We start from the raw sequence: 223265 nt of genomic DNA on the forward strand, positions 1-223265 counted from the left end.
GGTGAAAACCTGACCAGGCGGGCTTTCGCGCGTCCAGGCACAGAAAAAACCCGTCAGCGGCCTCAACCTGACCGAAGCGCGCGCCAAACCGCCTCATCAGCGGGGTCCGGCCGCCCACCAACGCGTGATGGGCACGGCGCTCGAATGACGGCCGACAACGCGCCTCCTTCGGAGCGAAGAGCGTCACCTTGGTGCGTCTCGCGTTCCTCCCCATCGCCCTCCGGAGACCGCCCTTCGACGCGCGTTTCCGTCATGCGTCGCGTCTACCCCTCGCGTGAGGCGTTCGAGAGGGCTTCGCCATCCGAATTCAGGCTGCGTCCGATCTGTTCGACGAATTTCGATGCCGCGACCGATAGCCTGCGGCCGCGCAACTGCCCCAGGGCCACCTGAGCCAGGGGGAGGTCGCGCCGGTCCACCTCGCTCGCGACGAGATCGAGCCGGCCGCGGGGGATGCCCGTTCTGATCTGGAAGGAGACGACGTCCTCGCGCGCGGCATAGCTGCGGAGCACCTCGAAGGAATCCGATTCGACCGCGATCCGCACCGGCATCGACGCCCGGACGATGGCGCCCTGCACGAGATGACGGATGGCGAGGCCCGGTCCCGGCATCGCGATCGGATACTGGAGGCAGTCGCGCAGGCGCACGGTGGGCCGCCCCGCCAGGGGATGGTGGGGCCCCATCAGGGCGCAGAGCGGCTGGGTGATCGTCTGAAGCAGGTGCAGTTCGGGCGCCGGCGGCGGCTGGAGAACGACCGCGACATCCGCCTCGAAGGAGGTCAGCGCATCCACCGCATAGGCATGGTCGCGCACCAGAACCTTGAACGAGACGAAGGGGTGCTGAGCCCGGTAGGTCTGGATCTCGTCGGGCACGAGTTCATGGGCGAAGGCCTGGCTGCAGGCGATGGCGACATGACCGCGCCGGATCCCCGAAAGGTCGGCAATCTGCGAGCGAAGACGGTCGAGATCGGCGAACTGGTCGCGGATATGGCGCAGGAGCAGTTCTCCGGCCGGGTTCGGACGCATCCCCTGCGGCAGGCGCTCGAACAGGGTCGTTCCGAGTTCGTGTTCGAAATCCTGGATCCGGCGCGTCAGGGCCGACGGCGCGATCGCCAGCCGCTCCGCGCTGCGCCGGATCGAGCCCGTCTCCGCGACATCCCGGATGACCTGAAGAACCTTCATATGGCGCATGGGACGCCCCGTTCTGTTTCGAGCAACGGGCTGCTCTAAAACGAGCAATAGACGGCAACAAGCATATCTTTAGCATCCGGCCCGATGATCCGTGCTGGAGCGTGGTGTGACCGGCTTCTCCGCAATCCCGATACCCGCTTCCGGGTGCCGACCCGATCGACAGGCCGGCGAGCCGGCACGCCGTACCCGGCGCCGCGGCCTCCGCGTCTCCCGGGCGACGGGGTTCGGCACGATCCTTGATGCAGGCACGATCCTTGATGCTGGCATGGCCCGCCGCATGGCCTGACCGAACGACGTCCCCGCCGACCGCCATTGCAGGAGAACCCCATGTTGCATCGCCGCCAGTTCCTCGTCGCGACCGCCGCCGCGGCTACGCTGCCCGCCCCCTTCGTCCAGGCCCAGTCGACCACGACGATCCGCATGGGCGCGCTGAAGCTGATCCACTCGATCGCGCCGCACTTCTACGAGAAGTTCACGCCGGCCGGGTACAAGGTCGACGTCGTCCCGTTCGAGAGCCCGACCGAGGGCAAGAACGCGGTCGTCACCAAATCCGTCGATTTCGGGATGTTCGGCATCGCCGCGGCCCTCCTCGGCGCAGCGGCGGGTGAGCCGGTGGTCGTCATCGCCTCCGCCTGCAACAAGGGCATGGCCGTCGTCGCGGGCAAGAACAGCCCGATCGCGTCGATCAAGGACCTGAAGGGCAAGCGCGTCGCCATCTGGCCGGGCTCGACCCAGGAGGTCTTCATCCTCGAGCGGCTGCGCATGGAGGGCATGACGGTCAAGGACATCACGCCGGTGCGCATCTCGTTCTCGGAGATGCACCTCGCCCTCGCGCGGGGCGACGTCGATGCCTATGTCGGCGCCGAACCCGGGCCGGGCGTGAGCCTCGCCAGCGGCATCGGCAAGATCGTCGAATATCCCTACGGCACGGCCATGGGCGCGCTGAACATGATCTTCGGCGCCCATCGCGACACGCTCGCTCAGAAGCCCGAGATGGTGAAGGTCATCCTCGACATCCACCGGAAGGCGTCCGACTTCGCGATGGCGAACCGTGCGGAGATGGTCGCCATGGCCGTCGCCAAGCTCGGGCAGAAGAGGGACGCGATCGAGGCCTCGGCGCCGAACGTGGACCTGACCTGGCGGTTCGGGGAGACCGAGATCGGACAGTCGAAGACCTATGCCCAGCACATGCTGGAGCTGAAGCAGATCAAGCAGCTGCCCGATTTTTCGGCCTTCTTCGACACCCGGTTCGTCACCGAACTCGCCAGGAACGCATGAGCGCCGCCTTGAGCGATACGGCAGCCCCGGCGGGAGGCGAGGCCGCTCCGCCGGCGCAGGCCGGCGGGACCTCTCCGGGCTCCGGCCTGCTGCAGGTCGCGCTCGCCCTCGTCCTGCCGGTCGCGATCCTCGTGGCCTGGCACCTCGCGACGGAGGGGAGGACCTACAGCCTCATCCCGTCTCCCTCGGCGGTGGCGGTGGCGCTGTACGATCTCGCCTTCGGGGGGATCAACGACGATGCCTTCAGCGCCTCGCTGCTCACGCATGTGCTCGCGTCGGTCGGCCGGGTCTATGGCGGCTTCGCACTGGCGGTCCTCGCCGCGCTGCCGATCGGCCTGCTGATCGGGCGCGTGCCCCTCGTTCGGCAGATGCTGGATCCGATGTTGCAGATCCTGCGCCCGATCCCCGTCACGGCCTGGCTGCCGCTGGCCATGATCATGTTCGGCATCGGGCCGCGCTCGGCCTTCTTCCTGGTCTTCCTCGGCGCCTTCTATCCGGTGCTGATCAACACGGTCTTCGGCGTGCGCTCGGTCGAGCCGCGTCTGTTCGAGGCGGCGAGCATGCTCGGCTGCCGCGGCTCGGCGCAATTCGTCAAAGTGGTCCTGCCGGCGGCGATGCCGGCGATCTTCACCGGCCTGAGGCTGGGCCTCGGCTTCGCGTGGGTCGTCATCGTCATCGGTGAGATGACGGGCGTTCCGACGGGGCTCGGCGCCTTGATCATGGAAGCGCGCCAGCTCTCGCGGACCGAGATCGTCATCTGCGGGATGATCGCCATCGGCGTCGCCGGCTTCATCTCCGATCGCCTCGTGACGCTCCTCGGCCGCCGTCTTCTCGCCTGGAGCCCCAATCATGGCTGAACCGACGCTCCCGATCCTGTCGCTGAGCCATGTCGGCAAGAGCTACGATGCCGGCGGCCGGCGGATCGAGGCGCTGCGCGGCGCCAATCTCGACGTCGCACGCGGCGAGTTCGTCTGCCTGATCGGCGCCTCGGGCTGCGGGAAGTCGACCCTGCTCCGGATCGTCGCGGGCTTCGAGGCGGCGACCACCGGCCAGGCGCTGATGTGGGGCAAGCCGATTTCCGCGCCCGATCCGAGCCGGGGGATGGTGTTCCAGGATTACGGCCTGTTCCCCTGGCTCACCGTGCGCGGCAATATCGGCTTCGGGCCGGCATCGCGCGGCCGGCCGGCGGGCGAGGTGCGCGACACGGTCGATCGCTTCGTCGAGCTCGTCGGGCTCAAAAGCTTCGCCGACGCCTATCCGCACCAGCTCTCGGGCGGCATGAAGCAGCGTGTCGCGATTGCGCGCGTGCTGGCCAACGACGCTGAAGTCGTCCTGATGGACGAGCCCTTCGGCGCGCTCGACGCCATGACGCGCGAGCGGTTGCAGGACGAACTCCTCGAATTGTGGGAGCGGACCCGCCTCACGGTGCTGTTCGTGACGCATTCGATCGAAGAGGCCATCTTCCTGTCGAGCCGCTGCGTGGTGATGTCGCCTGGGCCCGGGCGGATCGATCGCGACATCCCGATCGAACTGGCGCGTCCGCGCGATGTCTCGGCATCGGACTTCAACGAGCTGAGACGGGAGCTGTCGGGGATGCTGCACAGCCACCACGGCAGGCTGGCCGCATGAGCGGGCCGCGATCACCGCGCGAGCGGCTCGCCTATACGCCGACGATCGACCGGCCAGCCCTGTCCCTGCCCGGCGACAAGGCGGTCGTCGTCTGGCCCGTCGTCAATGTCGAGAACTGGCTGATCGAGAACCCGATGCCGCGCCAGGTGCTCGTCGCACCGACCGGGGCGGCCCTGCAGCCGGACGTCGCCAACTGGGCCTGGCACGAATACGGGATGCGGGTCGGCTTCTGGCGAATCCTCGAAGCCTTCCGCTCGCGCGGCATCAGGCCGACCCTGTCGGTGAACGGCTCGGTCTGCCTCGATTATCCGCGTGTGGCCGCGGCGGCGCGCGACGAGGGCTGGGAGTTCATGGGGCACGGCTTCGTCCAGGTCCCGACCCACAAGGTCGCCGATCAGGGGGAGATGATCGCGCGGACGGTCGGCACCATCGCCGATTTCACCGGCAGGCCGCCGACGGGCTGGCTCGGCCCCGGATTGACCGAGACGGCGGAGACGCCGGACCTCCTCGCCGCCAACGGCATCCGCTGGATCGCCGATTGGGTGGTCGACGATCTGCCCTGCCGCTTGCAGACCGCGAGCGGGACGGTGCTGACCATGCCCTATTCGGTCGAGCTCAACGACATTCCGGCGATCATGATCCAGCATCACCGGGCGGCCGAGTTCGCCGAGCGGGCATTGGCGCAGCTCGACCGGCTGGCGCGGGAGGCGAAGGGCGACGGGCCGATGGCCGGCGCGAAGGTGATGAGCTTCGCGATCCATCCCTACATCAGCGGCGTGCCGCATCGGATCGATATGCTGGAAGGGCTGCTCGATGCGCTCCTCGCGCGCGACGACATCCTGTTCTGGCAGGGGCAAGACATTCATGACTGGTATCTCGGAACCGACGACCGAGCCTGAGGCCGCCATCTGGCGCGGCTTCCGTCGGAGCGAGCTGGACCGGGCCTACGACAATGCCGGCCATGTGCGGGACAGCGCGGCGAAGCTGGCGGATTGGACGGCCCGGAGTGCCCTTCTGCGGGCCGCGCGGCCGGAATTCCTCGACCTCCGCTACGGTCCCCGCGACAGGAACCGCATCGACGTCTTCCGCTGCGGCGAGGCTGGGGCGCCGCTCTTGGTCTTCATCCATGGCGGATATTGGCAGCGCAACAGCAAGGAGGTGTTCTCCTGCCTTGCGGAGGGGCCGTTGGCGCGCGGCTTCGACGTCGCCCTGCCGGGCTATACGCTCGCGCCGGACGCCTCGTTGAGCGAGATCGTCGACGAGATCGAGGCGGCCATCGGCTGGCTGCGGGAGCAGGGTCCGGAACGAGGCTTTGCCACGGGCCGGCTGATCGTCGGCGGCTGGTCGGCCGGTGCCCATCTTGCCGCGCTCGCCTGCGGCTGGCGCGGTGTCGATGGCGGTCTGCTGGTGTCCGGAATCTACGACCTCGAGCCGATCCGCCTCGGCATCCTCAACGAGAAGCTCGGCCTGAGCGAGGGCGATGTCGGCCGCTTGAGCCCGATCGGGGCGCCGGGAGCCGGTGTGGCGCCGGCGGCGGTCATCGTCGGCGGCAGCGAACTCCCCGAGCTCCAGCGCCAATCGGCGGATTACGCGGCGGCGCGCATCGCCGCCGGCGTGCCGACACGCTTCCGCATCCTGCCGGACCGCAACCATTTCACGATCCTCGACGAGCTGTCCTCGCCCCAAGGGGGCCTCACCGAGGAGCTTGCGGGTTTCCTATCCGCGTAGCGATCTTCTGCGTTCCCGGGGATGTCCGTCCAAGGGCCGCATGCGCGCCATCGCCGATCCGACCTCGGTCACGATCCGCCTTCCGGCTTCTTCGCCCGATAGCGAAAGTCGCAACAGGTGCCACCGGACATGATGGTGGTCGTGCGGGTCAGTTCGACGTCCGGATCATAGCCTTCGATAAACGCATGATCGCGGTTGCAGGACAGGAGGTGGCCGATCTCTCCGAGCCCCATGTCGCGATACATCTCCGCATAGCGGCAGCGATGCACGTCGTAGCTGAAGGCGTCCTTGTCCGCCTGCAGCACGGTGACTTCGAGCGCGTCGTCCTGGGTCCACAGCCGCTGGAGGTCGGCGAATGTGTGCAGATCGGCCCCGCCGGGCTCGCGGGCGGCGAAGTCGCGGCCGACCGCCACCGCCGTCTTGGCGATCGCCTCGCCGATCAGCGCGCGCGCCTGCTCCTGGCCGAGACGCTCGCACAGCGTCTCGTAGATGGGCTTGATGACCTCGGCCTCGATCCGCCGTCGCGCCAGAATTCCGAGTTCGGCCTCCGCACTCATGTGCCGTCCCCCGTCGATGCGCGCAGCCGATCGAGGGCGTCGAGAAGGCTCGCACTCTCCCCGACGGCGCCGAAGACGCCGCTCTTCTTGATCAGCAGTTCGATCGCCGCCTGATGGACCGCCTCGAAGCAGGCGCCCGTCGCATCGGACAGCGTCAGGCAGTCGAAGCCCCGGTCCAGAGCTTCGCGCACGTTCGTGTGGATGCAGCAATCCGTGGTGAGGCCGGTCAGGATGAGATTGCCGATGCCGCGTTCGCGCAGATGGGCTTCGATCGCCGTGAAGCCGAAGGCGCCGTAGGACGGCTTGTCGAAGACCGTCTCGCCCTCGATCGGCGCGAGTTCCGGGATGATCTGCCAGCACTCGGCGCCTTCGATCAGGTAACGCCCCTTCGGACCCTCGTCGCCGACGGCGACGCCCTTGCCGTCGATCCCCCGCCAGCGTCGATGCGGCTGCACGTCGGAGAGGTCCGGCTTGAAGGTCTCGCGGGTGTGGATGACCGTCATCCCGGATGCGCGGCAGGCCGCCAGAACCTTCGCGATGGTGGGGATCGGGCGCCGCAAGGCTGTCAGGTCGAAGCCGAACTGATGCATGTAGCCGCCCTCGGCGCAGAAATCGCCCTGCATGTCGATGACGAGCAGGGCCGTGTTCTGCGCAGTGAGCTGGCCGTTGAGCGGGAACGAATAGGGGTTGGCGTCAACCTTCATCGGGCGGCTCCCCTCACTTCTTCAGCCAGAGATCGTACCAGCTGCTGGATGGCCAGCGCGGCGTGTTGTGATCGTTCTGAAGCTTCTTGCTCGTCACCGAGATGAACTCGCGATCGGTCGCCATCCACACCGGGATCTGCGTGTTCGCCAGCTTCACGAACTCGACATACTGGCTCTTGCGCTTCGCCGGATCGAGTTCGACCGCGGCCTCGTCGATGACGCGGTCGATCTCCGCGTCCTGCCAGCCCCACTGGTTCGTCCAGGGTGCGCCCTTGGGCGCTCCGGACCGGTACCAGACGGTGGTGCTGACCGCCGGGTCGCTCCTGTACTGGTGACGTCCGGTGGCGAGATCGAAGTTCCAGTCGCGGTAGACGTCCGACAGGAAGCCCGCCGCGTCCCGCTGCACCATCTCGACCTGGATGCCGATTGCGGCAAGGGATTGCTGGATGAAGGTTGCGAAGGAGCTCACGTCCTCACCCCAGGGAGCGGGCAGGAGCCGGAGCTTGAAGCGGGTGCCGCCCTTGCGGGGATAGCCTGCCTCGTCCAGCAGCTTGTTGGCCAGCGCCACGTCGAACTTCAGGTCCGGCGCGCCCGGGACGAAGAAGTCCGAGGATTGCGGGATGGGACCCTGGCCGCGCTTGCCGAAGCCGTACAGCATGTTCTCGATGAAGAAATCGGTATCGATGGCATGCACGATGGCCCGCCGCACGCGGATGTCGGACAGCTCCTTGCGACGGACATTGAATTCGACGGTGTTCTGGACCGCGTTGCCTTCGTTGCCCTTCGTCGACACCGTGAAGTCTTTGTGCTTGCGAAGCCTGTCGATGTCCGACAGCGTCAGCGAGGTATAGGCGCTGAGGTCCACGGAGCCGGTCTCGAGCGCGGCGGCGGCGGCGGCCTTGTCGGGAATGAACTTCCACACGATGCGATCGAGATACGGGAAGCCCTTGCGCCAGTAATCGGGATTGCGCTCGGCGATGAAATACTGGCCGCGCTCGTACTTGCCGAACTTGAAGGGGCCGGTTCCGATCGGCTCCAGATTCGCCGGATTGTCGAGCACGTTCGTGCCTTCATAGACATGCTTCGGCGCGACGTAGCCGAGATCGGGCAACGCGCGCAGCAGTAGATCGATGGGCATCGGCTGGGAATACTTGAACACCGCGGTGAGCGCGTCGGGCGTCTCGACCGCCTCGAGGTTCTTCTGCAAGGTCGAGCCGTAATTGAGGTGCTTCTTCCAGATCTCCATCGCCGTGTACTGGACGTCTGCGGAGGTGAAGGGCTTGCCGTCGTGCCATTTCACGTTCTCCCGCAGCGTGAAGGTGATGGTCTTGCCGTCGTCGGACGTCGTCCAGGCCGTCGCCAGCACGCCGACGGGCTGCCCCTTCGTATCCAGATCGACCAGCGGCTCCATGATCTTGCTGCCGATCAGATAGACGTCGACGGATGCGCGAACGGCGGGATTGATGACGCGCTGCTCGGCGTTCATGTGCACGTTCAGGACGCCGCCTCGAACCGGCGTCTCCTGGGCGGATACCCCGACGCCCTGCGCGGCGAGCAGGCTGGCGAGCGCGACCGATGACAGGAAGCTGCGGCGGGACGGAAGCATCGGCATGGCGGGAACAATCCTCAAGTTGAGAGTCGGCCGCGCGTCTACGGCTCGGCGAGCACCTGTCCTGCGAGGACAGAATGCTCTTTTAGACCCTTCATAGAGTGAAATTTTATTCACATGAATTGACTATAGCGCGCGTTATTGCGCCGACAACCCCGCTGAATTATGAGAATAAATCAATAATTGAGATGCTTCATGATTGAGCGGGTCGAGCCACCTTTGACAGCAGTCCGAGCGTTCGAAGCGGTCGCGCGGCTCGGGAGCGCGACGCTCGCGGCGCGCGAACTCGGCGTCTCGCCCTCGGCGGTCAGTCATCAATTGGCGCTTCTCGACGCCTTCATGGAGCAGCCGCTCACCCGGCGCGACGGTCGGGGCCTGGCCCTGACCGAGGCGGGACGGGAATATTTCCGGTCGGTTCGCACCGCCTTCGCCGTGCTGCGCGGCGCCACGGACCAGATGCGGGACGGGCATCGAAACGCGCCGGTCCAACTCGGCGTCATTCCGCTGTTCGGGCGGACCTGGCTGTTCCGCCACATCGGAGATTTTCTCGGCCGGAATCCCGATGTCGAACTGACGGTGTCGTATTCGCATCATCGGAACTACGTCAGCGACTCGGCCGACCTGTCCGTTCGCTTCGGGGACGGGCAGTGGAAGGGCTACGAGGCGCATCGGATCCTATCCGGCGCGGTCGCGCCGTTCTGCAGCGCAGATCTCGTGGCGCGGCATCCCGCCAGCCTCGACCAGCCGATGCTGCTGTCGACGCTTCCGCTCGTGCACGACCAGGATCGGAACGGCTGGCGGCTCTGGTTCGAACGGCATCAGAGCGATCGCAACCCGGCGCCGGGATTGCTGGTCGAGGATGGCAATCTCGCGCTTCAGGCCGTCCTCGACGGCATGGGGATCGCGCTGCTTCGGCCGTCCCTCGTCGGCGCGCTCGTGGACGAGGGCCAGTTGGTGCGCCTGTCCGAGGAAGCCATGCAGGACGACAGGGACTATTATCTCTGCCACCTCAGCCAGCAGCCTTTGTCGGGCGCCGAGGATCGCCTGCTCCGCTGGATCATCGAGCGATGCGGAGCGGACGCGTCGGCGGCGCCGCGACGCGCGCCTCCCGATCGCCGGTAATGGCGCCGGGAGGTCGTCCGAGCCCGGTGCCGCGGGGCTAGGACGCGAGCCGGTCGCCCGCGACGATCCTCGCTCCTCCGCCCTCCGAGGACCAGCCATGGCCGGATTCGAGCAGCCGCGCCCGCTCGATCAGGGCGCGCCGGTCGATCTTGTTGGTGCCGGCCCAGGGCAGGTCCGATAGGAACTCGATCCGTCGCGGATGCTGGTAGGCTGGGCCATTGGCGAGGGCGAAGGTCCTGATCTCCTCCGGCCCGACCGGCGCCGACGGCTTGGTCACGATGAAGGCGACCGGGATCTGGCTGCGTTCCTCGTCCGGCAGCGGGACGACGGCGGCCTGCTGAACGGAAGGATGCCTCTCCAGCATCTTCTCCACCTCGCCCGGATAGATGTTCTCGCCGGCACAGACGAACATGTCGTCGGCACGTCCGACGAAGAAGAAGAAGCCGTCGGCGTCGCGCCGCATGACGTCGCCGCTGTAATACCAGCCCTCCCGGATCGCCTTGGCACTCTGCTCCGGCAGGTTGAGATAGCCAGGCGTCACGGCCGGATTGCGCATCATCAGGACGCCCTCGTCGTCGCCGGCGCCGTCGACCAGGCGGATCCCGCTCGGATCGAGGGGATAGCCGAGTGCGAGCGGAGGAGGGGGGAGCCCGTCGGGATGCGGCCCGAACACGGCCGGTCCCGCCTCGGTGGTCCCGTAGCCGAGCCCGATCCGCGCGGCGGGGAAGGCCGCCTCGATCCGCTCGAGAAGCCCGAGCGTGATCGGGGCCGATCCGAGCCCGATCCGCTTCAGCGACGAGAGGTCGAGCGCCTCGACGAGATCGGCCTCCTTGATCAGCCGGGCGAACATGGTCGGCACGGCCATCAGCGCCGTCACCTGATGGCGGGCGAGCGCCTCGAGATAGGCTCGTGCCGAAAAGCTCGGCATGACCACGACGGAGGCATTGGTCGCGAAGACCGTCTTGGCCGAGAAGAGGCCGTTCATGTGGAAGAGCGGCTGGGCGATGAGGTAGCGCTCGTGCGCGCCAAGATCGCCCGTCCGTGTCGACAGCGCCCAGAGCTGGCCGGCATGTGTGAGCGGCACGCCCTTCGGGCGCCCCGTGGAGCCTGACGTGTAGAGGAGCTGACCGATCTCCTCGGGTCCCGGCACGACGGTCTCGAACGGTCCGGGGACGATGAGGGCGCCGAAGCCGCCGGGTCCCGGATCGTCGAAGCCGATCGTCTCGACGGCACCGTCCACGAGGTCGCGCCCGCCCGCATCCGTGAAGGCGAGCGCGATCCGGGCATCGCCGAGGATGTAGGACACCGTCTCCCGCGGCAGCTTGGTGTTGACCGGCACCGCGACATGGCCGGCGCGCATGATGCCGAAATAGGCGGCGAGATACTCGGCCCGGTTCAGCGACAGGATGCCGATGCTCGTCCCGCGCGGAAAGCCGCGCGCCGCGAGGTGGCGGGCGACGCCGCGGGCGAGCCCGTCGATCTCGCCATGCGTCCAGGCGCGCGGCGCTGCGGGGTCGCGCAGGTCGATGACCGCGAGACGCGTGGGATCGAGCGCGGGATCGGCGAGATCGCCGAGATTGACGGATCGAGACATGGCGCGGTGGTCCGGGGCGGGTCGGTGTGGATGGGGCAATGCTGGGGGCGGCTCGTCGCGAGGACGGCCCGAGCTCAGGAGCGGTCCCTCAGGTTCGGGTTGAGGGCGTCGTTGAGGCCGTCCCCGATCAGGTTCAGCGCGAGCACCGTCGCCATGATGGCGAGGCCCGGCACCGCGCAGATGTACCAGGAGGAGCGGATCAGGGTGCGGCCGTCGCCGATCAGCCCGCCCCAGCTCGCGATGTTTGGATCGCCGAGGCCGAGGAACGAGATGGCGGATTCGAACAGGATGGCGCTGGCGATGACGAGCGAGGAGAGCACGATCACGGGAGGCAGCGCGTTCGGCAGGATTTCGCCCAGGATGATGCGCAGGTCGCTCATCCCCATCGACCGGCAGGCCTGCACGAATTCCCGGTCGCGAAGGGTGAGGAATTCGGCGCGGGTGAGCCGCGCGATCGGCGTCCAGGTGACGAGGCCGACCGCGAGCGTGATGTGCCAGATGTCCGGGCCGAGGATCGAGACGATGGTCAGGATGAAGATGATGTTCGGCACCGTCTGGAAGAGCTCGGTCACGCGCATCAGCGTCTCGTCGAGCCAGCCGCCGAAATAGGCCGAGCTCGCCCCGACGGTGACGCCGATCAGGGTCGCCGTGAGGCTCGCGAAGATGCCGATCAGCAGCGTGGTGCGCGTGCCGTGCACGATCATCGCGGCGATGTCCCGGCCGAGGGAATCGGTGCCGAGGAGGTGGCGGGGATTGGCGAAGGGCCACAATTCCGGCCGCCCGACGATCCGCAGGGGAGGGCGGGGATAGAGCTGCGAGGCGAAGATCGCGAGCCCGATCACGCTCAGGATCACGAAGAGCCCGACGAGAGCGGCCTTGTTCCGGGCAAAGCGGCGCAGGAAATCCAGGCCGGGGGAGGCTGAGGCTGCGGCCATGGCTATCGGGCCCGGATGCGAGGATCGAGTTTGAAATAGGCGAGGTCGACGACGACGTTGACGCAGGCGACGACGAGCGAGGACAGCACCAGGACCCCGAGCACGACCGGGAAGTTCCGGCTCTGGACGCTGTCGAGCATCAGGCTGCCGATCCCGGGCCAGCTGAAGACCGCCTCGACGACGACGCTTCCTCCCAGCACCGTGCCGAGTTGCAGGCCGAGCAGCGTCATGACCGGCAGCAGCGCGTTGCGCAGGACGTGGGAGAGAACGATCGTCGTCGGCGCGAGGCCCTTCGCGCGGGCGGTCCGCACGAAGTCGAGCCGGAAGACCTCCAGCATCGAGGCGCGCATCACCCGCGCATAGATCGCGGCATAGAAGAGGCCGAGCGTGATGGCGGGCAGCGCCAGATGCCGCATGACGTCGAAGGCCGCTGCGATCGGCCCCTCGGTCACGCCGACCTCCCGCATCCCGCCGACGGGGAAGATGCCCAGCTTCACCGAGAAGAGGATGGTGAGCATGATGCCGAGCCAGAAGGTCGGCGCGGCGAAGAAGAAGACCGCGAAGACCGAGACGAGATTGTCCCAGATCGTGTTGACCTTGACCGCGGCGACGATCCCGGCGGCGACTCCGATGAAGAGCGCGACGCCGATGCTCGTGACCATGAGCAGCACCGTCGCCGGCAGATGCGCCATGATCACCTCGGCCACCGAGGCGTTCTGCCGGTAGGAATAGCCGAAATCGAACTGCAGGACCGACCAGATATATTTGAGCAGCTGGACATGGGCCGGCTGGTCCATGCCGTAGGTCACGCGCAACTGGTCCAGCATCGCCGGATCGGTGATCTGCTGCTCCGCGCTCATGACGTCGAGGAAGCTCCCCGGCGCGAGTTGGATCAGGCTGAAGTTCAGGACGATCACCCCCAGGACCAGGGGGGCGACCTGAGCCAGTCGCCGGCCGACGATCTTGAGCATGTCAGCGGTCGAGCCAGACGTCGGACCAGCTTTCGCCGAGATAATCGGCGAGGTTCGAGTGATTGCGGACGTCGGACCGCGCGATCGTCACCGACTGGATATCGACGAGGCCGGTGATCGGCAGGTCCGTCGCGGCGATGCGCACGAATTCGTGGGCGAGGCCCGCGCGCTTCTTCTCATCGACCTCGGTCGTGAGGTTCGAGACGATCCCGTCAAGCGTCGGGTTGGAATAGCCGTTGGCGTTGCGGAAGGCGGCGCCCTTCACGATGCCGCTGGTCGTCACGAAGTTCGTCCAGCCGGGGATCAGTTCGATCGCGCCCGAATTGTTCGAGATGGCGATGTCGTACTCGTAGTCCGAATAGATGCGCTTGAGCGATGTGGCGCGGTCCGGGATGGCGAGATCCACGGTGACGTCGACATCCTCGAGCGCCTGCTTGACGTATTGGCCGAGCTTGACGTTTTCCTCGAACCAGCCGGCCGCGACGAGATTGACCTTGAAGCGGCTCCCTCCCTTCACCGGGAAGCCGGCCGCATCCAGGAGCTTGCCGGCCTTCTTCGGATCGAAGGGATATTGCGGAGCCTTGGGGTTCGAGAAGAGCGGGTTGGAGGCGGGGATGAAGCCGATCGACGGCTTGGCCCGGCCGAAGAAGATCGTGTCGGCGATGAAGTCGCGGTCGATCGCATGCAGCAGGGCCTGGCGCACCTCGGGGCGGCTGACGACGGGGCGACGGCTGTTGAACTCGATCGTGGAGATCCAGGCGGAGCTGAGATAGCCGTCCGTCGTCACCGCGAAGCGCTTGGTGGCTTCGAGGCGCTTGAGATCCGGGGCGGGGATCGGGTTGAAGACGCCGATATCGAGCTGTCCGGCCTCGAGCGCGGCGGAGCGGGAGGCGGGGTCGCGCCACCAGCGGATGACGAGCTGGTCGAGATAAGGCAGGCCGGGTGCCCAATAGGCCTCGTTCCGCGCCAGCTCGACATGGCTGCCGCGGACCCATTGCTTGACCTTGTAGGGGCCTGTTCCGACCAGGGCGTTGTTGGCCGGGTTCGTGATGATGTTCGAGCCTTCGTAGACATGCTTTGGAATGACGAGGCCGGCCTTGCCGGCAAGGACCGATTTCAGGAAGAATTCCGGAGTCGGGTCCTTGAAGCTGAACTTGACCGTGAGCTTGTCGACCGCCTCGGCGCTGGTGAGCCCGGCGAGCGCGCCGCCGCTCGAGATCGGCTTCCAGTATTCGAGCGCGTTGAAGACGACGTCGTCCGCGGTGAAGTCGCGCCCGTCATGCCATTTCACGTCGGGGCGGAGCTTGATGGTGTAGCTGCGGAAATCGGCCGCGGGCGTCACCTCCAGCGCCAGGACGGGCTGGAAAACCAGCTTGTTGTCGAGCTTGAGAAGACGTTCGAGGACCTTGGTCGAGGTGAAGTAGGGGCTCGATCCGCCGCCGGCCGGGACGAAGAGGGCCTGAGGCTCGAATCCGCCCCAGGTTGCGACGAGCGTGCCGCCCTTCTTCGGCGTCGCCTGCGCCTGCGCTTCGCCGAAGCCGGCGCTTGCGAGCGTTCCGGCCGCGAGGGTGGAGGCGAGCAACTCGCGTCGGGACATCTTCATGGCGTCGTCTCTCCGGCGTGCCCGCGAAGGCCGCCCATGCGGAAATCGGCTGGTCTCCCTTGGAGCTTCGTCCCTGGCCGCCGGCTTCTGCGTCCGGCGGCTGAGGCCTCTTCAGGCCGCTGTCGAATAGGTCGCGCGGCCGATGGCGAGCAGCGCGCCCTTCTCGTTGAAGACGTCGATGTCCGAGATGCCGACGCTCTTGCCGTTCCGCCGGACCGTCGCGGTCACGATGAGCGCGGTGTCGATGGCCGGGCGGAGGTAGTCGACGCGGAAATTCACCGTCGGCAGTCCGCGGCCGAGCAGCATGATCAGGGCGTAGTCGCCGACCGTGTCGATGATCGAGGCGATGGGCCCGCCATGCCATTGCTTCGAGCCCGCGCCCCGCTCGAATTCGGGGCGCATCGGCGCGCGCATCGTGATCTCGCCCTTGTCGTGGTCGAGCGAGACCACGGTGAGGCCCGAGAACTTGATGAAGGGCGAGGAATCGAGGCGCTCCTGCACCTCCTCCTGGGACAGGTGGCTCATGGCGTCACCACGATCTTCCCGAAGACCTCGCGGTCCTCGATCACCCGCAGGGCCTCCTGGGCCTCGGTGAGCGGGTAGGTCTTGTCGATCAGGGCCTTGAGCTTGCCGGACCCGACGAGGTCGAACAGGGTCTGGATGTCCTCCGGCTCCCAGCCGTTCGAGCCGCGCACCTGCAGTTCGAAGGTCCAGATGAAGCGCAGGTCCTCGGCCGGCGCATAGCCGGCGGTGGCGCCGCAGGTGAGGATGCGGCCGCCGAGCTTGAGGCAGCGGAGCGAGTTCACCCAGGTGTCGCCGCCGGTATAGTTCACCACGACGTCGACGCCGCCGCTCTCCAAGAAACGCCGTCGGGCCGGCTTCCCGTGCCGGGCCCAGATCGTCTTCATGAAATCCTCCTGGGTGTAGAGGATGATCTCGTCGGCCCCGAGAGCCTTCAGGCGCTCGCCCTTCTCCTCGCTGCCGGCCGCGGCGATCACGTAGGCGCCGGCAAGCTTGGCGAGCTGCACGCAGCAGACCCCGACGCCGCCGCTGGCGCCGAGGATCAGGACCTTCTCGCCGGCCTTGACCTGCCCGACGGTCGTCATCATCCGGAGCGCGGTGCCGTAGGCCACCGGAAGCGCGGCGGCCTGCTCGAACGACACGCCCTCGGGGAGGCGGATGAGCTGATGCGCCTTCGCCTTGCACAGCTCGGCGAGGCCGCCATTCACCGTCTCGCCCATCAGGCCGCCTTCGACGCGGTTGACGGGATCGACCAGCACGCGGTCGCCGACCTTCCAGCCCGTGACACCAGGGCCGATCTCGGCGATCTCGCCGGCGACGTCGAGCCCGATGATGACGGGCATCGGAATCTTGATGCCGGGCATGCCGCGGCGGGTGAAGACGTCGTGATAATTGAGCGAACTGGCCCTGACCCTCAGGACGACGTCGCCTTCGCCGGCCACCGGGTCCGGAAAGTTATCCTCGTATTGCAGCCTGTCGAGGCCGCCATGTTCCCGTAATACGACTGCTTTCATGGTACTTCCGGCTTGTCCTTCGTGATGTCGGCGAGGGCGGCCCGATGCGAGCCTTGCCCGGGTGAGGCCCCTCGTCCGATTGTTCTGGTCTGCTCTGATCGATCCGGCCCCCCCCATCTTGGGGAATGGTTCCGCTGGAGGAGGGAGAGCGGCGGTCTTACAGGGGCGGCAGTCGACCGCGGCGTCGGCTCATCCGCACAGGGTTGGGCACAGGACCTGCCAGAGCGACAGAGGAGTTTTCGATCCCCCCGCGTCGCATCGGCACCGTGCCGTGATGATCTCAGGACTGGAGGCCGCAATACCGATGGCATGCGGTGATATAGTAATGATCATAATGACGCCAGATATTAGGCTAATGGCCGTGAAGTCTTTATATTGCTGAGATTAGGTGGCGCATTACGGTGTGGTCAATTCTATAATATGAGACATTGGCGGCATAAAATGCCATTCGAGCGATCCGAATTGGAACATTCCACCACGCGCCGCGCGAGGGAGGGTCTCGGCGGCTCGGTCCGCTATGCGTGCGGTTCGAGAAGCGGGCGGAGGGTTTGCGAGCGTGCCGACCGGCAGTCGAGGAGGTCGGACCCCGTTCTTCCTGAACCTGCTCGAGATCGCTCGTTCGTCGATCTCGGCTCGGCTCACCTTACGGAGAACCGAACCGGCGCGGTGATGGTCCTGTTCGTGCCCGCAGGCGGCGCCGGCACGGGGGAGGCGCGCCGGACGAGCGCGACGACCTCGGCGTCGAGCTCCGCAAATCCGGACGACCGCGCCAGCGAGACGGACAGCACCCTGCCGGTCTCGTCGATCTGGAAGCGGACATAGCCGATCCCCGCTTCCCGGCGCGAGCGCGAGCCGGACGGGTATTGCTTGCGGCGCTCCAGATGCGCCATCAGGCGCTGTTGCCACTGGGCCGGCGACATCGAGGAGCCCGGCCCGCTCGTGGACGCGGACGCCGCATTGCGGGCCGAGACCGGCACCTGCGCGGCCGCCTTGTCGGTTCGTCTCGATGCCGAGGCGGAGCTTCGGGGCTTCGGCTTCTGTACGGCGACCGTTTTCTTGCGCGGCTGTTTCGGACGTGCCGCGGGGAGGGGCACCTCGGCCCGCTCGACGGGAGGAGTGGTCGCGGTCTCGACGGGATCGGCTGGCTCGATCGGCTTCGGCGGCTCGGTCGTCTCCGGCACATCCTCGGCCGCCGCCTTGACCGGCTCGGGCGGGATTTCCGATTCCGGTTCGGCCTCCGGGCTCGGTGCGTCGCTGCTGGACGCCTCCGAGACGCTCCGATCCGCCGCGATGTTCGGCGCGTCGCTCTGGACCGCCTCGGGGACCGGCGCGAATTCGATCTCGATCGCCGCCAGGGGCTGGTCGGGACTCTCGACCGGCTCCGCGCGGACCAACCAGGCCAGGGCGGCCACGTGCACGGCCAAGGCGACCGTGCCCGCGCAGGCCCACCCCGCGACGGCGCGTGCCCGGTTCCCCGGCGCGTGGTCGAAGGGCTCGCCCGGATGCTCGCGCGTCCGTGTTCTGGTCAATGTCAGAACCGGTAGTTCAAACCGACCTTCAGCATGTGCAGACCGATGTTGGTCGAGGCCTCACGCCCGCTCACCTCGTTCACCGATCCCGGAACCGTATTCACGAGGGTTCCCGTGTAGCCGGCTGGGCAGGGCGGATTGGGACTGCCGCGTCTGCAACTCGTCCACGTCGTGATCGGCTGTTTCACGCCGCCCCGTGCCTGATCGAAGGAGAGGGCTCCGTTGTCGAAGCCGGCATAGGCATACTCGCCGCGCAGCGACCAATTGCTGGTGATGGCGTATTCGAACCCGGCGCCTGCCGTCCAGCCGAGATCGGTCTTCGTGTCCGTGTCGGTGAAGGAATACGCCGTGCTCGTCGGCGACGCCGTGAGTTGCGTCGCCCGATACTGCTGGCGGCGACCGCTCGCCTGCAGGAAGGCGGCCCCGCCGGTGCCGTAGACCATGAACCGCCCGAACGAATACCCGACGCGTCCGCGCAGCGTCGTCATCCAGTCGAGCTTGTATTGCGTATCCGCCTCGATCGCGCCGGATGCGGCGAGGGACGCCGTCTCGGTCGCCATCGTCCGCGTTGCGTCGCCCTTCTTGCCGAGGAAGGTGAAATCGCTCTCGATGCCGACGAGCACGCGGTTGTCGAACTGGTAGTTGAAGCCGATCTGGGCGCCGCCGATCGTGCCGTTCTTCACGAAGCCCGGAGCTTCGCTCGTCGGTGCCGGCCCCCCGCTTGCGGTCGTGACGGAGCCGGACATCTCCGCCCTGGCGTGGCCGAGATGGAATCCGGCGTAGAGGCCGGTCCAGTCCTCGCCCGGCGCTCCGGCCGAAGCGTTGCCGAGGCGCGGCAAGGCCGGGAAGGCGGGGAGGGAGTTCCCCCCGAACCGATGCGTCAGTCCGATGCGGGCGGTGCGGCCGGGCGACGGCATGCCCGTCGTTGCCAGCGGGTCGTAATAGTATTTGTCGGTGAGGTTCTGGATGCTGAAGTCCAGCACGGTGTCCTCGCCGAGCTTGTAGCTTCCGAACAGGTCGAACACGGCGAATTGGGGCCAAGTGTAATTCAGCCCGATTAGACCTGGCGTTCTCGACGCGGCCGGCGGCCACTTCGAACCGATGCGGGTCGAGGCGAAATAGACGCGGCCGCCGAGGGTCAGGGCCTGGTCGAACAGACGCACGCCCCCGGTGACGCTTCCGCTCCATTCCGGCGGGACATAGGTCGGCGGCGTGACATTGCCGAGGACCTCGTCCAGCCTCGGCATGGTGCAGCCTGATTCCCTCTTGCAATATTCGGCCTTGATGTACTTCGTGAAGTTGCCTTGGGCGAAGAACGTGCCCGTGTCATACGAGCCGGAGAGTTCGAAGCCGTCGTAGTTGGCGCGGTCGATGTTCGTGAATTGCTGGCGCGGGTTGTTCATCGTCCCGGGCACGTCGTCGACAATGATGTAATTGTCGTACTTGTTCTGGAAGTACGTCGCCTTGAAGCGTAGCTTGTCGCCGTCCGTCAGCACGTTGTCGCGCAGCACGTTGAAGCCGAACTCCCACCCCTTCGAGACCTCTCCCTTGAGGTTCGGATTGACCTGCAGGCTGAACATTTCCCAATAGAGTTCACGCAGGCTCGGCGGCCGGTAGCCTTCCTTGTATTCCGCGAAGAGCTGGAAGCCCTCGAACGGCGTGATGACGGCTCCGAAGTTCGGGCTCAGCCGCGATCCGCTCCGATCGGGGAAGATGGACGCGATCCCCTCGCCTTCGGCGTGATAATGGTCGAACCGCGCTCCGGCAGACAGCTTCAGCCAGTTGACGGGCTCGAAGGTCAGCCGTCCGAACCCGGCGCTGAGAAGACGGTTGCCGTTGGGGCCCCGGCTGTTCTGGATCAATCCCTCGATCCGCTGCGGGGCCTCGGCCCGCTCGCGGCGGAATTCCGCACCGCTATCCAGCGTCAGCGGACCGAGGGCCGTGTCGAAACGCGCCGTATTGGTGACGTCGCCTCCGAGCGTGACGACGTTGTGGTTGCGGAAGCCGACGGGATACGCTTCTCCCCGCCTGTGCTCGAGGTCCGTGAGCCAGAGATTGACGCGCAGGTTCACGAGCGGATTATCGGACGGCTCGTAGCGGTACTTCGCCGTGTAGGTGTCGAGCGTGGTCTTGCTGAGCTTGCGCTGCCCGAACGAGTAGCTCGGATTGTTGATGAGGGCTTCGTCCTCTTCGCCCGCCGAGCTGAAATAGCGCATGTAGCCGAGCTCGAAGGACTGACCGTTGTCCCACTTCAACTTGCCCTTCGCCAGGATGGACGTCGTGTCCTGCGAGGTGTTGTACACCTCCTCGCCAGGGCGGATGACGGCATTGCGGCCCGGGTTCAGTCCGCTGCCGATCGGGTAGACGAAGCCGCGCTCCGCATCCATCGATCCGGCGAAGTAATTGCCCTGCTTGCGCCGGGAGATCGCGAAGATGCCTTCGACATGCTCCTGCATCGTCGCGGCGGCGATGCTGCCGGAAAAGCTGTCGCCGTTGAACGACGGCGGCCGGTCCTTCGGCCGCGTCAGCGGATTGGACAGGGTCGTCGTCGTATCGAACACCGGGGAGCGGGTATTGGTGCCGAGGTCGCCCTTGATGCGGATGCCCCAGTTCTGGTCGGCTTTCACGATGTCGCCGGCCGCGAGGGTGCGCATGGCGATGTTGCCGCCGATGGCGCCGGTCCCGACCCCGGCGCTGGGGCCCTTGATGATATCGACGCCGCCGATCAGGTCCGGATCGATATAGGTCTCGTCCCGATTGCCGGCATAGCCGCGATACGACGTCGTCGCGTTGAGGGCGCCGTCGACCGTCGTGTTGACGCGGCCCATGCCTTGAAGACCGCGGATGTTGGGGCTGATCGAATTGCCGACCCGGTTGCCGCCGTTCAGGACGCCGGGCGCGTTGATCAGGATGTCGCCGGGCGAGGTGGGCGGCAGGCGATCGATCTCCTCGCGGGAGATGAAGGACACGGATCCGGGCGTTTCGTAGGGCGTGTCGGCGTTCGAGACCCCGCTCCGGCCGCTGACCTCGATCGTGTCGAGCAGGATCGATCCGTTGGCGGCCGCGCCGCCGCGGGCGGCAGGAGCGGGACCGGTGATCAGAACGCTCCTCGCATCGGTGAAGGAGTGGCTCAGCCCGGATCCCTGCAGGATGCGGGCGATCGCCTCCTGCCGGGTTCCCTGGCCCCGGAAGCCGGCCGAGGATTTGCCGCTCGCGAGCGAGGCATCGTAGGAGAGTTGCGTCCCCGATTGGCGCCCGAAGGCCGCGAGGGCGCGGTTCAACGAGCCCGCCGGGACGTCGAAGGTCGTTTGAGCCTGGGCATAGGCGTCGCCCGCCCCGGCCATGCCGCCGGCGAGCGCGGTGGTCGCGAGCAGCGCCGCGACGAGAGCCCTCCGGCCGATCCCGGCGAGATCGCTTCCATTCAACCGCAGCGCCATAGCCCCACCACTCCAGATTCCGTCGGGAGGGCCGGACGCCTGTCGGCTGGATCGCGCAGCCCCTCTGATGGCTTTACGAACGAGGGCGCGGGATTTTCTCCCGGATCGCCGAATTCGTCAGACGGGGGACAGGACCGTGACGAGCGGGCCGATGCGACGGACCTTGGCGCCGAACGGACGCGCCACGGCCTCGAGCGCCCGGATCGGATCGCTGAGGTCGAACACGCCGCTGACCTGCCGTGAGCCGAGCGAGGGATCGGCCATGACGACGTGCCCGCCTTGCCAGCGGGCGATCTTCGCGACCATGGCGGAGACCGTCTCCCTGTCCGCGACGATCATTCCGTCGCGCCAGGCCGCGATCTGGGACGGCTCCCGCAGGCCGCGGCTGATCGCGTGAGACGAGCTGTCGAGCGTGATCCACTGGCCGATGTTCAGCCGCTCGGCGCTGCGCTGCCCCGGACCGGCGGTGCTCGCCTCGACGACGCCGTGGCTCACGGACACGGAGATGAAGCCGGCATCGTTCGAGACGTCGAACGCGGTGCCGAGAGCCGTGGCCGAGAACCGATCGACGTGGACGACGAACGGCCTCGCCGGCTCGGGGGCGACCTCGAAATAGGCCATGCCGGACAGCAATTCGACAGCCCGCCGCTCGCCGCCGTAGCGGATCGCGACCGCGCTGTCGGGACCCAGCGTCATCACGCTGCCATCGGTCAGGACGACCGGCCGGAGTTCCGCGGTGGAGGTCGTGTAATCGGCCTGCAGCCGCCGGAGCGCGCGCGGCAGGGCCAGGGACCCGGCCGCCGCAGCCCCGAGCCCGATCGCACCGCCGATGACGAGGCTGCGCCTCGACGGGCCATGCCCCGCGCGCGCGGCCCTCCGGTTCTCCTTGAGAACCTGGCCGGTCATGCCGTGGATCGCGGAGATCCTGGCCCAGGCTGCCTGATGCTGCGCGCTCCGGGCCAGCCAGGCTCGCAGCATCTCGACCGAGACCGGGTTGCTGGGATCGTTCTGCAGCCGGATGGCGAGGTCGGCCGCTTCACGGAACAGGCGGCGATCCTCGGGCACCTCTGTCATGCCATCTTTCCAACAGCGCTCGCGGGATGGGGCGCTTGAGGCCCCAGGATGTTCTACGAGTGAGCGGCGCGGATTTTCTGCGGTCAAGCCAGCCGGCGTGAGCATGCTGCGGAAACGGGGAAGCCGGCTCTCCGATCACGAGACCCGAGGGCTGCCTCAAAGGCCCGCCAGCCGGGCATCGATATGCTCGTAGCCATCGCGGATCAGGGCCCAGGTTCGCGAGACCGACAGGTCGAGCTCCGCGGCGACCTCGGCGATGGTCATCTCGTCGATCCGATGCATCTCGAAGGCGGCCCGCGTCCGCTGCGGAAGCTCCGCGAGCGCCGCGCGGGTCAGCCCCAGCCTCTGCCGATCGTAGACGATCCGCTCGGGGGAGGGGGACGCATCCGCGATGGCAGCGAGGTCTTCCGGCGACAGGTCGACCCGGGTCAGGATCCGCTCCCGCCGGATGTGGTCGACGCCGAGATTGCGGGCGACACGGAACAGATAGGCCGCCGGGTTATGGGCGGAGGCGGCCTTGCCGGGCGGCGAATCCAGAACCCGCACGAACGTGTCCTGCGTCAGATCCGCGGCCGTCTCTTCGGTCAAGCCGCGGCGTCTCAGGGCCGCCGCGATGTCGCGTGCGTGCCGGACGAAGAGCTTATGGAGGTCCCAGCTCATCGCGCGGACGAGGGGCATGAAGGATGGATCGCGCCGCACCCGCCCGTGCCGGCGACGGGCGAGGTGCCGCAGAGGCGCGTCCCGCTTGTGTGAACAAGAACCATCGTGCCGATCCAAGCAACCGAAGTTCGAGCGCCAGTCCGCTGGCGCCACCCCGTCGTCATCAATCCAAAGCCGGATAGGGTTGGAAGAATTACCGTGCAACAACAATGATTTAGATCTATTCTAGGGATGTGTTGCCGTGCCGGCGCGCGCCGGTTCACTTGGTCGGCAGAAACGCAGTCTTTTCGCGACGATAGGTCGAGCGCGCTGCGAGACGCGGATGTTGAGAGGGTCGGACAGCCCGCCGCCGCTTCTCTCGATGATGTTGCCGGGAGGACACGCTGAGCCGGGCCTCAGGATCCCTCTCCGACGTCGGGCCCTTCATGAGCCGACGATGACGCGCAGCCGCTCGCACGCCGATCGTGACGGCGAGCGTCGGCTGCGCCTGGGACGAGCCGGGACCGGATATGGGCTACCTGACGGTCAGGCTCTGCTCCGCCTTGTCGTAGATGCTCAGAGCGTCCGCCCATCGGCCCTCGGAGCAAGCGCCGCGGGCGCGGATGACATCCCGGAAAACGCCGTCGAGCTTTTGCGACGCGGTGTTCGCCCCCTGGTCTTCCAAGAGGACGACCAGCTTGAGATCCCGTGCGGCACAGGCTCGTCGCGCCTCGGCATTCGCCGACGCAGACTGGGCAGCGCTAGCTGGAGAGATCGTAGCAGTCGTTGCCGCGATGGCTGCGAGGATAGACAGAATTGTCTTGCGGTTCAGGAGATTCATGCTTCGCTCCCATCGGCATCGACGCATCGTATTGGCGAGAACGATGCGGATTTGCTTGAGGTGCGAGCATTGAGAATTGAACACCCTCGCACAATGTGGAAATGCAGGAACCCTGCCTTCGGCCGAGGCGAAGGCAGGGTTCCTGCATCATGCCGCCGCGAACGGTCCGGGACGGCAGGAGGCGGTTGCCGCGCCGTCGGACCCGGTGTCCGACCCGCGCCCCGGATGGAGGTTTCACCCTTCTGGCCGGTTCCGCTGGTTGCGGGGCGGCCGTCCTGCCGTGGACGTGCAACGCCTCGGGTTGCTGGGCGTTGCTCTCGACAGGAGGTCCAACGATGTCAGTCCCCGGCTCCAACAAGAAGCCCGGTCCGCCGAACGAGGGAAGCCGGCCGAGCGACGGCGGCGAGCCCGTCTCGGGCCGGAAGGACAAACCGTCGAAGCAACAGGAAGCCGATGAGGTGAACACGCCCGGCGATGGAGCCCTGCCGTCGAAAGGGCCGGGCTCGGACGTCGACCCTGGCGTCGGATAGGCTGCGGCAAGCGCGCCGTCTGTCTCGACGGCGCCGAGAAAGGATCGCCGCTCAGGGGCGGCTTCCGGGGCGCGTTGAGCTCGAGCCCGCAGCGGCTTCGCCCTGCCTCCGGCCGAAGCCGTTGACCCGGAAAAATCCCTGTCGTGTCACGGATGCCGAGATCGTGAAGGCCAGGGCCAAGGCCGCGAAGGAAGCCGCGGGCGAGCCCGAGAAGCTGATCCCGTGGCGCCTGCACGACTTCCGCCGCACCGGCGCCTCGCGCCGATGGGCTTCGATTCGATCGTCGCGGACAAGCTCCTCGCGCACAAGCCGGCGAAGCTGAAAGGCGTGGCCAGCGTCTATCAGCGCCATGACTTCGCGAAGGAACGGGAGCGAGCGCTAGAGGCATGGGCGGCGGAGGTCACACGCGCGCCGCCTGAGACGGAGAACGTCGTCAAGCTAAGGGGCTGAGTGTCGCCAAGAAGCAGGTGTCGGCAGGGCACCCTGCGATGGGACCGAATATGCAAATGTCTTGGAACTTCGAGCCAGTTCGAACATCGGCACCACCGCCCGGCGATGGTTCGGCCTACGGGAACAGGTAACGCAGGCCGATGCGAGCCTCGTGAGCGCGAACGTCCGCCATCTTGGCGGAAACGCCGTACAGGTCGCGATTGGTCTTCATCGGCCCAAGGTCGAGGTACCGGTAGCCGACATCGAGCGCGAGCCCGTCCGCAAGTCCAACCCCGGCGCCAGCCATCAGCGCCCAGGCCAGATCGGTCCTGCTGGTACTCGGTAGCGTCAGCTTGGGTCCGGATGGTGTGCAGGCCGCCGTGAAGCAGACCACCTGCGTTCTCCAGGTGTCGATGCGCTTGCTCGCGATGCCGATGCCCGCTCCGAGATACGGGGTAATTCCCGCCCAGGTGCCGAGGTCGACATATCCGTTCAGCATGTATGCGCTAGACGAGAGCGACGCCTTCTCCGCGGAAAAGCCATTGACGTAGTTCGAGCCCGAATTCGTTGCTTTGAAACCGCTGGGCGTCCGCCACTCGGCCGTCACGTCGGCGCGTAACCACTCGTTGAACCGATAACCCACGCCGCCACCAAGGGATAGCGCATCCGAAATGCGCTCCCGCTCGAAGCTTCGAATATCACCGTTCGGAAGGAGGCCCTCCACAGAGGATCGCAGATGCGCGAAACCACCGATGTCGCCGCGGAGGTACCAGCCGCTCGTGTTGAGGGGAGCCGCCGTGCCCCCAGGGAACCCGTCCATGGCGGGATCGGCAGCGATTGCCGGTGCAGCCAGCAACGTTGCGGCCAGGGTGAGAGCAACTCGTTTCACCAGCTTCACCTCGGCTTCAGAGCCCGATCCGACTAAAGCCTCGCATGGTGAAAAACTGGTTAATCAACGGGGTTGCGTACTCATCGCGTCCTGCGAGACGCTCAAATGTCAGTGAGCGCTACGCGCCTGATCTGTCCTGTTGATCGCCAGCTTTAGCAGGGCGGCATCAGGCGGGGGGCGCAGGAACGCATCGGGCCGGGCGGCGCTCACACCCCCTCAGGGCGCCCCTGGCTCTTCGGCCCAACTTGGGCCGAAATTCTCTTCTTGGCCTGCTGCCGGTTTCATGAAACACCCAACCTCGGTGTCCACGAAACCGGCAGCAGGCCAAGAAGGCCGAGCCCGTGGGATGGCGCCTCATGGCGAAGCGCGCGAACCTGCAGAATTGCTCGCTGGAGCCATTCTGCCTTCGAAGTCATTTGGAGTGCCGGGTTCGTTCCGCGGGGTCCGCATTGGGTCGGCAAAATTTCCGGCCGAGGCCGCTTGCTCCGGAAATCGCTGCTAAGTCCGTGAAGGCGATGGTGGGCGCACTAGGGCTCGAACCTAGGACCCGCTGATTAAGAGTCAGCTGCTCTACCAACTGAGCTATGCGCCCATCGCCGTCTGCGCCGCAGCGCGTCGGGAGGTGGGTCTCTATCAGGGGTGTTTTGCGCTGTCCACCCGGTCGCGCCTCGAAAAGACGGAATTTCCGCACCCTGTGGACGAACCCGGTTTCGGGCCTCGAGGCGATGCGCTCGCAGCCGGCTTCAAGGTGCTGTGCGAGACGGCGCCGCTCTCGCTGGGGGATGGCGTCGACCGCCGATCACGACGGTCGACGAGACGCTGGTTCACTCGGCGGCGTGCTGCGCGTGCATCCGCGCCGTGCCGGCCTGCAGCTTGTTGAGGGCCCCGAGATAGGCCTTTGCGGAGGCGACGAGCGTGTCCGGATCCGCGCCGCGCGCGGTGACGGCACGGCCGTCGGCGGCGAGGCGCACGGAGACGTCAGCCTGCGCATCGGTGCCCTCGGTCACCGCATGGACCTGATACAGCTCCAGCACCGCCTCATGCGGCACGAGCGCCTTGATCGCGTTGAAGACCGCGTCGATCGGCCCGTTGCCGTCGGCCTCTTCGGTGACCTTGCGGCCGTCGATGTCGAGGCGGAGCGTCGCACGCTGCGGTCCGCGCGTGCCGGCGATCACCGTCAGCGAATCGAGGCGGATGCGATCGTGCAGATGGGCGACGTTCTCGTCGACCAGGGCCTCGATATCCTCGTCGTAGACGGTCTTCTTGCGGTCGGCGAGCTCCTTGAAGCGGACGAACATGTCCTGGAGCTGGTTGTCGGAGACCTTGTGCCCCATCTCCTCCAGGCGCGAGCGGAAGGCGGCGCGGCCCGAATGCTTGCCGAGAACCAGCGAGGTCTTGGCCACGCCGACCGAGGCCGGGGTCATGATCTCGTAGGTCTGGGTGTGCTTCAGCATCCCGTCCTGATGGATGCCGCTCTCGTGCGCGAAGGCATTCCGGCCGACGATGGCCTTGTTGTACTGGACCGGGAACGAGGTCGCGGAGGCGACGACCTTCGAAGCCCGCGTCAGCATGGCCGATTCGATGCCGCTATCGTAGGGATAGACGTCGCCGCGCACCCGCATCGCCATGACGATCTCTTCGAGCGCGGCGTTCCCCGCCCGCTCGCCGATGCCGTTGATGGTGCACTCGATCTGGCGCGCGCCACCTTCGACGCCCGCCAGCGAATTCGCGACCGCCATGCCGAGATCGTTGTGGCAATGGACCGAGAACACGGCCTTGTCGGAGTTGGGCACGCGCTCGCGCACCGTGCGAAACAGGGCGCGGTACTCGTCGGGCGTGGTGTAGCCGACGGTGTCGGGGATGTTCACCGTCGTCGCGCCGGCCTTGATCACGGCCTCGACGCAGCGGCAGAGGAAGTCGATCTCGGTGCGGGTGCCGTCCTCGGCGGACCATTCGACGTCGTCGACGAAGCCGCGGGCCCGCGTCACCGCCGCGACCGACATCTCCAGCACCTGCTCGGGCGTCTTCTGGAGCTTGTACTTCATATGCACCGGGGAGGTGGACACGAAGGTGTGGATGCGGCCGCGCTTGGCGAACCGGACGGCTTCGCCGGCCCGGTCGATATCGCCGGAGGCGGTGCGCGCGAGGCCGGCGACCACCGCCCGCTTCGTGCGTCGCGCGATCTCGGCCACCGCTTCGAAATCGCCGTTCGACGCCGCCGGATAGCCGGCTTCGATCACGTCGACGCCCATCGTGTCGAGGAGATCGGCGACCGCCATCTTCTCCTCGAAGGTCATGGTGGCGCCGGGGCATTGCTCGCCGTCGCGCAGGGTCGTGTCGAAGATGATGACGCGGTCTGCGCCGGCGCGGGGATGGGTGGTGGTGTCGGTCATGGGAGCCTCTGAATGCGGTCGCGCCGTCGCCTCACAGGCAGGACAGGCGCTTCGGGTTCGGTGCCGCGACCCCTGAGCGCCCGGGCGTGCACGCCCTTGCGGCCCTCAGGGGCTGATAAGGAGAAGAAGCGCGGGACGAAGAAGCGAGGGGCGACGCACAGCATCGACCGCCGCGAAAGCGGCGTCGTCGGCAGTTGCGTTGGGGCGCGCGTCGCGCACAGGACACCTCGTCGCCGGGTAAGCAGCCCGGCAGAGGCCGACCATAGCCGTGCTCCGGCCACGAAACAAGATGTTCGACGCCGGCATGAGGTCTCGCGACCTCCTCGCGTCGATGGACCGCTCCGGATCCCCCGTTCCGGCCTGGCCTCATCGGCGGCGGATATGCGGCATCGAGCGGCTTTGGCGATCGCGGCCGGTGACGTCGTGTCGGCGGGTCCCGCATCGTGCTGAGTTCGTATGTCGCATTCGTGTCGCATGCGTGGTGTCGATACCGTCGCATTCATGGCGGGCCGGAACCGGCTGCTCTATGCAGATATGGGTTCCGGCTGCGCGTCGTTTTTCCGGATATGTTGCGAAACTCTGAAGAACAACTGTATTCGATAAGTATTGACTTCAAAGACCTGCCGGTGGCAGGGATGTGCTGCTTGGCCGTGCTTCTGGTCCCGAGCGTCTCGTCGAGCCGACGAGCGTGACCGGAGGCGCCGAACAAGCCGGCCTGAACAGAGGGGCATGACGTGAATAACGACACCATCAAGGCTTTGCGCGAACGCGTGCAGAACGACGATCTCCTCACGAAAGAGGAGCAGCTCGAGGCCTTGCGAAGCCTCCACCGAGCCAATCGCCGCATCCAGGCGGCGAAGAAGGCGGGGTACCGGGAGCTGCCGCAGGGCGCATGGGTCGGCCCGGCGGCCGCCTAGGGCCGGCCGGCGTCAAAGAAGGACGCAATCGCGGTCCGCGAAGCCCCAGAGGAGCGCCGGTTCCGGCGGTGGTGCGGACCCGTCGCTCCGATGATTGCGCCGCGGGGTTCCGAGGCCCGGCCCCGCCCGCCGTGCTCGGCGATCCTTCCCTTCCCCGCGATGCCGGGAGGGATGATCCTGCCTTGATCCGCGATCCGTCGCGGACTTGCCTTGGACGGACCCTCGCCCTAGGCCGGGCCCATCGGGCTGGGCTTCGTGCCATCACCGCATCTCGGTCCTGACGGTTTCGTCCGGCTGACGGGGAGCGCAGCTCCCGTTGCGAAGACGCGGCAGCCGAACAAGATCGTTGCCGTATGGAGGCGGGTCGACAGAGCGAGGGCATGAGGGTGGGCAGCGGGAGCAGTTTCGACAACGCTCTGGACGCTTTCCGAAGCGGGCGCTTCGAGGTGGCGCGGCGTATCCTGCTGGAAGCCGTCTCGTCGGACACGCATCCCAAATGGTTCGCGCTCCTCGCCTCCACCGAGGCGCGGCTGCAGAATTGGGACGGCGCGATCGAGCAGCTTCGCTCCGCCATTCGCCTGAGCGACAAACGCAATCTTCAGTGGTCGCGTCAGATGGCGGCCTATCTGATGAAGGCGGGCAGGCATGCGGACGCCCATGCCGTCCTGACCTCGCTCGTGTACAGGGGCGAGGATATCGACAAGGACCGTGGCCTCCTGGCCCAATTGCACTTCATGCGGTGTGAGTGGTCCCTGGCGCTCGATCTGATCGACAGCACGTCCTGGCCGGACGACGTGGTTCCGCTGCACCTGCGGGCCATGGCGGCCGAATGTCGATCGAGGCTGGCCGGTCCCGACGACGCGGGGGAGAGGACATCCCGCCAGCTGTCCTCCGCCTATTACGATGTCGTCTACAGCGGCAGCGCCGAATATGCGGCGGATTCGGAGGACAGCATCTACGCGCCGGTGTGGAGCACCATCGTCGAGCGGATCGAGCCCTCGAGCGTGGTGCTGGATATCGGCTGCGGCCCGGGCCAGTTCGCTGCGTTCCTCCACGCTCGGCGGCCGTCGGTCCTCTATACCGGCATCGATTTCAGCGCGACGGCGATCGCCCAGGCGAGGAGCCGCTGCTCCGCTGTGTCTTTTGTCCAGGCCGACATCTTCGATCCGAAAAGCCTCGACGGGATCGGGTACGATACCGTCGTCGCCACCGAGTTCCTCGAACATGTCGACGACGATCTCGGGGTCCTGTCTCGACTGCGATCCGGTGCCGCGTTCATCGGCTCCGTTCCCAACTTCGATTCGATCTCGCACGTGCGCTATTTCAGCTCGGAGATCGAAGTTCTGGCGCGATATCGGGATGTCGTCGAGGATTTGGCGGTGAAGCTTGAGCCGTGCGGGCGCAACGCCCTGTTCGTCATGACGGGGCGGATCGCTTAGAGCGTGCTGCGGAAAAGTGGAATCCGGTTTTCCGATAACAGCACGCGATCATAATAAGTTAGAGCGTGCCGTCATCTCGGGAGCGGGCAGCACTTCCGGTGCCGCGGCCCGGACCGGACCTACTTGCCGGTGAAGACGGGCTTGCGCTTCTCGACGAAGGCGAGTTCGGCCTCCCGGTGGTCCTCGGTGAACCAGAGCCTGGCGAACATCTCGGCCGTCGTCTCCGTCGAGACGGCCGGACGGCTTGCGCGCACGGCCTCCTTCACGGCCCGGATCGCCAGTGGCGCGGCCGTCAGCCCGGCGAGATAGTCCAGGCTCCCATCGGCCGCATCCGCTCCCGTCGTCACGATGTCGACGAGACCCAGGGCGAGAGCCTCCTCCGCCGGAAGCGCTGCGGCCTCGAGGAGCAGGCGGGTGGCGCGGCTCGGGCCGATGGCGCGGACCAGTCTTTCCGTGCCGTTCCAGCCGGGCAGGAGACCGAGCTTCGCTTGCGGGAAACCGATCTTGGCCGCGGGCGAGGCGATGCGCAGATCGCAGGCCAGAGCGAGCTCCGCCCCGCCGCCGAGCGCATAGCCGTCGATCGCGGCGATGACGGGCAGCGGATGGTGCTCGATCTCGACGAGGAGGTCGCGGATGAAGCCGAAGGTCTCGGACAGCTCCTCCGGCGTGCGGAGGGCGCGATAGGCCTTGAGGTCGCCGCCGGTGCAGAAGAACTTGCCGCCGGCGCCCGTGATGACGATCCCGCGCAGGTCGGTCCTGGTCCGCGAGGCCGCCATGGCCTCGCGGAGGCCTTTCGCCGTCGGCAGGGAGATCGAGTTGCCGGCCCAAGGCCGGTCGATGGTCAGGACGAGCGAGCCTTGCTTCTCCGAGACCTTGACCTCGGCACCGTTGACGCTGGACGACATGAACCGAACCGACCTTTGCTCATGACCGGCCCGAGGCGAGGGCCGAAACGGGGGTGCGGCCCCGGCGAGAGCACCGGGGCCGCGTCGGGAACGTCGGCGGACGTGGGGAGCGTGCCGACGTTCCGGGGAACGGTCGTTATCCTCAGAACGGCAGCAGGATGTCCATCACCTGCTGGCCGTATCGCGGCTGCTGGACATCGGTGATCTGGCCGCGGCCGCCATAGGCGATGCGCGCCTCGGCGATCTTGGTCGATTCGATCGTGTTGTCCGCCTCGATGTCCTCGGGCCGGACGATGCCGGCGACGATGAGTTCACGGACCTCGAAATTGACCCGGATCTCCTGCTTGCCCTCGACGACGAGATTGCCGTTAGGCAGGACCTGCGTGACGACGCCGGCGACGTTGGTGACGAGTTCCTCCTTCCGCCGGATGGAACCTGTCCCGGCGCTGCTGGAATTCGAATCCGCATCGACGAGCGAATCCGGATTGGCGTTCTTCAGCCGCCGCTCGCCGCCGAAGAAGCTCTTGGCCGAGAAGCTCTCGTCGTTCGCGCGCGCGCGCCGGGTCTGGTTGTCGAAATCGGCCTTGTCCGTGACCTTGACGCGCACGGTGACGAGGTCTCCGACCTGGTGGGCGCGCTGGTCCTTGAAGAAGCCGCGCGATCCCGTCCGCCACAGCGAGTTTGCGGCATAGGACGTGGGCTGCGGCGTCGGCATCGGCATCCGCACGGGCTTGTAGCCGGGCTGCGCGGTCGGGTCCTTGATGGCCGAGAGCGCAGGCGTGGCGCCGATATTGGCGAGGCGGTCGGCCGCGCCGCAGCCGGCGAGCCCGAGAGCGGCGGCGGCGAGGACGGCGAGGCGAAGCCCGGCGGCGATGGGGCGGGTCATGGCGTGGGACTCGACGTTCGGTTCGGTGCGGGCGGTGCGGGGCGTCATGGGGTCGTCCTCGCTGCGGAGGCGACGCGGCCGGGCGCGGCCGGGCCGACGGAGACGCGGCCGGGGCCGGTCACGATGGCCTGGAGCGTCTTCTTCGAGTGCGGGTTGACGACCGCGATGGTCTCGCCGAGCGAGCCGGATTCGGTCGCCCGCACCCGCAGAGCGAGGGCGACGCCGGGCGCTTCGTAGACGGCGGTCACGACATCGCCGCGCCCGACGAGTTCGGGCTTCGCGAAATCGGCAGGCCGCAGGACGGTGCCGGCTGCCGCCGTGCGCCGGACGATCCGCCCCGCGAGCGGACCTCCGTCATGCTGCGCATCCGCGCCGATCGTGTCGCGCGGGCGGCGCTCGATCGTGATGTCTCCGGCCTTCAATTCCTGCCCGCGCTCCAGCGGGCGGGTGGCGACGGCGACCTCGATGAGATCGACGACGGACCCGCCGATCCTGATCTGCGCGCGCCGTTCGGCGGGCGAGGGCCCGAGCCAGACGGATGCGAAGACGCGGCGCGTGCGGCGGTCGAAGGCGATCTCCGAGGCGATCGCCTCGCCCGTGAGGGTCGGCGGAGCGGCGAGAACCGGGGCGGGGCCGTCGAGGACGATTCCGGTCGAGGCGGGGTCGAGCCCGTGCTCGGCGGCGAGGCGCTTCCGGATCGCGGCTTCGATCTCGTCCGGGCCGATGCGGCGCGCCGCGCGCGTGACCAGGATCTGGACGCGGCCGCCGGATTGGATGGCGATCCCCAGAGCCTCGGCGGCGGCCTGGATCCGGCGCGTCTGGATGGTCCCGGTCGCCCCGAGGGCAGGGGCCCGGAAGAGCGGCGCGTCGGCGAGGGCCGGGGGCGCGTTCTCGATCAGGTCGCCGACGGTGAGCGTGTCCGCGCTCGCCGTGATGTCGCCGCGGAGCATCGGCCCGGCCGCGAAGGCGGCACCGGCCGAGAGCAGGGCGGCGACGGTGGCCAGCGAGACGAGAGGTCGTGTCAGGACGGTCGTCATGGTCCGTCAGCCCCGGAACATCTGGCTGGTCGAGGACAGCATCTGGTCGGCGGCCGTCACGACCTTCGAGTTCATCTCGTAGGCGCGCTGGGCTGCGATCAGGGCCGAGATCTCGGTGACGGCGTTGACGTTCGCCTCCTCGAGATAGCTCTGCTGCAGCGTGCCCGCGCCGTCCGTGCCGGGATTGGCGTCGATCGCCTGGCCGGACGCTGCCGTCTCGATGAAGAGGTTGTCGCCGATGGATTCGAGACCCGTCTTGTTGATGAAGCGCGAGAGCTGGATCTGGCCGACGATGGTCGGCGTCGTCTGGCCGGACAGGGTCGCCTGGACCTGGCCGGTATTGCTGATCGTCACGCCCGTCGAGTTCTGCGGAACGATGAGGCCCGGCTCGACCACATAGCCGTCGCGGGTCACGATCTGGCCGGTATTGTCGAGGTCGAAGGAGCCGTCGCGGCTATAGGCGAAGCGTCCGTCGGGCATCCGGATCTTGAAGAGGCCTTCGCCGCGGATGGCGACGTCGTAGGTCTTCTCGGTCATGGTCAGGTTGCCCTGGCCCATGGCGCGCGGCGTCGCGACCGTCTTCACGCCCGAACCGAGGGCGAGTTCGGCCGGCACCCGGTTCTGCTGCTCCGAGGTCTGCGTGCCGGCGCGGCGATATTGCTGGTAGAGCAGGTCCTGGAAATGGGCCTGCTGGCGCTTGTAGCCGGTGGTGCGCAGGTTCGCGATGTTGTTGGAGATGACCTGGACGTTCAGTTCCTGGGCCATCATGCCGGTGGCGGCGGATTGGAGGGCGCGCATGGTGTGTCCTCCTCAGGCCACGTCGGCGAGCTTGGAGAGGGTCGAGCGCTTCATCTCGTCCATCCGCCCGATCATGTTGGCGACGCCGGTATAGCTGCGCTGCACCTCCATGAGCCGGGTCATCTCGACGACCGGCTTCACGTTCGAGCGCTCGAGAGAGCCGGGCTCGAGGCTGGCGGCGGTGCCGGCGGGCGTCGGCTGCGCGGCGGCGGAATAGACGTTCGCGCCCTCGCTCTTCAGCATGTGGGGATTGGCGAAGCTGACGAGCCGGAGCTTGCCGCGCGCGCCCTGGTCGCTCGTGACCGTGCCGTCGGCGGCGATGGCGACATGGGCCTCGCGCGGTCCGAAGACGACGGGGCCGGCATCGCCCATGACCGGATAGCCATCGTTCGTGACGAGGCGGCCCGTCGGATCGATCTGCATGGCGCCGCTGCGCGTGTAGCGCTCGCCGCCCGGCGTCTGCACGACGAGGAAACCCTCGCCCTTGACGGCGACGTCGAGCGGATTGCCGGTCCGCTCGATCGGCCCGGACGTCACGTCGAGCGGCATGCCGCCATCGACCACGAAGGCGATGCCGCGATCCTGCGACGGAAACGCATCCGCCCGTGCCTGCGGCATCAGATATTCCGCAAAGCGCGACGAGCGCGCCTTGAAACCCGTCGTCGAGACGTTCGCCAGATTGTTGGCGATGACGTCCAGCTCTCGGCCGAGCGCCACCTGGCGCGACAGGCCGACAAGCAGCGCGTTCTCCATGAACCGCTCCCGTAAGTCCCCGCCGGATTCTCGACGCTCCCCAGCGCGAACCCGGCGGATGGAGATCAGCACGGCGTGTGCCAGCGCCGGATTTTCAGAATTCGTTAGCCTTAACAGATGCTTGATGTTGCGAGCCGATCGCGGGGTCCAAGTAACGCCGTGCCGCCCGGCAAGGTTAAGTCGGCAGAAATTGCCGGGTTAACCACGCGTTAACCATAATCGGGGAATGGTCGCGGCGTGGCTGCCTGGAGGGGCGGGCGGCCGGGATCCACCATCATGGCGAAGAAGGCGAAGCCGAGCGATGCCGAGGGCAGCGCGGCCTCCGGGACCGGCGGGGGCCGGAAGAAGCTTGCCGTCATCCTCGCAGCCGTCCTGCTGCTCGGTGGCGGCGGCGGCTGGTTCTTCCTGAAGAAGAAGCCTGCGGACCAGGTCGCCGTCGAGGTGAAGAAGCCGGTGGCGTTCCTCGACGTCGCGGACATGATGATCAACCTCGCCCAGGAGACGCCGCAGGAGCGGCCGCGCCTCCTGCGTCTCAAGGTTTCGCTGGAACTGAAGGATGCGAAGGGCGTCGACGAGGTGAAGCCGCTGCTGCCCCGCGTGCAGGACATCTTCCAGGTCTTCATGCGCGAAGTCCGGGCCAGCGACCTCGACGGCTCGGGTAGCCTCTACCGCCTGCGCGAGGAGCTTCTGCGACGGGTCAACCTCGCCGTCTTTCCCACCCGCGTCGAAGCTGTGCTGTTCCGCGAAGTCATCGTCCAGTAACGCCGAACTCGGATCCTCCCATGCCTGACGTGAGATCATCTGGCGCCGATGCCGGGTTCGCCCGCGCCTGTCCGGAAGGGACTGCCCGATGACACCCCTTCTCGCCCTCGCGGCCGACCTCCTCGTCGCGATCCTCCTGGTCGCCACCATCGCGACCTCCGTGCGGCTGTCGCGGCGGATGTCGCGGATGCAGCAGGACGAGTCGGCGATGCGGGTGGTGGTCGCCGAACTCGTGACCGCGACCGACAAGGCCGACGCGGCGATCGCGGCCCTTCGGATGACCGTGAGGGACAGCGAGCAGGCGCTCGCAGACAGGCTCGGTGCGGCGGCGCGGCACACGGCGCAACTCGCGGAGCAGCTCACGGCCGGTGAGGCGGTCATCGAGCGGGTGTCGCAGATCGCCGCCATCTCCCGTCGCCTCGCCGTCGAGGCGAAAGCTGTGGCCTCGCCGCAGGCGCCATCGCCACCGGCGCAGGACGCCGTGCCGTCCACGCCCGCCGGAGCCGACAGGCTGCTGGCCACGATCCGGCTCGCGCGGGACGTCGCCGACCGCTCGGCCCGCCGCGTCGCAGGTCAGGCCGCATGACGACGCCCGGACGCCGCACCAGGCGGTTTCGCCTCGTCGACGGCGTGGTCGTCGCGGCCGGCGCGCTTCTCCTGCTGAAGGTCGCGTCTTTCCTGGCGACGCCCTCCGAGCCCGATCTCGCTCCGGACGGTCTTCCGCGTTTCGGGCATGTGATCGGCCATGCCCGTTCCAACTATCGGCCCGCCGATCCGGACGTGACCGGATCGGTCTCGGGCAAGGCTCCGCCTGAGGTCGCGCCGCCGGGGGCCGCCGAGGCTCCGTCGGTGCCCTCCGAGCCCGGTCGCGACGTCTCGGCGGAGACCCCCAAGGGCTCGCCGTCGGAGCGGGCGATCCGTGAGCGCCTCGGCGAGCGCCGCGAGGAGCTGCAGCAGCGCAGCCGCGACCTCGAGACCCGCGAGAAGCTGCTCGAGGAGGCGGAACGGCGCGCGGAGGCGAGGGCGGAGGAGCGCCGCCGCGCCGAGCAGGGCACCGTGCGCGCGGAGGTCGAGAAGGAGGCGGAGCCGCTGAAGGGGCTCGTCGTGATGTACGAGGCGATGAAGCCGAAGGACGCCGCGCGCGTCTTCGACCGCCTGCCGCAGGACGTTCTCGTCCCGATCGTGCGCCGGATCGCGCCGCGCAAGATGGCGGAGATCCTGGGCGCCATGAGCCCCGATGTCGCGCAGAAGCTGACGACGGCCCTGGCCCGGCCCGCGGGAGCGGCCGAAGCCAGCCCGGTCGCGGCCCTGCCACCGGGGGAGTTGCCCGCGATCGAGCCCCCGCCGAAAGCGGGAGCGCGGCCGAATTAAGCCGGCATTAGCCCTCTGCTCATAACGTCCGGACCGTTGCCGGCCCGTCGCGAGACCGCAAGGGCGCCGCACGGGCGAAGAATTGCGTCATGCGTCACCTGGGCCGGCGGCTCGTCCCGCACCCGATCCTTGGCCTTCGCACAGCCGCCCTCGCGGCGGGACTGGCCGCCCTTCTGGCATCGGCCGCCGCGCAGGCCCGTGACGTCACGATCCGCGGCCAGGCGATGCAGGGATTCGGGCGGATCGAACTCAGGTTCGACGCCTCGACCAAGGTGACCTTGCGCAATACCGGTTCCGTCCTGGTCGTCGGCTTCGCGGAGCCGACCAGCATCCGGTCGGAGAAGTTGCTGGCGGAACTCGGCGGCTATGTCGCCAATGCGCGGCGCGATCCGGACCGGACGGGGCTGCGTCTCGCTCTCCCGCGTCCGTACAAGGCCAATCTCCTCGAAGCCGGCGAACGCGTCTTCATCGATCTCCTGCCGGAGAACTGGGCGGGCCTTCCGCCCGGCCTTCCGCCCGAGGTCGTCGCGGAACTCGCGGCGCGGGCCCGGGCGGCGGAGGAGACGTTGCGTGCGGAGCAATCGCGACGGGCTCGGCCGCGCGGCGTGGTCGCCCTGCGCCTCGCCGAGCGGCCCGACCGGACCCGGCTCGTGTTCGAGGCGGGCCTGGGAGCGCCGATCCGCGTCGAGGAAACGGGCGGTGTCCTCGAGGGCTGGTTCGAGGGGAATGTGGGCTTCGAATCTGGCGGGAACCGGGCGAAATCCGCTGCGGGCGTCGCGGAATTCGAGGCGGAGGACGACGCGTCCGGTGTTCGGATCTGGCTCAAGGCCGCGCCGGGGCGCGTGCTGCGGCATTTCATCGAGGACGGCTCTCTCGTCGCGGACCTCCTTGCCCCGGAGCCTCCTGCCGACACCTCCGTCCCCACGCCCGTGGCCACGGCTCCCGGGAGCGAGCGGCTTTCCGCGCCCGCAACGGCGCCCGGCCTCGCCGCCGAGACCCGGCCGGCCTCGCCGGCGAGGCCGGAGCCTCCGCGCGCTGCTCCCGCACGCTCCGTCGCCGGACCCGCAGGCGAGCCGTTCTCGATCCCCCTTGGCCCCGAGACGCCTGCGGCAACTCCTGCGCCGGTCACGGCGACGTTCGGCGAGACGGCTGGGGCATCGGTCCTCGCCATCCCGTTCCGGGAGAAGACCGCGGCGGCGGCGTTCGAGCGCGGCGGGCGCGTGACGGTCGTCTTCCAGTCCGCCGCTCCCGTCGCCATTGGCACGGAGGAGGCGGCCCGCCGGGCGCTCGGCTTCGAATCCGTCCGCCAGGACGGGCCCTTTTCGATCCTGTCCTTCGGCTCGCAACCCGAACGGCCGATCAGGCTCGCCCGCGAGGGGACGGGTTGGACGATCCTGCGCGGCGGCATCTCGGCCGCACCTCCCGACGACCTCCTCGTCACGCGCGCGGCCGCCGAAGACGGCCGCAGCGAGGTGGCCGTCGCGCTCGGCGATGCGACCGCGGTGCGCTGGCTGCTCAGCGTGGACGACACGCCTCTCGCGATCGTGCCGACCACCGGCCGGCAAGGCATGGCGACGGGGCGGCGCTTCGTCGAGTTCTCGCTCCTCCCGACGATCCAGGGCGTCGTCGTCCAGCCGAATGCGGACGAGGTTCAGGTCACGCTCGGCCGGGGCGGCGTTCTCGTGTCGCGACGGTCGGGCCTGTCGCTGTCCGCCCTCGGCCGGGGCGGAGCGGCCGGCCGGCGGATGCCCCTTCTGGTCTCGGCGGAGACCTGGAGCGAGGCGACGGGCGGCGATGTCCTCGCGCGGATTCGCGAGCAGGTGGCCGTGGCGGCCGAAGCGCCGCGCTCCGACAGGTCCGCGGCGCGGCTGGCCCTCGCGACGACCCTGCTGTCGAACGGGCTGAATCACGAGGCGGCAGGGCTTCTCGCCGTCGCCGCTCAGGAGGATCCGGTCTTCGCGCGCGGGCGGGAGGCCCTCCTCATGGCTGGGATCGCCGCCGTGCGGGCCCGCCGGGACGCGGCCGCGCGGGTCCATCTCACGGACGAGATCCTCGCCGGCGACCCGGAGGCCGGCTTGTGGCGCGCGGTCCTCGACGCGCGTGCGCGGAACTGGCCGCAGGCCCTCGCCGCCATTCGGCGGGCGGAACCCGTCCTGTCCCGCTATCCCGACGACATCGCCGGCCAGTTCCGGCTGACGATGCTCCGCGCGGCCCTCGGCGCGGGGGACCTCGAGGCTGCGCAGGCGGCGGTCTTCGCCCTCCAGCAATTGCCGGCCGGGACGGTCGAGCGCGATCAGAGCGATCTCGCTGAGGCCCTGCTGGACGAGGCTGCCGGGCGCACAGACCAGGCGCTCGCGATCTACGAACGGCTGGGCTCGTCCCTCCTGCCGGCCGTCGCTGCGGAATCGTCGCTGCGGCTGGTCGTGCTCGGCCGCCGCCAGGCCCGCATCACGGCAGCCGACGCGGTGCGGCGTCTCGAGGCCCTGTCGCTATCCTGGCGCGGCGACGAGATCGAACTCGGCACCCTCGCACAGCTCGCTCGCCTCTATGGCGAGACGGGCCGGTGGCGGGACATGCTGACCCTGGCACGCACGGCCGATGCGCGCTTTCCCGATCACGACACCACGCGAACCCTGCACGACGAGACCGTGCGGCGCTTCGAGGCCCTGTTTCTCGGGAGCGATCGCGGCGGGATCGACGCGGTCGAATATCTCGCGCTCTACTACGATTTCAGGGAGTTCTCGCCGGCCGGCCGCCGCGGCGACGAGATCGTCCGCCGGATCGCGGACAGGCTCGTCGAGCTCGATCTTCTCGACCAGGCGGCGACGCTCCTGCAGCATCAGGTCGACAGGCGATTGACCGGGCTTCCCCGCTCGATCGTCGCGACGCGGCTCGCGACGATCCGCCTGATGAACGGCAAGCCGGCGCTTGCGCTCGCGGTGCTCGCCGGCAGCCGGATGGCGGAACTGCCCCCGCCCGTGCGGCGCCTGCGCCATATGATCGAGGCCCAGGCCCAGGCGGACCTGACGCGGGTCGATCTCGCGCTCGAAGCCATCGAGGGCGAGGACGGCGCCGATTTCGATCGCCTGCGCGCGGGCATCCTGTTCGGTGCTCGCCGCTGGCGCGAGGCGGGCGATGCCTTCGAGGGGCTCGTCGGAACGCGCTGGCAGGGCAAGGAGCCGCTCGCGGCCGAGGACCGGCAGGATGTCGTCCGCGCCGTCCTCGCCGGCGTCATGGCGGGGGAATGGATGTCCCTCGACCGGATCCGGGCGAAGTTCGCGGCGAAGATGGGTGACAGCCCGGACGCGACGCTGTTCGATGCTCTGATCCGATCGAGGTCGATCGAGACGCCCGAATTCAAGGCCGCGCTGAGGGACGCGAGCCGCGCCGGCTCCCTGCGCCGCTTCCTCGGCGATTGGGCCAGCGTCTCGGACCTGCCCGGCGAGCCCGCCGAGGAGGCCGGCCGGGAAGCGGGCCGCGAGAGCGCGCCGGGGCCGGGCTGACGACCTTCACCTGGACGGTGCGATGCGTGCACCGGGACGCCCAAGCGATCTCCGGCAGCGCCACGGCGCCCGGCCGATCGTTCAAGCGGCCGTCTCGCTGCGGAGGCGGCTGGCGAAATCCGGATAGGTCTCGGACAGCTCGTCCATGATCTGCCCGCGCAGGAGGTCGAGCGTCGCCCGGTCCGGCGCCTCGGTCTGCTTCGGGGAACCGGCATGGGCGAAGCCGAAGCCGGTCGCGGCCTTCACCTCGGCGAGGTCGTGGCCGGGATGGAGGCTCTCCAGCGTGAAGCCCGGCCGGGTCTTGTCGAAGCTGAACAGGGCCTTCCCGGTCAGCAGAGCGGCCGGGCCGCCCGTCCGATAGACGCCGTCTTCGCTCGTCCCGGGTGCGCTCGTGAAATCGACCGTCTCGACGAGGACGCGTGAGCTGTGCTCCTCCCGGAAGAGGATGACGCGGGGGACGACGAAGTAGAGATAGGCGGAGCCGAAGGAGCCGGGCCAGCGCGGCGTCGATCCGGGGTATTCGCCCGCGCCGACGAGATTGATGTTGCCCCTGCCGTCGATCTGCCCGCCGCCCAGGAAGAAGGCGTCGATGCGGCCCTGTCCGGCGCAGTCGAACAGCTCGGCCGAGCCGTTGGTGAAGAAGTTGTGCTCGACCGAGCCGAGGATCGAGAGCCGGACCGGCGGCGCGCCCGCTCGCTTCTTCTGCGCCCGCAGCAGCATCGCACCCGCGGCGGGGATCGGCGAGGAGGCGCCGACCGCGACATGGCGGACGCCGTCGAGCAGCCGGGCGATCGTCGCGATCAGGATCTCGCGGGGATGGACCTCCCTCACTGTGCGGGCTCCAGCGCGGGCCGGGAGGGCGACGTCGCCGGGGACGACGCCATGGAAGACGCCCCGGACGACGCCATGTACTCGGCGAAGCCCTCGGGGGTGCGGGCGGCCTTCGCATAGCGGAGGATCTCGGCCGTGTCGGTCGGGTATTCGCCCCAGAGCCCGTAGGGCCAGGCGCCGCGGGGCGCGAGCGCGACGTCGGTGACGTAGAGGGAGGGCAGCGTCCCGGCGGCGCTCATCTCGCTCGCGAGAAGATTCTCGTCGACGATGCGCTCGACCGTGACCAGCGTCTGCGCCGAGGCATAGGCCATGGCGGCCAGCTCCCGCCGCCGGCCGATCCAGACATTGCCGTGGCGATCGGCCATCGGTGCGTGGAAGATCGCGATGTCGGGCTTCACGGCCGGGATCAGGACGATCGGATCGCCTCCGTCCGCGAAGGGATTGTCGATCACGCGCCAATCGTCCCGGAAGCGCAGGATGTCGGAGCCGATGAGGCCGCGCATCGGCTGGAACGGGTTCCCTTTCTGGGCGGCCATGAGGCCGGCATGGATGGCGGGGCAGGTGGCATCGCGGATCGCGATCGTGCCCTCGCGGATCGCCTGGTTGAAGCGCGGCGCCCCACCGGCCTCGCCGAGCGAGACCGCGCTCGTCTCGATCGAGCGGACCAGCCCCGCGCCGATCAACTGATCGACCTGGAGCCCCCCGGTCGGGACGCAGAACAGGCGGAGATCGCCGGCGCCGTGCTCGATCAGCGGCTTCGTCATCGCCATCGAGACGCCGGCATAATCGACCGGCAGCGCGAGCAGCATGCCCGGCTCGACGCGGCGAGCCATCTCGCGAAGATCCATCGTCGCTCCTCCTTCCCACAGATATGTCATTCCGGAAGGCCCAAGGCGAGCCCGCAACCGAGACCGCGCAGGCCCCCGGCTTCGTTGACCGCTCCAAGCGCGGGCACCATGGTCCTCATCGGGAAACCTGCCCGGCGGGGAGAAGTCGAGGGATGTTGCCGAGCAGGGACGATCGCGGGTTGAGGCAGGCCATCGTGGCAGCCTGCCGGGAGATGACGGCCGTGGGCCTCACCCAGGGCACGTCGGGCAATATCGGCGTGCGCGTCGAGGGCGGCCTCCTGCTGACGCCCTCGGGGCTCGCCTACGACACGATGGGCGCCGACGACATCGTCTTCATGGATTGGGACGGCGGCTGGACGGCGCGCGAGGGCAACGTGCCCTCGTCGGAATGGCGCTTCCACCTCGACATCCTGAAGGCGAAGCCGGAGGCCGGCGCGGTCGTCCATGCCCATCCGCCCTACTGCACGATCCTCGCGATCATGCAGCGGAGCATCCCGGCGATCCACTACATGATCGCGGTCGCCGGCGGGGACGACATCCGCTGCGCTCCGTATGCGCCCTACGGCACGCCCGAACTCTCGCGCCTCGCCCTCAAGGCTCTCGCGGAGCGCGACGCCTGTCTCCTCGCCCATCACGGGATGATCGCGACCGGGGCGAGCCTGCGCAAGGCGATGTGGCTCGCCGTCGAGGTCGAGGCCCTGGCGCGGCAATATCACGGCTGCCTTCAGATCGGCACGCCGCCGCTCCTGCCGGACGCGGAGATCGATGCCATCCTCAAGCGCTTGGGCCAGTACGGGCTGCGCGACAGGGCGCGGCGCGCCGCAACCGGCGACGGGGGCGCCTGAGCGAACGCGGCGCAGCTCAGCGCGGGCGTTCGCGCCCGATCACCTCCGGATTGAGGACGTTCGTCGGCGCCCCGGCGAGATAGGCCTCGATGTTGTCGAAGCTCGCCTTGAAGAAATGCGCGAAGGCGTCCCCGACGACGTAGCCGAGATGAGGGGCCAGGACGACGTTCGGCAGGGTGCGGAACGGATGATCGGCCGGCAGCGGCTCGACATCGTAGACGTCGAGCCCGGCCTTGATCCGGCCCTCCTCGAGCGCCTGCAGGAGCGCGGCCTCGTCGATCAGCGGGCCGCGGGCCGTGTTCACCAGGATCGCTCCCGGCTTCATGCGGGCCAGATCGTCCCGCCCGATGATGCCGCGCGTCCGATCCGACAGCGTCAGATGCACCGAGACGATATCGGCGGCCGCGAAGAGTTCGTCCTTGCCGACGAGCCGGGCGGAGCCGGCCACTGCCCGCTCCGGCGTGAGGTTCGGGCTCCATGCCGTGACGTCCATCCCGAAGGCCCGCCCGACCGCCGCCACCTTGGAGCCGAGCTTGCCGAGGCCGACGATGCCGAGACGCGCACCCATCAAAGGCATGCCCATCCGTCGCCCCTCCTGCCAGCCGCCCCGACGCATCGCGGCATCGGCGGTGGGGATGTCGCGGGCGCAGGCCAGCATGAGCCCGACGGCGAGCTCGGCGGCCGCCTCGGAGGCCGGGCTCGTCGTGAAGGTGACGACGATGCCGTTCTCCGTGCAGGCCTTCGCGTCGAGTGTGGTCGTCCTGTGCCCCGTCATCGACAGGAGCTTGAGCCGGGGAAGCCGCGCGATCAGGGAGGCCGGGAAGGCCGTGCGCTCGCGGATCAGGCTGATGATGTCGAAGTCGCGCAGGGCCTCCGCCGCGTGGTCTTCGCTCCGCCAGGGGTCGCGGAAGACGACCGTCTCGGCATCGAGCCGCGACCAGTCGGCCGAGGCCAGGGCCGTGCCCTGGTAGTCGTCGATCAGCGCGATCCTGGCCCGGCTCATGTCGATCTCCCCTGTCGACGCGCGACGGGGTCTCGTTGAACCCTCCGCTCGGAAAAGACCAGTCCCGGAAAGGTCGGAAACCCCGTTCGCCGAGCCGATGTCAGGCAGGACGTGCCGTGATGGATCGCGGCCGCCTCGATGCCGGCACGGTGCTCGCGATGTCGGCGGCCGGGCCGAGACGGCAAGGGGCAGCCGTCAGGCGCGTTCTTCCCCTCCGGCCGTCCGGGGCGACGGCGCCGCCCCGGACTTGACTGGCGATGCCAGGATGATCGGGCAAAGCCGCGATCAGTTCTTGGCCGGGAGGGTGTAGGTCACCTTCTCGGGCCGGACTTTCCTCAGCAGGTCGGGATAGACGAACTTCTGGAAGTCGACTTCCTTGGCGAGCTTGCCCATGTCCTTGAGCTGCTTCTGGATCACGATGAAGTTCGAGAGGGATTCCTGATCGAGACGCACGTCGAAGCGCAGCTTCGGCATGAGTTCGCGGGTCAGCTCCTTGTCGAGCTTGAGGAAGGTCGCGACATAGTCAGCCGCCTTCTCCGGGTCCTTGTTGATCAGATCGGTCGCCTCGACCATCGACTTCATGAAGGCGACGGCCGGTTCGGGGTTCTTCTCGGCCCATTCCTTGTTGACGTAGATGTAGACGCGCGGCGTCAGGATCTCGCCCTGGGGAACGATCACCTTCGCGCCGGGAACGGCCTTCGTGGCGCGGGCGAGCCAGGGCTCCCAGGCCGTGAATCCGTCGATGTCGCCACGCTCCAGCGCCGCGACCATCTCGGGGGCCTCGACCTGGATGATCTTGTAGTCCTTCGGATTGAGCTTCAGCTTCTCGACCATGCTCAGCCAGAAGACCTCGCTGCCGGAGCCGCGGGCGATGCCGAGCTTCTTGCCCTTCATGGATTCGAGGTCCGGCACGCCCTTCGCGACCATGCCGTACCATTGCTTCATCAGGTCGCCTTCGGCGGCCACGACGACGTTCGGGTCGAGATTGTGGTTCTGGATTCCCGCTCCTTCGGCCCCGAAGGCCGACTGGACCTGGTTGCGGACGAGGAACGAGACCATCGCCGAGCCGCTCGGGCCGGTATTCACGGTCACGTCCAGTCCGTTCTTCTCGAAGATCCCCGAAAGCTTGGCGACGTAATAGGCCGAGAAGCTCGGATCGACGCCGGTCGCGATGGTCATCTTGGTCTGCGCGAGGGCCGGCGTGGCGAGCGCCATGAAGCCCGCAAGAGCCGCACCCAGTAATCGCTTCATATCAAACTCCTTGTGAGGTCAGGCGACGGGAGAGAAACGGCCGGCGAAGCGCAGGATGCCCCACCGGAAGAGGCGGTCGAAGGTGAAGCCGAGGATGCCGAGCGAGAGCAGCGAGACGAAGATCTCGTCGACCAGCATGTAGAGCCGCCCGTTCCAGAGCATCACGCCGAGGCCGTCGCTGGCCGCGATCATCTCGGCGGCGACGATGGTGGTGAAGGCGTTCGCCATCGCGAGGCGCATCCCGGTGAGGATGAACGGCACGGTCGCCGGCAGGGCGACGAGGTAGAAGATCTGAAAGCGCGAGGCTCCCAGCGCCTGCGCGGCGCGCAGCTTGTTCTTCGACACCGTCGCGACGCCGGATGCCGTGTTGAGCGTGACGATGAACACGGTCGCGTAGATGATCAGGAAGATCTTCGAGTTCTCGCCGATCCCGAACCAGATCACGGCGATGGTGATCATCGCGACCGAGGGGATGAAGCGCAGGAACTCCGTCCAAGGCTCGATCATCTTGCGGGCGAAGGGAACCGTGCCCATCAAGAGCCCGATCGGAATGCCGATGGCGGAGCCGAGCACGAAGCCGATCGCGATCCGCTGCAGGCTCGCGCCGATCTGCTCGAACAGGACGCCGCTCGCCGCGAGTTCGCCTGCCTTGGCGAAGACGGCGGCCGGCGCCGGAAAGAGCACCGACTGCACGATGTAGACCGAGGCGATGTGCCAGGCCACGAAGAGCATCAGGAAGCCCAGGAGATAGGGCAGGACCGCGGCGATGGCCTGGAAGCCGGCTCCGGGTTTCGAGGGCGAGGCTCGGTCGGCCTCGAAGGGCGCCGCCCGTGTCGCTTGCACGCTCATGCCGCTTTCCTTCCGTAGGAGCTCGCCTTGGCGACCTCGTCGCGGATGTCGCTATGGACCTGCTGGTAGTAGCGGCCGTAGGCCGGGTCGGCGCGCTCCCGGTCCCCGGTCATCTCGATCGGGATGACGCTCTTGAGCGTTCCCCCGGGCCCTGCCGTCATGACCCCGACCCGCGTCGAGAGGAGGATGGCCTCGTCGATGTCGTGGGTGATGAAGACGATGGTCGTGCCGGTCGCGTCCCAGATGCGCCGGAGCTCGCGCTGCATGATCGAGCGCGTCTGCGCGTCCAGCGCGCCGAAGGGCTCGTCCATGAGCAGCATCTTCGGCTTGTTGGCGAGCGCCCGCGCGATCTGGATGCGCTGCTTCATCCCGCCGGAGAGTTCGGCCGGGAATTTCTCAGCCTGGCCGTTCAGTCCGACGAGGTCGAGATAGTCGAGCGCCGTCGCGCGCCGCTCCTTGGCCGGAACGCCGCCGACGCGCAGGCCGAACTCGATATTCTGAACCGCCGTCAGCCAGGGATAGAGCGAGTCGTCGCCCTGGAAGACGACGCCGCGGTCGCGCGACGGGGCGCGGACCGCCTGTCCATCCAGGAGGATCTGCCCTTCGCTCGGCGCCTCGAACCCGGCCAGCATCGACAGGATCGTCGTCTTGCCGCAGCCTGACGGTCCGAGGAGGCACAGGAAGTCCCCGCGATCCAGGGTCAGGCTGAAATGCTGGACGGCAATGGAGCGGCGGCCCGATAAGGCCGCGTACCATTTTCCAACGTCGCGTAGCTCGACGAATGCCACGTTCGGTTCCCCTTGTTCTGAACGCGCGGACACGATGGGATGCCACCGGTCCGGCGGGCTCCGGTGTCCGGACGCCTTGCGTGTACAGTATACAAAAAGGATACCAGTTTGCCGGACGGCGCAAGGCCGGACGGCTCAGGAACTTCGGCTGGGGCGCTCCCTGACCCAGGCCGACGTGCGCGCGGCGCCTTCCGCGAGCCCTGTCCGGGGCTCGAAGCCGAAATCGCGGCGCGCTGCCGCGATGGATAGCGGGCCCAGCCGGAAGGTGTTCCAGGGCATGCCCGCGGGGTCGGCCGCGACGGATGCGTTCGGCAGCACCGAGCGCACGGCGGCGGCGATCTCCTCCAGGGACTGCGCCCGGCCTGGGCCGATATTGTAGGCACGCTGCCTCAGATCGGTCGCCCGAAGAACGGCGAGCACGGCAGACAGCACGTCGTCGATGAAGACGTGCTGTCGTGACACACCCGGCTCGTCGCGCACGAGCGTGGTCCGCCCCGCCAGGGCGTCCTCCACCAGCGTGCGCATCAGACAATCCGTCGTGCGGCCGGGGCCGTAGCAGGAGGCGACCCGCAGGGAGACAGCATCGACGCCGTGTTCCGCATGGAAGGCCTCGATCAGCGCGTCGCCGGCGGCCTTGGTCGCCCCGTAGACGGTGTCGGGCCGCAGGACCGTAGCCTCCGTCACGGGGGAGAGGTCCGGCTGGGCGCCATAAGCCATCACGGAGGAGAACCAGACGACCCGCGCGATGCGATGGATCCGCGCCGCTTCCAGCAGCGCGACGAGACCCGCGAGATTGATGTCGCACAGCCGAGCCGGCGCGTCGCGCATCAACATCGGGCCCGAGATGCCGCCGGCATGGACCACATGCGTGATCCCGAAGCGAACGAAGGCCTCGTGCCAGCGATGCGGATCGGGCAGCGAATGCGAGAGAAACGGGATGTCGAGCCCCGCCGGCGGGACGTGATCCATGCCGACGACGTCCCGCCCCTGTGCGAGAAGGGCGCGCGCGATGGCCCCTCCGATCAGCCCGCCGGTCCCCGTGACGAGAACCGGGCCGGTCATTCGGCGGCCACGGCGAGGCCGACCGCCGGGCGCGACCGCGCATCGAGCCGCCTGATCTCGATCGGCTCGCCGGCCGAGGCGAGGAGGATGGCGAGCCCGGCCTCGTCGAGCGGCACCGTGCCGGGGCTGATGCCGGAATCGAGCCGGACCCAGCCGCGCAGGGCGGCGGCCTTGCGGGTATCGAACTCGACGATGTCGTCCTCCTCGACATCGAGCTTGGCCGCGTCGCTCGGATGGAGACGGCAGATGCGGCGCTTCGAGACACGCCCGGCCTCGAACCCGTCGGCGACGGGGACGGCCCGGAAGCTGTGGCGCGAGCCGACGAGGCGCTTGCGCTGCGCGGCGGTCGCGACCCCGTCGACCTCGCCGCGCTGGTCCAGCACGACGCCGTAGAGGTGATAGGCGGCAGCAGAGGAGACGTAGCCCTCTCGGACGTCTTCGGCGACGCGCTCGGCAGGGCGCTCCGTCGGGTCGCCGTAGCCGCCGCCGCCAGCCGAGCGGATCACGACGGCTCCGTCCCGTTCGACCGGATGGCCGGCGATCTTGCCGGGCGTGTCGAAATCGAGCATCTCGCCCTCTCTCTCCGTCCAGGCTCCGACCGGGCAGCCCGGCATTCCGCCCAGCACCCCGAAGGCCGGCAGGACGGCACCGTCCGACAACAGCGAATAGCGTGCCTCGGGAGCGAGGACGCGGATCACGCGCTCCATCGAGCAACCGCCCCGGGTCGTGCCCGCACCGCCGGAATCCTGCGAGACGCGAGAGCTCTCGACGAGAAGCGGCATGCGCATCTCGATGACCTCGGAAGATTGCACCGTGACGAGGTCGCCCCAGTCGATCGGGGCCATCACGTCCGGGCCGTCATTCTCGGCGAAGCCGCCATTGCCGCCGGCGGACCACTCGTAATGCACCCATTCCCGCCCCGTGACCGGATCGTAGCCGCCGAGGAGATTGTGGAAGGAGGTGCGGCAGAGATCGCCCGCGACCTTGTCGGGCGCGACCTGGGACAGGGCGCCGACCATCGTCGCGATGACGCGCTTCCTGATCTCCCCGTGCGAGCCGGCCGGGGCCGGGCGCTGGACGTTCACGATCGAGCCGGGGGGCGCGATCACCTCGATCGGTCGGAAGGAGCCTTGGTTGAGAGGGGCTGCCGGATCGAAGATCGACTTCACTGCGATGAAGACCGAGGCGGAGGAGACGGCCGCGGTCGAATTGACGGGGAAGGGGACCTGGGGGGAGGCGCCGGTGAAATCGGCGATCATCCGGTCGCCTTCGATCTTCAACGTCAGCGGAAGAAGCAGAGGCTCGAAGCGGCCTCCCATATAGGTCTCGAGATAGTCCTCGTAGCGATACTCGCCGTCCGGCAGGGCCGAGATGCAGGCCCGCATGCGCGCCTCGGCCCGGTCGAGATCGATGCGCACGGCCTCGAGCAGCTGATCCACCCCGTATTTGTCGCAGATCTCGCGGATGCGCATCTCGGCGACGCGGCAGGCGGCGAAGCTGGCATTGAGGTCGCCCAGCCGCTCCTCGGGCAGGCGCATATTCGCGAGCAGGAGTTCGAACGCGGCCTCGTTGTGCCGGCCCTCTTCGAGGATCTTGATCGGCGGGATGCGGATGCCTTCCTGGTAGATCTCGGTCGCCTTGCCGGACATGCTGCCCGGCACCGCGCCGCCGACATCGGCCCAGTGGGCGCGCACGGCGGGGAAGAAGATCAGCCGGTCGCCTGCAAAGACCGGGTAGATGACGGTGACGTCGTTGAGATGGGTCCCGCCCGTATAGGGGTCGTTCACGAGGATGGCGTCGCCGGGCTTCAGCGTATGGCCGAGCTTCTCCATGGCGACCTGCACGGTCCAGGGCATCGGCACGACATGCGAGCCGATATCCTCGGATTGGGCGACGACCTGGCTGTCGGGCGCGAAGAGGCCGCAGGAGAAGTCCTTGGCGTCATAGATCGCGACGGAGCTCGCGGTGCGGCACACGGTGGCCCGCATTTCGCGGACGGCGGAGATCAAGGCCTGGGTCAGAACCTCGAGCGTGATCGGGTCGATGGTCACGGGATAGCCTTCAGATGCGGGAGAGGACGAGGCAGCCGACGGGATCGAGAGCGGCGCTCCAGCCCGGCGGCACGACCGTCGAGGCACCGTCCTCCTCGACGAGGGCCGGCCCGGAGAAGGTGTGGCCGACGGGCATCCTGTCCCTGGCGAGGACGGGCACGTCGCGCGCCGCGCCGCCGAAGGCGATCGGACGGCGGCCGGTCTCGGCAGCCTCGGCGGAGCGGCCCTCGGCGCGAACCTGCGGGAGGGTCAGCTTCTCGGACAGGCCCCAGGCGGCGACACGGTAGCTGACGATCTCGACGGCGGCGGCGGTCAGGCCGCCGTAGCGGGCGCGATAGACCTCCGCGAAGGCCTTCTCGATCTCGCCGATCTCGGCGACGTCGAGAGCGACCGGCACGGAAAGCTCGAAGGACTGGCCGGAATAGCGCATGTCGAGGCTCGCGACGAAACGGTGCCGCTCGGCCGGGAAGCCGGCCTGGTCGAGCTCCTCCGTTCCCGCGGCGACCAGGTCCGCGAGGCGCGCGCGGACATCGTCCGCCGTGACCTCGGCGGTGCGCGCGATCCGCGTCTGGACGAGGTCGCGGCGCAGATCGGCGATGAGGAGGCCGAGGGCCGAGAAGTTCCCCGGCAGCGGCGGCACCAGGACCTGCCGCATGCCGAGTTCCTCGGCGATGGCGGCCGCGTGAAGGGCGCCGGCTCCGCCGTATGGCAGGAGGGTGAAGTCGCGCGGATCGATCCCGCGCAGGATCGAGACCTCCTTGATGGCCATGGCGAGCTGGACCGTCGCGATCCTCAGGATGCCGTCGGCCATGGCCTCGGTCTCGAGACCGACGTCCTCCCCCAGGCGTCCGACGGCCGAACGCGCCGCCTCGAGGTCCAGCTGGATCTCGCCGCCGAGCGGCACGTCGGTGCCGATCCGGCCGAGCACAACGTTGGCGTCGGTGATGGTCGGCTCGGTGCCCCCGCGCCCGAAGGCGGCCGGGCCGGGCATGCTGCCGGCGGAGCGCGGGCCCACCGAGAGCACGCCGCCGGCCCGGCTCGCGATGGAGCCGCCGCCGACGCCGACCGTGTGGATGTCGATCTGCCGGATCTTGACGGGGAAGACGCCGACCCGGCCCTCGGTCGTCATGCCGTATTCGCCCCCGCGCAGCAGGCAGACATCGGTCGAGGTGCCGCCCATGTCGCAGGTGATGAGGTTCGGATAGCCCGCGGCCGTGCCGATGGCGCTCGCCGCGATCACGCCGCCGGCAGGGCCGGACAGCATCGACAGGATGGGCAGGGCTTCGACGCGCGAGGCCGGCAGAGAGCCGCCATTCGACGTCATGATCGAGACGTCGGCGCGCAGGCCGGCATTCCGCAACTGCCCGCGCAGACGTCCCACATACCGGCGCAGGCGCGGCGCCACATAGGCGTTCAGGGCGGTCGTCGAGAACCGTTCGAACTCCCGGTATTCGGGCAGGACCTCGGCCGAGGTCGCGACCACGACGCCGGGAAGCCGTTCGAACAGGATCTCGGCGCATCGCCGCTCGTGCGAGTCGTCGGCATAGGCGTTCAGGAAGCAGATCGCGACCGCCTCGACACCGTCTGCGGCCAGACGCTCCGCGACGGCATGGACGTCGTCCTCGTTCAGCGGGGTCTGGACCGAGCCGTCGGCCCGCCGGCGTTCGCGGACCTCGTAGCAATCGGACCGGCGCACCAGGGGGCGCACGGGCGGAGCCTTGATGTTGTACATCACGGTCCTGTTGCCCTTGCCGACGACGAGCACGTCCTTGTGCCCGGCCGTCGTCACGATCGCGAGCTTTGCCCCGTCACGCTCGAGCGCCGTGTTGGTCGCGACGGTCGTGCCGTGGACGAAGCGCGTCAGCGCCTCCGGCGCGAAGCCGAGGCGGCGGATTCCGGTCAGGATGCCTTCCGACTGGTCCTTGGGCGTCGACGGGGTCTTCAGGATGCGGATGTCCTGCGCCTCCTCGTCGAACAGGACGAGGTCCGTGAACGTGCCTCCGACGTCCACTCCGAGCCATGTCATCGCAATGCTCTCCGTTACCGTCCGACGAAGACGGGCTTGCGTTTTTCCATGAAGGCCTGGCGGCCCTCGGCGTAATCGGCGCTCGCGATGCCGGCATCGATCACGGCATCGATCTCCGTGCCGCGCGCGGCGGCGCTGCCGTCGGCGCAGGCTTCCAGGATGAGCTTCGAGCCCTTGAGGGTCAGCGGCGCGTTTTCGGCGAGAGAGAGTGCGAGATCGCGGGCGGCCGCCAGGGCGTCCGTTTCGGCCGCGATGTCGAGCAGCCCCATCCGGACGCAATCGTCGAAGCCGAAGGGCCGGCCCCCGTAGAGGACGCGCTTCGCGTTCGCGAGGCCGACCTGACGGTAGAGCAGATTGCAGTCGAGCGGGCTGTAGATGATGCCGAGCCGGGCGGCGGGGATGCCCATCTTGGCAGTCGGGTCGCCGACACGGATATCGCAGGCGAGGGCGAGGCCGCAGCCGCCGCCCATCGCATAGCCGGAGATTGCCGCGATGGTCGGTCCCGGCCAGTCGCGGATCGCGATCGTGGCCTCTTCCGTCGCGTGCTCGTAGACGCGGCCCGCTTCCACATCCGCCCGGACCTCGGCGAATTCCGAGATATCGGCGCCGGCGCAGAAATGCCCGCCGCTTCCGGTGAGGATCACGGCCCTCGCCTCGGGGTTGCCGGCGAGCCCTGAGAAGATCTCGCTGAGGCGCCGCCACATGGCCAGGCTGACCGCGTTCCGCTTGTTCGGCCGGTTGAGCCTGACTTCGGCCACCCCGTTCGCGAGCGAAAGCTCGATATCCTCGCCGTGACTGCTCATCAAAATCGCACTTTCGTGACTTCGGCCTCTTGAGTCCCTCCTTCTTATGAGGGATGATCATTCGTGTACAGTATACAAAATGCACCAAAAAACGGGGTCGTTGATGGGCGCTCTTTCCGGGCTCGTCGTGCTGGATCTGTCCTGCCATCTGTCCGGTCCGTATTGCGGCATGCTGCTCGCGGACCACGGCGCGGACGTCATCAAGATCGAACGCCCCGGCGGGGGTGACGAGGCGCGCGGGATGCCGCCCTTCGTGGGCGGCGAGAGCGCGCCCTTCATGCTGTGGAACAGGAACAAGCGGTCGGTCGCGCTCGACCTGAAATCCGAGGACGGCAAGGCGGCGTTCCGCGCCTTGGCCCGGACGGCCGATATCGTCGTCGAGAACTTCCGGCCCGGCACGATGGCGCGCCTCGGCTTCGGCTACGAGGAGCTCGCGGCGATCAATCCGAGGCTGATCTACGGTGCGATCTCAGGCTTCGGTCAGACGGGTCCCTATCGCGACCGGGGCGGTTTCGATCTCGTCACGCAGGGCATGTCGGGGCTCATGAGCGTCTGCGGACCCGCCGATGGGCCGCCTCATCGCCTGCCCATCGCGATCTCGGACGTGGCGGCGGGAATGCATCTATGCGTCGGCATCCTGAGCGCGCTCGAGGCGCGGCATCGGACCGGAAAGGGCCAGTTCGTCGAGGTGTCGCTTCTCGAATCGGCCCTCTCCTATGGGGTCTACGAGGCGGCTCACGTCTTCGCGACGGGTGAGAAGCCGCCGCGGATCGGGCAGGCCCATCGCGGCTCCTCTCCCTACCAGGTCTTCGAGACGGCCGATGGCTGGATCACCGTCGGGGCGGCCCAGCAGAGCTTCTGGATGTCGCTCTGCGCGATCCTCGACGCGCCCGAACTCGCCGAGGATCCCCGCTTCCGCGAGAACAGCGACCGGGTCGCGAACAACGCCGAACTCGTCGAGGTGCTGAGCGCTCATCTGCGCAAGCAGGGCTCGGCTCATTGGCTCGCGGCCCTCGACGCGGCGGGCATCCCGGCCGGGCCGGTGCTCGATTTCGACGAGGCGCTCTCCGACCCGCAGGTTCTCGCGCGGGAGATGGTCGTCGAGACCACCCACCCGAAGGCCGGTCCGATGCGGACCTTCGGCGTGCCGGCAAAGCTGTCGATGACGCCGGGCGGTGTCGCTCGCCCGGCTCCGGCACTCGGCGAGCATACCGACGAAGTTCTCGCCTCGATCAACGAGCCCGCCTGAAACCGGCAGACCTCTTGCTTTGGCCTGTTGCCACCTCTGGAGATACCGATGAGCCGATTGTCGATCCGTGCCTTATGTGTCGCCAGCGTTGGACTCGCCTGCTTGTCGCCGGCCCTGGCGCAGGCGCCGGGCGTCAGCGCCACGAGCATCAAGATCGGCACCTTCGGTGCCCTCACGGGCCCTGGGTACCTCTACGGCAAGCTGCCGATGAACGGTGTCGAGGTGGTCTTCGACGAGATCAACAAGGCGGGCGGCATCCACGGCCGCAAGCTCGAACTCGTCCGGGAGGACGATCGCTGCGATCCGGCCTCCGCCATCGGCGCGACGCAGAAGCTGATCTCGCAGGACAAGGTCTTCGCGATCGTCGGCGGCGGCTGCAGCAACCCGACGCTCGCCGCCCGCGAGACGATCGAGAAGGCCGGCACGCCTTTCGTCGTCTTCGCCTCGGTGCATGACGGCATCACGACCCCGCCCGCGAAGAACATCTTCAGCGTCGCGACGACCTCCACCATCGAGAGCCAGGCGCAGGTCCAGTTCGCGCTGAGCGAGGGCGCCAAGAAGATCGCCGTCGTCTCGATGCGCGATGCCTGGGGCCGGGCGCGCTACACGCCCCTCATGGAGACGCTGAAGGCGAAGGGCGTGAAGATCGTCGCCGACGAGGAAATGACACCCGATTCCAACGACGCGACGGCCCAGGTGCTGCGGCTCAAACAGGCCGGCGCCGACGCCATCCTCATGGTCCTCTATCCGAAGCCCGCCGCGATCTTTGCCCGCGACGCCAACAAGCTGGCCTTCCGTCCTCTCCTGATCGGCCAGACGGGCATCGCCGATCCGGCCGCCTTCGAGGATCAGGTCGGGGTTCCGGGCGCCACCGCCAAGTTCCGGACGATCTCGATGGTCCGCTACACGCCGGAGGACCCCGCGGTCGAGAAGTGGCGCAAGGCCATCGAGACGAAGTTCCCCGGCGACCGGCTGTCCGTCTACAACCAGTTCGGCATCGGGGCCGCTCAGGTTCTCGCGGAGGCCATCCGCCGCGCGGGGCCGGACCTGACGCAGGAGAAGGTCGTCGCGGCCCTCGCCGGACTGAAGGACTTCAACGTCGACGTCTATCCCGGTCCGATCTCCTGCTCGGAGACCGATCACCGCTGCCACAAGAGCCCGAACTGGATCATGAAGGAGCCCGGTGGGCCGGTGAAGGTGCTCGGCGCCACCCGGGTGGAGTGATCCGCCTTGATGATGCTCTCCTACATCCTGCTGAGCGGGGTCACGACGGGGGCGCTCTACGCCCTCGTCGCCCTCGGCATCGTGATCGTCAACAAGGCCACGGGCGTGATCAATTTCGCCCAGGGCGAACTGTTCATGTTCTCGGGCTTCCTGGCCTGGGCGCTGCACGTGCAGTTCGGGATCGGCTATCCGCTGACCCTGGTCCTCGCGATCGCGGGCGGATTCCTGCTCGGCGTGATGACGGACCGCATCGCGTTCCAGCCGCTCAAGAACGTCGACGTCGTCAGCCTGGTCCTCGCGACGGTCGGCATCGCCTTCATCCTGCGCGGCGTCGCCCGCGTGATCTGGGGCGGCAAGGGCGACTACCTGACCTTCCCGCCCATCACCTCGCCCGAGCCGATCATGATCGGTGAGATCATGATCATTCCGCAGCAGCTCGCCGTCCTCGCGGGCGCGGTTCTGATCATGGCGCTGTTCTGGCTCTTCTTCCGCTATACGCGCGCCGGCAAGATGATGCAGGCGACGGCCGACAACGCGAAGGCCGCGACGCTCGTCGGCATCCGGACGGACCGCATCTACGCGCTCGCCTTCGGCACCGGCACGGCTGTCGCCGCGGCCGCGGCCGTGCTCGCGGCGCCGCTGACGCTTCTGTACCCGGATATGGGCTTCTCGTTCTTCATCAAGGGCTTCGCCGCGGCGGTCCTCGGTGGGCTCACGAGCCTGCCCGGCGCGATCCTGGGCGGTCTCCTCGTCGGCATCGCGGAGGCGCTCGCCGGCGGCTACATCGCGTCGAGTCTCATGGAGGTCTCGGGCTTCGTCGTCATCATGCTGGTCCTCGTGATCATGCCGTCGGGCCTGCTCGGCGCGCGCCGGCTGAGGAGGGTGTGATGGCCTTGTTCGGACGCCGAAACGTTCTGCTCGTTCTGCTCGCGGTCGCGCTCGTCCTGCCGGCCGTGGCGAACAGCTACCAGCTCTATATCGGCAACCTCGTCCTCATCTACACGCTGCTGGCCATCGGCATGAACCTGCTGCTGGGCTTTGCCGGGCAGCTGGCCTTCGCCAATGCCGCCATGTTCGGCATCGGCGCCTACGGGACCGGGCTGCTCCAGGTGCATTTCGGGCTGCCCTTCGCCATCGCGTTTCCCGCCGGGGCGTTGATCGCGGCCGCGGTGGGGCTCGCGATCTCGTTCCCGGCGCTTCGCCTGAGCGGCCTCTATCTCGCGCTCTCGACCCTCGCCTTCGCGCAATTCACGCAGTGGATCTTCCTGCACTGGGAAGGCGTCACCTTCGGCGCGGGCGGCTTCAAGACGCCGCAGATCTCCTTCGATCCGCTTCCCGTCAGCAAGCCGGTCGGGCTCTATTATCTGAGCCTCCTCGTCGCGGTCGCGCTCTACATCTTCGCGCGCAACCTCGTCGCCTCGCGGGTCGGGCGCGCCTTCGTCGCGGTGCGCGACGGGGAGGTCGCGGCGCAATCCCTCGGCGTCGACCTTCTGCGCACCAAGGCGCTCGCCTTCGGCATCAGTGGCTTCTATGCCGGCGTGGCGGGCGGGCTCTACTCGCAGGCGCTGAACTACGTCTCGCCCGAGGGCTACGATCTGTTCCAGATCGTGCTGCACAAGGCCATGATCGTCGTCGGCGGCATGGGGTCGGTCGCGGGCTCTCTGCTCGGTGCCGGCATCATCATCATCGTCCTCGAATTGCTGCGGGCGGTGAAGGGGGCGCAGGAGATCGTCTTCGGAGGCATCCTCCTCGTCTTCGTGCTGTTTCTCCGGGGCGGTCTGATCTCGGTCATCCAGCGCTATGTGAAGGGCTGGGACGAGCCTCTCCATGCCGCGCCGCCACGGCGCGACGAGCCTCCCCCGCTCGCCGTGCCCGCGACGCCGGTCGCAGAGAGGGCCGCGCCATGACCGCACCTGCTCTTCGCGTCGAAGGCGTCTCGGTCGGGTTCGGCGGCGTCAGGGTCCTCGAGGGCGTCGATCTCGACGTGAAGCCCGGCGAGATCCGCGGTCTCATCGGCCCCAACGGCGCCGGCAAGACGACGCTCCTCAACGTCATCTGCGGCATCCACCGTCCCGATGCGGGCCGCGTCCTGCTCGATGGCGTGCCCATCACGGGCAAGAAGCCGAGCAGCATCGCGCAGCTCGGTCTCGGCCGGACCTTCCAGACCTCGCAGCTCTTCCGCGGCATGACGGTTCTCGAGAACCTGATGGCCGGGCTCTATCGCCGGACGACGACGAACGTCCTCGCGGCCGGGCTCAACCTGCGGAGCCACCGCGAGGAGGAGGAACGGACGGAGGAGGCGGCCCGCAAGGCGCTGGAATTCGTCGGCATGGCCCAGTTCGCCGATCGCCCCGGTACGGCGCTCTCCTTCGGCCAGCAGCGCGTCGTCGAGATCGCCCGCACGCTCATCAGCGAGCCCCGCGTCGTGCTTCTCGACGAGCCGGCCGTGGGACTGAGCCTCAATCGCCTCGCCGAATTCGACGCTCTCCTGCGCCGCATCCGCGACGAGAAGGGCGTCGCTCTGATCCTGATCGAGCACGTGATCCGCCTCGTCATGGACGTCTGCGACCGCGTGACGGTGCTGAGCTCGGGCCGGCGGATCGCCGAAGGCGTTCCCGACGAGGTCCGCAACGACCGGCAGGTCATCGAAGCCTATCTGGGGAAAGAGCTCCGTGCTCGACATTCGTAATCTCAAGGTCTCCTACGGCCTGACGCAGGTGCTGCGGGACGTCAGCTTCTCGGTCCCCGAGGGCAAGATCGTCGCGCTGCTGGGCGGCAACGGCTCGGGCAAGACGACGATGCTCAACACGCTGACGGGGCTCGTGAAGCCCGGCGGCGGCTCGATCCTGTTCCAGGGCCAGGAATGCGCGGGGATCGATGCGAGCGACTTCGTCAAGCGCGGGGTGGTTCAGGTGCCGCAGGGGCGCGAGGTCTGGGCGTCGATGTCGGTCGATGACAATCTCGAACTCGGCGCCGCGACCCGGCACGACCGGGCGGGCATCAAGACCGACCTCGCCGAGATCTATGAGCTTTTCCCCAAGCTGAAGGTGCATCGGCGCCGCAATGCGGGATCCCTCAGCGGCGGGGAGCAGCAGATGGTTGCGATCGGCCGCGCGCTGATGGCGAGGCCGAAATGCCTGCTGATGGACGAGCCCTCGGCCGGGCTCGCGCCGTCGATCGTCGCCGACATGGTGGACACGATCCTCGCCCTGAACAAGCGGGGTCTCACGATCCTGCTCGTCGAGCAGAATATCGGGGTCGCGGCTGCCGTCGCCGAATATGCCCACATCCTCCAGAGCGGCGAGATCGCCTTCTCGGCGCCTGCCCCCGGCCTCGTCGATAACCCCGCCGTCCTCTCGTCCTATCTCGGCCGCTGAGGGTCGAGCGATCCTCCGCCGCCCGTCGGGGCCGGCCGGTCCAATCCAGGGAGATCCCAATGCTCGAAAAGCTCGCCATGATGCGGTCGGTCGGCAACATTCTCGACAGTTGCCTCGCCATCAAGCCGAAGGAGCAGCTTCTCGTCCTGACCGACACCGACAACCTGCCGACGGGCCAGCTCTTCGCGCTCGCGGGCGAGGAGCGGGGTGCGGAGACCATCCTCCTCGTCATGAAGCCGCGCACCCGGCACGGCGAGGAGCTTCCTTCGATCATCGCCGATGCGATGAAGGCGGCGGACGCGATCGTCGCGCCGACGACCTTCTCGGTGAATCACACGAATGCCCGCAAGCGTGCCAGCGATGCCGGCGCGCGCCTCATCTTCTTCCCCGGCAGCCAGGAGGCGATGTTCACCGACGGCAGCCTCGATATCGACTTCGTGAAACAGGCCGAGATCATCATGCGGCTCTCGCGGGCCTTCGATGCGGGCAGCCGCGTGCGGGTGACGAGCGATGACGGCGCGACCGATTTCTCGATCGACATCCGGGGCCGCAAGAGCGTCCCGCAGACCGGCATCTGCCACACGCCCGGCACGATCTCGCCGCCGCCCTGCATCGAGACTGCGGTCTCGCCGATCGAGGGCTCGACCGAGGGCGTCGCCGTCATCGACGGCGCGGTGGTTCCGGGCGGCGAGGTGCTGGAGCCCTTCAAGCTCACGCTGTCGGGCGGGCGCATCGTCGACATCGACACGTCGGGCAAGGACGGCCGGAAATTCGCGTCGCTCATCGAGAGCTACGGCGACGACAACATGTATTGCCATGTCGAACTCGGCATCGGCCTGAACCCGAAGGCCAAGATCGGCCGCGGCATCGAGCTCGAGGACGAGGGTGAGTTCGGCACCCTCCATCTCGGCATCGGCAACGGCATCACCTTCGGCAGCACCATCCGGGCCGTCGGCCATATCGACCTCGTGATCCGCCATCCGATCGTTCAGATCGACGATGTGATCGCCCTGAAGAGCCGCGAGGTTCTCGTCTGATGGAGGCGTCGGCCTTCGCGCGCGACCTCGATTTCACCGGGAAGCGGGTTCTCGTCACCGGTGCCGCGAACGGCTTCGGCCGCGCCATCGCGGAGCTTTACGTCGAACTCGGTGCCGAGGTCGTGCTCGCCGATCGGGAGCCCGGCCCCCTGGCCGAGGTCGCGGGCCGGCTCGGCATGGCCTCGCAGCTCTACGACCAGGCCGACCTCGCCTCGATCGAGCGGCTGCACATGGCGGTGCGCGAGGTCGACATCCTCGTCAACAATGCCGGGATCATGGTGGCGAAGCCGCTCCTCGACACCTCGCCGGCCGAGTTGCGCGCGATGATCGACGTCGATTTCGTCGGCGTCGTGCGCCTCATGCAGCTCTTCGGCGGCGGAATGGTCGCGCGGGGCAAGGGCGTCGTCCTCTCGATCGGCTCGCAGACGGCCTTTGCGGGCGGGGAGGGGCGCGGCGTCTATGCCGCGGCCAAGGCCGCCATCTCGCAGATCACCCGCTCGGCGGCGGTCGAATGGGGGCCGCGCGGCGTGCGGGTCCTCTGTCTCGCGCCCGGCCGCTCGATCACGCGCATGACCGAGGTGACGCGGACCGCCGCGTCCGGCGACCGCGGCATCGCGCGCGTCCCGCTGGGCCGCTGGGGCACCGCCGAGGAGATCGCCAAGATGGCGGTCTTCCTGACGTCGGACGCCGCGTCCTACATCACCGGCGAGACCGTCATCGCCGATGGCGGCTTCGTCATCGGCTGAGCGAAGGGCACATCGGCCTGTCTCTAAACCGCAGGCAGGGGCTTCCCAGCGCGGCACTGCCCGTGGTGAATCGCGTGTCCCGCCGTTGCGCTTCTCGAGGCGACGCGACGGGACAGGGCGTCGTCAGGCCGGCCGGCGTGACGACCAGAACACGCGACGGGAGAAACCATGCGGCTCAAGGACAAAGTGGCGATCGTGACCGGAGGCGGTTCCGGTTTCGGCGAGGGGATCGCGCGAAAATTCGTGGCGGAGGGCGCGCGTGTCCTGGTCGCGGATATCGATGGCGCGAAGGCGGAGGCCGTGGCGGCGTCGCTGGGCGATGCGGCCGTCGCCCGGACGACCGACGTCAGCCGGGCCGAGGACATCGCGGCGGCGGTGAGTGCCGCGGAGGAGGCCTTCGGCCCGCTCGACATCCTCGTCAACAATGCGGGCATCTCCTACACGATGCAGCCGTTGGAGGAGACCGACGAGGCCCTGTTCGACCGGGTGGCGGGCGTCAATATGCGCTCGATCTATTACGGGGCGCGGCAGGTCGTGCCGCGCTTCAAGGCGCGCGGCCGCGGCGTGATCCTGAACGTCGCCAGCACCGGCGGCGTCAGCCCTCGGCCGAACCTCGTCTGGTACAATGCCTCGAAGGGCTGGGTGATCACGGCGACGCGCGCCATGGCGGTCGAGCTCGCCTCGTTCGGCATCCGCGTCGTCGCCATCAATCCGGTCGCCGGAGAGACGGCGATGCTGGAGACCGTGATGGGCGGATTCACGGCCGAGAAGCGGGCCGCCTTCGCCGGAACCATCCCGCTCGGCCGCTTCTCGACGCCGTCCGACATCGCGGACGCGGCCTGTTTCCTCTGCAGCGACGAGGCGTCGCTGATCACGGGCGTCGCTCTCGACGTCGATGGCGGCCGCTGCATCTGAAGCTTCGCTTCCGCCATCGAACCATTCGAGGGGGCAGGCTCAGTCCGCCTGCCCCAGCGCGGCGTAGCGCGCGATCTCGACGTCGGAGGGCGGGCCGAGCGAGGGATCGCCGGCCGTGATGCCGCCGTCCACGGGGATGTTCTGCCCCGTCACGAACCGCGCATCGTCCGAGAGGAGGAAGGCGACGACCGGGGCGATGTCGCCCGGCACTCCGAGGCGGCCCATCGGCGTGCGCCGCTCGATCGCGTCACGATAGGGTTTGACGGCAAAGATCTTGGTGGTCAGTCCGGTCTGGACGTAGCCTGGGCTGACGGCGTTCACGCGGATGCCGAGGGGCGCCCATTCGACCGCAAGCGTCTTCGTCAGAAGGCCGACGCCGCCCTTCGAGGCCGTGTAGGAGGCGAGGTTCGGAGCGCCGAACTGCGAGAGCATCGAGGCGACGTTCACGATCGCGCCCCCACGCCCGGCCGCGATGAGCGCGCGGGCGAAGGCCTGCGAGGTCAGCATCGTGCCGCGGACGTTGACGTCGAGGATGCGCTGCCAGTCCGCGGTCGTGACGTCGATCGCGGCGGCACGGACATTGGTGCCCGCGCAATTGACGAGGCCGCTCGCGGGACCGTTTCCGTCGTCCGAGAGGGATCGGAAGAGGCCGGCGATGGCCTCCGGATCGCCGACATCGAGCGCATGCGCCGTCGCCAGGGCACCGTCGTCCCGCAGGCGCGAGGCGATGGCCTCGGCGGCCTCGATGGCGCGATCCGCGAGGACGACCGCATGGCCGCGCTGCGCCATCAGCGCCGCGATCTCCGCCCCGATCCCCGACGCTGCGCCGGTGACGATGACGCGCGATGGCGCCGTTTCCTTGGTCATTCCGTTCTCCCTGTTGTCTGACATCCTCTCGTCCCGTCGTCCGGTCGGCCCGCGCCGTCAAGGACGCGCGGCGAGGATGGACGGTCCGATCTCGGCGACGTCCCGTGTGCCCGTGAGCATCATCGTGACGTCCATCTCCTTGCGGATGAAACCGATGGCATCGCGCACGCCCTGGCGCCCGCCGGCTCCGAGCCCGTAGAGGAAGGCCTTGCCGATCATGCAGGAGCCGGCGCCGAGCGCGAGCGCCTTCAAGACGTCCTGCCCCGTCTGCACGCCGCTGTCGAACAGGATCTCGGTCTCGCCGCCGACGGAATCGGCGATCGCGGACAGGGCCGAGATCGTCGAGCGGGCCCCGTCGAGCTGGCGCCCGCCATGATTCGACACGACGATGGCATCGGCCCCCGCGGCCACGGCCGAGCGCGCGTCCGCGGGATCGAGGATGCCCTTGACGATCAGCTTGCCGGGCCAAAGCCCCCGCAGCCATTCGAGATCCGTCCAAGACAGCGACGGATCGAAGGAATCGGCGAGCCAGGCGGCGTAGCTCTGCATGTCGTCGAGGCCCTTGAGATGGCCCTGGATGTTGCCGAGCCGGAAGCGGCGAGCCTTCAGGATGCCGAGGCTCCACGGGAGCTTCATCGCCATGTCGAGGATCGTGGCGGGCGAGAAGCGCGGCGGGATCGCGAGCCCGGCGCGGATGTCGCGATGGCGCTGTCCCTGGACCTGGAGATCGACCGTGACGACGAGCGCCGAGCACTCGGCCGCTTTCGCCCGCTCGACGAGGGCGGCGGTGAAGCCGCGGTCGCGCTGGACGTAGAGCTGGAACCAGAACGGCTTCGTCGTCGCCGCGCGGACCTCCTCGAGCGAGCAGATCGACATGGTGCTGAGGCAGAACGGAATGCCCTCGTCCTCCGCCGCGAGCGCGGCCTCGATCTCCCCGTTCGGATGGATGAAGCCCGAGAGCCCCGTCGGTGCGACGGCAAGCGGCATCGAGCTCGCCTGTCCGACGATGGTCGTCGCGTGAGAACGCTGCGCGACATCGACCATGACGCGCTGGTTCAGCCCGATCGCGAGGAGGTCGGCCCGGTTCGCCCGGATCGTCACCTCGTCATAGGAGCCGTGATCGACGAATTCGAAGAACAGCCGCGGGATCCTGCGGCGGCAGGCATCGCGCAGATCGGCGACGCAGACGGAACGGGGCATGGCGCTGTGTCCGGAACGACGGGTGTTGCCTCTCCCACTACAGCGCGGCGGCCGGGAATCCAGTGCCTGTCATCGGCCGAGCCGCACGCCGGCCGCCTTCATCGTGCCGACGACGACACCGCCGTAGACGACGAGGCCCGCAAGCCCGAGGACCGCGAGGGTCGCGAGATGCGTCAACGGCCCTGCATGGGGGCCGAGTGCCGCCTCGAGCGGCGCACGGCCGAAGATTCCGATCACGGCGAGGAGCGCGCAGCCACAAGCGACGGCCACCAGCGTCATGACGAGGCTGCGCGAGGGGGCCGTGAAGCCGCGCCGGAGAGCCAGCAGCCAGAGGATCAAGACATTCGTCCAGGCACCGACGGAGGTCGCGAGAGCGAGGCCGACGACGCCCCAATGATCGATCAGCACGATCTTGAGAGCGATGTTCACCCCATAGCCGGCGAAGGAGGCCCAGAGCGGCGTCGTCGTGTCCTGCCGGGCGAAGAAGCTGGCCGTCATCGACCGCAGGATCACCGCGGCGGGAAGGCCGATCGCATAGGCCGAGAGGACGTTCGCCGAGCGCGTGACCGCGGCCGCGTCGAAGGCCCCGCGCTGGAACAGCGAGGCGAGGATGAGATCGGGCAGGATGACGAAGGCCACGGCACAGGGAGCCGCGAGGGCAAGGGTGAGGCCGAGAGCCCGGTTCTGGGCGGCATGGGCGCCGGCGGTATCGCCCCCGGCGATCCGGCGCGTCATCTCGGGCAGGAGGACCGTTCCCGCCGCGATGCCGACCACGCCGAGCGGAAGCTGGTAGAGCCGCTCCGCATAGTAGAGCGCCGAGAGGGCGCCCGTCGGCAGGGTCGAGGCGATGATCGTGTCGGCGAACATCGCGAGCTGGATGCCGGCCGAGCCGACGACGGCCGGCCCGAGCAGCCGGAAGAAACGTCCGATCGAGGCGTCCTTCGCGAGGCGCGCCGGCCGCGGGGCGATGCCGTGGCGCGCGGCGTTCGCCCAGACGAGGATCAGTTCGAGCAGCCCCGCGATGGAGACGCCCCAGGCGACGGCATGTCCCGCGCTCGGGAAGAAGGCGGCGCAGAGAAGGGCGGCGATCATCGAAAGGTTGAGGAGGACGGGCGCCGCGGCAGCCGCCCAGAACCGGTCATTCGCGTTCAGGACGCCCGAAATCAGCGTCACGAGCGTGATGAAGAACAGGTAGGGGAAGGTGATCCGCGTCAGGGTGACGGCGAGATCGAAGGTCGCGGGCGGCAGCCCCGGTGCCAAGAGGCCCACGAGCTGCGGCATGAAGGCGAGGGCGAGGCCGAGCAGGACGATCTGAACGAGGATCATCAGCGTCGCGATGCGGTTCGCGAACAGCATCGCGGTCATGTCGCCCGCAGTCTGCCGGAGGCTCCCATAGGTCGGCACGAAGGCGGAGTTGAACGCGCCCTCGCCGAAGATGGCCCGAAAATGGTTCGGCAGGCGGAAGGCGACGACGAAGGCGTCGGCGATCGGCCCGGCGCCGAGCACGGCCGCCATCACGACGTCGCGGCCGAAGCCGGTGATGCGGGAGACGAGCGTCCAGCCCCCGACCGACAGGATCTTGCGGAACATTCAGACCCCGGGGTTGCGGCGGTCGTCGCGGATCAGAGGCGCGGCGAGCTGGGACAGGCCGACCGTCTCGCCGACGACATAGAGCGGCCGCCGCTTCACCTCGGCGAAGATGCGCCCGACATATTCGCCGATCATGCCGAGCGAGAGCAACTGGATGCCCGAGAAGAAGGTGATCGAGACGATGAGCGAGGGGTAGCCCGCGACGTCGGAGCCGAAGATCAGCGTCCGGAAGGCAAACCAGATCGCGGCGGCGAGGGCCCCGAGCGAGACCAGCCCGCCGATATAGGTCCAGACCCGCAGCGGCACCGTCGAGAAGGAGGTGATGCCGTCGAAGGCGAAGCGGAAGAGCCGCCGGAAGCTCCATTTCGTCGTGCCGAACGCCCGCTCCTCGACGACGAACGGCACGCCGGTCGCGCGAAACCCGATCCAGGCATAGAGGCCCTTCGAGAAGCGGGCGCGCTCGCCGAGCGACTTCAGCACCTGCACGCCGCGGCGGTCGATCAGGCGGAAATCGCCTGCGCCTTCAGGCAGCTCAGTCTCGCCGAAGCGAGCGAAAAGGCGGTAGAAGACGTGGGTGAAGCCGCGCTTCACCCGGCTTTCGCCCGATCGATCGGTGCGCTGGCCGTAGACCATGGCGTAGCCCTGGCGCCACTGCTCGACGAAGGCCTCGATGGTCTCGGGTGGATGCTGGAGATCGGCATCCATGATGACGACGGCCTTGCCGCGCGCATGGTCGAGCCCCGCGGCGATCGCGACCTCCTTGCCGAAATTGCGGCTGAAGGAGACCGCCACCACATTCGGGTCGTCCACGTTCTGGCGCCGGATCGCGGCGAGGGTGTCGTCCGGCGAGCCGTCGTCGACGAACAGGACCTCGTAGGAGGTGACGACGCGGCGGAGCAGCGGCAGGAGACGCGCGCAGAGCGGGCCGATATTGTCGGCTTCGCCGTAGACGGGCACGACGACGCTGAGTTCGATCTCGGCCTCGGCCGGCCGATCTGAAGAGGGGGCTGGGTGTGTCATCGGCAGCGCAAGGGTCCCGGAGCGGGCAGGGCAGAGCCGTCGTGCTCTGCGCCGATGACTACGGCATGAACGAGGGTGTGAGCGAGGGCATTCTCGCGCTCGCCGATGCCGGTCGCATCTCCGCGACCTCCTGCATGACGAACGCGCCCGATTGGCCACACGCGGCGCGCGATCTCGTAACGGTCGAAGGCCGGATCGGGATCGGCCTCCACCTGACGCTGAGCTGGGGACGGCCGCTGGGGACGATGCCGCGATTCGCGCCGGACGGGGCGATGCCGGCTCTCGGCACCGTCATGCGCCTCGCCTTGTCCGGCCGGCTGCCGCAGGACGAGATCGCGGCCGAGATCGAGCGTCAGCTCGATCGGTTCTGCGAGGAGAGGGGGCGGGAGCCCGATTTCGTCGACGGTCATCAGCACGTCCAGATCCTGCCGGGCATCCGTCGGCTGCTGCTCGCCGCTTTGGCGCGGCGCGGATGGGCGGGTCGGGTCTGGCTGCGCGATTCCTCGGATCGTCTCGCATCGATCATGGCCCGGCGCATCGCGGGGCCGAAGGCGCTGCTCGTGCACGGGCTCGCGCTCGGGTTCCGCCGGGAGGCCGCGCGCTCGGGCTTCGAGACGAACGACGGCTTTTCAGGCTATTCGCCGTTCGATCCCGCTCGGCCGAACGGGCCAGATATGGAGCGGCATCTGTCGGCCCTGGGGCCGGAGCCTCTCGTCATGTGCCATCCGGGCCGGACGAGCGGAGATGACGGCGACGAGATCGCGGCTGCGCGGGTGGCGGAATTCGTCTACCTCTCCTCGCCTGCCTTCGCGGAACTGCTGGACCGGCGGGGGCTGAGGCTGGTGCCGCGGCCTTCCGTCTGACGACGCTCGGGCTGGGGCGTCGGTCGTCTCGAGACGCGCCTTCGGCGCTTCATTCCGTTGCGCTGATGCGCAGGTTCGGTCCTCGGGCCAGGCCCGAGGATGAGCTTCTCCCCGCAAGGGGAGAAGCGAGCGCAGGCGTTCCGGTTACGCCGTCTTCGAGAGCATCTCCTCGACATGCTCCCAGTTGACGAGGTTCTCGATGAAGGCCTTCAGATAGTCGGGCCGGCGGTTGCGGTAGTCGATGTAGTAGGAATGCTCCCACACATCGACGCCGAGGATCGGCTCCGCGCCGTGCACGAGCGGGTTCTCGCCGTTCGGGGTCTTCATGATCTCGAGCTTGCCGTTCTTCACCGCGAGCCAGGCCCAGCCCGAGCCGAACTGGCCGATGCCGGCCTGGACGAAGTCCGCCTTGAACTTCTCTACGCCGCCGAGGTCGGATTCGATGCGCTTCTCGATGGAGCCCGGGATCGCGCCGCCGCCATTCGGCTTCATCCACTGCCAGAAATGGATGTGGTTGTAGTGCTGGCCGGCATTGTTGAAGAGCGGCTGGTTCTTGCCGTAGCTCGCCTTGACGATCTCCTCGACGCTCTTGCCCTCGAGTTCCGAGCCCTTCAGCAGGTTGTTGCCCGTGTCGACATAGGCCTTGTGGTGCTTGTCGTGATGGAATTCCAGCGTCTCCTTGGACATGTAGGGCTGGAGCGCGTCGTAGGCGTAGGGCAGGTCGGGAAGCGTGAAGGTCATGGAGCTCTCCTTGGACTAGAGCGCGGTGAATCCGGCGGCCGGCCGTTGGTTCCGACCGCTCGGACCTCACCCCGACTTAGCGACGGGCGCCGGGGTTGCCAAGGCGATGCCGGTACGTCGGAGCGCCTGGCGATGTTCACCTCGTCCCGCTTTTTCGGCCTCGCTCCGGCTCCCGCCGCGCCGAAAATGGTCTATGGTCCAGCGACTTCAGTAAGCCCTCGGTCCAGCCATGGTCGTTCTTCTCTGCATGCTGTCGCTCGCGATGATGGCGACCGGCCTCTATGCGACCTATCTCGGCTCCACGATCATCCAGGTCGAGCGGGGCTGGACGATGGTGATCGCCGGCAGCGTCGTCGCGACGGGCGGCACGCTGCTCCTCGGCGCGGCGCTGCTCGCACAGCGCCTCGGCCGCATCCGGTACGAGATCGTCGGCCTGCGCGATCGTCTGGCCAGCATCGGCGAGATGACGGCCGAGCAGCTGGCCCTCGAGCAGATGGCGGCCGAGGACGACGAGGAGCCCGAACCTGAGCCCGTGCGGAAGAGCAAGCCCGAACCGTCTGCCGATCTCGGACTGCGCCCTGCCTTCCAGCCCGCCGCCGAGCCGCCCGCGCCGAAGCCGCCCGCCGCCCCGCGCCCGCCGGAGGCCGAGCGGGTCGTGGTCGGCCAGTACGAATCCGGCGGCAACGCCTACACGATGTTCTCCGACGGCTCGATCGACGCCTCGACGCCGGCCGGATTGCGCCGCTTCGCCTCGCTCGAGGAGTTGCGCAGCTTCGTCTCGTCGGGCGGCGAGAGGGGTAGCTAGGCTTCCGCTGCCCAGCCCGTGCCCACGGCCTGGATGGCGAAGGCATAGATCAGCGCCACCTCCTCCAGCCGGTCGAAGCGACCCGCGGCGCCGCCGTGGCCGGCCTCCATGTTGATGCGCAGGAAGACGGGCCCGCCGCCGGTCATCGTGGCGCGCAGCCGTGCCACCCATTTCGCCGGCTCCCAATAGGTCACGCGCGGGTCGGTGAGCCCGCCGAGGGCGAGGATCGCGGGATAGGGCTGCGGCCTCACGTTGTCGTAGGGCGAGTAGGAGAGGATCGTCCGGAAGGCGGCCTCGTCCTCGGCCGGGTTGCCCCATTCGGGCCATTCGGGCGGCGTCAGCGGCAACTCGCCGTCGAGCATCGTATTCAGCACGTCGACGAAGGGCACCTCGGCCGCGACGCCCGCGAAACGGTCCCCGCCCATATTGGCGATCGCCCCCATGAGCATGCCGCCCGCCGATCCGCCGAGCGTCACGATGCGTCCGCGCCGCGTGAAGCCCTCGGCCACCAGCGCATCCGCGCAGGCGATGAAGTCCGAGAAGGTGTTCGGCTTCTTCTCGCGCTTGCCGTCGAGATACCAGCGCCAGCCCTTCTCGGTGCCGCCGCGGATATGGGCGATGGCGTAGACGAAGCCCCGATCGACGAGGGACAGGAGGTTGGTGCGGAAGGAGGCCGGCATCGACGAGCCGTAGGAGCCGTAGCCGTAGAGAAGGCAGGGCGCCGACCCGTCGAGCGCGATGTCCCTGCGGTGGACCAGCGAGATCGGCACGCTCTCCCCGTCCGGGGCCGTGCCGAAGATGCGGCGCGTGACGTAGAGGCCGCCGTCGAAGCCGCTCGGCACCTCCTGGCGCTTCCGCAGCACGCGCTCGCGCGTGACGACGTCGTAATCGTAGGTCTCGCTCGGCGTCGTCATCGACGAATAGGTGAAGCGGATCGTCGTCGTGTCGAACTCGTAGCCGGGCTCGTAGCCGAGCGAATAGGCCTCCTCCGGGAAGGCGATGGCGTGCTCCTCCGCCGTCCAGATGTCGCGGACGACGATGCGGGGAAGCGCGTTCTCGCGCTCCATGCGGATGATGTGGCGGGAGAGCGCGGTCGCCGACAGGATCATCGTGCCCGGTCGATGGGGGACGAGATCGCGCCAATGCTCGCGGCCTGGCCGGTCGAGCGGCGCCGTGACGATCTTGAAATCCTCCGCGCCTCCTGCATTCGTCAGGATGACGAGGTCGCGGCCGTGATGGTCGACCGAATAGAGGACGAGCGGCGTCCGCTTGGCGACGAGGCGGGGAGCGGGCTCGCCCGACAGGTCGACCAGCCAGGCCTCGCCCGTTTCGTGATCGCTGACCTCGACCGTCATGAAGCGGCCCGAGCTCGTCTCGTCGATCGAGACGAACCAGCCGGCTTCCGTCTCCTCGTAGACCAGCGTGTCGTCGGTCGCCGGCGTGCCGAGGCGATGCCGCTTCACGCGGACGGGCCGATGGTTGTCGTCGACCTCGACATAGAAGAAGGCGCCCGCATCCGCCGCCCAGACGATGTCGCCGGTCGTGTTGGGGACGAGATCGTCCAGATCGGCGCCGGTCGCGAGATCGCGCACGCGGATGGCATAGAGTTCGGCGCCGCTACGGTCCGCGCTCCAGGCGAGCAGGCGATGATCGGGCGAATGGGCGACGTCGCCGAGGTCGAAATAGGCCTCGTCCTCTCCCTCCGCGTCGCCGTCGAGCAGGACTTCCTCCGCACCGCCGTCGCGCGGGGTGCGGCAGACGAGGTGGTATTCCCCGCCCTCGCGATAGCGCGAGTAATAGGCATAGGGCCCGTCCGGTGAGGGCACGCTCGTCTCGTCTTCCTGGATGCGCCCGCGCATCTCGGCGACGAGCCGCTCGCGCAGCGGCGCGAGGGGCGTGAGCGCCTGCGCCGTATAGGCGTTCTCGCGCTCGAGATGCCCGACGATCTCGGCCGGCATCCGAAACGGATCCTTCAGCGCCTCCTTCCAGTTCGGAGCCTTGAGCCACGCGAAATCGTCGCGCACCTCCGTGCCGTGCAGCGTGATCGCGCTCGGCCTGGCTTGCGCCTCGGGGGGCGTGCCGACGGGAATGGCGGGGGCGGCCGGAGCCTCCATGATGGGTCGTCCTCGGATCGGTGGAGAAGCCGGGCCGCGAGCCCGGGGATCGAAGCCGCGATTCTGATGGTCCGGGCCGACGAAATCAACGGTCGATCGCGGCGAGCCGACGGTGGCCGGATGGCCGAGACTTGACAGAAATAGGAATATTATCTTAATTCACTCAGGCGGCCCCGCCGTCGAGGGTCGAGGATGTGCGCAGAACAAAAGGAAAACATATGACCCGGCGATCTGTCCAGCCCTCCGCGCGCCACGCCTCGTCCGGTGGCCTCTCCAAGGCGGCGGAGCGATTGCTCGCCGCGCTCGCCGCTGCGGACGCGTCGGTCCGGCCGGATCCTTCGCGAGACGGATATGTGATCGTTCAGGCCTCCCGCGGCGGTGTGTCCCTCGGCCGGGGCGCGCACCCGGACGCGGTCCTCGCGGAACTCCTGTCGCGCGATCTCGTCGAGTCCCGGCCCGCCGGGCGGGCCGTGATCGGCGAGGCCGGGCGGGCCTGGCTCCGTCGGGCCGCGGCGCGGCGGGAGGGCGGAGCCGCCGATGCCTTCGCCGCGCAGCACCGGGAACTCGCCGCCGCGAATGTCGAGGGCGATGTCGGGTCCGATCGCGTGTCGGTCAATCACCGCGAGAGCCCGCTCGCCTGGCTTCGTCGCCGACGCGACCGGGACGGCGAGCCGCTGATCGACGCCGCGGCCTTCGAGGCGGGTGAGCGCCTGCGGCGCGATCTCACCTTCGCGGGAATGCTGCCGAGCGTCACGGCCCGCTGGGAGGGCGCGATCGGTGGCGGCGGGTTGCGCGACCCAGCCTCGGCGACCGATGCGGTCATCGCGGCCCGTCAGCGGGTGAGGGCCGCCCTCGGCGCGGTCGGGGGCGACCTGTCCGATCTCCTTCTCGACCTCTGCGGCTTCCTCAAGGGCCTCGAGACGATCGAGCGCGAGCGGCGCTGGCCGCCGCGATCAGGCAAGATCGTGGTCCGGCTCGCCCTCGGGCAGCTGGCGCGCCATTACGGCCTCTCCAGCGAGGCCAGGGGTTTGGAGGCCGGACGCGGCCTGCGGGGCTGGACGGCGGACGAGGCTTCGGTGTGAGACAGCGAGGTCGGGGAGCCTCAGGCCGCCGCGACGCGGCCAGCCTCGGCGCGGATGCGCTCGACCATGGCACGGAGGCCGTTCGAGCGCTGCGGCGTCAGGTGCTGGCCGAGCCCGAACCGGTCGAAGAAGGCGAGGGGTTCGGAGGAGGCGATCTCGGCGGCCGGACGGCCGGAGAGGAGGGCGACGAGCAGCGCGACGAGGCCCTTCACGATATGCGCGTCGCTATCGCCGCGGAACGCGACGGGCGCCGATGGTCCCGTGCCCTCCGGCAGCATCTGGAGCCAGACCTGGCTCGCGCAGCCCTGGACCTTGTTCTCGTCGCGGTGCTCCGCCTCCGGCATGTCGGGCATGAGCCGGCCGAGTTCGATGAGATACCGATAACGGTCTTCCCAATCGTCGAGCAGCTCGAAATTGTCGGAAATCTCGGAGATCGGTGGAAGCATGGTCCGGCGGCTGCTGCGGAGAAGCCTGCGATATAGGGGCCCGATAGCCGCCTGGCGAGTGGCTCGCCGATCCGGAACCGCGTCAGCCGGCCGGTGAGGGTGCCGGCTTCGTCGCGGGAGGCGGTCCGGCAGGGCCGTTCCGGCGACCTCCGGTGGCGAGGTCCCTCGCAAGATCCTTCGTCGCCTCCGCTGCGATGTCCCGTGCGAAGCCGGACCTCGCGATCGAGGCCGCGGCGTCCTCGCGGGTTTGTCGGGACCAGCGCGACAGATCGTCGGCAAGGCTGCCCTGCTCACGCACCGGTGAAAGGACATAGACGGTCGTGACGATGGCGAGCCCGAGGGCGAAGCGGAGCACAGCGGGACCTTTCGTTTCGCTTGCGAACGGGCGGGATATAGCTTCGTTATGCTGATAGAATGTTTCTGAATGAAACTATTAATGACAGGTTAATCGACAAATTGTAGACATGATGGTTGATGAGCGGTGAACTCGTCTGGTCTCCGCCTGAAGTCCAACCATCCAAATCTCGGCCCGCTCTTAGCTTTCATTTAAGTCGGCTCTGACAGACTCCATGAGTGAGCCGAGAGGCGCGCAGTTGCGCGAGGTAGTGTGCGTATCCAGCCTGTGCTCGATCTTCCGGACCGGAGCGGCGCCCGCCGCTTTCGTACGGTGGCGCTGTCCGGCTGCATCGCCGTGGCGGCGGTCATGATCGTTTGGTCGTCCGTGTCGCTTTCCGGTGCAGGCCTTGTGGTCCTGACGGCGCTTCTGGCTGCGGGAATCGCTCTGCTCCTTCCCATGACCTTCCGTGCGTCGAAGAACCGTTCGGTCGAGGCCGCGGCCGAAACCGTGCCGCTTGCGGCCGTCGGCGACCTCGTCACCTGGCACGATGCGTTCGGCGACGTGGTGCGCGCGAGCAGCGCCTCGCAGGCCATGCTCGGCGTCTCGCCGGCGACGCTCGTCGGAGGCGGATTGCTGGGCCGGGTCCACGTCTCGGACCGGCCGGCCTTTCTCAAGGCCTTGAGCGATGCCGCGAACGGGTCGGGTGCCGTCACGGCCGAGATCAGGCTTCACGCGGAGAACCGTGCCGCCTCGCGCTCGTCCGTCATCTTCGCCGAACTCCGCGCCCTGCATGTGCAGGAGGCTGCGGCCGGCGGCGGCACGGTGATCGCCTTTCTCCAAGATGTGTCGGCGCGCCATCGCCACCAGAAGGAGCTTGAGGCGGCCCGGCACGATGCCGAGCGAGCCAACGAACTGAAGGGGCGCTTCCTGGCGACCGTCACGCACGAGCTGCGCACGCCGCTGAACGCCATCATCGGCTTCTCCGATCTCCTGTCGGCCGACCACCCGTTCCTGGTCACCGAGGATCGGCGCAAGGAATATGCGCAGATCATCAAGTCCTCGGGTCTGCACCTCTTGGAGATCGTCAACACGCTCCTCGACATGTCCAAGATCGAAAGCGGGAACTTCCATTTCGAGCCCGAGCCCTTCGCCTTCGGCGATCTCGCATCGAGCGTCTGCGATCTGATGCAGCTCAAGGCCGACGAGGCCGGCGTCGTGATCATCCGCAATGTCGGCCGCGACTTGCCGGACGTGACGGCCGATCGGCGCGCCTGCCGCCAGATCCTGATCAACCTCTTGTCGAATGCGGTGAAGTTCACGCCGCGCGGCGGCGAGGTCTCCGTCTCGATCGGCGCGACGTCCGGTTCCCTCGTGCTGACGGTTGCCGATACGGGCATCGGCATTCCCGAGGCTGATCTCCCCCGTCTCGGCGATCCCTTCTTCCAGGCAGGCGATCTGCATCGGCGGAACCATGAGGGAACCGGCCTCGGCCTCTCGGTGGTGCGCGGGATCGTCGGTCTCCATCACGGGCAGATCGCCGTCGAAAGCGGTGCCGAAGCGGGGACGACCGTCACCGTGACCTTGCCCCTCCGGCCGGACCTCGCGCCGGAGGGAGCCAAGCCTGTCGTCGTTCAGACAAGGCCGCGCGTCGTCAGCCGCCCGGCCCAGAGGAGGATCGCGTGAGCCAGCGTGGATCGCCGCAGAGAGCGGCCTCTCCCTCCCGCCGCAAAGGCGCAGGAGGCCGTCTTCTTCTCGTCGCGTTGGCCCTGGCCCGCGCGGCGGCCCGGCGCCCCGGCATGGTCCTCGCCAGCGTGGCCGTGATCGGCGGAGCCTCGGCCGTCGCCTGGAACGCGACGATGGAGCAGAAGGCGCGCCACCCCGCGCCGCTCTTCGCGAGCCCGAAGACCACGGCCTCGATCCGGCCCGAGCCGCCGCGGCGGCCGGAATCCACCGCGTCGACGAGCCCGGCACCGACGGCCGCCAAGCCGGATCAGCCCGCGCCGGTGCGAACGGCGTCGAGCGACCCGATCGGCGGCTTGCTCAAATCGCCCGAGGGTGCCGCCAAGCCCGCTCCGAAGCCAGCCAGGCCTCCCGAGCCGAAATCGACGGATGCGAAGCCGCCCGCGAAGCCGAGCGAGGCCAAGGCGGGTCCGCAGCCTCGGGTCGCCTCGGCGCAGAAGGCGCTCGCGAAGCTCGGCTATGGTCCGATCGCCTCCGACGGCATTCTCGGCACCCAGACCAAGCAGGCGCTGGAACGCTTCGAGCGGGAGAAGAAGCTTCCGGTGACGGGCACGCTCGGTCCGCGCACCGTCCGGCAATTGGCCTCGCTTTCCGGGATCAGCATCGAGTAACCCTCCGGTCCGGGGGATGGATGACGGGCGCCTCGGCGCCCGTTGTCGCGTCCGCGCCCCGGAGGAGAAGCCGATGCCCCGTCTGACCTCGGAGTTCTGGGTCGCCGCCCATCTGCGCCGCTGCGGCGTCGAGGGCCTCGACGCGGTCCTGAGACGGCGCGGGGCTGCCGAGGCGGGAGCGATCTTCGTCAGCGTCGACCGGCTCGACGGCACCGTCGATCTCTACGGTCCCGCGCCGCAATCGCTGCTCTCGGGGGAGGAGGGCGGCCGCGTCTTCAGCCCGATCCTCCAGGCGGTGCCGGGCTTCGAGGTCGAGGAGCGGATGCGGCGCGAGCTCCGCTTCGATCCGGATCTGTGGTGGCTTACGATCGATGACCGGCTTGGGCGGTGTGAGCTCGAACTGGCTCGGCCGGATTGAGGCGAGGAGCCGCGCCGGCCGCATCGGAACGGCCGTCCGCTCTGAGGGTCCCGGCAGCCCGGGTCGGTTCTCCACCCGGGGTAGGCGTCCGGGAGCGGCGCCTCGGCCCATCCCGTCCCGCGAGGAACGCGGCGACCGGCCAGGGCGTCGTCCGGACGAGCTGGGCGAGTTCCGTCATCGTGCCGACCGATCGCGAGGCTTCGGATGCCAGCAGGATGACGACGCGGATGCATTCGGCATCGTCGAGGCCGAGGGCGAGGAGGGTCAGCGCGAACAGCTCCCGCCCGGCCGGATCGTTCAGGTCGAGCGCCGTCCGGTCGCATCCGAGCCGGGATTCGGCGAGGTCCGCGATCGAGTCGAAATCGCCCATCTCGGCTGCGGCGAGGATGGCCGGGATGTCGGCGCCCAGCCCCGCGGGCCGCAGAACGGCCGACAGCGCACCGACCGATGCGAGGTCGTGCCGGATGGAGGCGCGAGTCGCCGCGTCGGCGTGACGATAGAGTGCGGCTCGGTCGAAGCGCCCCGTCTCCCGCCGCGCGAGAAGCGCGCGGGCGAGATCCCGCTGGTGGACCGCCCGGTCCACCAGGATCGAAAGCGCGCGGCCGTCGAGAACGACGCTCTGGTCCTTCGCGATCGCGAGATCGAGGGCCGGGTTTTGCCGCGACAGCACCGCCTGCAGATCCTCCGACGGCGTCCTGCCGTCCGGATGCCTCTGGTCGTGTCCGCTCGGCCGGTAGGACGAGGCCCGCCGGCCCAGCCGAGCGTCGAGAGCGCCGAGAACGCGCCGCGGCGCGTCCGGGATCGGATCGAGGATCGCGGCGATGTCGGCGACGACGTCGTCCGAGACGAGCGGGATGAGGCCGAGTGCGATCGCCTCGAAGCTCGCCGCCATGGCCTCGTCGCGACGCTGGGCATCGGCGAAGGTCTGAGCCTGCACGCGCAGCAGCAGAGGCCGCAACTCGGCAGCCGGATTCTGCGCGAGGCGTGCGAGGGTCGAGAGATCGGGAGCGGATCGGGGCCGCATGACTTACTCGGAAAGGACTCCGATCAGGTTATGGGTTTGTCAGGCTTACCGAACCGATAACGTCAGCAGCGCGAAGATGATGGAAACGAAGTCTTAACCATAATCGGATGAAATCCGGCTCCATCTCTCGTGGGAATGCTCGCCATGTCGCAGCGGCTGGAGGAGGAGCGCCGGGTCGTACCGTTCGCGGTCCCTCCCGGTCGTGTGAGGCAGCGCCTGATCCCGGCGGCCGACGGACGCGGCGCGATCCTCCTGTTCACGGGCGTTCGCTATGAGCGCGTCGAGGCGTCGCCGCCGGTCAAGCCGACCGATCCCCGCTACCGGAGCTAGGACGATCCCATCGTTCCGATCGATCGGGCGGGGCCTCGCGCTCGCGCTGTCTGCCGTCGTTGCCGCATGCCTTGCCGGCTGCATGGAGCGCGGCGATTTCGGCCGGCTGAAGCCCTCGGTCTGGAACGATACCGTCGAGGCCACGGGATCGCTCGCCGCGCGATCGCGGGGCGAGCCCGTCTCGTCCAACATGCTCACCGACGACGAGCAGGAGTTGCGGGATCGGGCCTGGCGTTTCCTCGTACCCGCCCGCTCCCGGCCCTGGCTCGACCGCGCGATCGCCGAACTCGTCGCGACGCGGGTGCTCGCGCCCGACATGATCGAGCCTGACCCCACCGCCTACTTCCGGGGCCTGCGAGAGACGGCCGGCCGCTCCCCGGTCTCGTCCTACCGCAAATTGTCGGAGGATGCGTCCGGCGACCGTCATCTCGTGCCTGGTTTCGCCCGCGTCGCCTCGCGCGTGCTCGCCGCCGACCGCGCGCGCCTCGCGGCGTTGGCGACGACGCCGGGCGTGAGCGTGCGGGAAGACGGCAATGCGCGCGCCCGCGTCGCCGAGAACCGCTGCCTCGTCGCCTGGGTGTCCGCGGCTGCGGGCTTCCGCGCGCGGGCCTATCGCTACGCGCTGGACCACCTCTTCATCGAAGCGCCCGGGCACGATGCCGTGCCGACCGAGCGGGCGATCGAGGGGCTCGTCGCGTCGCGCCGGGCGCTGGACGCCCTCGGCGTCCCGCCTCTCGCAGCGGCGGCCTGCGCGGGCGAGCCGCCTCGGGCGATCGAGCGGTCCGTGATCAGCCGGAAAGGGTGATCGACGACGCGCTCAGCGGGCCACCGTGAAGCCGCTGCGCCGCCCGGAGACCTCCTGGAACCCTCGCCGACTCCCTGACGAGCCGATCTCGGCGATCCTGCCGCCGCGCCCCTCGGCGAGGCGGAGGATCCCCTCCGTCTCCGGGAGCGCCATCTGCGGCAGGTCCCGATGAGCGAAGGCCATCACCTTCTGCCAGACACTGGCCGGCAACTGGCCACCGGTCACCCTCTGCGTCGGCTTGAAATCGTCGTTGCCCATCCAGATCCCCGCGACGAGATGGCCGGTGAAGCCGACGAACCAGGCGTCGCGATAGGCGCTGGTGGTTCCGGTCTTGCCGGCGACGATCTGGCGGGGAATGGCGGCGCGTCGGGCCGTTCCGGCCTCGACCACGCGAGTGAGCATCGCGTTCATGTCGCCGACGACGTCCGAGGATAGGACGCGGGCGGGGCGCGGAGCGCTTCGGGCCGCCTCGTAGAGGAGCGAGCCACCGGCATCGCGGATCGCGACGACGGCATGCGGCTCGATGCGGTGGCCGCCATTGGCGAAGGCGGCATAGGCTCCGACCAGTCCGATCGGGGTCACTTCGGAGGCGCCGAGCGGGAGTGACGGCGTGTCGTGCAGGGTCGAGCGGATGCCGAGCGCATGGGCCAGCGCGATGATGCGACCGCGCCCGTAGCGGGCCTGCCGGCTCAGCGTCAGTTCGCCGGCGACGCGGCCGATCTCCGCCGACAGGCGCACGGCGACGGTGTTGAGCGAGTGGGTCAGCGCGGTCGTCAGCGAGATCGCGCCGTAATGGCTGCGAGAATAGTTCTGGGGGCACCAGGTCCCGATGCAGATCTGCTGATCGATCACCGTCGAGCCGGGGCGCAGGTTCGTGCCGGCGAGCGCAGCCGCGTAGACGAGCGGCTTGAACGAGGAGCCCGGCTGCCGCAGGGCGTCGGTCGCGCGGTTGAACTGGCTCGAGCCGTAATCGAGCCCTCCGACCATGGCGCGGATGGCCCCGTCCGGCTGAAGCGCGACGAAGGCCGCCTCGCCGACCCTGAGGCGCTTCCCATCCCCTTCGAGGGCCGCGGTGACCTCCGCCTCGGCTCTGCGCTGCAGCGAGGAATCCAGTGTCGTCGTGACGGTGAGGATCGATTCCGGCCCCAGCCGTCCGCGGACCGACAGGCGCTGGACCTCGCGAAAGGCCCGATCGAGATAATGGTCCGGCTGCCACGACCGCTCGCGCTCGGACAGAGAGGCCGGCATCCGCCTCGCCGCGTCCGCCTCGGCTTGGCCGATGCGTCCCGTCTCCACCATGCGATCGAGCACCGCCTCCGCCCGTTGCCGCGCGGCGTCGAGAGACAGATGCGGCGCGAAGCGCGAGGGCGCCTTGAACAGGCCGGCCAGCATCGCCGCCTCCGGCAGGCTCACGTCGCGGGCCGATTTGCCGAAGTAGAACTGGGACGCCGCCTCGATGCCGAAGGTGCCCCCGCCCATATAGGCCCGGTCGAGATAGAACTGGAGGATCTGATCCTTGCTGAGCTGGCCTTCGAGCCAAAAGGCGAGGAAGGCCTCGTTGATCTTCCGCTCGAGGGTCCGCTCGTTCGACAGGAAGATGTTCTTCGCCAGCTGCTGGGAGATCGTCGAGCCGCCCTGGACGATCGCGTCCGCCCGGGCATTGGCGACGAGGGCGCGGACGAGGCCGACGGGATCGATGCCCCAGTGGCGGTAGAAGCGGTCGTCCTCGGTTGCGAGGACGGCGCCGATGAGATGCGGCGGGAGGTCCGCGAGGCGGGGCGAATGGTCGTGCCGGATGCCGCGCCGGCCGATGGGGCTGCCCTCGCGATCGAGGAAGGTCACGGACAGGTCGAGGCTGCGCAGCCATCCCGGCCCCGTCTCCCGAAAGGCGGGTTGCGCCAGGACGAGCAGGCCGAGCATCGCGGCGCACAGAACCGTGACGCCCTCGTCGAGAATGGAGAGGATCAGACGCACCGGACGTGCCGCCTCTTCGGCGGCGACGACGAAGGTCGACGTCGTTCGGCCCGGAATCCGGGCGGCCCTGGCCGTCGTCGTCAAGAAGCCTCCGAAATGCTCTTTCGGCGACCCCTTGGGCGAAGATGCGCGGGATCGGCCGAGTCGTGCTATGCGCACGCTGCCGCAACCGGCATGCCCGGCCGCATCGTCCCATCACGGCCGATTCCTGCTTCGTAACGGAACGTTAACCATGTCGAGGCTCGCCGATGCGGCACAGCCGTTCTGGATCGAGAAATCCCTTCACGCGATGAGCGAGGAGGAATGGGAGAGCCTGTGCGACGGCTGCGGCCGTTGCTGTCTCGTCAAGCTGCAGGACGAGGATACGGGCGAGGTGCATTATACGGATGTCGCCTGCACGCTGTTCGACATGGATGGCTGCCATTGCCGCGACTATCCGAACCGCCAGCGCATTGTGCCCGATTGCGTGAAGCTGACGCCGAAGAAGGTTGCGGGGATCTCCTGGTTGCCGCGCACCTGCGCCTATCGCCTCGTAGCCGAGGGGCAGGATCTGGCCTGGTGGCACCCGCTCGTGTCGGGCAATCCCGAGACGGTCCATCTCGCCGGAATCTCGGTGCAGGGAGAGGTCGCGGGCCTCGAGGACGACTTCACGCTCGAGGAGCTTCTCGACCGCGTGACCGGCTGATCGGCGGTATCCTCTTTGTCCGGCTGGATGAATCCTCGCCGGACGGCGGCGAATGTGGCATGAAACCGCGGCGGCGCGACTGAGTTGGGGTCAGGACCGTCCGGCAGAGCCGGCACAGGAGGACCGCATGACCCTCGGCACCATTCTCATCATCATCCTCATTCTGATGCTGATCGGCGCAATCCCGAACTGGGGCTACAGCCGCGGCTGGGGCTACGGACCGAGCGGCGGTCTCGGACTGATCCTGGTGGTTGTCCTGATCCTGGTCCTGATGGGGCGGATCTAGCGACGTTCGAGGAAAATAATCCTTGACACCGTCGCGCTCGTCGGCTAGACATCACGAACGCTGACGAATTGCGTCGAGGCGGTCCCGCTGCCTCCGCAGGGCGATCGATCGGAAGATCCGATCGGTCGCCTTTCTTTCAGGTGTCCCATGACAGATCACGGCCCCCGGCCGACCGCTCCAGCGGAGCATCGGACGCGGCTGCTCGACCGGCGCACCGTCGTGCCGAAGGCGACCCTCGCCTTCGACCTCGGCGTGAGCGAGCGGAGTGTGCGCCGCGCGAGCGACCGTCGGCGGGAGGCCGATAGACCACGCTCCGTCACGTCCTGCGCTGCCGACGGCGACAAGCCGGTCGACCGGCTCGCGGTCGGCCGGTCGATGGAGCGCTTCATCGCCAGCCGCATCGCGGCCTATGAACGGGCAGCCCTGGCCGGGACCGACGACGAGCCGGAGCGGACGGCGCGCACCGTCGGGCATTATGCCCGGGCGCTCTCCCTCATCCGGGCCTACATGGCCGAAATCGAAAAGGATCGTGAGGACGATGCCGGACCGCCCGCGCGCAGCCTTGCCGAGCTGCGCGACGAGCTTCGTCGGCATCTCGAACGCCTATGGGACGAAAGCCGAGCAGGGGAGCGGGATCGAGGCGCTTGAGCTGACGCGGCGCGAAGCCGAACGTCTTCTCGAGCTCTGGCACATCCTCTCTCATCCGAACCAGATCCCGCCCGAGGATGGAGCCTGGACGACCTGGCTCCTTCTCGGCGGGCGCGGCGCGGGCAAGACTCGCACCGGAGCCGAGTGGATCCGCGGCGCGGCCTTGGGGCAGCCCGGCTTCCTGGAGCCCGCGGCGGGCCGGATCGCGCTCGTCGGAGAAACGCATGCGGCGGTTCGCGACGTGATGATCGAGGGGCCATCGGGCCTTCTCGCGATCCATGCGCTGCGGCGCGAGCGGCTTGCCTGGCTGCCGAGCCTGCGCCGCCTCGAATGGCCGAACGGCGCGATCGCGCACAGCTTCTCGTCGGAGGATCCCGACGGGCTCCGCGGCCCCCAATTCGGTGCGGCCTGGGCCGACGAACTCGCCAAGTGGCGCCATCCCGACGAGACCTGGGACATGCTGCAATTCGGCCTGAGGCTCGGGCGCGAGCCCCGTCAGGTCGTGACGACGACGCCTCGTCCGATCCCCCTGCTGAAGCGGCTCCTGGCCGACCGGCGGACGATCGTGAGCCGCATGACGACACAGGAGAATGCGAAGCATCTCGCCCCGGCCTTCCTGCAGCACGTCGTCGGTCTCTATGCCGGCACGCGGCTCGGGCGGCAGGAGCTCGACGGCGAGATGATCGAGGAGCGCCAGGACGCGCTCTGGAGCCGCAACGGGATCGAGGCGGTGCGGATCGCCGCGGCACCGGATCTCGTCCGGATCGTGGTGGCGGTCGATCCGCCCGCTTCGTCGGGCCTGCGCGCCGATGCCTGCGGCATCGTCGTCGCGGGAACTGACGAAGCCGGGACCGGCCATGTCCTCGCCGATGCCTCGCTCGAACGGGCGAAGCCTGCCGAATGGGCGGCGAAGGCGGTGGCCGCCTATCGGCGCTGGCATGCCGACGCGCTCGTCGCCGAGGCGAACCAGGGCGGCGAGATGGTCGCGGCCATCCTCCGGGAGGTCGATCCCGGCATCCCGGTGGTGAGCGTGCGGGCGACGCGCGGCAAGTACCTGCGGGCCGAGCCCGTCGCGCTTCTCTACGAGCAGGGCAGGGTGCGCCATGTCGGCGCCGTCCCGGCACTGGAGGACGAGATGGTCGATTTCAGCGCCGGCGGCCTCTCCTCGGGCCGCTCGCCGGATCGGCTCGACGCGCTCGTCTGGGCGCTCTCCGACCTGATGCTGCGACCGAAGGCCGAGCCGCGGCTGCGGATGCTCTAGGTCGCCTTCGACGACACCGATCGAACTCCGACAGGCCCGGCTTCCGCCGGGTCTTTTCGTTTCAGGACCCTCTTCTCGTCAGGACCCTGCCATGCCTCATCCGATCCTGTCCTGGCTCGGCCTCGCCGGCGCTCGCCCGCCGCCCGGGTCCGAGGCGAAGGCCGCGCCGCCGCTCGGCGGGTCCCTGGCCGTCTACATGACCGGCCGGCCGGTCTGGACGGAGCGGGACTACGCGGCGCTCGCGCGCGAGGGGTTCCAGCGCAACGCGGTGGTGCATCGGGCCGTGCGGCTCGTCGCCGAATCGGCTGCCTCGATCCCGCTCACGCTGACGCGGGACGGCCGCGAACTGGCCGATCATCCGATCGCGTCCCTCCTGTTGCGGCCGAATGCCCGCGAGAGCGGGACGCGCTTCCTGGAAGGGGCCTACGGGCATCTCCTGATCTCCGGCAACGCCTATCTCCATGCCTCCGCGCTGGAGGGGGAGCCTCGCGAACTCCACAACCTGCGCCCGGACCGGATGCAGGTGGTCGCGGGCGAGGACGGCTGGCCGGTCGCCTACGATTACCGCGCGGGAAGCCGGACCCTCCGTTTCGACCAGGCGGGGCAGGGGCCGCCGCCGATCCTGCATCTGACGCTCTTCCATCCGCTCGACGACCATTACGGCCTCTCGCCCATGGAGGCGGCGGCCGTGGCGCTCGACATCCACAACGCGGCCGGGGCCTGGAACAAGGCGCTGCTCGACAATGCGGCGCGGCCCTCGGGCGCGCTCGTCTTCGTCGGACCCGCCGGGACGGCCCTTTCGGATGCGCAGTTCGACAGGCTGAAGGGCGAACTGGAGACGAGCTACCAGGGCGCCGCCAATGCCGGGCGGCCGCTCCTGCTGGAGGGCGGGCTCGACTGGAAGCCGCTGTCGCTCTCGCCGAAGGACATGGACTTCATCGAGGCCAAGAACGGCGCCGCGCGGGAGATCGCGCTCGCTTTCGGCGTGCCGCCGCTGCTGCTCGGGCTGCCGGGCGACAACACCTATGCCAATTACGCGGAGGCCAACCGCTCCTTCTACCGACAGACCGTGATCCCGCTCGTGCGGCGAACGGCGGAGGCGGTGGTCCAGTGGCTCGGCCCGGCCTTCGGCGACGGGTTCCGGCTCGAGCCCGACCTCGACGCGATCGAGGCGCTCGCCCTCGAGCGCGAGTCGCTGTGGCGCCGGCTCGGGGCGGCGAGCTTCCTCGACGACGACGAGCGGCGAGAGGCGGTTGGCTACGGCCGCCGCGCGCCGCGCACCGATCCCCATCCGAGCGGAGAACCGACATGAGCGAACGCCGCGCCTTCGAGCGCGACCGGCATGCACGGGCCGGCCCGCATCTCGAGGTCAAGCTCCTCGGCGATCCGGGCCTCGTCCTCTCGGGCGACATGGAGTTCGAGGGCTATGCGAGCCTCTTCGACATCCCCGATCTCGGCCGCGACATCGTTCTGCGCGGCGCCTTCGCCGAGAGCCTCGGACGGCGCGGACCGGCCGGCATCCGCATGCTCTGGCAGCACGATCCGGCCGAGCCGATCGGCCGCTGGCTCTCCGTCGCGGAGGATCGGCGCGGCCTCAGGGTCCGTGGCCGTCTCAACCCCGCCGTCGGCCGGGCGCGCGAGATCGCCGCTCTCCTTCGGGAGGGGGCGGTCGACGGCCTGTCGATCGGCTTCCGGGTCGTCGAGGCGGATCGCGACCGGGCACGCGGTCTCCGCCGCCTGATCCGCGTCGACCTGTGGGAGATCTCGCTCGTCACCTTCCCGATGCTCCCCGGCGCCCGCGTCGAGGCGCGGCCGCCTCCGCCAGGCGGCGCGCCGCTCACGCTCGCCATCCGCCGGGCCGCACGCCGGCTCTCCCAACCCGCGGCTCTCGCCGCCGCTTCAGCAAGGACGCGATGACCATGGATACCAGCCTCCACGCCGCTGCCCCCGAGACCAAGAATGCCCCCTCCGCCTCGGCCGAGGTGGCGCAGGCCTTCGACGAGTTCGCGCGCACCTTCGACGCCTTCCGCGAGGCCAATGACGAGCGCCTCGCGCAGATCGAGACCCGGCTCGCGCCGGATGTCGTGACGGAGGAGAAGCTCGCCCGTATCGACCGTGCCCTCGACGACGCGCAGCGGCGTCTCGACAGGGTTCAGCTCGACAGCCGGCGCCCCGTCCTCGGCGGCACGCCTGAGCGCCGCGACCCGACGGCGGCCGAGCACAAGAGCGCCTTCGACCTCTATGTCCGCTCCGGCGAGGCGGCCGGGCTCAAGACGCTCGAAGCGAAGGCCCTGTCGGCCGGCTCCGGCCCCGATGGCGGCTATCTCGTTCCGACGGCCGTCGAGAAGGAGGTGCTGTCGCGTCTCGCGGCAATCTCGCCGATCCGCGCCATCGCCTCGGTCCGTGTGATCTCGTCGGGCCAGTACAAGCGCGCCTTCTCGACCGCAGGACCGGCGACGGGCTGGGTCGGCGAGACCGCGGCCCGGCCCCAGACCGCGAGCCCGACCCTCGCCGAACTCTCCTTCCCGGCCATGGAGCTCTACGCCATGCCGGCGGCGACGCAGACGCTGCTCGACGATGCCATCGTCAATATCGACGACTGGCTGGCGAGCGAGGTCGAGACGGCTTTCGCCACCCAGGAGGGGGCGGCTTTCGTCAGCGGCGACGGCATCAACAAGCCCAAGGGCTTCCTCGCCTCGACGACGGTCGACGAAACCGCATGGGCCTGGGGCAGCCTCGGCTTCGTCGAGACGGGCGCCGCCGGCGCCTTCGCCGCGACCGACCCGGCCGATTGCCTCGTCGACCTCGTCTATGCGCTCAAGGCCGGCTATCGCCAGAATGCGACGTTCGTCATGAACCGGCGGACGCAGAGCGCCGTGCGCAAGCTGAAGGACGAGAGCGGCGCCTATCTCTGGCAACCGCCGGGCGCCGCGGGCCAGCCGGCGACGCTGATGTCGTTCCCGGTCGTCGAGGCCGAGGACATGCCGAACATCGCAACGGGCAGCCTCTCGATCGCCTTCGGCGATTTCCGACGCGGATATCTCGTCGTCGACCGGGCCGGCATCCGGATCCTGCGAGACCCCTATTCCGCCAAGCCCTACGTCCTGTTCTACACGACGAAGCGCGTCGGCGGCGGGGTGCAGGATTACGACGCGATCAAGCTGCTGAAATTCGCGGCCTGATCGCTGCCTGCGATCTACCGGGCGACCCAGTCATAGGCGCTGGCGCCCCTGCGCTCGTCGACGAACCGTCGCAGGTCGTAGGATCGCCGGGCGATCCAATCCCTGTGTTCGGCGACGGGCGTGACGGCGGTGAGGCCGCCGCAGGCGGTCGCGACGCGCGTCCTGCGTGCCCCGCTCGACCAGCTCACGATCCCGAGGAGCTGGTAGTTGCCGGGTCCTCCGCGCACGATCGGGCCGCCCGAATCGCCGCGGCAGGCACCGGCTCCCGGGGTCTGGGCGAGGCGGCGGCGGTCGGCCATGAGCAGAACCCGGTTCGCGACTTCGAGCGTGCCGAGCGTGACCAGCGGAGCCTGCCGGAGAACGCGCGCCGATCTGCGGTGCCGCTCGGCGGTGAGGCCGAACCCGGCGAGGTTGACGATCTCGCCGGGGGCGACCTGCGTCGCGTAGCGCGGATCGAGTGGCGTGAATTCCGGGCCGAGAGAGCCCTCGAGCTTCAGGATGGCGAGATCGGTGCCCGGCTGGTTGCGGGGCGTCGTGCCGGCGACGAAGCTCGGATGCATCGCCGCCGCGACGGCGCGGATCGAGTGGCGCCGGAAGCGGCGGTCCACCACGACCACGCGGTAGCTGGCCCGCTGCAGGACGCAATGCGCCGCCGTGAGGATGAGATCGGGCGCGATGACCGCGCCGGTGCAGAGTTCGCCTCTGGAACTCTCGATCTGGACGACGGAGGAGCGGATCCCATGGGGATCCCGCGCGACGCTGCCGCCGGAGATGGCCCGCGCCGGAACCGGTGCGACGGCGACGAGCAGGGCTATGACGGCCGGCAGAATCGCGAGGCCGCGGAGCGAGCGGAATCGAAGCATGGCCGCGAAGCTTTGCCAGAGCGGGGCCGCGAAGGCTAGGCGGGCGCGGCTCGCCCCGGACCGACGAGCGTCGGGTCAGCGCCAGGCGGCCTGGCGGCCCCAGCGGGACAGGATCGAATCGATCCAGTGCCGTTGCGGACCGACAAGCGTGCCCTGGGTCAGCTCGCCGCAGCGCGTCTTGCCTCCGCCCCCGGCCCAGCCGGTGATCGCGACGACGGCTCCGCCGGAGCCGGCGATCGGGCCGCCCGAATCGCCGCCGCAGGCCCCGGCCGGGCCGTCGATGGCCTTGGCCCAGATCAGGATCCTGCCGGGCCCGTGCGGCTGGATGGTCGTCAACGCGGCCGTCCTGAACGTGCCGCTCGACCGGCCGTCGCCCTCTCGGGCGATGCCGTAGCCGCCGAGCGTGATCGCGGTCCCGGCCGGCGGGATCGCGGCGGAAAGCGTTGCCGCGCCGAACCGCGCCGGCAGCGGCTCCGAAAGCCGGATCAGGGCGAGATCGACCGACCGCCGCCGGGATCTCTCGGCACCGCGGACATAGCCCTGATGGACGGCGATCTCGGCCGGTTCCGCGAGAACCGGCTCGCCGCCGGGGCCGCGATAATGGACCCGGTATTGCCCGGCGCCCGAGGCGCAATGGCCGGCCGTCAGCACGACGTCCGGCGCGAGGACGACGCCCGAACAGATCCCGCCGCGCGAGGACAGCACCATCACGCTCGCGCGCGAGAGCGGGCCGGCATCCTCGGAGCCGCCGACCACCGCCCGCGCCGACGCGGGCGCGAGCAGCAGCGCCAGGGCGCCGAGGCACAGAACCAGGCATCGATTGAGGCGGGCGCGGCCCGCTCGTTCCGGAGACATCGCATGAACCCGATACGTCTCGCCGGCCCGGCCGTCGAGCCGATCCCGCTCGCCGGGATGAAGGCCTATCTCCGCCTCGACGGGGACGACGAGGACGATCTCGTCGCGGCGCTGGTCGCGGCCGGTCGGCTCACCGTCGAGCGCCTGGCGAAGATCATGCTGATCGAGCAGACGTGGCGCTGGACGCTGCCTGCCTGGCCGGCCGATCGCGTGGTCAGGCTGCTGCCGTTCCATCCCGTGATCGGGATCGCGGAGATCCGCGTCGCCGTGGAGGCCGGCGCGACGCCCGACGTCCTGCCGGACACCCTCTACCGCCTCGACACGAGCGTCGATCCGGCCCGGCTCGTGGTCTCGTCCGAGGCGCCGGATCTCGCGCCGACGGGCCGGATCGAGATCGACGTCGTCTGCGGCTACGGTTCGGCGCCCGGCGCGGTGCCTGAGCCGCTGATCCTCGCGATCCGGCGTCTGGCCGCCTATTGGTTCGAGCATCGCGGCGATCCCTCGGCCGCCGATCCCCGTCCGGCCCAGGTCCCGAGCCTGCCGGCCGACGCCCTCGCGCTGATCGCCCCGTTTCGCCGGACGAGGCTCGCATGAGCGCCCGGCCCGAAATCGGCGCGCGAGGGCGCCGCTTCACGCTCGAGGTGCCGCAGGAGACACCTGACGGGTTCGGCGGAGTGATCCGCAGCTACCAGCCCGGCCCCCGCCTCTGGGGCGCGATCGCGCTCCTCAGCACGATGGAGCGAATCCGGGCCGACCGGGCCGAAGCGGCTGCCACCCATCGCGTGACCTTCGCCTTCCGGGACGATCTCACGCCCGACAGGCGCCTCACGCTCGGCACGCGCCGCTTCCGCATCAGGAGCGCCTCCGATCCCGACGGGAGGCGGCGCTCGACGGTCTGCCTGGTCGAGGAGATCGCCGGATGAGTTCTCCCATTCTGCCGCTTCGGGCGGCGATCCGCGCGCTTTGCCTCGCCGACGCGCCCCTGGCGGCCCTGATGGACCGCGCCATCCACGACGAGGCGCCGCGTGGCGGCGCTCCGGCCCATGCGACCTTCGGCGACGTCGTCCTTCGCGATGCCTCGTCCTCCACGGAGCGCGGCCACGAGCAGGAGATCGCGATCCGCGTCTGGGCTAGGCCCGGCAGCGCGGCGAGCGCGCTCAAGGCCGCCGATCGCCTGGTCGCCCTGCTCGATGATTCATCGCCACCGCTCCCGGGGCACCGCCTCGTCTCGCTGACCGTGACCGCGATCGAAACCGAGCGCGACCCGGACAGCGACACCATCCTCGTCACGATCCGGCTGCGGGCCGTGACGGAGGTCGCCTGAGCGATCCGCATCACAAGGACACGACCATGGCCGCACAGAAGGGCAAGGATCTCCTCATCAGGCTCGCGGACGGAGCGGGCGGGTTCACGACGGTCGCGGGGCTCCGGACCCGGCAGCTCGGCTTCAACGCCGAGACCGTGGACGTGACGAACGCCGATTCCGCCGGCCGCTGGCGCGAGCTCCTGGCCGGAGCCGGGATGCGGCGGGCCTCGATCTCGGGATCCGGCGTCTTCCGGGACGCCTCGTCGGATGCGCGGATGCGCAGCCTCTTCTTCGACGGGGCGATCGAGACGCTGCAGATCGTGGTGCCGGATTTCGGCACCGTCGAGGGACCGTTCCAGATCGCGAGCCTCGACTACCGAGGCGACCATGCCGGGGAGGTGACCTTCGACATGGCTCTCGAATCCGCCGGTGCGCTGACCTTCACGGCAGCTTGAGCCGTCGCCACCCGATCCCTCGCGCTCTCCCCAGGAGGCATCTCATGATCAACCGTCGGCGCGGCGAGGTCGCGGCCGTGATCGCGGGCGAGCGCTATCGGCTCTGCCTCACGCTCGGAGGTCTCGCCGAACTCGAACACGGGTTCGGGGTCGAGGATCTGAGCGCGCTCGCCGCCCGCTTCGCCAGCGGCCGCCTCGCGGCGCGCGACCTCGTCCGGCTCCTCGGGGCAGGCCTGAGGGGCGGCGGCCATCCGATCTCCGACGAGGAGGTCGAGGCGATGCCGATCGCAGGCAGCCTGGCCGAGATCGCCGCGGCGGTGGCCGCGCTTCTCGATGCGACCTTCGGAGGTCCGGGCGAGGGCGCCCCGGCGGACCCTACGCTGCCGGCCTGAGCGCGGACGGGGATCGTCGGGCCTTCCCCTGGGACGAGATCCTCGCCTTCGCACTCGGCCGGCTGCTTTGGACGCCGGATATGCTGTGGCGCGCGACGCCGCGCGAGATCGCCGCTGCGATGGGGGCATCGCTCCCGTCTTCCGATCCGATGCGCGGGCACGACCTCGCGGCGCTGATGAGCGCCTATCCCGATGCATCGACAAGACGCTGACTGAGAACCGGAAACGTCTCCATTCCTCATGCTGAGGTGCCGGCCAAAGGCCGGCCTCGAAGCATGCGCGAAGCTCCTCGGGATGAGGAGGGTGGGAGTTTTCGATCGGCCTCCGGGGACACGAACATGGCGGATCAATCGATGGATCAGCAGGACACCCTCCGCAGCTTCGAGAAGCAGGCGCGGCAGCTCGAGACGCTGGACCGGCTCGCGCAGCGGTTCGGCTCGACCCTCTCCGGTGCGCTCTCGGCGGGAACCTCGTCCGGACGCGACTTGTCGAGCGTGCTCGACCGGATCGGTGCCACGCTCGCCTCGACCCTCGCGCGCGGCCTCGGCTCCGGCGCATCCTCCGCCTTCGAGACCCTGCTGAAAGGTGCGGCGCAGTCGCTGGTCTCCTCGCTCGGTTCGATCGGCTTCGGCGGGCTCCTTCCCTTCGGTCGGGGCGGCGTCGTGGCCGGCGGGACCGTGCAGCCCTTCGCCGAGGGCGGGATCATCGCCGCGCCGACCTATTTTCCGATGCGGGGACGGCTCGGCCTGATGGGCGAGCGCGGGGCGGAGGCCATCATGCCGCTGGCGCGCGGGCCGGATGGCCGGCTCGGCGTGCAGGCGGGCGGTGGAGCCGCGCCGCAGGTGCACGTCACGATCCAGGCCGCCGACCTTCCGAGCTTCAGGGGCTCGGAGGCGCAGATCGCGGCGGCTCTCGCCCGCGCCGTCGCCCGCGGCCGCCGCGCGCTCTGACCGCTTATCGCACGAGGCCGCCATGCCTGCCGATTTCCACGAGATCCTGTTTCCGACCGACATCGCCCGGGGCTCGCGCGGCGGCCCGGTCCGGCTGACGGAGATCGTGACGCTCGCCTCGGGGCGGGAGCACCGGAACGCCCGCTGGGCGGATTCGCGCCGGCGCTACGATGCCGGTCTCGGCATCCGCACGCTCGATGCGCTGCACGCGGTCATCGCCTTCTTCGAGGAGCGGCGCGGCCGGCTGGTCGGCTTCCGCTTCCGCGACCGGGCGGACGAACGCTCCTGCGCGCCCTCGCTGGCGCCGTCACCGGCCGACCAGCCGATCGGGACGGGCGACGGGACGACGACGGCTTTCCAGCTCGCCAAGACCTATGGCGGCAGTTTCTCGCCATATCGGCGCGTCATCGCGAAGCCGGTCGCGGGCAGCGTCCGCATCGCGGTCTCGGGAGACGAGGTCGTGTCCGGTTGGTCGCTAGACCCGGCGACCGGCCTCGTCGCGTTCGCCGCCGCTCCTCCGCCCGGCAGCCCCATCACGGCCGGCTTCCGCTTCGACGTGCCGGTCCGCTTCGACACCGACCAGCTCGAATTCGATCTCGCGGCCTTCGAGGCCGGCGAGGTGCCGTCCTGCCCCCTGATCGAGGTGGTCCCCTGACACCTGGCTGCGAACACTCCCCCTCCTCCTCCTGAGGTGCCTCGCAAAGCGAGGCCTCGAAGGACGCACCGCCCTGCGTGCTTCGAGGCCGGCCTTCGGCCGGCACCTCAGCATGAGGAATGGAGGTGTTCTTCTATTCGGAGCTTCCCTGACATGCGCGACCTCCCATCCGGCCTCGCCTCCCATCTCGGCGAGGGCGTCACCACGCTCTGCCGCTGCTGGCGGCTCATGCGGCGGGACGGCGAGGCCTTCGGCTTCACCGATCATGACCGCGATCTCGTCGTCGACGGCCAGGTCTACCGGGCCGGGACCGGCCTCGAAGCGGCCGAGACCACGGCCGAGATCGGCTTCCCCGTCGGGGGCGGGGACGTCTCCGGAATCCTCTCCTCCGAAGCCTTGACCGAGACCGACATCGCGGCCGGCCTCTACGACGATGCGAGCGTCGAACTGCGCCTCGTGAACTGGGCCGAACCCGCCCAGCACCTCCTTCTCGAGACGGCGTCGATCGGCGAGATCCGCCGGCACGACGCGGCCTTCGTGGCGGAACTGCGCGGGCCGATGCATCGCTTCGGCGAGGAACGCGGACGGCTGTTCCGCGCGACCTGCGGCGCCGATCTCGGCGATCCGCGCTGCGGCATCGATCTCGACGATCCGGCCCACAACGCGGTCGCGACGGTCGGCGGGACGGACGGCGCGCTCGGTCTCACGACGGCGGGGCTCGGCGCCCATGAGGATGGCGCCTTCACCGGCGGCCGGCTGACCTGGCTGTCCGGCGCGAACGAAGGCCTGTCGGTCGAGGTGAAGAGCCATTGGGCGGGCACGCTCCTCGCCGGTCTCGATCTCTGGCAGCGGGCGACGCGCCCGATCGCGATCGGCGACACGTTCCGCATCACGGCGGGCTGCGACAAGCGGCTTTCGACCTGTCGCGACCGCTTCGCCAACGCGGTCAATTTCCGCGGCTTCCCGCATATGCCGGGCAACGATTTCGTGCTCGCCGTCGCGGCACAGGGCGAGGCGGGTCTCGACGGCGGAAGTCTGTTCCGATGAGGCGCGCGAGGATCGTCTCGGCGGCGCGCGGCTGGCTCGGCACGCCCTATCACCATCAGGCCTCGCTCAAGGGCGTCGGCTGCGACTGCCTCGGCCTGCTGCGAGGGCTGTGGCGGGAGGTGATCGGGCCGGAGCCCGCGATGCCGCCGGCCTATGGTCCCGACTGGGCGGAAGCCTCCGGGCGCGAATGGCTGCTCGAGGCCGCGCGCCGGCATCTCGCCGAAATCGACCTCCGCGAGGCTGCGGCGGGAGACATCCTCCTCTTCCGCTGGCGGGCGCATCTGCCGGCGAAGCACTGCGCGGTGCTCACGGGTCCCGCGATCATGATCCATGCCCATGACGGCGCCGCCGTCGCCGAGGTGGCCCTGTCGCCCTGGTGGCGTCGGCACGTGGCGGGCGCCTTCCGCTTCCCGGGGATCGAGCCATGACGACGCTGGTGCTCCAGGCCGCCGACAAGGTCATCGGGGGCGTCGCCGGCGCGGCGACCACCTTCCTCGGGCGAGCGGTCTCCGGCCTCTTCGCCGAGGGAGCGGGCAAGGACACGATCCGGTTCGCCGAAGGCCCGCGGCTCGCCGAGATGAGCGGCCTCACCTCGCAGGAGGGCGCGCCGATCCCCCGTCTCTACGGCCGGGCGAGGCTCGGCGGGCAGCTGATCTGGGCGACGCGCTTCGAGGAGGTCGTCAACACGAGCGTCACGGTCGAGCGGCAGAGCGGGCGGCGCGGTGGCAAGAGCCTCGGCGGCACGCCGCGCCAGACGAATGTCACGACGACCTATTCCTATGTCGCCAATCTCGCGATCGGCCTCTGCGAAGGGCCGATCGGCTTCGTGCGGCGCGTCTGGGCCGACGGCAAGGAGGTCGACCTGACGACGCTCGCGATGCGGGTGCATCGGGGGGCGGAGGACCAGGAGCCCGATCCGCTGATCGTCGCGAAGGAGGGCGCGGCGGACGCACCCGCCTATCGGGGTCTCGCCTATGTCGTGTTCGAGCGCCTGCCGCTGGCGCCCTACGGCAACCGCGTGCCGCAATTCTCCTTCGAGGTCGTGCGCCCCGTGGGCACGCTGGCGCCCGCGATCCGCTCCGTCTGCCTGATCCCGGGCGCGACGGAATTCGGCTACGACACCCTTCCGGTCACGCGCACCCTCGGGCTCGGCCGCTCGCTGCCCGAGAACAGCCATCAGCTCGGGCGGCGCACCGATGTCGAGGCCTCGCTGGATGGGCTCGAGGCCCTCTGCCCGAACCTGACCTCCGTCTCGCTGGTCGCGAGCTGGTTCGGGACGGACCTTCGCGTCGGCGAATGCCGTATCGAACCCCGCGTCGACCTCAAGGCCAAGGCGACGCTGGGCGGCGAGTGGCGCGTCTCGGGCCTCACCCGCTTCACCGCTGCGGAGACGAGCCGCGCCGGCGGATCGGCCGCCTATGGCGGCACGCCGTCCGACGCCTCGGTGATCCGCCTCATCCAGGACCTTAAGGCCCGCGGCCTCGCCGTCACGCTCTATCCCTTCGTGATGATGGATGTGCCGGCGGACAATGCGCTGCCCGATCCCTGGTCGGGAGAGGAGGGGCAGGCGCCTTATCCCTGGCGCGGCCGCATCACCTGCCATCCCGCGCCCGGACGGGCGGGAAGTCCCGACGGCACGGAAGCGGCGGCCGATCAGGTCGCCTCGTTCTTCGGCGAGGCCGGGCCGGGCGATGTCCAGATCGCCGGCGGGGCCGTCACCTATTCAGGGCCGGCCGAATGGAGCTTCCGACGGCTCGTCCTGCATTATGCCAAGCTCGCGGTCGCGGCGGGCGGGGTCGATGCCTTCGTGATCGGCTCCGAACTCGTCGGCCTCACCCGCGTGCGGTCGGGGCCCGGCGCCTATCCCGCCGTCGCCGCCCTCCGGGCGCTCGCGGCGGATGTGCGCTCGATCCTCGGTCCGTCGACGAAGATCGTCTACGCGGCGGACTGGACCGAATACGGCGCCCATGTCCGCGATGGCGGAGCGGAGGTGCGCTTTCCGCTCGATCCGCTCTTCGCCGATACAGCGATCGATGCGGTCGGGATCGACTACTACCCGCCCATCTCCGATTGGCGGGAGGGGGCGGCCCATCTCGATGCCGGTCTCAGCCGCGGCAGCTCGGACCTCGCCTATCTGCGCGACCGGCTAGGGGCCGGCGAGGCCTTCGACTGGTACTATGCCGGCACGGCCGATCGCGAGCTTCAGGTGCGCACGCCGATCACGGACGGCGCCTACGGCAAGCCCTGGACCTTCCGGGCGAAGGATCTCGTCGGCTGGTGGTCGAACGCGCATGTCGAGCGGGTCGGCGGCGTCGAGACCGGGGCGACGGCCTGGCAGCCGCGCTCGAAGCCGATCTGGCTGACGGAGATCGGCATTCCCGCCGTCGACAAGGGTCCGAACGGGCCGAACGTCTTCCCCGATCCGAAATCCTCCGAATCCGCCTTGCCGCCATTCTCGACCGGTGCACGCGACGACCTCGTCCAGGCGCGCGGTCTCGAAGCCATCCTGTCGCGGTTCGATCACGACCTGCCGGGTCACGAGCCGGCCATGAACCCGCTCTCGGACCGCTACGACGGCCGCATGGTCGACCGCGACCGCGTCTCCGTCTGGTGCTGGGATGCGCGGCCCTATCCGGCCTTCCCCGATTTCGACGATGTCTGGGCCGACGGTGCCAACTGGACCGGCGGCCATTGGGTGACGGGACGGCTCGAGGGCGCGCCGCTCGATCGCGTGGTCGCGGCGATCCTCGCCGATTATGGCCTCGATCCCTCCGTGACGGAGGGGCTCGACGGGTTTCTCGACGGCTATGTCGTCGACCGGCCGATGTCGGCGCGGCAGGCGCTGGAGCCCCTGGCCTCGCTGTACGGTTTCGATGCGGTCGCGGGAGCGGCCGGGATCGCCTGGCGGGGGAGGGGAGCGGCGCAGCCGACCGTTCTCGCGGCGGGCGATCTCGTCGATCCGGCTCGGGGACCCGTCCTCGCACGCAGCCGGGCGCAGGAATCGGACCTGCCGGTCTCGATCGAGCTCGGCTTCACCGATGCCGAGGGCGACTATGCCAGGGCCGCGGCCGGCTCCCGCCGCCTGGCCGGCACGAGCCGCCGCGAACTCGCCGTCGACGCGGCGCTCATCGTGCCCCGCGCCGAGGCGCAGCGCCTGGCCGAGATCAGGCTCCAGGATTCCTGGACGAGCCGCGAGACGGTCGAGTTCGAACTCAGCCCGCGGGATCTCGGATACGAGCCGGGCGACGTCCTGTCTCTCGACGACGATGCCGGGCTGTACCGCATCGAGCGGATCGTGGACGGCCCGTCCCGACGAGTCCTGGCCCGAGCGGTCGAGCCCGCCGTCTTCGTCGCGGCGCCGGTCGCGAGCAGGACCCCTCGGCGCCGCCGGCCGCCCTCGTCCTCCGGGCAGCCTCATGCGGTCGTCCTCGACCTTCCCGCCTCGGGATCGCAGCCCGAGGTTCTGCAACACCTTGCCGTGGCCGCCGATCCCTGGCCCGGCGCCGTTGCGATCTACAGGGATGCGGGTGCCGGGAGCCATGCTCTTCACGGTATCGCCGAAACCCCGGCGATCATCGGGAGGACGCTGGCGCCCTTCGGGGCCGGGCCGGTCTGGCGCTGGGACGTGACCGGGACGCTTGAGGTCGAGGTTTCGAGCGGGAGCCTGTCGTCGGTCTCCGACGAGGCGGCGCTCGCCGGTGCAAGCCTGCTGGCCGTCATCGGACCGGACGGCGCGGCCGAGATCGTCTCGGCCCGCGATGCCGACCTTGTCGGTCTGCGGCATTATCGGCTGAGCCGGCTTCTGCGCGGTCTCGGAGGCACCGAACATCTCGCCGCGCGCACGCTGGCGGCCGGCGCGACCGTGGTCGTCCTCGACGGCTCTCTCGCTCCCCTGTCGACCTCGCTCGCCGAACTCGGCCAGAGTTTCGCCTATCGCATCGGGCCGGCGGGCCGGGATCAGGCGGATCCCACCTATGCCTCGCTCTCCGCGCCCGTGACGTCGGCGGCGCTGCTGCCGCTCGCTCCGGTCGGCCTCAAGGCCCGACGCGAGCCGGGCGGCATCCGGCTGAGCTGGATCAGGCGCACGCGGCTCGACGGCGACGGCTGGAGCCTCGCGGAGGTGCCGCTGGCGGAGGAGAGCGAGGCCTACGAGGTCGAGGTGCTGTCGGCCGGCTCGCCTGTCCGCCTCATCGAAGCCCCGGCTGCATCCTGCCTCTATCCGGCGGCCGCCGAACTCGCCGATTTCGGCGCCGCTCGAGCGACGCTGTCGGTGCGCATCTTTCAGATCAGCCGCACCGTCGGCCGGGGCCGCGCGGCGGCGGCGGTGCTTCCCATCCTCTGATCACAGGATCGCAGATGTCGACGACGCCCCATCTCGGGCTGCCGCTGATGGCGGCTGCCCAGGCCCAGAAGCATGTCACCCATAACGAGGCCCTGCTGGCCCTCGATGCGCTGATCCACTGCGCGGTGCTGGACAAGGACCTCGCGGCGGCGCCGGCTTCGCCAGCCGAAGGCGAGCGCTACATCGTCGCCTCGTCGGCAACGGGCTCATGGGCGGGAAAGGACGGCTTCCTCGCCACCTGGGACCAGGGAGCCTGGACCTATCTCGTGCCGGCGCCCGGCTTTCTCGCCTATGTCGTGGACGAGGAGCTGCCTTACGTTTTCGGGCTGGGAGGCTGGGAGCCCCTCTCGGAGGCGATCGCCGCGCTGCAGAATCTCGCCCGGCTCGGGATCGGCACCGCGGCGGACGAGGCGAACCCCTTCTCCGCCAAGCTGAACGCAGCCCTCTGGACCGCCCGTGCCTCACCGGAGGGCGGGAGCGGTGATCTCCGCTACACGCTGAACAAGGAAGGCGCCGCCAACACCCTCTCGTTGCTGTTCCAGGCCGGCTATTCCGGACGCTTCGAACTCGGCTTGATCGGATCGGACCAGCTCACGGCGAAAGTCAGCGCGGACGGGGCGACCTGGCGCACGGCCTTCGCCGTCGATCCGTCGACGGCCGGCCTCGATTTCCTGTCGAGCGAGGGGACGGTCGCATCGGCATCGACGACCGATCTCGGCGCGGTGCCGCATCGACGCGTGGTCGTCACCGGATCGGCGACGATCGCCTCGTTCGGCACCGTTCCCGGGCGGGAGCGGCTCCTGCGCTTCGAGGGCACCGTCACGCTCTCCCACAACGCGACCTCGCTGAGGCTGCCCGGCGGCGCTCCGATCGTGACGGCGGCGGGCGACGTGGCGTTCGTCACCTCTGACGAGAGCGGCAACTGGACGCTTCGGACCTATCAGCGGGCCTCGGGCCTGCCGGCCTCGACCGCGCTGGCGACCGGGAGCGCGAGCGGCCTGATGGGGGCCGCCGACAAGGCGCGGCTCGACGGGCTCGCCCTCGGCTCGAGTCTCGTCCCGAACGGGAATTTCGAGCAGGGTCTCGCCGGCTGGGCCTATTCGGGCGGCGCGGGCTCCGGCGCCTCGGCACCGAATGCGACCGACGGCGTCTCCGGCACCGCCTATGCCGTCATCGACCGCAACGGCGTGTCGAGCGGTCTCCTCGCGCTGTTCGGCCCGTTCTTCCCGGTCCAGCCCGGCGGCATCTATCAGTTTTCCGGCTTCGTGCGCGGCGACGTTGCATCGGCCTCGGCCGGAACGATGACCCTGCGCGTGCACTGGTACAAGGCGGACGGGACCGCCGCCGGGACCGGCACCCTCGGCAATGCCAGCGCGGGTTTCACCTCGCTCATGGCCTCCCTGACCACGGGCTGGGTCGGGCTGGACGGCCAGATCGACGCGCCGGCCGATGCGACGCAGGCCCGGATCCGCCTCATGGTGAACGCCGCGGTTTCGAACGCGCGCTATCACCAGTTCGACGCCGTCACCCTGCGGCGTGCCGTGGGACAGACGGCGCTGGAGGCGAAGGCGGTGGCCAATTCGCGTCTCGCGGACGTCGCCTCCGCGACCTTGAAGGGCAGGCTGACAGTCGGGGCGGGCACGCCCGAGGACCTGACGGCCGGTCAGGCGCGCAGCCTCCTCGGGCTCGCCACCACGGACGCGCCGGCCTTCGCGGGGCTCGCCGCGACCGGACCCGTCCGGCTGCCGTCCTATACCGTATCGGGGCTCCCCGCCGCGGGCACCGTCGGCCGCATCGCCTATGCCGTGAACGGGCGCGCCTTCAACGGCGCCGGCACGCAGGAAGCTCCGGGCGCCGGGACCGGAACGCTCGTCACCGACGACGGCACGGTCTGGAGGATTGCCGGGACCAGCGTCGCCGTGAGCGCCTGACCGAGGCGCTCCGCGACCTCCGGCCCGGGCGCACCCGCCCCGCCCGACCGACTTCATCCCACCTTCTCGGAGACAGTGATGTCGACCTGCATCGTGCCGGCCGAATGGATGCCGGACGCCCGCGTGACGGGCATCGTCGTGCATTGGACAGGCGGTCCCCATCGGGCCACCAGCCTCGACCGCAGCCATTATCACGTCGTGATCGAGGCGGACGGCTCGCTCGTCCGCGGCACGCCGTCGATCGATCTCAACGGATTGCCGCGCGTCCGCAAGGGCTACGCGGCCCATACCCGCAACTGCAATTCGGGCTGGATCGGCGTCTCCCTCGCCTGCATGGCCGGGGCGACGGAGACGCCGTTCGACGCCGGCTCGGCGCCGATGACGCGGACGCAATGGGAGATGCTGCCGCGCGTCCTCGCCGATCTCTGCCGGCGCTACGCCATCGCGGTCACGCCCCGCACCGTCCTGAGCCATGCCGAGGTGCAGGCGACGCTTGGTATTCCCCAGCGCGGCAAATGGGACATCACACGCCTCGCCTTCGATCCCGACATCGAGGGCGCCGCGGCCTGCGGCGACCTCTTTCGGTCGAGGACGGCGGCTCTCCTAGGGGCTCCGGCCGCCGAGGCTGCTCCTGCGCCCGTCGACGGCGTCGCGCCGCTGCCTGAACCGCCCCCGCCCCTCCTCGAGGCGACCAAGCGGCGGCTTCGCGAACTCGGCTATTTCACGGTCGGCGCCGTCGATGCCGAGATCGGCCCCCGCACGATCGCCGCCTTGTCACAGTTTCAGTCCGTCGCCGGACTTCCCGTGACGGGGCGGCTCGATGCGTCCACGATGGAGGCGATCTGGGCCAAGACGGCGCCGGCCGCTCCCATCGCTGCGAAACGCGCGGGGCTCGATGCGTCGGATCTCGCCGCCGCGGGCAATGCCGTCGTCGCGGCGGCGCGGCGGGGGAAGCTCGCGAGCCTGGTCGGGCTCGGTTTCGGCCTCGCCGGTGCGGCCTGGTCGGCGCTGAACGAGCATTTCGGGGAGGCCTGGGCCGGCCTCGCGCCGTTCCGCCAGATCGTCGACGCGCCGGACTGGCTCTGGGGCATCCTCGCCTGCGGCGTGGCGATCATCCTCTATCGCCAGAGCCATGTCGCCGAGGAGGCGGAGGTCGCCGCCGCGCGGACCGGGAGGCTGTCATGATCCGGGCATCGACGCGACATGGCCGGCTCGATGCGGCGATGACGGCCGACCCCGTGCTGGCCGCACAGATCGAGAGCGAGCTCCGCTACGGCCAAACGCGCTGGGCCGAGGTCTGGCTCGCCTGCATCATGACGGCCTACGGGATCCTTCTGCTCTCCGCCGGCGAGACCTTCTCGGCGCCGCGCTACGCGGTGATCCGCTCGTTCGTCGGCGAAGAGACGGCCGGGACGATCGCGGTCGCCTGCGGCTGCGCCCGCCTGGCTGCGCTCTGGTATAACGGCGCGCGACAGCGCTCGCCGTTGGTCCGGCTGCTCGGCTGTTCGGCCGGGTTCCTCTTCTACGCGGCCCTGACGGCTGGCTTCCTGCTCGCGGGCCCGCCGCTGTCGACGGGGCTGATCTACGGCGTGCTGGCGGTCGCGGAGCTGCATTCGTCCAGCCGCTCGGCTCGCGACGTCAGCGTCCTCGACAGTCTCGGCATCAGGGCAAGGAGGGACGAACGTGACCGCCTGGCTGCCTGAGGTCGAGGGCTGGGTGAAGGTCGCCGGCGCCTTCGTCGCCGTGGTGATGGCGATCCTTGTCCCCGTGCGCAGCTGGATCGTCGAGGACCGGCGCTACCGCGACCAGATGCTCGCGGCTGCGTCGGCGCGGCGGGACCCTACGATCGGCGGCGAGGATCAGGAGGAGATCCTCATCCTTGCCGCGGAGGTGAGGGAGTTGGCCGCTGCGTTCCGCGATTGCGCCGCGACCCTGCGCGGCGTGAAGGCCGATCGATCCTGACGGTGCCCGTCAGGCTGCCGACGGGTCGTGCCCGGTCTCAGCGCACCTTCCAGTTCGTCGGCCAATAGCCGTTCTGCTCCGCCATCACGACGAGCACGACCACGGCCAATGTCGCTGCGATGACGACCGGCCAACGCCGGCCCGGCATGGCCCGGCCGACGAGGAAGAGGACCGCCAGCATGGAGACGACGATGACGACTTTGTCCAACGAGAACCTCCTGATTGATCTGCTTCAGCCATAGCATGATCGTTCGCCCATCGTCGCGTTCAGCGCCAATTCAGCGAGCAAACGTAGGTTGGCCGCATGTGGCGGGCACTCGGCATCGTCTTGATTTTACTCGGTGGGGCCGAGCCGTCCGGCGCGGCCGATCCTCCGGAGGAACTGGCTGCGTGCCTGTCCTCGGGCGACGCTGAGGAGGCGGTCGCCTCGCGTAGGGTCATCCGGCCCGCGGCCGCGATCGGCGCCGCGCGCGACGCGGTTCCGAACGGCGACGTCTTGCGGGCCTCGCTCTGTCGCGACGGCGGGGCGCTGGTCTACAGGATCACGACGCTGCGGGGCGACGGCCGTCTTGCGCGCGTGACGGTGGATGCGCCATCGGGCAAGGTGCGTTCCATCCATTGAGAGCGAGTCACACGTGCGCCTTCTCCTCGTCGAAGACGACCGGAACCTCAACCGTCAGATCGTGTCCGCGCTCACGGGAGCGGGCTACGCCGTCGACAAGGCCTTCGACGGCGAGGAAGGCCAGTTCCTCGGCGAGACGGAGCCGTACGACGCCATCATCCTCGACCTCGGGCTTCCCAAGCTCGATGGCGTGTCCGTCCTCACGCAGTGGCGCAAGGCGGGCCGGAAGATGCCCGTTCTCATCCTGACCGCGCGGGACGCCTGGAGCGACAAGGTCCAGGGCTTCGATGCGGGTGCCGACGACTACGTCGCCAAGCCCTTCCACATGGAGGAGCTTCTGGCCCGCATCCGGGCGCTTCTGCGCCGGGCGACCGGCCATGCGAGCAGCGAACTCGTCGCGGGGAGCGTGCGTCTCGATACCCGCTCGGGCCGCGTCAGCGTCGACGGCACGGCCGTGAAGCTGACTTCTCACGAATACCGGCTCCTGTCCTATCTCATGCATCACGCCGGCCGGATCGTGTCTCGGGGCGAATTGACCGAGCACCTCTACGACCAGGATTTCGATCGCGATTCCAACACGATCGAGGTCTTCGTCGGCCGGCTCCGCAAGAAGCTCGGCGTCGAGATCATCCAGACGGTGCGGGGGCTCGGCTATCTCGTCGACAACGGTGAGCCGAAAACGGGCCCGACCGGTTGATCCGGCCTCCGGCCATGCGCCTCCTCGCGGGGCGATCCATCGCGACACGGCTCGTCGTCTCCTCGTTGTTCTGGAGCTCCGTCGTCCTCGTGATCGCGGGCGTCATCCTGTCGGCGCTCTACCGCCAGACCACGGAACGCTCCTTCGACGATCTCCTGCTCGTCTATGCGAATGACCTCGCGGCCGAGCTGCTCACGCCCGAGGCCGAACGCAGGGAGATCGGCGCACGCGGTGATCCGCGCTTCGAGATCCCTCTCTCCGGCTGGTACTGGCAGGTCGTGCGGATCGAGGGCTCCGCGCGGGATCTTCGGTCGTCCCGGTCGCTGATCGGAAATCCCCTCCCGAACCTCGCTCCGGCCGCCTCCGACCGGAAGTTCGGCGAGACCCGCAAACAGAGCCGCGACGGCCCCGAGGGGCGGCCGCTCCGGATCGTCGAGCGCGACATCGATCTCGGCGAGGACGGCCGCTACATCGTTCGGGTGGCCGGTCCGACGGACGAGATCTCCGCGGCCGTCGCCCGCTTCACGACCGCTCTCGCCATCACGTTCTCCCTGCTCGGGATTGGCCTCGGCGTCTCGACGCTGCTTCAGATCCGCTTCGGCCTGCGGCCGCTGAGCGAGCTGCGGGCTGCCGTGACCTCCGTGCGGCGGGGCGAGACGGATCACATCCGCGGCACCTATCCGGGCGATGTCGCGCCGCTGGCGGATGAGCTGAATCTGCTCCTCGGAACCAACCGGGAGATCCTCGAGCGCGCGAGGACGCAGGTCGGAAACCTGGCCCACGCCTTGAAGACCCCCCTCAGCGTCATCGTGAACGAGGCGAGCGACGGGGGCGCCGAGGCGCCCGACCGGATCCGCGATCAGGTCATGCTGATGCGCGACCAGGTCGATTACTACCTCAAGCGCGCCCGGACTGCGGCCTTGGCGGGGACCCTCGGCGTCATGACGGATGTGAAACCCGTCCTCGACGGCCTCGTGCGCACCTTCGCCAAGATCTATCGCGACCGGGGGATCGAGCTGTCGCTCGACTGCCCGGACGGGGTGCGGTTTCGGGGCGAGCGCCAGGACCTCGAGGAGATGGCCGGCAACCTCCTCGACAATGCCTGCAAATGGGCCGACCGGAAGGTCTCCGTGTCCGTCCAGCTCTCATCCGCGCGCGAGCGGGGCGCCCTTTGCCTCGTCGTGGAGGATGACGGGCAGGGCATGCCCGAGGAGGCGCGGCTCGATGCGCTGAAGCGTGGCAGGCGCTTCGACGAGACGAAGCCCGGCTCGGGGCTGGGTCTGTCGATCGTGGTCGACCTCGCCGCTCTGTATCAGGGCGAGCTGGCGCTCGGTTCCTCGGAACAGGGAGGCCTGCGGGCGGAGCTGAGGCTGCCGGCGGAAGCCGCCGGCTGATCGGCCCGCTCCGCCGCCCGGATCCCGATGCGTCCTCGGATGAAGCGGGGTATGCGCGGCCGAGGACCCATCATGCCGCCGCATGGTCGCGTGTGTCCTCTTGCCGCTTCTGAAGCGACGTTTGGCGATGTATGTCGACGGCATGGTTCTGTGGGTGCTCATGGCCTTGATGACCGGCGCGGCCGTGCTGGCCGTGCTGTGGCCGTTGTCGAAGCCCTCGCGGGCGGCCGATCTCGACGGCGACGTGCCGTTCTATCGGGAGCAGCTGGCCGAGATCGGCTCCGACCGGGACAGGGGCCTGATCGCCCCGGAAGAGGCGGAGGCCGCGCGGATCGAATCCGGTCGGCGCATGCTCCGCGCCCTGTCCTGCCAGCGCACCGCCGCCGATTCCACCTCCGAGCCCGCTCTGCGACGCCGCCGCGCGGCCTCGGCGCTGGCGCTCTCGATCGTGCCGATCATCGGGCTCGCGCTCTATGGCGGCCTCGGCTCGCCTCAACTCCCCGCCCAGCCGGCCGCCACGCGGGTGGCCGCGGTCCGCCCCGATGCCCCGGTCCAGCTCGACGCCGCGCTCCGGCAGGTCGAGGGGCATCTCGCCGCCAATCCCGATGACGGGCGGGGGTGGGACGTCGTCGCCCCGATCTACCTGCGTCTCGGCCGCTTCGCCGACGCCCTGCGCTCGTTCCGGCGGGCGCGGGAGATCGGCGGGGACAACGCCGCCCGGCTCCTCGGCGAGGCGGAGGCGCTCGTCGGCACGCAGCAGGGGCGCGTGACGGCAGAGGCAGCGGCTCTGTTCGAAAAGGTCGTCGCGCTCGAGCCGGCCTCCGCACCGGCGCGCTACTATCTCGCGCTCGCGCGCGAGCAGGCGGGGGACCGGGATGCCGCGCGCAGCGGCTATCGTGTCCTCCTTTCCGACGCGTCGGACGATGCGCCCTGGCTGCCGGTGGTCCGCGACCGTCTGGCTCGGCTCGACGGGGCCGTGGTCGCTCCGGCATTCGGTCCTTCCGGCACCTCCCCGGCCCCCGTCCAGCGGCTGCCGGCCGGTGCGGTCACGCCCGAGATCCAGGCCATGGTCGGCGGGCTCGACGAGCGCCTGCGCGCTGGCGGCGGCAGCGAGGAGGAGTGGACGCGCCTCGTCCGCTCCTTGGTCGTCCTCGATCGGCGCGCCGATGCGCGCGACCGTCTGGCGAAGGCGAAGACGGCATTGGCGGGCGATCCCGCGGCGGTCGGTCGCCTCGATCGCCTGTCGCGCGATTTAGACCTCGGTCTCTGAGGGCTCGGCGTGGCATATCGGCGAGGCCGCCGATGGGCGGGATTGATCGGCCTCGTGTGCGGGCTCGTGCTCGGCGCCGCGTCGGCTCTCGCCGTCCAGCCGGACGAGGTGCTGCCCGACAAGGCCCTCGAATCGCGTGCCCGTGCGATCTCGGCGGAGATCCGCTGTGTGGTCTGTCAGAACCAGTCGATCGACGATTCCGACGCCCCGCTCGCGCGCGATCTGAGGGTCCTCGTGCGGGAGCGCCTGAAAGCCGGCGATAACGATGCGGCGATCCGCTCCTTCATCGTGGAGCGCTACGGCGCTTTCGTGCTCCTTCGCCCCCCGGTCAACGCCCAGACGCTCGTGCTGTGGTTCGGGCCGCTCGTCATCCTTGCGCTTGCCGCCGCGGGAGTGGTCGCGACGCGGCGGCGGCGACCGGCCCCGGCCCTTCAGCCGCTGACGGCGGAAGAGGAGCTGCAGCTCGCGGCGCTCGCTGACGGGACGACCGAGCGGAGCGAGCGTCGCCCAACCGGATCCCAGCCCTGATCAGCCTGCCGGCTTGGTCGGTCCGCCGGCCGCCGCCTGCTTGCCGTAAGGCGGCGTCGGGATCGCCATATGCGCGGCCCGCAACGCCGTCGACCAACGCTCCCGCAGGTCGTGGAAATAGGGCTCGCCCACCTCGATCCTGTGGATCAGCTCCGGCGTGATGGTGTCGCGCCGGACGACGGCGATGTCGATCGGCAGGCCGACGCTGAGATTCGAGCGCATCGTCGAATCCATCGAGACCAGAGCGATCTTCAGCGCGTCGTAGAGATCGGAGCCGTGATGGATCGCCCGATCCAGGATCGGCTTGCCGTATTTGTGCTCGCCGATCTGCAGGAAGGGAGCTTCCTGGCTGCACTCGATGAAGTTGCCGGCCGAGTAGATCATGTAGAGTCGCATCGGTCCTCCGGCGATCTGGCCGCCGAAGAGGAACGAGCAGTCGAAGCGCAGGTCCACGTCCTCGAGCGCCGGGCCGTCGACGGTGCGGACCCGGCGGATGGCCCGCCCGATGAGCTGGGCCGCGCGGAACATCGTCTTCGACCGGTAGATCGTCTCCATCTCCCCTGTCTCGGGGTTCTCGAGACCCTCGCTCAGGAGGCTGACGACGCCCTGGGTGATGGAGAGATTCCCGGCCGTCGCGACCGCCAGCATCCGGTCATCGGCCTGGAACAGATGCAGCTTGCGATAGGTCGATATGTTGTCGAGCCCCGCATTGGTGCGGGTATCGGCGATGATGACCAGCCCGGCCTCGACCAGGACGGCGGTGCAATAGGTCATATCCGAACTCCCGGCGCCTCGCGCCGATGGCACTGGAGCCTGATCATCTCGGGAACACGACAGCGCTACCCGATGGCGAGCGCCGGCCGTGAGGGAAAGACATTTCCGCGTTCCAGAAGCATCTAGCGGCTGACGAGCGTCTTGGACACCGCCCGATGCCACGGGGCGTCTATTCCTGGCGCTGGTACTGACCTCCGGGCGCAGGCTCGACCGTCAGGCGGACCGCCATCGTCTCACCTCCGCCGCCTCGCCGGCTTCCGCGGATGGGTGCGGCTTCGCTGCTGTCGAGCCCGATCGCGACGCGGACATGGGACGGTGTAGGGCAGGTCAGATGGGTCGGGTCGAACCCGACCCAGCCGAGGTCGGGCACGAGGCCTTCCGCCCACGCGTGCCCCGCCTGCTGCATCACGACGCCCTCCGGCGGCAGGACGTAGCCCGACACGTAGCGCGCCGGGATGCCGAGATGCCGGGCCGCCGCGATGAAGACGTGGCTCAGATCCTGGCACACGCCGAGGCCCAGGGCGAAGGCTTCGGCCGCGGTGGTGCTGGTGCTGGTAGGATCGCGATCGAAGCGGATCGCGCCATGGACCGCTTCCATCAGGTTGTGGAGCGTCGGGAGTGTCCGGCCCGCTCCGTCCCGCTGCTTCTCGGCGAAGGCGCGGATCGCCTCGTCGGCCTCGGTCGAGATGGTGCTCCGCAGGTAGCAGCCATCGGGTACCCGTTCGACGGCCTGCCGGACGATCCCGGCCACGTCGGAGGTCTCCACCTCGCCGACGGCGACGATGGCGAGGTCTTGGACCGACTCGTCCGCGCTGAAGACGTGGACGATGTTGCCGAAATGATCGCTTCCCGACGTCAGCTTGCCTTCCGCTCCCGGCTCGATCCGCCAGCGCACGACGTGTTGGCCGTCATGGTTGCGCGGGGTCAGCCGCAGGATCTGCATGATCGAGCGTGCCGGCTGCTCGTAGGTGTACCGCGTTTCGTGAGTGATCTGGAGCCGCATCACCAGTGCTCGGTCAGTTCAGATACTGCTCGGCGATCGCGGCGCCGAGTTTGTTGTTGGTCGTGATGAAATCTTCGACGAACTCGTGCAGTCCGTTGCCGAAGATGCGCTCGATCCGCTCCGAGGAGAGGCGGTTGAGCGTGGCCGAGGCGAGACGCTGGCTCGGCCCGCGCCGGCCGTAGAACTCCGCGATCAGGTCGAGATGGCGCACGAGGATCTCGTAGCAATTGGCGAGCGAGCGGGGCATCTGCCGGTTGAGGATGAGGAGGTCGGCGATCAGCCAGGGCTTCACGCTCTGCCGATAGACCCAGTGATACGCCGTCACCGCCGAGACCTCGCGCAGGATCGTGGTCCACTGGAAGTAGTCGAGGCTGCCGCCGACCCACTCGCTCTCGGGCAGGAGGAGGTGGTATTTGACGTCGAGGATCCGGGCGGTGTTGTCGGCCCGCTCGACCGCGCTGCCGAGGCGTGAGAACCAATACGCGTCGTTGCGCAGCATGCTGCGATAGGCTGCTCCGTCGAAGACGAGGACGACGCGCTTCACCCAGTCGAGGAAGCGGCTGAACTCCTCCCGGTTCATGTTCGTGTCGAAGCTCTTGAGCTCGAGCCACGCCCCGTTGAGCGCCTCCCACATCTCGAACGTCAGCGCCGTGCGGACGGAGCGCGCGTTCTCGCGCGCCGTCTGAAGGCAATTGCGGATGGAGGAGGGGTTCTGCGGATTGAAGGCGAGGAAGTCGCGGACGGTGTCCTCGTTTGCGGTCGCGTAGAGCGTCTTGAAGAGATCGAGATCGGAGGCGGACGCGACCGCGCTCTCCCACTCGTTGCCCTTTCCGAGATAGGCCTGCGGAAGGGACGCGAGCCGGACCGTTGCGTCGAGCGTGCGGGCGACGAAATCGGCGCGCTCGGTGTAGCGGAAGACCCAGTAGAGACTGTCGGCGGTGCGGGCGAGCATGGGCGGACCAGGAGCGTTCGACGGCAGGAAGGGCGAATTACGGTGCGGACCCTAAGATCCGCCGTCCAGGACCCAGGTGTCTTTCGTCCCGCCTCCCTGGCTCGAATTGACCACGAGCGAGCCCTCCTTCAGCGCGACGCGCGTCAGGCCCCCCGGCACGATGCGAATCTCGTCCGATCCGCTCAGCACGAACGGACGCAGATCGACATGGCGCGGCGCGACGCCGGAGGCGGCGAAGGTCGGGCAGGTCGAGAGGGATAGTGTCGGCTGTGCGATGAAGCCCTCGGGCGAATGCCGGATCTTGCGGGCGAAATCCTCGATCTCGGCCTTCGTCGCGTGCGGCCCGACGAGCATGCCGTAGCCGCCCGAGCCCGCGACCTCCTTCACGACGAGCTCGCCGAGATTGTCGAGCACGTAGGACAGGGAGTCCGGCTCCCGGCAGCGCCAGGTCGGCACGTTCTGCAGCAGCGGCTCCTGGCCGGTGAAGAACCGCACGATGTCCGGCATGTAGGTGTAGACGGCCTTGTCGTCCGAGATGCCGGTGCCGATGGCGTTCGCGAGCGTGACGTTCCCCGCCTTGTAGGCGTTGATCAGTCCCGGAACCCCGAGCACCGAATCAGGCCGGAAGGCGAGAGGATCGATGAAATCGTCGTCGATCCGGCGATAGATCACGTCGACCTGGGTCGGACCCTGGGTCGTGCGCATATAGACGACGTCGTCCTTCACGAAGAGGTCCGACGCCTCGACCAGCTCGACGCCGAGCTTGTCGGCCAGGAACGAGTGCTCGTAATAGGCCGAGTTGTAGCGGCCGGGCGTGAGCAGCGTGACGACCGCGTCGCGGGACTGCCTGATGGGCGCGACGGAGCGCAGCGTCGCCAGCAGCGCGTCGGGATAGTTTTCGACCGGCGCCACCCGGTGGCTCATGAACAGTTCCGGGAAGAGGCGCATCATCACCTCCCGGTTCTCCAGCATGTAGGACACGCCGGACGGCGTCCTCGCATTGTCCTCGAGGACGTAGAAGTCGTTCTCCCCCACCCGGACCACGTCGACGCCGGCGATGTGGACGTAGATGTTATGCGGGACCGCGACGTCCTTCATCTCCAGCCGGTATTGCGGGTTCTGGAAGATGAGGTCGCTCGGGACGATCCCGGCGCGCAGGCATTCCTGCGGCCCGTAGATGTCGGCCAGGAAGGCGTTGAGAGCCGTGACGCGCTGCTTCAGACCGCGCTCCAGGAAATCCCATTCCGATTTCATCAGCACGCGGGGGATGACGTCGAAGGGGATCAGGCGCTCCGAGGATTCGTTGTCGCCGTAGACCGCGAAGGTGATCCCGACCCGGCGGAAGAAATGCTCGGCCTGGTCGCGGCGGGCGTCGAACGTCTCCGCCGAGGTGTCGTCGAGCCACTTGCGGAGGGAAGCGTAGGGAGGTCGGACCTCCGCGCTGCCGGGTCGCCCGTTCATCTCGTCGAAGCTGTCGATCAGCATGGCTTCCCCGGTCCCGTTTTGCCGAGGTTAGAGGCAAGACGCGTTCCAAAGAAAGAGGCTCGGCCGAACTTGTTCCGCCCCGATCTCGTCAGATCAGCTTGAGCCCGCGAAAACTGGCGTGGCCGTCCCGCCCGACGATGATGTGGTCATGGACCGCGATGCCGAGCGGCTGGGCGATGCCGACGATCTCGCGCGTCATCTGGATGTCGGCCTTGGACGGCGTCGGATCTCCGGACGGATGGTTGTGGACGAGGATCACGGCGCTGGCCGACAATTCGAGCGCCCGCCGCACCACCTCGCGCGGATACACGGGCGTATGGTCGACCGTCCCCGTCCCCTGGACCTCGTCGGCGATGAGAGCGTTGCGCTTGTCTAGGAACAGGATGCGGAACCGCTCGGTCTCCGAGAAGGCCATCGCCGTCCGGCAATAATCGAGGACGGCGCTCCAGGATGAGAGCACCGGCCGCTTGCCGACCGCACCCTTGGCGAGCCGGCGCGCCGCGGCTTCGACGATCTTGAGATCGACGACGGCGCTCTCGCCGAGCCCCGGGACGTCGCGCAGCCGTGCCGCGGGGGCCGCCAGCACCTCCGCGAACGAGCCGAAGCGCCGGACGAGGTCCTTCGCGAGGGGCTTCACGTCGCGGCGGGGGATCGAGCGGAACAGGACGAGTTCGAGAAGCTCGTAATCCGGCAGAGCATCGCCGCCCGCCTCGGTGAAGCGGGCGCGCAGGCGGTCGCGATGGCCGTGGTAATGGGGCTCGTCGGGTTCGCCCGCTGGAGCGGGCGGGGCCGGGTCTCTCGCGCGCGAGCCGGCCACGGCACTCACATTCCCGTGGCGTAGGGTGGCTTGTGGTGCCCCTTGGGCGAGATCGTGAAGATCTCGACGCCCGTCTCCGTCACGCCGACGGTGTGCTCGAACTGCGCCGAGAGGGACCGATCCCGCGTGACGGCCGTCCAGCCGTCCGACAGCACCTTCACCTCCTTGCGGCCGAGATTGATCATGGGCTCGACGGTGAAGAGCATGCCGGGGCGCAGCGGGATGTCGTAGCCCGCATCGACGTAGTGCAGGATCGTTGGCGCGTCGTGGAAGACGCGTCCGAGCCCGTGCCCGCAGAAATCCCGGACGACGGAGCAGCGCTCCGCCTCGGCGAAGGTCTGGATGGCGGAGCCGATCGCGTTCGTGGTGCGGCCGGGCTGGACCGCCGCGACGCCGCGCATGAGGCATTCATAGGTGATGTCGCACAGGCGCGCCGCCTTCCGCGGAACCTCCCCCACGAAATACATCCGGCTCGAATCGCCATGCCAGCCGTCGAGGATGAGCGTGACGTCGATATTGATGATGTCGCCCTCGCGCAGGGGCTTGTCGTTGGGCATGCCGTGGCAGACGACATGGTTGATCGAGGTGCAGATCGAATGCGGGTAGCCGCGGTAGAGCAGCGTCGCCGAATAGGCGCCGTGGTCGTGCGCGAATTCCGCGACGAGCCGGTCGAGAGCGGCGGTCGTCACGCCCGGGCGCACGTGGTCGACGAGGAGATCGAGCGCTTCCGCCGTCAGCCGGCCGGCTCGCCGCATGCCCTCGAAGGCGTCCGGGCCGTGAAGGGGCGCTTCGCTGCCGCGGCGGCCGCTGGTCTCTTTCGTTCCGGTCTCGGTCATGGGTCGATGGCTGTTCAGGCGGCCTTGCCGCAGGCGCCGTTCTGGCCGGGGTTGCAGGCCGGGATGGCTGATGCGAAGAGGCGCGCTTGCGATGTGGCAGGACTGGACGCCAAGCACAAGGCATGGATGAAGGAAAGCCGTACGGCACCTATGCACCCAAGGGGTTCGTCCGCTGGGTGATCGACAGGACGCGCACGTTCTCGGACGGCTGGTGGGGCCGCCGCGGCGTCATCCTGTTGCGCAAGCCCGCCATGTGGCTGCTCGGCGGCGAGCCGGTCGATATCGACGCGCTCGGCGCGCGGATGCGGCTCCTGCCCTACAACAACATCTGCGAGAAGCGCGTTCTGTTCGCCCCGCAGAATTTCGACAGTGCGGAACTCGCCCTGCTCGAGACGCGGATCGGCGAGGGCTTCACCTTCATCGATATCGGGGCGAATGTCGGAGCGTATTCGCTCTTCGTCGCGGCCCGCGCGGGCCGGTCGGCCCGCATCCTCGCGATGGAGCCCCAGCCCGGCATCTACGAGCGGCTGATCGCGAACATCCAGCTCAATGCCTTCGCGACCATCAAGGCGCTCGATTGCGCCGTCGCGGACAGGGCAGGGGAGCTGACCCTCTTCATCGACACGAACAACAGCGGCGAATCGAGCGTCAAGATCGTCGCGGCGGGCGGCGCCGCGCCGATCAAGGTGCAGGCGAAGCGGCTTCTCGACATCGTGCGCGAGGAAGGGTTCGAGCGGCTCGATGCGGTCAAGCTCGACGTCGAGGGCGCGGAGGACCTGATCCTCGATCCCTTCTTCGCCGATGCGCCCGAGTCGCTCTATCCCGGCCTGATCATCGTCGAGAACGGGACGGGCCGCTGGCAGATCGACCTGCCCGACCTGCTCGACCGGCACGGCTACCGCAAGATCGCGCAGACGCGCCTCAACCTCGTCTTCGAGCGCGTACCGCCCGCGGCCTGACCACCGGACCGACAGCCAGGATTGCCCGTTATGACCGACGCCCCCGTGACCGCAGCGATCCTCGTGATCGGGGACGAGATCCTGTCGGGGCGGACCAAGGACAAGAATATCGGCTACATCGCCGAGTATCTCACCGCCGCCGGGATCGACCTGCGCGAGGTCCGCATCGTGCCCGATGTGGAGGAGGAGATCGTCGGGGCGGTGAACGCCCTGCGCTCGCGCTACACCTACCTCTTCACGACGGGCGGCATTGGGCCGACCCACGACGACATCACCGCCGATTGCGTCGCGAAGGCCTTCGGGGTGCCGCTCAATCTCGACCAGCGCGCGGTCGACATGCTCCTGATGCGCATGAAGCGCGAGGACCTGAACGAGGCGCGGCTGCGCATGGCGCGGATCCCGGAGGGGGCGAGTCTCGTCGAGAACCCGATCTCGCGCGCCCCGGGCTTCCGGATCGGGAACGTCATCGTGATGGCGGGCGTGCCGGCCATCATGCAGGCGATGCTCGACAACGTGGTGCCCGGCCTCGTGAAGGGCACGCCCGTGACCTCCGAGGCGGTGGACGCGACCGGCGTTCCCGAGGGCGCCTATGCCGCGGGTCTGAAGGCGGTGGCCGAGCGCTTCCCCGCGCTCTCGATCGGCTCCTATCCGTCCTACTCCGCCTCCGGCTTCACGAATCAGATCGTCATCCGCGGGCGGGACCTGCCGGCGATCGCCGAGGCCGCCATTGCGATCCGCGCCTTGATCGAACAGCTTCGCGCTGGGGCTGAGAGGCCGGCATCCTGAGCGCCGCCATCCCCGACGCATGCGGCCCGCTCGCCGGCGCGATGGCGCGGCATGGGCGCGGTCCGGAGGCTCACACCGGTCGGGGGGCGGCACAATGACCGCTCCCCCGCCGGATGATGAACGCTGGCCGGCCGGTCTCAAGGCCTACAAGCGGACCCCGGATTTCACCGAAGCGACGATCCCGGCGGGGCTGCGGCGCGAGCACAGCACCAAGCCCGGCGTCTGGGCGAAGCTCCACGTCACCGACGGAGCGATCGACTTCCACGATTCGAGCTCGGGCGACGTGCGTCGCCTCTCCGCGGGCAGCCATCCGGTGATCTTCCCCGAGAGGGTTCACCATCTCGCCGTGATTGGACCCGTGAGCCTGTTCGTCGAGTTCTATTCGGAAGAGACGTGAGGCCCGCGGCCAAGGCTCGGTATCCGGGCCCGGCCACGTCTAGCGATCGGAACGTCATTCAGCCCGCGCGGCTCGTGAGATGCCTCACTCCTCCTTGAAGCCGTAATCCGGCACGCCCTGCTGGTTGCCGTAATATTTGTAGGGCAGGAACTTGCCGCTCATCCCGATCTTCACGCGGTCGCCCTTGGGGTTGGCCTCGCGCGAGAACTCGATGTTGAAGTCGATGGCCGACATGATGCCGTCGCCGAATTCCTCCTCGATCAGCGCCTTCCAGGCCGGGCCGTTCACCATCACCATCTCGTAGAAGCGGTAGATGAGAGGGTCGGTCGGCGGCATCGGCGTGCCCGTGCCGCGATAAGGCACCTCGTTCAGCATCTTCTCTTCGGATTTCGAGAGCCCGAACAGCTCGGCCGCGCGGGCGGCCTGCGGCTTGACCAGCTTCATCTGGCCGAGCAGCGCGCCGACGATCAGGACGTCGGACATCCCCCCGATCTGGTCGCAGATATGGCGCCAGCTCCAGTCCTTCTCGCGCTTGATGTCGAGGATCTTCTCGGTGAGTTCTTCGCGCTTCATGGGGCTTTCTCCTTGGCGAATGACCTCTCTCTCGGGAGAGGCAGACATGCGTGTCACGCGGCGCGGATTGCCGCGGCTGGGGATCTCGAGGCCTCGCCCCCGTCCAGCCGCACGATGGGCGGGTTCCTCGGATCGTAGCCGGCCGGCGGATCGTCGCGGAACGAGACGCTTCGCGAGACGAGGAAGTCGAGCAGGTGGTTGCGGAGGGCGTAGTAGTTGGGATCGTGGTGGATCTCGCCCTGGCGCCGGTCGGCGGGGAGCGGGTTCACGACGATCTCGGCGATCTTCGCCATCGGCCCGTTGGTCATGAGCACGATCCGGTCGGCGAGGTAGATCGCCTCGTCGACGTCGTGGGTGATCATGTAGACGGTCTGGCCGGTCTCCCGGCAGATGCGCCGCGCCTCCTCCTGCAGCGTGCCGCGGGTCAAGGCGTCGAGGGCCGAGAACGGCTCGTCCATCAGCAGGATCTTCGGCTCGATCGCGAGCGCCCGGGCGATGCCGACGCGCTGCTTCATGCCGCCCGACAGCTCCGAGGGCTTCTTGTCCTCCGAGCCCGCCAGCCCGACCGTCGCGATGGCGCGGCGGGCCCGCTCCTCGACCTCCGCGCGCGATGCGCGGCGCCAGCGGGAGGAGACCGCATAGGCGACGTTGCCGAGGACGGTCTTCCAGGGGAGCAGGGCATGGCCCTGGAAGATCACCGCGCGGTCGAGGCTCGGCCCTGCGATCTCCTTCTCGTCGACGATGACGCAGCCCTCGCTGGGCTGGTCGAGCCCGGCGAGGATGTTCAGGACCGTCGTCTTGCCGCAGCCCGAATGGCCGATGACGCAGACGAACTCGCCGCGATCGACCCTCAGCCAGAGGTTCTCGAAGATGGTCGTCTCACCGCCGCCCGGAGCCGGGTAGCGCTTGGCGATGCCCTCGATCGAAATCTGCCGGGTCATCGCATCACTCCGGGAAGGTCACGAGGCGCTGGGCCTGGGCCAGGATCTGGTCGAGGACCATGCCGACGACGCCGATCACGAGGATCGAGGTGATCACGTTGGTGATCGAGAGGTTGTTCCACTCGTTCCAGACGAAGTAGCCGATGCCCGTGCCGCCCACGAGCATCTCGGCCGCGACGATGACGAGCCAGGCGATGCCGATCGAGATGCGCATGCCGGTGAGGATCGTCGGGGCGGCGGCCGGCAGGATGACGGTGAAGGCCCGCCGGATCGGCCCGACCTCGAGCGTCCGCGCGACGTTGAGCCATTCCCGGCGCACGCTCGCGACGCCGAAGGCGGTGTTGATCAGCATCGGCCAGATCGAACAGATGAAGATGACGAAGATCGCCGAGATGCTGGAATCCTTGATCGTGTAGAGGGCGAGCGGCATCCAGGCGAGCGGAGAGACCGGTTTCATCAACTGGATGAAGGGGTTGAGCGCGCGGTTCATCATCGGCGACATGCCGATGAGAAATCCGATCGGGATGGCGAAGAGCACCGCGAGCCCGAAGCCGATGGCGACGCGCCCGATCGAATAGGCGAGCTGGATCCCGATGCCCTTGTCGTTGGCGCCCTTGACGTAGAACGGGTCCTTCAGGTGCCCCCAGATCGTCTTGGCGACGTCGATCGGGCCGGGCATGGCGGATTTTCCGGCCGTCGCCGTCTGGCCCATGAGCTTGGCGTATTCCGGGTCCATCTCCTGCGCGCTGCCGCCGCCGCTGACGGCGATGTGCCAGGCGGCGAGGAGGACCAGGAGCAGCAGGAGCGAGACGAGCGGGGCTTGCAGGCGCTCGCGAGCGGTCATGGGCGATCTCCCGAGGGTGGCGTCGAGGCGGGTTCGGGCCCCGCAACCTTCATGCCGCGAGCCTCACGGCCGGCTTCCCGCCGCGCCATTGCTCCATGACGAGGCGGTCGGCGCTGTCCTCGAGGATGCGCCAGTCGCCGCCCGGCCGCGGCAGGCCGTGCAGAACGAGCGGGGTCGATGACGTCTTGAGGCGGATGACCGTCTCGGCATGGTCGTAGCCCGCATGCGGCAATCCGAGGACGGCATGGGCGATGGCGTCGGCCTGATGCGGGATCGGCTCGATGAACCGGCAGGGCATCCCGCCGAAGCTGACGCAGTCGCCGAGCGCGTAGACGTCCGGCGCGCTCGTCGCGAGCGTCGACGGATCGACGACGATGCCCCGATCGAAGGCGAGCCCGGCCGCGCGGGCGAGGCGCCCCTGCGTCGCGAGCCCCGTCGCCGCGACGACGAGGTCGGCGACCAGACCCGGCATGTTCCGGAGGGCGACATCGATCGTGTCGTCCGGGCGTCGTGCCAGCCCGGAGACGATAGCCCCGCCGCGGACATCGACCCCCGATCTCGCGAGGCCGGCCGCAAGCCGCTTTGCGGCCGGCTCGGGCAGGAGTTCGGCCAGCGGCAGGGCGGTCATCGACAGCAGCGAGACGCGATGGCCCGCGCGGGCGAGGTCCTCTGCGAGTTCGCACCCCACCATGCCGGCTCCGATCACCGCGACGCGCTTCGGACCGCCCGCGAGCGCGCGGTGCAGGCCCGACCAGGACCCGAGATCGTTCACCCGCCAGCAGAGCTCCGGCGGCAGGCCCGGCGGCAGGGCGCTGCGGGCGCCCTGGGCCAGGACGAGGCTCGTGTAGCGCAACGTGCCGCGCGTCGTCCGGAGCCGGCGGGAGGACGCGCACAGGCCGATCGCGAAGGTTTCGGACAGGAGCCGGATGCCGAGCCGCGCCGCCGCCGCAGCGCCCGTCTCGCGACGCAGGCGCTCGGGTCCGAGGCCTCGCGAGAGCGCCACCGACAATTCGGGCTTGTGGTACACGTCGCCCGGGCAGGCCGTGACCATCGTGATGGGCACGGCGCCGTCGAGGGATCGCAAGGCCTCTGCGACGGTCCAGCCCGCGAGGCCCGCGCCGACGATGACGATACCCGTTTCGCGCGCGCCCATCGGGGCGACGGGCGCTGCCGCGCGTTCGCGTCTCCGATAGGGCTCGAAATCGGCCTTCGTGACGCCGCAGACGGGGCATTCCCAATCGTCGGGGATATCCTCGAACCGGGTCCCAGGCGGCAGCCCCCCATCCGGATCGCCCTCGCCCTCGTCGTAGATCAGGCCGCAGGCGCGGCAGAGATATTGGCGCCAGGGGCCGAGCCCGTCCGTCGGCTCCGGCCCGCTCGCCTCGGCGCTCACGGCCGTGCCTCCGGCAGGGTCTCGCGCGAGAGCCGCGCCATCTCCCAGCGCAGATGCTTGAGCGCGGGCGTCACGATCGCGACGAAATGGGCTTCGCGGATCCGCCGCTGCGGCGCCGCAGCGATCTGGTAGCCGCGGGCGCCCTGGTGGAGGAGGGCCGATTGCGAGGCCCGCAAGGACAGCTCGGCGGCCTGGGCGCGGGCATCCAGCACGTCGATCAGGTAGTCGCTCGCCGTCTCGAAGGGCGTCTCCGCGAGCCGCATCACCCGCCCGCGAAGCTCGGCATATTCCGCCTCGATCGGGCCGGGCCGATCCTCCAGGAACTGATTGACGTGTCCCAGCGTCTCCTCGACCTCCTGCATGGAATCGAGGCTGCCCCGGACGACGCCGAGCCCCATCCCGATCTGAAGCTGGATGAAGGCCGCCCGGATGCGGGCGATGAAGGGGCGGGCCGGATCCGCGATGAGGTCGTCATGGTCGACGACGTAGTCCTTCAGGCGGATGCCCCAGGTGCTCGTTCCCTCCATGCCGGAGAATTCGGGGCAGGGCCGCAATTCGGCGCGCCCGTCGAAGCGCAGCAGGAACATGATCTCGTGGCTGACCGTCCCGTCGGGCCGTTCGACGGCGGCGACGGCGCCGCAATACTGGCCGGGGCCGATATGGCTGACCCAGGGAAGCTGCCCGCTCACGGCGTAGCCGCCGGGGACGGGGCGGGCCCGGAGCAGCATGGATTCGATCCCGGCGAAGGTCTTCATCGGGTTCGAAAGGGCGGTCCCGCCGAAGGTCTGCCCGGCGGCATGGCCGTCGAGCAGCGTGCCGGCGAGGGCGGGATTGCCGGATTGCTCGAGATAGAGGCCGCAGACGTCGTGGCACCAGACGAGGAAGGCGGTCGCGCCGCAGGCCCGGCCCGCCGCCTCCATCGCGGCGATGGCGAGGCCGAAACGCTGGCCCTGCCGGTCGAGATGCGCGCCGAGAGCCCCCGCCGCGCCGAGGCTGCCCATGATCTCGAGAGGATAGTGGCCGCGATCGATCCGGGTCGCACTCGCCGCGAGCGGACCGTCCGCGATTGCGACCGTTTCGGCCAGGACCTGCGCCTCGCTCCGCATCGGGGAGGGCGGGGCGTCCGTATCCTCGATCTTCAGGGCCTGAGCCGTCCGCATGGGACTCTCCTCTCGATCGTGACGAGCGGGGCTGTCCGCCGGGGCTAGGGGGCGAGCGCGATCTTGAACGGGACCGGGTTGCGCATCGTGTTGGCGACGGGCGAGTAGGCATTCGCCTGCCGGACGATCTCGTCGAGCGTCTCGCGGCTGGCATCGCCCTCGACCGTCACGGCCACCCGGATCTCCTGGAAGCCCATATCGGCCGGCAGCGTTTCGGCGCCGCCCGCCCCCCAGGCGGCGGGGTTGCCGATATCGCCCTCGAGCTTCAGTTCCAGCTTGGAGAGGCGCACGCCCTTCCACGTCGCGACGGCGGTGATGCCGACGGCGAGGCAGCCGCCGAGGGCCGAAAGCGCGATCTCGCCGGGCGCGGGCGCCGTGTTCTCGCCGAAGAGGTGGAGCGGCTCGTCGACGACGACGGGATCGTGGTCGCCGACATAGCTCAGCGTCCGGTATTGGCCCTCGCAGATCGTCGTCACGACATTGGTGCCGCGGGCCTTCGGATTGTTGCGACCCTTCTCGGCGAAGCGGGCGAGGCCCTCGGCATCGATCGGCCGGAGGTAGCTCGTGACGGTGTTGAGGGCGGGGCTGGCGCTCATGGGAGGGTCCTCGTCTGGCGAGGCCCGGTTTCTCCGGACCCGCATACGAGACCTTGCGCAACCTTGGTGCCAGGTTCGAGCCTGATCGTGAGATTATGAAATCGTAAGGACTGTTAGTGACTTGCTTGAAGTTGTCCGCTCAGGGTCGCGCGATGGACTCACGACAATGTCGACAATCTGTCGACATTGTCGGATTGGGCGGGCGGGTCAGGAGGCCCGGCGCTCGAGCCCGGATTTCCTGAGGCGATAGGCGAATTGCCGCTCGGTCAGGCCCAGTCTCTGCGCGGCCCGCGCCTTGTTGCCGCCGGCCCGGTGCAGGGCCTCGTGCAGTTCGGCGGGGCCGTGGGAATCGGAGCGAAGGTAGGGGCGGACGACAGGGCCGCCGGGTTCCGCCAGACGGTGCGCGCGGATGACCGGCATGGCCTGGTCCGACAGGAAGGCGGCGAGATCGTTCTCGTCGAGCACCGCCTTGCCGGCGAGGAGGACGAGCCGCTCGATGAGATTGGCGAGCTCCCGGATGTTGCCGGGCCAGGGGCGCCGCGCCAGCAGGCGCACCGCGCCCGCGGTCAGGTTGACGTTGCGCTGGTTGTCCTGGTTCGCCCGCGCGAGAAAATGGGCGACGAGGTCCGGGATGTCGCCCGGACGGGCGGCGAGGGGCGGCAGCTCGATCGGGATCACGTTCAGCCGGTAATAGAGGTCCTCGCGGAACGCCCCTCGCGCCACCTCCTGCCCGAGATCCCGGTTGGTGGCCGCGACGAGCCGCATGTCGATGCGGATCTCGCGCTTGCCGCCGAGCCGGACGACGGTGCTCTCCTGGAGCGTGCGCAGGAGCTTCGTCTGCAGGTTCGCCGGCAATTCCCCGATCTCGTCGAGGAAGATCGTGCCGCCGCTCGCCTGTTCGAACCAGCCGGCCCTCGCCTCGACGGCACCCGTGAAGGCGCCCTTCTCGTGGCCGAACAGCTCGGATTCGAAGAGGCTGTCGGGAATGGCGGCGCAATTGACCTTGATGAAAGGCTTGTCGCGGCGGGGGCTGGCGAGATGCAGGGCGCGCGCGAACAGCTCCTTGCCGGTTCCGGATTCCCCGAGCAGCAGCACGCTCGCCCCCGCATCCGCGACGCGCTCGATCTGGGCGAGCGCCCGCAGTAGGGCGGGGGAGGAGCCGATGATCCCGTATCGGGCGGGCTTCGTACGGAGCGCGCGGGCGAGCATGCCGTTATGCTCTTCGAGCGCTCGCGTGCGCTGCTCGACCCGCGCATTCAGCGTGAGAAGCTGGCTCACCATCGTGGCGACGATGCGCAGGATCGTGACGTCGTCCGAGAGGGAGCGTTCGCGGTGGCGGATGCGGTGGCAGGCGAGGGCGCCGACCGTCCGGTGGTCGACCCGGATCGGCAGGGCGATGAACGAGACGATATCGGGCGGCAGCCGGGATCGCTCGACCGCGCGGGCGAGGAAGCTCGGCTCCGCATCGATGTTCTGGACGATGATCATGTGGCCCTGGGCGATCACGCGGCCGGTGATGCCCTCGTTCGGCGCGTAGCGCCCTCGCGCCGCCTCCTCGCTCGTGAGCCCGTAGGAATGAGCGATGCGGTGGTCGTCCCCGTCTTCGGCCTTCAGCACGACCCGGCCTCGGTTGAGCCCCAGGATCTCGGAGAGGAGCTGAAGCATTCCGCGGACGGCCTGGTCGAGCTGGAGCCCCTTGCCGATGAGGCTCATCACCTCCTGGATCAGGAACATCTCCTGCGTGCGCCAATGGGCGCTCGATCCGTCCTTCAAGGCTGCATCCTCCGGGACAGGTTGATGCGCGCCCGGCGGAACCCGCTTCGGTCCTCCGCCGGGGCGGCACGAGTGGCGTCCGACCGCGGTCCGCGCGCGTCACCCCCGCTTGATCGCGAAGGACTTCACGTAGTCTTCGGGCTTTGCGGGATCGAAGGTCTTGCCCATGACGACGAAGGTCTTGGTCGTGGCCTCCGGCGGGGTCAGGCCTTGCTGCTTCATCAGCTTCTGGGCGTCGGTGGCGAGATAGACCTGTTCGGCGATCGCCTTGTAGTCGACGTCGCCCTTGATCTGCCCCCAGCGCTTCATCTGGGTCATCGTCCAGATGGCGAAGCTGTGCCAGGGGAAGGGGTCGAAATCGACGCGCTTCGGATCCTTCTTCACCGCCCCGAGCCCGTCCGCATAGGTTCCCGTCAGGACCTGTTCGACGACGATCGGCGGCGCGTTGAGATAGTTCGCCGGCGCGATGGCCTCGGCGATGGCCTTGCGGTTCTCGGCCTTGGAGGCATAGGCGGTGGCGTCGATGATCGCCCGCAGCAGCGCCGCGTAGCTGTTCGGAGACGTCGTCGCGAACTCGCGCGACGCGGCGAAGGAGCAGCAGGGATGGCCGTCCCAGATCTCCTTCGAGAGGAGATGCATGAAGCCGACGCCGTCATAGATCGCCCGCTGGCAGATGTTGTCGGGGGCGAGGAAGCCGTCGATGTTGTCGGCACGCAGGTTCGCGACCATCTCCGGCGGCGGCACGACGCGGAGCTGCACATCCGTATCCGGATCGATGCCGTGCTCGGCGAGATAGTACCGCAGGAGATAGTTGTGGTTTGAATAGTCGAAGGGGATGGCGAATTTCATGCCCTTCCACTTCTTCGGGTCGCGATTGTCCTTGTGCTTCATGGCCAGGGTGATGCCCTGGCCGTTGATGTTCTCGATCGCCGGCACGACGAACGGCACCGGGTTCGAGCCGAGCCCCATCGTGATCGCGAGCGGCATCGGCGCGAGCATGTGGGCCGCGTCGTATTCCTTGTTGAGCGTCTTGTCGCGGATGATGGCCCAGCCGGCCGTCTTGACCACCTCCACGTTCAGGCCCTGCTTCTTATAGAAGCCCATCGGGTCGCCCATGATGATGGGCGTCGCGCAGGTGATCGGGATGAACCCGACCTTGAGGTCCTTCTTTTCGAGAGGCCCCGTGCCTTGCGCCAGAACCTCCGTGGCGGTGGCGACCGGGAAGATCTGCGAGAGCGCCGCCAGCGCCGTCGAGAGGCCGACGGCCTTCAGGAAGTTCCGGCGCTCGCCGTCATGGGGGATCGCGGCGCGCAGGAGCGAGGTTTCGACCACGCCCGCATAATCGCCCACGGCAACGGAATCGTGTTCCGTCTGCGAGCCGTGGCGGCCGCAACTGCAGCGGCTGCGCAGGCGTCGCGAGGTCGGCACCGGATCGTCGGCCATGGTCATTGCAGGCTGTCTCCCTTTATGGGCCCTGAGGGCTTGGATGGTGCGGCGCCGTGCGCATCTCGTCTGCAATGCGCGTGACGACCTGCCCGAGTTCCTCACCGAGTTCGGAGAGGCCCGGATGCTTCGCAAAACTCTGTCCTGGTTCGGGATAGAGCAGGATGACCGTGCCGTCGGGGCGCTCCATGATCACGAACTTGAGCGGCGCCTCGACGATGCCGGCGGCGTTCGCCGAGAGAAGCCGGGCCATGTAGCGGGGGTGGAAGAAGAGAATCTGCCGCGTCGGCAGGATCGCGAAGCCGCCCTTGCTCAGCAGCATCTGCGGATCGATCTCGGCGACGATCCAGAGATCCTGCCCCTCGATCGCACGCTTCAGGCGCGAGATCGTCTCGACGAAGCCCACAGGCGACACGACGGAAGCTGGTCCCGACGGGCGTTCCTCCATGCGGATCGAAACGGGGGTCGGGCCGGTGCCGCCCATCGGCCCGCTACTCGGCCGCCTGGCTGAACGCGGGCGGGGCCGAGCCGGGACGCCCCTCCTCGATCGGAAGCGAGGGGTCGCGGGACCACTCGTTCCAGGAGCCGAAATAGAGGCGGACGTCCTCGATCCCGGCCTCCTTCAGGGCGACGAGCGTGTTCGAGGCGCGCGCACCCTTGAAGCAGTAGAGGACGACCGGCGTGTCCGTCCCGATGCCGGCCGTGGCGCATTCGGCCAGGATCTCATCCTTCGATTTCAGCATCTTGCCGGCCGGAGTCGGCTTCATCATCCGGTACCATTCGATCCACCGCGCCTTCGGGATGCGGCCCTTGCGCGGGCAGAAATCCTTGCCGTAGGGCGATGAGGATTCGCCGATCCACTCGTCGACGTCGCGTGTGTCGAGCTTGACGATGCCGTCATCGGCGACGGCGGCCTTCATCTCCTCGAGACCGACGAAGAGCGAGGCCGCGGCAGGGTCGACCGTGAAGGTCTTCGCGCTCGGGACCGTGGGCTCCGTCGTCGTGGCGCCGCCCGCCGCCGTCCAGGCCGCATAGCCGCCGTGCAGGATCTTCACCTTGGGATAGCCGAGATATTTCAGGAGCGTGTAGCCGCGGCAGGACTGGCCGAAGCCGGTATCCATCGACGCTTCGTAGAGGACGGCCGTCTCCTCCCCGCCGAGCCCCGCAGCCCCGAAGGTCTCGGCGAACTTGTCCTTCATCGCCGCCACGCCCTCGGGGGTGCTCGACGCGAGATAGGTGAAGATGTCGTGGATGTTAACGGCCCCGGGGATATGGCCGGCCGCGTAGGCCTCGGGCGCGCGGGTGTCGATCGGAACGACGCCGCCTTCCTTCAGAAGCGCCTCGACGTCGTTCGGCGATATCAGGATGGACTCGCTCATCTCGGACCTCCGGCTTGGAACCTCGATTATGCGCACGAGACCGCTGGACTTCCCGGCGTCATGATCGCCGAAGAAAATCCCCTGGCCGATCTCGTCGATGCCCGTGTATCGGGAAGTAGACGGGTCGCTCTGTTCAATGTTGAGTGTCGAACGGCCCTCGCTGCCGCTCAAGGGGCGCAGCGCTCATTTCGCGGGCGATCGTCGCGCGAATTCTCGGCAGGCGCGTTCGCGAAAGCGGCAGCTGCCTCGGGTCGGCGCGGAGGCCGGGTGCTCGCCGCGCGGCCTCCGGACGGCTCGTCAGGTGCCGCGGGTGGTGTGGCGCGGTGCGCGCAGGAGGCCCGCCTGCGTTCCGATCGCCATCTCGAAGCTGTCGGCGATCCGGCGGGCGCGGTCGATGAAGATCGGAGCCGCGCGCGGCGGCAGGACCTCGTGCGCCGTCCGCTCGAAGAGGTCGAGCCAGCGATCGAAATGAGCCGGCGCGAGGCCGAGCCGGAAATGGGGCCGCAGCGGGCGGCCCTCATAACGGGAGGTGCGCAGGACCACGCCCGACCAGAAATCGCACAGATGGGCGAGGTGCCGGTCCCAATCGGCGACCTGGGCGTTGAAGATCGGCCCGATCAGGTCGTCCTCGCGCACGCGGCCATAGAAGGTATGGACCAGGCGCCGGATCTCCTCCTCCGTCACGACGGGGTCGAAAGGGTCGCCGATGGACACGGTCGTGGGCGCGCTCATGCCGGCATCTAACCCGCCGGGCGGGACAGGACCAAGGCGGCCCCATTCCGCGATCGCGTCAACGGATCGGTCAGCCTGATTCCGGATCGTCTCCGCTCGGCGGTCCCGTTCAGAGCCCGGCAGGATTTGGCTGGCATGATGGCGGCATGACGCCCAGCATCCTTCCCGTCATCATGTGCGGCGGCTCCGGCACGCGGCTCTGGCCGGCCTCGCGCGAGAGCATGCCGAAGCAGTTCATCTCGCTGATCGAGGGGCAGCCTTCGACCTTCCGGATGACGGTCGAGCGCGTCTCCGGGCCGGGCTTCCTTCGTCCGGTGGTAATCTCCTCCTCGGATTCGCGCTTCGTCGTGGCCGAGCAACTCGCCCAGGCCGGGATCGAGGCCGATATCCTGCTCGAACCGGAGCGCCGCGATTCGGCGGCGGCCGTCGCCGTCGCGGCCTGCCAGGCCGCCGCACGCGGCCCCGAGACGATCGTCCTGATCCTCGCCGCCGACCACCTGATCGGCGACGATGCCGCTTTCGCGGCGGCCTGCCGAAGCGCGGCGGCGGGGGCCGAGCGGGGGCTCATCATGACGCTCGGCATCGCGCCGACGCGTCCGGCGACCGGCTACGGCTACATCCTGGCGGGCGACGAGGTGCCGGAGGCCGGCGGAGCCCGCCGCGTCGCCCGGTTCGTCGAGAAGCCCGACGCGGCCGGGGCCGAGCGGCTGATCGCCGAGGGCGCGCTCTGGAACGGCGGCTATTTCCTCTTCCGCGCGGACGTGATGACGAAGGAGCTGTCGCTCCACGCGCCGAAGATCCTGTCGGCCGCGAAGGAGGCGCTCGACGGCGCGAAGCGCGATCTCGACTTCATCCGGCTCGATCCGGAGGCGTTCGCCGAAGCCCCCAAGACGTCGATCGACTACGCCGTCATGGAGAAGACCGACCGGGCGGGCGTCCTCGCCGTCTCCTTCCCCTGGAACGATGTCGGGACCTGGAGCGCGCTCTGGGACGCGGCCCCCCGCGATGCGGACGGCAACGCCATTCGCGGCCGGGTTGCGGCGATCGGCACCCGGGACAGCCTCGTCTATGGCAGCGACGAGACCCTGACCGCCGTCGTCGGCCTCGATGGGATCGTCGTCGTGACGACGCCCGACGCCGTCCTCGTGACGTCGAAGGAGAAGGCGGACGCCGTCAAGGACGTCGTCGCATCGCTGCGCGCCGCCGGTCATGCCGAAGCCGACGAGCATCGGCGCATGTATCGCCCCTGGGGCTGGTACCAGCGGATCGACATCGGCACGCGCTTCCAGGTCAAGCGCATCCTCGTCCATCCGCAGGGCCGCCTCTCGCTGCAGAAGCATTTCCACCGCGCCGAGCACTGGGTCGTCGTGCGCGGCACGGCCGAGGTCACGGTCGACGACAGGGTCCAGCTCGTCCACGAGAACGAGGCGGTATACCTCCCGATCGGCTGCACCCACCGCCTCGTCAATCCGGGCCGCATCCCGCTCGAGCTGATCGAGATTCAGGTCGGCAGCTATACGGGCGAGGACGACATCGTCCGCGTCGAGGACATCTACGGACGCGGCTGAGGGAGCCGGCCTGCTATCGCAGCCCCCCCTCCAGCAGCCGCGAGACGGCGCGGGCGGTGAAGTCCACCATCGGCACGATGCGGGCGTAGTTGAGCCGTGTCGGCCCGATCACGCCGACGGCGCCGACGATCCTCTGCTGGCCGTCCCGGAAGGGCGCGGCGATGAGGGACGAGCCGGACAGCGAGAAGAGCCGGTTCTCCGAGCCGATGAAGATGCGCACGCCCTCGCCGTCCTCGGCGCGGGTGAGGAGATCGGCGACGTCGGTCTGGGTCTCGAGATCCTCGAACAGAAGGCGCATGCGCTCGAGATCCTCGGCGGCGCTCAGGTTGTCGAGGAGGTTCGCCTGGCCGCGGACGATGAGCTGGCGGGCCTCGGGCTGGCCGATCGCGGTCGCAAGGCCCGTCTCGACGAGGCGGGCCGTGATCTCGTCGAGCTCGCGGGACATCGCGGCGCGCCGGTGCTCGACCGCGCTCCGCAGCTCCGCCAGCGTCCGGCCGCCGATACGGGCGTTCAGGTAGTTCGAGGCCTCGACGAGGGCCGAGGCCGGCAGGCCCGGCGGGAGGTCGAGCAGGCGGTTCTCGACGGACCCGTCCTCCGCGACGAGGACGACGAGCGCCCGTCCCGGATCGAGCCGCACGAATTCGACATGCCGCAGGGGCGCGTCGGTCTTCGTCGTCACGACGACGCCCGCGCCGCGCGAGATGCCCGACAGCATGGCCGAGGCCTCGCTGAGCGCCGTCTCGAAGGTTCGCGAGGACGCGGCCTGGCGCATCTGCGCCTCGATCCGGTCGCGCTCGTCCTGGGCGACGTCGCCGATCTCCATCATCGCGTCGACGAAGAAGCGCAGGCCGGTATGGGTCGGCAGGCGGCCGGCGCTGGTATGGGGCGCGAAGACGAGGCCTGCGCTCTCGAGCTCCGCCATGACGGACCGGACCGAGGCGGAGGACAGCGTGACGGGCAGAAGCCGCGCGATGCTCTTCGAGCCGACGGGCTCGCCGGTGGCGAGGTAGGTCTCGACGATCTGACGGAAGATCTCGCGGGAGCGCTCGTTGAGCGCCACGAGACCGCGTGACGGCTGGGGCGGCTCGGGGGGGCGCATGGTCATGTCGGACGTGGAACCGGAACGCGGATGAAGGAGGAACCGGATTCCTATGTGACCTCGGAGGCCGCGCTCGGCAAGGCGCGCGACCAAGCCGCGCGACCTCCGGGTCCGGCCGTCGCGGAGCGCTACGGCACGATGACGATCGCCCCCGTCGTCCGCCGCTCCTCCGCCGCGCGGTGGGCATCGGCGATCGTCTCGAAGGGGACGCGAGCGCCGATATCCACCTTGACCGCCCCGCTCGCGATCGCCGCGAAAAGGTCTTCGGCATTGGCGCGGAAGGTTGCGGGGTCGGCGTTGTGCGGGAAGACCGAGGGGCGGGTCAGGAAGAGGCAGCCCTTCTTGTTCAGGAGTTCCGGCTCGATCGGCGGGACGGGGCCGGAGGCCGCGCCGTAAAGCACGACGAGGCCGAACGGCGCGCAGAGGTCCAGCGAGTGCAGGAAGGTGTCTCGGCCGACCGAATCGTAGACGACGCGCGCCTTGCGCCCGCCCGTCGCCTCGAGCAGCCTCTTCGGCCAGTCGGCTTCGCTGTAGTCGATCGCGATATCGGCGCCGGCCTTCCGGGCGATCGCGCATTTGTCCGCACCGCCCGCCGTGGCGACGACCTCGGCTCCGAGCGCCTTGCACCAGGCGGTCAGGATCTGGCCGACCCCGCCTGCCGCCGCATGGACGAGAACGAGATCGCCCTTCGCCACCGCATGGGTCTTCTTGACGAGGTATTGCGCCGTCATGCCCTTGAAGATGAGGGCCGCCGCGGCCTCGTCGCTCACGGCGTCGGGCAGCACGACGAGCTTGTCCGCCGGCACGTTGCGGCGGTCGGCATAGGCCCCGAGCCCGGCATTCATATAGGCGGCCCGGTCGCCCGGCCGGACCTGCGTGACGCCCTCTCCGACGGCCTCGACCACGCCCGCCGCCTCGTGGCCGAGCCCGGTCGGTAGCGGCAGCGGATAGGTGCCCTTGCGCTGGTAGACGTCGATGAAGTTGAAGCCGATCGCCGTCTGGCGGAGCTGCACCTCGCCGGCGGCGGGGGCCGGAAGATCGATCGTCTCGATCGTCAGGGCCTCAGGGCCGCCGAAGGCGGTCATGCGGACGGCGCGGGCTTGCGTCATGGGGTTTCCTCTCGCTGGCTTGTCCGGCCCCTTGCCGGGGCGCGTCGCTTCGCGGAGGTTCTGAGCACGCCGCCGCCTCGGAATCCACTCCTCAGCGATGGCACGGGCCATCATCCGGGCGCGTCGGAGCCCGTCCGAGGCCGGAGAAGGCCGGCAATCCCCGCTTCCGGCACACGGCGGAAGCGGGGCCCGGCGATCGGGTCAGACCAGCATCTTGCCTTCGGCGCTGATGATGCTGCCGATATCCTGCGCCGCTTCGGCATCACCCGAGAAGTCGTTCAGGATCATCTCGTTATGAGCCTTGCCCGACGGGATCATCGGGAAGCAGTTCTCGAGCTTGTCGACGCAGCAATCGAAGATGACCGGCCGGTCGTCGACGGCGAGCATCTCGCGGATGGCGTCGTCGAGCTTGCCCGGCTCGGTGCAGCGCATGCCGACGCCGCCATAGGCCTCGGCGAGCTTGACGAAATCGGGCAGCGATTCCGAGTAGCTCTGCGAGTAGCGCCCGCCATGCAGCAGCTCCTGCCACTGGCGCACCATGCCCATATATTCGTTGTTCAGGATGAAGATCTTGACCGGCAGGCGGTACTGCACGGCCGTCGACATCTCCTGGATGTTCATCAGGATCGAAGCCTCGCCCGCGATGTCGACCACGAGCGCGCCGGGATGGGCGAGCTGCGTGCCGATGGCCGCCGGCAGGCCGTAGCCCATCGTGCCGAGCCCGCCCGAGGTCATCCAGCGGTTCGGCTGCTCGAACTTGAAGTACTGCGCCGCCCACATCTGGTGCTGACCGACCTCGGTCGTCACGTAGGTCTCGCGGTCCTTGGTCAGCTCGTAGAGGCGCTCGATCGCGTATTGCGGCTTGATGGTCTCGCCGGACGGCCGATAGGCGAGGCATTTGCGGGCCCGCCAGGTCTCGATCTCGCCGAGCCACGCCGTCAGAGCGGCCCCGTCGGCCTCGGCCTTCATCTCCTTCCAGGCCGAGACCATCGCCTCGAGCACATGGGCGCAATCGCCGATGATGCCGATATCGGCCTTCACGTTCTTCGAGATCGAGGAGGCGTCGATATCGACGTGGATCTTTTTCGAGCCCGGCGAGAAGGCGTCGAGCCGGCCGGTGATGCGGTCGTCGAACCGGGCGCCGATCGCGATCATGACGTCGCAATCATGCATGGCGTGGTTGGCCTCGTAGGTCCCGTGCATGCCGAGCATGCCGAGCCATTTCGGATCGGAGGCCGGGAAGGCGCCGAGACCCATCAGGGTCGAGGTGACGGGATATCCGGTCAGTTTCACGAGTTCGCGCAGGGCGGCCGAGGCGCGCGGGCCGGAATTGATGACGCCGCCGCCGGTATAGAAGACGGGCTTCTTCGCGCCCGCCATCAGGCGCACGGCCGCGCGGATCTTCGTCGGATCGCCGTCGAGGATCGGCCGGTAGGTCTTGTGCTGGTTGTCGCCCGGCCGCTCGTACTCGCCGGTGGCGAACTGGATGTCCTTGGGCAGGTCGATGACGACCGGGCCCGGACGGCCGCTCGAGGCGATGTAGAAGGCCTCGTGCAGGATGCGCGGCAGGTCCTCGATCGATTTCACGAGGTAGTTGTGCTTGGTGCAGTTCCGCGTGATGCCGACCGTGTCGCATTCCTGGAACGCGTCGGTGCCGATCAGATGCGTCGGGACCTGGCCGGTGATGCAGACGACCGGGATCGAATCCAGCATCGCGTCGGCGAGGCCGGTGACGGCGTTGGTCGCGCCGGGTCCGGAGGTGACGAGGACGCAGCCGACCTTGCCGGTCGAGCGCGCATAGCCCTCCGCCGCATGGACGGCGCCCTGTTCGTGACGCACGAGGACATGGCGGAGCTCGTCCTGGTGGAAGAGCGCGTCATAGATCGGGAGCACGGCGCCGCCGGGATACCCGAAGATGTGCTCCACACCCTGGTCGCGCAAAGCCCGAACGACCATCTCGGCGCCCGTCATCTTCTCGCCCATCGTCCTCTCCTCGTCCCGTTTCGGGGTTCTTGCCGGTCGTGCCGGCCTGCGGGCAATAAAAAAGGGCCCCGAGGGACCCTGCATGCGCCATCATCGGAGGTACGGGTCAGACCCGCTCCGTCGATGGCGCCTCCGTTACAATAAGGAACACGGGCACAGGCCCCTCCAGATCGTGAACGGTGCTCCCTAGACTGTCCGGGTAGGGCCGGTCAAGGCCTCCACACACCATTTGCCGCAGGGGATGACGGTCGTGGTAGGCTGGGGCCCGAAGCGCGAGACGGAGGATGGTCATGCGGGAGGATGATGACGGGCTCGGCACGCGGCTGGCGGTGCGCCATGAGATCGGATGCGACCTGACGGCCGTGTCGGTCGACGAACTGGACGAACGGGTCGCCCTCCTGGAGGCCGAGATCGCAAGGCTCAGGGCCGAGAAGGAGCGCAAGAATGCCTCGCGGGAGGCGGCCGCGGCGTTCTTCCGCTGAGGCCGAAGGGGCGGGCGGCCGGTGTCCCCTTTCGGAGCAGGGCGCGTTTCATCTTAACGCATTCTTAAGGTTTCCGAACCATAACGGTTACGTCCAGTCTTCTGGATCTCGAGTGGCCCGCCACTCTGTTTGATGCCTCCCTGTTGAACACTTCCAGCCGCCCCCGAGGCGGCTTTTTCTTGTGCGTCCCTGGGCTTGGCGCTTGTGCGATGCGTGTTTCGAGCGGCAAACCGTTAACCCTAACGAAGGGTTAACGGCGCGCGAATCCCGCTGCGGCGCTATGTTTGCTCCAAAGCTGGTCGTCCGACGTGACATGACCCGTTTCGGGCAGGATGAAGGCTTTTGGGGGTATGATGGTGACCGAAGGCAGTCTGGCCGTCCGGTGCGGGGACGAGAGCGATCTCGCGCCCGTGCCGTTCTCGACGGGGTTCGTTCGGTCGGAGGCGTTCAGGACCTTGTTCCGGGATGGCATGGGCCTGGTGGAATCGACCGCTTGCTACCTCGACGGTGACGGTCGCGCCGAGTCGAACGCCTTGCCGCGCGCCGCGGCGCTCGCCTATGCCAGCGAAAGCATGCGCCTGACGACCCGGCTCATGCAGATCGCATCCTGGCTGCTCGTCCAGCGCGCGGTGGTGGAGGGCGAGATCAGCCCCGCCCAGGCGCTCCGCGAGCGCGAGCGCGTCAAGCTCGTCCCTCAGGATCGCGGCCTCGCGGAGGATCAGTTCGCCGCTTTGCCCGAACGGCTCCGCGATCTCATCGCGCAATCGCTGCGGATGCATGCGCGGGTCCTTCATCTCGATGGGCTGCTGACGACCCGCGACTCGGGCCGGTCGTCGCGCATCAGCCCGGTGACTCAGCAGCAGCGGCTGCTGCGGTCGATCTTCGAGGTGGCGTAAGGCGCCGGCCTCCCTCAGCGCGCCGATCGGCGCGCCTCGATCGCATCCCAGACCGACACCGCGAGATCCGGCCCGCCGACGCGCTTGATGGCCCGGATTCCCGTCGGCGAGGTCACGTTGATCTCCGTCAGGTTGCCGTCGATCACGTCGATCCCAACGAGGACCAGGCCGCGGGCCTTGAGCTCCGGGCCGATCGTCGCGCAGATCTCGCGCTCGCGCTCGGCCAGGTCCGTCGCGTTCGCCGCGCCGCCGCGGACCATGTTGGAACGCAGGTCGTTCTCGGCCGGGACGCGGTTCACCGCGCCGAGCGGCTCGCCTTCGACGAGCAGGATGCGCTTGTCGCCCTCGGTGATCTTCGGCAGGAACTGCTGCACGACCCAGGGCTCGCGGAAGGTCACGGAGAAGAGGTCGAAGAGCGAGCCGAAATTCGGGTCCTTCGGCAGAATGCGCACCACCGCCGCGCCGCCATGGCCGTGCAGCGGCTTCATGACGATCTCCCCGTATTCGCGCCGGAAGGCCTCGATCTCGGACTTGTCCCGCGTGATCAGCGTCGGCGGCATGAGCTGCGGGTAATGCGTGACGAAGATCTTCTCGGGCGCGTTCCGGACCGAGACCGGATCGTTCACGACGAGGGTCGAGGGCGAGATGCGTTCGAGGAGATGCGTCGCGGTGATGTAGGCGATGTCGAAGGGTGGGTCCTGCCGCATCAGGACGACGTCGGTCTCGGCGAGGTTCATGCGCGTCGGCTCGCCGAGCGTCGCATGGTCCCCGTCGACGTCGCGGACGGCGAGCTCCTCCACCTGCGCCGTGACGATGCCGTTGCGCATCGAGAGGCGGTCGGGCGTGTAGTGCAGCAGCCTGTGGCCGCGCGCCTGCGCCTCGAGCAGGAGCGCGAAGGTCGTGTCCCCCGCGATCTTGATGCCGCGGATCGTGTCCATCTGGACGGCGACGGTGAGGGACATGCGGGGCTCCGAACCTGACGGCGGATCGTGTCGTCGCCGCACGGCCCCGCGTCAAGCGGCAGGCTGTGCGCCGGCACCGGATCATGCCGGCGATCGTCGGCGTCCGTCAGGTGCGACGATGCTGATGATTTCATCTGGCGCATCCCCCGTGCGAGAAGTTATGCTGCGGGACCTGATGGCCGACCCGAAGGCTTTCGGACGACGGTTCCGCCGTTCACTTCGCCATCCCGCCGCCAGCCACTTTCACGTCGAGGTCGCCCGCTGCTCGATTGCCGCCTCCCGAACCTCGCGCGACCGTGCCTCCTTCCGATCCGCCAGGACCCTTCATGACGACACCAAGCCGGACAGAGCCCCAGCCTCTGCTCTCCGTGTTCGACGCCGTCACCATCATGGTCGGGATCGTCGTTGGGATCGGCATCTTCAAGACGCCCGCGCTGGTCGCGGCGAATGTCGGGAGCGAGTTCGCCTTCCTGGCCGTCTGGGTCTTCGGCGGCCTCGTCACCCTTGTCGGCGCGCTGTCCTACGCCGAACTCGCGGCGGCGCATCCGCATGCCGGCGGCGAATACCATTTCCTCTCGCGCGCCTATGGCCGGCCTGTCGCGATGATGTTCGGCTGGGCCCGCGCCACGGTCATCCAGACCGGTGCGATCGCGGCCGTCGCCTTCGTCCTCGGAGACTACGCCAACGGGATCCTGCCGCTCGGCCCCTTCGGGCCCGCCTTGTATGCCGGGCTGTCGATCGCTGTGTTCACGGCGATCAACATCGTCGGCACGATGCAGAGCAAGAGGCTGCAGATCGTCATCACCTTCGTCGAGGTCGGGCTCGTCGTCGTCATCATCCTGTTCGGCTTCCTCGGATCGAGCGGCGTGCCGGCCGCGGCGCCCGAACCCGCCGCGGCGGGCTCGGCGGCGCTCGGCATGGCGATGATCTTCGTGCTCCTGACCTATGGCGGATGGAACGAGGCCGCCTACCTGTCGGGCGAATTGCGTGATCCGGGCCGCAACATGGCGCGCGTTCTCGTGATCGGGACCGCCGTCCTGTGCGCGCTCTACCTTCTCGCCAACGCCGCGCTGCTCGCGATCCTCGGACTCGACGGCCTCAAGCGCTCGGATGCGGTCGCGGCCGACATGATGCGGCTCGTGGCAGGGGAGGCCGGCGCCATGGCCGTCAGCGTCGCCGTCGTCGTCGCGGCGCTCTCGACGCTGAACGCGACCATCTTCACCGGCGCGCGGGTCTATTTCGCGATGGCCCGCGACCTGACCCTGCTGCCGAAGGTCGGGGAGTGGGATGCGCGCGGGCTCGCTCCGACGAACGGGCTCATTCTCCAGGGAGGCGTCGCTCTGGCGCTGGTCTGCTTCGGCATGGCGACCCGCAACGGCTTCCAGTCGATGGTCGACTACACCGCGCCGGTGTTCTGGATCTTCATGCTGCTCGTCGGGGCCGCCGTGATCGTGCTGCGCCGCCGCGAGCCGAACCGCGTCCTGCCGTTCCGCGTTCCGCTCTATCCGCTGACGCCGATCCTCTTCTGCCTGAGCTGCCTATACATGCTGCATGCAAGCGTGGCCTATACCGGGGTCGGCGCGCTGGTGGGCATCGCGGTGGTCGTAGCAGGGGCGCCGCTGCTCCTGTTCCGCCGGCGCGATCCGATTTCCTCCGAACAGCCGGCCGAACCCTCCGGGGCGCGTTCGGCATCCGAGCCGTCGTCCTGAAAGGAGAGACCTGATGAGAGCCATCCGCCTCTGGGCTGTCGCCTGCGCCGTATCCCTGCTTCCCCTCGGCGCCGCCGTCGCGCAGCCGGTCCCGGCTGCGAAGCCCGCGCCCGACGCGAAGCCTGAATCGAGCACCTTCTCTCCGTATTCCGGGCAGCCCGGCAAGGATGTCGTGTGGGTGCCGACGGCTCAGGCCCTCGTCGACCGCATGCTCGACATGGCGGGCGCGACCACGGCCGATTACGTGATCGATCTCGGCTCCGGCGACGGGCGCACCGTGATCACCGCGGCCAAGCGCGGCATCCGTGCCCTCGGCGTCGAGTACAATCCCGACATGGTCGCCCTGTCCAAGGCGAATGCCGAGAAGGAGGGCGTCGGCGAGAAGGCGCGGTTCGTCCAGGGCGACATCTTCAAGACCGATTTCTCGGACGCGACCGTCCTCACGCTGTTCCTCCTCCCGGAGCTCAACAAGCGGCTCCGCCCGACGATCCTCGACATGAAGCCGGGCACGCGCGTCGTCTCGAACACCTTCGACATGGGCGACTGGACCCCCGACCAGACCATCTCGGCCGGTACCGATTGCACGAGCTTCTGCACGGCCTTCAAATGGATCGTGCCGGCCAAGGCCGCCGGGACCTGGACGGTCGGGAACGGTGAGCTGAAGCTCGAGCAGACCTACCAGAAGGTCAGCGGAACGCTGACCCAGGGCGGCAAGGAGGTCCCCGTCGAGAACGGGAGCCTCAACGGCACCGCCATCACCTTCACCGCCGGCGGCACCCGCTATTCCGGCACGGTCGAGGGCGGCAAGCTCGAGGCCAAGGCCGAAAACGGCGCCGGCGCTTTGAGCGGCACCCGGCGCGGAAGCTGAGACCGCGCTTCGCGGGGCCTGCTCCCCGCGAAGCCCTTTCCGTGACGATGGAGTTCGTGTAAGGGGAAGCCGTTCCGCGGGTCGCAGATGCGCGCGCGGACGTCTCATCGCGACAATCCGACCGTGCTGGACGACATCCCGGCCCGGCCGTGCCCGCGAAGGGCGGTCCTCGGATCGCTCGCTCCACTCTCGTTACCGAAAGGATGCCCGATGTCGATTACGGCCGAGCGCAAGACGTCGCTCATGAAGGAACACGCCCGCAAGTCCGGCGATACGGGCTCGCCCGAGGTTCAGGTGGCGATCCTCACGGAGCGGATCACGAACCTCACCGAGCACTTCAAGTCGCACAAGAAGGACAACCATTCGCGTCGCGGCCTGCTGAAGCTGGTCTCCTCGCGTCGCTCCCTTCTCGACTACCTGAAGAAGAAGGACGAGGGTCGCTACCGCTCGCTCATCGAGAAGCTCGGCATCCGCCGCTGATCCCCATCCGCCGGGCCTCCCGGCGGATTTCGTTTATCCGGAGTCGAGGGCGGCTCCAGTGAGGTGAACGCTCCCGGCCGATGGATGGTCCATCGGCCCAACTGCCGGGCCAGGCGGCCATGGCAGGATCACCGGAGGCTTGCACGGCCAGTTGGCCGCCGACGCCGAGCCTCCGGCCATCTTGCCCATGGCGCCCCGAGGCTGCCCGGCCTCGAGAAGGTAGAATCCCATGTTCGACATTCAACGCGAAGAGCTGATGTGGGGCGGGCGCAAGCTCGTCCTGGAAACGGGCAAGATCGCGCGCCAGGCCGACGGTGCCGTCATCGCGACCTATGGCGAGACCGCCGTGCTCGCCACCGTCGTATCCATGAAGGAGCCCAAGCCCGGCTTCGACTTCTTCCCGCTCACGGTGAACTACCAGGAGCGCACCTACGCCGCCGGGCGCATCCCGGGCGGCTATTTCAAGCGCGAAGGGCGTCCGACCGAGAAGGAGACGCTGACCTCCCGCCTCATCGACCGGCCGATCCGCCCCCTCTTCGCCGAGGGCTACAAGAACGACACCCAGATCGTCGTCACGGTCCTCTCGCATGACCTCGAGAACGATCCCGACATCGTCGGCATGGTCGCCACCTCCGCGGCGCTGACGCTCTCGGGCGTGCCCTTCATGGGCCCGATCGGCGCGGCTCGCGTCGGCTGGACCGGCTCGTCCTACAAGCTGAACCCGCAGGTCTCCGAGATGGAGGGCGCGCTGCTCGACCTCGTGGTCGCGGGCACGACCGACGCGGTGCTGATGGTCGAATCGGAGGCCAAGGAGCTCTCCGAGGAAGTCATGCTCGGCGCCGTCATGTTCGGCCACAAGCACTTCCAGCCGGTGATCGAGGCCATCATCCGCCTCGCCGAGAAGGCCGCCAAGGAGCCGCGCGACTTCACCGCTCCCGACCTCTCCGAGATCGAGAAGGTGATCCTCGAGATCGCCGAGCAGGACCTGCGCGCCGCCTATCAGCTCACCCACAAGGCCGAGCGCTATGCGGCCGTGGACGCCGCCAAGCTCAAGGTGACGAACGCGCTCATCCCGGCCGAGGGCGAGCCCCGCTTCAACCCGGACAAGGTCAAGACCGCCTTCAAGGAGGTCCAGGCCAAGATCGTGCGCTGGAACATCCTCGACACCAAGAGCCGCATCGACGGACGCGACCTCTCGACGGTCCGCCCGATCCTGTCGGAGGTCGGCATCCTCAGCCGCGCCCACGGCTCGGCGCTCTTCACCCGCGGCGAGACGCAGGCGCTGGTCGTCGCGACGCTCGGCACCGGCGAGGACGAGCAGTTCATCGACGCGCTGGAAGGGACCCGCAAGGAGAACTTCCTCCTGCACTACAACTTCCCGCCCTACTCGGTCGGCGAGACGGGCCGGATGGGCTCCCCCGGTCGGCGCGAGATCGGCCACGGCAAGCTCGCCTGGCGCGCCATCCACCCGATGCTGCCCCCGGCGCACGAGTTCCCGTACACGATCCGCGTGGTCTCCGAGATCACCGAGTCGAACGGCTCGTCCTCGATGGCCTCCGTCTGCGGCGCCTCGCTGTCGCTGATGGATGCCGGCGTGCCGCTGCGCAAGCCCGTCGCGGGCATCGCCATGGGCCTCATCCTCGAGGGCGAGCGCTATGCGGTGCTCTCCGACATCCTCGGTGACGAGGACCATCTCGGCGACATGGACTTCAAGGTGGCCGGCACCGAGGGTGGCATCACCTCCCTCCAGATGGACATCAAGATCGCCGGCATCACCGAGGAGATCATGAAGGTCGCCCTCGACCAGGCGAAGGACGGCCGCGTCCACATCCTCGGCGAGATGTCGAAGGCGCTGACCTCGGCTCGCGCCGAGCTCGGCGAGCATGCGCCGCGCATCGAGGTGATGAGCATCCCGACCGACAAGATCCGCGACGTGATCGGCACCGGCGGCAAGGTGATCCGCGAGATCGTCGAGAAGACCGGCGCCAAGATCAACGTCGACGACGACGGCACGATCAAGATCGCCTCCGCCGACGGCAAGGCCATCACGGCGGCCCGCAACTGGATCCGCTCCATCGTGGCGGAGCCGGAGGCCGGCACGATCTATGACGGCACCGTCGTCAAGACCATGGAGTTCGGCGCCTTCGTCAACTTCTTCGGTCCCAAGGACGGCCTCGTCCACATCTCCGAACTCGCCGCCCAGCGGGTCCAGAAGGTGACGGACGTCGTCAAGGAAGGCGACAAGATCAAGGTCAAGTTCCTCGGCCAGGACGATCGCGGCAAGATCAAGCTCTCGATGAAGGTCGTCGACCAGGAGACCGGTGAGGACCTCACCGAGAAGCTGAAGGCCGCCCGTGACGCCGAGCGCGCCGAGCGCGAGGCCCGCGGCGAGGTGGTCGAGGACGAGCGCGAGCCGCGCGGCGACCGGGGCGGCGATCGCGGCCCCCGCCGCGACCGCGACGGCCGCCGTGGCCCGCGTCGTGACCGCGACTTCCGCGACCGCGATTTCCGCGAAGGCGAGGGCGACCGCCCGGCCCCGGCGCGCGACGAGCCCGCCGACGCCGGCGAGTGATCGCGCCGTTCATCGGTCGATACGAAACAGGAGGCCCCGGCATTGCCGGGGCCTTTTGCTTTGGGGCTTATGGTGGTGCGGCCATCGCTGGAACGACGAAACGGGGGAAACGCATGAGCGAGCATGTCAGGATCGAGAAGGCCGGCGGCATCCTCAACCTCGTGCTCGACCGTCCCGACAAGAAGAACGCGCTCACCCAGGCCATGTACGGCGCGCTCGCCGAGGCTCTGGAGGCCTCGAACGAGGATCGCGAGGTGCGCGTGCTCCTGCTGCGCGCGGAGGGCGATCTCTTCACCGCCGGCAACGACATCGGCGATTTCGCGGCGGCGAATGCGGGCGGCGCCGGGCCGGGCAACGCCTTCCGGTTCATCAAGGCGATCGCGGCGGCGCGGAAGCCGATCGTCGCCGCCGTGCAGGGGAGGGCGGTCGGCGTCGGCATGACGATGCTGCTGCATTGCGACCAGGTGCTCCTCGCCGAGGACACGAAGCTCACCGCTCCCTTCGTCGGACTCGCCCTCGTGCCGGAGGCGGCATCGAGCCTCCTCCTGCCGGCCCGGATCGGGCATCAGCGCGCCTTCGCCGTCTTCGCGCTCGGCGAGGCCGTCGAGGCACGGGACGCGCTGGCCTGGGGTCTCGCGACGAGGATCGTGCCCGCGGCCGATCTGAGGCGTGCGGCCGAGGAGGTCGCTCAGCGTCTCGCGCAGCAGCCCGTCGGCGCGCTCGTCGCCACGAAGAGCCTCATGCGCGACGGGGAGGCGATCGCCCGGCTGATGGACGAGGAGCGCGAGGAATTCGCGCGCCGCCTCGCCTCGCCCGAGGCGCGCGAGGCTTTCGCGGCCTTCGCCGAGAAGCGGCCGCCGGATTTCAGCCGGCTCGGGTGAGCGGCGAGGGTTTCAGGACGCCTCGACGGCCTTCAGCGCGGCGACGATGCTGTCGAGGCTCGCCGGCCTCGACAGGTGTTTCATGTGCGGTGCCGCGAGGGTCGGGCCGGCGATGATCGCGTAATCCTCGTCCGACGGTGCCGCGAGGCCGAGATCGGCGAGGCGGGTCGGCAGGCCGCAGGCGCGGGAGAAGGCTGCGATATCGGCTCTCCCGGCCTCGTCCATTCCCTCGTGCGCGACCTGGACGAGCGTGCCGTAGGCGACGAGTTCGCCGTGCAGGGCTCCGGCGAGCTTCGGATGGGCCGTGAGGCCTCGCGTCAGGGAATGGGCGAGCGAAAGGCCTCCGGATTCGAAGCCCAGGCCCGAGAGCAGCACCGCCGACTCGACCACGTTCTCCAAGGCCTCGTCGGGCACCTGCCGGTCGCAGGCGGCCAAGGCGGCGATGCCGTCGCGCCGGATCGTCGCGTAGCAGGCATCGGCGAGCGCGAGCGCGGCGAGGGGCGTCCGGCCCTGGAAGAAGTTGTGGCCGCCAGCCTTCGCGCAGGCATGCGCCTCGAAGGTCTTCGACATGCAATCGCCGATGCCGGCCGCGAGGAGACGGCGCGGGGCGCGGGCGACGATGGCCGTGTCGACGAGGACGACGTCCGGGTTCGAGGCCAGCATCTCGACCTCGACGATGGTGTGATGCTCGTCATAGACGACGATCAGGCGGCTCGTCGGAGCGTCGTTCGAGGCGACGGTCGGCACGACCACGATCGGCGCGCCGAGGCGCCGCGAGACGCCCTTGGCCGAGTCGATCGCCTTGCCGCCTCCCATGCCGACGACGACATCCGCGCCGGCCGCCTTCGCCGCCTCGGCGAGGCGCGCGATCTCGGCCTTGGTGATCTCGCCGGCGAACCGCAGGACCGTCGCGTCCGGGAGCGGCGCTCCCTCCCGGTCGAGCGCGACGGGATCGGCGATCAGGACAGGCCGCGTGCCGAGCGTCGCGACGATCTCGGGCAACCCCGCTACCGCGCCCGGGCCCTGGATGTAGCGGCGCGGGGCGCCGAGGATGCGTAGAGCCATGCCAGCGTGACCTTCCTCGACTCCATGCGTCCCCATCCTGAGGTGCCTCGCGCCAGCGAGGCCTCGAAGGACGCGTATCCGTTTCAGTGCGTGCTTCGAGGCCGGCCTTTGGCCGGCACCTCAGCATGAGGACGTTCGAACGACCTGGCGCTCACCCCTTGGTCGCCCCGGCGGCGAGGCCCTGGATGAAGTAGCGCGAGAGCAGCGTGAACATGAGGAACAGCGGCAATGCGATCAGCGTCGCCCCCGCCATCACCTCGCCCCAGCGCAGCTCGAACGAGCCGACCATCGAGGCGAGGCCGACCGGCAGGGTCTTCTGCGTGTCGGACGAGATCATCACGAGGGCATAGGCGTAATCCGTCCAGGAGAGCAGGAAGGAGAACACCGCGACCGTCACGATGCCGGGCAGCGAGAGCGGCAGCACGACCCGCACGAAGCTGCCGAGCCGGGTGCAGCCATCCACCATCGCCGCCTCCTCCAGCTCGAACGGCATCGCCTTGAAGAAGCCCCACAGCAGCCAGACGCCGAGCGGCAGGGTCAGCGTGCAATGGGCGATGACGAGCGCGAGCAGGCTGTCGGCGATGCCGAGCGTGACGAAGATCCCGTAGAGCGGGATCGCGAGCAGCATCGGCGGGAACATGTAGGCATAGAGCATCGAGCCGATGATCAGCATCTTGAAGGGCACGCGGAAGCGCGTGACCGCGTAGGCGATGACGACGGAGGCGACGAGCGTGATCGCGACGACGACGAGGGCGACGACGATCGAGTTGCGGAACTGCTGCGGGTAGTCCGTCACCTCGAGGAGGTTCCGGTAGCTTTCGAGCGAGACGGTCTTCGGCAGGAAGGTCGGGCGCGAGAACAGGTCCTGCGGCGTGCGCAGGGACGAGACGATCATCCAGTAGATCGGGAAGAACGACCAGGCCGCGATGCCGAGGGCGGCGAGGCCGATGCCGATGCGTTCGGGCGCCGAGCGTCGCATCAGCGCTTCTCCTCGAGCGGGAACATCCACAGATAGGTCGAGACGGCGGCCATCAGGATCAGGAAGGAGACGGTCGCGACCGCCGCGCCGCCGCCGACGTCGAAGAGCGAGAAGGCGCGCTTGTAGGCGAGGATCGGCAGATGCTCGGTCGCGCCGAGCGGGCCGCCCTTCGTCAGGAGCCAGATCACGTCGAACTTGTTGAACATCCAGATCGCGCGCAGCAGCACGACGACGGTGAGCACCGGCTTCAACTGCGGCAGCGTGACGTGGAAGAAGATCGAGACCGGCCCGGCCCCGTCGACCTTCGCGGCCTCGTAGAGAGCGGGCGGGATCGATTGCAGCCCGGCGAGGACGCAGATCGTCACGAACGGCGTCCACAGCCAGACCGAGGCGAGGATCACCGAGGCGCGCGCCGTCGCCGGCTGTTCGAACCAGGGGATCGTGCCGAGCCCCAGATCCCGCGCGATGACGGTGAGCAGCCCGACGGAGCCGTCCGCCAGCCACTGGAAGGTCAGCGCCACGACGACCGTCGGCAGGAGATAGGGCAGCGTCGCAAGCCCCCGCACGAGGCGCTGGCCGAAGAAGGGCTGGTTCAGCACCATCGCGAAGGCGATACCGATGACGACCTGAAGCACGATGGCGGAGAGGGCGTAGATCAGCCCGTTCGCCATGGCGCTCCAGAATTCGGGCTCCTGGACGACGCGGGCGTAATTGCCGAGCCCGACGAATTTCGGCTCCGCGATGAAGCTCGACGCCTGATGAAGCGAGAGCCAGATCGCGTTCAGCACCGGCCCGCCGACGAACAGGGCCGTCAGGGCGAGGCCGCCCCAGAAGAAGGTCCAGATGACCCAGTCGTAGCGCGAGCGCATGAGAACATCCCGACGTCCTCATCCTGAGGTGCCTCGCGGAGCGAGGCCTCGAAGGACGCAGCCACGTGTCGGTGCGTGCTCCGAGGCCGACCTCCGGTCGGCACCTCAGCATGAGGAGCGTGGTTGGAGCGGGGCTACCCCGCGATGACGCGGTTCATCTTGGCGACCGCCTCCTCGACGCAGGCCTGGGACGGCATGTTCTTCAGAACCTTGTTCTGGAGCATCTCGGGGAAGACCCAGGATTCGAAGACCTTGGCCGGCCGCAGGTCCGGACCGGGACCCTCGGTGTCGATCGAGCGGATGGTGATGTTCGGATCGTCGAGGAAGCCCTGCATGGTCTTCACGGCGCCCGCATGCTTCTCGATCAGGGGATGGGCGCGCCAGCGCGGATCGTCGTAGATGTCGAGGCGCGGGGGCTGGAAGTGCAGCGGAGCCGAATGGAGGAAGTTGATGTAATGCGCGTCCGAGAACCATTCGAGGAACTTGACCGCCTCTTCCGCCATCGGGGTCTTGCCGACGACCCAGCCGTCATAGCCGTGATTGACCGCCGCGCCTTTCCCGCTGCTGTCGGGATAGGGCATCATGCCGTAGCTGTCGGCGAGCTTCGGCGCGCGCTGCTCCAGGATCTCGATCAGGCGGCCCGCATAGGGCGCATGCGCAGCCTGGCCTGACGAATAGGCGGCCGTGATCTGGCCGAAGCTCGCCTGGGTCATGCCGGGCGGCATGGTCTTGTACATCTCCCCGAAGAAATCGAGATAGGCGGCCGTCCGCTTCTTGTTCTCGTCGGACGCGAAGATGTTCTTCCAGCTGTCGTCGAAGAGCGACACGCCCTCGGCCCACATGTAGCCGATGCTCATCCAGTTGGTGGCGTCGTTGTTGCCGACCGGGGTCGCCATGCCGAAGCGCTGGTTGCCGCCCTCCGAACCGGACAGCTTGCGGCAATTCTCCAGGAGCTGAGCCCAGGTCTTCGGCTGTTCGAGCTTGTTCGCCTCGTAGAGGTCCTTGCGGTAGAACAGCCAGCAGAGATTGTAGTCGTACATGTACCAGTAATGCTGGCCGTTGACGGGGAAGAGGATGCGCTTGCCCCATTTGTGCTTGTTGACGAGATCGGTGATCGGTGTGAGCTGGCCTTCGTTGGCGAGCGTCAGGACGTGCGCGACGAAGATCAGGGTCGAGATGTCGTAGGGCCGCCCGCCCTTGATGGCCGCGACGGTGCGCGTATAGGCGTCGCCCGAGGGCACGGTGTCGATCGTGACCTTGATGCCCTTTTCCTTCTCGTATTGCGCGGCGGCGACGCGCAGGGCGCGGACGGAATCGACCGCGGGCTCGCCGTTCAGGAAGCGCAGCTCCTTGGTCTGGGCATGGACCGCCGGCATCGGAAAGGCGGCCGCGGCGGCGATGCCGGCCCCGGTCGTCAGAAGCGTGCGGCGCGAGGGGCCTTGGAACCTCTTCGTCATCTGCGTTTCCTCCTGGTTTTGATGTTTTCTTTTGGCGTCTTCTTGGTCGTCTGCGATCAGGCGCCCCTTCTCCCGCAAGAGGAGAAGAAGTGCCGGGGGCGCGTCGTGGGGGCGCTCACCGCCCCGCTCCCCCGAGCGCGAGCCCGTCCCGGCCGAACAGGTGCAGCCGGTTCGCCGGCGCGGCGAGGTGGATCGTGTCGCCCTCCTCGACGCCGTCGTCGCGGTCGACGAGCGCGCGGAGCCCGACGCCCGCATCGAGCTGCAGGACGCTCTCGGCGCCCATCCGCTCGACATGAAGCACCCGCGCGGGAAGGCCCGTCGCGGCCACGGTCAGGTGTTCCGGCCGGATGCCGAGGGTGACCGGCTGGCCGGGCTCCAGTGCAGCACCCTGCCGCGCGCCGTCGAGCGGCAGGGCGAGCGGGCCGGAGCGGAAGACGGGCCGCCCGTCCTCGCTCGCGATCTCGCCGTCCGCGAAATTCATCTCGGGCGAGCCGATGAAGCCGGCGACGAAGGTGTTGGCCGGCCGGTCATAGACGTCGAGAGGCCGGCCGACCTGCTGCACGACGCCGTCCTTCATCACGCAGATGCGGTCGCCGAGCGTCATGGCCTCGACCTGATCGTGCGTCACGTAGATCATCGCCGTGCCGACCTCGCGGTGCAGGCGGGCGATCTCGTCGCGCATATGGACGCGCATCTTCGCGTCGAGGTTGGAGAGGGGCTCGTCGAAGAGGAAGACGTCCGGCTCGCGCACGAGCGCGCGGCCGAGGGCGACGCGCTGCATCTGGCCGCCGGACAATTGCCGGGGCTTGCGCGCCAGGAGCGGCTCGATCTTCAGCATCGCCGCGGCCCGCGCGACGCGCTGCTCGATCTCCGCCTTGCCGGTGCCGCGCATCTTGAGGCCGAAGGCGAGGTTCTCGCGCACGCTCTTATGCGGATAGAGGGCGTAGTTCTGGAACACCATGGCGATGTTCCGCTCGCGCGGCTCGAGCTGCGTGACGTCCCGCGCTCCGATCCGGATCGTGCCGCCGCTCGTCTCCTCGAGGCCCGCGATCATGCGGAGCGTCGTCGACTTGCCGCAGCCCGAGGGGCCGACGAGGACCATGAACTCGCCCTCGGCGATGGCGAGATCGACGGACTGGACCACCGTCAGGCCCGCGAAGCTCTTCGTGACGCCCTCGAGCGTGACCGAGGCCATCGTCAGGCCTCCGCCAGATGGGCGTGGATGCGGTGGTTCAGCGGCGCGAGCGCCGCCTGGATGTCGCGGTAGAGCACGAAGCCTTTCTCGTAGAAGGCGACCCGTTCCGGGTCCGGCTCGTGCGTCGCGACGACCCGGATGGCCGCCTCCGCCGCCGCCTCGTCCGGGAAGGCGCCGATGCCGACACCCGCGAGCAGGGCCGCACCGAAGCTCGCATCCGCGACGGCCGGCAACTCGACCCGGACATCCATCACGTCGGCGAGGATCTGGCGCCAGAGCGCGCTCTTCGCGCCGCCGCCGGTGAGCCGCGTCGTCGTGAAGCCGAGCCCGTTCGCGCGCAGCACCTCGAGGCAGTCGCGCAGCGAGTACGAGATGCCCTCGTAGAGCGCGCGCACGAAATGGCCGGGCCCGTGGTTGAAGCCGATCCCGACGAAATCGGCGCGCAGCAGCGGGTCCCAATGGGGGCTGCGCTCGCCGTTGAGATAGGGATGGAAGAAGAGCCCTTCGGCCCCGGGCTTCGTCGCCACGGCCAGGCGCTCCATGGCGTCGAAGACGGCCGAGCCGTCCTCGCTCTCGCGCCGGAAGAAGGTGTCCCGCAGCCATTTATGCGCCGAGGCGCAGGAATTGGTGGCCGTGATCACGTACCAATGGTCCGGGATCACGTGCGGGTAGTTGATCATTTCCTTGTGCGGCACGGCGTGCGGGGACAGGACCGAGACCGTCGCCGCCGTCGCGAGCTTCATCACGCCCGTGCCCGGCCGCATCATGCCCGCGCCGTAGGTCTCGACCGCCGTGTCGGAGGTCCCGCAGATGACGGGAATGCCCTCGGCGAGGCCGGTCGCCCGCGCCGCCTCGGCGGTGACGGAGCCGACGCGGTCCTTGGCCTGCACGATCGGCGGCAGCGACGCCATCGGCCAGCCGATCAGGCCGCAGAGTTCCTCCGACCAGGTGCCGGTGCGGGAATCGGCCATGAGGGTCCCGACCGCATCGATGAGATCGGTCTCGAACCCGCCCGTGAAGCGGGACCGGAGCCAGTCCTTGGCCACGTAGAGGCGATGGACGCGAGCGAAGGCCTCGGGCTCGTTCTCGCGCAGCCACAGCATCTGCGGCAGCGTCCAGGTCGGGTTGGCGCGGTTGTAGCCGATCTCGACGATGCGATCGTCCGCCTGTCGGCGCAGGGCCTGGGTCTGCGGTCCGGAGCGCTGGTCGTTCCAGAGGATGGCCGGGCGGATGACGCTGCCGTCCCTGTCTTCGAGAACCTGCGTGTGGGCGCCGGCCGAGAACGAGATCGCGGCGACGCGCTTCGGCTCGCCCCCGGCCTTGGCGAGGGCCGCCGGGACGGCGGCGCAGGCCGCGCGCCACCAATCCCATGGGTCCTGCTCGCTCCAGCCCGGTTTCGGCGCGGAGGTCGCGACGGGATGGCTCGCCTCGCCGGCGAGCGTCCCGTCGAAGCGGATCAGGCTCGCCTTCAGCGAGCCCGCCCCGAGATCGATGCCGAGGAGGAGATCAGGCGCGGGCATGGGGATGCTCGCTTGCCATCGAAGGCCCGCATCTCACCCTCCCCTGGAGGGGGAGGGTCGGACCAAAGGTCCGAGGTGGGTTGACGCGCGGCATGCGTCTGGAAGCGGTGTTCGAATGTGAAGACGTGGGTTCCACCCCACCCCGCCGGCTCTGCCGGCGACCCTCCCCCTCCAGGGGAGGGTGAACGCGTTGCGCCTCACCCATGCCGCACCTCGACGGCGCCGGCGGCGGGACGAAGGCCGAGCTTGCCCGGATTGAGGCGGTTGTCGGGATCGAGCGCGTCCTTGATCGCCTGGAGGACGTCGAGCCCCGTGCCGAGTTCGCGCTTCAGCCACGGATTGCGGAAGACGCCCGCGCCGTGGTGATGCGCGACCGTGCCGCCGCAATCGAGCGTCGCGCTCTCGATCGCATCCCAGAGCCTGGCATGGAGGGCGAGACCCTGCTCGTCCGGCATCGGCGGCAGGCGGATCGTCATGTATTGGCAGGCGCCCTCTGGATAGACGTGCGACCAGTGGGCCCCGAAATGCATCTCGGGGCAGATGGACAGGGCCGCATTCCGGCAGGTGTCGTAGAGCGTCGCGAGCGACGACCAGGGCGCGCAGACCTCGATCGTGTCCATGAAATAGCCGGCCGCCTGCCACTTCCCCGAATAGGATTCGTAGCGGACCTCGCGCCAATGCGTGAGCGGGCCGTCGTCGGCGATGTCCGCCCCCTCTTCGCGGCAGATGGCCAGGCTTTCCTCCTCTTCCGCGGCGGCCGTTCTCGCCGTTCCGCAGAACACCATGATGGCGAGGATCGGCTTCGTGCGGAAGGCTTCGATGTCCTTCGTGCGCTCGCGGCTCTCGATCTCGTCGTAGATGCGCACGACCTGCGGCCGAAGCTCCGCCTGCATGATGCGGCGGGCCGCGTTCAGCGCGGCATCCTGGCTCGGAAAGGCGAGGACCACGCCCTTCTCGATTGCGGGCGTCCTGAAGATGCGCAGGGTCAGTTCGGTGATGATGCCGAGCGTGCCCTCGCTGCCGACGAGGAGGTCGATGAGGGACGGCCCGACCGCGCGGCGCGCGACCGGCCGCACGTCGAGGATGCGTCCGTCCGGCAGGACGGCGCGGAGCCCGACGACGATGTCCTCGATCTTGCCGTAGCGCGAACTCGCCTGGCCGCCGCCGCGGCAGGCCGCCCAGCCGCCGACCGTCGAGATGTTGATCGATTGGGGGAGGTGCCCGCAGGTCCAGCCCGCCGCGTTCAGGGCACGCTCGAACTCGCCGCCGTTCATGCCGGCCTGGACGGTGGCGAGGCCGTTCGTCTCGTCGATCGCCAGCAGCTTGTCGAGGCGCGTGACGTCCAGCATCACCTCGCCTCCGAGCGGGATGGTGCCGCCGAGGACGCCCGAGCCGAGCCCGAAAGGGATGATCCGGAACCCGTCCCGGGCCGAACTCTCGACCAGCCGGACGATCTCCTCCTCGGAGGCCGGCTTCGCGACGGCGGCCGGCATCGTGCCCGGCAGCCCGCCCGAGCGGGCCCGGAAGATGCCGAAGGGCAGACGGTCCCGCGCGTAGCGCGTCAGGGTTTCGGCGTCGGTGGAGACGTGCGTGGGGCCGACGACGGCCGCGAGCGAGGCGGCAGGCCCGCCGGTCTGGGGCGAGGCGGCGCTCATGCGCGGCGGGTCCGTCCGCAAGGCTGGCGGCTGGGCATCGCGTGTCCTCCCGAGCTCGTCTTGAGCAATCGTTTGTCCAGATAGACAACAACGCCCAAGGCCGGTTGTCAAGTGGCCGGCTTCGCGGTCGATTGACGACGGATCAGGCCTTCGGGCGGGAGGAGCGGCGGCGCTTCCGGCGAGCGGCCGGCGATCAGTTCGACCAGCAGGCCCGCGGCCTTGGCTCCCATCTCCTCGGTGGACATCCGGATGGTCGTGAGCGCGGGGTAGACCATCGCCGCGATCGGGGCGTCGTGGATGGCGACGACGGACACCTCGTCCGGGACGCCGATCCCCGCCGCGTGCAGGGCGGCAAGGCCCCCGGTCGCAGAGACGAGCGTCGCCGCGACGATCCCGGTCGGGCGGGGGCCGGGCAGGGCGAGGAGCCGACGCATGGCGTCCGCGCCGCCCTCGACCGTGTACCCGGCCGGCTCGACGAACTCCGGACGGAAGGGGATCCCCGCCGCCTCGAGGGCGTCCCGATAGCCCGCGATGCGGGCCTGGCCGTTGAAGCCGCCGAGACGGCCCGCGAGATGGGCGACACGCCGGTGTCCCAGATCGAGCAGATGCTCGACCGCGATGCGCGAGGCCTGGCGCGAATCGAGGGCGACCCCGGGCATCCCGTCGATATGACGGTTCATCAGGACGAAGGGCACGCCCGTCTCGCCCAGTTCCTCGATCAGGTTCCGGTCGTCGTCGAGGCTCGCGACGAGGAGGCCGTCGACCTGATGGGTCGCGGCGAGGCGCCGGTACTCGCCCGCCATGGGGCGATCGGGATCGCGATGCGAGATGAGGAGCGAATAGCCGAGCGCCGCGGCCGCCATCTCGGCGCCGCGGATCGCCGCCGAGAAGACCGGATTGTCGAGCTGCGGCACGACGAGGCCGAGCGCGAAGGTGCGCGAGGTCCGCAGGCCGCGGGCGAGCGCGTTCGGCCGGTAGTCGAGATCGCGCGCGGCATCGAGGATGCGTTGGCGCGTCTCGTCGGCGACGCGCTGGCCGGGCTTGTTGGCGAGGACGCGGGAGGCGGTGGACACGTCGACGCCTGCGCGCCCGGCGACGTCCTTGAGATTGGCTCGGGGTCGGTTCAACGGTCTCGCCTCGGGGCTGGCGCAGGTCCTGTGGCGGTCGACCTCATGGCCCGTTCCGGAACCCGAGACCGGCGCAGCCGTTCAATCCATCCGGCGGGAGACCGTTATGGCGCCGCCGCAGACCGGAGTCGATGATGCGGAACGGCCTGATCGAAAGCGCGGAAGACCTGTTTTCGGGAGAAAGGAATCTGAGCGCGACCGAGCGGGCCGTTTCGGTCGTCGGCGGGCTCGCCATCGCGGCGATCGGCGCGCAGCCGCGCCCCAACAAGCTGCTGAGCCTCGCCGCGATCCTGTTCGGTTCCGCCTTGGCCATCCGGGGCGCGACCGGGCATTGCCCCTACGGCGCGGTGCTCGAGCCGCCCTCGCGCGACGCCTGATCCCACGACAAAGGGCCGGCCTCGCGGCCGGCCCTCGATATCCGTCATCCGTCTTGCGGCGGTCAGACGGTCGGGCGACGACCCGCGATCATGCCGTAGACGAAGAGCACGATCATCGCGCCGACGACCGCTCCGATGAAGCCTGCTCCCTGGTCAGCCCGGTACCAGCCCAGGGCCTGGCCGAGATAGGTCGCGACGAACGCGCCGACGATGCCGAGGATCGTCGTCAGGATGAAGCCTTGCGGTTCTTTCGGGCCGGGCATGATGAACTTGGCGATGACCCCCGCCAGGAACCCGATGATGATCGTCCAAATGATGCCCATGTTCAAAACTCCGTCCGGCAAACCCTGCCCCGTTCCGCGCTAACGCGGCCGAACGGCCAAGGTTGCACGGCAAAACGAAAAGCGTCGGCCATCGCCGCCGTGGATCGTGCGTCGGCAAAGTCCGCCGCCGCGTATCATGCGGTCTTGCGATAGACGAGGAGGGACCGGAACGTCCCGACGCGCGTGACCCCGGCCGAAATCTCCCATTCGGCGACGACGTCCTTGGCACTGTCATTGGCGCGGTCCCAGGCGAAGGAGCCGGGAAAGAAAAGGATGTGGCCGCCCGGGCGGAGCTTGTCGGTCAGCAGCCGCGTGACCTCGAGATCCGTCGATCCGCCATAGGCATCGTTCTTCGGTCCCCGGAACTCGCACAGATGGAAGAGGGTCACGACATCGAAATCCGGCAGGAGCCGGCGGTTCAGCAGATAGATGTCGCCGAAGACGCAATTGTAGTAGCGCAGCACATCGGGCCGCTCGATGGCGAGTTCGATATAGGTCGCGTGCTCCTGCGGCGCCGCCGTGATGCCGAGCACGGCGTTGCGCCGCTCGGGCATCGCGCATTCGATCCCGACATGATGATGCCCGCCCGTGCCGAAATGATAGATCGCGGCATCCCGGATCCGCATCTCGTCGATCCAGCGGATGAAATCTTCGTCGCAGGGACATTCCGCAGGCCGATGATCCCAATAGGCGTCCCAGAAATGGAGCTTCGGACGGTCCTCAGCCTCGCCGGTCGACATTCGTGCTTGCTCCCCGCTGGGACCCGATCCAAGGTCCACGACGGCCTCTTGACGGCCTTGGCGAGAGGATGACGCAGCGATGGATGCCGAGCAAGGGCGACGTCTGCTCCATCCATCCCGCGCGGGCCGGACCGGTCCCGTTTCGTAGCGCGGCCGCATGTCCGTTCCAGCGTCCGACCTGATCGCGGCCGACCTCAGGCGGGGCGAGTTGATCGGCGCCTATGATCGCGCCAAGGCGAGCCTCGACGCGGGCGAGGACGACCCGCGCCTGCGCTACCTCTGCGTCCTCGCCCTTGCCCGCGCCGGAGCGACGGCCGAGGCGGCCGAGCGCTATCGGACCCTTCGTATCCACAGGCAGGGCGACGTCGATTCGCTCTCGCTCTGGGCGCGGATCCTCAAGGACATCGCCGTCGCCGCGGCCGGTGCCCGACGGCCCCTGCGCATGAGGCGCGCGGCCGACGCCTATCTGCGGGTCTATCGGCAGACGAGGGACTTCTTCCCGGGCATCAATGCGGCGACCTTGCTGCGCCTCTCGGGCGATGTCGCCGGGGCCGAGACCGTCGCCCGCGATCTCCTCGCCTATCCGGCTCTCGCCGAGCCGCTCGACTATTGGGCCGCCGCGAGCCGGGCGGAGGCGCTTCTCGTCCTGGGGCGGACGAGCGAGGCCTCCGATGACCTCGCGCTGGCCCGGTCGAAGGCCGGCCGGGATTACGGCGCTCTCTCCTCCACGCGGCGCCAGCTGGCGCTGCTGATGGAGGACGATGCCGCCTATCCCGAACGGGCCGGACTGCTCGACATCCTGCGCCCGCCCCGCGTCGCGCATCTCGCCGCCGGAGGCGGGCTTTTCGACCAGCACGAAGAGGACGATGTCGGGGCGATGGTCGACCGGCGCCTGCGGCAGGAGGAGGCCGGCTTCGCCGTCGGCACCCTCTGGGGCGCGGCCTCCCTGGCGGCGGCCGAGCGGGCGCTGGCGCACCGCGCCGAGCTCCACCTCGTCCTGCCCTTTTCCGCCCGCGACTATGTCGACCGTATCGAGCGCGACCTGCCCCCGGCGGAGGTCGCACGCCGGCGCGCCTGTCTCGACGGCGCCGCGACCGTGACCGCCGTGACGGCGGATGGCGATCTCGCCGATCCGAAGCTCATCGAATATGCGGCGGTGGTGGCCCGCGGCCTCGCGCGCACCCGGGCACGCCAGTTGTCGACCGATTGCGTCGACATCCTCCTCGAGCCGGCGGCGCCGCATGTCGCGAGCGCCGATCTCGGCGCGGATCCCGCGGCACCCGGACCGGTTCGCGAGATCAGGGCGTTCCTGTTCGCGGACGTGCTGCGCTTCTCGACGATCCCCGAATCGCGGCTGCCGCTGTTCTGGTCGACCTTCATGGCCGGGATCGGCGAGACCATCGACAAGGCGGGAGCCGAAATCCTCTACCGCAACACCTGGGGCGATGCCGTCTTCTGCGTCGTGGCGGAGGCCGCGGCGGCGGCCGATCTCGCGCTGTCGGTCCAGGAGACGGCGGCGCGCCTCCGGGGGCGGGACCGCGCGGCGCCGGAGCTTCGGATCGGCCTCCATCACGGCCCGGTCTTCCGCGGCTTCGATCCGATCCGCCGCAGCGCGACCTATTTCGGAACCCAGGTGTCGCGCGCGGCGCGCGTCGAGCCCATCGCGCCGCCGGGCGGCGTCTATGTCACCGAGCCCTTCGCGGCCGTGCTCGCAGCCTCGGACGCCGTCGGCTTCGCGACCGAATATGTCGGGGTGGTGCCCCTGCCGAAGCGCTACGGCGAGCACCGCATGTACCGTCTCGCGCGGTCTCAGGCGGTGGGCTGAACCGCCACGCGCTCGAGGGTGCCGCCGGTCGGATGGTAGAATACGGCGACGTGGCCGCGGTCGGTCTCGGCGAGTTCGGCCGCGAGCCGCCGGGCGATGTCGTGCCCTTCCGCGAGATGCTCCGCTTCCTCCGCCGCGCTCCAGCGGGAGCCGCCGCCGGGATCGTCGGGATCGAGGCGCTCGTCGAAGCCGACGGCCCAGCCGCCGAGCGAGCAGGTTAGCGCCCAGGACAGGCCAAACTCGCCGGCGGAGAAGCAGCCGACCCGGTCCGGATCCTCGTGGAACCAGAGCGCGTGGCAGCCGTAATCGGCCATCACCTTGATCGCGCTCACCGCGATCCGGGGCGGGACCGGGCGCGGTGCCGGCTCGAAGGCGACGCGGTCCGGGCCGAGCCGCGCCGCGATGCTCTCGGCGATGGGGCGGCCGAGCGCGTCGAGCTTCGCCAGCGCATCGCCCTCTTCGAGCCGCGCCCGACGCGGGTCGGACGGGTCGGCGACGTCGATGAAGAGGCAGTTCCAGTCGGCGAGGAGCATCCGCTCCTCCTCGGTCAGGAGGGCCAGCCTGAGCCGATGGCTGATCGGCAGGCCGTTCGCGGCGTCGAGCACGGAGCCATGCCCCCAGGACGGGGTGACGACGAGGCGAATAGTCTCCGGATCGCCATGGGAGACGCCCGGATCGGTGTCGTCATGGACGTTGTCGTCGTCGGGCTCGAACAGATCCGGCTCCGCGTCGGGAGGCGACGGGGAGCGTCGGGTGCCGGATCGCGCGAGGTGGATCGCGAAGGCGGCGAGCGCGAGGCAGGCCGCGGCGAAGACCGAGGTCCCGATCGGCGCCTGAGCGAAGGGGAACAGGGCGCCGATGCGCCAGGCCGCGAAGGCGAGGATCGCCAGCGCGCCGAGGATGGCGGTCAGCAGCCAGCTTTTCGAGCGGCTGCCGGGGTCGGGCGGCCCGGCAGGGTCGACGAGTCGCGGCGCGAGGATGCCGAGATAGACGATCTGGAGTCCGAGAACCGCCGCGAGAAGCGGCAGCGCGACCTCGAGCCGTGCGAGGAGCGCGGCGCCGGCGATGCCGAAGGCGAGCAAGGACACGGCGAGGAAGCCGTTGCGCAGACGGTCCGCTTTCTGCTCGGCCTCGGGCCTCGGCGCGAGCGCGTCGATGGCCTGGGAGAGGAACCGGTCCATCGCGACGGACCGGAGGCCGGCGAAGGCGGCCAGAAGATAGAACAGCCCGGCGCCCTGCAGGACGATGGCGAGGATGTCGGTCATCCTGCGGCCGGGCTGGGAATGGAGGCGCCGCTCAGCGCCCCTTCCATTGCGGCGTGCGCTTGTTGAGGAAGGCGTCCATGCCCTCGCGGAAATCCTCGCTCATGTAGCAGGAGAGGATCAGGTCGCGGCCCTCTTCGGACGAAATCCGCTTCGTCAGGCGGCGCAGGGCCTCCTTCGCCGCGCGCATCGTCAGCGGGGCGTGGCCGGAGATCAGGCGGGCCATCTCCCAGGCCCGGACCTTGAGTGCCTCCGCGTCCGGCACGATCTCGGTCAGGAGCCCGATCGCCTTGGCTTCCTCCGCACCGACGAGGCGGGCGGTGAAGATCATGTCCTTCACGCGCGCCGGCCCGACCAGGGCCGTCAGCCGGCTGAAATTCGACATGGACAGGCAGTTGCCGAGCGTGCGCGCGATCGGGAAGCCGATGCGGCTGTCCGCCGTGCCGATCCGCAGGTCGCAGCAGGCGGCGATGCCGGCACCGCCGCCGGTGCAGGCCCCCGCGATGGCCGCGATGATCGGCACGCGGCACGTTTCGAGATCGCCGAGCACCCGGTCGATCCGGCCTTCGTATTCGAGCGCGTCTTCCGGCGTCTTGAAGGCGCGGAACTGGGAGATGTCGGTGCCGGAGGCGAAGGCCTTCTCGCCCGCGCCGGTCATGATGATGACCTTGATCTCTTCGTTTTCGTTCGCCTCGCGGCAGATCTCGGCCATGCGCTCGTACATGGCGAAGGTCATGGCGTTGCGGGCGTGGGGCCGGTTGAACGTGATCTGCGCGATGCCTTCGCGCACCTCGTAGAGCAGGTCGTCCGGCTTCGTTTCGATCGCCGCGCTCGCGCTCATCCCGTTCCTCCGGCCAATGCGTGGTTCCGCTGAGATGGAACCGCTCTAGCCGAGGCCGGAAGGCGCGTCGAGGAGGCCGTCGGCTCTTGACGATCGGCGAGGCGTGGGGAGATCGCGGAACGGTTTGCCGTGCCGAGGCTTGTCGGCGGTGAGGGATGCCCGATCAACGATGGACCGACACGATCCGATGCCGGGCGAGACGTGGTCCGACGCCGACCAGGCGTCTCGGGGCGAATCCGCGGAGGTCGAAGCCGGCTCGATCGAGGCGCTCTGGTACCCCCGAGCGGGCGAGGCCGTGATCCGGACGGAACCGCTGCCCTCTCCCAAGGCCGACGAGATCCGCATCCGCACGCTTTGGACGGGGCTCAGCCGCGGGACGGAGCGTCTCGTCTTCGAGGGCCGCGTGCCCGAGACCATCGCCCTTCGGATGACGGCGCCGGCACAGGCGGGCTCCTTCTCCTTCCCCGTGAAGTACGGCTACTGTGCCGTGGGCGAGATCGAGGGCGAGACGGGCCCGCCCGTCTTCGCGCTGCAGCCGCACCAGACCGGTTTCGTCGCGGCCCGGGATGCGGCGTCGCCGGTGCCGGGGAGCGTGCCACCGCGGCGCGCCGTGCTCGCGGCGAATATGGAAACGGCGCTCAACGCCGTCTGGGATTCGGGCGCGGGTCCGGGCGACCGGATCGCGGTGGTGGGAGCAGGCGTCGTCGGCCTCCTCGTCGCCTTCCTCGCCGCCCGTCTGCCGGGCGCGGAGGTCGAGGCCGTCGATTCCGATCCCGCGCGCGCGGCCGTCGCCGAGGCGCTGGGTGCCCGCTTCCGCCTGCCGGCCGAGGCGAGGGCCGAAGCGGATATCGTCATCCATGCGAGCGGCCAGCCGGAAGGGCTGGCGCTTGCCCTCTCCCTCGCCGGTCACGAGGCGGCGGTGGTCGAGATGAGCTGGTATGGCGACCGTTCTGTCCCCGTTCCGCTCGGGCAGGATTTCCACGCGCGCCGGCTGCGGCTCGTCAGCTCTCAGGTGGGCGAGGTGGCACCCTCGCGCCGGCCGCGCTGGAGCCACGCCCGCCGCCTCGCCAAGGCCCTGGCGCTGCTCGCCGATCCGCGTCTCGACGCGCTGATCACCGAGGAGGTCGCCTTCGCCGACCTCCCGCGCGAGCTGCCGCGGCTGCTGGCCCCTGGGGCGCCGGGCCTGTGCACGGTCGTGCGGTATGAAACCCCATCGTCTCCGCGAGCGAGGTGATCGTCACGTGTCCCACGAGGCCTGCATGTATGCCGTCGAAGTCCGCGATCACGTCATGATCGCGCATAGTTTCCGGGGCGACCTCTTCGGTCCCGCCCAGGCGCTGCACGGGGCGACCTTCGTCGTCGACGTCGCCTTCTTCCGCGAAGCGCTCACCGAGGACGGCGTCGTGGTGGATATCGGCCGGGCGGGCGAGGCGCTGAAGGCGATCCTCGGCCCGCTGAACTATCGCAATCTCGACGACCTGCCCGCCTTCGCCGGACGCAACACGACGACGGAGTTCCTGAGCGGGCACATCCACAAGGCGATGTCGGCGGCGATCCGTGCCGGCGATCTCGGGCCGGGCGGCGAGGGGGTCGACCGCATCCGCGTGACGCTGCACGAATCCCACATCGCCCGCGCCTGGTTCGAAGGGCCGGTCGCGGATGGATGAGGCGGTCTTCGCCGTCCCCGGCGATCTCGCGGCCCCGACCGGCGGCTACGCCTATGCGCGCCGCCTGTTGGAGCTGCTGCCGGCGCACGGCATCCGCGCCGCGCATCTCCGCCTGCCGGGCTCGTTCCCGTTCCCCTCCGTGGCCGATCTGGCGGAGACCGGCTCCTTCCTGTCGCGGCTTCCCGAGGGCGTGCCTCTCCTCGTCGACGGGCTCGCCTACGGCGCGCTGCCGGCGCAGACGATCCGCGCGGCCGTCAGCCGCCCGATCGTCGCCCTCGTGCACCATCCGCTCGGGCTCGAGACCGGCCTCGCGCGCGACTGCGCGGCTGCTCTCGTCGTCAGCGAACGCGCGGCGCTGGCGCTCGCCGATCGCGTGATCGCGACGAGCCCCTTCACCGCGCGCATCCTCGCGGCGGGGTTCGGTGTGCCGGAGGAGCGTCTCCGCGTCATCCCGCCGGGCACCGAGCCGGCACGGCGCGTCGAATCGCGTCCCGGCCCCGGCACGCGGCTCCTCGCCGTCGGAGCGGTGACGCCGCGAAAGGGATATGATCGTCTCGTCGATGCCTTGGCGGGGCTGGCGGAACTCGAGTGGCGGCTCACGATCGTCGGGACGCTCGACCGCGATCCCGGCCATGTCGAGGCCTTGCGCAAGAGCATCGCCGCCGCCTCCCTCGGCAGCCGGATCAGGCTCGCCGGCGCGGTGACGGAGGCAGGGCTTCACCGATTGTACGAGGAGGCCGACGTCGTCGTCTCGTCGTCCCTGTTCGAGGGCTACGGCATGGTCTTGACGGAGGCGCTGGCGCGCGGACTGCCCCTCGTCGTCGCGGCGGGCGGAGCGGCAGCTGAGACCGCGCCGGACGATGCGACGCTGAAGGTCCCCGCGGGGGACGTCGGGGCGCTCGCCGAGGCGATCCGCGTCGTCGTCGGCGATCCGGATGGTCGGCGGGTCCTGGCCGAGGCGGCCTGGGAGGCCGGCCGCAACCTGCCGCGCTGGGACGACACCGCCTCCGCCGTCGCGGCCGTGCTGCGCGAGCCGACGACGTGAACCCGTTCACGGCCGAGTGGCTCGCGCTCCGCGAGCCGGCCGATCACGCCGCGCGTGACCGGGGCCTCATGACCGCGCTCGGCAGAGCCCTCGCGCGGCAGGACCGGCCCTTGCGCGTCGTCGATCTCGGCTCGGGCACGGGCTCGAACCTCCGCGCCCTCGCGCCTTGGCTTCCCGAGCGCCAGCTTTGGTCTCTCGTCGATCACGACGAGAGGCTCCTCGACGCCGCCCGGGAACGGCTGCGGGATTGGGCCGACGAGGCCTCGGCGGAGGGAGACACGCTGCGACTGGTCAAGGACGGACGCGACATCGCGGTCTCCTTCCGGTGCCTCGATCTCGCGGCAGGGTTCGAGGCGGCGCTGGAGCCGGCGCCCGATCTCGTCACGGCGGCGGCTCTGTTCGATCTTCTGTCGCCTGCGGCGATCGCGGAATTCGCCGCGAGCGTCGCGGCCCGCCGGGCGGTCTTCCATACGGCGCTGACCTATGACGGTTGCGAGGAATGGCGTCCGCCCCACCCGGCCGACGCCTCCGTCGCGGCGGCCTTTCACGCGCATCAGGAGGGGGAGAAGGGATTCGGGGCTGCAGCAGGCCCGCGCGCCGCAGAGGCGCTGGCGGAGGCCTTTCGCAGCGGCGGCTATCGGGTCGAGAGCGCCGCGACGCCCTGGCGCCTCGGTGCCGACGATGCGAGTCTGATCCGGCGCCTCGTCGGCGACAAGGCGCGGGCGGTCGCCGAGACGGGACGTCTGGGCGAGGCCGAGGTCGAAGCGTGGCGGTCCGCGCGCAGCCGGCCCGGTGTCACGGCCCTGATCGGCCATGTCGACACCCTGGCGCTGCCCCCCGACGCGCCGGCCTGACGGCGGCAGACCGGCCACACCCGCCGTCTCGGCAAGCTCCCATCAGAATGGGTGCCCGGGCCCGATCAGCGGCCGCGAAGGGGCGTGAAGGCAAGCTTGGAGGGAACGGTGCTGCCAGGGCTGGTGGTGCGGTGCGGGATCGCCTCCGTCGAGATCTCGATCCGGTCGCGGCCCTTGGCCTTGGCGCGGTAGAGCGCAGCATCCGCGGCGGCGAGGACGGCATCGACGCCCGTGGCGCGCGGGGCGGTTGTGATGGCCACGCCGATGCTCGCCGTGACCGTGACCAGCCGTCCATCGCCGAGGCGGATCGGGGTTGCGCCGCAGGCCTCACGAATGCGTTCCGCGATGGCGGACGCCTCCTCGATCGAGCAATCCGGCGCCGAGACGGCGAATTCCTCGCCCCCGAGACGGCCGAGCAGGTCGCTCCGCCGCAAGCATGAGCGTGCCCGGTCCGCGAAGGTTGCGAGAACCTCGTCCCCGCTGGCGTGCCCATAGGTGTCGTTGATCGCCTTGAAGTGATCGAGATCGATCATGAGCAGGGCCAGGCGTGCAGCTCCCGTCTCCACGATCTGGGTCGTCTTGGCGTAGTAGGACCGCCGGTTCTCAGAGCCCGTGAGCTGGTCGCGGCTCGCCAGAAGCCTGAGGCGGCGCAGAAGGTCGGCCTGGTTCCTCATCACGATGGCTACCATGATCGGCGCGAGCGCGATCAGCGAGGCCCCGAGGCGGCCGGAGATCAGCGCGTTCTGATCGACCTTCCCGGCCGGGTCGACGGCGAACTGGGCCGAGATCACCACCAGCGACCAGATCGTAAAGGCCAGCGTCAGCATCGCCGTGCCGAAGACCCCGTAGGCCAGACCGCACCACAGGAGGGCCGGGACGGGGATCGCGATCGCGCCGGGGCCGCCGATAGTCCCCGCGACGAGGCACGACAGCGCGAGGGCGAGCGCCGGCTGCGGCAAGCGCCAGGACAATTGCGACCGGCGGCGGAGCCGCCACGATCGCATCGTGCGAATCGGAGGCGCGGCCAGGATCACGGGGAGGATCCCGAGGTAATTGACGAACTCGCTGGCGAACCAGAAGGCGAATCCGCGCAACATGCCGCCGTTGAAAAGGATGGGATTGGCGATGGCGCCGAAGATGCCTGCCATCCCGGCGGCCAGGGTGGAGGCGATGACGACGTAGAGCACGGATGCGGGTTGGCGGAGCGTCTTCATTTCGTCCGGAAGGAACGAGAAGACGTAATATGCCGTCGCGACGCCTGCGAGGTTCGCGCTGTTGAGAAGCGCCGCCTTGAAGACCGTGGACCCCGTCGCGAGGTCCACTGCCATATAGGCCGCCGCACCGGCGAGCCAACCGGAGGCCCGCGCCGCCGCCGGCATCCGGATCAGAATGCCGAGCATGATCGCATTGGCCGGCCAGACGGTGGCGAGGTAGCCGACCGGGCGGCTCAGGATGCCGAAGACGCAGGCCAACGCCACGGCGATCGCGAGGAAGGCGGGCGCGCTCAGCAGGGCGGCCGGGCCGATGGCTCGTGCGCCTGCACCTCGATTCGGACCCAGCGGCACGCCTGGCCTCCTGGTGAGCCTGGGAGACGAAACCATACGGCGCACGAGGATGCGATCGTGTTAACGTCGCATGTTGCCTTGTGCCGTTCGTGCCCGCCGTGGATCGCCCGCCAGGAGCCCCTTGGGGTCAGTGCCTCACGCGGGACTCGTCGATCGTCGCCCAGGGGCGCGCTTTCTCGAACGCCCGGGCAGCGCGCAGGACGAGGTCGTCCCGGCCCATCGCCCCGACGATCTGAAGGCCGACCGGAAGGCCCGATTTCGTCAATCCGCAGGGCACCGTCGCCGCCGGCTGCAGCGTGAGGTCGAACGGGTAGCTGTAGGGCGTCCAGTTCAGCCAGTCGTCGCCGTAGCGCCCGTCGGGCGGCGTGTTGTGCCCGACCTCGAAGGCCGGGATCGACAGGGTCGGCGTCAGCAGGAGGTCGTGGCTCTGATGGAAGCGGGCCGCCGCCGTGTAGTTGGCGGCGCGGGCATTGGCCGCCCGCACGAAATCGGCGCCGGCGAGTTTCGATCCCTCCTGCCCCTCGGCGACGAAGCCGGGGTCGAGCTCCGACCAGCGCTCCTCGGGAATGTCGCGCAGGACCAGCCAGGCCCCCGTCCGCCACAGGACGCGCAGGATGTCGGTCGGGTCGGAGAAGGCCGGATCGGCATCCTCCAGCACGCCGCCCGACTCGGAAAAGGCGCGGGTGGCGTCGGCGCACAGCGCCTCGACCTCGGGATCGAGCCCGTCGGCATAGCCGAGGCGCGGGCTCCAGGCGAAGCGCAGGCCGCGCACGCCTTCGTCGAGGTTGAGGGTGTAGTCCTGCGGCTCCGTCCAGAGCGAGTCGATGTCACGCGGGTCGGGCCTCGCGACCGCGCTGAGCATCGCCGCGGCATCCGTCACGCTGCGGCTCATCGGGCCGAGATGCGAGACGATGCCGAAGGGGGACGGCGGATAGGCCGGCACGCGGCTGTAGGACGGCTTGTGACCGAAGATGCCGCAGAACGCGGCGGGGATGCGGATCGAGCCCGCCCCGTCCGTCCCGATATGGAGAGGGCCGATTCCGAGAGCGGCCGCCGCCGCGGCACCGGCCGAGGAGCCGCCGGTCGTCATCCGTGTGTCCCACGGATTGCGCGTCAGGCCCGTCAATGGGCTGTCGCCGAGGCCCTTCCAGCCGAATTCGGGCAGCGTCGTCTTGGCGAAGGGCACCGCGCCCGCCTCGATCAGGCGATCGACGGACGGGGCATTCTCCGCTGCCGGAGCATCGCCGACGGAGCGGCTGCCCCGCCGCGCCGGCCGGTCCTTCCAGAGGACGTTGTCCTTCACCGTGAAGGGCATCCCGTCGAGCGGCCCGACCGGGGTGCCGGCGCTCCAGCGCGCCTCCGAGGCCTTGGCCGCCTCGCGGCCCGCCTCGCGATCGATCAGCGTGAAGGCGTTGACGGCCGGATTGACCGCCTCCGCCCGCGTGAGTGCCGCTTCAACCACCTCGACCGGTGAAAACCGCTTGGAGCGATAGCCTTCGGCAAGAGCCGCGGTGTCGAGGGAGAGAAGATCTGTCATGAAGCGCCTCGCGATAAGGCGTCCTTCATGGCACGGCCCGGCGAGCGCGAGAAGAACGCCCCTATTGAGCGAAGAACGAGAACAGTGTCGGGGGCTGAGCAGGAGCGGGGGCTGCGGCGACGGCGGGCGTCGCCTCCGGCCTGCCGCCGCGGCGCGCGGTCCGGTTCGGGCCGGCGAGGCCCTGACGCTTGGCTTCGTAATAGTAGCCCCGGGCATAATGCATCACGGCCCGGTCGTGGCTGCCGCCCGAGACGCGCCAGGCGCCGGCGAGATATTTGACGGCGTAGGTGAGGTTGGTCTCGGCATCGAGCAGGCCGGCCGGGCCGCCCTGGTAGCCGACGCCGCGGGCCGTCGCGGTCTTGATCTGCATGAGGCCCATGGCGCCGCCCCGCCCGACGGCGCGCGGATTGTAGCGGCTCTCCCGGATCACGACCCGATGGACCAGCGATTCGGGGACGTTGTTGATGCGGGCGTGGTGGGCGATCCTGGCGTCGAGCTGGCTCCGGTTCATCGCGGCGCCCGAGGCTGCGGGCGCGGCGGCTGCGGCTTGCGACGCGGGGGCGGCGGCTGCTCCGGCTCCGCCGAAGAGCGCCTGAAGCGGGTTGGCCGGCGGTGCCGGCTGGGCGGGGGCCGGGGCGGCTTCCACTGCCGGCTCCGCGGCGGCCTTGGCGGCGCGGCTCCGGCGGCGCTTCGTCCGCTCCTCCGTCCCGGGCTCGGAGGCCGCGGCGTCGCGGCCGGTGGGGGGCGCGGCGGCCATGCCCGGCGGTGTCGCCGCATCGGCCTTGGCCGGGGCGAGCGCCTGCGGATCGATCGCCGCCGTCCTGGCGGGAGCGGGCTTGCGGGCCTCGGCCGACGGGCGGGCGGCTCCGAAATCAGGCTTCCGCGGCGGGATCAGGCCTCCCGAAACGGGGGCGGGCTCGGCCAGGGCCGGCAGCGAGATGGCGACCGCGAGGGCGGCGACGCCCGCCGGAAGGAAACGTGACAGCATGGACACCCCATCGGTCCGGGGCCGCTCGGCATCGGTTGCCTCGCCCCGTTGATCCCGCATCGCCGGTCGGTGGCCCGAGCGGCCCGTGCGCCGACGCACTGTGACGGTTTTTCGGCAAGGAATAGGGCCAGAAGGAGGCACCAAGGCAGAAGCCGCTGCGCCCGGGGCAGCCGGCCTCCCGGAGGTCTCGCGCCGTTCCAGGCAGCCGCGGCCCGGTGAGATCGGTCGAAGCCGGCCGTTAGCATGCGGGGAAGCTTTGTGCGCTATCGCCGGAAGGCGAGGCGCGCGGGGGTTGCATGCCGGCGCCTCGCATGCCCGCACTCGTTGGAGTGCGAATCGCCGGACGCGAGAACGAGACGGGACCCATCCATGCCCCACAGCCAGAAGCACGTCGCCGTCCTGATGGGCGGCCTATCCGCCGAGCGCGAGGTTTCGCTCAATTCGGGGAAGGCCTGCGCCAAGGCTCTCGAGGAGCAGGGCTATCGCATCACGCCGATCGAGGTCGACCAGGACATCGCACGCGTTCTCCAGGCCGTTCGACCCGACATCGCCTTCAACGCGCTGCACGGACCCGGAGGGGAGGACGGCACGATCCAGGGCCTGCTGGAGATCCTGCGCATCCCCTACACCCATTCGGGCGTCCTCGCCTCCGCGCTGGCGATGAACAAGGAGAAGGCGAAGCACGTGATGCGGGCCGCCGGCGTGCCGGTCCCGGGCGGCGTCGTGGTTTCGCGGACCGAGGCGGCCAGCCGGCACGTCCTGCCGCCGCCCTACGTCATCAAGCCGGTGAGCGAAGGCTCCTCGGTCGGCGTCATCATCGTGCGCGAGGACCGGTCCCATCCGCCGCAGGAACTCGGCCGCGAGGATTGGCCGTTCGGCGAGGAGGTCATGGTTGAGCCCTTCATCGCCGGACGGGAGCTGACCTGCGCCGTCATGGGGGACAAGGCGCTCGGCGTCATCGACATCCGGCCGGCGAGCGGAGGGTTCTACGACTACGACGCAAAGTACGCTGAGGGCGGCTCGATTCACGTCCTGCCCGCACAACTTTCACCAAATATTTACCAACGCGTCCAAGAGTCGGCGTTAACGGCACATCAAGCACTCGGCTGCCGCGGCGTGAGCCGTGCCGACCTTCGATACGACGATACGCCCGGGGGCTCGGGCGCTCTCGTCGTCCTCGAGGTCAATACGCAGCCGGGCATGACGGTCACGTCCTTGGTGCCGGAATTGGCAGCCCATGCGGGCTTCTCGTTCGGCGAGCTTGTGAGATGGATGGTGGAGGACGCGTCGTTGAACCGCTAGGCCCGGGTCGCCCCGGGGGAGCGGTCGCACGCCCGTCACGTCCCGAGCCCGGCCTGCTCGGGGCGCTGCTTCGTTCGGCCGCTCTGCCGCGATTCGCGCGGCGGCGGCGGGCCTCGGTCTCGGTTCCGCTCGTGCGGCGCATCCCGCGCCTCAGCGGGACCGTCCTCGCGCTCGGCTTCTTCACCGCCATCGGCGTCTACGGCCTCGTGCAGAACGGGGATTATGCCGATTTCGTCGAAAGCCACGGCGAGCTGCGCGACATCGCCGCGCGCGGGATCGGCCTCGGCCTCGACAAGATCACCATCTCCGGCATCGCGAGGCTCAACGAGGCAGATCTCCTCGGCGCCGCGGGCATCTCGAACCGCAACTCGCTGCTGTTCCTCGACGTCGCGAAGGTGCGGCGGCGGCTCCTCGACGAGCCCTTCATCAAGTCGGCCGAGATCCGCAAGCTCTACCCGAACGGGTTGTCCATCGCGATCACCGAGCGCCAGCCCTACGCGCTGTGGCAGCTCAACGGCGAGCTCTACGTCGTCGCGCAGGACGGGACCCAGATCGACACGATGCGCGATCCGACGCTCGTCGATCTGCCGCTCGTCGTGGGGGAGGGCGCGAACCTCGAGGTCGCGTCCTATGCGGCTCTTCTCGAAGCGGCCGGACCGCTCCGCTCGAAGATCCGGGCCGGGATGCTGATCTCGGGCCGGCGCTGGACCTTGAAGATGCAGAACGGCCTCGACGTCCGGCTGCCCGAGGAGGACGCGGTCGATGCGATGCGGCGTCTCGTCCGGCTCGATCGCGAATCGGGTCTCCTCGAGAAGGACGTGCTCACGGTCGACCTGCGCATGCCCGACCGCGTCATCCTCCGTCTGACGGAGGAAGCGGTCGCGGCGCGGGCCGAGGGCACGAAGAAGAAGATCCAGCGTGGCGTGAAGGGGATCGAGACGTGAGCCTGAAAGACCACGGCCTGACCCCGCGCCTGAAGCCGCTCTCGACGCGCCGCAGCGCGACGCTCTCGGTCCTCGACATCGGCACCTCCAAGGTCGTCTGCCTCATCGCCGAGCTGCGCCCCGCGGCGCCGGGCGAAGCTTTGCGCAGCCGCACCCATCTCGCCCGCATCATCGGGATCGGCCACCAGCGCTCGCTCGGCCTCAAGGCCGGTGCGGTCGTCGACCTCGAAGCCGCCGAGACCGCGATCCGCCAGGCCATGCATTCGGCCGAGCGCATGGCGGGGGTCGAGGTGAAGTCCGCCATCGTGAACCTCACCGGCGGGCGGATCGCCTCGCATCATTTCGAGGCCCAGGTCGGCGTGCGTTCGGGCATGGTCTGCGCGAGCGACATCGGGCGGGTGCTCGAGGTCGCGAGCGGCCACACCCTGCGCCCCGGCCGCGCGGTCCTCCACGCCCTGCCGACGGGCTTCTCGATCGACGGCCAGCGCCACATCGTCGAGCCGTCCGGCATGATCGGGCAGAAGCTCGGCGTCGATCTCCACGTCGTGACGGCGGATGTCGCGGCCTCGCGCAACCTGATGCTCGCCGTCGAGCGCTCGCATCTCGACATCGAAGCCGTCGTCGCGACCCCCTACGCGTCGGGCCTCTCGGCTCTCGCCGACGACGAGGCCGAGATGGGCGTCGTCGTGATCGACATGGGTGGCGGCTCGACCTCGGCCGGCGTCTTCTCCGAGGGGCACCTCGTCCATGTCGACGCCATCGGCGTCGGCGGCCACCACATCACCATGGACATCGCACGCGGGCTCACGACGACCGTGACCGCGGCGGAACGGCTCAAGGCCCTCTACGGCACCTGCATCGCCTCGACCTCCGACGAGCGCGACATGATCGCGGTGCCGCATGTCGGCGAGGACGACGACCGCGAGGTCTCGAATCACATCCCGCGATCCCAGCTCGTCCGGATCATCCGGCCGCGCGTCGAGGAGATCCTCGAACTCGTCCGCGACCGGCTCCGCCAGGCCGGCTACGCGGCCCAGACCGGGCGCCGCATCGTCCTCACCGGCGGGGCGAGCCAGCTCGTCGGCCTGCCGGACGTTGCCCGCAAGATCCTCCAGGGACAGGTCCGGATCGGGCGTCCCCTCGGCGTCAAGGGGCTGCCCGAGGCCGCCAAGGGGCCGGCCTTCGCCGCCGCGGTGGGCATGCTGGTCTATCCGCAGGTGGCGCATATCGAACATTTCGAGCCGAAGGGGAACAGTCTGTTCGGCGGCGAAGAGGGATCACGAGGCTATATGGGCAAGATGGCTCGCTGGCTGCGTGAGAGTTTTTGAGTATATCCGATACGGGGTCGGAGAAAGGACAAGGTCATGATTAATCTGGGAGCCCCGGACATCCGGGAACTGAAGCCTAGAATCACGGTGTTCGGTGTGGGCGGTGCGGGCGGCAATGCCGTCAACAACATGATCGAATCGGGCCTGATGGGCTGCGAATTCGTCTGCGCCAACACGGATGCGCAGGCGCTCTCGTCCTCGCGCTGCGAGCGCATCGTGCAGATGGGTCTCGGCGTGACGGCCGGTCTCGGCGCGGGCTCGCAGCCCGAGGTCGGGCGTGCGGCTGCCGAGGAGGTGATCGACGAGATCCGCGACCAGCTCTCCGGCTCGCACATGGCCTTCATCACCGCCGGCATGGGCGGCGGCACCGGAACCGGTGCGGCTCCGGTCGTGGCCCGCGCGGCCCGCGAGATGGGCATCCTCACGGTCGGCGTCGTCACGAAGCCCTTCCAGTTCGAGGGCGTGCGCCGGATGCGCGTCGCCGAAGCGGGCGTGATCGAGCTGCAGCAGCATGTCGACACGCTGATCGTCATCCCGAACCAGAACCTGTTCCGCGTCGCGAACGAGAAGACGACCTTCGCGGACGCCTTCTCCATGGCCGACCAGGTGCTCTATTCGGGCGTCGCCTGCATCACCGACCTGATGGTCAAGGAAGGCCTGATCAACCTCGACTTCGCCGACGTCCGCGCGATCATGCGCGGCATGGGCAAGGCGATGATGGGCACGGGCGAGGCGTCCGGCGAGCGGCGCGCCATCCAGGCGGCCGAGGCGGCCATCGCCAATCCGCTCCTCGACGAGGTCTCGATGCGCGGCGCCCGCGGGCTCCTCATCTCGATCACGGGCGGCCGCGACCTCACGCTCTACGAGCTCGACGAGGCTGCGACCCGCATCCGCGAGGAGGTCGATTCGGACGCCAACATCATCCTCGGCGCAACCTTCGACGAATCGCTCGAAGGCACGATCCGCGTCTCCGTCGTCGCGACGGGAATCGACCAGCCGCTCGAGGCCGAGAATCCCCTCTCGGCGACCGAGCAGCGAATCGCGGAAGTGGCCGAGAAGCTTCGCGCCGAGGCTCGCCAGCGCGCCGCCCAGGCTCAGCCGGGGTCCGCGCCGCAGGCCCGCGTCGACGCGAATGCCCGCGCCGCCGAGATCGTGGCGCAGGCCGCGATGGAGCCGGCGGCACCGATGATGCGCGACGACATCACCCTGACGCCCGTCGCCCCGAAGGGTGCCGGCTACGATCCGGTCGCCGTCGCGCCGGCCCCGCATGCCGATCACGCTCCGGTGTCCCGGCAGCCCTTCCTCCCGCCGGAGCCCGAGCGGGTGATGCGCCAGCCGCGCATGCCCCGGATCGAGGAACTGCCGGTTCCGGCTCAGAAGCAGATCCGGGCCCAGCACGGCCAGCCGGAGGGGATCGGCCAGGAGGCCAAGAGCTTCCTGCGCAAGCTCGCCACGGTCGGCTTCGGCCGCCGCGACGACGTGCCGAATTCGGCCGCGCCCGTTCTGCCGGAGCCGTCGGCGCCGCATCATCAGGCGCTGCCCGAGCCCGCTCCGCGCATGCCCGCGGCCGGTGCCGATTACGTGAAGCGCCCGCCCCAGCAGCCTGCCTATCGGCCGGCTCAGGGCGCGCTCGATGGACAAGGCAGGATCGTGCCGGCGCCTCGTGCAAGCGAGGACGACCAGCTCGAAATCCCGGCATTCCTGCGCCGTTCGACCTCGGCCTGAACCCCGAACTTTCAGAGCCGAGATCGTGGCCCCGGACCTTCTGGTCCGGGGCCTTTTTCATGCCCGGATGCCGCCTCCGTGCCGGGCGGGGGCAGGGGCTCGACGAGGGGGACGAGCTTTATTACGGGGCTGTAACAGACCGTAAGAAAGAGTGATTTGGCTGGGCGGCGCCGTGGGACTAATTTCAGGCTGTATCGTTTTCGACGGCAGCTGGCCCGCGTTGACAGGGCCGCGCCGGTACCGGGGCACAAACACGGGTGAGATCCGAATTCGGCGGACGCCAGTCGCGCGCCGATGAAGCTCGGCCCGAGGTGATAGGATGAAGAGCAGTCATCAAGCCACGTTGGGGGCTCCGGTCTCGCTGAGAGGCATCGGGGTCCATTCGGGCAAGCCGGTCAACCTCCATCTTCATCCCGCCCAGGCGGGCCATGGCATCGTGTTCCTGCGGACGGGGCTTCCCCATGGCCGGGACCGGCTGATCGAGGCGAATTTCTCCTCCGTCACCGCGACCGAGCTCTGCACCGTGATCGGCGACAAGGAGACCGGTGCCGTCGCCACGATCGAGCACCTGATGGCGGCGTTCTCCGCCCTCGGCGTCGACAACGTCCTCGTCGAGATCGACGGAGCCGAGGTGCCGATTCTCGACGGCAGCGCGTCCCCCTTCGTCGAGGCGATCGATTCGGTCGGGCTCGTCCGCAGCGCGGCCACGCGGCGCTATCTCAAGGTCCTCAAGCCCGTGCGGGTCGAGAAGGGCATCGCCAGCGCCGAGCTCCTTCCCAATTCCCGAGGCTTCCGCCTCGACGTCGCGATCGATTTCCAGAACCCGATCATCGGCAAGCAGCGCAAGGTCATGGACCTGACGCCCGACCGCTTCCGCCACGAGATCTCCCGCGCTCGCACCTTCGGCTTCATCGGCGACGTCGAGAAGCTCTGGAAGGCGGGCTTCGCGCTCGGCGCCTCGCTCGAGAACACCGTCGCGATCGGCGACGGCGCGATCATCAACCCCGAAGGCCTGCGCTTCGCCGACGAGTTCGTCCGCCACAAGATGCTGGATGCCGTCGGCGACCTGTCGCTGACCGGGTTTCCCCTGCTTGCCACCTACAAGTCCCATTGCAGCGGCCATCGCCTCAATGTCGCCGTCTTGGAAGCGCTTCTGTCCGACCGGGCAAACTACGCGATCGTAGACGGCGGGGCGCGGCGCCAGTCGGGTTATGCTGAGATCGGAACGGGAATGGCCGTTCCGGCCTACGCGCCCGACCTGCACTGAGTCGAAGATCGGTCCGAAGGCGTAGAGCCGGACCGCGGGTAGGGAAACTGGGCGTGGCCCGAGGCGGATCCTGCCCGGGTGTTGCCTCCAGGACCTTGCCGAACAAGCCGTCGATCCGTAGGCGCTGGGCTCCGTGCGCTTCGCCGCGCACGACGCCATGGCCGAGTCTGGGGACCGACGACGGATGACGTTCAAGATCACAGAGGGACAGACCGCGATGGTCGCGCTGCGCGCGGCGCTCATCGCTGGTGTCGCGGCCGGGCTCGGGGGATGCGACACGCTCTCGAACCTCAACCCGTTCGACACCTCCGAAAAATACGAGATGAAGGTCACGGCGGACGTGCCGCCGGAGCGCATGTACGACCAGGGCCTCGCCCGCATGCGGAACGGCGATCGCGAGGGCGCCGCCCGGCGCTTCGGCGAGATCGGCCGCAACTACCCGCAATCTGAATGGGCCCGGAAGGGCCTCATCATGCAGGCCTTCGCCAATTACGAGGCGCAGAAATACGACGACGCCATCACGTCGTCCCGCAGCTACCTGCAGAAATATCCGAACACGAAGGATGCGGCCTACGCGCAGTATCTCTACGCGATGTCCAACTTCAACCAGATCCCGGATACCTCGCGGGATCAGGAACGCTCGGAGAAGGCCCTCGCCGGGCTGACGGAACTCGTCCAGAAATACCCGAATTCCGAATATGCGGCCGATGCGCGCTACCGCATCCAGGTCGCCCGCGACCAGCTCGCCGGCGCCCAGATGGAGGTGGGCCGCTATTACCTTGAGCGCCGGAACTACACCGCCGCCATCAACCGCTTCCGCGACGTGGTGTCGAAGTACCAGACGACGCGCCATGTCGAGGAGGCGCTCCAGCGTCTGACCGAGGCCTATATGGCGCTCGGGCTGACCGGCGAGGCTCAGACCGCCGCTGCGGTCCTCGGCCACAACTTCCCGAACAGCCAGTGGTACAAGGACGCCTATTCGCTCGTCCGCTCGAACGGCCTCGAGCCGCGCGAGGACGCGGATTCGTGGATCAGCAAGACCTTCAAGGGCTTCAGGGTCGCCGCCCTCGGGCGGTGAGGCGATTGCGGCGTCTCCTCGCCGCGCCGCCGGTCCGGGTGGGATCGGCGGCGATCATGCCGGCCTGAGCATGTCCAAAAGCCGGATTCCTCTTTCCCGCGCCATGCTCTAAGAGGGCCGCGCATGCTCGCGCAGCTTTCGATCCGCAACATCGTCCTGATCGACCGGCTCGATCTGCGCTTCGCGCCCGGCCTCAGCGTGCTGACCGGCGAGACGGGGGCGGGTAAGTCGATCCTTCTCGATGCCTTCGCGCTCGCGCTCGGTTCGCGCGGCGACGGCTCCCTCGTGCGGCACGGCGAGACGCAGGGCCAGGTCTCGGCCGTGTTCGACGTTGCCGCCGACCATCCGGCCCGGGCGCTCGCGGTCGCGGCCGATCTCGACATCGACGGCGATCTCATCCTGCGCCGCGTGCAGTTCGCGGACGGGCGCACGCGTGCCCTCGTCAACGATCAGCCGGTCAGCGTGCAGACGTTGCGCGAGATGGGCGCGGCCCTGGTCGAGATCCACGGCCAGCATGCCGACCGCGCGCTCGTCGACCCCTCCACCCATCGCGCGATCCTCGATGCCCATGGGGGTCTCGTGCCGCAGGCCCAGGCGGTGGCCACCGCGGCGAGGAGGCTTCGGCAGGCGAAGGCGGCCCTCGGCGAGGCGGAGGAGCGCCTCGCCCTCCTGCGCAAGGAGCAGGATTACATCGATCACGCCGTGGCCGAACTCACGGCTCTTGCGCCGGAGCCCGGCGAAGAGGCCGCGCTCGGCGAGCGCCGGCAGGTGATGCAGCAGGCCGAGAAGGTGGCGCAGGAGCTTCAGGACGCCGCCGAGGCGGTGGCGGCCCCGATCGGCAGCCTCTCGGCCGCCATCCGGAAGCTGGAGCGGCGCTCGGGAGCGGCCGAGTCGCTGGTCGCCCGCCCCATCGCCGCGCTGGATGCCCTGCTCCTCGCCCTGGACGAAGCGGACCGGTCCGTCGCCGAGGCGATCCGGGCGGCCGAGTTCGACCCGGCCGATCTCGAACGGACCGAGGAGCGCCTGTTCAAGCTCCGGGCCGCCTCGCGGAAATTCTCCGTGCCCGCGGACGATCTCGCCGCGCTCCGAGACCGCTTCGGGGCCGATCAGGCCGCGATCGGGGCGGGCGAGGCGGAGGTCTCGCGCTTCGCCGCGGAGACGGCGCAGGCGGAGACCGACTATGTCGCAGCGGCCGAGAAGCTCTCGGCCGGGCGGAGCAAGGCCGCGGCGAGGCTCGACAAGGCGGTCGCGGCGGAACTCGCTCCGCTCAAGCTCGGCAGCGCTCGCTTCCTGACCCAGGTCGAGACCGATCCCGCCTCGCGGGACAGCGGCGGCCGGGATCGGGTCGAGTTCTGGGTCGAGACCAATCCGGGCACCCGCCCCGGCCCGATGATGAAGGTGGCCTCGGGCGGGGAATTGTCGCGCTTCATCCTGGCGCTGAAGGTCGTGCTCGCGGAGCGCGGCTCCGCCCCGACCCTCGTCTTCGACGAGATCGATACCGGCGTCGGCGGCGCGGTGTCGGATGCGATCGGCCAAAGGCTGGCGCGGCTCGCCGCGCGGGTTCAGGTCATGGCCGTGACGCATGCGCCCCAGGTCGCGGCGCGCGCCGGGACGCATTTCCTGATCGCCAAGCAAGGCGGGCCGAAATCCCAGCGCGTCGCGACGAGCGTCGAGGCTCTCGAGCCCGTCTCGCGCCGCGAGGAGATCGCCCGCATGCTCGCCGGCGCCTCGGTCACGGACGAGGCGAGGGCGGCCGCGACTCGCCTGATCGAGGCCGCCGGAGACTGAGGCGGGGCGTCGCACGAGGCGCCAGAACGGGCGCTGTCCCCGGCCGGACGCGGCCTCCGGCTTGACTCGGCACGCGAGGCCGGCCCCATTCGGCTCCGCATGAGGACGGCATGAACCGCTTGTCGAAGGTGTCGCTGCTCCAGGGAGCAGAGGTCGATCTCGCCGCATTCGAGGCGAAGACGCGCTGTCGCGCGTTTTCGCCGAACGAGACGCTGGTCGATTTCGACGATCCGTCCACGGATGTCTATTTCCTGATCTCGGGCGACGTCCGCGTTCTGATCCGGACACGCTCCGGCAAGGAGGTGATCCTCGGCGAGATGCGGGCAGGGGCCGTCTTCGGCGAGTTGGCTGCGCTCGACGGCACGCCGCGCTCGGCGAACGTCACGGCGCTGACGCGCGGCGAGGTCTGCACGATGTCCGCCGCCGTGTTCAAGGAGCTGATCTTCGCCGCCCCGACGGTGGCGGATCGCCTTCTGCGCCTCCTCGCCCGCCGCGTCCGAGACCTCGATGCGCGGATCATGGAGCACACCGTGCTCGATCTGCGGCACCGGCTCTATTCGGAACTGCTGCGCCTTTCGATCCCGCGCACGGGCCATGCCGAGGAACGGGTCGTCACGCCGCCGCCGTACCACCACGTCCTCGCCGCGCGGATCGGCTGCCGGCGGGAGCAGGTGACGCGCGAATTCACGACCCTGGCCGGCGAAAACCTGATCGAGCGCACGCGCGGTGCGCTCGTCCTCAAGAGGCCCGACGTACTTCAGTCGCGCGTCGCGGCGGCTTTGCGCGAGGACGACCGCGCATAGGCGGCGAGAAAGACCTCGATCGCACCCTCGACATTGTGGTCCAGGCTCTCGGGCGCGCAGGATTCGGGTATCCCGAACAGGAGCCGCTTGAGGATGCCGGCGGAGCACAGGTTCAGGAACTGCTCGGCCGCGAGAGCCGTATCCGCGATCTCGAGCCGTCCGGCCGAGACCTGACCGTCGAGATAGGATTTGAGCCGGGCAGCGCCGAGCTTGGGCCCCGCCTCGTAGAAGGATCGCGCGAAGGCCGGGAACTTGTCGGCCGCGCCGATCACCATGCGGACGGACGAGATGTGGTCGGGCCGGACCATCATGTCGAGCAAGGTCCGGCCGACGAGACGCAGCGCAGACGGCACATCCGGGTCGGATTCGTCGAGCCGGAACAGCACCTCGGCGAGGCCGCTCTTCTCCGATTGGGTCAGCGCCTCGAAGAGGGCCTCCTTGTCCTTGAAGTAGACATAGAGGGTCCCTTTCGACACGCCGGCGGCCTTGGCGATGCTGCCCATCGAGGCGCCGTCGAAGCCCTGGGCGAGGAAGATCTGCCGCGCCCCATCGAGGATCTGGCGCCGCTTGCCCGAATCGGCCGGGCCTTGGGCTTCCGTGCGGGAGCGCACATCGTTCATCTGTCCTGACTTGCTCCGATTGACCGAACGGTTCGGTCAACATATGTAGACGCTACGCCAGTGTCAAACTCGCCGCGGCCGTTGTCCGGCGCGGTGGGACGGAGTTCCGTCATGGCCTTTCGCGACGATCGCCCGGTCTCGGGGCTCCCCGGATCGGAGGACCGGCCCGTGGACAGGGCCGGTGAACCGCCCGCCGGTGCCCCGGCCGATCACCCGGCGCCCGAGGACGCATCGCCTGCTGCCCGCGCACCCGGCGATCCGGGAACGTCGGAGGCCCGCCCGCGGGATGGCGCGGCCGAGCCGGCCGAGAAGCCGAGATCGCGCCGCAAGCTCGTCTTCCTCGTGCTGGCCCTCGCGGTCCTCGCCGGTGGCTCCCTTTATGGCTGGCGGTACTGGACCGAGGGGCGGTTCCTCGTCGCCACCGACGACGCCTATGTGGCCGGCGACATCACGATCCTCGCGGCCAAGGTCTCGGGCTACATCGCCTCGATCGAGATCCAGAACGATCAGCCCGTCCGCCAGGGCGAGGTGATCGCGCGGATCGACGACGTCGATTACAAACTCGCCGTCCAGGCCGCGCGCGACAAGCTCGCGACCCTCGAGGCGACCACGAGCCGGATCGGGCGGCAGGTCGTCGCCGCGCGCGCCCAGGTCGCCCAGGTCGAGCCGCAGATCGCCTCGGCCCGCGCGGAGAGCCTGCGCACGGCCTCCGAATTCGAACGCCAGACCCGCCTGGCACAATCCGATTTCGCCTCGCGCGCGAAATACGAGCAGGCCCGCTCGGACCGGGACCGCGCCGTCGCGGCCGTCCAGGCGGCGGAGGCCGGCCTCGATGTCGCGCGGGCCAATGTCGAGGTGCTGGAAGCCCAGCGGATCGAGGCCGAGCGCACGGCGGGCGAGGCCAGGACGCAACTCGCCCGCGCCGAGCGCGATCTCGCCTTCACGGAGATCCGGGCCCCGGTCTCCGGCGTCGTCGGCAACCGCGCGGTCCAGATCGGATCCTATGTCGCGCCGGGCACGCGCCTCGCCGCCCTCATCCCGCTCCAGACGGTCCATGTCGACGCGCATTTCAAGGAGACCCAGCTCGGTCCGATCCATCCGGGCCAGGTCGTGCGGCTTGAGGTCGACGCCTATCCGGGGCGCCATGTCCCGGCGGTGGTCGAGAGCATCGCGCCGGCCTCCGGTTCGCAATACAGCCTGCTGCCGCCCGAGAACGCGACGGGCAACTTCACCAAGATCGTGCAGCGCGTCACCGTGCGCGTGAAGGTCGATCCGGAGGCGGCCGCGCAAGGGTTCCTGCGCCCCGGCATGTCGGTCGTCACCAGCGTCGACATCCGCGATCCGAAGGTCGCGCAGGCGGCGCTGGATGCGAAGACGCGCTGAGGTCGCGGCGATGGACGCCAGGCTCCGCGCCCAACCTTGCCTCCGCGGAGCCAGGGCTATCGCATCTGGTTTCGTGACGGCTGTCCGCTTTCCTTCCCCCTTGTGGGGAAGGTGGTCCCGAGCGAAGCGGACGGCCGGATGGGGGTGGTGCCGCCCACCCGACGTCGCGGTAGGCGGCACCACCCCCACCCCGGTTCGCCCCCGGAGCAAGTCCGGGGACAACTCGGCCCTCCCCACAAGGGGGAGGGAAGGTGCGCCGTCATCCCCGCAGCCATATGCGATTGCCCTGCCCCGCGTAGCGGCGGGAAGGGCGGACTCGGGCGCCAGCCCGAGCCGGGCGGGAGGCCGCGACCCGCGACCTGCCGATCCGTGCCGGGGGGCTGTGCCATGAGCTCCGCCGCTCTCGCCGCCATCCCCCGCGCGACGCCCGAGACGGGCGAAGGCCGCAAGCTCTTCGCCTTCATGTGCATGGTGTTCGGGATGTTCATGGCCATCCTGGACATCCAGATCGTCTCGGCCTCGCTCACCGAGATCCAGGCCGGTGTCTCGGCCTCGCAGGACGAGATCTCCTGGGTCCAGACCGCGTATCTGATCGCCGAGGTGATCATGATCCCGCTCTCGGGCACGCTGTCGCGCGTGCTCTCGACGCGCTGGATGTTCGTGATCTCAGCCGGCGGCTTCACGCTCATGAGCTTCATGTGCGCGACCTCGACCACGATCGGCGAGCTGATCCTGTGGCGTTCGCTTCAGGGTTTCCTCGGCGGCGGCATGATCCCGACCGTCTTCGCCTCGGCCTACACGATCTTCCCGCCCTCGAAGCGCGGCATCGTCACGCCGATCATCGGCCTCGTCGCGACCCTCGCGCCGACGATCGGACCGACCATCGGCGGCTACCTTACCGACATCTTCTCCTGGCACTGGCTGTTCCTGGTCAACGTCGTGCCGGGCATCTTCGTCACGATCGCGACCTGGCTCCTGGTTGATTTCGACGAGCCGCAATGGGGGCTGTTCGAGACCTTCGACTGGAGCGGACTCGCCCTGATGGCCGCCTTCCTCGGCACGCTCGAATACGTGCTGGAGGAAGGCCCGAACCACGATTGGCTGCAGGAGGAATCCGTCGCGATCTGCGCGGTCATCTGCGTCGTCTCGGGCGTCGCGTTCTTCTGGCGCGCCCTCACGGCGCGTCATCCGATCGTCGACCTCACCGCCTTCGCCGACCGGAATTTCGCGGTCGGCAGCCTCTTCTCCTTCGTCGTGGGGATCGGCCTGTACGGCCTGACCTACCTGTACCCCGTCTATCTCGGCCGCGTGCGGGGGCTCTCGGCCCTCCAGATCGGCGAGACGATGTTCGTGACCGGCATCTGCATGTTCCTGACCGCGCCGATCGCCGGGCGGATGGTCTCGAAGCTCGATCCGCGCGTGATGATGGGGATGGGCTTCGTCGGGTTCGGCATCGGGACCTGGTGGGCGTCCTTCATCACCAAGGATTGGTCGTTCGGCGAACTCGTCGTGCCGCAGATCTTCCGCGGCGTGGCGTTGATGATCTGCATGATCCCGATCAACAACATCGCGCTCGGCACGCTGCCGCCGGATCGGATCAAGAACGCCTCGGGCCTCTACAACCTCACCCGCAATCTCGGCGGGGCGGTCGGGCTCGCGCTCATCAACACCCTCCTGAACTGGCGCTGGGACCTGCACCTGCAAAGGCTGCGCGACCAGGTCACATGGTCTCGCGACCGGGCCCTGGAGACCCTCGGCACCCTGGAAGGCGCGTTCTCGCAGCTCGGCTCTGATGCCGAGAGGGCGGCGCTGAAGCAGATGTCGCAGATCGTGCGGCGCGAGGCGCTGGTCATGGCCTTCGGCGACGTCTTCCTCGCCCTCACGCTGCTCTTCGCCGCCATGACCGTGCTGCTGGTCCTCGTGAAGCGCCCGGGCGCGGCCGGCGCCCCGGCCGATGCCCATTGAGACCGGTCAGGTGCCTCTCGCCCGTTGCCGCGCGAGCCACATCCCGGCGAGCGTCGCGCCGAGGATGATCGCGACGCCGCACCATTGGAGAGGGCCGAGCCACTCGCCGAGCGCCGCCGCGCCGATGAGGGTCGCGGTGACGGGGCTGAGCAGCCCCAGGAAGGCGGCATCGGGCCCGATGAGGCCGATGCCGCGAACCCACAGCCAATAGGCGAGGGCGGTCCCGAGCAGGCCGAGATAGGCGTAGCCGAGAAGGTTCTGCCCGCTCGGCAGCGGCGGCACACCTTCGACCAGGAGCGCGAAGGGAAGCACGAACAGGCCGCCCAGCGCGAGCTGCCAGGCCGTGACCTGCATCGCCGTGCCGAGACGCCCCCAGCGGGCGATCAGCACCGTCGCGCAGGCCATCGACAAGGCGCTGCCGAAGGCCGCGAGTGCGCCGAGCAGATCGACATGGGCCGAGGGATCGAGCACCAGCATCGCGACCCCGACGAGGCCGCACAGGGCGGCGGCGACCTGGGCGATGCGCGGCTTCCGCCCAAGCAGCGGCCAGGCGAGGAAGGCGACGATGAGGGGCTGGCTCGAGCTCAGCGTCGCGGCGACTCCGCCGGGAAGCCGCGCGGCCGCGAAGAAGATCAAGGCGAAGAAGAGCCCGATATTGCAGAACCCGATCAGGGCGAGCCGCCCGATCTGATGGCGCGGCGGCAGGCCTGCGCCCAGGGCCATCAGCAGCAGGCCGGCCGGCAGGGCCCGCAGCGCCGAGACGAGCAGCGGATGGTCGACCGGCAGCAGCGTCGTGAAGACGATATAGGTCGTGCCCCACAGACAGGGTGCGATCGCCGTCGCGGCGGCGGTGCGGAGGGTCGGGCCGGCCATGGCCGTCTCCTCGCATGCAGGGCGGCGAACGGATAGCTCCTCCGCCGCAGGCCGATCGGAGGGGATTGCAACCCTGCGCAACGCTGATAGGTCCGGACGAGCGATCCGTCGCGAACCTTCCGCTCAGAGAGGCCGGCCCCGGTAGCGCACGAATTGGACAGCAAGACCATCATCCGCATCCAGACCGTCACCAAGCGTTTCGGCCCGGCCGTCGCCGTGCGGAACGTCTCGCTCGATCTCGCGGAAGGCGAGTTCTTCTGTCTCCTCGGACCGTCAGGCTGCGGCAAGAGCACGCTGATGCGCATGATCGCCGGCTTCGAGGAGCCGGACGAGGGCCGCATCGAGCTCGACGGCGCCGATCTCGTCGGCACGCCGCCGGAGCGCCGGCCGCTCAACATGATGTTCCAGTCCTACGCGCTCTTCCCGCACATGACCGTTTCCGGGAACATCGCCTACGGCCTGCGCCGCGGCGGGCTCGACAAGGCCGAGCAGGCGGCCCGTCTCGCCGAGATGATCCGCATCGCGCGCCTCGACGGGTTCGAGACGCGCTATCCGGCCCAGCTCTCCGGCGGCCAGCGCCAGCGCGTCGCGCTCGCGCGCGCTTTGGCGCGGCGGCCGCGCGTGCTGCTCCTCGACGAGCCGCTCGGCGCGCTCGACCGGTCGCTGCGCGAGAGCACCCAGGCCGAGCTGAAGGAATTGCAGGCCCGGCTCGGCACGACCTTCGTCATGGTCACGCACGACCAGGACGAGGCGATGAGCCTCGCCGACCGGATCGGCATCATGCAGGCCGGCTCGCTCATCCAGGCGGGCTCGCCGCGCGAGGTCTACGAGCGTCCGGCCTCGCGCTTCGTCGCCGGCTTCATCGGGGCCGCCAACCTGATCGAGGGCACCATCATCCGGCGCGAGCCGGTCTTCGCCCGGATCGCGCTTGCGGACGGGACCGAGATCGAGGCCCGCGCGGAGACGGGCGAGCCCGGCGACGCGGTCGCCGTGATGGTGCGGCCCGAGCATCTCTCGCTGGCGGCGGGCGACGTGCCGGGTCCCAACCGCCTCGCCGCGACCGTGACCGCGACCGCCTTCCTCGGCGACGGCGTCTCGATCCGGGCCCGCCTCGCCTCCGGCCAGGACATCCGGGTCCTGGCGCATGGCGGTGCGCCGGAGCCGCTTCGCGGCGAGGCGATCACGCTCGCCTTCGCCGCCGACGCGGCGCGGGTGGTGACGTGAGCGGCGTCGTCCACCCTCCAGGGGAGGGTGGGAAACGGCGTGCGCCGTCGAAGCGCCGCTGGGGCTCGCGGCTCGTTCTCCTCGCGCCGGCCCTGTGGCTCGCCCTCTTCGTCCTCGTGCCGCTCCTGATCGTCGTCCGGATGAGCGTCTCGGAGAGCGTGCGCGCCCGCCCGCCCTACCGCCCGCAGCTCCCGGCGAGCCTCGATCCGGAGCTCTGGCGCGAGGCGCTCGGCGAATTGACGCTCGACAATTACCGCGACCTCGCCGCGAGCAGCCTCTACGGCGAGGCCCTCCTGACCTCGCTCGGCCTCGCCTTCGTCGCGACCGCGATCATCCTCGTCTCCGGCTATGGCATCGCGCTCGCCGTCGCCCGCGCGCCGCAGAACTGGCGCATGATCCTCCTGGCGGCCGTCGTGCTGCCGTTCTGGACGAGCTTTCTCGTGCGGGTCTATGCCTGGATCGGCATCCTGAAATCGGATGGCTGGCTGAACCAGGCCTTCCTCGCGCTCGGGCTGATCTCGGCGCCGCTGGCGATCCTCAACACCAATGCGGCGGTCGTGATCGGGCTCGTCTACGCCTATCTGCCGTTCATGATCCTGCCGCTCCATGCCTCGCTCGAGAAGCAGGATCCGGCCTTGCTGGAAGCGGCCGCCGATCTCGGGGCCTCGCCGCTGCGCCGCTTCTGGACCGTGACGGTGCCGCTCTCGCTGCCGGGGATCGTCGCGGGCTCGCTGCTCTGCTTCATCCCGATGGTCGGCGAGTTCGTGGTGCCCGAGCTTCTCGGCGGGACCGAGACCCTGATGCTGGGACGCGTCCTCTGGAGCGAGTTCTTCAGCAATGCCAACTGGCCGCTGGCCTCGGCGATCGCCGTGGTGCTGCTCGCGATCCTGATCCTGCCGATCGTCGCCTTGCGCGAGAGCGAGCGGCGGCGTCAGGAGGCCGCGTCGTGAGTGCCGCCCGGTTGTCGCCCCTCAACGTGACGGCGCTCGCGCTCGGGCTCGCCTTCCTCTACGGGCCGATCCTGCTCGTCGTCGTCTTCTCCTTCAACGCCTCGCGCCTCGCCACGGTCTGGGCCGGTTTCTCGACGGGGGCCTATCGCGGCCTCCTCGACAACGCGGCGCTGATGTCCGCCTTGTGGACGTCGCTGCGGATCGCGCTCGTCTCGGCCTGCGTCGCGACGGTGCTCGGCACCCTCGCGGCCCTGGCGCTCGTGCGGGGAGGGCGCTTCCTCGGCCGGGGCATGTTCACCGGTCTCCTCTACGTCCCGCTCGTCCTGCCGGAGGTGGTGACCGGACTGTCGCTGTTGCTGCTGTTCGTCGCCCTCGATCTCGGCCGCGGCACCGTCACGGTCGCCATCGCCCACGTGACCCTCGCCATGTCCTTCGTCACGCTCGTGGTCCAGGCGCGGCTGATCGGGTTCGACCGCTCGCTCGAGGAGGCCGCGCGCGACCTCGGCGCGAGTCCGCTCCAGGCCTTCTTCGGGGTCACGCTGCCGATCATCGCGCCCGCCGTCGGGGCCGGCTTCCTCCTCGCCTTCACCCTGTCCCTGGACGATCTCGTCCTCGCGAGCTTCGCCTCCGGGCCCGGCTCGACGACGCTGCCGATGTATGTGTTCGGTCAGGCGCGCCGCGGCGTGACGCCGGAGATCAACGCCGTGTCCTCGCTGCTCATCGCGGCGGTGGCGCTCACCCTCGTCACCGTCACGTTGCTGATGAAGCGCCGGGCCGGAGCGTCACTGGCTCGTTGAGGCCGGTGCCGGCACGGCCTCGGCGGCGGCCGTCGTCGCCGTGAGCCGTTGCAGCGGCCCGCTGATGTCGACGACGAGCGGGGGGCGGGTGCCGCCGTTCGCGCGGGTGGTCGCCCGCAGCGCCGCCGTGCGGCTGCCGAAGTTCAGCCGGCCGCTGATCTGGGTCATCGATCCGGCCATGTCGAGGTTCCCCTCGCTCACCTCGGCCACGCCCTGTGCGAGGTCGAGGGCGAGTGCGGCCTTGCTGAAGCGTCCCTTGCCGGTCCGCCATTCGGCCGGAACCGAGGCGCGACGCGCGCCGTCGCCGAGGGCGGCGCCGGTGATCTCGCCGTCCCGCACGGAGAGCGCCGCGCGCCCCCGCATCTGGTTCAGGATCGGGGTTCCCCGGTCTCCGTTGATCTCGATCGTCGCGTTGCCGGCGGCGGCGCCCGAGAGACCGCGCATCATGAGGACGTCGCCGAGCGCCTTGTCGAGATCGATCGCGTCCACGGCGAACTGGCTTTTGATATCCCGCCCCTCGCCGTCCAGCACCGAGGAGATACGGGCGCGAAGCGTGCCTCCGGCATAGCTCGCGCGGCCGAGCGAGGCTTCGAGCAGACGCGGTCCGACCTGCACGCTGGTCGCCGCGTCGCGCAGCCGGAGCGCGCCGATCTGGAGCAGGGAGGCCGAAAGCCGGATGTCGTAATCCCCTTCCAGCCTTTCGGGGCCGGCCGGATCGACGAGCTTCGCCAGCCAGCCGAGATCGACCTGATCGGCGGCGAGGGTCGCGCGGATCTGCGGGCGCGGCCCGTCGAGCTGCACGGCCAGCGAGCCGTCGAAGCGGTCGCGGCCGATCTCGAGCGCGAGACGAGGCCATTCGATCTTGCCCGGCGACACGGTCGCCGCGCCGCTCACGGAGGCGGGACGGTCCGCATCGCGCAGGTCGTCGAGCCAGCCGGTCCAGCGGGCGAGGGCCGCGAGCGACCTCACCCGGCCTCCGACTTCGCCGGAGAAGCTCGGCTCGTCGCCGAGCGTCAGCCGGCCGGTCGCTTCGAGGCGCCCGGCGCTGGTCGACACCATCGCCTCGATCTCGTCCCGCCGCCCCGCCAGCAGCGCCGTCGGCGTGACCCGCGCCAGTTCGATCGTGGCGAGTTCACCGTTCCAGATCGCGGATGCGTTGAGGTCGAGATCACCCGTTGCATTCGGCCAGCGGACCAGCAGCGTGACGTTCCGCAGATCGGCCCTGTCGGGATCCGCCACCCCGGCCAGGCGGATGGTCGAGTCGCTGAGGACGAGGCGTTCGATTCGAGAGGCCCAGCTCGCGTCCGAGGCGAGGCGAGCGCGCAGCGTCTCGACGGCATGAATCCAGGATTCCCTCGGCCTCTCCGTCGCGCCCAGGACGAACGTCCCGCGCGTCACCCAGAGCCGCTCGAGGCGGAGACGCCCGGTCAGGAGCGGCAGAAGGCGCAGCTTGGCCTCGAGCTCGTCGGCTTCCGCCGTGACGAGATCGGTCGTGAGCCGAGGCTTCTGGATGGTCAGATGCGGCGCGGGCAGGAGGGAGAGCGTGATCGGGCCGCCGACCGCGAAGGTTCCACCGACCTCGTTGCGGATCTGCCGCGACAGTGCGCTCGCGACGCGCTCCGACGTCACCGTCCACGGCAGGAAGGCGGCGACGACGGCCGCGCCGAACAGGCAGAGACAGGCGATCCTGAAACGAGACATCGGGCTCCGGCGTCGAATCCGACCGAACGGCGCGCCGCGCGAGGGGCGGGCTGGCCCGGCCGAAGCATCCGCGTCTTCCTAGCGACCGAGGCGCGGTTTGTCCAAGGACGGGGCTGCGGCGAATGGCGGGGGATGGGTTGCGCGAGCCCGGCGAGATATGGTGAAGGTTGCTGAATGGGACCTGAGCGCCGAGCGGGCGCCAAGGAGACGTCGATGAAGAAGGTTCACCCGGATGCGTCGTCGGCACTGGCCGGCCTGCTGAAGGACGGGATGACGGTCATGGCCGGCGGATTCGGCCTGTGCGGCATCCCTGACGTCCTGATCGCGGCGATCCGCGAATCGGGCGCCAAGGACCTCACGGTCATCTCCAACAATGCCGGCGTCGACGGGATCGGCCTCGGCGTGCTGCTCGAGACCCGCCAGATCAGGAAGATGATCTCGTCCTATGTCGGCGAGAACAAGCTCTTCGCCCAGCAATATCTCGCCGGGGAGCTCGAGATCGAGTTCAACCCGCAGGGCACGCTCGCGGAGCGCATCCGCGCCGGCGGCGCCGGCATCCCGGCCTTCTTCACCAAGACCGGCTACGGCACCGCGATCGCCGAGGGCAAGGAAACGCGTCAGTTCAACGGCGAGAACTACGTGATGGAGACGGGCCTGTGGGCCGATCTCGCGGTCATCCACGCCTGGAAGGGCGATACCGAAGGCAATCTCGTCTATCGGAAGACCGCGCGGAACTTCAATCCGATGATGGCCACGGCCGCGACCGCCACCGTCGCGCAGGTCGAGAACCTGGTCCAGCCGGGCGAAATCGATCCCGACCACATCATCACGCCCGGCATCTTCGTGAAGCGCCTCATCCACACCCCGAATGCCGCGAAGCACATCGAGCAGCGCACCGTGCGCAAGCGCGCCGCCTGACGCTGCCTGGAGGCAAGGAGAACAGCATGGCCTGGACCCGCGAGCAGATGGCGCAGCGCGCCGCCAAGGAGCTGCAGGACGGCTTCTACGTCAATCTCGGCATCGGCATCCCGACGCTGGTGTCGAACTACATTCCTGACGGCATGACCGTCCAACTCCAGTCCGAAAACGGGATGCTCGGCATGGGCCCCTTCCCCTTCGAGGGCGAGGAGGATCCGGATCTCATCAATGCCGGCAAGCAGACGGTCACCGAACTGCCGACGACGAGCTTCTTCTCCTCCTCGGACAGCTTCGCGATGGTTCGCGGCGGGCATATCAACCTGTCCATCCTCGGCGCCATGCAGGTCGCCCAGAACGGCGACCTCGCCAACTGGATGATCCCCGGCAAGATGGTGAAGGGCATGGGCGGCGCCATGGACCTCGTCGCCGGCGTCAAGAAGGTCGTCGTGGTGATGGAGCACGTCGCCCGGAACAAGGACGGCTCCGTCGATGCGAAGCTGCTCAAGGAATGCACGCTGCCGCTTACCGGCACCCGTGTCGTCGATCTCGTCATCACCGATCTCGGCGTGTTCGCGATCGACAAGAAGGGTTCGGCCGGGATGCGGCTGATCGAGCTCGCGGACGGCGTCAGCGAGGACGAGATCCGCGCCAAGACCGAGGCCGATTTCACCGTCGATCTCGGCGGCGGCGCCAGGAAGGCCGCCTGAGCGGGAGAGTCGCGAGGCTGTGCGGCGGGAGGTGGCGCGGCTCGCCGCACCTCCGGAAGGGCGTTTCCGTGAGCGGCGCATGTCGATTCGGCGGCGCCGATCGTGAGCGCGAAAGCCGCGGAACGGGGATCGAATCCCCCTCCATGGGCAGGAAAACGGCTGTGAAGGGGGAAATCCCTGTCAAAAACGCGCTTCGGGAGCATCCCACCCGTTGACGGCGCCGTTCGCCCTGCACAAGGCTCGCCCTGTACAAGCCATCAGGACCTAGGAGAGCGGAATGGCGAAGGAAGCGAAGACGACGACCAAGGCGGCTGCCGCTGCCCCGGCGAAGAAGGTGAACCCGGCTCTCATGAAGCCGATGAACCCCTCCAAGGAACTCGGCGCCATCGTCGGCGACAAGCCGCTGCCGCGCACCGAGGTCGTCTCGAAGGTGTGGGAATACATCAAGAAGCACAAGCTGCAGAACCCGAAGAACGGCCGTGAGATCCTCGCGGACGACAAGCTGCAGAAGGTCTTCGGAACCGACAAGGTGACGATGTTCGAGATGAACAAGCACCTGTCCAAGCACCTCAGCTGATGCGGTTGCGGCCGGGCGGCATCTTGGCCGCCCGCGCCAGACCGGAACGGCGACCGCGTGGTGGGGGGCTGCCATGAAGGTCGCCGGACAGGTCGTTGTGGTGACCGGGGGCGCGTCCGGGATCGGGCGGGCCCTCGCCGAACGCTTTGCCGCCGAGGGCGCGGCCGCTGTCGTCGTGGCCGATCTCGACGGGCCGGGGGCGGAGGCTGTCGCCCGGACCATCGGAGGGGCCGGTTTCGCCTGCGACGTCTCGCGCGAGGCCGACCTTCTCCACGTGATCGACGAGACCGAACGTCGCTTCGGCCCGATCGGGCTGTTCTGCTCGAATGCGGGCATCCTCACCGGGCTCGACCCGCGTTCCGAGAACCCGGCCGGCTATCCCGATTCAGACTGGATGCAGGCCTGGTCGGTCAATGTGATGGCCCATATCCGGGCGGCGCGCGCGCTCGTGCCGCGCATGAAGGCGCGGGGCGGCGGCTGGTTCCTCCACACCGTCTCCGCCGCGGGTCTCCTGTCGCAGGTCGGAAGCGCGATCTATTCCACCACCAAACACGCCGCGATCGGCTTTGCCGAGAACCTCGCCATCTCGCACCGGGACGACGGCATTCGGGTCGCGGTGCTCTGTCCGCAGGGCGTCGACACGGCGATGCTGCGCGGCGGCAATGCGGGGCCCGCGTCCTTCGACGGCGTGCTGACGCCGGACGCGGTCGCCGAGGCGGCGGTGCGGGGCCTCGAGGCGGAGACCTTCCTGATCCTGCCGCATCCCGAGGTCCTCGGCTACATGCGCCGCAAGACGGACGATTACGACCGGTGGCTCGGCGGCATGGTCAAGCTCCAGCGCCTCATGCGCGAGAGCGACACGAAGGCGGGGTAGCGGAGGGCGGTCCCGTGGACCGGCCCCCGCCTGCCGCGGCCTCGCCTCAGCTCGCCGCGGCCTTGACGAAGCGGTCGGTGAAGGTCGCCGCGAGGTCGATCTTGGCGCTGGCGAGTTCGGCATCGAGCTTGCGCAACGTGTCGAGCACGCTCTCCATGCCCTCCTGCGGGATGATGCCCGTGCGCGAGTAGCTCTCGAGCGAGCTCTTCACCGCCTTGAGATAGAGAGGCTTGTCGCCGAGATGGTATTCCGGCGGCACGAGATCGGCGACCTGCTCCGGCGTCGCCGAGGCGAGCCATTTCAGCGCCTTCACATGTGCGTTGACGAGCCTCTGCACGGTGTTCGGATTCGCGGAGACGAAGTCGCTCTTGGCATAGACGACGGCCGCCGGGTTCGAGCCGCCGAACAGGGCCTTGGTGCCTGCCTCGGTGCGGGTGTCGATCAGGACCTGGATGTCGCCGTCGCCTTCGAGCTTCGAGATGACGGGATCGAGATGCGCGATCACCTCGATCTCGCCCCTCTTCATCGCGGCGACCGCGCCCGCGCCCCCGCCGACGCCGATATAGGCGGCGTCCGTCGGCTTCAGTCCCGCCTTGACCATGGCGTATTGGGCGGTGATGGCGGTCGAGGAACCGGGGGCGGTGACGCCGATCTTCTTGCCCTTGAAATCGGCCGGAGACTTGATCTCGCCCGCGAGCGATTTCTTCACGGCGATGACGATGGCGGGGAAGCGGCCGAGTTCGCAGACGGCCTGGATGGACTGGTTCTTGGCCTGCATCCGGATGGTGTGTTCGTAGGCGCCGGTGACGACGTCGACGGAGCCGCCGATGAGCGCCTGCAGCGACTTGGCGCCGCCGCCGAAATCGTTGATCTCGACCTCGAGCCCCTGCTCCTTGAAGAGGCCCTGACGCTCCGCGACCGTCAGCGGGAGATAGTAGAGCAGCGGCTTGCCACCGACGCCGAGCTTCACGCTCGTCTTTTCCGGTTTTCCGGCAGGCTGCGCAAAAGCGGGCATGCCGAGGGTCAGCGCGCCGAGCGACACCGCGCCGCCGAGAAAGGTCCTGCGTTCCATGGTGTTCCTCCGTTGATGCTGCTTCTGACAAAGTTGCAGGCCGCGCGCAACGATGCCCGACGGAGGGGGCGCGTCGGCATCCGGCTGTCCGGCCGCCAATCTCTCATGCGACCCTCGCCGGGGTCCCGTCGCAGACATGCTCGTTCACATGGCCGACATCGAGATCGCATAGCGGAGTGCACGCTTTTTTTGATCTTTTGTTTCAAGCTGATGATCCAGCTCATCCGCTCGGCGCAGCGGGACCACGACCAGACATGTCCTATCCGCATTCGATCGATCCGGTTCTTCTCGAACCGGATCTCGTTCAGCGTTGGTTCGAGCTTCGCCGACACGGGAGCACGAGCTATGAGGAACTCGTTCTCGGCGCCCTGGGCCGCTATTCCGCGAAATCCGCACTCATCGTGGCAGCAGGCGGGGATCGTCTTGCCCTGAAATGGGCGGGACACGGCTTCGAGACCTGGCTCGGGCGAGAGGTTTGGGACCTGTCGCTGGCCGACCTCGATCCGCATGACGAGGGAACGTTCCGGCGCGCCTGGGTGAGCGCGCTCGAGACCGGGGAGCCGACGAGGCTGGTGTGCCAGCGGGTCCGCAACGGCTCGGTCGAGACGGTGACACTGACCGCGCTGCCCCTGACGCAGCGCTGGGGCGGGCCGGTCGTGCTGTTGTTCTCCGATCTCGTGGGACAGCGGACGAGCCTCGTCGAGGCGATCTTCCGGTCGACGCGGCAGGGCATCCTGGCCCTCTCGACGCTCCGCGACGATGCCGGGCGACCCGAGGATTTTCAGATCGTTGCGATCAATGACGGGGGATCGACCCTCTTCCGGCAATCGACGGAAGCGCTGCTCTGGCGTCGCCTCAGCGAATTTCTGCTGCCGGCTGATCGGAGGCCGATCCTCGATCGATTGTGCCGTGTCCTCCAGGACGGATCCACGGACGCCTTCGAATACTCGTTCGATCTGCGCCCTGGCGGCGGATGGCTGCATCTTCAGGTGGAGGCCGGCTGCGTCGGCGATCTCCTCGCTCTCGTGGTGACGGATGTCGGAGGCATCAAGGCACGCGAGGAATCCTACCGTCTTCTCTTCGAGGACAATCCGATGCCGATGTGGGTGTGCGACGGAGAGGATCAGCGTTTCCTGGCGGTCAACAAGGCGGCGGTCGATCATTACGGCTTCAGCGCGCAGGATTTCTCCGCGATGCGCGTCCACGATCTTCTGTCGGGGGACGATCCATCCGTGCCGGCAAAGGCCGACGCCATGCCGGTCAAGAGCGCCGGAGAACTTCAGGCGCATCGGCGTTCGGATGGCTCGCAGATCGAGACCCTCTCCTATGCGCGGCCGATCCGCTATCAGGATCGGCCGGCCGTGCTTCTGGCTGCGACCGACGTCACCGAGCGCCGCCGGATCGAGGCGCATGTCGCGCATCTCGCGCATCACGATTTTCTCACCGGCCTGCCGAACCGGGCGCTCTTCCTGAAACGGCTGTCCGAAGCATTGGTGGGGCTCGACGACCCGGCATCGAGCCCGGGCGGCGTGGCTGTCCTGTGCCTCGATCTCGACGGCTTCAAAGGCGTGAACGACCGCTTGGGACACCCTGCGGGAGACGAGTTGCTGTGCCTCGTCGCATCCCGCTTGCGCGCCGAGGTGCCAGGCCGTGCCGATCTGGTGGCCCGTCTGGGTGGTGACGAATTCTCCGTGCTCGTGATGGGCGACGAAGCCATGCGACGGGCGGACGCGATGGCCGGCCGCATCGTCGATGCGCTGTCGGCGCCGTTTCTTCTCAAACGTCAGGAGGTCTTCATCGGAGTCAGCATCGGTCTGGCGGAGGCGACGCCCGATGCCCGGACATCGGACCGCCTTCTCGCGAATGCCGATCTCGCCCTGTATCGCGCCAAGCGCGAAGGACGGCGGACGCATCGTTGGTTCGACGCCGACGTGGACACCGTCATCCAGGCGAGCAGGGCCCTCGAGCAGGATTTGAGAGCCGCCGTCGCCGACAAGGCGCTCGGCGTCCATTATCAGCCGCTGGTCGATTGCGCGCGGGACGAGATCGTTGGCTGCGAGGCCCTGGTCCGGTGGCGCCATCCGGTTCACGGCTTCATCTCGCCCGCCGAATTCATCCCTCTCGCCGAGACGATCGGACTGATCCTCGACATCGGAGACTACGTGCTGCGCGAGGCGTGCCGCGAGGCCACGTCTTGGCCCGAGCACGTCAAGGTTGCCGTCAACCTGTCCCCGGCTCAATTCCACCCGAACGGCAACCATCTGGTCGACACGGTGAAGATGGTGCTCGATGAGACGGGTCTCGATCCGGCGAGGCTGGAGGTCGAGATCACCGAATCCATCCTCCTGAAGGACACCGAGACCAATCTGGCGACCCTGGCGCGGTTGCGCGCGCTCGGCGTGCGGATCGCGGTCGACGATTTCGGGACCGGATATTCGTCGCTGACCTATTTGCGGGTCTTCTCGTTCGACAAGCTCAAGATCGACAAGAGCTTCGTCCAGGAACTCGGCGCCAGACCGGAATGCAGGGCGATCGTGGCCGCCATCACGGGCCTCGGATCGAGCCTCGGGATCACCATCAATGCGGAGGGCGTCGAAACCCCCGTTCAGCTCCGCCATCTGCGCGAACTGGGTTGTGACGAGGTGCAGGGCTTCCTGTTCGGTCGCCCCGTTCCCCCAGAGCGGATCCGCCCGATCCTCGCCACGGGAGGACCCGCCTTCCGGCTCCGTGAGGCCTTCGCGGCGTGAGTTCTCTCGCTCGCCGGTTCGCCGTCAGAGTGCCTTCCCCGGCGTCGGCCGCCACACGAGCAGCCTGTTCTCGATGGCCGTGACCACGGCGTCGAGGGCGAGGACGAAGACCATGAGGATCGCCATGCCGGCGAAGACCCCGGTCACGTCGAACACGCTCTCCGCCTCCTGGATCTTGTAGCCGAGCCCGGCCGAGGAGCCGAGATACTCGCCCACCACGGCACCGACGAGCGCGAAGCCGACCGAGGTGTGGAGCGAGGAGAAGGTCCAGGTCAGCGCCGCCGGCCAATAGACGTGGCGCAGGAGCTGACGCTCATTCATGCCGAGCATGCGGGCATTGGCGAGCACCGTCGGGGAGACCTCGCGCACGCCCTGGTAGACCGCGAAGAAGACGATGAAGAAGACGAGCGTGAAGCCGAGCGCCACCTTCGACCAGATGCCGAGCCCGAACCAGAGCGCGAAGATCGGCGCCAGCACGACGCGGGGAAGGGCGTTCGACGCCTTGATGTAGGGGTCGAAGACGGCGGCCAGCATCTCCCGCCTTGCGAAGAGGAAGCCGACGAGGATGCCGCCCGCCGCCCCGAAGATGAAGGCGAGGATCGTCTCCTGGAGCGTGATCCAGAGATGGTGCCAGATCTCGGTGGTGAAGATCTCGCGGATGACCCGCTCGATCACCTTGGCGGGCGTCGAGAAGAAGAACTGGGCGTTCTTCACGTCGCCGAAGATCGGGTAGTTCGTCAGGACGTGCCACACGAGCAGCACGACGACGGCGACGCCGACCTGCGCGGCGATGAGCTTCGGACGTGTCATGGCATGATCTCTCGGCACAGCATCAGCCGGCCTCGCCGAAGGCATAGGCCTTCTGGACCTCGGCCCGCAGGCTCTCCCAGATGTCCTTGTGGATGCGGTGGAATTCGGGGTCGAGCCGGATCTCGGCCGTGTCGCGCGGTCGTGCGAGGCCGACCTTGAAGTCGCCGATGATGGTGGCGGCCGGGCCGGCGGACATCACGACGACGCGGTCGGAGAGCGCGATCGCCTCTTCGAGGTCGTGGGTGACGAACATCACGGCCTTCCTGTCCCCTGCCCAGAGGTCGAGGAGGAGGTTGCCCATGATCTGCCGCGTCATGGCGTCGAGCGGCCCGAAGGGCTCGTCCATCAGCAGGATCTCGGGATTCCGGATCAGCATCTGGGCGAGGGCGACGCGCTTCCTCTGGCCGCCCGAGAGCATGTGCGGATAGGACGAGACGAAGGTCTTGAGGCCGACGCGGGCGAGCCATCCGTCGGCTTGCCGCAGCGCCTCGGCGCGGGCCACCCGCTTCGGTTCGAGCGCCACCGCGACGTTGTCGCGCGCCGTCTTCCACGGCATCAGCGCATCGGCCTGGAAGAGATAGCCCGCCCGCGCGTTGAGGCCCGAAAGGCGCGCGCCGAAGATCTCGACGCCGCCCGCGCTCGGCACGAGGAGGCCGGCGGCGGCGTTGAGCAGAGTGGATTTTCCGCAGCCCGTCGGCCCGACGATCGCGACGAACTCGCCCGGCGCGACGGTCAGGTCGATGTCGCGCACCGCCTGATAGGTCTTGCCGCCGGACAGGGCGAAGGTGATGGCGACGCCGTCGAGCGAAACGGCAGGCTGGTCGGGCGAACTCTGCATCGAGGCGGCGTTTCCTGGAACTCGGTCCGACCCTTATCGGCTCGGCGCGGGTCGGCCAAGCGACGGCACCTGCGTCTTTCGAAAGAGCCAGGCGTCGCATCCCGCGAGGTCGAAGGATGCCGCATCGAGCCGGCGGAAACCGGCCGGGCCGTCCTCCGCCACCGGCCGGGCATCCCAGCCGTCGAAGATCGCGGCGGCCTCGAGGAGCCGCCGGCCAGGCTCCGGCTCGCCGGCCTCGGACAGGATCAGGGGATGAAAGGAGACCAGGACGGCGATGTCCGCCGAGGTCAGGAGCGGTCCGAGATGGGGCAGAAGGGCGTATTCCCCGCCTTCGATGTCGATCTTGACGACGATGGGCCCGGCGCTCCCGATCCGTCCGGCGAGCATGGCGGGCGTCACGGCCGGCGTCGTCCAGGACGAGGGACCATCGGCGAGAAGGGTGCTCGACATCGAGTCGCCCGGCTTGCGCCGGGCTCCGAGCCGTACGGGCTCGGGATGGGGCGAGACGGCCCCCTCGATGACCTCGATCCGTGGGGCGAGGTCCGGATTGGCGGCGAGGTTGCGCCGCAACTGGTCCTGCGCCGCGGGGTCCGCCTCGACGGCGAACACGCGCGCGCCGCGCGAAGCGGCCAGGAGGGAGAGCGGGCCGACCCAGGCGCCGAGATCGAGGAAGGTGACGCCGCGTCCGAGCAGCGGCGCCAGAGCCGCGATGGTCCCGGGCTCCCAGCGTCCCGCCTCGACCCGGTCCCAGAAGGTCGGCTGATCGTCGTCGACGGCAAGGGATGTGCCGGCGAGGGAGACGCGCCGCGAGGCGAGATCCGCTTCCATCATCGCCCCAGCAGGCGGTTGATCAGCGCCGTGTCGGCGAATTGGCGAAGGGAGACGATCCGGCCGTCCTCGATCCGCAGCATGTCGAGGATGTCGGTTTCGGCCTCCTCGCCCGTCGCGAGCGAGCGGACATGGACATGCCAATGCACCGCGGCCTCCGCGCCGTCGACGACGAGCGAGACGATCGTCGCCTCCTTGAACTCGAAGGCGGAGACGAGGCGCCGCAGGACCTCGCAGATCGCCGCGCTTCCGCTGGCCACGGTGGGGACGGGGCTCGCCGCGGCCGAGCCCGAGACCGAGAAATGCGCGCCTTCGCCGAAGAAGCCCATCACCTCGTCGAGGTCTCCGCGCTGGCGGGCCGCATAGGCTGCCCGCAGGAGTGCCTCCACCTCGCTTTTCGTCACCATCGCATCCCCCGTCCCGCCAAGGCCGTTCGCCGCTCCTGATCTGTAAAGCGGTTCAGGAGGCCGCGAAACGGCTCCGTTCGTCGGACCGGCGGGCCTCCCCGTCCCGAATGGCATCGCGGAAGAACCGGTCCGTCTCCTCGATCGCGCGCTTGGCCTCCGGGAGCAGGAAGAAGAGCTGCCAGCCATGCGGCACGTCGCGCCAGACCGAGAGAGCGACGGGAACGCCCGCCGCTTCGGCCCGCGCGGCCACGCGACGCGCATCGTCGAGGATGAGCTCGTGCTGGCCGACCTGGACGAGGAGCGGCGGCAGCCCGGCATAATCGCCGAAGACGGGCGACAGATAAGGATCGCGGGGATCCGCCGCGCCGACATATTGCGCGGCGAGCCAGGGAGCCTGGGCGGCGTGGAACATCGCATCCAGCGCGTCGTTCGCGACGAGGCTCTCGCCCGAGAGGGACAGGTCGCTCCAGGGCGAAAAGACCGCGGCCGCCGCCGGGAGCGGCAGGCCTTCGTCGCGCAGGCGCAGCAGCAGAGAGAGCACGAGGCCTCCGCCCGCGGATTCCCCGGCGAGGACGAGGCGCGCCGGATCAACGCCGTCCGCCAGAAGGCCCCGATAGGCCGCGTGGCAATCCTCGAGCGCCGCGGGATAGGGGTGTTCCGGCGCGAGCCGATAATCGGGCGCGAAGACCCCGAAGCCCCGCCGGGCGAAGGCGCTCGTCACCGGGCGGTGCGTCGCGGAGGAGCACAGGACGAAGGCGCCGCCGTGGAGATAGAGGAGGGTGCCGGAATCGGTCGAGCGGCCTCTGACCCATTCGCCGGGGATGCTGCCGGCCTGCGCGGTCTCCGCCCTGACGCGGAACAGGCGCGCAGGCAGGACGTAGCTGTCGACCAGCGCGCGGCTCGCGGCGATGTCGGGGCGATGAAGCGAGCGCGGTTTGACGACCCGCCGCAGGAAGCGGTTCAGGAGGCGGGACCGGAGGCTGCCCGCTTCCATGCGCAGGCTCATGCCGCGAAGCCCGCCCGCTTCAGCCGCACGATCGCGAGGTCGAGGGCCTGAAGGAAGGCCGATCGGTCCCGGGGGGAGAACGGGCGCGGACCTCCGGTGACAGCACCGGCCTCTCGCAGATCCTGCATGAGGTCGCGGGTGGCGAGCGCCATGCCGATGGAGGAGGCCGTGAACGGCTTGCCGGTCGGCGCGATCACGTCCGCGCCGGCGCTCACGCAGCGATGGGCGAGCGGGACGTCGGCGGTCACGACGACGACGCCTCGCTGCGCCTCGCCCGCGATCCAGTCATCGGCCGCGTCGGGCGCGGCACCGACCACCACCCGCTCGATCAGCGCATCGCGAGGGATGGCGATCGGCCGGTTGGCGACGACGCGCGTGCGCAGCCCGTGCCGCGCGGCGACGCGGTAGATCTCGTCCTTCACGGGGCAGGCATCGGCGTCGACGAGGATTTCGATCGGTGGGCTCATCATCTCTCCGCAGCATGCCGACGCGCGGGCCGACTTCGCGTCCCTGCCTGCATAGAGCGTTTTCGCGTGCGGATCGTCTGCGGGGGGCAACAGGCATCGAGGGCCGGTCATCGCTTCGCCCCTGCCTGGTTCGGAGCATCGGCCCAATGCGAAGGGCGAGCCGCGAGGCCCGCCCTTCGGTCATGTCGACGATGTGCCCGTTCAGGCGGGAAGGCGGCCGTCGGGCGTGTAGCGGTCGACGGCCTCGGGCAGAGCCTTCGACAGGCGCTCGAGGATCTCCTGCGACGACAGGCCGGTCTGCTGGGACAGCGTCTTGAGGAGGTCCGGGCCGATGGCGGTTTCGAGCTGGCTCGATTCCGCCGGCTTGTTCGGGCCGGAATTGACCCAGGAATCCACGGTCTCGCCATGGCCTGCATTGCGGAACTGGTCGACGAGGTCCTTGAGGCCGCCGCCCAGAAGGCCGCCGTCTCCCGACCGGGCCGCCCCGGCCTCCGTCTGGCCCGAGGCGTCGCGCCAGGGGCCCAGCACGCCGTCGAGGCCGCCCGGCCGGTCGCCAGCCTGGCCGGAGGGACCTGACAGGCTGCCCAGCCACTCGCCGATCTTTTCTCTGTTCTGGTAGCCGGCCACCGCGACCAGACCGAGCAATGCCGCCAGCGAGGGATATCCGCGACTCATGCTGTTTCTCCTGTAAGGCACGCAAACGCCGGCCTCCGGGCTCGGTTCCCGCCGATCGCGCGCAGGGAAAAAATGGGGAGCCGTCCGGGTTCGATCAATCGCTTCGCGCGAGATCGTTGCCGTTGCCGGTCTCCTCGCGCAGGATCGCGCCCCGCTTCGGAGCCATCGCATGCCGCCGACCCTGGTCATCGCCAACAAGCTGTATTCGTCCTGGTCGCTGCGTCCGTGGCTGCTGCTGCGCGAGGCACAGATCCCCTTCGAGGAAATCCTGGTCCCGCTCGGGCGCGACGACACGCGGGAGCGGATTCAGCTTCATTCCCCGGCCGGGAAGGTGCCGGTGCTCATCGATGACGGGGTCACGATCTGGGACTCGCTCGCCATCGTCGAATACGCGGCCGAACGCTGGCCCGAGGCCGGGATCTGGCCGGGCGCGAGGGAGGGCCGCGCGCTGGCCCGCTCGATCTCCGCCGAGATGCATTCGGGCTTCTCGGGCTTGCGCCGCGCCTGCCCGATGAATCTCGGCAAGCGCTTCGCCGGGCGGGACCGCGGCGAGCAGGTCGCGAACGACGTCCGGCGGATCGAGGCAATCTGGGCGGATGCGAGGGCCCGGTTCGGCCAAGGTGGCCCGTTCCTGTTCGGCGCCTTCTGTGCGGCCGACGCCATGTATGCGCCGGTGATCACGCGGCTCGATACCTACGGCTTCGCGGTCTCGTCCGGGAGCCGGGCCTATATGGACGCCGTGCTCGGCCTGCCCTCCTATAAGGAATGGCTCGCAGAGGCACTGAAGGAGCCGTGGGTGGTGGATGTCGACGAGGTCGACGAGCCCCCGGCCGCCGATCTTCGGACGAGGACTTCGCCATGAGAACGACGACCGTCGATTCCCCGGCCACGCCGGACGTCACCGGGCGCGGCTATGCCCAGGCGGTGCTCGTCGAGGGTGCCTCGCGACTGCTTTTCGTCAGCGGCCAGATACCCGTCGATCGCGAGGGCCGCTGTCCGGCGGATTTCGCGGAGCAGTGCCGTCTCGCCTGGAGCAATGTCGTTGCCCAGCTCGAAGCGGCCGGGATGGGGCTCGACAACCTCGTGAAGGTCACGACCTTCCTCGCGCGGCGCGAGGATGCGGTGGCCAATCGCGACATTCGGAGCGCCGTCCTCGGCGATCGCCGCCCCGCGCTGACCGTCATCGTCACGGGCATCTTCGACGAGGCCTGGCTGATCGAGATCGAGGCGGTGGCCGCTGCGTGACACGCGCTTGCAATCGGCCCCGCCCGGGGCGATGGCTGTTGCGAACGATCGTCCTGCCCGGAAGTCTCCGATGAACGCGAGCACGCATTACCCCGATCCGACCCTCGTCGAGACCGCGACCCGCCATACGCTTTCGGTCATCGTCGACAACGAGCCCGGCGTATTGGCCCGCATTGCTGGCCTGTTCTCCGGTCGCGGCTACAACATCGAAAGCCTGACGGTCTCGGAGACCGAGCACGAGCGCCACGTCTCGCGCATCACCATCGTGACGACGGGGACGAACGCCATCCTCGACCAGATCAAGGCCCAGCTCGAGCGCCTCGTCCCGGTCCACCGCGTGCTCGACCTGACCGTCCAGGGCAACGCGATCGAACGCGAACTCGTCCTCGCCAAGGTCGACGGCAAGGGCGAGCAGCGCGTGGAGTCGATGCGTCTGGCCTCGGCCCTCGGGGCGAAGGTCGTCGATGCGACGCTGACCTCCTTCGTGTTCGAGCTGAGCGGCACGACCGAGGAAGTCGAACGTTTCATCGGGCTGATGATGTCGGTCGGACTCGTCGAGGTCTCGCGCACCGGCATCGCCGCCATGTCCCGCGGCGCGATCGGGATGTGATCCGCCGGCTCCGTTGAGGGTCGCGGATATCCGGTGTATATCCGGGTCGGAGGTGACCGATGAAAGCCAAGGTCTCCCGCTGGGGAAACAGCCTCGCCGTCCGATTGCCGGCGGAAGTCGTCAGGGATCTCGGTCTGCGGGAGGGGCAGGTTCTGGAACTCAGCGCCAAGGATGCGACGATCCAGATGACCTCGCCCTCAGTCCGGCGCCGCCGGGTAAACGGCATCCCTGTCTACTCGCTCGACGAGCTCGTCGCCGAAGCTCGCCGCCTCGGCCCCGGGCACGAACCCGAGATGGTGAACTGGGGACCCGACCGAGGAAGCGAGATCATCGACGACGAGTATTCCCGCGGCGAGATCACCCTCGACGATCTGCTTCATGGCCGCGCTTCCCAGAGCCGGTGACGTCATCTGGGTCGAACTCGATCCGGTTCTCGGAACGGAGCAGGCCGGCCGCCGGCCGGCCCTCGTCCTGTCGGACGAACCGTATCATGCCGTTTCCACCAGAGCCGTGATCTGCCCGATCTCGAATCGCGGGCGCGGATGGCCGTTCGAGGTGCCCTTGCCGCCCGAGATGAAGACGAAGGGCGTCGTCCTGGTCGATCAAGTGAGGGCCGTTCATCAGGCGTCGCGTCTGTTCGCGTTCGTCGAGGCGGTGCCCGCATCGGTGCTTGCCGAGGTGCGTGGGCGGCTTGCCGGGCTGGTTGGGATCAAGCTGATGGAGGATCAGGACCCTCGATGACCCTTACGCTCTTCTATTCGCCGGGTGCCTGTTCGCTCGCCTCGCATATCGCGATCGAGGAGACCGGCCTCCCCTTCGAGGCGCGCCGGGTCGATTTCTCGACGACCGAGCAGCGCTCCCCCGACTATCTGAAGATCAACCCGAAAGGCCGCGTGCCGGCCCTGGCCGATGGCGGCTTTGTCGTCACGGAAAACCCGGCCATCCTGCGCTATCTCGCCCGGAAGGCTCCGGAGGCGGGCCTCTGGCCCGACGATGCGCGGTCGGAGGCGGTCTGTGCCGAATGGCTCGCCTGGTGCTCGTCGGGGCTCCATGTCGCCTATGCGCATACCCGCCGCCCGGAGCGCTATGCGACCGGCGAGGAGGCGATCGCCAATGTCGTGGCCAAGGGCCGGGAGGCGACGCGCGATGTCTGGCAGCAGGTCGAACGGAAGCTGGCCGCCTCGTCCTCGCCCTGGCTGGCCGGCGATCGCTACAGCGTCGCCGATCCCTATCTCTTCGTCATGTGGAACTGGGGACGCGGAGCCCATCTCGGCTACGACATGCCGGGCGATTTCCCGGCCTGGACGCGTCACGCGCTGACGATGGGCGAGCGTCCGGCCGTGCGGCGCGCGCTCGAGCGCGAGGGCATCGCGCTGCCCGGCGCCTGAGGGACGCGACGCCCGGACGCCTTGCGGCATCGGCGGGATGGCCCCAAGGTCTGCGGGGATGCGAGCCGAGGTGCGGCGTGCCGATACGACGTTACAGCGCCGAGACGGCGTTCCGGACTTTGAAGGACAATCCTGCCGGGCAGTGGCCGCGGCGGGACGATCCCGAGAACCGCTTCGCCCATTTCGCCGATCCGTTCTTCCGGCCGAGCTTCACCTTCCAGCCCGGCCAGCGCATCTTCACGATCGGCTCCTGCTTCGCCCGGAATATCGAAGAGGCCCTGTTCGATCGCGGGTTCGATGTTCCGACCTGGGCCTGTGCCAAGGACGAGACGGTCGATTGGGGCAGCGACGGTATCAGCGCGCTCAACAATTACGTGCCCACCTGCATTCCCGCTCAGATCCGCTGGGCCTTCGGGATGGAGCCCTTCGACCTCCAGACCCACACGCTCGAACTCATGCCGGGGCGCTTCTTCGATCCCCAGTTCAGGCTGACGACCCGGCCGCTTCCGGCCGAGGCCGTGCTGGCGCGGCGCGAGCGGGTGAACCGCCTCTATCGCGAACTCGCCCAGAGCCAATTCGTCCTGATCACCCTCGGCCTGATCGAGGCCTGGTTCGATCACAAGAGCGGCCTCTACATCAATTGCGCGCCCCCGAAATCAGCCACGAGGGCGGAGCCGGACCGGTTCGAACTGCACGTTCTCGGCCACGATGAAGTGGTCGCCTCGCTGCGCGACTTGATGGGCCTGCTCGATCAGGTCTGCCCGCCCGACTACCGGATGATCCTGACCGTCTCGCCCGTGCCGCTGACGGCGACCTTCACGCCGGCCGACGTCGCGATCGCCAATTGCTACAGCAAGTCGGTGCTGCGGGCGGCCTGCGAGGTGCTCGTCGCAGAGCGGGCGAACATCGACTATTTCGCGTCCTACGAGAGCGTGACCCTCACCGACCGGTCGCTCGCCTTCCGGGACGACCAGATTCACGTTCAGCCGGCCATCGTGCGCTTCAACGTGGACCGGATGATCCGCCGCTACGTGCCGGGGGCCGACGAGGAGACGGTGAAGGGCGTCGTCGAGGCCGCGCGCGAGGAGATGCGCGCCGGGCTGTTCCGCGTCGGCCTTCGGCGGCTCCAGGACGCGACGGCGCGTTTCCCGGACGATGTGGTTCTGTTGCGGTCGCTGGGCTCGGCGCTGCTGCGCGCCGGCAGCGAGGCGCAGGGCGAGGAGACGCTGCTCGCGCTGACGAGGCGGGGCCGAGGCGATCCGGCATCGAGCATCCGCCTCGCAGGCTTCTACAACGAGGCCGGCCGCCATGCCGAGGCCGCCGAGCAGGCGGAGAAAGCGGCCGCGCTCGGACGGACGGGCGTCAACGTCTCGCTCGAACGGGCGAAGGCCTATTATCATCTGGGCCGGTTCGAGGAGGGGCGGAGCCTCCTCGACACGGTCCGTGCCGACCCCATCTCCGGGCCGCTCGTCGTCTATTGGAAGGCGATGTTCTGCGAGGCTCTCGGCCAGTTCGAAGAGGCGGAGGCCCATTTCCGGGAATGCAACGGGGCGGCGGAGGCGGCCTCCTATCGGACGGGCTTCGCGAAGTTCCTGCTGGCACGAGGGCGCATCGACGAAGCCTCCGAGTGGAACGACCGCGCGCTCCGGTCGGCGCCTCTCAACACGGACGCTCTCGGGCTGCGCGTCCAGATCGCGGGCGGGCGCGCGGCGGCCCCCTTTCGGCGGGGCGGCCGCCATGTCATCGGCGGTCTCTGGAGGCGCCTGAAGCGGGCGGGCGTCGGTCTTCAGGCCGGGCGCGGCGACTGAGCGGCTCGTCCTGAGAGAAGGGCGTCCAAGGCGCGCTTCAGATCCTCCTTGATGCCGACGCTCTCGGCCAGAACCGCGTCGATCTTCAGGAAGTCGAGGGCGCGGAAGCGCGAATGCGGTGGGCGCACGAGGATGTCGGGCCGTTCGCGACCGAGCTTCTCCGCGATCAGGGCCTGCATCATCAACTGGCTCGCGCCGAACAGGAGGTCGATCGAGTTGAGCCGCCGCGTCGGCGAGGGCTCGGGAGCGCCGACGACGTCGACGGCGATGACGTGATCGGCGGTCCCGCGCAGGAGACCGAAGGGCACCGGGTTGATGATGCCCCCATCGATCAGGAGGCGATCCTCTCGCATGACGGGGCGGAACACGGCCGGGATCGCGGCGGAGGCGGAGAGCGCCGAGATGAGGTCGCCCTCCCGGATGATCTGCTCGCGATGGCCGAAATAATCGGTCGCGACCACCGAGAGCGGGATCGTCAGATCCTCGAATCGGGCCGGGACCTGCGGCGGCAGGAAGGCGCGAAGGATGCGTTCGAGATCGAATTGCGAGATGCGCAGCCCCCGCTCCAGCACATCCGCGACCGTCGTCGGGCGCGTGCCCCAGATGCGTCCGGCGACGGCCGCGGGGCGGCCGAGGATCGAGCGCGCATAATCGTGGATGTCGCGGCCCGACATGCCGGCGGCGAGGGCGGCCCCCATGATGCCGCCGATCGAACTTCCTGCGACGGCGACCGGCCGGATGCCGAGTTCGTCCAGCGTCTCGATCACGTGGATATGGGCGAGGCCGCGGGCGCCGCCACCGCCGAGGGCGAGGGCGAAGGTGGGGGATGACGGCGTCATGGTGGGATCGGTCGTGTCCTCGGCGCATCGGTCGCGCGGCGCGATTGTCGTCCGGACGGATCGGGGATGACAAGCGCCCGCGCATCCGCTATCCGGTGCGGCGATGACCTCCGCCGCCGCCTTCTATTGGTACTTTAGCTACGGCAACTCACCGGCGGTGGGAGGATCGCGCGCGGACTGAGAGCCGACGCCAGACATCCGAACAGCCGCCAGACCTGGCGGCTTTTTTATTGGGCCGGCAGGTCTCCGAACAGGAGCCCGAGGACATGCCGACCACGACAGACGATCTCAGAGTCAAGGAACTCAAGGAACTCTCGCCGCCCGCGGAGGTGATCGGGGACATCCCGCGCACCGACACCGCGACGCGCACCGTCACCGCCTCGCGGCGGGCGATCCACGACATCCTGCACGGGCAGGACGACCGGCTGCTCGTCGTCGTCGGCCCCTGCTCGATCCACGATCCCGAGGCGGCCGTCGACTACGCCAACCGTCTCGTGGCGCTCCGCGAGAGCCTCGCCGACCGCCTCGAGATCGTGATGCGCGTCTATTTCGAGAAGCCCCGCACGACCGTCGGCTGGAAGGGCCTCGTCAACGATCCCGATCTCGACGGCAGCTTCGACATCAACAAGGGCCTGCGTCTCGCCCGCAACGTTCTCGCCGCGGTGAACAATCTCGGCCTGCCGGCGGGGACCGAGTTCCTCGACATGACGACGCCGCAATATCTGGCGGATCTCGTCTCCTGGGCGGCGATCGGCGCCCGCACGACGGAGAGCCAGATCCACCGCGAGCTCGCCTCGGGCCTGTCCTGCCCCGTGGGGTTCAAGAACGGGACGGATGGCAACCTGCGCATCGCGGCCGATGCCGTGAAGTCGGCCTCCTACCCGCACCACTTCATGGCGGTGACGAAGGCCGGACGCTCGGCGATCGCGGCGACGACCGGCAACGAGGATTGCCACGTCATCCTGCGGGGCGGCATGCGGCCGAACTACGATGCCGCGAGTGTCGAAGCGGCCTGTGCCGATCTCGCCCGGGCGGGCGTCGCGCCGCAGGTCATGATCGATACGAGCCACGCCAACAGCGCGAAGAAGCCCGAGAACCAGCCGATCGTCGCGGCCGACATCGCCCGTCAGATCGCCGGAGGCGAGAGCCGCATCGTCGGGGTCATGATCGAGAGCCATCTCGTGGCAGGCCGGCAGGACGTGCTGCCCGGCATGGCCCTGACCTATGGCCAGAGCATCACCGACGGCTGCATCGGCTGGGGCACCACGGTGGCCGTGCTGGAAGACCTCGCCGCGGCGGTGGCTCTGCGCCGGGCGAGGGGAGGGGAGGCCGGCGCGCGCTCGGCCTGAGAGAACGGCTACCCGCGGAAGTCGTCCACTTCGAGGAAAGCCAGCTCCTCGGGCGTGCTCTCGCGCCCGAGGACGGCATTGCGGTGCGGAAAGCGTCCGAACCGCTCGACGATGTCAAGATGGTGCCGCGCCCAGTGGAGCTGCTCGGGCCGGCCGAGCGCCTCGAAGAGCGCGACGGATTTCCGCTGCGCCTCGATATCCTCGGCATGTTCGAAGGGGAGGTAGAGGAAGACGCGCATGTCCTCCTCGAGCTCCTTGTCGAAGCCTCGCGCGATCGCGGCCTGCGCCGCGGCGAGGGCCTGCGGATCGGTGGACCAGGTGCGGGCATCGTTCCGGAACATGTTGCGCGGCATCTGATCGAGCAGGATGACGAGACCGAGCGCGCCCTCGGGCGTCTCGGCCCAATGGTCCAGCTCTCCCCGGCCGGCGGCCTCCCAGGCGGTGAGGAAGCGCTGCCGGCAGGTCTCGTCGAAGGCGGCGTCCTTGGCGAACCACTTCTCGGGGCCCGCCCCGCGCCAGAAGGCGATGACCTCGTCGGCTCGGGCGGCTTCGGTCGGCATGGCTGCTGTCTCCATCAGGGTGTCACGGCCATGCCGGAAGCGGTCGGGGCCGGGGCGCCTCCGGCCTCCGCGAGAAGGGCGTCGGACGATGTTTCGATCCGCTCGATCAGGAGCGTCATGAAGGTCTCCCGGTCGAGCCCGGCCGGAATCACCTCGCAGAAATCGATGACGACCGTTCCGGGCCGTCTGACATAGTGGCGGCGGGGCCAGAACAGGCCCGAATTGAGGCCCACCGGCAGGCAAGGCATGCCGAGTGTCCGGTAGAGATGGGCGACCCCGTTCTTATAGGCCGGCTCGGCCCCCGGCGGGCGGCGTGTCCCTTCCGGGAAGATGATGACCTGGCGGCCCTCCTGAGCCTTCGTGCGGGCCGCGCGGTTCATCTCGCCGAGCGCGGTCGCACCGCCGCGGCGGACGGGGATCATCCCCGCCTTGATCGTCAGCCAGCCGAAGACCGGGATCCATTGCAGCTCCCGCTTCAGGATGAAGGTCGGATCGTCCACGCAGAAGAGCAGCGTGAAGGTCTCGAGGAAGGATTGGTGCTTGGCGGCGACGAGGAGGCCGCCGGGCGGGATCCGGTCGAGATTGCGGAACTCGACCCGTGTCCCCACGATGACGCGGAGCAGCCACAGATTGAAGCGGCCCCAGGTCTGCGCGTAGCGGATGATCGCCTTTCGGGGCATCGCGAAGGTCGCGATGGCGGGGATCAGCCAGAGGACGAGGTTGAGATAGAAGAGGAGGTTGAAGAGATGCGAGCGGAGGGCGACCATCGGACCGGGAACTGGAGAGACAGCGCCCGTTTAACCCGTGCGGCCCGACTTCGCCAACGGGTGTGCCTCGCGAAGCGCCTCCGCATGGTGGTCCGCGCCGGTCCAGCCTGCCATCCGCGTCCGGACCGAGACCGCCAGAAACTTCATGTATTCCATCAGGATGACCCGCCCCCGGGCAAGCGTGGCGTCCCAGGCTTCGCCGGTCCGTGTGCCCACCACCGCATGCGGGATCTTCCGGACGCCGGGGAGGGCTTCGTTCAGCTCCGCGAGCGTGCGCGGCAGGTGGTAGTAGGAGGTCACGACGATGAGGGAGCGAAAGCCCCTCTCCTCCACCCAGCGCCGGATCTCGGCGGCGTTGTCGACGGTGTTCCTGGCGCGATAATCGAGATCGACGCAGCAATCGACGATGCCGCGGAGCGCAGGGGACAGGGCGAGAATGCTGTCCCGGCTGGTGCGTTCGTTGACGCCGGTGATCAGGAGGCGCGTTCCCCAGCCCTGGGCGAGAAGCTGAAGGGCGTCCTCGACCCGGCCCTGGCCGCCGGTGAGGGCGACGATGGCGTCCGCCGCCATGGCCGGCTCGCTCTCGCTGCGGTCGAGCGACCACACGAAGACGCCGAATCCCCCGGCGAACAGCCCGCCGATCACGAGCACCGGCAGCACCACGAGCTGGAGGACGCGGCGAAACCATCCGGGCTTGCGTGGCCCGGCCGCCGGTTTCTCGACGGCAGGAGGCCCGGTGCGGGGACTCAAGGCCCAGTTCATCTCCGACACGTGACTCGCGAATCAGGCGCCGCGAAGGCGGCGGGGGCCATGGCCCGGATCGGATCGCGATCCGGGATCGGGATGGTCCATGACGGCCTCCAGGCTCAACGGTGAACCTTGAGGAACCGTTTCACGGCCGTCCAGGCCACGGCTCCCGCGACGGCGGCATCGGCGACGGCGATGGCCGCCATCGCCGCGAAGGTCCAGGGGCTCGGGGCCAGCGCGGCGATCAGGCCCGTCCCGCCGGAGGCACCGTTATCGGAGAGGAGGGCCAGCCCGAGCAGGGCTGCGGCGGCCGCGGCCGAGCCGATCAGGCCGCCGAGAAGCCCGAGCCGCGCGAAGCGCTTCGCGAACAACCAGGCGACGAAGCCATCGCGCGCTCCGACGAGGCGGAGCACCTCGACGACGTCGCGATGCCCCGTGACCGCTCCTCGCGTCGCGAAGCCGATCGCGCCTGCGGAGGCGCCGAGCACGAGGATGACGGCGGAGATCGCGAAGCCGACGATTCCCGCCGTGACGGCGGCGAGGCGGGAGAGCCAGGCGGAGTGATCGTCCAGCGAGGAGCCCGGCACGTCGATCTTCAGCCGCAAAGCGAGGCGGGACAGGTCGGGCTTCGGATCGCGCGCGAGTTCGAGCGCGATCAGGCGCGGGACCGGCAGGTCGGAGAGATCGAGCCCCGCCCCGAGCCACGGTTCGAGCAGGCGCTCGGCGTCGTCCCGCGACAGGATGCGCGCCGTCCGGATGCCCGGGGTCTCCCGTGCGAGTTCGGCGGCGCGGGCGAGGTCGGCCTCGCCGTCCCGCCCGGGATCGGGCTTCACCTGGATCGTCGCCTCGTGGGAGATCGCCTCGCGCCAGGTGGCGGCAGCGCTCGCGACCTGGACCGCGGCACCGGCCGCCAAGGCCGCGAGGAAGGCGAGGGCGGCGATCACGGCGACGAGGGTCCAGCCCGCGCCGCCGTCGTTCGGCACGATCTGAAGGCCGCGGCCGATGGGGCCGAGCTCGGATTCGTCGGGCCGGGGAGGGAGGACGGAGGCGGTCACGGGTCGTGGTACAGGCGGCCGTCGAGCAGGATGAGCCGTCCCGCCTCGACCTGGTCCATCAGCGCGACGTCATGGGTGGCGAGGATGACCGAGGTGCCGAGGCGGTTCAACTCGACGAAGAGATGGAGGAGGCGGCGGGCGAGGGCCGGGTCGACATTGCCGGTCGGCTCGTCCGCGAGGATCAGCTCCGGCCGGGCGATCAGGGCCCGCGCGATGGCGGCGCGCTGCTTCTCGCCGCCCGACAGCGTCGGCGGCATGGCGCCGATGCGGTCGCCGAGTCCCACCCATTGCAGGAGTTCGACCACCTCGCCGCGGAAGGTCGCCTCCTCGTAGCCCTGCACGAGCAGCGGGAGGGCGACGTTCTGATAGGTCGTCAGGTGGTCGAGAAGCCGGAAATCCTGGAACACCACGCCCATGCGCCGGCGGAACTGCGTCAGCCGGTCGCCGGCGAGGTCGGCCGTCGTCTCGCCGAACAGACGCAGCTCGCCGCTCGTCGGCCGCACCGAGAGGAGGATCAGCCGGATCAGGGTCGTCTTCCCGGCTCCCGACGGGCCGGAGAGGAAGTGGAAGGATCGCGGCGGCAGGTCGAGGGAGACCTCGGAGAGGATCTCCGGCCCCGTGCCGTAACGGAAGCCGACGCCGTCCAGCCGGACGACCGAGGGCGCCGTCGTCGCCTCGTCCCAATTCACGCGCGTTTAACCATGACGGGGCCAGGGTGGCATCGAGGCCCGTGAGCCGAAGGTCCCATGCTGATCACCTGCCCGTCCTGCGCCGCGGCATACCGTCTCCCGGCAGATCGAATCGGACCTGCGGGACGTAAGGTACGCTGTGCGTCCTGCCGCGAAAGCTGGTTCGTGGCGACCCCGGCGGAGAAACCGAGCCTCGATATCGAGTCCGGCGCCCCTCACGACATCGACGTGATCCCGCAGCGGATGCCTCCCGATCCGCCGCAAACGGCCGAGGAGACGCCGATCCGAGCGCGGGACGAGGCGTCTGCGCCGAAGCCGAGGCGCCGGCGCGTTGCCGCCTCGCGGCCGCCCCGCCGGGTGGCCAAGGCCGCCCGCTCCCTGCGGGGCGTCGCCGCCGCGATCGGCATCCTCGTCGGGGTGCCCGCCCTGTTCCTGTTCCGCGCCGATGTCGTCGCCGCGATGCCCGGAACCGCCTCGGTCTATGCCGCCATGGGCCTTCCGGTGAACCTCGTCGGCCTGAAGCTCGCCGCCATCCGCTCCGTCCTCGTCGAGGAGAACGGGACCCCGATCCTCGAAGTGTCGGGCGAGATCACCAATGTCGATCGCGCCGCGCGGTCGGTTCCGCCTCTCCTGATCTCGATCGAGAGCGATTCGGGCGAGGGTCTCTATGCTTGGTCGGCCCGGGCGGCCGAGGGCGAACTCGAGCGGGGCAGCACCGTGCCCTTCCGGGTCCGGCTGACCGCGCCGCCGCCGGCATCGCGGCGCGTGGAGGTGACGTTCAAGGACGTGCGGGCGCATGACGCGACCGCAGGATCGCTCGCAGAGCTGCGCTGACGCACGTCATGCACAGCTTCCGCGCCGGGTGAGACCCTCTGTCCCTGTCCCCCGCCGCCGCCTTCTGCCACCATCGGCGGATGGAGCGAACCTACCGCCTGCGCACCCTTTTCGACGAGGCCGCGATCGCAGCCCGCAACGAGGAACTGGCCCAGTCCATCGTGGCCGCGACGGCACCCGACCTGCTGGTGGTCGCGGTGCTCAAGGGGTCCTTCATGTTCGCCGCGGATCTCATCCGGGCCCTGCACAGGGCTCGGGCGGCGCCGCAGGTCGAGTTCATCCACCTGTCGAGCTACGGCTCCGGGACCGTCTCGCGCGGCTCGGTGGCGATCCTGCGCGACATCGAGAGCGACGTCGCGGGGCGCGACGTCCTCCTCGTCGACGACATCCTGGAATCGGGCCGCACGCTCTCCTTCGCCAAGGATCTCCTGATGGCGCGCGGCGCGCGCCGCGTCTTCGTCGCCGTCCTTCTGGAGAAGGCCAACAAGAGGGCGGTCACGATCGACCCCGATTTCGTCGGTTTTCCCTGCCCCGACGTGTTCGTCGTCGGCTACGGCATGGACGTCGCCCATAATTTCCGTCAGTTGCCCTTCGTCGGGATCGTGGCTCACGGGCAGGAGGAGCCGGATCTGTTCGACGGCCGGGATCAGTGATGGCGCGTATTCTTCTCGTCGATGACGAAGACACGGTTCGAGGATTTCTGAAGCGGGGCCTGGAACTCGACGGTCATACGGTGACGACCGCGATCGACGGTGCGGACGCCATGGAGCGGCTCGCCGAGATCGAGGGCGCCGTCGACCTGATGCTCACCGATATCCGCATGCCGATCATGGACGGGATCTCGCTCGCCCTCGCGGCGAAGCGCGACTACCCGGCCCTCACGATCCTCCTGATGACCGGCTATGCCGATCAGCGCGAGCGCGCCAAGAACCTCGAGGCGATCGTCGCGGACGTGCTGACCAAGCCCTTCTCGCTGGCCGAGCTGCGCACGGGCGTCCGGCGCGTGCTCGACGAGGCGGGCATCAGGCATTGAGCCAGAAGACGCCGAGATTGAGGTAGGTCGCGTACGAGACCCAGGCGAGATACGGCACGAGCAGCCCGGCCGCGATCCGGTCGACATTCCAGGCGAGCCGGATGGTCGCGATCAGGGCGGCGATGAGCGCCAGGATCACGACGAGCCCCAGCGCGGGGCTGCGCGCGGCGAAGAAGGCGAACGACCACAGGCAGTTCAGCGCGAGCTGGACGAAGAACGCCATGACCGCCGCCCGCCGGCCGGGCGTCTCCGGCGGATGGCCGAGAAGCCTCCAGACCGAGACGATCATCATCACGTAGAGCGCGGTCCAGACCGGTCCGAACACCCCGTTCGGCGGTGTTCCGGCCGGCTTCGTCAGCCCCGCATACCAGCCGGGGATGTTCGGCGCGGTCGCGAACCCGCCGAGGATCGAGACGATCGCGACCGGCACGACGGCGATGGCCGTGCGCAGAAGCGCATCCGTCCGCAGCGACCGCGTCATGCCCGCCCCCGCATTGCCGAGGGCCGAGCCTCTGATACGGTTTCCGTCCTGCCCGATGTCATTGCGCCGAAAGCCTCGTCATGAGCGACACCTCTTCCTGGTCCAAGGCGAGCCTCGCCGCGCAGGCGCTCGGCCGGACCGATCCGGTCACCAAGGCGGTCGTGCCGCCGCTCCATCTCGCCACGACCTATCTGCGCGACCCCGATAACGCCTATCGCTCGGGTTTCGTCTATGGCCGGCCCGACAATGCGACGATCCGCGACACGGAAGCGGTCATCGCGGCGCTGGAGGAGGCGGAGGCCGGCGCGATGCTGTTCGGCTCGGGCACCGCGGCCGCGACGGCCTGTTTCCTGGCGCTCGATCCCGGCGACCACATGGTCGCGCCCGCCGTCATGTACTGGGCGCTGCGCAAATGGCTGCTGACGGAGGGACGGCGCCTCGGGCTCGAGGTGACCTTCGTCGAGACCGACGACCTCGGGCAGCTCGAAGCGGCGATCCGGCCCGGGAAGACGAAGCTCGTCTGGGTGGAGACGCCCTCGAACCCGCTCTGGACCGTCACCGACATCGAGGCCGCGGCGGCGCTTGCGCATCGGGCGGGCGCCCGGCTCGCGGTGGATTCGACCTGCGCCTCGCCCTTCCATACGCGTCCGCTCTCCCTCGGCGCCGACATCGTGATGCATTCGGCGACGAAGATCCTGAACGGCCATTCGGACGCGCTCGCGGGCGTCCTCGCGGGCGCCAAGGCCGACGAGTACTGGGCGCGGCTCGCGACGATCCGGTCGGGGATGGGCGCCATCCTCGGGCCCTTCGAGGCCTATCTGCTTCAGCGGGGCCTCAAGACGCTCTACGTGCGCGCCCCGGCCCAGGCCCGCGCCGCCCAGGATCTCGCCGAGCGCCTCGCGCGCCACCCGCAGGTCTCGCGCGTGCTCTATCCGGGCCTGCCGCAGCATCCGGGCCACGAGGTCGCGGCCCGGCAGATGGAGAAGGGCTTCGGCTTCATGCTCTCCGTCCAGGTCCGGGGTGGGGAGGCGGCGGCCATCGCGACCGCGGCCCGCGTCGGGCTCTGGAAGCGGGCCACCTCGCTCGGCGGGGTCGAGAGCCTGATCGAGCACCGTGCCTCGATCGAGGGGCCGGGGACGCCCTGTCCGGCGGATCTGCTGCGGCTCTCGGCCGGGATCGAGGATGTGGACGACCTCTACCGGGATCTCGACGAGGCGCTGGCGGCCGCGCATCGGTGACACCGCTGGGGCGTCAGCGGCAGAGGCCGTAGAGGCGCGCGCGCTCGAGGTTCAGCTGGCCGCAGCGGCCGCCGGGCTCCCGCGCGCTGGACGGACGGATCGCCGGCCGCCGGGCCTTGCGGCGACCGGCCTGGCCGTGCCCGGCGCGGGTCTGCGCGGCGGCATAGCCCGATTGGGCCCGCGCCGGCTCGGTCGGGGCGAGGACGAGAAGCGCGAGCGCGGCGATGACGAGGGCGGGTTTCATGGAGAGTCTCCGGTTTCCTCCAAGGGAAACGGGAGCGCGCCGCCGAACCGGCCAAAAGCCCGTCAATGCGTTCGCGACAGCAGCAGGGCCGTGAGGGCCCGGGCGACCGGCTCGGTGACGTTGCGCCGGTACTTGCGGTGGACCAGCTGGCCGTTGTGATAGACGTCCTGCTCGACATAGAGCCGCTCTCCGTCCCAGCGGACGATCTCGTCGCTTTCGACGGTCTCGATCACGCCGAGATCGGAGCGGAGGTGCGAGCGGGTCTCGTTCTCGGGCATTGCGATCCTCGGTCGACGTTTGCATCGTAACCACGCAGACCCGGTCTGGCCAAGAGGCAAGATGGGCGCTGCGCGGCTGCCATCTCGATGGGAGATGTCTTGACCGCGCCTTGCGCCCGCTGGCATCGGGCCCGGCACATCGTCCGGCTTGCGATCGAGACCCAGATGCGCCCGCCCGGGAGATCGGAGCTGGCGTTGTCGTGGGGGCCGAGCTGGGCTCAGTCGGTATCCGTACGGTCCCGACATATCCGACCGTTCGGTTCAAATTCCCGATAGCGCGTGGTGATCTCTTTAACCCGCAATGCGATGAGTGAGCCGTCTTTATGCGGGGCGCTCGCCTCATGCTCGGGAAGCGTCGATGGCAACAATCTCATTCACTTACGGCACTGATTATAATCCGCTCCAGACAGTGGATGTCGGCAACACGTCCGTCTCCGAATATCAGGACCCGGATCGCTCATATGGGGTCGGGGTCGGTGGTAGTTCCGGATATTTTCTATTCAATCCGTGGGGAGTTCCTTCCTACAGCAGCGGTCAGTATTTTTCGGACATTAACGGCCCCCCGGATTGGATCCACGGCACCAACTACTCGATCTTCGCGGATTTCCGTCAAAATAACGCCGTGGTTGCGCTCGGCGGAGGGGATTTCGGCGACATCCTGATCGGCGGCTCGGCTGGGGACAGCCTCAGCGGCGGCGCGGGCGACGACCGCCTCGACGGCGGCCTCGGCGCTGACACGATGACGGGCGGCACCGGCAACGACATCTTCTTTGTCGACAATGTCGGCGACGTCGTCGTGGAACTCGCCGGCGAGGGGATCGACCAGGTCCGCACGACGCTCGACAACTATGTCCTCGGCGCCAACGTCGAGAACCTCTTCCTGATGGGAAGCGCCGATCTCAGCGGCACGGGCAACGAGCTCGACAACATCCTGATGGGCAATAGCGGCGCGAACACCCTCTCGGGCGGGGCCGGCGACGACCGACTCGACGGGCGGGGCGGCGCGGACATCCTCATCGGCGGCACCGGCAACGACACCTACTACATCGACGATCTCGGCGACGTGATGGTCGAGGAGGCCGGCGAGGGCTATGACACCGCCTTCCTCAGCGTCGACGGCTACGTCCTCGCCGACGGCGTCTCGGTCGAGCGCCTGATCCTGCGCGACGGCATCGTCTCGGCGACCGGCAACGACCTCGACAACGTCATTCAGGGCAATGCCGGCGACAACACGCTCGCCGGCGGGGGCGGGCGCGACACGATCCGGGGCGGGGCCGGCAACGACACGCTGATCGGCGGCGCGGGCATCGACAACCTGTATGGCGGGACGGGCGCGGACACCTTCGTGCTGACCGCGACGACGGCCGACCGCGACATGATCCGCGATTTCGTGGCGGCCGAGGACATGATCCAGATCAGCGCTTCCCTCTTCGGCGGCGGCCTGGTCGCCGGGGACGAACTCACGCCCGAGCAGTTCGTCCTGAGCACGACCGGCCGCGCGACCTCGGCGACGGATCGGTTCCTGTACGTCGAGAGCAAGGGGCATCTCTATTACGACGCCGACGGCTCCGGCCGGGACGAGGCCCCGCAACTCATCGCCGTCCTGACCACCATGCCGACCCTCACCGCGGCGCATTTCGACATCGTCATCTGAGCGCGGCGCCGTCATCCTGGGTCTCGCCTCGTCCATAGCCTCGCGAAGGCGGCGGACCTCCGGCGTGAGACGGGGAAGGCGACCCAGGCAATCGGCGGGGAGGCCGCGCGACCACGATCCGCGCTCCGACGAACCGCTTCCGTCGTCCGCTGGCCTTCCTGCTCCCCGGTGGCACGTTGCCGGCGGCTCGGCCGGAGCGAGCATTCTGCGGCATCTGCCCGCCTGCCGCGTCTTCCTCGCCGACAAGGGCTGCGACGGCGATGCGATCTGCGGCCAGGTCGAGGCGTCGGCTGCCGCTCCGAACATCCCGGCCAAGGTCGATCGCCGCCGGAATCCCCCTCTCGCCCATCTTCTATCGTCAGAAAAACGCCGTCGGGAGGATGTCCTGCCGCATCAAGGACCGGCATCGCGTCGCCACCTCGTCCGGCGCGCGATCGGGACGCAGAGGCGTCCGCCCGAGTGACCGGAGCGGGCCTCTCCGTGAATGCGGCACCGCTTATGTCATGTTTCGTACAGGGCTGTCAGGCCGGACGAATATTCCGGAAATACTTGGTCGCAGAGTGTTCTTGTTAAGCTGAGGTGAGATGTGTGAGTCGTTGCGGGGCGAGGGCGCAGCCCTCCGGAGGCAGCGATGGCAACCATCTCATTCACCTATGGGGGCGACTTCGACCCGACCAATACGGTCGCGTTCACAAATGCGGATCCGGCCACCTATCAAGATCCAAATCGCAGCTATGGCGTCGGCCCGTATGTTTCCCCGGCCTGGTACCTGATGAATATCTTTGGCGCAAGCTATGGAAGTGGAGTATTTTTTGGCGACCCTAACGGTATTTCCGGCTGGATGAGCGCTGATCAGTATTCTATTCGCGCCGATTTTTCACAAAATCTAGCGTCTGTAGCGCTCGGAGGAGGGGACTTCGCGGATATTCTGATCGGCGGCGCGGGCAACGATCGCCTGAACGGCGGCCTCGGGGCCGACACGATGACGGGCGGGGCCGGCAACGACATCTACGTCGTCGACAATGTCGGCGACGTCGTCGTGGAACTTGCCGGCGGGGGGCTCGACCAGGTCCGCACGACGCTCGACAACTACGTGCTCGGCGACCATGTCGAGAACCTGTTCCTGATGGGCAGCGCCGATCTCAGCGGCACGGGCAATGCCTTGGACAACGTCCTTCAGGGCAATAGCGGCGCCAACACGCTCTCGGGCGGGGCGGGCGACGATCGCCTCGATGGCGGCCTCGGGGCCGACACGATGACGGGCGGCACCGGCCATGACATCTTCTTCGTCGACAATGCCGGCGACGTCGTCGTGGAACTCGCGGGCGAGGGGATGGACCAGGTCCGGACCACGCTCGACAACTATGTCCTCGGCGACAACGTCGAGAACCTCTTCCTGATGGGAAGCGCCGATCTCGGCGGCACAGGCAACGAGCTCGACAACATCCTGATGGGCAATAGCGGTATTAACGTCCTGTGGGGCGGGGCCGGCAACGACCGCCTCGACGGACGAGCCGGAGTCGATGCTCTCATCGGCGGCACCGGCAACGACACCTACTACATCGACAATCTCGGCGACGCGATGATCGAAGAGGCGGGCGAGGGCTACGACACCGCCTTCATCAGCGTCGACGGCTACATCCTCGCCGACGGCGCCTCTGTCGAGCGCCTGATCCTGCGCGACGGCATCGTCTTCGCGACCGGCAACAACCTCGACAACGTCATCCAGGGCAGTGCCGACGACAACATCCTCGCCGGCGGGGGCGGGCGCGACACGATCCGCGGCGAGGCCGGCAACGACACGCTGATCGGCGGCGCGGGCATCGACAGCCTGTTCGGTGGAGCGGGCGCGGACACCTTCGTGCTGACGGCGACGAACGCCGATCGCGACATGATCCGCGACTTCGTCGTTGGCGAGGACACGCTCCAGATCAGAGCCTCGCTCTTCGGCGGCGGCCTCGTCGCGGGGGACGAGCTCACGCCCGAGCAATTCGTGCTGAGCACGACCGGCCGGGCGACCTCGGCAACCGACCGCTTCCTCTATGTCGAGAGCAAGGGTGCCCTCTACTACGACGCGGACGGCTCCTGCCGGGACGAGGCGCCCCAGCTCATCGCCGTCTTCACCACCATGCCGACCCTCACCGCCGCGCATTTCGACATCGTCATCTGAGCGCGCGGGCGGGAGCGTCACTTCCGCCCGTTCTCACGTCTTCCTACGGGCGGAAGGCAGGATGCGCCGGGCGGCCTCGCGGCCGCGCCGCTCGAAGCGGGCCAGGCGGAGCCGGCGCTCCAGCGTCAGCGCGTCCGCTCCGGGCGGGACGGCGATGATTTCGGCGACCGTCTCGCGGTCGCGGTAGAGGCTCTCCAGCGGCGAGCCGGGAAGCGTCGCCGAATCGAGCCTGTCGGCAAAGCCGGTCTCGTGGCAGAGCCGCGCGATCTCGGCTTCGAGCAGGAGGCCCGGAGCCTGGCTTCGCAGGGTCTCGTCATAGGTCGTCTTCAGCAGCGTCGCCGTCCCCGCGCCGACGAGCGCGAGGCTGATGGCGATCGGCCGGCCGTCGAGGGTCAGGGCGTCCGCCCGCGCCGAGACGGGTCCGCCGGTGTCGCGGAAGAGGGTTCGGGCGAAGGTGGCCGTCTCCGTCCGGCAGGCGAGCGCGGTTCCCGCGGCGCCCTTCCAGCTCTCCTTTTCCAGCAGCAGAAACGTTTCGACGAGCGCGGCGAGGCGGGAGCCCTCCTCCGCGCTCTCGACGGCGACCCGGCCGGTCTCGCCGAGCCGCCGCAGCCGGCGCCGGAGATCCTTGAAGCGGGCCCGGTGCGGGTGCCCGGCAAGGAAGGCATCGAAGCTCTCGCGGCGGTCGAGGACCGGGCGCTCGAAGGACATGGCGGCCGCATGGCTCCAGCCCGCGCTCCGCAGCGCGGCGAGCAGCGCCGATCCCGCTACGCTCTCGCTCGACAGGAGCGGCCAGCGCCAGGCCCGTCCACCCGAGGCGGCGAGGAGGCCGTCGGCGAGCGCGGCCAGCGTCGCCCGGCCGGCATCCGCCACGATCAGGGGAGCCGTCGCGGTGATGTAGGGGGAGAGGAAGGGCCGCGCGACGAGGCCGCCGAGCGCGCTGAGATCGCGCCGCAGCCCGAATGGCAGCAGCGCATCCAGCCGCTTGCCGGAGGACACCGTCAGCACCCGCAGGTCGGACGGCAGGAGCCCTGCGGAGCGATGGGCGGCGATGACGTGGCGGCTGTAGAACGGATGGGGCGAGGCGGCCCGGCGGAAGAGGTCGTCCCAGGCTGCCGGTGCGATCTCCTCCGGGCGCAGGATCGCGGACCGGGCCTCGGCGATGGTCGGCGCGGGCGTCATGGGTTTCGCTCCGTGCGCCGCGACCAGACCGGCGTCGCGAGGCCGAGGATGCGCCGGGCCGCGACGGCGAGCGCGGCGGCGCGCAGAACGGTGGCGGTCGCGATGGCGAGCGCCGCCCCGATCGCGCCGAAGGCCGGGACGAGCGCGAGGCACAGCAGGACGGCGATCGCGAGCATGACGGCGGTGACGACGGCGCAGAGCTTCTCGCCCGCGAGCATCGTGAGGAGATCCTCGGCCGGCCCGAACAGGCTTCCGATCACGGTCCCCGCGACGAGGATCGCGAGGATCGGCACGCTGGCTTGGAAGTCCGGCCCGAACATGGCGAGGAGGAGCGGGCTCGCTGCGAGGATCACCACGCCCACCACGGCCGTCGCGCCCGCGGTCGCGACGGACATCCGGCCGACGAGGCGGGCGAGAGCCGCGCGGTCGCCGACGGCATGGGCGGCGCTGTAGCGCTGGGCGCTCGCGGCCTGCGCGGCGAAATGCACGAAGGCGACGAATTGCTGGATGCGGGTCGCGGCGAAATAGAGCCCCACCACCGAGGGGGGCATCAGGAAGCTGAGGACGACGACGTCGACGAAGGTGAACCCGGCATGGGCGAGGTCGATCGCGGCGATCGGCAGCGTCGCGCCGAACCAGTGGCGCCAGCGATAGGCCCGCGCGCCGGGCGGGATCGTGCGGCGCAGGCGGACGAGGAGGATCGCGCCCTGGATCGCGGTCGCGACGGCGGCGGCGGCGAGCATGCAGGCCATGGCGGTGCCGGCCTCGGCCGGCGCGCCCAGCATGATGGCGGCGACCATCGCCGCCATCATCACGCTCTGCCGCAGGAGATAGGGCGGGGCGATGGCGAGCCCGCCCCAATCCTGGCTTCGCGCGACGCCTTCGAGATAATCCTGGAAGGCGAAGAGCGGCAGGATGCAGGCCGCGAGGAGGAGGGGCGCGCGATAGGGCTCGGCCAGCAATCCGGGCCAGAGGAACAGGAGGGCTGCCCCGGCGAGCGCGACGGCGAGCGAGGCGCCGATCGTCACCACCGTCCCGGCGAGGAGATAGCCGCGCGCCTCGGCGAGATGGCCGTGGGCCTGATGTGCGGGCAGGAAGCGCGAGGCGCCCTGCGACAGGCCGAAGGTGAGGGAATGGCCGATCATCGCCGTCCAGACCCAGACGGTCGCGTAGATGCCGTATTGCTCGTTGCCGAGGAGGCGCGCGACGAGAACCTGCGCGCCATAGGCGACGATCGCGGAGGCGATGCGGATCGAGAACACGGTCAGGGCCGAGCGCGCCGGACCCTCGCGGAGAGAGCGAAGCCGGTCGAACCCCGATGCGAGGAGCGCCCCCGCCGCCATGATCGCCTCGCCCGAACCTGTCCAAGCCGAGCCCGAGCCTTAGCCGGCAGGGCTTGAGGTCGCATTAAGATCGACGTTGAGCTTTTCATCCGCGGACATGGTCCGACGTGGTGGATCGTGGAGGGACTGTGCATTATAGTTGACGGCCAGGCTTTGGGGGCGGCCGTGATCGAGGTTCGTCAAACCGACCTGTTTGTGACCTGGCTCTCAAAATTGCGGGATCGGAATGCACGCATGCGGATTGTGGCCCGCATCCGCCGCATGGAGGCCGGCAGTCCAGGTGATTGGAAGGCGGTTGGCGGCGGGGTCAACGAGATGCGGATCGACTGGGGGCCAGGATACCGGGTCTATTACGTGCACCGAGACGAAACGATCGTGATCCTGCTCTGCGGCGGCGACAAGCGCACACAGCACGCGGACATCGAACTGGCGAAGACCCTGGCTCAGGAGGTACGATGATGGCTCTCGAAACGACCCGGTTCGATGTCCAGGAGCACCTGAAGACCCCTGCGGAACAGGCCGCCTATATCGAAGCCGCATTGGAGAGCGGCGATCCGTCCTTCATCGCCGTTGCCTTGGGCGATATCGCCAAGGCGCGCGGCGTGACCGCCTTCGCCCGGGAGACAGGCCTCAGCCGGGAGACGATCTACAAGACCTTCGTCGAGGGCGGGAACCCGACGCTGGACACGTTGGCGAAGGCCACCAAGGCGCTCGGCCTGCGTCTGGCGGTCGTTCCGGTCTGAACTCCGGCCGTCTTCGTCAACCTAGACCTGCCCGAACACACCGGTTCATGATCGTCCGCATGCGGCCGAGATACTCGACCTCCTCGACATCCCTCCAGCCGTGGGCCCGATAGTAGTCGGGCAGCGTTCCCGAGGTGAAGAGATAGAGGCGACGGAACCCCAGCGACGCGGCATGCTCTACGGCCGCATCGATCAACCTGCGGCCGGCACCCCTGCTCCGCTCGCTGCCATCCACGAAGAGCTGCCCCAGCCAGGGCGTCAATTCGGGCCGGATGGTCATCTCGGAGGCCAGCACGTTGACGGAGCCGATGAAACGGCCGCCATCGCTTGCGACGAGAATGGTCGGAAGGCCATCCGCGTCCGCCGCAAGCGCGAGGAAGCGGCTATAGGCCTCGGCCGACGCAAAACCCGTCAGCGCCCCCCAGTACTCGAACTGCCGGCGCGCGATCGTCTCGATCCATGGCGAACCGGCCGGGAGGGGCGCGATCCGCACGATCTCATCCCTTGGCGATGCCGCTTTCGGGGATGTCCCAGTAGAGCCCGGCCATCACGGCCAAAGCCTCGCGCAGGAGCGCCGGGGGCAGGTGCTCGTTCGGGGCGTGCTGGGAGCAGCCGTTATAGGAATGCGGGACCCAGACCGTCGGCAGGGCGAGGATGTCGGAGAAGGCGTCGTTCGGCAGCGAGCCGCCGAGATTGGGCAGGAGCAGCGGCTCGGCCTCCGAGGAGCGCCGCATCGAGCCGAGGGCGAAGGAGACCCAGGGATTGTCTGGGTCGAGGCGCGTCGCGGGGAAGACCTCTTCCTTCGCCGGCTCGACCTGGACATAGCCGAAGCCGTGCTTGTCGAGATGGCGCCGAAGGGCCGGGATGATGTCGTCCATCTCGACACCGACCACGAAGCGGAGCTGGCAACGCGCCCAGGCGCTCGGAGGCACGGCGTTGACCGGGCCCTTCGGGTTGCCGCTCTCCATCGCGAGGATTTCGAAGGCGCACCAGCCGAAGACCTTCTCGGGGCCGGTGAAGCCGGGCTCGCTCCAGGTCGGATCGATCACCGGGGCGTCCTCGCCCATGTCGAGTTCGAGCCCGGCGAGAGCCTCGCGGACCTTCGCCGGCAGGCCGCCCTTCGGCCGCCATTCCGGGATCAGGATCTCGCCCGTCGGGCTCGTGATGGTCGAGAGGGCGTGGACGAGCTGGATCGCGGGGCTCGACAGGAGGCCGCCCCAATTGCCGGAATGATGGCCGCCCTCGCGCGCATCGATGAAGACGTCGAAGGAGGCGCCGCCGCGCGTGCCGAGATAGATGGTCGGGCGCATCTGGTCGGGCCGCGGGCCGTCCGAGCCGATCAGGACGTCCGAGCGGAAGAGGTCGCGATGGGCGCGGCAGACCTCGCGCAGCCCCGCCGAGCCGGTCTCCTCGCCGGTCTCGATCAGCCATTTGGCGTTGAAGCCGAGCTTGCCGCGCGTCTTCAGCACGGCCGCCTGGGCGGCGAGATTGACCGAATGCTGGCCCTTGTTGTCGGCGATGCCGCGTCCGTACCAGAGGCCGCCGCGCTCGGTCAGGGTCCAGGGGTCGAGCCCGTCCTTCCACTGCTCCTCGAGCCCGCGGATGACGTCGCCGTGGCCGTAGCCGAAGACCGTGAGGAGGGCCGGGTCCTCGATGCGCTCGGCATAGAGGAACGGGCCTTTCGCCTTCGGCTCCTCGATGAGCCGGCAGGAGAAGCCGAGCGCCTCGAAGGCGGGCGTCAGGTCTTCGGTCAGGTAGCGGCGGAGGTCGCCGGCCCGCGCGGGGTTCTGGCTCTCGGTCGGGATCGCGATCCGGCGGGCGAGATCGGCCCGGAAGGCGCCGCTGTCGAAATGGTGCAGCGCCTCGGCGATGGCCGCGTCACGGGTCATATATTCGTCCTGTCGGGTGAGATGGCGTCGCGCAGTCCGTCGCCGAGAAGGTTGATCGAGAGGATCAGCACCGCAAGGCAGGCGCCGGGTATGGCGATCAGCCAGAACGAGAACAGCATGTAGGCCTTGGCCTCGGAGATCATGAGCCCCCAGGAGGGGAGGGGGGGCTGGACCCCGAGACCGAGGAAGGAGAGGGCGGCCTCGAGCAGGATCGCGCTCGCGGCTTCGAGCGTCGCGGTGACGATGAGGAAGGGCGCGACGTTGGGCAGGATCTCGCGCCAGATGACGCGCGCCGTCGTCGCGCCTCCGGCCTTGGCGGCCGAGACGTATTCGAGGTTGCGCACCGTCTGGGTCGCGCTGCGCATCACGACGGCGAACCGGTCCCATTTGAGGAGGCCGAGGACGAGGATGACGAGCGGCAGCGAGCCCCCGAGGACGGCGACGGCGGCGAGCGCGACGAGGATCACCGGCAGAGCGAGACGGACCGTGATGAGGAAGGTGACGACCATGTCGACGCGGCCGCCGAAATATCCGGCCGCGACGCCGAGGACGGTGCCGATCAGGCCCGAGAGCAGGGCGACCGACCCGCCGATCAGCAGCGAGATGCGCGAGCCGTAGAGGAGGCGGGCGAGATAGTCGCGGCCGAGCGGGTCCGTGCCGAGCGGGTGGCTCCAGTCGCCGCGGGCGTACCAGACGGGCGGCACCGTCCGGCGGGCGAGGTTCTGCGTGTAGGGGTCGTGCGGCGACAGGAGCGGCGCGAAGATCGCGATCAGAACGATGATCGCGAGCACGGCACCGCCGAAGACGAGGCTCTTGTGCTGCCACCACGAATGGCGCAGCGAGCGGAGGGCGACGGGGGCCGTGACGGCCTCTTCGGATGCGGAGCCGCTCACATCGAGGCCCTCAGTCGGGGGTCGAGATAGGCGTTGAGCACATCGGCGCAGAGCGTGAGCAACACGTAGAGAACCGACAGGATCAGCACCACGACCTGCATCACCGGCAGGTCCTTGTGGGTAATGGATTGGTAGGCGAGGTAGCCCAGGCCGTCGAGCGCGAAGACGGTCTCGATCACGACCGAGCCGCCGAGGAGGTAGCCGAGCTGGACCACGGCCAGCGCGACGACCGGGACCAGCGCATTACGAAGCCCGTGCCGGATCACGACGTTCGGGCGCGATACGCCCTTGGCCCGCGCCGTCCGGATGAAGTCGGAGGACAGGGTCTCGATCATGCCCGCGCGAATGAGGCGCATGAAGGCCGGGGCGACGTAATAGCCGAGCGCGATGGTCGGCATGACGTAGTTCTTCCACGATCCGGTGCCGGAGGCCGGGAGCCAGCGCAGCGTGATGGAGAACAGCATCACGAGGAGCAGCGCGAAGAAGAAGTTCGGCAGAGCCTGTCCGGCCACCGCGATGGCGAGCGCGAGACGATCGATCCAGGAATTCGGCTTCAGCGCGGCGACGACGCCGAGGGGGATCGAGATCGCCAGCGCGAAGAGCAGCGACAGGATCCCGAGCGTCAGCGTCACCTGGATCTTGTCGAAGACGAGGCCCGCGACGTCGGTCTTGAAGAAGTAGGACTGCCCGAGATCGCCCTTCAGCAATCCTCCGAGCCAGGAGAAATATTGCACGATGACCGGACGATCGAGCCCGTAGGTCTCGCGGACCAGGGCGATGTCCTCGTCCCGGGCACCCTCGCCGGCGATCGCGGTCGCCACATCGCCCGTCATGCGGACGAGGCCGAAGGAGAGGATCGACACCGCGATCCCGACGAACAGGGCCAGGATCAGGCGCTTGATGATGAAGGCGGTCATGGCGCCTGCCTTTGTTCCGTCTCGCCTCGTGGGAGCCGGCCGCGCGACGAGGGCGCGACCGACGAGGGGGCTGGCGCAATGCCCTCCATCGCTCGAACGATCATGCGACGCCCTGGCGTGACACCCTCATCCGACCCTGCTCAGGGCCACCTTCTCCCGCGCGGGGAGAAGGGCGCATTTCGACCACCGCGTTCCTCACTTCCAGGTCATCTCCCAGAAGCGGGGCAGCTCGTCCGGATAGGCCTTGAAGGTGAGGGCGTCGGAGGAGACGTAATAGGTCGGGACGGAGTAGAGCGGCACGGTGTAGGCCCGCTCGGTGATCAGCGTCAGAGCCTTCTTGTAGGCGTCCTTGCGCACGGCCGGATCGACCGAGCTGTCGCCCGTCTTCAGCAGGCCCTGGATCTCCTTGTCGTGGGAGATGTCGTCGCTGCTCCCGCCGAAATAGACCGGCGTCGAGGCGGAGACGTCGTTGACCGAGAACGATCCCCAGGTCTGGAAGCCGAGCGCCGCCTTGTTGGTGCGCATCTGGTCGCGCATCGCGGCGTATTGCATGAAGCGCAGGTTCGCCTTGATGCCGGCGGCCTGAAGGTAGTTGATGAGCGCCTCCGCGATCGAGCGCTCGCGATAGACGTAGAAGTCGAAGGAGAGGTTCGAGACGCCGGCCTCCTTGAGCAGCGCCCTCGCCTTGGCCGGATCGTAGGGGTACTTCGTCGCCCCCTCGTCGGTGCAGCCGAACTGGCTGAAGAAGCACGGCGTCGTGAGGGCGCGCGATCCGCCGCCGACGAGGTTCTTGACGATCGCATCCTTGTCGATGGCGTGGTTGATGGCCTGACGCACCTTCACGTCGCGGAAGGCGGGGACCGGGCCGTCGGGCAAGGAATTGAAGTGCAGGAAGGCGATGCGCATCGTCTCGCCCGCGACCGTCTTGAAGCCGGGCGCGTTCGCCATCTGCTCGGCCTGGTCCTTCGGCACGTTCATGATGAAGTCGAGCCCGCCCGACAGAACCTCGGCGATCTGCGTCTGACGATCCGGGATGAAGCGGATGTCGACCTTGGCGACCTTCGGCTGAGGCTTCGGCGAATCCTTGAAGTAGTCGGCGTTGCGCTCGAGCACGACGGATTTGCCGATCACGTGGCTCGTCACCTTGAAGGGACCGGTGCCGATGGGCTTCTCGTTCATGCCCCGGGGGCCGACCTTCTCGTAATATTTGGCCGGATGGATCACCACCGGGCCGGCCAGGTACTCGATGGCGGCCGGGAAGGTTTCCTTGGTGACGAGGCGGACCTTGTAGGTATCGAGCTTCTCCGCGCGATCGATCCAGTTGACGTTGGCCTGCGTCGTAACCTTGTTCTCGGGCTTCGAGACGAAATTCAGCGTGAAGACGACGTCGTCGGCGGTGAATTCGGTCCCGTCATGGAATTTGACGCCCCGCCGGAGGTCGAACTCGATCGTCTTGTCGTCGATCTGCTTCCAGCTTGCGGCGAGCTGGCCCTTGTATTCGTTGGTCGTCGGGTCGCGATAGACGAGCGTGTCCCAGACGTGATGGGCGATGATGACGCCCGCCCGCATGTTGTTGAAGAACGGATCGATATTCTCCGGAACCTGATCGTAGGCGAAGCGGATGGTGTTCGAGGCCTTGTCGGCAAGGGCCGGCGTGACGGCGGGGGCTGCGCCGAACAACAGGGCAGCTGACAAGAGGGCGACGCCGAGCCTGTGCTTCATGGGGTTCCGCCTCATTTGATTGTTGATGTGCCCATGTCGCGGGGAAGCGCGACGCGAGTCAAGCGCCCGGACGGGCTCGCTCTGCCTTCGTCGTCGGCGTCCTGCGCGATCGGATCGCAGGCCGCTCAGGGCCGGCCACGGGCAAGAGGCGCGATCGACCTCGTCGATCCCGGCTGCTGCGCTTTTTTTGCGCTGCGAGCCACAGGCGCGGGCGACTCCAAGCCAAGCCTGAGCCATCGCGGCTGCGAGGCAGCATTTGCCTCAGTCATGCAAAGATGAACATTTGATGAACTGGTGATGGAACGTGAATTACGAAATTGTCATCTCCCAACAATGCCGACGATAGACGAAACAAATCATTCTTGTTGTCGTTATCGAGCCTTACATCAGGAGAGATCTAGATGATCAGAACACTCGCTATAGCCGCCGCTGCCGCGATCGTCATGGCCGCTTCGGCTGCTTCGGCGCAGGTTGTTCGCGTGGGGCCCGGCGGAGTTAGCGTCGGCTCCGGGCATCACTACCACCATCGGCCTCATCACCACCGTCACGGCTATCGTCACCGCCACCGATATGGCGCTCCCGTCGCCGTCCGTCGTGGCGTGACGCGCGGCCCCCGGCAGGTCTGTCGGACCGAAACGGTCCGTCGCGGCGGAACCGTCCGCACCACGCGCGTCTGCCGCTGACCGGTTCGTCCGGATGATCGCGAGACGATGATCGCGATCGAGGGCCCGGAGGGCGTCGAACGCCCTCCGGGCCGCCCTTGATTCAGGGCGTGCCCGCCTTGGGCGTGAGGAACGAGGCGAGGGCGGCAGGGTCGACATTGCCGCCCGACAGGATCACGCCGACGCGACGTCCCGAGACCGGCACCGCGCCCCCGAAGGCTGCCGCCGCGGCGAGGCAGCCCGTCGGCTCGACGACGATCTTCATCCGCTCGACGAAGAACCGCATCGCCTCGACGAGGCCCGCATCCGGCACCGTCACGACCTCCGAGACGAGGCGCTGGATCAGCGCGAAGGTCCGCGCGCTCGGCGCCGGGGTCAATGCGCCGTCGGCGATGGATTTCGGGACGGGAATCGTGACGATCCGCCCGGCCGCGAGCGATTGCTGAACGTCGTTGCCGGCCTCCGGTTCGACCCCGACGACACGGCAGCCGGGGGAGAGGGCCTCGGCCGCGAGGGCGGAGCCGGAGAGCAATCCGCCTCCGCCGAGGCAGACGAGCAGGAGATCGAGCGGTCCGACCTCCTCGATCAGCTCCTTCGTCGCCGTGCCCTGGCCCGCGATCACGTCCGGGTGGTCGAAGGGCGGAATGATGGCGAGGCCGCGCTCCTCCGACAGCCGCCGCCCGATCGCCTCGCGATCCTCGGTATAGCGGTCGTAGAGCAGAACCTCGCCGCCATAGCCCTTGGTGGCGGCCATCTTGAGGGCCGGCGCGTCCTTCGGCATCACGATCACCGTCGGCACGCCCTCGAGGCGGCCCGCATAGGCGATCGACTGGGCATGGTTGCCCGAGGAGAACGTCACGACGCCGCGCGTCCTCTGCTCGGGCGAGAGCGAGCGGATGGCGTTCAGCGCGCCGCGAAACTTGAAAGCGCCTGCCCGCTGCAGGTTCTCGGCCTTGAAGAACAGGCGCGCGCCCGTCCGCTCGTCCGCGGTCCGGGAGGTGAGGACCGGGGTCCTGTGGGCCGCACCCTCGATGCGGCGGGCGGCCGCCTCGACATCGGCATAGGTCGGCAGGGATGCGATCTCGGCCATCCCGGTCACGCGTTCCTGAACGAGGCGGGACGCTTCTCGACGAAGGCCTTCATGCCCTCCTTCTGGTCCTCCGTGGCGAAGACGGCATGGAACACCCGCCGCTCGAAGCGCACGCCCTCGGCGAGGCTCGTCTCGTCGGCGCGGTCGATGGCTTCCTTGGTGAGCATCGCCACGGGACGGGACATCGAGGCGATCGTGGCCGCGGTCTTGAGGGCGTCGTCGAGCAGGTCCGCGGCGGGTACGATCCGCGCGACGAGCCCCGCGCGCTCGGCCTCCTCGGCGCCCATCATCCGGCCGGTGAGGCACAGTTCCATCGCCTTGGCCTTTCCGATCGCCCGGGCGAGCCTCTGCGTGCCGCCGATGCCCGGGAGGACGCCGAGCTTGATCTCGGGCTGGCCGAACTTCGCCGTGTCGGCGGCGAGGATGATGTCGCACATCATCGCCAGCTCGCAGCCTCCGCCGAGGGCGAAGCCGGAGACGGCCGCGATGACCGGCAGCCGGTGGCGCGCGATCCGGTCGCCCACCGCGAAGAGGTCTTCGGTATAGATCGCCGGATAGGTCTTGTCGGCCATCTCGACGATGTCGGCGCCGGCCGCGAAGGCCTTCTCGGACCCCGTGATGACGACGCAGCCGATCCCTTCGTCCGTGTCGAAGCCCGACAGGGCCTGCTCGACCTCCCGCAGGAGCGCCTGGTTAAGCGCGTTCAGCGCTTTCGGCCGGTTGAGGGTGATCAGGCCGACGCGGTCGCGCGTCTCCACAAGGATATGGTCATAGCTCACGGGGCATCCTCCGGCCGGGTTTGCCCTTCGGGCTAACCAAGCCGGCGCCGCGCGGCAAGACGGCTCCCGGCAGAGATCGGGTTTGTGCGCCGCACAAACACTTTGACCGCAGGCTGGAACTCAGCTAAACCGCTTAATCAAGCAAGAACTGTGCCGGAGTAGGTGGCGATGGCGCTCATGCATCGTCTAGAGATGCGTCAGGGCCAGTCGCTGGTCATGACGCCGCAGTTGCTGCAGGCCATCAAGCTTCTGCAA

Annotated in this window: 221 protein-coding genes, 1 tRNA gene and 1 pseudogene (1 of these 223 running past the window's edge); 111 read left to right on the forward strand and 112 right to left on the reverse strand. The window is 69.0% G+C overall.

The genetic code is table 11. The features are described 5' to 3' along the window. Positions 1-187 (reverse strand): hypothetical protein (locus EV668_RS25050; protein ID WP_208111563.1); only part of this gene is annotated, 187 nt, incomplete at its 3' end. 76 nt (positions 188-263) lie between these two features. Then, positions 264-1187: a LysR family transcriptional regulator gene (locus tag EV668_RS16640; protein WP_133772136.1), complete on the reverse strand. Its 924-nt coding sequence runs from the start codon at positions 1185-1187 to the stop codon at positions 264-266. Positions 1188-1514: 327 nt separating this feature from the next. On the opposite strand from EV668_RS16640, the gene EV668_RS16645 reads away from it, so the two are divergent. The 5 genes from EV668_RS16645 to EV668_RS16665 are packed head-to-tail and all read left to right on the forward strand — an operon-like array spanning position 1515 to position 5822. Next, positions 1515-2465 carry an ABC transporter substrate-binding protein gene (locus EV668_RS16645; RefSeq protein ID WP_133772138.1) on the forward strand — a complete coding sequence of 317 codons (951 nt, stop codon included), beginning with the start codon at positions 1515-1517 and terminating at the stop codon, positions 2463-2465. After that, positions 2462-3322, forward strand: coding sequence for an ABC transporter permease (locus EV668_RS16650; protein ID WP_133772140.1), 861 nt, complete (start codon positions 2462-2464; stop codon positions 3320-3322). Before EV668_RS16645 ends, EV668_RS16650 begins: the two co-directional genes overlap by 4 nt. Beyond that, the gene (locus EV668_RS16655) at positions 3315-4094 is read left to right on the forward strand and encodes an ABC transporter ATP-binding protein (protein ID WP_133772142.1); all 780 of its coding nucleotides are present in this window, start codon (positions 3315-3317) and stop codon (positions 4092-4094) included. The genes EV668_RS16650 and EV668_RS16655 overlap by 8 nt, the downstream gene beginning before the upstream one ends. Then, the gene (locus EV668_RS16660; RefSeq protein WP_133772144.1) at positions 4091-4993 is read left to right on the forward strand and encodes a polysaccharide deacetylase family protein; all 903 of its coding nucleotides are present in this window, start codon (positions 4091-4093) and stop codon (positions 4991-4993) included. The genes EV668_RS16655 and EV668_RS16660 overlap by 4 nt, the downstream gene beginning before the upstream one ends. Then, positions 4959-5822 (forward strand): alpha/beta hydrolase, encoded by an 864-nt coding sequence (locus tag EV668_RS16665; RefSeq protein ID WP_133772146.1) that lies wholly within the window; start codon positions 4959-4961, stop codon positions 5820-5822. The genes EV668_RS16660 and EV668_RS16665 overlap by 35 nt, the downstream gene beginning before the upstream one ends. Positions 5823-5890: 68 nt before the next feature. Here the strand turns inward: EV668_RS16665 and EV668_RS16670 are convergent, their stop codons facing one another. The 3 genes from EV668_RS16670 to EV668_RS16680 are packed head-to-tail and all read right to left on the reverse strand — an operon-like array spanning position 5891 to position 8695. Next, on the reverse strand, positions 5891-6379 hold the full coding sequence (locus EV668_RS16670; protein ID WP_133772148.1) for an L-2-amino-thiazoline-4-carboxylic acid hydrolase: 489 nt from the start codon (positions 6377-6379) through the stop codon (positions 5891-5893). Then, positions 6376-7083: a cysteine hydrolase family protein gene (locus EV668_RS16675; protein ID WP_133772150.1), complete on the reverse strand. Its 708-nt coding sequence runs from the start codon at positions 7081-7083 to the stop codon at positions 6376-6378. Before EV668_RS16675 ends, EV668_RS16670 begins: the two co-directional genes overlap by 4 nt. Before the next feature lie 13 nt (positions 7084-7096). Next, positions 7097-8695: an ABC transporter substrate-binding protein gene (locus EV668_RS16680; protein WP_208111564.1), complete on the reverse strand. Its 1599-nt coding sequence runs from the start codon at positions 8693-8695 to the stop codon at positions 7097-7099. Positions 8696-8911: 216 nt separating this feature from the next. Here EV668_RS16680 and EV668_RS16685 point away from each other — a divergent pair, with 216 nt between their 5' ends. Then, positions 8912-9814 (forward strand): LysR substrate-binding domain-containing protein, encoded by a 903-nt coding sequence (locus EV668_RS16685; RefSeq protein WP_245513272.1) that lies wholly within the window; start codon positions 8912-8914, stop codon positions 9812-9814. A gap of 37 nt (positions 9815-9851) precedes the next feature. Here EV668_RS16685 and EV668_RS16690 read toward each other — a convergent pair whose 3' ends face one another. From EV668_RS16690 to EV668_RS16740, 11 genes are all read right to left on the reverse strand, one after another. Beyond that, a complete protein-coding gene (locus EV668_RS16690) occupies positions 9852-11408 on the reverse strand; it encodes a class I adenylate-forming enzyme family protein (RefSeq protein WP_133772154.1) in 1557 nt (518 codons plus the stop codon). 74 nt (positions 11409-11482) lie between these two features. Further along, positions 11483-12343 carry an ABC transporter permease gene (locus EV668_RS16695; RefSeq protein ID WP_133772156.1) on the reverse strand — a complete coding sequence of 287 codons (861 nt, stop codon included), beginning with the start codon at positions 12341-12343 and terminating at the stop codon, positions 11483-11485. Between the two features lie 2 nt (positions 12344-12345). Continuing rightward, entirely contained in the window at positions 12346-13314 is a 969-nt protein-coding gene (locus EV668_RS16700) for an ABC transporter permease (RefSeq protein ID WP_133772158.1), read from the reverse strand. A gap of 1 nt (position 13315) precedes the next feature. After that, positions 13316-14917: an ABC transporter substrate-binding protein gene (locus EV668_RS16705; protein ID WP_133772160.1), complete on the reverse strand. Its 1602-nt coding sequence runs from the start codon at positions 14915-14917 to the stop codon at positions 13316-13318. A gap of 111 nt (positions 14918-15028) precedes the next feature. Then, complete coding sequence (locus tag EV668_RS16710; RefSeq protein ID WP_133772162.1) at positions 15029-15442, reverse strand: PaaI family thioesterase; 414 nt, start codon at positions 15440-15442, stop codon at positions 15029-15031. Then, positions 15439-16452 carry a quinone oxidoreductase family protein gene (locus tag EV668_RS16715; RefSeq protein ID WP_133772164.1) on the reverse strand — a complete coding sequence of 338 codons (1014 nt, stop codon included), beginning with the start codon at positions 16450-16452 and terminating at the stop codon, positions 15439-15441. Before EV668_RS16715 ends, EV668_RS16710 begins: the two co-directional genes overlap by 4 nt. A gap of 638 nt (positions 16453-17090) precedes the next feature. After that, positions 17091-17981 carry an energy transducer TonB family protein gene (locus tag EV668_RS16720; RefSeq protein WP_133772166.1) on the reverse strand — a complete coding sequence of 297 codons (891 nt, stop codon included), beginning with the start codon at positions 17979-17981 and terminating at the stop codon, positions 17091-17093. A 2-nt stretch (positions 17982-17983) separates the two neighbouring features. Continuing rightward, positions 17984-21418 carry a TonB-dependent receptor domain-containing protein gene (locus EV668_RS16725; protein WP_133772168.1) on the reverse strand — a complete coding sequence of 1145 codons (3435 nt, stop codon included), beginning with the start codon at positions 21416-21418 and terminating at the stop codon, positions 17984-17986. 117 nt (positions 21419-21535) lie between these two features. Beyond that, positions 21536-22492 carry a FecR family protein gene (locus EV668_RS16730; protein WP_133772170.1) on the reverse strand — a complete coding sequence of 319 codons (957 nt, stop codon included), beginning with the start codon at positions 22490-22492 and terminating at the stop codon, positions 21536-21538. 156 nt (positions 22493-22648) lie between these two features. Beyond that, positions 22649-23170 carry an RNA polymerase sigma factor gene (locus tag EV668_RS16735; protein ID WP_245513274.1) on the reverse strand — a complete coding sequence of 174 codons (522 nt, stop codon included), beginning with the start codon at positions 23168-23170 and terminating at the stop codon, positions 22649-22651. A 496-nt stretch (positions 23171-23666) separates the two neighbouring features. Beyond that, complete coding sequence (locus EV668_RS16740) at positions 23667-23972, reverse strand: hypothetical protein (protein ID WP_133772172.1); 306 nt, start codon at positions 23970-23972, stop codon at positions 23667-23669. A gap of 335 nt (positions 23973-24307) precedes the next feature. On the opposite strand from EV668_RS16740, the gene EV668_RS16745 reads away from it, so the two are divergent. Together EV668_RS16745 and EV668_RS16750 are read left to right on the forward strand one after the other, a co-directional pair. Beyond that, complete coding sequence (locus EV668_RS16745) at positions 24308-24502, forward strand: hypothetical protein (protein ID WP_133772174.1); 195 nt, start codon at positions 24308-24310, stop codon at positions 24500-24502. A gap of 264 nt (positions 24503-24766) precedes the next feature. Continuing rightward, positions 24767-24952, forward strand: coding sequence for a site-specific integrase (locus EV668_RS16750; RefSeq protein WP_133772176.1), 186 nt, complete (start codon positions 24767-24769; stop codon positions 24950-24952). 115 nt (positions 24953-25067) lie between these two features. Here EV668_RS16750 and EV668_RS16755 read toward each other — a convergent pair whose 3' ends face one another. The 3 genes from EV668_RS16755 to EV668_RS16765 form a co-directional block, all read right to left on the reverse strand. After that, positions 25068-25829 carry an outer membrane protein gene (locus EV668_RS16755; RefSeq protein WP_133772178.1) on the reverse strand — a complete coding sequence of 254 codons (762 nt, stop codon included), beginning with the start codon at positions 25827-25829 and terminating at the stop codon, positions 25068-25070. Between the two features lie 507 nt (positions 25830-26336). Then, positions 26337-26412: transfer RNA gene (locus EV668_RS16760), tRNA-Lys, on the reverse strand. 232 nt (positions 26413-26644) lie between these two features. Beyond that, positions 26645-28213 (reverse strand): 2-isopropylmalate synthase, encoded by a 1569-nt coding sequence (locus EV668_RS16765; RefSeq protein WP_133772180.1) that lies wholly within the window; start codon positions 28211-28213, stop codon positions 26645-26647. A gap of 734 nt (positions 28214-28947) precedes the next feature. Between EV668_RS16765 and EV668_RS16770 the strand changes: the two genes are divergently transcribed. Together EV668_RS16770 and EV668_RS16775 are read left to right on the forward strand one after the other, a co-directional pair. Continuing rightward, on the forward strand, positions 28948-29130 hold the full coding sequence (locus tag EV668_RS16770; RefSeq protein ID WP_133772182.1) for a hypothetical protein: 183 nt from the start codon (positions 28948-28950) through the stop codon (positions 29128-29130). Between the two features lie 380 nt (positions 29131-29510). Then, positions 29511-30569, forward strand: coding sequence for a class I SAM-dependent methyltransferase (locus EV668_RS16775; protein ID WP_166652520.1), 1059 nt, complete (start codon positions 29511-29513; stop codon positions 30567-30569). A gap of 119 nt (positions 30570-30688) precedes the next feature. Here the strand turns inward: EV668_RS16775 and EV668_RS16780 are convergent, their stop codons facing one another. The 5 genes from EV668_RS16780 to flgF form a co-directional block, all read right to left on the reverse strand. After that, positions 30689-31474 carry an enoyl-CoA hydratase/isomerase family protein gene (locus EV668_RS16780; protein ID WP_133772186.1) on the reverse strand — a complete coding sequence of 262 codons (786 nt, stop codon included), beginning with the start codon at positions 31472-31474 and terminating at the stop codon, positions 30689-30691. A gap of 142 nt (positions 31475-31616) precedes the next feature. Next, positions 31617-32360 carry a flagellar basal body L-ring protein FlgH gene (gene flgH, locus EV668_RS16785; RefSeq protein WP_133772962.1) on the reverse strand — a complete coding sequence of 248 codons (744 nt, stop codon included), beginning with the start codon at positions 32358-32360 and terminating at the stop codon, positions 31617-31619. Between the two features lie 44 nt (positions 32361-32404). Then, entirely contained in the window at positions 32405-33397 is a 993-nt protein-coding gene (gene flgA / locus EV668_RS16790; RefSeq protein WP_133772188.1) for a flagellar basal body P-ring formation chaperone FlgA, read from the reverse strand. Positions 33398-33403: 6 nt separating this feature from the next. Continuing rightward, a complete protein-coding gene (gene flgG, locus EV668_RS16795) occupies positions 33404-34195 on the reverse strand; it encodes a flagellar basal-body rod protein FlgG (RefSeq protein ID WP_133772190.1) in 792 nt (263 codons plus the stop codon). A gap of 12 nt (positions 34196-34207) precedes the next feature. Beyond that, complete coding sequence (gene flgF / locus EV668_RS16800; RefSeq protein ID WP_133772191.1) at positions 34208-34948, reverse strand: flagellar basal-body rod protein FlgF; 741 nt, start codon at positions 34946-34948, stop codon at positions 34208-34210. Between the two features lie 276 nt (positions 34949-35224). Between flgF and EV668_RS16805 the strand changes: the two genes are divergently transcribed. The 4 genes from EV668_RS16805 to EV668_RS16820 all read left to right on the forward strand — a co-directional run bounded on the left by EV668_RS16805 (position 35225) and on the right by EV668_RS16820 (position 40584). Beyond that, the gene (locus EV668_RS16805; RefSeq protein WP_133772194.1) at positions 35225-35710 is read left to right on the forward strand and encodes a flagellar basal body-associated FliL family protein; all 486 of its coding nucleotides are present in this window, start codon (positions 35225-35227) and stop codon (positions 35708-35710) included. 88 nt (positions 35711-35798) lie between these two features. After that, entirely contained in the window at positions 35799-36296 is a 498-nt protein-coding gene (locus EV668_RS16810; protein ID WP_133772196.1) for a DUF6468 domain-containing protein, read from the forward strand. Further along, a complete protein-coding gene (locus tag EV668_RS16815; protein ID WP_133772198.1) occupies positions 36293-37081 on the forward strand; it encodes a MotE family protein in 789 nt (262 codons plus the stop codon). Before EV668_RS16810 ends, EV668_RS16815 begins: the two co-directional genes overlap by 4 nt. Before the next feature lie 89 nt (positions 37082-37170). Next, on the forward strand, positions 37171-40584 hold the full coding sequence (locus tag EV668_RS16820) for a hypothetical protein (protein ID WP_133772200.1): 3414 nt from the start codon (positions 37171-37173) through the stop codon (positions 40582-40584). A gap of 81 nt (positions 40585-40665) precedes the next feature. On the opposite strand, the gene EV668_RS16825 is transcribed toward EV668_RS16820, so the two are convergent. Further along, on the reverse strand, positions 40666-41415 hold the full coding sequence (locus EV668_RS16825; protein ID WP_133772202.1) for a CoA transferase: 750 nt from the start codon (positions 41413-41415) through the stop codon (positions 40666-40668). Beyond that, positions 41412-42263, reverse strand: coding sequence for a CoA transferase subunit A (locus EV668_RS16830; protein ID WP_245513276.1), 852 nt, complete (start codon positions 42261-42263; stop codon positions 41412-41414). Before EV668_RS16830 ends, EV668_RS16825 begins: the two co-directional genes overlap by 4 nt. Positions 42264-42415: 152 nt before the next feature. On the opposite strand from EV668_RS16830, the gene EV668_RS16835 reads away from it, so the two are divergent. Beyond that, on the forward strand, positions 42416-43108 hold the full coding sequence (locus tag EV668_RS16835; protein ID WP_133772204.1) for a class II aldolase/adducin family protein: 693 nt from the start codon (positions 42416-42418) through the stop codon (positions 43106-43108). A 16-nt stretch (positions 43109-43124) separates the two neighbouring features. Here EV668_RS16835 and EV668_RS16840 read toward each other — a convergent pair whose 3' ends face one another. From EV668_RS16840 to EV668_RS16875, 8 genes are all read right to left on the reverse strand, one after another. Beyond that, entirely contained in the window at positions 43125-44111 is a 987-nt protein-coding gene (locus tag EV668_RS16840; protein ID WP_133772206.1) for a D-2-hydroxyacid dehydrogenase family protein, read from the reverse strand. 285 nt (positions 44112-44396) lie between these two features. Next, the gene (locus EV668_RS16845) at positions 44397-45362 is read right to left on the reverse strand and encodes an ABC transporter substrate-binding protein (RefSeq protein ID WP_133772208.1); all 966 of its coding nucleotides are present in this window, start codon (positions 45360-45362) and stop codon (positions 44397-44399) included. An 18-nt stretch (positions 45363-45380) separates the two neighbouring features. Beyond that, on the reverse strand, positions 45381-46211 hold the full coding sequence (locus tag EV668_RS16850) for an ABC transporter permease (protein ID WP_245513278.1): 831 nt from the start codon (positions 46209-46211) through the stop codon (positions 45381-45383). Continuing rightward, positions 46208-46999 carry an ABC transporter ATP-binding protein gene (locus EV668_RS16855; RefSeq protein WP_166652521.1) on the reverse strand — a complete coding sequence of 264 codons (792 nt, stop codon included), beginning with the start codon at positions 46997-46999 and terminating at the stop codon, positions 46208-46210. The genes EV668_RS16850 and EV668_RS16855 overlap by 4 nt, the downstream gene beginning before the upstream one ends. Before the next feature lie 135 nt (positions 47000-47134). After that, positions 47135-48061, reverse strand: coding sequence for an NAD-dependent epimerase/dehydratase family protein (locus tag EV668_RS16860; RefSeq protein WP_133772212.1), 927 nt, complete (start codon positions 48059-48061; stop codon positions 47135-47137). After that, positions 48058-50112, reverse strand: a complete 2055-nt coding sequence (locus EV668_RS16865) for a hydantoinase B/oxoprolinase family protein (protein ID WP_166652522.1) — start codon at positions 50110-50112, stop codon at positions 48058-48060. Before EV668_RS16865 ends, EV668_RS16860 begins: the two co-directional genes overlap by 4 nt. Before the next feature lie 10 nt (positions 50113-50122). Then, complete coding sequence (locus EV668_RS16870; RefSeq protein ID WP_133772216.1) at positions 50123-52138, reverse strand: hydantoinase/oxoprolinase family protein; 2016 nt, start codon at positions 52136-52138, stop codon at positions 50123-50125. Between the two features lie 14 nt (positions 52139-52152). After that, positions 52153-52941 carry an enoyl-CoA hydratase-related protein gene (locus tag EV668_RS16875; protein ID WP_133772217.1) on the reverse strand — a complete coding sequence of 263 codons (789 nt, stop codon included), beginning with the start codon at positions 52939-52941 and terminating at the stop codon, positions 52153-52155. Between the two features lie 103 nt (positions 52942-53044). Here EV668_RS16875 and EV668_RS16880 point away from each other — a divergent pair, with 103 nt between their 5' ends. The 9 genes from EV668_RS16880 to EV668_RS16920 all read left to right on the forward strand — a co-directional run bounded on the left by EV668_RS16880 (position 53045) and on the right by EV668_RS16920 (position 61489). Next, positions 53045-54190 carry a CaiB/BaiF CoA transferase family protein gene (locus EV668_RS16880; RefSeq protein WP_208111565.1) on the forward strand — a complete coding sequence of 382 codons (1146 nt, stop codon included), beginning with the start codon at positions 53045-53047 and terminating at the stop codon, positions 54188-54190. Between the two features lie 48 nt (positions 54191-54238). Continuing rightward, the gene (locus tag EV668_RS16885) at positions 54239-55414 is read left to right on the forward strand and encodes an ABC transporter substrate-binding protein (protein WP_133772222.1); all 1176 of its coding nucleotides are present in this window, start codon (positions 54239-54241) and stop codon (positions 55412-55414) included. A gap of 9 nt (positions 55415-55423) precedes the next feature. Then, positions 55424-56302, forward strand: coding sequence for a branched-chain amino acid ABC transporter permease (locus EV668_RS16890; RefSeq protein ID WP_133772224.1), 879 nt, complete (start codon positions 55424-55426; stop codon positions 56300-56302). Then, positions 56302-57321, forward strand: coding sequence for a branched-chain amino acid ABC transporter permease (locus EV668_RS16895; protein ID WP_133772226.1), 1020 nt, complete (start codon positions 56302-56304; stop codon positions 57319-57321). Before EV668_RS16890 ends, EV668_RS16895 begins: the two co-directional genes overlap by 1 nt. After that, positions 57318-58103: an ABC transporter ATP-binding protein gene (locus EV668_RS16900; RefSeq protein WP_133772228.1), complete on the forward strand. Its 786-nt coding sequence runs from the start codon at positions 57318-57320 to the stop codon at positions 58101-58103. Before EV668_RS16895 ends, EV668_RS16900 begins: the two co-directional genes overlap by 4 nt. After that, positions 58087-58791 (forward strand): ABC transporter ATP-binding protein, encoded by a 705-nt coding sequence (locus EV668_RS16905; RefSeq protein WP_133772230.1) that lies wholly within the window; start codon positions 58087-58089, stop codon positions 58789-58791. The genes EV668_RS16900 and EV668_RS16905 overlap by 17 nt, the downstream gene beginning before the upstream one ends. Positions 58792-58850: 59 nt before the next feature. Next, a complete protein-coding gene (locus EV668_RS16910; protein ID WP_133772232.1) occupies positions 58851-59828 on the forward strand; it encodes an aminopeptidase in 978 nt (325 codons plus the stop codon). Continuing rightward, the gene (locus EV668_RS16915; RefSeq protein ID WP_133772234.1) at positions 59828-60574 is read left to right on the forward strand and encodes an SDR family NAD(P)-dependent oxidoreductase; all 747 of its coding nucleotides are present in this window, start codon (positions 59828-59830) and stop codon (positions 60572-60574) included. The genes EV668_RS16910 and EV668_RS16915 overlap by 1 nt, the downstream gene beginning before the upstream one ends. A gap of 168 nt (positions 60575-60742) precedes the next feature. Further along, positions 60743-61489 (forward strand): glucose 1-dehydrogenase, encoded by a 747-nt coding sequence (locus EV668_RS16920; RefSeq protein ID WP_133772236.1) that lies wholly within the window; start codon positions 60743-60745, stop codon positions 61487-61489. Positions 61490-61528: 39 nt separating this feature from the next. Here EV668_RS16920 and EV668_RS16925 read toward each other — a convergent pair whose 3' ends face one another. The 4 genes from EV668_RS16925 to EV668_RS16940 all read right to left on the reverse strand — a co-directional run bounded on the left by EV668_RS16925 (position 61529) and on the right by EV668_RS16940 (position 66166). Continuing rightward, entirely contained in the window at positions 61529-62356 is an 828-nt protein-coding gene (locus EV668_RS16925; RefSeq protein ID WP_166652523.1) for an SDR family NAD(P)-dependent oxidoreductase, read from the reverse strand. A gap of 57 nt (positions 62357-62413) precedes the next feature. Further along, positions 62414-63556 carry an alpha-hydroxy acid oxidase gene (locus tag EV668_RS16930; RefSeq protein WP_133772240.1) on the reverse strand — a complete coding sequence of 381 codons (1143 nt, stop codon included), beginning with the start codon at positions 63554-63556 and terminating at the stop codon, positions 62414-62416. A 69-nt stretch (positions 63557-63625) separates the two neighbouring features. Further along, a complete protein-coding gene (murJ, locus tag EV668_RS16935; protein WP_133772243.1) occupies positions 63626-65146 on the reverse strand; it encodes a murein biosynthesis integral membrane protein MurJ in 1521 nt (506 codons plus the stop codon). Next, entirely contained in the window at positions 65147-66166 is a 1020-nt protein-coding gene (locus EV668_RS16940) for a glycosyltransferase family 2 protein (RefSeq protein ID WP_133772245.1), read from the reverse strand. 41 nt (positions 66167-66207) lie between these two features. Between EV668_RS16940 and EV668_RS16945 the strand changes: the two genes are divergently transcribed. Then, on the forward strand, positions 66208-67029 hold the full coding sequence (locus EV668_RS16945) for a ChbG/HpnK family deacetylase (protein ID WP_245513280.1): 822 nt from the start codon (positions 66208-66210) through the stop codon (positions 67027-67029). A gap of 144 nt (positions 67030-67173) precedes the next feature. Here the strand turns inward: EV668_RS16945 and EV668_RS16950 are convergent, their stop codons facing one another. Next, entirely contained in the window at positions 67174-67770 is a 597-nt protein-coding gene (locus EV668_RS16950) for a superoxide dismutase (RefSeq protein ID WP_133772247.1), read from the reverse strand. Between the two features lie 229 nt (positions 67771-67999). Between EV668_RS16950 and EV668_RS16955 the strand changes: the two genes are divergently transcribed. Further along, positions 68000-68575, forward strand: coding sequence for a hypothetical protein (locus EV668_RS16955; protein WP_133772249.1), 576 nt, complete (start codon positions 68000-68002; stop codon positions 68573-68575). Here EV668_RS16955 and EV668_RS16960 read toward each other — a convergent pair. Then, positions 68572-70689 carry a S9 family peptidase gene (locus tag EV668_RS16960; RefSeq protein WP_133772251.1) on the reverse strand — a complete coding sequence of 706 codons (2118 nt, stop codon included), beginning with the start codon at positions 70687-70689 and terminating at the stop codon, positions 68572-68574. The two genes, EV668_RS16955 and EV668_RS16960, sit on opposite strands and share 4 nt — an antisense overlap. A gap of 218 nt (positions 70690-70907) precedes the next feature. Between EV668_RS16960 and EV668_RS16965 the strand changes: the two genes are divergently transcribed. Continuing rightward, on the forward strand, positions 70908-71771 hold the full coding sequence (locus EV668_RS16965) for a DUF6456 domain-containing protein (RefSeq protein WP_133772253.1): 864 nt from the start codon (positions 70908-70910) through the stop codon (positions 71769-71771). 20 nt (positions 71772-71791) lie between these two features. On the opposite strand, the gene EV668_RS16970 is transcribed toward EV668_RS16965, so the two are convergent. Both EV668_RS16970 and EV668_RS16975 read right to left on the reverse strand, forming a co-directional pair. Next, positions 71792-72217 (reverse strand): SufE family protein, encoded by a 426-nt coding sequence (locus EV668_RS16970; RefSeq protein ID WP_133772255.1) that lies wholly within the window; start codon positions 72215-72217, stop codon positions 71792-71794. A gap of 82 nt (positions 72218-72299) precedes the next feature. Continuing rightward, the gene (locus tag EV668_RS16975) at positions 72300-72572 is read right to left on the reverse strand and encodes a hypothetical protein (RefSeq protein ID WP_133772257.1); all 273 of its coding nucleotides are present in this window, start codon (positions 72570-72572) and stop codon (positions 72300-72302) included. 252 nt (positions 72573-72824) lie between these two features. On the opposite strand from EV668_RS16975, the gene EV668_RS16980 reads away from it, so the two are divergent. From EV668_RS16980 to EV668_RS16990, 3 genes are all read left to right on the forward strand, one after another. After that, complete coding sequence (locus EV668_RS16980) at positions 72825-74237, forward strand: sensor histidine kinase (RefSeq protein ID WP_133772259.1); 1413 nt, start codon at positions 72825-72827, stop codon at positions 74235-74237. Further along, complete coding sequence (locus EV668_RS16985; RefSeq protein ID WP_133772260.1) at positions 74234-74905, forward strand: peptidoglycan-binding domain-containing protein; 672 nt, start codon at positions 74234-74236, stop codon at positions 74903-74905. Before EV668_RS16980 ends, EV668_RS16985 begins: the two co-directional genes overlap by 4 nt. Positions 74906-74978: 73 nt before the next feature. Next, complete coding sequence (locus EV668_RS16990; RefSeq protein ID WP_133772262.1) at positions 74979-75323, forward strand: DUF1491 family protein; 345 nt, start codon at positions 74979-74981, stop codon at positions 75321-75323. Here EV668_RS16990 and EV668_RS16995 read toward each other — a convergent pair. Then, positions 75268-76347, reverse strand: a complete 1080-nt coding sequence (locus EV668_RS16995) for a hypothetical protein (protein WP_133772264.1) — start codon at positions 76345-76347, stop codon at positions 75268-75270. The two genes, EV668_RS16990 and EV668_RS16995, sit on opposite strands and share 56 nt — an antisense overlap. Before the next feature lie 144 nt (positions 76348-76491). On the opposite strand from EV668_RS16995, the gene EV668_RS17000 reads away from it, so the two are divergent. Then, complete coding sequence (locus EV668_RS17000) at positions 76492-76677, forward strand: hypothetical protein (RefSeq protein ID WP_133772266.1); 186 nt, start codon at positions 76492-76494, stop codon at positions 76675-76677. 82 nt (positions 76678-76759) lie between these two features. Beyond that, positions 76760-77482 carry a hypothetical protein gene (locus tag EV668_RS17005; protein ID WP_133772268.1) on the forward strand — a complete coding sequence of 241 codons (723 nt, stop codon included), beginning with the start codon at positions 76760-76762 and terminating at the stop codon, positions 77480-77482. A 12-nt stretch (positions 77483-77494) separates the two neighbouring features. Here EV668_RS17005 and EV668_RS17010 read toward each other — a convergent pair whose 3' ends face one another. Then, positions 77495-79540, reverse strand: a complete 2046-nt coding sequence (locus tag EV668_RS17010) for a transglycosylase domain-containing protein (RefSeq protein WP_133772270.1) — start codon at positions 79538-79540, stop codon at positions 77495-77497. 148 nt (positions 79541-79688) lie between these two features. Here EV668_RS17010 and EV668_RS17015 point away from each other — a divergent pair, with 148 nt between their 5' ends. The 7 genes from EV668_RS17015 (at position 79689) to EV668_RS17045 (ending at position 85518) form a co-directional block, all read left to right on the forward strand. After that, on the forward strand, positions 79689-80141 hold the full coding sequence (locus EV668_RS17015) for a YcgN family cysteine cluster protein (protein WP_133772272.1): 453 nt from the start codon (positions 79689-79691) through the stop codon (positions 80139-80141). 127 nt (positions 80142-80268) lie between these two features. Then, a complete protein-coding gene (locus EV668_RS17020) occupies positions 80269-80427 on the forward strand; it encodes a DUF3309 family protein (RefSeq protein ID WP_133772274.1) in 159 nt (52 codons plus the stop codon). A gap of 147 nt (positions 80428-80574) precedes the next feature. Next, positions 80575-81075 (forward strand): hypothetical protein, encoded by a 501-nt coding sequence (locus EV668_RS17025; protein ID WP_133772276.1) that lies wholly within the window; start codon positions 80575-80577, stop codon positions 81073-81075. Then, positions 80966-82336 (forward strand): DNA-packaging protein, encoded by a 1371-nt coding sequence (locus tag EV668_RS17030; RefSeq protein WP_133772278.1) that lies wholly within the window; start codon positions 80966-80968, stop codon positions 82334-82336. Before EV668_RS17025 ends, EV668_RS17030 begins: the two co-directional genes overlap by 110 nt. Before the next feature lie 91 nt (positions 82337-82427). Next, positions 82428-83648 carry a phage portal protein gene (locus EV668_RS17035; protein WP_133772280.1) on the forward strand — a complete coding sequence of 407 codons (1221 nt, stop codon included), beginning with the start codon at positions 82428-82430 and terminating at the stop codon, positions 83646-83648. Between the two features lie 98 nt (positions 83649-83746). Continuing rightward, complete coding sequence (locus tag EV668_RS17040) at positions 83747-84253, forward strand: HK97 family phage prohead protease (protein WP_133772970.1); 507 nt, start codon at positions 83747-83749, stop codon at positions 84251-84253. After that, positions 84250-85518, forward strand: coding sequence for a phage major capsid protein (locus EV668_RS17045; protein WP_425359633.1), 1269 nt, complete (start codon positions 84250-84252; stop codon positions 85516-85518). Before EV668_RS17040 ends, EV668_RS17045 begins: the two co-directional genes overlap by 4 nt. A gap of 14 nt (positions 85519-85532) precedes the next feature. On the opposite strand, the gene EV668_RS17050 is transcribed toward EV668_RS17045, so the two are convergent. Both EV668_RS17050 and EV668_RS17055 read right to left on the reverse strand, forming a co-directional pair. Further along, positions 85533-86381 carry a S1 family peptidase gene (locus tag EV668_RS17050; protein WP_133772281.1) on the reverse strand — a complete coding sequence of 283 codons (849 nt, stop codon included), beginning with the start codon at positions 86379-86381 and terminating at the stop codon, positions 85533-85535. A gap of 75 nt (positions 86382-86456) precedes the next feature. Beyond that, positions 86457-87236, reverse strand: a complete 780-nt coding sequence (locus EV668_RS17055; protein WP_133772283.1) for a S1 family peptidase — start codon at positions 87234-87236, stop codon at positions 86457-86459. A 3-nt stretch (positions 87237-87239) separates the two neighbouring features. On the opposite strand from EV668_RS17055, the gene EV668_RS17060 reads away from it, so the two are divergent. The 15 genes from EV668_RS17060 to EV668_RS17130 all read left to right on the forward strand — a co-directional run bounded on the left by EV668_RS17060 (position 87240) and on the right by EV668_RS17130 (position 100276). Further along, a complete protein-coding gene (locus tag EV668_RS17060; RefSeq protein ID WP_133772286.1) occupies positions 87240-87830 on the forward strand; it encodes a head-tail connector protein in 591 nt (196 codons plus the stop codon). Next, on the forward strand, positions 87827-88159 hold the full coding sequence (locus EV668_RS17065) for a phage head closure protein (RefSeq protein ID WP_133772288.1): 333 nt from the start codon (positions 87827-87829) through the stop codon (positions 88157-88159). The genes EV668_RS17060 and EV668_RS17065 overlap by 4 nt, the downstream gene beginning before the upstream one ends. Beyond that, positions 88156-88560 (forward strand): DUF3168 domain-containing protein, encoded by a 405-nt coding sequence (locus EV668_RS17070; RefSeq protein ID WP_133772290.1) that lies wholly within the window; start codon positions 88156-88158, stop codon positions 88558-88560. Before EV668_RS17065 ends, EV668_RS17070 begins: the two co-directional genes overlap by 4 nt. A 26-nt stretch (positions 88561-88586) precedes the next feature. Next, positions 88587-88997, forward strand: a complete 411-nt coding sequence (locus EV668_RS17075; RefSeq protein WP_133772292.1) for a phage major tail protein, TP901-1 family — start codon at positions 88587-88589, stop codon at positions 88995-88997. 44 nt (positions 88998-89041) lie between these two features. Further along, a complete protein-coding gene (locus tag EV668_RS17080; RefSeq protein ID WP_133772294.1) occupies positions 89042-89389 on the forward strand; it encodes a gene transfer agent family protein in 348 nt (115 codons plus the stop codon). Beyond that, positions 89386-89601, forward strand: coding sequence for a phage tail assembly chaperone (locus EV668_RS25610; protein ID WP_133772974.1), 216 nt, complete (start codon positions 89386-89388; stop codon positions 89599-89601). The genes EV668_RS17080 and EV668_RS25610 overlap by 4 nt, the downstream gene beginning before the upstream one ends. A 126-nt stretch (positions 89602-89727) precedes the next feature. After that, positions 89728-90339: a phage tail tape measure protein gene (locus EV668_RS17090; protein WP_133772296.1), complete on the forward strand. Its 612-nt coding sequence runs from the start codon at positions 89728-89730 to the stop codon at positions 90337-90339. A gap of 22 nt (positions 90340-90361) precedes the next feature. After that, a complete protein-coding gene (locus EV668_RS17095; protein WP_133772298.1) occupies positions 90362-90994 on the forward strand; it encodes a DUF2460 domain-containing protein in 633 nt (210 codons plus the stop codon). Between the two features lie 153 nt (positions 90995-91147). Further along, complete coding sequence (locus EV668_RS17100) at positions 91148-92041, forward strand: DUF2163 domain-containing protein (protein ID WP_133772299.1); 894 nt, start codon at positions 91148-91150, stop codon at positions 92039-92041. After that, a complete protein-coding gene (locus tag EV668_RS17105; RefSeq protein WP_133772301.1) occupies positions 92038-92469 on the forward strand; it encodes an NlpC/P60 family protein in 432 nt (143 codons plus the stop codon). The genes EV668_RS17100 and EV668_RS17105 overlap by 4 nt, the downstream gene beginning before the upstream one ends. After that, positions 92466-96383, forward strand: coding sequence for a baseplate multidomain protein megatron (locus tag EV668_RS17110; protein WP_133772303.1), 3918 nt, complete (start codon positions 92466-92468; stop codon positions 96381-96383). The genes EV668_RS17105 and EV668_RS17110 overlap by 4 nt, the downstream gene beginning before the upstream one ends. 14 nt (positions 96384-96397) lie before the next feature. Next, on the forward strand, positions 96398-98314 hold the full coding sequence (locus tag EV668_RS25055) for a DUF2793 domain-containing protein (RefSeq protein WP_208111566.1): 1917 nt from the start codon (positions 96398-96400) through the stop codon (positions 98312-98314). Between the two features lie 78 nt (positions 98315-98392). Further along, entirely contained in the window at positions 98393-99499 is a 1107-nt protein-coding gene (locus EV668_RS24875) for an N-acetylmuramoyl-L-alanine amidase (RefSeq protein ID WP_166652524.1), read from the forward strand. Continuing rightward, complete coding sequence (locus EV668_RS17125; RefSeq protein ID WP_133772305.1) at positions 99496-100017, forward strand: hypothetical protein; 522 nt, start codon at positions 99496-99498, stop codon at positions 100015-100017. The genes EV668_RS24875 and EV668_RS17125 overlap by 4 nt, the downstream gene beginning before the upstream one ends. Continuing rightward, positions 99998-100276: a hypothetical protein gene (locus tag EV668_RS17130; RefSeq protein WP_133772307.1), complete on the forward strand. Its 279-nt coding sequence runs from the start codon at positions 99998-100000 to the stop codon at positions 100274-100276. The genes EV668_RS17125 and EV668_RS17130 overlap by 20 nt, the downstream gene beginning before the upstream one ends. Positions 100277-100313: 37 nt before the next feature. Here EV668_RS17130 and EV668_RS24880 read toward each other — a convergent pair whose 3' ends face one another. Further along, on the reverse strand, positions 100314-100484 hold the full coding sequence (locus EV668_RS24880; RefSeq protein WP_166652525.1) for a hypothetical protein: 171 nt from the start codon (positions 100482-100484) through the stop codon (positions 100314-100316). 96 nt (positions 100485-100580) lie between these two features. Here EV668_RS24880 and EV668_RS17135 point away from each other — a divergent pair, with 96 nt between their 5' ends. The 5 genes from EV668_RS17135 to EV668_RS17155 all read left to right on the forward strand — a co-directional run bounded on the left by EV668_RS17135 (position 100581) and on the right by EV668_RS17155 (position 104787). After that, a complete protein-coding gene (locus EV668_RS17135) occupies positions 100581-100898 on the forward strand; it encodes a PepSY domain-containing protein (protein ID WP_133772309.1) in 318 nt (105 codons plus the stop codon). A 13-nt stretch (positions 100899-100911) separates the two neighbouring features. Then, complete coding sequence (locus EV668_RS17140; RefSeq protein WP_133772312.1) at positions 100912-101595, forward strand: response regulator transcription factor; 684 nt, start codon at positions 100912-100914, stop codon at positions 101593-101595. Between the two features lie 14 nt (positions 101596-101609). Continuing rightward, positions 101610-102989 carry a sensor histidine kinase gene (locus tag EV668_RS17145; protein WP_133772314.1) on the forward strand — a complete coding sequence of 460 codons (1380 nt, stop codon included), beginning with the start codon at positions 101610-101612 and terminating at the stop codon, positions 102987-102989. A gap of 127 nt (positions 102990-103116) precedes the next feature. Further along, positions 103117-104259: a c-type cytochrome biogenesis protein CcmI gene (ccmI, locus tag EV668_RS17150; protein ID WP_245513307.1), complete on the forward strand. Its 1143-nt coding sequence runs from the start codon at positions 103117-103119 to the stop codon at positions 104257-104259. A gap of 42 nt (positions 104260-104301) precedes the next feature. After that, positions 104302-104787, forward strand: a complete 486-nt coding sequence (locus tag EV668_RS17155) for a cytochrome c-type biogenesis protein (RefSeq protein ID WP_133772316.1) — start codon at positions 104302-104304, stop codon at positions 104785-104787. Here the strand turns inward: EV668_RS17155 and EV668_RS17160 are convergent, their stop codons facing one another. From EV668_RS17160 to map, 6 genes are all read right to left on the reverse strand, one after another. Then, the gene (locus EV668_RS17160) at positions 104788-105561 is read right to left on the reverse strand and encodes a proteasome-type protease (protein WP_133772318.1); all 774 of its coding nucleotides are present in this window, start codon (positions 105559-105561) and stop codon (positions 104788-104790) included. 169 nt (positions 105562-105730) lie between these two features. Next, the gene (locus tag EV668_RS17165; protein WP_133772319.1) at positions 105731-106564 is read right to left on the reverse strand and encodes a transglutaminase family protein; all 834 of its coding nucleotides are present in this window, start codon (positions 106562-106564) and stop codon (positions 105731-105733) included. A 13-nt stretch (positions 106565-106577) separates the two neighbouring features. Then, positions 106578-107516, reverse strand: coding sequence for an alpha-E domain-containing protein (locus EV668_RS17170; RefSeq protein ID WP_133772321.1), 939 nt, complete (start codon positions 107514-107516; stop codon positions 106578-106580). Positions 107517-107567: 51 nt separating this feature from the next. Beyond that, complete coding sequence (locus tag EV668_RS17175; RefSeq protein ID WP_133772323.1) at positions 107568-109001, reverse strand: circularly permuted type 2 ATP-grasp protein; 1434 nt, start codon at positions 108999-109001, stop codon at positions 107568-107570. Between the two features lie 88 nt (positions 109002-109089). After that, the gene (radC, locus tag EV668_RS17180; RefSeq protein WP_208111567.1) at positions 109090-109818 is read right to left on the reverse strand and encodes a RadC family protein; all 729 of its coding nucleotides are present in this window, start codon (positions 109816-109818) and stop codon (positions 109090-109092) included. 5 nt (positions 109819-109823) lie between these two features. Then, entirely contained in the window at positions 109824-110654 is an 831-nt protein-coding gene (gene map, locus EV668_RS17185) for a type I methionyl aminopeptidase (protein ID WP_133772328.1), read from the reverse strand. 122 nt (positions 110655-110776) lie between these two features. Here map and EV668_RS17190 point away from each other — a divergent pair, with 122 nt between their 5' ends. The 3 genes from EV668_RS17190 to EV668_RS17200 all read left to right on the forward strand — a co-directional run bounded on the left by EV668_RS17190 (position 110777) and on the right by EV668_RS17200 (position 112796). Further along, on the forward strand, positions 110777-111613 hold the full coding sequence (locus EV668_RS17190) for an FkbM family methyltransferase (RefSeq protein WP_133772330.1): 837 nt from the start codon (positions 110777-110779) through the stop codon (positions 111611-111613). A 30-nt stretch (positions 111614-111643) separates the two neighbouring features. Continuing rightward, positions 111644-112399, forward strand: a complete 756-nt coding sequence (locus EV668_RS17195) for a competence/damage-inducible protein A (RefSeq protein ID WP_133772332.1) — start codon at positions 111644-111646, stop codon at positions 112397-112399. Between the two features lie 94 nt (positions 112400-112493). Further along, positions 112494-112796 carry a TehB family protein gene (locus EV668_RS17200; RefSeq protein ID WP_166652526.1) on the forward strand — a complete coding sequence of 101 codons (303 nt, stop codon included), beginning with the start codon at positions 112494-112496 and terminating at the stop codon, positions 112794-112796. A gap of 84 nt (positions 112797-112880) precedes the next feature. Here the strand turns inward: EV668_RS17200 and cynS are convergent, their stop codons facing one another. The 11 genes from cynS to EV668_RS17255 all read right to left on the reverse strand — a co-directional run bounded on the left by cynS (position 112881) and on the right by EV668_RS17255 (position 123630). Continuing rightward, positions 112881-113369, reverse strand: coding sequence for a cyanase (gene cynS / locus EV668_RS17205; RefSeq protein ID WP_133772336.1), 489 nt, complete (start codon positions 113367-113369; stop codon positions 112881-112883). Positions 113370-113422: 53 nt separating this feature from the next. Further along, positions 113423-114310: an ABC transporter ATP-binding protein gene (locus tag EV668_RS17210; RefSeq protein WP_133772338.1), complete on the reverse strand. Its 888-nt coding sequence runs from the start codon at positions 114308-114310 to the stop codon at positions 113423-113425. A 4-nt stretch (positions 114311-114314) separates the two neighbouring features. Beyond that, the gene (gene ntrB, locus EV668_RS17215) at positions 114315-115154 is read right to left on the reverse strand and encodes a nitrate ABC transporter permease (RefSeq protein ID WP_133772340.1); all 840 of its coding nucleotides are present in this window, start codon (positions 115152-115154) and stop codon (positions 114315-114317) included. Positions 115155-115203: 49 nt separating this feature from the next. Continuing rightward, positions 115204-116547 carry an FAD-dependent oxidoreductase gene (locus EV668_RS17220; protein ID WP_133772342.1) on the reverse strand — a complete coding sequence of 448 codons (1344 nt, stop codon included), beginning with the start codon at positions 116545-116547 and terminating at the stop codon, positions 115204-115206. Then, positions 116544-117653, reverse strand: coding sequence for an acyl-CoA dehydrogenase family protein (locus tag EV668_RS17225; protein ID WP_425359637.1), 1110 nt, complete (start codon positions 117651-117653; stop codon positions 116544-116546). Before EV668_RS17225 ends, EV668_RS17220 begins: the two co-directional genes overlap by 4 nt. A 98-nt stretch (positions 117654-117751) precedes the next feature. Continuing rightward, positions 117752-118303, reverse strand: coding sequence for an OsmC family protein (locus EV668_RS17230; RefSeq protein ID WP_133772346.1), 552 nt, complete (start codon positions 118301-118303; stop codon positions 117752-117754). 207 nt (positions 118304-118510) lie between these two features. Then, complete coding sequence (locus tag EV668_RS17235; RefSeq protein WP_245513308.1) at positions 118511-120037, reverse strand: sigma 54-interacting transcriptional regulator; 1527 nt, start codon at positions 120035-120037, stop codon at positions 118511-118513. 138 nt (positions 120038-120175) lie between these two features. After that, positions 120176-121525, reverse strand: a complete 1350-nt coding sequence (locus EV668_RS17240) for a CmpA/NrtA family ABC transporter substrate-binding protein (protein ID WP_133772347.1) — start codon at positions 121523-121525, stop codon at positions 120176-120178. 16 nt (positions 121526-121541) lie between these two features. Beyond that, positions 121542-121934: a DUF302 domain-containing protein gene (locus tag EV668_RS17245; protein ID WP_166652527.1), complete on the reverse strand. Its 393-nt coding sequence runs from the start codon at positions 121932-121934 to the stop codon at positions 121542-121544. 76 nt (positions 121935-122010) lie between these two features. Continuing rightward, a complete protein-coding gene (locus EV668_RS17250) occupies positions 122011-122898 on the reverse strand; it encodes a sulfurtransferase (protein ID WP_133772351.1) in 888 nt (295 codons plus the stop codon). Positions 122899-123195: 297 nt separating this feature from the next. Continuing rightward, the gene (locus EV668_RS17255; protein WP_133772353.1) at positions 123196-123630 is read right to left on the reverse strand and encodes a group III truncated hemoglobin; all 435 of its coding nucleotides are present in this window, start codon (positions 123628-123630) and stop codon (positions 123196-123198) included. A gap of 146 nt (positions 123631-123776) precedes the next feature. Here EV668_RS17255 and EV668_RS17260 point away from each other — a divergent pair, with 146 nt between their 5' ends. Then, the gene (locus EV668_RS17260) at positions 123777-125198 is read left to right on the forward strand and encodes a mannose-1-phosphate guanylyltransferase/mannose-6-phosphate isomerase (protein ID WP_133772355.1); all 1422 of its coding nucleotides are present in this window, start codon (positions 123777-123779) and stop codon (positions 125196-125198) included. Between the two features lie 13 nt (positions 125199-125211). On the opposite strand, the gene hrcA is transcribed toward EV668_RS17260, so the two are convergent. From hrcA to EV668_RS17275, 3 genes are all read right to left on the reverse strand, one after another. Further along, on the reverse strand, positions 125212-126303 hold the full coding sequence (gene hrcA / locus EV668_RS17265; protein WP_133772357.1) for a heat-inducible transcriptional repressor HrcA: 1092 nt from the start codon (positions 126301-126303) through the stop codon (positions 125212-125214). 122 nt (positions 126304-126425) lie between these two features. Further along, complete coding sequence (locus EV668_RS17270) at positions 126426-127406, reverse strand: quinone oxidoreductase family protein (protein WP_133772359.1); 981 nt, start codon at positions 127404-127406, stop codon at positions 126426-126428. A 201-nt stretch (positions 127407-127607) separates the two neighbouring features. Further along, positions 127608-129389, reverse strand: a complete 1782-nt coding sequence (locus EV668_RS17275) for an acetolactate synthase 3 large subunit (RefSeq protein ID WP_133772361.1) — start codon at positions 129387-129389, stop codon at positions 127608-127610. A gap of 290 nt (positions 129390-129679) precedes the next feature. Between EV668_RS17275 and EV668_RS17280 the strand changes: the two genes are divergently transcribed. Together EV668_RS17280 and rcdA are read left to right on the forward strand one after the other, a co-directional pair. After that, the gene (locus EV668_RS17280) at positions 129680-129871 is read left to right on the forward strand and encodes a DUF1192 domain-containing protein (RefSeq protein WP_208111568.1); all 192 of its coding nucleotides are present in this window, start codon (positions 129680-129682) and stop codon (positions 129869-129871) included. A gap of 353 nt (positions 129872-130224) precedes the next feature. Then, the gene (gene rcdA / locus EV668_RS17285) at positions 130225-130767 is read left to right on the forward strand and encodes a protease adaptor protein RcdA (RefSeq protein ID WP_133772981.1); all 543 of its coding nucleotides are present in this window, start codon (positions 130225-130227) and stop codon (positions 130765-130767) included. 14 nt (positions 130768-130781) lie between these two features. Here the strand turns inward: rcdA and gshB are convergent, their stop codons facing one another. Further along, the gene (gene gshB / locus EV668_RS17290) at positions 130782-131729 is read right to left on the reverse strand and encodes a glutathione synthase (RefSeq protein ID WP_133772365.1); all 948 of its coding nucleotides are present in this window, start codon (positions 131727-131729) and stop codon (positions 130782-130784) included. Between the two features lie 326 nt (positions 131730-132055). On the opposite strand from gshB, the gene EV668_RS17295 reads away from it, so the two are divergent. From EV668_RS17295 to EV668_RS17315, 5 genes and pseudogenes are all read left to right on the forward strand, one after another. Continuing rightward, positions 132056-133438, forward strand: coding sequence for an APC family permease (locus EV668_RS17295; protein ID WP_133772367.1), 1383 nt, complete (start codon positions 132056-132058; stop codon positions 133436-133438). 13 nt (positions 133439-133451) lie between these two features. Next, positions 133452-134306 (forward strand): class I SAM-dependent methyltransferase, encoded by an 855-nt coding sequence (locus EV668_RS17300; RefSeq protein ID WP_133772369.1) that lies wholly within the window; start codon positions 133452-133454, stop codon positions 134304-134306. A 210-nt stretch (positions 134307-134516) separates the two neighbouring features. Further along, positions 134517-134786 carry a 30S ribosomal protein S15 gene (gene rpsO, locus EV668_RS17305; protein WP_133772371.1) on the forward strand — a complete coding sequence of 90 codons (270 nt, stop codon included), beginning with the start codon at positions 134517-134519 and terminating at the stop codon, positions 134784-134786. Between the two features lie 229 nt (positions 134787-135015). After that, positions 135016-137172: pseudogene (pnp, locus tag EV668_RS17310) on the forward strand (polyribonucleotide nucleotidyltransferase); the annotation flags it as partial. Between the two features lie 299 nt (positions 137173-137471). Continuing rightward, positions 137472-138239: an enoyl-CoA hydratase-related protein gene (locus tag EV668_RS17315; protein ID WP_133772375.1), complete on the forward strand. Its 768-nt coding sequence runs from the start codon at positions 137472-137474 to the stop codon at positions 138237-138239. A 12-nt stretch (positions 138240-138251) separates the two neighbouring features. On the opposite strand, the gene EV668_RS17320 is transcribed toward EV668_RS17315, so the two are convergent. The 8 genes from EV668_RS17320 to EV668_RS17355 all read right to left on the reverse strand — a co-directional run bounded on the left by EV668_RS17320 (position 138252) and on the right by EV668_RS17355 (position 148106). Continuing rightward, complete coding sequence (locus tag EV668_RS17320; protein ID WP_133772378.1) at positions 138252-139304, reverse strand: glycerol dehydrogenase; 1053 nt, start codon at positions 139302-139304, stop codon at positions 138252-138254. A 151-nt stretch (positions 139305-139455) separates the two neighbouring features. Beyond that, positions 139456-140283 carry a carbohydrate ABC transporter permease gene (locus tag EV668_RS17325; RefSeq protein WP_133772380.1) on the reverse strand — a complete coding sequence of 276 codons (828 nt, stop codon included), beginning with the start codon at positions 140281-140283 and terminating at the stop codon, positions 139456-139458. Further along, a complete protein-coding gene (locus tag EV668_RS17330; protein ID WP_133772382.1) occupies positions 140283-141152 on the reverse strand; it encodes a carbohydrate ABC transporter permease in 870 nt (289 codons plus the stop codon). The genes EV668_RS17325 and EV668_RS17330 overlap by 1 nt, the downstream gene beginning before the upstream one ends. A gap of 134 nt (positions 141153-141286) precedes the next feature. Beyond that, positions 141287-142609 (reverse strand): ABC transporter substrate-binding protein, encoded by a 1323-nt coding sequence (locus EV668_RS17335; RefSeq protein ID WP_133772384.1) that lies wholly within the window; start codon positions 142607-142609, stop codon positions 141287-141289. 115 nt (positions 142610-142724) lie between these two features. Further along, positions 142725-143804 (reverse strand): ABC transporter ATP-binding protein, encoded by a 1080-nt coding sequence (locus tag EV668_RS17340; RefSeq protein WP_133772386.1) that lies wholly within the window; start codon positions 143802-143804, stop codon positions 142725-142727. Between the two features lie 2 nt (positions 143805-143806). Then, a complete protein-coding gene (gene xylB, locus EV668_RS17345) occupies positions 143807-145324 on the reverse strand; it encodes a xylulokinase (RefSeq protein ID WP_133772388.1) in 1518 nt (505 codons plus the stop codon). 197 nt (positions 145325-145521) lie between these two features. Further along, on the reverse strand, positions 145522-146979 hold the full coding sequence (locus tag EV668_RS17350; RefSeq protein WP_133772390.1) for an FAD-binding oxidoreductase: 1458 nt from the start codon (positions 146977-146979) through the stop codon (positions 145522-145524). Between the two features lie 107 nt (positions 146980-147086). Continuing rightward, positions 147087-148106, reverse strand: a complete 1020-nt coding sequence (locus tag EV668_RS17355; RefSeq protein WP_133772392.1) for a LacI family DNA-binding transcriptional regulator — start codon at positions 148104-148106, stop codon at positions 147087-147089. 134 nt (positions 148107-148240) lie between these two features. Here EV668_RS17355 and EV668_RS17360 point away from each other — a divergent pair, with 134 nt between their 5' ends. Beyond that, a complete protein-coding gene (locus tag EV668_RS17360) occupies positions 148241-148483 on the forward strand; it encodes a YgaP family membrane protein (RefSeq protein WP_208111569.1) in 243 nt (80 codons plus the stop codon). A gap of 62 nt (positions 148484-148545) precedes the next feature. Here EV668_RS17360 and EV668_RS17365 read toward each other — a convergent pair whose 3' ends face one another. Then, positions 148546-148806 carry a GlsB/YeaQ/YmgE family stress response membrane protein gene (locus EV668_RS17365; protein WP_133772394.1) on the reverse strand — a complete coding sequence of 87 codons (261 nt, stop codon included), beginning with the start codon at positions 148804-148806 and terminating at the stop codon, positions 148546-148548. Positions 148807-148940: 134 nt separating this feature from the next. After that, positions 148941-149546, reverse strand: coding sequence for a hypothetical protein (locus EV668_RS17370; protein ID WP_208111570.1), 606 nt, complete (start codon positions 149544-149546; stop codon positions 148941-148943). Positions 149547-149703: 157 nt separating this feature from the next. Between EV668_RS17370 and EV668_RS17375 the strand changes: the two genes are divergently transcribed. Continuing rightward, positions 149704-151371 (forward strand): adenylate/guanylate cyclase domain-containing protein, encoded by a 1668-nt coding sequence (locus EV668_RS17375; RefSeq protein ID WP_133772396.1) that lies wholly within the window; start codon positions 149704-149706, stop codon positions 151369-151371. Here the strand turns inward: EV668_RS17375 and EV668_RS17380 are convergent. Then, positions 151356-152636: a hypothetical protein gene (locus EV668_RS17380; protein ID WP_133772399.1), complete on the reverse strand. Its 1281-nt coding sequence runs from the start codon at positions 152634-152636 to the stop codon at positions 151356-151358. The two genes, EV668_RS17375 and EV668_RS17380, sit on opposite strands and share 16 nt — an antisense overlap. 31 nt (positions 152637-152667) lie before the next feature. Further along, positions 152668-153474 carry an enoyl-CoA hydratase/isomerase family protein gene (locus tag EV668_RS17385; protein WP_133772401.1) on the reverse strand — a complete coding sequence of 269 codons (807 nt, stop codon included), beginning with the start codon at positions 153472-153474 and terminating at the stop codon, positions 152668-152670. A gap of 169 nt (positions 153475-153643) precedes the next feature. On the opposite strand from EV668_RS17385, the gene EV668_RS17390 reads away from it, so the two are divergent. The 4 genes from EV668_RS17390 to EV668_RS17405 are packed head-to-tail and all read left to right on the forward strand — an operon-like array spanning position 153644 to position 157040. Next, positions 153644-154708, forward strand: coding sequence for a zinc-dependent alcohol dehydrogenase (locus EV668_RS17390; protein ID WP_245513285.1), 1065 nt, complete (start codon positions 153644-153646; stop codon positions 154706-154708). A gap of 25 nt (positions 154709-154733) precedes the next feature. Continuing rightward, the gene (locus tag EV668_RS17395; RefSeq protein ID WP_133772403.1) at positions 154734-155141 is read left to right on the forward strand and encodes a 6-pyruvoyl trahydropterin synthase family protein; all 408 of its coding nucleotides are present in this window, start codon (positions 154734-154736) and stop codon (positions 155139-155141) included. Beyond that, on the forward strand, positions 155134-156186 hold the full coding sequence (locus tag EV668_RS17400; protein ID WP_133772405.1) for a glycosyltransferase family 4 protein: 1053 nt from the start codon (positions 155134-155136) through the stop codon (positions 156184-156186). Before EV668_RS17395 ends, EV668_RS17400 begins: the two co-directional genes overlap by 8 nt. Beyond that, positions 156183-157040, forward strand: a complete 858-nt coding sequence (locus tag EV668_RS17405; protein WP_133772407.1) for a class I SAM-dependent methyltransferase — start codon at positions 156183-156185, stop codon at positions 157038-157040. Before EV668_RS17400 ends, EV668_RS17405 begins: the two co-directional genes overlap by 4 nt. Before the next feature lie 65 nt (positions 157041-157105). Here EV668_RS17405 and EV668_RS17410 read toward each other — a convergent pair whose 3' ends face one another. The 3 genes from EV668_RS17410 to EV668_RS25395 all read right to left on the reverse strand — a co-directional run bounded on the left by EV668_RS17410 (position 157106) and on the right by EV668_RS25395 (position 161130). After that, positions 157106-158605 carry a GGDEF domain-containing protein gene (locus tag EV668_RS17410; protein ID WP_166652529.1) on the reverse strand — a complete coding sequence of 500 codons (1500 nt, stop codon included), beginning with the start codon at positions 158603-158605 and terminating at the stop codon, positions 157106-157108. Between the two features lie 127 nt (positions 158606-158732). Next, positions 158733-160142, reverse strand: coding sequence for an amidase (locus EV668_RS17415; RefSeq protein ID WP_133772411.1), 1410 nt, complete (start codon positions 160140-160142; stop codon positions 158733-158735). 61 nt (positions 160143-160203) lie between these two features. After that, positions 160204-161130, reverse strand: a complete 927-nt coding sequence (locus EV668_RS25395; protein WP_133772413.1) for a lytic transglycosylase domain-containing protein — start codon at positions 161128-161130, stop codon at positions 160204-160206. A gap of 369 nt (positions 161131-161499) precedes the next feature. Here EV668_RS25395 and EV668_RS17425 point away from each other — a divergent pair, with 369 nt between their 5' ends. The 8 genes from EV668_RS17425 to EV668_RS17460 all read left to right on the forward strand — a co-directional run bounded on the left by EV668_RS17425 (position 161500) and on the right by EV668_RS17460 (position 171365). Further along, entirely contained in the window at positions 161500-162432 is a 933-nt protein-coding gene (locus tag EV668_RS17425; RefSeq protein WP_133772415.1) for a D-alanine--D-alanine ligase, read from the forward strand. After that, positions 162399-163376 (forward strand): cell division protein FtsQ/DivIB, encoded by a 978-nt coding sequence (locus EV668_RS17430; RefSeq protein WP_133772417.1) that lies wholly within the window; start codon positions 162399-162401, stop codon positions 163374-163376. The genes EV668_RS17425 and EV668_RS17430 overlap by 34 nt, the downstream gene beginning before the upstream one ends. Then, the gene (gene ftsA / locus EV668_RS17435) at positions 163373-164704 is read left to right on the forward strand and encodes a cell division protein FtsA (RefSeq protein ID WP_133772419.1); all 1332 of its coding nucleotides are present in this window, start codon (positions 163373-163375) and stop codon (positions 164702-164704) included. The genes EV668_RS17430 and ftsA overlap by 4 nt, the downstream gene beginning before the upstream one ends. Before the next feature lie 36 nt (positions 164705-164740). Continuing rightward, positions 164741-166429 (forward strand): cell division protein FtsZ, encoded by a 1689-nt coding sequence (gene ftsZ / locus EV668_RS17440; RefSeq protein ID WP_133772421.1) that lies wholly within the window; start codon positions 164741-164743, stop codon positions 166427-166429. Positions 166430-166748: 319 nt separating this feature from the next. Beyond that, a complete protein-coding gene (lpxC, locus tag EV668_RS17445) occupies positions 166749-167696 on the forward strand; it encodes a UDP-3-O-acyl-N-acetylglucosamine deacetylase (protein ID WP_133772424.1) in 948 nt (315 codons plus the stop codon). Positions 167697-167880: 184 nt separating this feature from the next. Next, positions 167881-168774: an outer membrane protein assembly factor BamD gene (locus EV668_RS17450; protein ID WP_425359634.1), complete on the forward strand. Its 894-nt coding sequence runs from the start codon at positions 167881-167883 to the stop codon at positions 168772-168774. A gap of 123 nt (positions 168775-168897) precedes the next feature. Next, entirely contained in the window at positions 168898-170562 is a 1665-nt protein-coding gene (gene recN, locus EV668_RS17455; RefSeq protein ID WP_133772425.1) for a DNA repair protein RecN, read from the forward strand. 110 nt (positions 170563-170672) lie between these two features. Further along, positions 170673-171365, forward strand: a complete 693-nt coding sequence (locus EV668_RS17460; protein ID WP_133772427.1) for a Crp/Fnr family transcriptional regulator — start codon at positions 170673-170675, stop codon at positions 171363-171365. Here EV668_RS17460 and EV668_RS17465 read toward each other — a convergent pair. Then, positions 171320-171985 carry a TetR/AcrR family transcriptional regulator gene (locus EV668_RS17465; protein WP_133772429.1) on the reverse strand — a complete coding sequence of 222 codons (666 nt, stop codon included), beginning with the start codon at positions 171983-171985 and terminating at the stop codon, positions 171320-171322. The genes EV668_RS17460 and EV668_RS17465 overlap by 46 nt on opposite strands. Positions 171986-172096: 111 nt before the next feature. Between EV668_RS17465 and EV668_RS17470 the strand changes: the two genes are divergently transcribed. Next, a complete protein-coding gene (locus tag EV668_RS17470) occupies positions 172097-173368 on the forward strand; it encodes an HlyD family secretion protein (RefSeq protein WP_133772431.1) in 1272 nt (423 codons plus the stop codon). 387 nt (positions 173369-173755) lie between these two features. Then, on the forward strand, positions 173756-175333 hold the full coding sequence (locus EV668_RS17475) for a DHA2 family efflux MFS transporter permease subunit (RefSeq protein ID WP_133772433.1): 1578 nt from the start codon (positions 173756-173758) through the stop codon (positions 175331-175333). A gap of 6 nt (positions 175334-175339) precedes the next feature. Here EV668_RS17475 and EV668_RS17480 read toward each other — a convergent pair whose 3' ends face one another. Continuing rightward, positions 175340-176206, reverse strand: coding sequence for a DMT family transporter (locus tag EV668_RS17480; protein WP_133772435.1), 867 nt, complete (start codon positions 176204-176206; stop codon positions 175340-175342). Positions 176207-176359: 153 nt separating this feature from the next. Between EV668_RS17480 and EV668_RS17485 the strand changes: the two genes are divergently transcribed. Genes EV668_RS17485 through EV668_RS17495 form a run of 3 tightly spaced genes read left to right on the forward strand, consistent with a single transcriptional unit; the run spans position 176360 to position 179177 of the window. Then, on the forward strand, positions 176360-177430 hold the full coding sequence (locus tag EV668_RS17485) for an ABC transporter ATP-binding protein (protein ID WP_133772438.1): 1071 nt from the start codon (positions 176360-176362) through the stop codon (positions 177428-177430). Then, a complete protein-coding gene (locus EV668_RS17490) occupies positions 177427-178380 on the forward strand; it encodes an ABC transporter permease (protein WP_425359635.1) in 954 nt (317 codons plus the stop codon). The genes EV668_RS17485 and EV668_RS17490 overlap by 4 nt, the downstream gene beginning before the upstream one ends. Then, positions 178377-179177 carry an ABC transporter permease gene (locus tag EV668_RS17495; RefSeq protein ID WP_133772440.1) on the forward strand — a complete coding sequence of 267 codons (801 nt, stop codon included), beginning with the start codon at positions 178377-178379 and terminating at the stop codon, positions 179175-179177. Before EV668_RS17490 ends, EV668_RS17495 begins: the two co-directional genes overlap by 4 nt. Here EV668_RS17495 and EV668_RS17500 read toward each other — a convergent pair. Next, positions 179163-180878 carry an AsmA family protein gene (locus EV668_RS17500; protein ID WP_133772442.1) on the reverse strand — a complete coding sequence of 572 codons (1716 nt, stop codon included), beginning with the start codon at positions 180876-180878 and terminating at the stop codon, positions 179163-179165. The two genes, EV668_RS17495 and EV668_RS17500, sit on opposite strands and share 15 nt — an antisense overlap. 213 nt (positions 180879-181091) lie before the next feature. On the opposite strand from EV668_RS17500, the gene EV668_RS17505 reads away from it, so the two are divergent. From EV668_RS17505 to EV668_RS17520, 4 genes are all read left to right on the forward strand, one after another. Continuing rightward, positions 181092-181796, forward strand: coding sequence for a CoA transferase subunit A (locus EV668_RS17505; RefSeq protein ID WP_133772444.1), 705 nt, complete (start codon positions 181092-181094; stop codon positions 181794-181796). Positions 181797-181822: 26 nt separating this feature from the next. Continuing rightward, positions 181823-182503 (forward strand): 3-oxoacid CoA-transferase subunit B, encoded by a 681-nt coding sequence (locus EV668_RS17510; RefSeq protein WP_133772446.1) that lies wholly within the window; start codon positions 181823-181825, stop codon positions 182501-182503. Between the two features lie 277 nt (positions 182504-182780). Continuing rightward, on the forward strand, positions 182781-183080 hold the full coding sequence (locus EV668_RS17515; protein WP_133772448.1) for an SWIB/MDM2 domain-containing protein: 300 nt from the start codon (positions 182781-182783) through the stop codon (positions 183078-183080). A gap of 73 nt (positions 183081-183153) precedes the next feature. Further along, the gene (locus EV668_RS17520) at positions 183154-183954 is read left to right on the forward strand and encodes an SDR family NAD(P)-dependent oxidoreductase (RefSeq protein ID WP_133772450.1); all 801 of its coding nucleotides are present in this window, start codon (positions 183154-183156) and stop codon (positions 183952-183954) included. A 46-nt stretch (positions 183955-184000) separates the two neighbouring features. Here EV668_RS17520 and EV668_RS17525 read toward each other — a convergent pair whose 3' ends face one another. Further along, the gene (locus EV668_RS17525; RefSeq protein ID WP_133772452.1) at positions 184001-185026 is read right to left on the reverse strand and encodes an ABC transporter substrate-binding protein; all 1026 of its coding nucleotides are present in this window, start codon (positions 185024-185026) and stop codon (positions 184001-184003) included. Positions 185027-185280: 254 nt separating this feature from the next. Here EV668_RS17525 and EV668_RS17530 point away from each other — a divergent pair, with 254 nt between their 5' ends. Beyond that, a complete protein-coding gene (locus tag EV668_RS17530; protein WP_133772454.1) occupies positions 185281-187773 on the forward strand; it encodes an EAL domain-containing protein in 2493 nt (830 codons plus the stop codon). A gap of 24 nt (positions 187774-187797) precedes the next feature. On the opposite strand, the gene EV668_RS17535 is transcribed toward EV668_RS17530, so the two are convergent. The 7 genes from EV668_RS17535 to EV668_RS17565 form a co-directional block, all read right to left on the reverse strand. Then, complete coding sequence (locus EV668_RS17535; protein ID WP_133772456.1) at positions 187798-188583, reverse strand: ABC transporter permease; 786 nt, start codon at positions 188581-188583, stop codon at positions 187798-187800. 22 nt (positions 188584-188605) lie between these two features. Continuing rightward, entirely contained in the window at positions 188606-189421 is an 816-nt protein-coding gene (locus EV668_RS17540; protein WP_133772457.1) for an ABC transporter ATP-binding protein, read from the reverse strand. Positions 189422-189454: 33 nt separating this feature from the next. Then, entirely contained in the window at positions 189455-190252 is a 798-nt protein-coding gene (locus tag EV668_RS17545; protein ID WP_133772459.1) for an FkbM family methyltransferase, read from the reverse strand. Further along, complete coding sequence (locus EV668_RS24885) at positions 190249-190656, reverse strand: nuclear transport factor 2 family protein (protein WP_166652531.1); 408 nt, start codon at positions 190654-190656, stop codon at positions 190249-190251. The genes EV668_RS17545 and EV668_RS24885 overlap by 4 nt, the downstream gene beginning before the upstream one ends. A gap of 52 nt (positions 190657-190708) precedes the next feature. Beyond that, positions 190709-191662 carry an alpha/beta hydrolase gene (locus EV668_RS17555; protein WP_133772463.1) on the reverse strand — a complete coding sequence of 318 codons (954 nt, stop codon included), beginning with the start codon at positions 191660-191662 and terminating at the stop codon, positions 190709-190711. Continuing rightward, positions 191659-192129, reverse strand: coding sequence for a YaiI/YqxD family protein (locus EV668_RS17560; protein ID WP_133772465.1), 471 nt, complete (start codon positions 192127-192129; stop codon positions 191659-191661). The genes EV668_RS17555 and EV668_RS17560 overlap by 4 nt, the downstream gene beginning before the upstream one ends. A 201-nt stretch (positions 192130-192330) precedes the next feature. Then, on the reverse strand, positions 192331-192804 hold the full coding sequence (locus tag EV668_RS17565; RefSeq protein WP_133772467.1) for a YidB family protein: 474 nt from the start codon (positions 192802-192804) through the stop codon (positions 192331-192333). A 169-nt stretch (positions 192805-192973) separates the two neighbouring features. On the opposite strand from EV668_RS17565, the gene EV668_RS17570 reads away from it, so the two are divergent. The 7 genes from EV668_RS17570 to EV668_RS17600 all read left to right on the forward strand — a co-directional run bounded on the left by EV668_RS17570 (position 192974) and on the right by EV668_RS17600 (position 197855). Then, entirely contained in the window at positions 192974-193666 is a 693-nt protein-coding gene (locus tag EV668_RS17570; protein ID WP_133772469.1) for a glutathione S-transferase family protein, read from the forward strand. Continuing rightward, positions 193663-194049, forward strand: a complete 387-nt coding sequence (locus tag EV668_RS17575) for a RidA family protein (RefSeq protein WP_133772471.1) — start codon at positions 193663-193665, stop codon at positions 194047-194049. Before EV668_RS17570 ends, EV668_RS17575 begins: the two co-directional genes overlap by 4 nt. Before the next feature lie 70 nt (positions 194050-194119). Then, positions 194120-194659 (forward strand): acetolactate synthase small subunit, encoded by a 540-nt coding sequence (gene ilvN, locus EV668_RS17580; RefSeq protein WP_133772473.1) that lies wholly within the window; start codon positions 194120-194122, stop codon positions 194657-194659. A 59-nt stretch (positions 194660-194718) separates the two neighbouring features. Beyond that, positions 194719-195063 carry an AbrB/MazE/SpoVT family DNA-binding domain-containing protein gene (locus EV668_RS17585; RefSeq protein ID WP_133772475.1) on the forward strand — a complete coding sequence of 115 codons (345 nt, stop codon included), beginning with the start codon at positions 194719-194721 and terminating at the stop codon, positions 195061-195063. Further along, complete coding sequence (locus EV668_RS17590; protein WP_133772477.1) at positions 195038-195400, forward strand: type II toxin-antitoxin system PemK/MazF family toxin; 363 nt, start codon at positions 195038-195040, stop codon at positions 195398-195400. The genes EV668_RS17585 and EV668_RS17590 overlap by 26 nt, the downstream gene beginning before the upstream one ends. Beyond that, positions 195397-196047, forward strand: a complete 651-nt coding sequence (locus tag EV668_RS17595) for a glutathione S-transferase family protein (protein WP_133772479.1) — start codon at positions 195397-195399, stop codon at positions 196045-196047. The genes EV668_RS17590 and EV668_RS17595 overlap by 4 nt, the downstream gene beginning before the upstream one ends. 77 nt (positions 196048-196124) lie before the next feature. Continuing rightward, entirely contained in the window at positions 196125-197855 is a 1731-nt protein-coding gene (locus EV668_RS17600) for a GSCFA domain-containing protein (protein ID WP_166652532.1), read from the forward strand. Here EV668_RS17600 and EV668_RS17605 read toward each other — a convergent pair. Beyond that, complete coding sequence (locus EV668_RS17605; protein WP_133772483.1) at positions 197834-198694, reverse strand: patatin-like phospholipase family protein; 861 nt, start codon at positions 198692-198694, stop codon at positions 197834-197836. The two genes, EV668_RS17600 and EV668_RS17605, sit on opposite strands and share 22 nt — an antisense overlap. 266 nt (positions 198695-198960) lie before the next feature. Here EV668_RS17605 and EV668_RS17610 point away from each other — a divergent pair, with 266 nt between their 5' ends. Further along, a complete protein-coding gene (locus tag EV668_RS17610; RefSeq protein ID WP_133772485.1) occupies positions 198961-200043 on the forward strand; it encodes a 3-deoxy-7-phosphoheptulonate synthase in 1083 nt (360 codons plus the stop codon). Between the two features lie 8 nt (positions 200044-200051). Here the strand turns inward: EV668_RS17610 and EV668_RS17615 are convergent, their stop codons facing one another. The 5 genes from EV668_RS17615 to EV668_RS17635 form a co-directional block, all read right to left on the reverse strand. After that, a complete protein-coding gene (locus EV668_RS17615; protein ID WP_133772487.1) occupies positions 200052-200603 on the reverse strand; it encodes a DUF924 family protein in 552 nt (183 codons plus the stop codon). A gap of 14 nt (positions 200604-200617) precedes the next feature. After that, positions 200618-201370 carry a lysophospholipid acyltransferase family protein gene (locus tag EV668_RS17620; protein WP_133772489.1) on the reverse strand — a complete coding sequence of 251 codons (753 nt, stop codon included), beginning with the start codon at positions 201368-201370 and terminating at the stop codon, positions 200618-200620. 30 nt (positions 201371-201400) lie between these two features. Next, positions 201401-202120, reverse strand: coding sequence for a YdcF family protein (locus tag EV668_RS17625; protein ID WP_166652533.1), 720 nt, complete (start codon positions 202118-202120; stop codon positions 201401-201403). A gap of 116 nt (positions 202121-202236) precedes the next feature. Continuing rightward, positions 202237-203172, reverse strand: a complete 936-nt coding sequence (locus tag EV668_RS17630; RefSeq protein ID WP_133772493.1) for a cell division protein FtsX — start codon at positions 203170-203172, stop codon at positions 202237-202239. Continuing rightward, positions 203169-203861 (reverse strand): cell division ATP-binding protein FtsE, encoded by a 693-nt coding sequence (locus EV668_RS17635; protein ID WP_133772495.1) that lies wholly within the window; start codon positions 203859-203861, stop codon positions 203169-203171. Before EV668_RS17635 ends, EV668_RS17630 begins: the two co-directional genes overlap by 4 nt. A gap of 57 nt (positions 203862-203918) precedes the next feature. On the opposite strand from EV668_RS17635, the gene EV668_RS17640 reads away from it, so the two are divergent. The 3 genes from EV668_RS17640 (at position 203919) to EV668_RS17650 (ending at position 205728) form a co-directional block, all read left to right on the forward strand. Further along, a complete protein-coding gene (locus EV668_RS17640) occupies positions 203919-204695 on the forward strand; it encodes a zinc-ribbon domain-containing protein (RefSeq protein WP_133772497.1) in 777 nt (258 codons plus the stop codon). An 80-nt stretch (positions 204696-204775) separates the two neighbouring features. Further along, positions 204776-205348 carry a hypoxanthine phosphoribosyltransferase gene (gene hpt / locus EV668_RS17645; protein WP_133772499.1) on the forward strand — a complete coding sequence of 191 codons (573 nt, stop codon included), beginning with the start codon at positions 204776-204778 and terminating at the stop codon, positions 205346-205348. After that, positions 205348-205728 (forward strand): response regulator, encoded by a 381-nt coding sequence (locus EV668_RS17650; protein WP_133772501.1) that lies wholly within the window; start codon positions 205348-205350, stop codon positions 205726-205728. Before hpt ends, EV668_RS17650 begins: the two co-directional genes overlap by 1 nt. On the opposite strand, the gene EV668_RS17655 is transcribed toward EV668_RS17650, so the two are convergent. Further along, complete coding sequence (locus EV668_RS17655) at positions 205718-206209, reverse strand: TspO/MBR family protein (RefSeq protein ID WP_133772503.1); 492 nt, start codon at positions 206207-206209, stop codon at positions 205718-205720. The two genes, EV668_RS17650 and EV668_RS17655, sit on opposite strands and share 11 nt — an antisense overlap. An 80-nt stretch (positions 206210-206289) precedes the next feature. Here EV668_RS17655 and EV668_RS17660 point away from each other — a divergent pair, with 80 nt between their 5' ends. After that, on the forward strand, positions 206290-207447 hold the full coding sequence (locus EV668_RS17660) for a trans-sulfuration enzyme family protein (RefSeq protein ID WP_133772505.1): 1158 nt from the start codon (positions 206290-206292) through the stop codon (positions 207445-207447). A 13-nt stretch (positions 207448-207460) separates the two neighbouring features. Here the strand turns inward: EV668_RS17660 and EV668_RS17665 are convergent, their stop codons facing one another. Next, entirely contained in the window at positions 207461-207691 is a 231-nt protein-coding gene (locus tag EV668_RS17665) for a hypothetical protein (RefSeq protein WP_133772507.1), read from the reverse strand. A gap of 62 nt (positions 207692-207753) precedes the next feature. Next, entirely contained in the window at positions 207754-207969 is a 216-nt protein-coding gene (locus EV668_RS17670; protein ID WP_133772509.1) for a hypothetical protein, read from the reverse strand. A gap of 622 nt (positions 207970-208591) precedes the next feature. Between EV668_RS17670 and EV668_RS17675 the strand changes: the two genes are divergently transcribed. Next, entirely contained in the window at positions 208592-209623 is a 1032-nt protein-coding gene (locus EV668_RS17675) for a calcium-binding protein (protein ID WP_166652534.1), read from the forward strand. Between the two features lie 841 nt (positions 209624-210464). Then, positions 210465-211793 (forward strand): calcium-binding protein, encoded by a 1329-nt coding sequence (locus EV668_RS17680; protein ID WP_280960123.1) that lies wholly within the window; start codon positions 210465-210467, stop codon positions 211791-211793. Between the two features lie 33 nt (positions 211794-211826). On the opposite strand, the gene EV668_RS17685 is transcribed toward EV668_RS17680, so the two are convergent. Then, positions 211827-212972: a GNAT family N-acetyltransferase gene (locus tag EV668_RS17685; RefSeq protein ID WP_133772514.1), complete on the reverse strand. Its 1146-nt coding sequence runs from the start codon at positions 212970-212972 to the stop codon at positions 211827-211829. After that, entirely contained in the window at positions 212969-214315 is a 1347-nt protein-coding gene (locus EV668_RS17690; RefSeq protein ID WP_133772516.1) for a lipopolysaccharide biosynthesis protein, read from the reverse strand. Before EV668_RS17690 ends, EV668_RS17685 begins: the two co-directional genes overlap by 4 nt. Positions 214316-214480: 165 nt before the next feature. On the opposite strand from EV668_RS17690, the gene EV668_RS17695 reads away from it, so the two are divergent. Both EV668_RS17695 and EV668_RS17700 read left to right on the forward strand, forming a co-directional pair. Next, on the forward strand, positions 214481-214774 hold the full coding sequence (locus EV668_RS17695; protein ID WP_133772518.1) for a type II toxin-antitoxin system RelE/ParE family toxin: 294 nt from the start codon (positions 214481-214483) through the stop codon (positions 214772-214774). Beyond that, positions 214771-215058 carry an addiction module antidote protein gene (locus EV668_RS17700; RefSeq protein ID WP_342636840.1) on the forward strand — a complete coding sequence of 96 codons (288 nt, stop codon included), beginning with the start codon at positions 214771-214773 and terminating at the stop codon, positions 215056-215058. The genes EV668_RS17695 and EV668_RS17700 overlap by 4 nt, the downstream gene beginning before the upstream one ends. 16 nt (positions 215059-215074) lie before the next feature. Here the strand turns inward: EV668_RS17700 and EV668_RS17705 are convergent, their stop codons facing one another. From EV668_RS17705 to EV668_RS17735, 7 genes are all read right to left on the reverse strand, one after another. Beyond that, on the reverse strand, positions 215075-215551 hold the full coding sequence (locus EV668_RS17705; RefSeq protein WP_166652535.1) for a GNAT family N-acetyltransferase: 477 nt from the start codon (positions 215549-215551) through the stop codon (positions 215075-215077). 4 nt (positions 215552-215555) lie between these two features. After that, complete coding sequence (locus tag EV668_RS17710; protein WP_133772525.1) at positions 215556-216947, reverse strand: M20 family metallopeptidase; 1392 nt, start codon at positions 216945-216947, stop codon at positions 215556-215558. Beyond that, positions 216944-217840 carry an ABC transporter permease gene (locus EV668_RS17715; RefSeq protein WP_133772527.1) on the reverse strand — a complete coding sequence of 299 codons (897 nt, stop codon included), beginning with the start codon at positions 217838-217840 and terminating at the stop codon, positions 216944-216946. The genes EV668_RS17710 and EV668_RS17715 overlap by 4 nt, the downstream gene beginning before the upstream one ends. Then, complete coding sequence (locus EV668_RS17720) at positions 217837-218757, reverse strand: ABC transporter permease (RefSeq protein ID WP_133772529.1); 921 nt, start codon at positions 218755-218757, stop codon at positions 217837-217839. The genes EV668_RS17715 and EV668_RS17720 overlap by 4 nt, the downstream gene beginning before the upstream one ends. 195 nt (positions 218758-218952) lie before the next feature. After that, positions 218953-220479, reverse strand: a complete 1527-nt coding sequence (locus EV668_RS17725) for an ABC transporter substrate-binding protein (protein ID WP_133772531.1) — start codon at positions 220477-220479, stop codon at positions 218953-218955. 765 nt (positions 220480-221244) lie between these two features. Beyond that, the gene (locus tag EV668_RS17730) at positions 221245-222231 is read right to left on the reverse strand and encodes a threo-3-hydroxy-L-aspartate ammonia-lyase (RefSeq protein WP_133772533.1); all 987 of its coding nucleotides are present in this window, start codon (positions 222229-222231) and stop codon (positions 221245-221247) included. 5 nt (positions 222232-222236) lie between these two features. After that, positions 222237-223010 (reverse strand): enoyl-CoA hydratase, encoded by a 774-nt coding sequence (locus EV668_RS17735; RefSeq protein ID WP_133772535.1) that lies wholly within the window; start codon positions 223008-223010, stop codon positions 222237-222239. Positions 223011-223178: 168 nt separating this feature from the next. Between EV668_RS17735 and rpoN the strand changes: the two genes are divergently transcribed. Next, a protein-coding gene (rpoN, locus tag EV668_RS17740; protein WP_133772537.1) for an RNA polymerase factor sigma-54 crosses the window boundary here: on the forward strand, positions 223179-223265 show its beginning. Its footprint extends 1431 nt past the window's final position; only the first 87 of its 1518 coding nucleotides appear in the window; its start codon is at positions 223179-223181; its stop codon lies off the right edge, out of view.

The sequence above is a fragment of the Enterovirga rhinocerotis genome (assembly GCF_004363955.1).
In the GTDB taxonomy this organism is placed as follows: domain Bacteria; phylum Pseudomonadota; class Alphaproteobacteria; order Rhizobiales; family Beijerinckiaceae; genus Enterovirga; species Enterovirga rhinocerotis.

Coding starts and splice junctions, on each gene's coding strand:
- EV668_RS17540 (WP_133772457.1), bottom strand. CDS start 189,421: ATGCAGAGTTCGCCCGACCAGCCTGCCGTTTCGCTCGACGGCGTCGCC.
- EV668_RS17035 (WP_133772280.1), top strand. CDS start 82,428: ATGCCTCATCCGATCCTGTCCTGGCTCGGCCTCGCCGGCGCTCGCCCG.
- EV668_RS16950 (WP_133772247.1), bottom strand. CDS start 67,770: ATGACCTTCACGCTTCCCGACCTGCCCTACGCCTACGACGCGCTCCAG.
- EV668_RS16740 (WP_133772172.1), bottom strand. CDS start 23,972: ATGAATCTCCTGAACCGCAAGACAATTCTGTCTATCCTCGCAGCCATC.
- EV668_RS17255 (WP_133772353.1), bottom strand. CDS start 123,630: ATGAGCGCGCCCACGACCGTGTCCATCGGCGACCCTTTCGACCCCGTC.
- EV668_RS17415 (WP_133772411.1), bottom strand. CDS start 160,142: ATGACAGATCTTCTCTCCCTCGACACCGCGGCTCTTGCCGAAGGCTAT.
- EV668_RS16840 (WP_133772206.1), bottom strand. CDS start 44,111: ATGAGCCGGGCCAGGATCGCGCTGATCGACGACTACCAGGGCACGGCC.
- gshB (WP_133772365.1), bottom strand. CDS start 131,729: ATGTCCCTCACCGTCGCCGTCCAGATGGACACGATCCGCGGCATCAAG.
- lpxC (WP_133772424.1), top strand. CDS start 166,749: ATGAAGAGCAGTCATCAAGCCACGTTGGGGGCTCCGGTCTCGCTGAGA.
- EV668_RS16710 (WP_133772162.1), bottom strand. CDS start 15,442: ATGAGCCACCTGTCCCAGGAGGAGGTGCAGGAGCGCCTCGATTCCTCG.
- EV668_RS16695 (WP_133772156.1), bottom strand. CDS start 12,343: ATGGCCGCAGCCTCAGCCTCCCCCGGCCTGGATTTCCTGCGCCGCTTT.
- EV668_RS17105 (WP_133772301.1), top strand. CDS start 92,038: ATGAGGCGCGCGAGGATCGTCTCGGCGGCGCGCGGCTGGCTCGGCACG.
- EV668_RS16955 (WP_133772249.1), top strand. CDS start 68,000: ATGGTCGTTCTTCTCTGCATGCTGTCGCTCGCGATGATGGCGACCGGC.
- EV668_RS17660 (WP_133772505.1), top strand. CDS start 206,290: ATGAGCGACACCTCTTCCTGGTCCAAGGCGAGCCTCGCCGCGCAGGCG.
- hrcA (WP_133772357.1), bottom strand. CDS start 126,303: ATGACCATGCGCCCCCCCGAGCCGCCCCAGCCGTCACGCGGTCTCGTG.
- EV668_RS17395 (WP_133772403.1), top strand. CDS start 154,734: ATGTATGCCGTCGAAGTCCGCGATCACGTCATGATCGCGCATAGTTTC.
- EV668_RS17590 (WP_133772477.1), top strand. CDS start 195,038: ATGGCCGCGCTTCCCAGAGCCGGTGACGTCATCTGGGTCGAACTCGAT.
- EV668_RS17160 (WP_133772318.1), bottom strand. CDS start 105,561: ATGACCTATTGCACCGCCGTCCTGGTCGAGGCCGGGCTGGTCATCATC.
- EV668_RS16750 (WP_133772176.1), top strand. CDS start 24,767: ATGGGCTTCGATTCGATCGTCGCGGACAAGCTCCTCGCGCACAAGCCG.
- EV668_RS17525 (WP_133772452.1), bottom strand. CDS start 185,026: ATGGAACGCAGGACCTTTCTCGGCGGCGCGGTGTCGCTCGGCGCGCTG.
- EV668_RS17055 (WP_133772283.1), bottom strand. CDS start 87,236: ATGTCTCCGGAACGAGCGGGCCGCGCCCGCCTCAATCGATGCCTGGTT.
- EV668_RS16910 (WP_133772232.1), top strand. CDS start 58,851: ATGCTCGAAAAGCTCGCCATGATGCGGTCGGTCGGCAACATTCTCGAC.
- EV668_RS16960 (WP_133772251.1), bottom strand. CDS start 70,689: ATGGAGGCTCCGGCCGCCCCCGCCATTCCCGTCGGCACGCCCCCCGAG.
- EV668_RS17560 (WP_133772465.1), bottom strand. CDS start 192,129: ATGAGCCCACCGATCGAAATCCTCGTCGACGCCGATGCCTGCCCCGTG.
- EV668_RS16640 (WP_133772136.1), bottom strand. CDS start 1,187: ATGCGCCATATGAAGGTTCTTCAGGTCATCCGGGATGTCGCGGAGACG.
- EV668_RS17295 (WP_133772367.1), top strand. CDS start 132,056: ATGACGACACCAAGCCGGACAGAGCCCCAGCCTCTGCTCTCCGTGTTC.
- EV668_RS16970 (WP_133772255.1), bottom strand. CDS start 72,217: ATGCTTCCACCGATCTCCGAGATTTCCGACAATTTCGAGCTGCTCGAC.
- EV668_RS17170 (WP_133772321.1), bottom strand. CDS start 107,516: ATGCTCGCCCGCACCGCCGACAGTCTCTACTGGGTCTTCCGCTACACC.
- EV668_RS16965 (WP_133772253.1), top strand. CDS start 70,908: ATGACCCGGCGATCTGTCCAGCCCTCCGCGCGCCACGCCTCGTCCGGT.
- EV668_RS16860 (WP_133772212.1), bottom strand. CDS start 48,061: ATGACCGGCCCGGTTCTCGTCACGGGGACCGGCGGGCTGATCGGAGGG.
- EV668_RS16915 (WP_133772234.1), top strand. CDS start 59,828: ATGGAGGCGTCGGCCTTCGCGCGCGACCTCGATTTCACCGGGAAGCGG.
- EV668_RS25395 (WP_133772413.1), bottom strand. CDS start 161,130: ATGCTGTCACGTTTCCTTCCGGCGGGCGTCGCCGCCCTCGCGGTCGCC.
- ilvN (WP_133772473.1), top strand. CDS start 194,120: ATGAACGCGAGCACGCATTACCCCGATCCGACCCTCGTCGAGACCGCG.
- EV668_RS16730 (WP_133772170.1), bottom strand. CDS start 22,492: ATGACAGAGGTGCCCGAGGATCGCCGCCTGTTCCGTGAAGCGGCCGAC.
- EV668_RS16870 (WP_133772216.1), bottom strand. CDS start 52,138: ATGACATGGCTCGGAGTGGACGTCGGAGGCACGTTCACGGACCTCGTC.
- EV668_RS17230 (WP_133772346.1), bottom strand. CDS start 118,303: ATGAGCGCCAGCCCCGCCCTCAACACCGTCACGAGCTACCTCCGGCCG.
- EV668_RS16920 (WP_133772236.1), top strand. CDS start 60,743: ATGCGGCTCAAGGACAAAGTGGCGATCGTGACCGGAGGCGGTTCCGGT.
- EV668_RS16725 (WP_133772168.1), bottom strand. CDS start 21,418: ATGGCGCTGCGGTTGAATGGAAGCGATCTCGCCGGGATCGGCCGGAGG.
- ntrB (WP_133772340.1), bottom strand. CDS start 115,154: ATGACCGCTCGCGAGCGCCTGCAAGCCCCGCTCGTCTCGCTCCTGCTG.
- hpt (WP_133772499.1), top strand. CDS start 204,776: ATGGAGCGAACCTACCGCCTGCGCACCCTTTTCGACGAGGCCGCGATC.
- EV668_RS17690 (WP_133772516.1), bottom strand. CDS start 214,315: ATGGCGGCGGGGGCGCTCCTCGCATCGGGGTTCGACCGGCTTCGCTCT.
- EV668_RS16845 (WP_133772208.1), bottom strand. CDS start 45,362: ATGAAGCGATTACTGGGTGCGGCTCTTGCGGGCTTCATGGCGCTCGCC.
- EV668_RS17670 (WP_133772509.1), bottom strand. CDS start 207,969: ATGCCCGAGAACGAGACCCGCTCGCACCTCCGCTCCGATCTCGGCGTG.
- EV668_RS16940 (WP_133772245.1), bottom strand. CDS start 66,166: ATGACACACCCAGCCCCCTCTTCAGATCGGCCGGCCGAGGCCGAGATC.
- map (WP_133772328.1), bottom strand. CDS start 110,654: ATGACCGAGACCGGAACGAAAGAGACCAGCGGCCGCCGCGGCAGCGAA.
- cynS (WP_133772336.1), bottom strand. CDS start 113,369: ATGAAGCGCGAAGAACTCACCGAGAAGATCCTCGACATCAAGCGCGAG.
- EV668_RS17555 (WP_133772463.1), bottom strand. CDS start 191,662: ATGAGCCTGCGCATGGAAGCGGGCAGCCTCCGGTCCCGCCTCCTGAAC.
- EV668_RS17375 (WP_133772396.1), top strand. CDS start 149,704: ATGTCCGTTCCAGCGTCCGACCTGATCGCGGCCGACCTCAGGCGGGGC.
- EV668_RS16810 (WP_133772196.1), top strand. CDS start 35,799: ATGACACCCCTTCTCGCCCTCGCGGCCGACCTCCTCGTCGCGATCCTC.
- EV668_RS16680 (WP_208111564.1), bottom strand. CDS start 8,695: ATGCCGATGCTTCCGTCCCGCCGCAGCTTCCTGTCATCGGTCGCGCTC.
- EV668_RS17390 (WP_245513285.1), top strand. CDS start 153,644: ATGGACCGACACGATCCGATGCCGGGCGAGACGTGGTCCGACGCCGAC.
- EV668_RS17335 (WP_133772384.1), bottom strand. CDS start 142,609: ATGACGAAGAGGTTCCAAGGCCCCTCGCGCCGCACGCTTCTGACGACC.
- EV668_RS17145 (WP_133772314.1), top strand. CDS start 101,610: ATGCGCCTCCTCGCGGGGCGATCCATCGCGACACGGCTCGTCGTCTCC.
- EV668_RS17475 (WP_133772433.1), top strand. CDS start 173,756: ATGAGCTCCGCCGCTCTCGCCGCCATCCCCCGCGCGACGCCCGAGACG.
- EV668_RS16690 (WP_133772154.1), bottom strand. CDS start 11,408: ATGTCTCGATCCGTCAATCTCGGCGATCTCGCCGATCCCGCGCTCGAT.
- xylB (WP_133772388.1), bottom strand. CDS start 145,324: ATGCCCGCGCCTGATCTCCTCCTCGGCATCGATCTCGGGGCGGGCTCG.
- EV668_RS17110 (WP_133772303.1), top strand. CDS start 92,466: ATGACGACGCTGGTGCTCCAGGCCGCCGACAAGGTCATCGGGGGCGTC.
- EV668_RS17595 (WP_133772479.1), top strand. CDS start 195,397: ATGACCCTTACGCTCTTCTATTCGCCGGGTGCCTGTTCGCTCGCCTCG.
- EV668_RS17530 (WP_133772454.1), top strand. CDS start 185,281: ATGTCCTATCCGCATTCGATCGATCCGGTTCTTCTCGAACCGGATCTC.
- flgG (WP_133772190.1), bottom strand. CDS start 34,195: ATGCGCGCCCTCCAATCCGCCGCCACCGGCATGATGGCCCAGGAACTG.
- EV668_RS16765 (WP_133772180.1), bottom strand. CDS start 28,213: ATGACCGACACCACCACCCATCCCCGCGCCGGCGCAGACCGCGTCATC.
- EV668_RS17100 (WP_133772299.1), top strand. CDS start 91,148: ATGCGCGACCTCCCATCCGGCCTCGCCTCCCATCTCGGCGAGGGCGTC.
- EV668_RS16665 (WP_133772146.1), top strand. CDS start 4,959: ATGACTGGTATCTCGGAACCGACGACCGAGCCTGAGGCCGCCATCTGG.
- EV668_RS17430 (WP_133772417.1), top strand. CDS start 162,399: ATGGATGGTGGAGGACGCGTCGTTGAACCGCTAGGCCCGGGTCGCCCC.
- EV668_RS17655 (WP_133772503.1), bottom strand. CDS start 206,209: ATGACGCGGTCGCTGCGGACGGATGCGCTTCTGCGCACGGCCATCGCC.
- EV668_RS17270 (WP_133772359.1), bottom strand. CDS start 127,406: ATGACGCAAGCCCGCGCCGTCCGCATGACCGCCTTCGGCGGCCCTGAG.
- EV668_RS16820 (WP_133772200.1), top strand. CDS start 37,171: ATGCGTCACCTGGGCCGGCGGCTCGTCCCGCACCCGATCCTTGGCCTT.
- EV668_RS17510 (WP_133772446.1), top strand. CDS start 181,823: ATGGCCTGGACCCGCGAGCAGATGGCGCAGCGCGCCGCCAAGGAGCTG.
- EV668_RS17320 (WP_133772378.1), bottom strand. CDS start 139,304: ATGGCTCTACGCATCCTCGGCGCCCCGCGCCGCTACATCCAGGGCCCG.
- EV668_RS16900 (WP_133772228.1), top strand. CDS start 57,318: ATGACCGCACCTGCTCTTCGCGTCGAAGGCGTCTCGGTCGGGTTCGGC.
- EV668_RS17480 (WP_133772435.1), bottom strand. CDS start 176,206: ATGGCCGGCCCGACCCTCCGCACCGCCGCCGCGACGGCGATCGCACCC.
- EV668_RS17045 (WP_425359633.1), top strand. CDS start 84,250: ATGACCATGGATACCAGCCTCCACGCCGCTGCCCCCGAGACCAAGAAT.
- EV668_RS17275 (WP_133772361.1), bottom strand. CDS start 129,389: ATGGGCGAGAAGATGACGGGCGCCGAGATGGTCGTTCGGGCTTTGCGC.
- EV668_RS17385 (WP_133772401.1), bottom strand. CDS start 153,474: ATGAGCGCGAGCGCGGCGATCGAAACGAAGCCGGACGACCTGCTCTAC.
- EV668_RS17135 (WP_133772309.1), top strand. CDS start 100,581: ATGTGGCGGGCACTCGGCATCGTCTTGATTTTACTCGGTGGGGCCGAG.
- EV668_RS17060 (WP_133772286.1), top strand. CDS start 87,240: ATGAACCCGATACGTCTCGCCGGCCCGGCCGTCGAGCCGATCCCGCTC.
- EV668_RS17075 (WP_133772292.1), top strand. CDS start 88,587: ATGGCCGCACAGAAGGGCAAGGATCTCCTCATCAGGCTCGCGGACGGA.
- EV668_RS17720 (WP_133772529.1), bottom strand. CDS start 218,757: ATGACCGCCTTCATCATCAAGCGCCTGATCCTGGCCCTGTTCGTCGGG.
- EV668_RS16930 (WP_133772240.1), bottom strand. CDS start 63,556: ATGCCCCGTTCCGTCTGCGTCGCCGATCTGCGCGATGCCTGCCGCCGC.
- EV668_RS17020 (WP_133772274.1), top strand. CDS start 80,269: ATGACCCTCGGCACCATTCTCATCATCATCCTCATTCTGATGCTGATC.
- EV668_RS17500 (WP_133772442.1), bottom strand. CDS start 180,878: ATGTCTCGTTTCAGGATCGCCTGTCTCTGCCTGTTCGGCGCGGCCGTC.
- EV668_RS17460 (WP_133772427.1), top strand. CDS start 170,673: ATGAACCGCTTGTCGAAGGTGTCGCTGCTCCAGGGAGCAGAGGTCGAT.
- EV668_RS17570 (WP_133772469.1), top strand. CDS start 192,974: ATGCCGCCGACCCTGGTCATCGCCAACAAGCTGTATTCGTCCTGGTCG.
- EV668_RS16850 (WP_245513278.1), bottom strand. CDS start 46,211: ATGAGCGTGCAAGCGACACGGGCGGCGCCCTTCGAGGCCGACCGAGCC.
- EV668_RS17200 (WP_166652526.1), top strand. CDS start 112,494: ATGACCGCTCCCCCGCCGGATGATGAACGCTGGCCGGCCGGTCTCAAG.
- EV668_RS16990 (WP_133772262.1), top strand. CDS start 74,979: ATGCCCCGTCTGACCTCGGAGTTCTGGGTCGCCGCCCATCTGCGCCGC.
- EV668_RS17095 (WP_133772298.1), top strand. CDS start 90,362: ATGCCTGCCGATTTCCACGAGATCCTGTTTCCGACCGACATCGCCCGG.
- EV668_RS16880 (WP_208111565.1), top strand. CDS start 53,045: ATGGGCGCTCTTTCCGGGCTCGTCGTGCTGGATCTGTCCTGCCATCTG.
- flgF (WP_133772191.1), bottom strand. CDS start 34,948: ATGGAGAACGCGCTGCTTGTCGGCCTGTCGCGCCAGGTGGCGCTCGGC.
- EV668_RS16655 (WP_133772142.1), top strand. CDS start 3,315: ATGGCTGAACCGACGCTCCCGATCCTGTCGCTGAGCCATGTCGGCAAG.
- EV668_RS16700 (WP_133772158.1), bottom strand. CDS start 13,314: ATGCTCAAGATCGTCGGCCGGCGACTGGCTCAGGTCGCCCCCCTGGTC.
- EV668_RS17015 (WP_133772272.1), top strand. CDS start 79,689: ATGTCGAGGCTCGCCGATGCGGCACAGCCGTTCTGGATCGAGAAATCC.
- EV668_RS17280 (WP_208111568.1), top strand. CDS start 129,680: ATGCGGGAGGATGATGACGGGCTCGGCACGCGGCTGGCGGTGCGCCAT.
- EV668_RS17725 (WP_133772531.1), bottom strand. CDS start 220,479: ATGAAGCACAGGCTCGGCGTCGCCCTCTTGTCAGCTGCCCTGTTGTTC.
- flgH (WP_133772962.1), bottom strand. CDS start 32,360: ATGACCCGCCCCATCGCCGCCGGGCTTCGCCTCGCCGTCCTCGCCGCC.
- EV668_RS17470 (WP_133772431.1), top strand. CDS start 172,097: ATGGCCTTTCGCGACGATCGCCCGGTCTCGGGGCTCCCCGGATCGGAG.
- EV668_RS17030 (WP_133772278.1), top strand. CDS start 80,966: ATGCCGGACCGCCCGCGCGCAGCCTTGCCGAGCTGCGCGACGAGCTTC.
- recN (WP_133772425.1), top strand. CDS start 168,898: ATGCTCGCGCAGCTTTCGATCCGCAACATCGTCCTGATCGACCGGCTC.
- EV668_RS17700 (WP_342636840.1), top strand. CDS start 214,771: ATGATGGCTCTCGAAACGACCCGGTTCGATGTCCAGGAGCACCTGAAG.
- EV668_RS17005 (WP_133772268.1), top strand. CDS start 76,760: ATGGAGCGCGGCGATTTCGGCCGGCTGAAGCCCTCGGTCTGGAACGAT.
- EV668_RS17330 (WP_133772382.1), bottom strand. CDS start 141,152: ATGCGCTCGCGCTACGACTGGGTCATCTGGACCTTCTTCTGGGGCGGC.
- EV668_RS17065 (WP_133772288.1), top strand. CDS start 87,827: ATGAGCGCCCGGCCCGAAATCGGCGCGCGAGGGCGCCGCTTCACGCTC.
- EV668_RS17000 (WP_133772266.1), top strand. CDS start 76,492: ATGTCGCAGCGGCTGGAGGAGGAGCGCCGGGTCGTACCGTTCGCGGTC.
- EV668_RS17225 (WP_425359637.1), bottom strand. CDS start 117,653: ATGCGGAGCGAGGCGCAGGTCCTGGCCGAAACGGTCGCAATCGCGGAC.
- EV668_RS17175 (WP_133772323.1), bottom strand. CDS start 109,001: ATGCTGATCGACAGCTTCGACGAGATGAACGGGCGACCCGGCAGCGCG.
- EV668_RS16735 (WP_245513274.1), bottom strand. CDS start 23,170: ATGCCCCTCGTCCGCGCGATGAGCTGGGACCTCCATAAGCTCTTCGTC.
- EV668_RS17680 (WP_280960123.1), top strand. CDS start 210,465: ATGAGCGCTGATCAGTATTCTATTCGCGCCGATTTTTCACAAAATCTA.
- EV668_RS17360 (WP_208111569.1), top strand. CDS start 148,241: ATGCGGAACGGCCTGATCGAAAGCGCGGAAGACCTGTTTTCGGGAGAA.
- EV668_RS16805 (WP_133772194.1), top strand. CDS start 35,225: ATGGCGAAGAAGGCGAAGCCGAGCGATGCCGAGGGCAGCGCGGCCTCC.
- EV668_RS16835 (WP_133772204.1), top strand. CDS start 42,416: ATGTTGCCGAGCAGGGACGATCGCGGGTTGAGGCAGGCCATCGTGGCA.
- EV668_RS17605 (WP_133772483.1), bottom strand. CDS start 198,694: ATGACGCCGTCATCCCCCACCTTCGCCCTCGCCCTCGGCGGTGGCGGC.
- EV668_RS17190 (WP_133772330.1), top strand. CDS start 110,777: ATGGATGAAGGAAAGCCGTACGGCACCTATGCACCCAAGGGGTTCGTC.
- ccmI (WP_245513307.1), top strand. CDS start 103,117: ATGTATGTCGACGGCATGGTTCTGTGGGTGCTCATGGCCTTGATGACC.
- EV668_RS17425 (WP_133772415.1), top strand. CDS start 161,500: ATGCCCCACAGCCAGAAGCACGTCGCCGTCCTGATGGGCGGCCTATCC.
- EV668_RS17050 (WP_133772281.1), bottom strand. CDS start 86,381: ATGCTTCGATTCCGCTCGCTCCGCGGCCTCGCGATTCTGCCGGCCGTC.
- EV668_RS17370 (WP_208111570.1), bottom strand. CDS start 149,546: ATGTCGACCGGCGAGGCTGAGGACCGTCCGAAGCTCCATTTCTGGGAC.
- EV668_RS17235 (WP_245513308.1), bottom strand. CDS start 120,037: ATGTTCCTGATCCAGGAGGTGATGAGCCTCATCGGCAAGGGGCTCCAG.
- EV668_RS17535 (WP_133772456.1), bottom strand. CDS start 188,583: ATGACACGTCCGAAGCTCATCGCCGCGCAGGTCGGCGTCGCCGTCGTC.
- rcdA (WP_133772981.1), top strand. CDS start 130,225: ATGGTGACCGAAGGCAGTCTGGCCGTCCGGTGCGGGGACGAGAGCGAT.
- EV668_RS17505 (WP_133772444.1), top strand. CDS start 181,092: ATGAAGAAGGTTCACCCGGATGCGTCGTCGGCACTGGCCGGCCTGCTG.
- EV668_RS17710 (WP_133772525.1), bottom strand. CDS start 216,947: ATGACCCGTGACGCGGCCATCGCCGAGGCGCTGCACCATTTCGACAGC.
- EV668_RS16815 (WP_133772198.1), top strand. CDS start 36,293: ATGACGACGCCCGGACGCCGCACCAGGCGGTTTCGCCTCGTCGACGGC.
- EV668_RS17350 (WP_133772390.1), bottom strand. CDS start 146,979: ATGAGCGCCGCCTCGCCCCAGACCGGCGGGCCTGCCGCCTCGCTCGCG.
- EV668_RS16890 (WP_133772224.1), top strand. CDS start 55,424: ATGATGCTCTCCTACATCCTGCTGAGCGGGGTCACGACGGGGGCGCTC.
- EV668_RS17545 (WP_133772459.1), bottom strand. CDS start 190,252: ATGATGGAAGCGGATCTCGCCTCGCGGCGCGTCTCCCTCGCCGGCACA.
- EV668_RS16715 (WP_133772164.1), bottom strand. CDS start 16,452: ATGAAAGCAGTCGTATTACGGGAACATGGCGGCCTCGACAGGCTGCAA.
- EV668_RS17210 (WP_133772338.1), bottom strand. CDS start 114,310: ATGACCCGGCAGATTTCGATCGAGGGCATCGCCAAGCGCTACCCGGCT.
- EV668_RS17380 (WP_133772399.1), bottom strand. CDS start 152,636: ATGACCGACATCCTCGCCATCGTCCTGCAGGGCGCCGGGCTGTTCTAT.
- EV668_RS16705 (WP_133772160.1), bottom strand. CDS start 14,917: ATGAAGATGTCCCGACGCGAGTTGCTCGCCTCCACCCTCGCGGCCGGA.
- EV668_RS16780 (WP_133772186.1), bottom strand. CDS start 31,474: ATGTCGTCCAGCGTCAACGGTGCCGAGGTCAAGGTCTCGGAGAAGCAA.
- EV668_RS17685 (WP_133772514.1), bottom strand. CDS start 212,972: ATGACGCCCGCGCCGACCATCGCCGAGGCCCGGTCCGCGATCCTGCGC.
- EV668_RS17615 (WP_133772487.1), bottom strand. CDS start 200,603: ATGCCGACCGAAGCCGCCCGAGCCGACGAGGTCATCGCCTTCTGGCGC.
- EV668_RS17080 (WP_133772294.1), top strand. CDS start 89,042: ATGATCAACCGTCGGCGCGGCGAGGTCGCGGCCGTGATCGCGGGCGAG.
- EV668_RS17300 (WP_133772369.1), top strand. CDS start 133,452: ATGAGAGCCATCCGCCTCTGGGCTGTCGCCTGCGCCGTATCCCTGCTT.
- EV668_RS17665 (WP_133772507.1), bottom strand. CDS start 207,691: ATGAAACCCGCCCTCGTCATCGCCGCGCTCGCGCTTCTCGTCCTCGCC.
- EV668_RS16995 (WP_133772264.1), bottom strand. CDS start 76,347: ATGCGGCCCCGATCCGCTCCCGATCTCTCGACCCTCGCACGCCTCGCG.
- EV668_RS17575 (WP_133772471.1), top strand. CDS start 193,663: ATGAGAACGACGACCGTCGATTCCCCGGCCACGCCGGACGTCACCGGG.
- rpsO (WP_133772371.1), top strand. CDS start 134,517: ATGTCGATTACGGCCGAGCGCAAGACGTCGCTCATGAAGGAACACGCC.
- EV668_RS17650 (WP_133772501.1), top strand. CDS start 205,348: ATGGCGCGTATTCTTCTCGTCGATGACGAAGACACGGTTCGAGGATTT.
- EV668_RS17260 (WP_133772355.1), top strand. CDS start 123,777: ATGACGCCCAGCATCCTTCCCGTCATCATGTGCGGCGGCTCCGGCACG.
- EV668_RS17515 (WP_133772448.1), top strand. CDS start 182,781: ATGGCGAAGGAAGCGAAGACGACGACCAAGGCGGCTGCCGCTGCCCCG.
- EV668_RS16745 (WP_133772174.1), top strand. CDS start 24,308: ATGTCAGTCCCCGGCTCCAACAAGAAGCCCGGTCCGCCGAACGAGGGA.
- EV668_RS16670 (WP_133772148.1), bottom strand. CDS start 6,379: ATGAGTGCGGAGGCCGAACTCGGAATTCTGGCGCGACGGCGGATCGAG.
- flgA (WP_133772188.1), bottom strand. CDS start 33,397: ATGACGACCGTCCTGACACGACCTCTCGTCTCGCTGGCCACCGTCGCC.
- EV668_RS16830 (WP_245513276.1), bottom strand. CDS start 42,263: ATGGATCTTCGCGAGATGGCTCGCCGCGTCGAGCCGGGCATGCTGCTC.
- EV668_RS16875 (WP_133772217.1), bottom strand. CDS start 52,941: ATGAGCAGTCACGGCGAGGATATCGAGCTTTCGCTCGCGAACGGGGTG.
- EV668_RS24875 (WP_166652524.1), top strand. CDS start 98,393: ATGTCGACCTGCATCGTGCCGGCCGAATGGATGCCGGACGCCCGCGTG.
- EV668_RS16775 (WP_166652520.1), top strand. CDS start 29,511: ATGAGGGTGGGCAGCGGGAGCAGTTTCGACAACGCTCTGGACGCTTTC.
- EV668_RS17450 (WP_425359634.1), top strand. CDS start 167,881: ATGACGTTCAAGATCACAGAGGGACAGACCGCGATGGTCGCGCTGCGC.
- EV668_RS17165 (WP_133772319.1), bottom strand. CDS start 106,564: ATGCGGCTCCAGATCACTCACGAAACGCGGTACACCTACGAGCAGCCG.
- EV668_RS17365 (WP_133772394.1), bottom strand. CDS start 148,806: ATGGGCATCATTTGGACGATCATCATCGGGTTCCTGGCGGGGGTCATC.
- EV668_RS25055 (WP_208111566.1), top strand. CDS start 96,398: ATGTCGACGACGCCCCATCTCGGGCTGCCGCTGATGGCGGCTGCCCAG.
- EV668_RS24885 (WP_166652531.1), bottom strand. CDS start 190,656: ATGGTGACGAAAAGCGAGGTGGAGGCACTCCTGCGGGCAGCCTATGCG.
- EV668_RS17195 (WP_133772332.1), top strand. CDS start 111,644: ATGACCGACGCCCCCGTGACCGCAGCGATCCTCGTGATCGGGGACGAG.
- EV668_RS17620 (WP_133772489.1), bottom strand. CDS start 201,370: ATGGTCGCCCTCCGCTCGCATCTCTTCAACCTCCTCTTCTATCTCAAC.
- EV668_RS17240 (WP_133772347.1), bottom strand. CDS start 121,525: ATGACCATGGCCGACGATCCGGTGCCGACCTCGCGACGCCTGCGCAGC.
- EV668_RS17565 (WP_133772467.1), bottom strand. CDS start 192,804: ATGAGTCGCGGATATCCCTCGCTGGCGGCATTGCTCGGTCTGGTCGCG.
- EV668_RS16645 (WP_133772138.1), top strand. CDS start 1,515: ATGTTGCATCGCCGCCAGTTCCTCGTCGCGACCGCCGCCGCGGCTACG.
- EV668_RS17465 (WP_133772429.1), bottom strand. CDS start 171,985: ATGAACGATGTGCGCTCCCGCACGGAAGCCCAAGGCCCGGCCGATTCG.
- EV668_RS17400 (WP_133772405.1), top strand. CDS start 155,134: ATGGATGAGGCGGTCTTCGCCGTCCCCGGCGATCTCGCGGCCCCGACC.
- murJ (WP_133772243.1), bottom strand. CDS start 65,146: ATGTTCCGCAAGATCCTGTCGGTCGGGGGCTGGACGCTCGTCTCCCGC.
- EV668_RS17025 (WP_133772276.1), top strand. CDS start 80,575: ATGACAGATCACGGCCCCCGGCCGACCGCTCCAGCGGAGCATCGGACG.
- EV668_RS17070 (WP_133772290.1), top strand. CDS start 88,156: ATGAGTTCTCCCATTCTGCCGCTTCGGGCGGCGATCCGCGCGCTTTGC.
- EV668_RS17040 (WP_133772970.1), top strand. CDS start 83,747: ATGGAGTTCGAGGGCTATGCGAGCCTCTTCGACATCCCCGATCTCGGC.
- EV668_RS17340 (WP_133772386.1), bottom strand. CDS start 143,804: ATGGCCTCGGTCACGCTCGAGGGCGTCACGAAGAGCTTCGCGGGCCTG.
- EV668_RS16650 (WP_133772140.1), top strand. CDS start 2,462: ATGAGCGCCGCCTTGAGCGATACGGCAGCCCCGGCGGGAGGCGAGGCC.
- EV668_RS16885 (WP_133772222.1), top strand. CDS start 54,239: ATGAGCCGATTGTCGATCCGTGCCTTATGTGTCGCCAGCGTTGGACTC.
- EV668_RS16895 (WP_133772226.1), top strand. CDS start 56,302: ATGGCCTTGTTCGGACGCCGAAACGTTCTGCTCGTTCTGCTCGCGGTC.
- EV668_RS16925 (WP_166652523.1), bottom strand. CDS start 62,356: ATGACCAAGGAAACGGCGCCATCGCGCGTCATCGTCACCGGCGCAGCG.
- EV668_RS16660 (WP_133772144.1), top strand. CDS start 4,091: ATGAGCGGGCCGCGATCACCGCGCGAGCGGCTCGCCTATACGCCGACG.
- EV668_RS17250 (WP_133772351.1), bottom strand. CDS start 122,898: ATGAGCGAGTCCATCCTGATATCGCCGAACGACGTCGAGGCGCTTCTG.
- EV668_RS17610 (WP_133772485.1), top strand. CDS start 198,961: ATGCCGACCACGACAGACGATCTCAGAGTCAAGGAACTCAAGGAACTC.
- EV668_RS16675 (WP_133772150.1), bottom strand. CDS start 7,083: ATGAAGGTTGACGCCAACCCCTATTCGTTCCCGCTCAACGGCCAGCTC.
- EV668_RS17315 (WP_133772375.1), top strand. CDS start 137,472: ATGAGCGAGCATGTCAGGATCGAGAAGGCCGGCGGCATCCTCAACCTC.
- EV668_RS17585 (WP_133772475.1), top strand. CDS start 194,719: ATGAAAGCCAAGGTCTCCCGCTGGGGAAACAGCCTCGCCGTCCGATTG.
- EV668_RS17520 (WP_133772450.1), top strand. CDS start 183,154: ATGAAGGTCGCCGGACAGGTCGTTGTGGTGACCGGGGGCGCGTCCGGG.
- EV668_RS17090 (WP_133772296.1), top strand. CDS start 89,728: ATGGCGGATCAATCGATGGATCAGCAGGACACCCTCCGCAGCTTCGAG.
- EV668_RS17640 (WP_133772497.1), top strand. CDS start 203,919: ATGCTGATCACCTGCCCGTCCTGCGCCGCGGCATACCGTCTCCCGGCA.
- ftsZ (WP_133772421.1), top strand. CDS start 164,741: ATGATTAATCTGGGAGCCCCGGACATCCGGGAACTGAAGCCTAGAATC.
- EV668_RS17730 (WP_133772533.1), bottom strand. CDS start 222,231: ATGGCCGAGATCGCATCCCTGCCGACCTATGCCGATGTCGAGGCGGCC.
- EV668_RS17125 (WP_133772305.1), top strand. CDS start 99,496: ATGATCCGGGCATCGACGCGACATGGCCGGCTCGATGCGGCGATGACG.
- EV668_RS17325 (WP_133772380.1), bottom strand. CDS start 140,283: ATGCGACGCTCGGCGCCCGAACGCATCGGCATCGGCCTCGCCGCCCTC.